Genomic DNA, 217,470 nt, shown 5'->3' on the forward strand with positions numbered 1-217,470 from the left:
GCTGAAGCTGGCGAACATGCTGACCGACATCAGCCTGGGCCTGCAGGCAAGCCTGCGGGTGGGGCGGCTGCTCGACGCGGCCAATGCCGCGCCCGAGATGATCTCGATCGTCAAGCGCAACAACTGCGGCAAGGCGCTGGAGATCGCCCGCTGGGCCCGCGACATGCACGGCGGCAACGGCATCCAGGAGGATTTCCAGATCATGCGCCACATGGTCAACCTCGAAACCGTCAATACCTACGAGGGCACCCACGACGTCCACGCCCTCATCCTCGGACGCGCCATCACCGGCATCCAGGCGTTCTTCTGATCGACATTCGGGCGCATCCCGCAGCCAGGGGCCACTGGCCAAAGGATGCGCCCGGACCCCCACAGGGCCCCAAAAGGAAAAGACCCGGCATGGATCGCGCCGATATCGTTCACGACAACTTCCTGCGTCGCGTTGCGTCGCGGGACCTTCCGCATGGCAACGCCCCTTCGGGGGCGCTTTCGCCGTTTCAGGCGGTGGGTATTTATCGCGCCGCCTGTCTCAGCCGCGCGCTCGACCGGCAAAGCCGGGTGATGCAGCGGGCCGGGCAGGGGTTCTATACCATCGGCTCTTCGGGGCATGAGGGGCTGGCCGCCGTGGCCGCCGCGCTGCGCCCGACCGACATGGCGTTCCTGCATTACCGCGACGCGGCCTTCCAGATCGCGCGCAGTGCGCAGGTGCCGGGGCAGAGCATCGCCTGGGATATGCTGCTGTCCTTCGCGGCTTCCAGCGAAGACCCGATTTCGGGCGGGCGGCACAAGGTTCTGGGGTCCAAGGCGCTGAGCATTCCGCCGCAGACCTCGACTATCGCCTCACATCTGCCCAAAGCGATTGGCGCGGCCTATGCCGTGGGCGCCGCGCGCCGCCACCGGCCGGAACATGCCGAACTGCCCGATGATGCCATCGTCTATTGCAGCTTCGGCGATGCCTCGGCCAACCATTCCACCGCGCAGGGTGCCTTCAATACCGCGCAATGGACCAGCTACCAGTCGATCCCGCTGCCGCTTTTGTTCTGCTGCGAGGATAACGGCATCGGCATTTCCACCAAGACACCCAAGGGCTGGATCGCGGCGACCTTCCAGAACCGCCCCGGTCTGAAGTATTTCGCCTGCGACGGGCTGGATATCTTCGACACTTTCGCCACCGCGCAGGCCGCCGCCGCCTATGTGCGGACGCGCCGCAAACCTGCCTTCCTGCATGTCCGCACCATCCGGCTTTATGGCCATGCCGGGGCGGATATGCCCACCACCTATCTGTCCCGCGAGGAGGTCGAGGCCGAAGAGGCGCAGGACCCGTTGCTGCATATGGTGCGGGGTCTGGATCAGCTGGGCGCGCTTACCCCCGATGGCGCGCTGGAGATCTATACCGACACCAATGACCGCGTGGCCCGCATCGCGGCCGAGGCCGTGACCCGCCCGCGCCTCAAGACGGCGGCGGATGTCATGGCATCCCTCATCCCGCCCCGGCGGGCCTGCAAGCCCACCAACGGCCCCAGCCCCGAAACCCGCGCGCAGGTCTTTGGCAGCGATCTCAAGCAGATGGCGGAGCCGCAGATCATGTCGCGCCTCATCAACTGGGCGCTGACGGACCTGATGCTGGCGCATCGCGAAATCGTCATGATGGGCGAGGATGTGGGCCGGAAAGGCGGCGTCTATGGCGTCACGCAAAAGCTTCAGGCCCGCTTCGGCCCGGATCGGATGATCGATACGCTGCTGGATGAACAGTCGATCCTCGGCCTTGCCATCGGCATGGCGCAGAACGGTTTCTGCCCGATGCCGGAGATCCAGTTCCTGGCCTATCTGCACAATGCCGAAGACCAGCTGAGGGGCGAGGCCGCGACGCTGCCCTTCTTCTCGAACGGGCAATACACGAACCCGATGGTGCTGCGGATTGCGGGGCTGGGCTATCAGAAGGGCTTTGGCGGGCATTTCCACAATGACAACTCGGTCGCGGTGCTGCGCGACATTCCGGGGTTGATCCTGGCCTGCCCGTCGAACGGGGCCGATGCCGCGCGGATGCTGCGCGAATGTGTGCGCCTTGCGCGCGAGGAACAGCGGCTTGTGGTCTTCCTGGAACCCATCGCGCTTTACCCGATGCGGGATCTGCATGCCGACAAGGACGGTGGCTGGATGCAGGTTTATCCCGACCCCTCCGAGGTGATCGCGCAGGGTGAGGTGGGCGTGCATGGCACGGGCGACGATCTGGCCATCGTGACCTTCGGCAATGGTGTATACCTGTCGCGTCAGGCGGAACCCGCGCTGGCGCAGGCCGGGATCAAGACCCGTATCATCGACACCCGCTGGCTTTCGCCCCTGCCCAAGGCGGCACTGACCGAGGCTGTGCGGGGGGCGAAACGCATCCTTATCGTCGATGAAACCCGCCACACCGGCGGCGTGGCCGAGGCGCTGATGGCCCATTTCCACGAAGCCTGCCCCGGCCTGCCATTGGCGCGCATCACCGCCGAGGACAGCTTTATCGCCACCGGCCCGGCCTATGCCGCTACCATGCCGTCGCGCGACAGCATCATCGCCGCCGCCCTGGAGATTTGCGCATGAAAACCGCGGTCGTGATCTGCCCCGGCCGGGGCACCTATACCAAAACCGAACTGGGCGTTCTGGGGCGCCATTTCGCGGACAAGGGGTTGCTTGCGAATTTCGATGCCCGCCGCGCGGCGCTGGGGCAAGAGACGCTGTCGGCGCTGGATGGGGCGAGCAGCTATTCGGTGTCGCGTCACACCCGCGGCGACAATGCCAGCGCGCTGATCTATGCCGCGACGCTGGCCGATTTCCGGGCGATCTCGGGCGTCAAGGTCGTGGCGGTGACGGGCAATTCGATGGGCTGGTATTCCGCCTTGGCCTGCGCCGGGGCGCTGACCGCCGAGGGCGGGTTCGAGGTGGTCAACACCATGGGCACGCTGATGCAGGAACGCCTGATCGGGGGACAGCTGATCTATCCCTTCGTGGATGAAAACTGGCAGCCCGATCCCGCCCGCAAGGCCGAGCTTCTGGCCCTTGTGGCCCGTATCGATGCGCCGGGTCAGCGTCTGGCTCTGTCGATCGATCTGGGCGGCATGCTGGTTCTGGCGGGTGAGGACGCGGGCCTGAAGGCGTTCGAGGCTGCGGTGCCGGTGGTGCAGGGGCGTTTCCCCATGCGGCTGGCCAACCACGCGGCCTTCCACACCCATCTGCAGGCCCCCGTGGCCGAAGCCGGACGCGCGCGTCTGGCCCCCGGTCTGTTCGGGCAACCAAATCTGCCGCTGATCGACGGGCGCGGCCATATCTGGTGGCCTGACGCGACCGATACTCAAGCCTTGTGGGATTACACCCTGGGCCATCAGGTGGTCGAAAGCTATGACTTCAGCCGCGCCATCGCCCATGCCGCGCGCGAATTCGCGCCTGATCTGTTCATCGTCACCGGCCCCGGCACCACGCTGGGCGGGGCCGTGGCGCAAAGCCTCATCCTTGCCGATTGGCGCGGAATGAGGTCCAAATCCGATTTCCAGCGCCTGCAAGAATCCGCGCCGCTTCTGGTTTCCATGGGAATGGAAGCGCAGCGCCATCTGGTCACCAAGGGAGACTGACATGACCCACGCCGAAACCCTCAGCGCCGCCGGCCTGTCTGCGGCCGAAATCACCGGGGGCACCCTTGCCGTCCGGTCGCCTATCGACGGCGCGGTCGTTGCCCATGTGCATGAAACCAACCCGGCCGACATGCCCGCGATCATCGCCAAATCGCAGGCTGCCTTCCGTGCCTGGCGCACCGTTCCGGCCCCGCGCCGGGGCGAGCTGATCCGCCTCCTGGGCGAAGAGCTGCGCGCCGCCAAGGCCGAACTCGGGGCGCTGGTCACGCTTGAGGCGGGCAAGATCACCTCGGAAGGTCTGGGCGAAGTGCAAGAGATGATCGACATCTGCGACTTCGCCGTCGGCCTGTCGCGTCAGATCTATGGCCTGACCATCGCCTCGGAACGTCCCTCGCACCGGATGATGGAAACCTGGCACCCGATGGGCCCCTGCGGCGTCATCTCGGCCTTCAACTTCCCCGTGGCGGTCTGGTCGTGGAACGCGGCGCTGGCGCTGGTCTGCGGCGATCCGGTCATCTGGAAACCCTCGGAAAAGACCCCGCTGACCGCCATCGCCAGCATGAAGATCATGGAACGCGCGCTGGCCCGCTTTGGCGATGCGCCCGAAGGTCTGGTGCAGCTGGTCATCGGCGGCCCCGCCATTGGCGAGGCGCTGGTGAATTCCAAGGACGTGCCGATCATCTCGGCCACCGGCTCGACCCGTATGGGCGGCATCGTCGGCCCGAAGGTCGCGGCGCGCTGGGGGCGCCCGATCCTCGAACTCGGTGGCAATAACGCGATGATCGTGGCGCCTTCGGCCGATCTCGACATGGCGGTCCGCGCCATCGTCTTTTCGGCCGTGGGCACGGCGGGGCAGCGCTGCACCTCGCTGCGGCGTCTGATCGCGCATAACTCGATTAAGGATGATCTGGTGGCGAAACTGGCCAAGGCCTATGCCAGCCTGCCCATCGGCGACCCGCGCAAGGCCGGTACGCTGATCGGCCCGCTGGTGGATTCCGCAAGCCGTGACCGGATGCTCGCGCAGATCGCCAAGGCCCGCGCGGAAGGTGGCCGCGTCCATGGCGGCGAGGCGGTCGAAGCGGTGGCCGGGGGCGCCTATGTCTCGCCCGCGCTGGTCGAGATGCCCGCGCAGACCGATACCGTGCGCGAGGAGACCTTCGCCCCGATCCTCTATGTCCTCGGCTATGAAACCCTGGATGAGGCGATTGCCCTGCAGAATGACGTGCCGCAGGGCCTGTCCTCCTGCATCTTCACGCTGAACATGCGCGAGGCGGAAACCTTCCTCTCGGCCGCCGGGTCGGATTGCGGCATCGCCAACGTGAACATCGGCCCCTCGGGCGCCGAAATCGGCGGGGCCTTCGGGGGCGAAAAGGAAACGGGCGGCGGGCGCGAAAGCGGCTCGGACGCCTGGAAGGGCTATATGCGCCGCCAGACGAACACCATCAACTACGGCGCTACCCTGCCGCTGGCACAGGGCGTGAAGTTCGACTTCTGATCCTTTTCGGGGTGGCGGTCATTTTGCCCGCCACCCTGTTATTTTGCCGCAAAATCACGTCACATCTGGCGGTCTGTCCGGCGAAATCGGCACCCCTGTCTTTTAGCCTGAGCGCATAAGAAACGTTCAGCGGACAGGAAATCCCTATGTCATTCAACAAGATCGCGGTCCTCGGCCTAGGCAAGGTCGGCTATCTGGCGGCCGAATTGCTGGTCGAAAGCGGTTTCACCGTCACCGGCATCGATGCGCGCGAAACCACCGCGCCTTTTGCCACGAAAACCGTCGATCTGTCGGATACCGCCGCGCTGAAAGCCGCGCTGGCCGGGCAAGAGGCCGTTCTTTCCTGCCTGCCCTATCACCTGAATATCGGTGTCTCGACCGTGGCCCATGGGCTTGGCCTGCATTACTTCGACCTGACGGAAGATGTGCCCACCACCAAACATATCCGCGATCTGGCCGAAACCGCGCAGGGCCTCATGGCGCCGCAATGCGGGCTGGCGCCGGGCTTTGTCGGCATCGTCGCGGCCGATCTGGCCAATCAGTTCGAAACCGTCCGCTCGATCAAGCTGCGCGTAGGCGCCCTGCCGCAGAACCCCACGGGCCTTCTGGGCTATGCCTTCAACTGGTCGCCTGAGGGCGTGGTGAACGAATACCTCAACGACTGCGAAGTGATCGAGGAAGGCGTGCTGAAAACCGTCAGCGCGATGGAATGGACGGAAACCATCTTCATCGACGGCATTCAGCTTGAAGCCTTCACCACCTCCGGCGGGCTCGGCACCATGTGCGAAACCTACCTCGGTCGGATCGAGAACCTTGATTACAAGACGATGCGCTACCCCGGCCACGTCAAGCTGATGAACTTCTTCTTCCACGAACTGCTCATGCGCGAAAACCGCGCCGAAGCGGGCCGCATCCTGACCAATGCCAAACCCCCGGTGGACGAGGACGTGGTCTATGTCCATGTCGCCGCCGAAGGCCGCATCGGGGGCCAGCTGCGCCGCAAGGAATTTGTCCGCAGCTACTACCCGATCGAAATCGGCGGCAAGTCCCGCACGGCGATCGCCTGGACGACCTCCGCCTCGGTCGTCGCGGTGATCGAGATGGTGCGCGCAGGCACCCTTCCGGCCAAGGGCTTCCTCAAGCAAGAGGACATCCCCCTTACGCCTTATCTTGCGACCCGCACGGGCAGCTATTACCAGATCGGCCACCGCGCCCGCCACGCCTGATCCGGGGCCTTCGGGTCCCCTTTCATCTTGGCAAAAATATCCTGGGGGTCCGGGGGCAAAGCCCCCGGCCGCCGTCAGCCAAAGGCGCCCTCGGGCAGGCGCAGGATCAGATTGGGATCGGGGCAGATCTGCTGCCAGACATCCCAGAAACTTTCGTGCCCGACACCAAAGAAATTGCCGCCCTGCTGGTCGAGCATGTCGGTCATGATCTGGAAATGCAGATGCGGGGCCCAGCCGCCGTTTTCGGGCCAGTCGCCCAGATGCGCGATGACCTGCCCGGCCGCGACCTCGGCGCCCGGCTGGCAAAGTGTGGGCAGGCTTCCCCCCAGATGCCCATAGAGCGTGTGGAAGGTCCCCGCCTCGGTCACATGGTCAAGGATCAGCGTATGCCCGTAATCCAGCGGATCGGCGTTATAGACGACCGACCGCACCCGGCCTGCCAGCGGCGCATGCACCGGCGTTCCGGCGGGCGCAAAGACATCGATTCCCATATGGATCATCCGCCGCTCGGCGCTGGCGGCGTCGGCGAATTGTGCGGCGGTATAGACGCTGCGCTTTTCGCCATAGGGGCCAAGGCCATAGTCCACCCCCTGTGTGGCGAACCAGGCATCAAAGGCCGGGTCCGAATAGGCGGGCATCTCGTGCAGCTGACCGCCCGTCAGCAGCGCCATATGGCGGCTTGCCGCAATATCGGGCGCAAACATCGGTGCAACCGGGGCGCGACCCAACCAGTCGATGATCGCGGCCGCCTGCGGCACGGCAGGTAGCCCTGCGCCATCGCGGATCAGACAGGCGAGCAACCCCTTGTCCACGGCGCGCAGGCGATCACCCTCGGGCGCAGAGCCAAGGGCGGCCAGCACCTCTTCAACGCCCACGGGGGCCGACCGCGCCGCCGCGCGCAATGCGCCATAAAGATTGTCCTGCCCCCGCAGCGCCGCCGCGATCCGTTCTGCCGCCTCTGACATCCTGCCCCCGTTTCCTCAGACCCGCCGCCGCGCCCGCAAGGCTGCGCCGATGGTGCCGTCATCCAGATAATCCAGCTCGCCGCCAATCGGCACGCCCTGCGCCAGCGAGGACACCTGCACCCCCGTCGCCGCCAGCGCGTCTGCTATGTAATGCGCCGTCGTCTGCCCATCGACCGTGGCATTCAGCGCCAGGATGACCTCGCGCGTCTGCTCTTCCTGCACCCGCCGCACCAGCAGCGGAATCCGCAGCTCATCCGGCCCAAGACCGTCCAGCGCCGAGAGCGTGCCGCCCAGCACATGATAGCGGCCGCGGAAGGCGCCCGCCCGCTCCATCGCCCACAGGTCCGCCACATCCTCGACCACGCAGATCTCGCCGGTCTGGCGGCGCGGATCGGTGCAGATGGGGCAGGTGTCTTCTGTGCCGATATTGCCGCAGACCGAACAATCCCGCGCCGAAAGCGCGACATGCGCCATCGCTTGCGCAAGCGGCGCCATCAGGGGCCCGCGCTTTTTCAGCAGCATCAGCACCGCCCGCCGGGCGGAGCGCGGCCCAAGCCCCGGAAGCCGGGCCATCAGGCCGATCAGATCCTCGATATCGCCTGGCGCGCCCATCAGAACGGCAGCTTGAAATCCGGGGGCAGGCCAAGCCCTTCGGTCAGCTTTGCCATTTCCTGCTGCCCGCGCGCGGCGGCCTTGGCCTGCGCGTCTTTCAGCGCCGCCACGATCAGATCCTCGACCACTTCCTTTTCGGACGGGACGAGGATCGCGGGATCGATCTCCAGCCCGGTGATCTCGCCCTTGGCAGTACAACGTGCCTTGACCAGCCCTGCGCCCGCCTCGCCGATCACCACGACCCGACCGAGGCTGTCCTGCAATTCTGCCATCCGGGTCTGCATTTCCTGCGCGGCTTTCATCATCTTGGCCATGTCGCCAAGCCCGCCCAAACCTTTCAGCATCCTGTCGTCCTTTCAGTCTTCCTCGAAGGGGTCCCATTCATCCTCGACCTCGGGCAGGGCTGTTACGGCAGCCTCTTGCGCCATGGCCTCGGGCGTGCGGATTTCGGTGATCTTCGCCCCGGGAAATGCGGCCAGAACCGCCCGCACCAGCGGGTGTTCCAGTGCCTCGGCCTCGGCCTTCAGGCGTTCGGCATCACGGGCTTCGGCCACGGTGGGGGCACCCCCTGATCCCACGACCGAAACCCCCCAGCGGCTGCCCGTCCAGCCCTGGAGCCGTTGCGCCAGCTGCGCGGCCAGATCGCGGGGGGCCTGAGGGGTGGGTTCGAATTCGATCCGCCCCGGCGCATATTTCACCAGCCGCACATGGGCCTCAACCGCCAGCAGCAGCGCCATGTCGCGCTTTTCGCGGATCAGATCCAGCACGTGATCGAAGGTGGCATAGACCTTCAGCCGGTCTTCGGCCACGGCCAGCGCGGCGCCGCCGCTCATCGTCGGGGCCATCGCAGGACTGCGGGCCGGCGCCATCATCCGGGCGGGGGCATGGACCATGCCACCACCGCCACCGCCGCCCGCTGGCGCGCCACCGGCCCCGCCACCGCCCGGATGCACGGGCGGCGGCCCGGCCTGAAGGCGGCGCATCAGCGCCTCGGGGTCGGGCAGATCGGCGACATGCGTCAGACGGATGACCGCCATCTCCGCCGCCATCATGGCATTGGGGGCAAGGCTGACCTCTTCGATCGCCTTCAGCAGCATCTGCCACATCCGGGTCAGCACCCGCATCGGCAGCCGCCCGGCCATATCCAGCCCGCGCGCGCGTTCATCGGGCGGGGTGGTCGGGTCTTCGGCGGCCTCGGGCGTGATCTTGATGACCGAAATCCAATGGGTGATTTCCGCCAGATCGCGCAGCACGGCCATCGGGTCGGCGCCGTCCGAATATTGCGCCGCCAGTTCCGCCATGGCCGCCGGGGCGTCGCCCCGCATGATCATGTCGAAAAGATCGAGCGTCCGTCCCCGATCTGCCAGACCCAGCATCGCGCGAACCTGATCGGCGGTGGTTTCCCCCGCCCCATGCGCGATGGCCTGATCCATCAGGCTCATGGCGTCGCGGACCGATCCTTCGGCGGCGCGGGTGATCAGCGCCAGCGCCTCCGGCGAAAGATGCGCGCCTTCCTTGCCTGCAACCTTGGCCAGATGTTCCATCATCACCTCGGGCTCGATCCGCTTCAGATCGAACCGCTGGCAGCGCGACAAAACCGTCACCGGCACCTTACGGATTTCCGTGGTGGCAAAGATGAACTTCACATGGGCCGGCGGTTCCTCCAGCGTCTTGAGCAGCGCGTTGAACGCGCTGGTCGAGAGCATGTGAACCTCGTCGATGATGTAGATCTTGTAGCGCGCGCTGGCCGCCCGGTAATGCACGCTGTCGATGATTTCGCGGATGTCGCCCACACCTGTGCGCGAGGCCGCGTCCATCTCCATCACGTCGACATGGCGGCCTTCGCTGATCGCGCGGCACTGGTCGCAGACCAGGCAGGGTTCGGTCGTGGCGCCGCCCGTGCCATCGGGGCCGATGCAGTTCAGCCCCTTGGCGATGATGCGGGCGGTGGTGGTCTTGCCCACACCGCGCACCCCGGTCATCACGAAGGCATGGGCGATCCGGTCGGCCGCAAAGGCGTTCTTCAGCGTCCGCACCATCGCCTCTTGCCCGATCAGATCGGCAAAGGTCTGCGGTCGGTATTTGCGGGCCAGAACCTGATAGCCCTGCGCGTCGGTTTCGGACATTTGCGCTCCGATGGATGCTTCAGCGCCTAACCTATGCCGCCACCGCCCCAACGTCCAGTTATCCCGGTCCGCGACGTGACGCTGGACAGCGCCGCCGCAGAGGCGCACCATGGCTGTGGAACGGAGGTTTGCCATGCTCGAGATCAGCCCAGCCAAGGTCGTTCACATCATTTATCAGGCGCGCGAAGGCGATATGGCCGCCGCCGAATTGCACGCCTTCATCCGGGGGCTCAACGATGACGAACAGGCCCATCTGGTCGCGCTGGCCTGGGTGGGGCGCGGGGCCTTTGACGCTGCCGATTTCGCCGAGGCCGTCGAAACCGCCTATCAGGAACGGATGACGCCCACAGACGGCTATCTGATGGGGATGCCCCATCTGGCCGAAAATCTGGAGGCGGGGCTTGAGGCGATGGGCGTCGATGTCTCTGCCGTCGAGGATGATTTCCTGCGCGATCACTAGGCTCTGCCCACCGGCCCGAATCGGGGTGGCTCGGAAGATCCGGCCAACCCTTTCTGCATGACAGCCGCCCCGTCTGCCGGGCGGCTTTTGTGTTCTCTTCACACGGGCTTGACGGGCGACGAAAAGAATACCAAAAGTATTCCAAACGGAGGCGCCGATGAAATCCCCCACAGATCTGCCCGCAGACAGCACGCAGGACCGCCGTCATGCCCTGGTTCAGGCGTTGCGGCGCCGGATCCTGACGATGCAGATCGCCCCCGGCGCTGTGCTGGATGAATATGCCCTGGCCGATGAATTCGGCCTGTCGCGCCCCCCCGTGCGCGAGGTCATGCGTCAGATGGCTGGCGAAGGCTATATCGAGCTGGAGCCGAACCGCCCGGCCCGGGCCGCCGCCATGGGGCATCAATCCCTGCGCGATTTCTTTCTTTTCGCGCCACTGGTCTTTGTGGCCAGCACCCGCCTTGCTGCCGAACGCCACAGCCGGGCCGAGCTTGACGGGCTGAAAGAGATCCAGCGTCAGTTTCGCGCGGCCATCGCGGCCGGGGATGTCGAAGCGCGGGTCTTTGAAAACGACCGCTTCCATCTCAGGATCGGTGAGATGGCCCATAATGCCTATGTCCTGCCTAGCCTGCGCCGCTGCCAGATTGACCATGCCCGCATTGCGATGACCTTTTATGCCGATCACGGCACAGCGCAGTCGCCGCGCCGGATGATGGAACGGGACGAAGCCGCCCAGCAGCATGACGAGATCATTGACGCCATTGCCGCGCGCGACCCTGATACCGCCGAAGCCCTGGTGCGCGCGCATCTGGAACTCTCGCGCCGCAATATGGCGAGCTATGCCGCTCCGGCCAGCATGAACCTGCGTATCGTCTCCTGATCTGCAGCGCCGCGCCTGCCCACCCCTGAACACCGGGTTGCCCCCGGCCACCCGCCCGCCCTTACAGGAGAACCCATGTCCAGTTTTGCCTTTTCCGGCCTGAATCTTGCGCTGGCCACCCCCTTTGATGATGCGGGCCGGGTCGATTTCCCTCGGTTAGAAGCGAATATCGAACGCTACCTTGACGCAGGCATTCGCGGGTTCGTCCTGTCCTCGGGGACCGGGATGCATGTCTACATGTCGCCAGAGGAAGCGCAGGCCGTCATTGCCCGGGGCGCCAAGGTCATCAACGGTCGCGCGCGGGTCATTGCCCAGACCTCTGCCCTGATGGCGGAAGATGTGGTTGCGCGCACCAGGCGGGCTGCAGACGCCGGGGCTGACGGGGTGATGGTGCTGCCGCCGTTCTTTGAGGGCCCGACCGATGACGATGGTATCGTGGATTTCTACGCCGAGGTCGCTGGCGCGGGGCTACCGGTGATCGGGTATAACGTGCCCCATGCTGTCGGGGTCGAAATTACCCCCGCGTTGTTTCAACGTCTGGCACAGATCCCCGGGTTTGCGTCGGTCAAGGATTCGTCGGGCGATCTTGCGGCACAGGCGGCACTGATCCGCACGGGTCTGCCGGTGATGAACGGGGCAGATCCCCTTGTGCCCTATGCGCTCTTGGCCGGGGCGTCGGGGCTGATCTGGGGCGGGGCGAATTTTGCCCCCAGGACTTGCCTTGCCGTGGTGAAGGCGGCGGGTGAAGGCCGGTGGGCCGATGCGCGGCGGATCTGGGCCGATCTTGAACCGGTCATGTCGCTGATCTGGGAGGGGAATTATGTCCAGACCGTCTATGCCGCGGCGGCCCTGACCGGCTATGCCGCCGGGACGCCGCGCAAACCTTTGCGGGCGCTGGCGGCCGACCGTATCGCGGCGCTGCACGCCGCCCTTGGCCCGTTGCGAGAGATCGAGGCCGCCCTCTGATGGCGCCTGTGCTGACGGCGCGCGCCTTCCCTCGCCACCCCGGCGTTTCGGGCTGGGTTGCAATGCTGTCGCCCCGCGTTCCCGCGCAGGCGTTGGACGGGCGTCAGACCGCCGATGTCGTGGTGATTGGCGCAGGCTTTGCCGGGCTTGCCGCCGCCCGCCGCATGTTCCAGCTGGACCCATCCCTGCGCATTCTGATGCTTGAGGCGGGACAGGTGGGCGAAGGTCCCGCAGGCCGCAATTCGGGCTTCATCATCGACCTCCCCCATGAGGTGTCTGCCGACAGTCTGGGCAGTGATCAGGCGGATCATGCGCGGCGTGATATTTTTAATAACCGCACGGCCTTGGCGCTTGTGCAGGACATGGCCGAGGAACAGGGCTGGGGGACCGAGATCTTCAATCCGTGCGGGCGATATTCGATCGCGCGGGGGGCGAAGGGGGATCATCACCTTCAGGAATATGCCGCGCAGTTGACCGCCCTAGGGGAAGCGCATCGCCTTTTGTCTTCTGCCGAGACCGCAGCCCTGACGGGGAGTTCGGCTTTCAGCGCCGCCCTTTACACGCCCGGAACGGCCCTGATCCAACCGGCCGCCTTTGTGCGCGCCTGCGCGGATGCCCTGCAGGCCCGCCGCCTGCGCCTGCATGAACAAAGCCCGGTGCGGCGGATCACCCGGCAGGGTGCAGGCTGGCAGGTCGAAACGGCGCAGGGCCAGGTGGCCACGGGCCGGGTGGTTCTGGCCGTGAACGGACACGCCCAAAGCTTTGGTCTGCTGCCCGGTCGTCTGATGCATGTCTTTACTTATGCCTCACTGACGCGGCCCTTCGATCCGCGGCGGCTGGGCGGAGCCCGGGATTGGGCCGCAACCCCGGCCCTGCCGATGGGCACCACGCTGCGCCGGATCGCGGGGGCGGATGGTGACCGGCTGCTGGTCCGCTCGCGCTACAGCTACAACCCTGGCTTGACAGTGGGCGAAGGGGCTTTGCGACGCGCGGGGCAGCTGCATGATCGCAAGCTGGCCAGCCGCTTTCCGGCTTTGGCGGGGGTGGGGATGGACCATCGCTGGGGCGGGGCCATGGCGTTGACCTGGAACAGCGTCCCTGTGGTGGAAGAGGTGGAGCCCGGTCTTTGGCTGGCCGCAGGGTGCAACGGCGTGGGGGCCACCAATGCGACCGCAAATGGCATTGTTGCGGGTGAGCGCGCCTTGGGTGTGCTGTCTGCGTTGGGGCGCGATTACGCCGCCGCCCCGCCGCCGAAGCGCATCCCGCCCGAACCTTTCGCGACAATCGGTGGCAAAGTGGCGCTGGGCTGGAAGGAATGGCGCGCGGGGGATGAATGACCCGCAGAAGGCGCGGTTATTCATCCCCCAGCGCCACAAGAGCAAGGTCGCGGTGCCCCAGCCCGGCCAGATGCCGCGCCGCGCGCCAGGCCCGCAACCCGCTGCGGCAGCACAGCACGATGCGGCCGGGGGGCAGCGGTGGCCAGGTTGCCGCATCATCGGCCTGCAGGCGCTGGGCGCCGGGGGTGACGGGTGTCGGCGCCTCGGCCGGGCCGCGCAGATCGATCACCTGATCCTGCGCTGTCAGGTCGGTGCGGGCGATGAAGGGCAGGGCCGTCGCGGGTTCCGGCGCGCCGTCAAAGCGAAAGCCCCCCAACCGCAGCCCCGCCAGATCGACCGTCAGCACCTGACCCAGCGGTGAGGGGGTCAGCTCCAGCAGCACCGAGAGCGCCATCTGTGCCTGCAGTGCCCCCAGCGTCGCCACCACCGGACCCAGCACCCCGGCGCTGGCACAGGTCGCCGCGCGCTGGGGCAAATCGGGAAAGACCGCGCGCAGGCTGGGCGCCCCACCGCAGAATCCGCCGACATAGCCCGTCATCCCCAGGGCCGAGGCGCTGATCAGCGGCATGCCCTGCCGCTGACAGTGATCCGACAGGATATAGCTTGCGGCAAAGCTGTCGGCGGCATCGATCACCAGATCGCAGCCCGCCAGCGCCGCTGGCGCCAGCGCGGGGTCAAGCCAGCGATCCCAGACCTCGATCTTCGGATCGGGGTTCAGCGCGGAAAGGCGCGCGGTGGCGCTGGCGGCCTTGGGCTGGCCCAGATCCGCCATGGAAAACAGCGTCTGGCGGTGCAGGTTGCTTTCGCTGACGCGGTCGGCATCGACGATCCGCAGATGCCCCACCCCGGCGCCGGCCAGCGCGGGCAGGACGGTGGCGCCCAGCCCCCCGGCCCCGACTACCAGCACCCGCGCCGCGGCCAGCCGCGCCTGCCCGGCATCGCCCACCTGTGGCAACACCCGCTGCCGGGCGTAACGGTCGGTCATGGCTGCCTCGTCGCTGCGATCCAGTCGCGGCTGCGTTGGGCGGGGTCGGGGGCGGTGACGATATCGGTCACTACGGCGGCGCTGTCGGCCCCGGCGGCAAAGACCCCCGGCAGCCGGTCGATCGTCAGCCCGCCGATGGCGACCAGCGGGCGGGCTCCGATCGCGCGTTTCCAGTCGGCCACCCGGTCAAGCCCCTGCGGCGCCCAGGGCATTTGTTTGAGCAGCGTGGGATAGACCGGCCCCAGCGCAATATAGGCCGGGTCGAAGGACAGGGCGCGCTCGCGCTCGGCCTCATCATGGGTGGACAGGCCAAAGCGGATGCCCGCACGGCGCAAGGCAGGGATATCGGCGGTCTCCAGATCCTCTTGCCCCAGATGCACGAAATCGGCCTGCAGGTCGATGGCAGCCTGCCAATGGTCATTCACCACCAGTTGCGCGCCATGGGTGGTGCAAACCTGCTGCGCGCGGCGGATCTGCGCGCGGGTATCATCTTCCGTCGCGTCCTTAAGGCGCAGTTGCACCAGTCGCACGCCAAGCGGCACAAGCCGTTCGATCCAGTCCGCATCGGGGACAATCAGGTAGAAACGGTCCATCACAGCAGCTCCGCCATGCCAAAGATCGGGGTTGAGGGGGCGGCCATGTCGCGCCGGGGCATCAGCCCCGCCTCATGCGCCAACCGCCCCGCCTGCACCGCAAGCCCGAAGGCCCGCGCCATGGCGACGGGATCGGCGGCCTTGGCCACGGCGGTGTTCAGCAGCACGGCGTCAAAGCCCATCTCCATCGCCGCCGCTGCCTGTGAAGGGGCGCCGATCCCCGCATCGATCACCAGCGGCACACCTGCGAAATGCGCCCGCATCGACCGCAGCCCTTCGGGGTTGCGCAGCCCCTGACCTGATCCGATCGGGGCGCCCCAGGGCATCAGCACCTCGCACCCGGCCTCAAGCAGGCGTTCGCCCAGGATCAAATCCTCGGTCGTATAGGGAAAGACCTTGAACCCCTCGGCGCAAAGGACGCGCGCCGCCTCGACCAGCGCGAAGGGATCGGGTTGCAGGGTGTCGGCATGGCCGATGACCTCAAGCTTGATCCAGTCGGTGCCGAACAGCTCTCGTGCCATGCGGGCGGTGGTGATCGCCTCCTGCGCGGAATGGCAGCCGGCGGTATTGGGCAGCAGGTGACAGCCCGCCTGCGCGATCAGATCGCGGAAGCCGCCGCCGCCCGGCCCTTCGCGCCGCAGCGAGACGGTGATGACCGCGGTGCCCGAGGTCCGGATCGCCTCGGCCAGCACGGCGGGTGAGGGGTATTGCGCCGTCCCGAGCAGCAGGCGCGAGGCGATTTCGGTGCCATAGAGCCGCATCGCCTCAGCCCCCCTGCATCGGGGCCAGAACCTCGACCTTGGCGCCCTCCGACAGGGGGGTGGCGCCACGCAGGCCAAGGGGAACGAAATGGCCGTTCAGGGCGGTGGCGACGCAGGCGGCCTCATACCCCAGTTCGTCGATCAGGTCGGACAGGGTGGTGGCGCGCAGCTCTTGCGGGGTGCCGTTCACTTCAAGACGCAAGGGGAACCTCCTGAAACAGGGTTTGGGCCAGCCGCTCGGCCAGCGCGGGCGCCATGAGATAGCCGTGACGGTAAAGGCCATTGATGAAGATCCGGTCGCCCTGATGCACAATGCGGGGGATATTGTCGGCAAAGGCCGGGCGCAGCCCCGCGCCGGTTTCGATCAGCGCGGCCTCGGCCAGCGCGGGATGCAGGGCATAGGCGGCAGAGAGCAGCTCCATCACCGAACGGGCGGTGATGGGCCCGTCCTGATCCGTCTCGATCATGGTGGCGCCGACCATGAACAGGCCCGGACCGCGCGGCACGATATAGCAGGGAAAGCGCGGATGCAGTAGCCGCACCGGGCGGTGCAGGTGGAACCCGTCGCAGCGCAGCAGCAGCATTTCGCCCCGCACGGCCCGCAGGCCCGCCAGTTCGCCCCGCGCCGACAGGCCGCGACAGTCGATCACCTGTCCGCGCGGGCGGGCATCGGTGCCGAAATGCAGCTCGGCCCCCAGGGTAAGCAGCCGGTCGCGCAGCGCCTGCAGCGCGGCGCGCGGGTCAAGATGCGCCTCATCGGCGAAGAACAACCCCCGCGCAAAGCGCCCCGCCAGATCGGGTTCCAGCACGCCGGGATCGACGGGCGCATGGCCCTGCGTTGCGCGCGCAAAACGCCCGAGTTCCGCCTGATCGCGCGGCGGCGCCACGACCAGCGTGCCGTGGGTCAGCACGCCGGGCACGCGGGCAGCCCACCAGTCGCGGGCGGCTTGGCCTGCGACTACAACTTCTTGTGGTGCGGCCTCGCCTTCGCAAAAGGGGGCGAGCATCCCGCCCGCGTACCAGGACGCCCCGGTGGGGTCGGGGCTGGGGTCGATCACCTCGACCCGCGCCCCTCGTTCGGCCAGCGCTGTGGCGGCGCAAAGCCCCGCCACCCCGGCCCCGAGGACCGAAAACATCACTCCTCTACCTTCACATAAAGGGCGCCGCCCTCGCGGAACTTTTCGGCCATGGCGGTCATGCCCGCCTGCTTTTCCGCCTCGGCCCGGATGTCCTGGCTGATCTTCATCGAACAGAACTTCGGCCCGCACATCGAACAGAAATGCGCGACCTTGTGCGCCTCTTTCGGCAGGGTTTCATCGTGGAAAGCGCGGGCAGTATCGGGGTCGAGCCCAAGGTTGAACTGGTCTTCCCAACGGAATTCGAACCGTGCCCGTGACAGGGCGTCATCGCGCATCTGCGCGCCGGGGTGGCCCTTGGCCAGATCGGCGGCATGGGCGGCCAGCTTGTAGGTGATGACCCCGGTCTTCACGTCATCGCGGTTGGGCAGGCCCAGATGTTCCTTGGGCGTGACATAGCAAAGCATCGCCGTGCCGAACCAGCCGATCATCGCCGCGCCAATGGCGCTGGTGATATGGTCATAACCGGGGGCAATATCGGTGGTCAGCGGCCCGAGCGTGTAGAACGGCGCCTCGTGGCAGTGCTTCAGTTGTTTGTCCATATTGGCCTTGATCTTGTGCATCGGCACATGACCCGGCCCTTCGATCATGACCTGGCAATCCTTGGCCCAGGCGATCTTGGTCAGCTCGCCCAGCGTTTCCAGTTCGGCAAACTGCGCCGCGTCATTGGCATCGGCGATCGATCCGGGGCGCAGCCCGTCCCCCAGCGAGAAGCTGACATCATAGGCGCGCATGATATCGCAGATCTCGTCGAAATGTTCGTAGAGAAAGCTTTCGCGGTGGTGATGCAGGCACCATTTGGCCATGATCGATCCGCCGCGCGACACGATCCCGGTGACACGTTTTGCCGTCAGCGGGATATAGGACAGCCGCACCCCGGCGTGGATGGTGAAGTAATCCACCCCCTGTTCCGCCTGTTCAATCAGGGTATCGCGGAAAATCTCCCATGTCAGATCCTCGGCCACGCCGCCGACCTTTTCCAGCGCCTGATAGAGCGGGACCGTCCCGATCGGCACCGGGGCATTGCGCAGGATCCAGTCGCGGATGTTGTGGATATTGCGCCCGGTGGACAGGTCCATGACGGTATCGGCACCCCAGCGGATCGCCCAGACCATCTTTTCCACCTCTTCCTCCATGCTGGAGGTGACGGCGGAATTGCCGATATTGGCGTTGATCTTCACCAGGAAGTTGCGGCCGATGATCATCGGCTCCAGCTCGGGGTGGTTGATATTCGCGGGGATGATCGCCCGCCCGGCGGCAATTTCGGCGCGGACGAATTCGGGCGTGACCAGATCGGGGATCGAGGCGCCGAAATCTTCCCCGTCGCGGGCGGTCGCGGCTGCCGTGCGGCCCAGGTTTTCGCGGATCGCCACATATTCCATCTCCGGGGTGATGATCCCGGCCTTGGCATAGGCCAGCTGCGTGACGGCGCGGCCCTGCGTGGCGCGCAGCGGGCGGTGCTGCAGCGGAAAGCCCGGCACCAGCCGCGCGCCTTCGGCAAAGCCGTTGTCCGCGGGCTGCACTGCACGACCCTCATATTCCTCAACCGCGCCGGTGCGGCGTTGCCAGGTGCCGCGCACCGGGGCCAACCCCTTGCTGATGTCGATGACGCAGGCCGGATCCGTGTAAGGCCCCGAGCTGTCATAGACCATCAGCGGCGCCTCATTGCTGATGGCGATCTGGCGCATGGGCACGCGGATGTCATGGATCTGCCCCGGCAGATGCACCTTGCAAGAGGCCGAAAGCCCCCCGGTGGTGATGCGCGGCGGTGTGGTTGGTTTGTTCATCGTGGTCTCCTCACAAGTGATGAGACCCAGGCAGAACATGAGGCAGAAAGGGGCCCTTTGGCCCTGCGGTATCCGCACATGGGCCAAGTGGCCCGAGGGGCCACCCATCATCAGATGCGGGGGGAATGCCCTTCGGTCTTCCTACGCCAGTGTCAACTGGGTCAGGTTCAAAGGGTCGCTTCACCGGGCCCCGGTGAGGGGGTCCTGTCAGCCTCTCAGTCCCCTCGGCGGGACTCCCCTGACGTGGCGGCAAGATGGCGCAGGGGGACGGGGCTGTCAACCGGGCTGCGGCGGGGTTTGTGCAAGGCGGCTTGGCAGCGGGGCGGGGCGGGCGTATGTCAGGCCCACCGGTCGCAGCCTACCCGGTTAACAAAACAAGGACCCTGACCCCGATCTGCCCGCGCGGCGGCCCGCTTTGCGGGCCTCCGTCAGGGCGGTCGGCAGGCCCGGCTGCGCCCTTTGTGAAAGGACAGCGCATGGAAACGATCTATAGCAATCTCAAGCAATTGGGCGGCAGGACCGTTCTGCCCGATTCCCCCGAAACCGCCGAGCTGGAGCGGGTGGAAAACTCGCAGAAGGGCGTGTCCTACTGTGTGCGCTTCACCGCGCCCGAGTTCACCTCGCTTTGCCCGATGACGGGCCAGCCCGATTTCGCGCATCTGGTGATCGATTATGTGCCGGGCGACTGGCTGGTCGAATCGAAATCGCTGAAGCTTTTCCTTGGCTCGTTCCGCAATCACGGTGCCTTCCATGAGGATTGCACCGTGTCGATCGCCCGGCGGCTGGTGGATTTCCTTGCGCCGCAGTGGCTGCGGATCGGGGGGTATTGGTATCCGCGCGGGGGCATCCCGATCGACGTGTTCTGGCAAACCGGGGCCATGCCGCAGGGCGTCTGGATCCCCGATCAGGGGGTGCCGCCCTATCGCGGGCGCGGCTGAGCCGGGGCCGAGGCTGGAACCGCGCGGCGGGTCTGGGTATTTGAGGATCAAAGGGGGCGCCGTGCCCCTCCAACGCGGACCCGCACCCATGCCCGATTTCCTGCGCCTTGGCCTTTCCCTGTTCCTGGGGGCGGCGGGGGGCGGGGCGTTCCATGCCCTGTCCTTGCCCCTGCCCTGGATGCTGGGGGCGCTGTTTGCCACCATGGTTGCGGCGGTCGCGGGGGCGCCCATGCGCGCGCCGGTGCGGATTCGTCCGGCCACGGTGGCGGTGATCGGGGTCATGCTGGGCGCGCGTTTCAGCCCCGCGGTGCTGTCACAGGCCGGGGAATGGGTGCAGACCCTGCTGCTGCTGACCGGCTATATCTTTGCCGTCGGGCTGACGGTTGTGCCCTTTTACCGGTACGTCGGCCGCTTTGACTGGACCACCGCCTATTTCGCCGGGATGCCCGGCGGCCTGACCGAGATGATCGAGATCGGCGAGGCCAAGGGCGCACGGGTTCAGCCCATCATCCTGGCCCATAGCCTGCGGATCGTTGTCACCATTGCCCTGATCGCCTTCTGGTTTCGGGTGGTGCAGGGACAGGCGGTGGGCGGGGCGCCTGCTCCGGCCGTGCAGTTGGGCTGGGTCGATGCGCTGCTTCTGCTGATCTGCGCGGTGGTGGGCAGCCTGCTGGGGCAGGCGCTGCGCTTTCCCGCGCCGACCTTTCTGGGGCCGCTCGCGCTGTCGGCGGCGCTGCATCTGACGAATGTCACCGCGGGGGCGCCGCCCGCGCTGCTGGTCAATGCGGCGCAGGTCATTCTGGGTACGGTGCTGGGCTGCCGCTTTCAGGGCATCCGCCTGCCCGAACTGGCGCGGGCGGGGCTTCTGAGCCTCGGGTCCACGGTGCTGACACTGGGTCTTGCGCTGGCAACGGGGCTTTTGATGCGGCAGGTGGCCGGGGTGGGTGTGGATCAGGCGCTGCTGGCGCTGGCCCCCGGCGGGCTGACCGAGATGGGCCTGATCGCGCTGGCCATCCATGCCGATGTGGCCTTTGTGGCGCTGCACCATGTGGTGCGTATCCTTTTTGTCATCGTAGCGGCGCCCACCGCCTTTACGCTGATCGGCGGCTGGCTGGCCGGGCGGCGCCGCGGCTGACCCGGCCCCTTGCCACCCCGCCCGAAATTTGTGCTGATTTCGGGCCACTTGCGCCTTGTGCCGATTGATTCCGCCGCAGGCAGGGCTTACCCCTGTCTTATGATCACGCAGAAGATGAAATATGCGCTGAAGGCCCTTCTGACCCTTGCGGACGAGGCCGCGCAACCGCAGCCGCAGGCCCTGACGATCGAAGAGATCGCCAAACGGTCGGGTGCGCCGAAACGGTTTCTGGAACATATCCTTCTGGAAATCCGCAATGCCGGGGTGATCGCCTCGACCCGCGGCCGATCGGGGGGATACAGCCTGATCAAGAACCCGCGCGATGTGTCGATTTCTGAAATGCTGCGGCTGATCGAAGGGCCGATCGCGCCCTTGCCCTGCCTCTCGCGCCGGTCCTACCAGCGCTGCGAGGATTGCACCGATGAGGCCACCTGCCGCATCCGCAAGGTCTTTGCCGAGGTGTTCTGGTCTTATCTGCTGATCATCGAATCGCTGACCCTGGAAGATATGCTGCGCTCGTCCGAAGTGACGACGGCGGTGATGCAGGGCATGGCGGCCGAGGGATGACGCCGCGCCAGTTGGGCGGGGTGTCCTTCTGGTATGCGGACATCGGCCTGCCGGAACGTCGCCGCCCCGCACTGGCGGGGGATCAGACGGCTGATGTCGTCATCATCGGGGCGGGCTATACTGGGCTTTGGACGGCCTATTACCTGTGCAAGGCGCAGCCGGGCCTGTCGGTTCTGGTGCTGGAAAAGGAATTTGCGGGCTATGGCGCCTCGGGGCGGAATGGTGGCTGGCTGACGGGCGGCTTTGCCTGGAACCATGACCGCTATGCCCGAACCCACGGCCCACTGGCGGTGCGCGCCATGGTCGATGCCATGAATGGTACCGTCGCCGAGGTGCTGCATGTCGCCCGCCACGAACAGATCGACGCCGATATCCTGCCCACGGATGAGCTGATGGTGGCCACCGCGCCCGCCCAGCTTGCGCGGCTACAGGCCGAGGTTTCCCATCGCCGCAGCTGGGGCGAAGAGGGCCGCGTCCGCAGCATCACCGCCGCCGAGGTCGCCGCCCGCATCGCGATTCCGGGCGTGCTGGGGGGTATGATCGTCTCGGGCGTGGCGCGGGTGCAGCCGGCGAAACTGGTGCGCGGGCTGGCCCTCGCCGCCGAACGCGCGGGCGCCCGCATCCATGAGGGGACCGAGGTTCTGTCCTATGCCCCCGGAGAGGTGCGGACGACCCAAGGCACCGTGCGCGCGCCCGTGATCCTGCGCGCGACCGAGGGCTTCACCGCCACCCTGCCGGGCCATCGGCGGGATTGGCTGCCGCTCAATTCCGCGCAGATCGTGACCGAACCCTTGCCCCCCGAGGTCTGGGACCGGATCGGTTGGCACGGGCATGAGATTCTGGGCGACTTCGCCAATGCCTATTGCTATTGCCAGCGCACGCGTGAAGGGCGGATCGCGGTGGGCGGGCGCGGGGTGCCGTATCGCTTTGGCTCGGCCGTGGACCGATCAGGGGTGCCGGATGCCGAAACGCTGCGCCGCCTGACGGCGATCCTGCACCGTCATTTCCCCGCCGCGCGCGGGGCGCGGATCGACCATGGCTGGTGCGGGGTGCTGGGCGTGCCGCGCGACTGGTGCGCCACGGTGGGTTTTGACCCGGCCACGGGCCTTGGGCATGCGGGCGGCTATGTGGGGGTCGGGGTTTCGACCTCGAACCTTGCGGGGCGGACGCTGGCCGATCTGGCCCTGCGGCGCGATACGGCGCTGACGCGGCTGCCTTGGGTCAACCGTCCCGTCCGTCGGTGGGAGCCCGAGCCCCTGCGCTGGATTGGGGTCCATGCGCTTTATGCAGCGCTGAATGCGGGGGATCGGCGCGAAGCCCGGCTGGGCCTCGCGCGGACCTCGACGCTGGCGCGGGTGGCGGGCTGGCTGGCGGGGCGTTAGCTGAGCGCGCCCGCACGGCTGACGATGGCGGCGGCGCTGCCGGGCACCTGTGCCTGACCCATGCCCTGCTCGGCCCGCCGGGCGCCGGCGACCAGATCTTCAAGATCTGCGCTGTCGGCCACATCGCCGAAGACCCAGGCCCCCTGCGCCGTGGCGCGCCAGGCGATCTGGCAGGGTCGGCTGCAGGCAGTGATTTGCGCCGTGCCCGAGATTTCGAATTCGGCGCCCGGACGGGCGCTGTCGATGGCGGCGGTCAGGCGCCCCATCAGCATCAGGCCGGGCAGGCAGGCCTGTCCCTGATGGCGGCAATCGATGCACAGGCGGATAGGGTGGGCCGAAACGGCCATAGCGCGCAGGTCGCGCGGGAACTGGGTCATCATCTTCTCCTTCCGGGGCACCCCGCCCGGATGTCAGGTTGATCGGACGATGGCAGGTCTCCTGACTTGCGGGTCGCGGCGTCCCTCCTCCTTCCCGGCGCGGGGCGCCAGTGGATTGCGGGGAACGCTCACCGCTTACAGTTGCGGGGGCAGTCACGGAATTGGCGCCTTGCGGCGCCGCACCGCGTTCCCTTTTCACCCGGCCTTGACGCCGGGCACCATCACCCCAAAGTTCGCGCAAAAGCGGGGCGCGGGTCAAGCCCGGCTGCGTCACGCGGCGGCCTGTGGGCGACATGTCGCAGTCTGGCCAAGCCCCGCCGCAAGCTGTAGTGTAGCCCACCACCCTAGCCCCACGACCCCAGCCGGAGCCGCGCCGATGAAACCTGCCCCCCGTATCCCTGTCACCCTGATCACCGGCTATCTGGGTGCGGGCAAGACCACCTTGCTCAATGCGCTGCTGCGCGACCCGGCGATGGGCAAGGCTGCCGTGCTGATCAATGAATTCGGTGACATCGGGCTGGATCACGACCTCATCGTCGAGACGACGGAAGAGATGGTACTGCTCGAGTCGGGCTGCATGTGCTGTGCGGTGCGCGGCGATCTGACCAAGGCGCTGACCGGGCTTCTGGCGCGGCGCAAGGCGGGGGCGGCGCAGTTTGACCGCGTGGTGATCGAAACCTCGGGTCTGGCCGATCCGGGGCCGATCCTGCACACGTTGCTGGTAGAAGAGGATCTGGCGAAGGGTTTTCGCATGGACGGGGTGGTGACGCTGGTCGATGCCGCCCATGGCGAGGCCACGCTGGACCGCGGGTTCGAGGCCGTGGCGCAGGTGGCCATGGCTGATCTGGTGGTTTTGACCAAGACCGATCTGGTGCCTGCTGCAACGGTCGACTCGCTGCAGCGACGGCTGAAGGGCATCGCCCCCAACGCGCGGCAGATCACCGCCGATCACGGCACGGTGGCGTCGGGTGCGCTGTTCGGGCTGGGCATCCCGGCCGAGCTGTCCGAGGCCAGTGCGGCCGAGGCCTGGGTCAATGCCGCGCCTGCGCGCAAGCCCCTACCGGCGCTGACGGCCTTCGGGTCGCAGCACGGGTTGTTCGGCGCGGCCTTCACCCAGACCCAGCCCTGGGCCGCCCGGCATGATGACCGGATCCGCTCGGTTTCGGCGGTCATCGACCAGCCGATCCATCCGGGGCTGTTCAACATCTGGATCGATACGCTGATTCAGCTGCGCGGCCCCGATATCCTGCGCTTCAAGGCGCTGATCTGGCTGGAGGGCGAGGAGGAGCCCTATGCCATCCATGGCGTGCAGCATGTCTTTGACCCGCCGGTCAAGCTGGCGCGCGCGCCCAAGGGTGACCGCAAGAGCCGCATCGTGATCATCGGGCGCGATCTGGCCGAGGGGGTGTTGGAAGAATCGCTCGCCTTTCTGAATAGTCCGGCCGAGACGCTGCGCTGAGGTCGCTGGGGGCTGTCTGCCCCCACGGCCCCTGCGGGGCCTTCCCCCGAGGATATTTCGGCCAAGATGAAAGGGCGCCGTTAAGCCCCTGTTTACCATTCGGGCGCAGCCTAGGGTCATGCGCCAGAATCGATCACACCCCCCCAGTTTCGCCGAAGCGCCCCTGCCGCTGTTTCCTTCGCCTGCGGAGGAGGATGAGGCCGTCTTGCCCGTGCAGGCGGGGCGCCTGCCGTCCTATATCGCCGATCACCGCAAGCGGCTGAGGGCGCGGTTCATGGAGGGGGGGGCTGCGGCGATGCCGGATTATGAATTGCTGGAGCTGGTGCTGTTTCGCGCCATTCCCAGGCAGGATGTGAAGCCGCTGGCCCGGCGCCTGCTGGATACATTTGGTGATTTCAACCGAGTGATCACAGCGCCTGTGGCGCGGCTGATGGCGCTGCACGGGGTGGGCGAGGCCGTGGTGCAGGAGCTGAAGATCGTCGAGGCCGCGGCGCAGCGGATGGCGCGGGCGCGGGTGATGCAGCGTCCGATCCTGTCCAGCTGGGATGCCTTGCTGGATTACTGCCACACCGCCATGGCGCATCGCGAGACCGAGCAGTTCCGCATCCTGTTTCTGGACCGCAAGAATGTTCTGATCGCGGATGAGGAACAGGCACGTGGCACGGTGGACCATGTGCCGGTCTATCCGCGCGAGGTGGTGAAGCGGGCGCTGGAGCTGAATGCCTCGGCCTTTATCCTGGTGCATAACCACCCGTCAGGTGACCCGACGCCTTCGGAGGCCGATATCGCAATGACCCATCAGATCCAGACCGCGGCCGAGGCCTTGGGGATCACCTTGCACGACCATCTTATCATCGGAAAGGAGCGTGAGCTGAGTTTCAGGGCATATCGCTATCTATAGCGCCTTGCGGGCGCAGCCACAGTTCCACCCGCCGGTTGGCGCGACGTCCGGCGGCGGTGGTGTCGCAGGCCATGGGCAGCGCCTCGCCAAAGGCCATGACGCGGGGCATGGTCTGATCCTCGGGCAGGTCGGGCAGGGCGGCGGCGAGGGCGGTGGCCACGCCGATGGCGCGGCTTTCCGAAAGCTGCAGATTGGCGGTCGGATCGCCCGAACCATCCGAGAAGCCTGCGAGGATGACCTCTTGCCCCTTGAAGGCATCCACCGCCAGCAGCTGCGCGAGGAGGGTCAGGTTTTCCTGCGACCGGGCGTCCAGTGTGCTGGAACCATCTTCGAAGCGGAAGGTCAGGGAGGATCGGCTGGCGCCCGTCATCACTTCGGCAAGGCGCTTGAGATCTTCCAGCGGCACGTCCTTGCCTGCGCCCTTGATCGCGTTCAACAGGCGCAGGCCATCGGCTGTCAGCGGCACGGTTTCTGGGGCCTGATCGACAAAGCCTGCGGCGGCCACGGCGGTCTGCGCGGCGGGGTGGTCGAGAAACTCCAGAAACTCGCGCGCGAAGAGCGGGAGGCGGCGGCGCGGGGTCAGCAGCTGCACTGGCAGGGTCAGCGGGTAATCCTCGGCCTTGACCGAGGCGCGGTCGGGCAGCAGCGGGAAATCGCAGCTGTCGGTCAGGGGCAGGGTGCGGGCCGTGCCGCGGGCGGATTGGCCCGTCACGGCGAGCGCCCAGGGGTCGCGCGCCACGGCCTCGGCCAGATCGGCGGCGGTGTCATGTTCCACCAGCGCGAGGATATCGCGGCCAAGCCGTTTTGCCAGCGCCTCTTGCAACGAGGTGTCGCGGCGCAGGGCATGCAGGGCAATGGGCATGTCGGGGCCGCCCAGCTCTTTCCAGTTTCGCAGCTTGCCCGAGAGGGCCGCCGCCAGATCGGGGGTCGAGATGCGCGGATGCAGGTTATCCTGCGAGACGATGGGGACCAGTGCATCCAGCGCCATGGCCCGGCTGCCGAACCCCTTGTCCGCCGTCAGCGACACGGCCAGATCGGCGCGGCCATCCAGCAGGGCGCTGCGGGCGTCCTCGGGCGGGGCGGGCAGGAATGAGATCTTGGCCAGCGCCTGACCTGTGCCGGGATCGGTGATTTCGGTCACGAAACCCGCATCTTGCGGTCGGGTTTCGATCTTTAGCCCGCGGGTGGCGGCATAGGCGGCGAACAGGCCGGGCAGCAGGCGGTTGCCCTGTTCCCCGGCGCCGGTGATGCGCAGTACGGCCAGCGTTGCGGTCAGATCTGGGCAGCCGGGGCCATCACAGATGACGCCTTCGCCGTCGATGGTCAGTGGGCCATAGCGGCTGTCCACCCGGTAGAATTCGCCATCATAGCTGAGCAGCGCCCCGTCGATCGACAAAGACCCGTCGCGCGCCGTCAGGGTCACATCCTGTGCCGCGACGCTGCCGCCCCAAAATGAGAACGCGGCGAAAACCGCCGCGCACCAGATCTTCCCGCGCATTCGAACCCTGCAAATTGGCTGGTCGTTACCTAGCAGCAAGTTTCATCGCGGGCACGATGTTTTTCAACACCACGATATCGCCGGTCGCGGCGCATTCGGGCATGGCGAGCGTCAGTTCGTTGATCGCGACCTGCCCGCCGATGGCGCTGATGGTTTCGCCCAGCAGTTCATGGCCGCAGGTGTCTTCGGTGACGGCGGCCTCGACCACGACCTCGGCGCCGCCATTGGCGGGGAAGGTGTAGATTTCCGCCAGCATCGGCAGATCGACTGAGGCGTCGCCGATCAGCGACAGGAAGCCGGACTGCGCCTTCATCCCCGGCGCGGGGCGTTGCGGCGCCGCGGCCGAAACATGGCCGGGCTGACCGTAATCCGCCCCGTTTTCAAAGGCATGCACCTGAAAGGCATCAGCATCGAGCCATTGCACCCCGAACCGCTGTACGGCGGCGGCGTCGGGCATGTCGATGGCGGCGCTGATTTTTTCGCCATCCGGGAAGGCAAGCTCGACTTTGGCCTTTACCTCAAGCGCGGGCAGGTCGATGAACAGGGCACCATTCGCGGTGGTGCGCGCCGTCACCGCAAGCCCCGCATGTTTCAGAACGACCCGCTGATCGGCCCGGCAGGGCGCTGACAGGGTGATTCCGATCATCGCATTTTCATCGGCCATGAGCTCCAGCTGCTCAGGGCAGGCGGATGCCGTGCTTGCGGGCGCCACCGAGGTGGCCGGTGCTGTTGCAGCAGGTTTGGCATCGGTCGGCAGACTGGCAGCAGGCAGGGCAGAGGGGGCCGGAAGGTCGGCCTCTGCGGCAAGCTGTTCGATCTTGATGGGTTGCGGCTGCGCCTTGCCTGCAATGGCCGCGGGGCCTGCCGAGCGGGACTGCACGAAATGACCTGCGCCCAATCCGACGGCGACAAGCGTAATGGCAAGGGCGAGGCGGCGTTGCAGGTTCATCAGGACCACTCCACATCAATCAATGCGTGAGGGTTATCGGCAGATTCGGGCCAATCGGTGGCGAAAACGCGGAATGTTTCCAGCGTTGCAAAGACCTGCGGGGGCCGAAGCCCCCGCAGCGCGGATCAGGCCAGACGGCCGTGACAATGTTTGAACTTCTCACCCGAGCCGCAGGGGCAGGGATCATTGCGCGACGGGTTGCCCCAGGTCGAGGGATCGGCCTCATTGAAGCCTGCGACCGCGGCAGGGACCGGTTCGGGGGCGGCGGGCGCGGGTTCGGCCGGGGTTTCCACCGGTTCGCCCTGGGCCGCGCGCTGCTGGGCCAGATACTGGGCCATCATCGCCTGCTGTTCCTCGGGCGTGATCGGGCGGATCAGCGAGAGCTTTTGCGTCACATCGGCGCGCAGCCCTTCAAGCATGTTCTCGAACAGGGTGAAGGCCTCGGTCTTGTATTCCGACAGCGGGTCGCGCTGTGCATAGCCGCGGAAGCCCACGACCGAGCGCAGATGTTCCAGCCGCAGCAGGTGGTCCCGCCACTTGCCGTCGATCGTCTGCAGCAGCAGCTGCTTTTCGATCGAGCGCATGGTCTCGGGTCCGAAGGCCTCAAGCTTCTTGGCCATCAGTTCGTCCGAAGCCTTTTCCAGACGTTCGCGGATCACGTCCTGATCCACGCCCTCTTCCTTGGCCCAGTCGATCACCTTGACGTCAAGGCCCAGCTTTTCGATGCAGGCAGCATAGAGGCCGGGGGTGTTCCACTGTTCGGCATAGCTCTTGGCGGGCAGGAATTCCTCGACCAGATCGTCGATCACCTGATAGCGCATGTCCTGAACGATTTCAGACAGGTCTTCGGCTTCCATGATCTCGAGCCGCTGGCTGAAGATCGCCTTGCGCTGATCGTTCATCACGTCGTCGAACTTGAGCAGCTGCTTGCGGATGTCGAAGTTGCGGCCTTCGACCTTGGCCTGCGCGCGTTCCAGCGACTTGTTCACCCAAGGGTGAACGATGGCCTCGCCCTCTTTCATGCCCAGCTTCGACAGCACGCTGTCAAGCCGCTCCGACCCGAAGATCCGCATGAGATCATCTTCCAGCGACAGGAAGAACGAGGACCGGCCCGGGTCGCCCTGACGGCCTGAACGGCCGCGCAGCTGGTTGTCGATGCGGCGGCTTTCATGGCGTTCGGTGCCCAGAACGAACAGACCGCCCGCCTCCAGCACGCGGCGCTTTTCTTCGGCATGTTCGGCTTCGACCTGCGCGCGCACCTCATCGGGGTGCAGGTGCGGATCGGCGGCGATGGCCTGCATCACCTTCATTTCGACATTGCCGCCCAGCTGGATGTCGGTGCCGCGGCCGGCCATGTTGGTGGCGATGGTCACAGCGCCGAACTTGCCCGCATCGGCAACGATCTGGGCTTCCTGTTCATGCTGACGGGCGTTCAGCACATTGTGCGGAATGCCATCCTTGCGGAGCAGGTCTGAAAGGAATTCCGATTTCTCGATCGAGGTGGTCCCGACAAGGATCGGCTGGCCCTTGGCGTGGGCCTCTTTGATCACGGCGACGATGCCGTCGTATTTTTCACGCGCGGTGCGATAGACCTGATCGTGGTCATCCTTGCGCTGCACCGGGCGGTTCGTCGGCACTTCGACCACGCCCAGCTTGTAGATTTCCATGAATTCCTCGGCCTCGGTCAGGGCCGTGCCGGTCATGCCTGCCAGCTTGTTGTAGAGGCGGAAGTAGTTCTGGAAGGTCACCGAGGCGAGCGTGACGTTTTCCGGCTGGATCGCAACGCCTTCTTTCGCCTCGATCGCCTGGTGCAGACCGTCCGAAAGGCGGCGGCCCCGCATCATGCGGCCGGTGAATTCGTCGATCAGCATCACCTCGCCATCGCGGACGATATAGTTCTGATCGCGATGGAAGAGCTTATGCGCCCGCAACGCCTGGTTCAGGTGGTGAACCAGCGTGGTGCTTTCTGGATCATAAAGCGTCTGGCCATCGGGCAGCAGGCCAAGCTGCTGGAGGCGACGCTCGAAATGCTCGTTGCCCTCTTCGGTGAAGGTGGCATTGCGGGCCTTTTCGTCCAGCGTGAAATGCGCCTCGGTCAGTTCGGGCATAAGCGCATCGACCTTTTGATACAGGTCGCTGCGGTCCTGCGACGGACCCGAGATGATGAGCGGCGTGCGCGCCTCGTCGATCAGGATGCTGTCCACCTCGTCGACGATGGCGTAGAAATGGCCGCGCTGTGCCATTTCCTCGATGCTGCCCTTCATGTTGTCGCGCAGGTAATCGAAGCCGAGCTCGTTGTTGGTGGCATAGGTGATGTCGGCGCGATAGGCCGCGCGCTTTTCGGCATCGGGCTGATAGGGGTAGACGACCCCGCAGGTCAGGCCGAGCGCGTTATAGACCTTGCTCATCCATTCAGAGTCGCGCTTGGCGAGGTAGTCGTTGACGGTCACGACATGCACGCCCTTGCCCGCCAGCGCGTTCAGATAGGCGGGGAAGGTTGCCATGAGGGTCTTGCCCTCACCCGTTTTCATTTCGGCGATATTGCCCTGATGCAGGAAGATCCCCGCTTTCAGCTGCACATCGAAGGCGCGCAGGCCAAGCGCCCGGCGCGCGGCTTCGCGGCAATTCGCGAAGGCTTCGGGCAGGATGCTGTCGAGGCTTTCGCCCTTGTTCTGCACGCGGTCTTGCAGCGTGCGGGTGCGCGCGATCAGACCGTCGTCCGACAGGGCCTGAAACTCCGGCTCAAGCGCATTGATCTTCGCGACCAGGGGGCGAACCGATTTGACCTTGCGGTCGTTCGGGGTGCCAAAAACCTTGCGCGCTAGCGTTCCGAGACCAAGCATGTTTTCTCCGGTGTCCCGTTGCTGACAACATCGTGCAGGCGAGAGGCCTTGCCCGCCTCACCCAGCTTTCATAGAAGAACCCGGAAAGGCGCGAAGGTGCCCCGTCTCGCGCGACCTTCGCGATGTAAGGGGCTGTCCGCGTCAAGTCAACGTGGCGCATAACGCGACCCCATCAGGAGACGGTGATCATGGCGAAAATGACAACATTCCTCGGTGCCTTCGCACTGGGTATGGGGCTGCTGGCTGGCCCGACCCTGGCCGAGGATCTGACCGCCGCAACCGTGGTGGCCACCGTCAACGGCAAAGAGATCACCCTGGGCCAGATGATCGCCACCCGCGCGGGCCTGCCGGCGCAGTATCAAACCCTGCCCGATGACGTGCTTTTCAAGGGGATTCTCGACCAGCTTGTCCAGCAGACCACGCTGCAGCAGGACATGGAGCCGCGTCTGACCAAGCGTCAGGTGCTGGAGCTGGAAAACAACCACCGCTCGGCCGTGGCGGCCATGGCGCTGGACGGGATCGTCAAGACCGCCGTCACCGATGAGGCGATCCAGGCGGCCTATGATGCCCGCTATACCAACTTCCAGCCGGGCACCGAATATCATGCGGCCCATATCCTCGTGGATAGCGAGGACAAGGCCTATGATATCCTCGATCAGATCGAAGGTGGTGTCGAATTTGCGGATGCTGCCAAAACGCATGGCACCGATGGCACCGCGGCCTCGGGCGGGGATCTGGGCTGGTTCGGTGAGGGCATGATGGTCAAGCCCTTCGAAGAGGCCGTGATGTCGATGAAGGCGGGCGAGCTGAAAGGCCCGATCAAGACCGAATTCGGTTGGCACCTGATCAAGCTGCTGGAAACGCGCGCCACCCAAGCCCCCAAGCTGGATGACGTGCGCGAAGAGCTGGCGCAAGAGCTGGAACAGAAGGCCGTCGCCGCCCGTCTGGAAGAGCTGACGAAGATCACCGAGATCGAAAAGCCTGGCGAGGGGATTGACCCGGCCGTGCTGAAGGATGAAACCCTTCTGGACAAATGATCCCACGGGCAAGCGGGGAGACACGCCATGGCCAAAACCGACTGGAAAGCCGAAGCAAAGGCTTTGAAGAAAAAGCTCAAGAAGAAAGTCGAGAAATTGACGGCCGAACTGGATGAGCTGCGCGGTGAGGTCACGGAAACGGTGGGTGAGGTCGTCGCAGCCGTGGCCGCCAAAGCTGCCAAGCCCGTCTCTCCGCTTGCGCCGGACCGCTTTCCCGAACTGCCGGTGATCAAGGGCGCGTCCTTCGCCGCCATTGGCGCGGGCATCAAGTATCAGAACCGCAAGGATGTGATGCTGGTGCATCTGGCGCCGGGCACCGCGATGGCCGGGGTTTTCACCCGGTCCTCGACCCGGTCGGGCTGCGTGCGCGACTGTCAGGACAAGCTGGCGCTGAAGGTGCCGGAAGGCGCCGGTGCGGCCATTGTCGTGAACTCGGGCAATTCCAACGCCTTTACCGGCAAGGTGGGCGACAAGGCCGTGGCCGAGGTCACGGGCAGCGTTGCCGCCGCCCTGGGCCTGCCGGCAAGCCGCGTCTTTTCCTCTTCGACCGGCGTGATCGGCGAACCGCTGCCCTTTGAAAAGATCACCGCCGTCGTGCCCGCCCTTGTGGCCGACCTGCGCGAGGAATCGATTCAGATGGCCGCAGAGGCCATCATGACCACCGACACCTTCCCCAAGGGCGCCTGCGCCGTGGTTGAGGGCGAAGGTGGTCCGATCCATATCTCGGGCATCGCCAAAGGCTCGGGCATGATCGCGCCGGATATGGCGACGATGCTTGTCTATATCTTCACCGATGCGAAGATCAGCCCGGCGAACCTGCAAAAGATCCTGTCGCGCAACGTGGATGAGACGTTCAATTCCATCACCGTGGATAGCGATACCTCGACCTCGGACACGCTGCTGATTGCCGCGACCGGCACCAGCGCTGCCGCCGAGGTGAAAGCCGGTCCCGTCGCCAAAGCCTTTGAAGAGGCGCTGCGCGGCGTGATGATGAACCTTGCCCATCAGGTGATCCGCGATGGCGAGGGCGCGACGAAGTTCGTCGAAATCCGCGTCACCGGCGCCGCCAGCCCGGAAGATGCGCTGCGCGTGGGCAAGGCGATTGCCGACAGCCCGCTGGTGAAAACCGCGCTGGCGGGGCAGGACCCGAACTGGGGCCGCATCGTCGCCGCGATCGGCAAATCCGGTGCCCAAGCCGACCGCGACCGCCTGCGGATCACCTTTGGCGATCTGCTTGTGGCGGACAAAGGCTGGCGCAACCCGGCCTACCGCGAAGAGGACGGTGCCGCCTATTTCCGCCGGTCCGAACTGGTGATCGGCGTCGATCTGGGGCTGGGCCGGGCCAAGCGCACCATCTGGACCTGCGATCTGACCAGCCGCTATATCGAAATCAACGCCGACTACCGGTCCTGAGATCGCCATTCGACCGCCGCCCCGTTGGGCGGTGGTCCCCCAAACGGGATAGCTACGGATGAAGGTTCTTCTTGTCGCAGCGGTGGCGCTGATCGATGCAGATGGGCGTGTGCTGCTGGCCCAACGCCCCGAGGGCAAATCCCTCGCGGGACTGTGGGAATTTCCCGGCGGGAAGGTCGAACCCGGTGAGACCCCCGAGGCCTGCCTGATTCGCGAACTGAAGGAAGAGCTGGGCATCGACACCTGGAAAAGCTGCCTTGCCCCGCTGACCTTTGCCAGCCACACCTATGAAGACTTCCACCTGCTGATGCCGCTTTATGCCTGCCGTCGATGGGAAGGTGTCCCCATGGGCGCGGAAGGGCAACGAATCGCCTGGGTTCGGGCCGCCAATCTCAAGGACTATCCAATGCCCCCTGCAGACATTCCCCTGATCCCGATCTTGCGGGATTGGTTATGAATGCGGCAGACCTATCCATTTGATAACCAAATTATGGCGAATTTATTATTCCCCTTTTAACCACCATGGGTTTATCCTTCTCTTATGAGTTGCATCATGGGGGGAAACAGATGCTGCGGACCATCGCTTTGGGGAAGTATCACTCGGTTCAGGGAATCGTTGTCGGCAAGACGAATGACGGCAAGCTTATGGTGCGCGTCGATGGCAAGACCTTCGTCGGCTACCCGGTCACCGCGACCAAATAAAGCGCCGCGCCTCTGCGGGATTACGCCTGAGAAATAGGAAAGGCCGGGTTTTCACCCGGCCTTTGTGTTTTCCGAAGGGGCAGGCAAGCTCAGTCGAGCTTGCGCTGCACTTCCTCGCGTTCGAAGATCTCGATGACGTCGCCTGCGCGCACATCTTCGTAGCGCTCGAAGGCCATGCCGCATTCCTGACCGGACTGCACTTCCTTGACCTCGTCCTTGAAGCGTTTGAGCGTCTTGAGCGTGCCTTCGTGGATCACTACGTTGTCGCGCAGCAGACGCACCCCGGCCGAACGGCGGGCAATGCCTTCGGTGACCAGACAGCCTGCGACGTTGCCCACGCCGGTGATGCGGAAGACCTCTTGGATCTTCGCGTAACCGATGAAGTTCTCGCGCACTTCGGCCTTGAGCAGGCCCGAAGCCGCCGCCTTGATGTCGTCGATCAGGTCATAGATGATCGAGTAGTAGCGGATCTCCACGCCCTTTTGCTGGGCCGCATTGCGGGCCGTCGCATTGGCGCGGACGTTGAAGCCGATGACCGGGGCCTTGCTGGCTTCGGCCAGACCCACGTCCGAATCGGTGATCGCACCGACGCCATAGTGAAGCACGCGCACACGGACCTCGTCGTTGCCGACCTTTTCCAGCGCCTGGACGATCGCCTCGGCAGAACCCTGCACGTCGGCCTTCACCAGAACCGGCAGTTCCGACACATCGGCATCGGCCTTGGCCTTGGCCATGAGCTGTTCCAGCGTGGTGGCGGCACCAGCCGCTGCGCGCTTGTCTTTGGCGGCTTGCTCACGGTAGTCCGCGATTTCGCGGGCTTGTGCCTCGGTTGCGACCACGTTCAGCACGTCACCCGCTTCGGGGGTGCCGTTCAGGCCTAGCACCTCGACGGGAACTGAAGGACCGGCTTCCGTGACGGTTTCGCCCTTGTCGTTCAGCAGCGCGCGAACCTTGCCCCACTTCTCGCCGACGACGAAGATGTCGCCTTTCTTGAGCGTGCCGTTCTGCACCAGAACGGTGGCAACCGGGCCGCGGCCCACATCGAGCTTGGCCTCGATCACCGCGCCCATGGCGGGGCGGTTCGGGTTGGCCTTCAGCTCGAGGATCTCTGCCTGCAGCGCGATGGCTTCGAGCAACTCGGGCAGGCCCTTGCCGGTCTTGGCCGAAACCTCGACGTCCTGCACTTCACCCGACATCTGTTCGACGACGACTTCATGTTGCAGCAGGTCGGTGCGCACCTTTTGCGGGTTCGCATCGGGCTTGTCGCATTTGTTGATCGCCACGATCATCGGCACATTGGCGGCCTTGGCGTGGTTGATCGCCTCGATGGTCTGCGGCATCACGGCGTCATCGGCCGCAACCACCAGCACCACGATATCCGTCACCTGGGCGCCGCGGGCGCGCATCGAGGTGAAGGCGGCGTGGCCGGGCGTGTCGAGGAAGGACACAAGGCTGCCATTCGGGGTTTTCACCTGATAGGCGCCGATGTGTTGCGTAATGCCGCCGGCTTCGCCCGAGACCACATTGGCCTTGCGGATCGCATCCAGAAGCGAGGTCTTGCCGTGGTCGACGTGGCCCATGATGGTCACGATCGGCGGACGCGACTCCAGGTCTTCTGCCTTGTCCTCGACGGTGTCGATCACCTGTTCCACATCGGCGTCCGAGACGCGGACGGCGCGGTGGCCGAATTCTTCGATGATGATTTCGGCGGTGTCGGCGTCGATGGTCTGGTTCATGTTGACCAGCATGCCCATCTTCATCAGCGCCTTGACAACATCGGCGGCACGTTCGGCCATCCGGTTCGCCAGTTCGCTGACCACGATGGTTTCGGGCAGCTGCACGTCACGCGCCTGCTTTTCGGGCTTCTGGCCGAAGCCCATCGCCTTGTTGCGGGCCTTTTCCTGCTTGCGCTTCATCGAGGCGAGCGAGCGGGTCCGCCCACCTTCGCCATCAAGCGCGGCAGTCAGGGTCAGCTTGCCCGAACGGCGGCCGTCATCGCCCTTGGCCTTCGAATTCCGCTCACGCTCGCGCTCTTCGCGCTCGCGGTCGGTCTTGCGCGGGCTGGTGGGGGCGGCCTTGGCGCCCCCTGCGGGGGTGCGGGTCTCTTCCGCAGCGGCAGGTGCAGCCGGGGCGGGCGCAGCGGCGCCGTCCTTGGCCTTGGGTGCCGGCTGTTCCTTCTGGGCGCTGCGCGGACGCGTGCCCAGGATTTCAGCCTTGCGGGCGGCCGCGGCAGCAGCCTTGGCCTCGGCCTCGGCGCGGGCCTGGCGTTCTTCTTCTTCGGCCTTGGCTTTCAGCGCAGCTTCACGCTCGCGCTCGGCGCGTTCCTTGGCCTCGATCTCTTCGCGGCGGCGCTGGCGATCTTCCTCGCGCTGACGCTCTTCTTCCGCACGGCGTGCGGTATCCTCGGCCTCGCGGGCCTTGGCGGCGCGCAGGGCGGCCAGACGGCGTTCCATCTCGGCGTCAGAAATCCCGGCCGGACGTTTCGAGGGATCGCCCAGATGCGGGGCCGAACCGCCCCCGGCAGCGCCGGGTGCGCCGGGTTTGGGAACCACAACGCGCTTGCGTTTGGTTTCCACCACGACGCTCTTGGTGCGGCCATGTGAGAAGCTCTGCTTCACCTGACCGGGACGCTGGCCAGCGCCGCCACCAAGCCCAAGGGGTTTTTTGCCGTCTGTATCGCTCATGCCGTCTTCGTATCCTCTCCGGCGGTCTCGCCGCCGTCCTGCTGGCCTGCTCCACCCCGGAGCCCTGCCAGCCTTGCCGCTTCCTCTACAACACGGTCGCTGAGTCCACCAGCCGCAAGCGCGCCGTGTATGGCATGTTCCCGGCCGAATGCCAAACCGATTTCCTGTGCGGTCAGACAGCCAATGAACAGACCCGTTTTCTCAGGCGGGCGGAGCTTGGATTTTCCGCGCTCCGATCCGTCGCTGGCCTGGATCAGCACGGTTGCCGTGCCCTTCACCAGCCAGTCCTTCACCTTCTCGTAGCCGGTGACGCCCAGGCCCGCCTTGCGCGCCAGACTTATCAGCTCGACCACGCGCCGGACCAGTTGCCCTTCGATCTGATCTGCCAGACCTAAGGGTGCCTTGACCGGCTGGCGCGCGGCGCGGGCAAAAAGCCCCTTCGCCGCGGCCTTCTCAAGGGCCGCCCGATCGGCGGCCACGTAAAAGCCCCGCCCGGGCAGCCGCCCCAGAACGTCGGGCACCACCATGCCATCCGGCCCTGCCACAAATCGGATGAGGCCGCCCTTCGGCTGGCTTTCACCCGAAACGATGCAGCGCCGTTCCGGTTCGTCCCGTTCGTCCTTGCGACCCCCGCGCGTCACGCGTCGTCCTCCGAGGCCGATCAGGCCTCGGCCTCCTCGTTATCGCCCTCGGCTGCGTCTTCCGCGGCCGATTCCATTTCGGTCGGGTCCACCCAGCCCAGCATAACACGGGCGGTCATGATCAGGGTCTGTGCTTCTTCCAGTGAGACGTCGAATTTTTCGAGCACGCCTTCGTCTTTCTTGCGCTGACCGTTCTCGGTGGTCCAGCCGCCGGCCAGCTCCCAGTCGGCGCAGGTCGCGAAGTCTTCCAGCGTCTTGATGCCGTCCTTGGCCAGCGCCTCGATCATCTGGGGCGTCAGACCCTCGAAGTTGAAGAGGCTGTCTTCCACACCCAGGGCGCGGGCGGTTTCAATCGCCTTGCGGTTCTGTTCCTCGATGTAGTCGCGGGCGCGGGCCTGCAGCTCGTCGGCGGTGCCTTCATCGAAGCCGTCGATCGACAGCAGCTCGTCCTGGTCGACATAGGCGACCTCTTCGAGGTTGGTGAAGCCTTCGGCGACCAGCAGCTGCGCCATCATCTCGTCGATGTCGAGCGTATCCATGAACAGCTTGGTGCGCTCGGCGAATTCGGCCTGGCGACGGGCCGATTCCTCGGCTTCGGTCATGATGTCAATGTCCAGCGCGGTCAGCTGGCTGGCCAGACGCACGTTCTGACCGCGACGGCCGATGGCCAGCGACAGTTGTTCATCCGGAACCACGACTTCGATCTTGCCGGCTTCTTCGTCGAAGACGACCTTCGAGACTTCGGCCGGTTGCAGCGCGTTCACGAGGAAGGTCGCCGTATCGGCGTTCCACGGAATGATGTCGATCTTTTCGCCCTGCAGTTCGTTCACGACGGCCTGCACGCGGCTGCCGCGCATACCGACGCAGGCGCCGACCGGGTCGATCGAGTTGTCGTAGCTGATCACGGCGATCTTGGCGCGCGACCCGGGGTCACGGGCAACGGCCTTGATCTCAATGATGCCGTCATAGATTTCCGGCACTTCCATCTTGAACAGCTCGGCCATGAACTGCGGATCGGTGCGCGACAGGAAGATCTGCGGCCCGCGGGTCTCGCGGCGCACGTCTTTCACATAGCAGCGGATCCGGTCGTTCGGGCGATAGCTTTCGCGGCCGATCTTCTCATTCCGGCGCAGGATGCCCTCGCCGCGGCCGATGTCCACGATGAGATTGCCGTATTCCTCGCGCTTGACGACACCGTTGATGATGGTGCCCTTGCGGTCCTTGAATTCTTCGTACTGACGGTCGCGCTCGGCCTCGCGCACCTTTTGCAGGATGACCTGCTTGGCGCTTTGCGCGGCGATGCGGCCCAGATCGACCGGCGGCACTTCGTCCAGCACCTCGTCGCCGATTTGCGGGTCTTTCAGGTAGGACTTGGCCTGACGGACGGTTAGCTGGGCGTGGTGGTTCTCGAACTCTTCATCCGCGACGACGGTGCGGACGCGGGCAAAGGTGGCACGGCCGGTCTTGCGGTCGATCTTCACGCGGATATCCAGCTCGGCCCCGTAGCGCGACTTGGCGGCACGGGCGAGGCTTTCCTCCATCGCCTGAATGACCAGATCGGGATCGATCATCTTTTCCCGTGCGACCGCTTCGGCGGTTTGCAGCAGTTCCAGCTGGTTCGCAGACGTAATCGCCATGATGTCCTCTTGGCCTGTCAGTGTTTCGTCGCGGGGGCTTCGGAATCGTCTTCCTCATCCCCGTCTTCGGTTTCTTCGATGTCGTCGAACTTCGATTCGTCGATCACGCCCGCCTCTTTGCGCTGGCGCAGCACTTCAGCGATCAGCTCATCGGTGAGCAGCAGTTTCGCGTCCGACAGCCAGTCGAACTTGAGGCCGATGGTGACGGATTCGCCGCCTTCCTCGATCTCGATCAGAACCTCGTCGCCCTCGGTGCCCTGCAGCACACCCTTGAAGCGGCGGCGGCCGTCGATCAACTCGGTCGTTTCGAGGCGGGCCTCGTAATCGACCCACATGTCGAAGTCCTTGAGACGGGTCAGCGGCCGGTCGATCCCGGGCGAGGACACTTCGAGAATGTAATTCTCTTCAATGGGATCCTCGACATCCAGCACCGCCGAGACGGCGGTCGAGCAGGCGGCGCATTCGTCCACCTCGACGCCGCCCTCGGGGCGGTCGACCATGATCTGCAGGGTGCGCGTCTTGCCGCCCATGAGGCGGATGCGGACCAGCTCCAGACCCAGCCCCTCGATGGCGGGGCCGACGATATCCGCCAGGCGGCGGTCGATAGCGGTTTTGGCGATCAGGTCGGTCATTTCGATCCAGTCTAGAGGTAAGCCAAAAAACAAAAAACGGGCGCAAGCGGCCCGTTTGCATCTTTCGGTGGGCTTGCCGGTTTGGACCCGAAAGCGCCGCTGTTGATTGGCATATAGGCCGCTTCTGCCCAAAATGCAAGGGAAGGTTGGAGACGGCACCCGATTTGCCGGGTCGGAACGGGAAAGGCCCGCCCCGGTCGGGGGCGGGCCATCCGGCCATCAGGCCGCGGTCGAGCCGACTTCGTCGTGACGGGTCTTCCAGAGCGAGACCACGATCCCCGCGCCAAGGATGGCGAAGGTGATGCCCAGCGACCACATCGGGGGGAACTTCTCCCAGCCGAAGGCGTCGGCGATGAAGATCTTCGACCCGATGAACACCAGCAGCAGCGACAGCGCGTATTTCAGATAGGCGAAGCGGTGCAGGATCGCCGCCAGAGCGAAGTAGAGGGCGCGCAGGCCCAGGATCGCGAAGATGTTCGAGGTATAGACGATGAACGGGTCGGTCGTGATGGTGAAGACGGCCGGTACCGAATCCACCGCGAAGATCAGGTCGGCGAATTCGATCATCACCAGCGCAAGGAACAGCGGCGTCGCATAGCGGACCAGCTTGCCGGTGGTGGGGTGGGGCTTCTTCACGAAAAAGTCGTGGCCGTGCAGGTCATCAGTCACATGGAACCAGCGCTTCATCAGCTTCAGCATGGGGTTGCTGTGCAGGTCATGCTCTTTTTCCGAAGAAAACAGCATCTTGATGCCGGTCAGCACCAGGAAGACCGCAAAGACATAGAGAACCCAGTGATAGGAGGCCACGATGGTGGCGCCCAGACCGATCATGATGCCGCGCAACACGATCACCCCGAGGATACCCCAGAACAGCACCCGGTGCTGATATTCCCGCGGGATCGCGAAGAAGCCGAAGATCAGCGCGATGACAAAGATGTTGTCGAGCGCCAGCGTCTTTTCCACCACAAAGGCCGTCAGATACTGCGCCGTCGCGGTGCTGCCCAGCTGCCACCAGACAAAGCCCGAAAAGCCTACCCCCAGCGCGATATAGAGCGCCGACATCTTGAGGCTTTCGGCCACGCCGATTTCATGGTCGGTCTTGTTGAAGACCCCAAGGTCCAGCACCAGCAGCGTCAGCACCAGACCGATGAAGAACGCCCACATCCAGATGGGGGTTCCAAGAAAGAGTGTTGTCAGAAGTTCCATAATGACCTCTCGCATGTTCCTGCGTCGAAGTCTGCCGGAAGACGGGCTGACATCGAGCGCACTCGATGCGGTCCGACATCACGGCATTCATACCGTCAGAGGGGCCCGTCCCGCCCTCCAAAGATGTGGTGGGAATTCCGCCTTTCAAGTCCGCGTGATCGGATTTTTTCGCCAGATCCAGATATTCAGCGGCGCGGCCAGCGACAGCCAGGCGGCATAGGGCAGGATCATCACGAAGGCCCAGCCATCCAGCGCCCAGAAGGTCCAGAGCATGCCCAGCACCGCAAAGCACAGCGCCAGCATCACCACCACCGAAAGGCCGATGCGCCGCGCGCCAAAGAACGTCGGGGTCCAAAGCGTGTTCAGCGCGATCTGCAGCGCCCAGAAGGCCATCGCATAGGCATTGCCCGCATGCGGGGCCACCCGCGCGGCGGCAAGGCTCGACAGCACATAGATCGTGGTCCAGGCGATGGGGAACATCCAGTTCTTCGGCCGCCAGTCGGGCTTTTGCAGCCCGTCATACCAGGTGCCGGGTTTGAACATCCACCCGGTCAGCGCCGCAGCCAGGCTTGCGCCCAGAAACAGCAGCGCCAGGGTCCAGTCAAATCCGGCGGTCGTGGTCACATCCATAGTTTCAGCCCCGTATCGCGCTGCTGCGCAGCCCATCCATCACATGTACAAGCTCGGCCGAGATCCCCGGTTCCGAAAGTGCATGTCCGGCAAGCCCCACCATCCGCAGATCGCAGGCCCGCCACCCCTTGGCCAGCCGATGGGCCGATACCGGCGGGCAGATCATGTCAAACCGCCCCTGCACCACCACTGCGCCGATATGTTCGATCCGGTGGCGCTGTTGAAGGATCCAGCCATCGGTTTCAAAGAAACAGCCGTGCTGGAAATAGTGGTTTTCAAGCCGCGAGAAGGCGCGGGCATATTCAGACGGGCTTTCGATATGCGCGCCGTCGGAATGGACCGAGGCCAGCGCATTTTCCCACTGGGCCCAAAGGCGGGCAAAGCGCATTTCCTCAACCATGTTTCCGGAAAAGAGACGCCGGTGATAGGCGGCGACCATATTGCCCCGCTCCTCCTCGGGGATCGGGTCGCAAAACCGGGCCCAAAGTTCGGGGAAGAAGGCGCCCGCGCCGCCGCCGTAGAACCAGTCCAGCTCGGCCTGCGTGCCAAGGAACACGCCGCGCAGCACCATATGGCGCACCCGGCCGGGGTGGGTGATGGCATAGGCCAACGCCAGCGTCGCCCCCCAGCTGCCGCCGAACAGGATGAAGCGGTCGATGCCCAGCAGGCCCCGCAGCGCCTCGATATCGGCGATCAGATCCCAGGTGGTATTTGACAGCACGCTGGCCGTCGGACGGGACCGGCCGCAGCCGCGCTGGTCAAACAGCACGACGCGGTACACCTCGGGATCGAAATAGCGCCGCATTGCCGGGCTGCAGCCGCCGCCCGGCCCGCCATGCAGCACAAGCACCGGAACCCCGCGCGGATTTCCGACTTGTTCCACATAGATGCGATGTCCATCGCCCATGTCGATCTGCCGCTGGTCGAAGGGTTCGATCGGCGGGTAAAGATATTCGACTGCGCGCTTTTGGCCTGATCTGTGATCCATGATGGTACTATATAGGGTTTCAAAGCGATCTGTCACGGCAAGCGGAGGCCCAAATGACCACAACCATCGACCCCGGTGAAGTCGCCAAATTTGAAGCCATGGCTGCCGAATGGTGGGACCCCACCGGCAAGTTCAAGCCTTTGCACCAGATGAACCCCTGCCGGCTGCATTACATCACCAGCCAGATTGCAGCAGAATTTGACCGGAACCTGACCAACCCCCATCCCTTTGCCGGGCTGCGTCTGCTGGATATCGGCTGCGGCGGGGGGCTTTTGTCCGAACCGATGGCGCGGCTGGGGGCCACCGTGGTGGGCGCCGATGCCGCGCCGCGCAACATTCCGGTGGCCCAGCTTCATGCGGAACAATCCGGTCTGACCATCGACTACCGCAACACCACGGCCGAGGCGCTGGCCGAGGCGGGTGAACAGTTTGACGTGGTGCTGAACATGGAGGTGGTCGAACATGTGGCCGATCCACTGGCCTATCTGACCGCCTGTCAACACCTGCTCAAGCCCGGTGGGCTGATGATCTGTTCGACCCTGAACCGCAACGCCAAAAGCTTTGCCATGGCGATCATCGGCGCGGAATGGGTGATGCGCTGGCTGCCCAAGGGCACGCATGACTGGAACAAGTTCATCACCCCGGACGAGCTTTATGACCTGATCCGCCGCGCCGGGCTGGAGCCGGTGGACCGCAAGGGCATGGTCTTCAACCCCGTCAGCTGGAGCTGGAGCCTGTCAAGCCGCGACCTCTCGGTCAATTACGTCACGGCCAGCGTGAAGCGCTGAATGGCATTCTGGCCGCTGCTGATGATCTTTGCCGCCTGGGCAGGCACGGCCATCGCGGTGCAAAAGCCGGGGCGGTGGTGGCTGGTTGCGCTGTTCGCGGCGGGGGTTCTGGCGGTGGCGGGGCTGCGGCTGCTGACGCCCTGGGGCTGGGGCGGTTTCGCCCTGCTGGGTCTGGGCCTCGGCGGCTGGTATCTGTCGCTGCGCCCGCGGGCGGACCGGGACTGGGCGCCCGATGTGGCGCGTATCGTCACCGGCACACGGCAGGGCGAGATCATCACCCTGCACGACATCCGCGATTTCGACTGGATCGATGAGACGCAGGCCCATGAACGCTGGCGCGAGGCCCGCGTCGATCTGACGGGATTGCAGTCGGCCGATCTGTTCACCTCGGTTTGGGACAGCCCTGAGATTGCCCATGTGCTGATCAGCTTCGGTTTTGCCGATGGCCAGCGCCTTGTCTTTTCCGTCGAAATCCGGCGCGAGCAGGGCGAGGTCTTTTCCTCGATCGGCGGGTTCTTCCGCCAGTTCGAGCTGGCGCTGATCGCCGCGACCGAGGCCGATATCATCCAGCTTCGCACCACCCACCGGGGCGAGGATGTGCGGATCTATCCGCTGCGCCTGACCCCCGATCAGCTGCGCCGGCTGTTTCTGGGCTATGTCGATCTGGGCAATCGGCTGGCGGCGCGGCCGCAGTGGTACAATACCATCACGGCCAATTGCACCACGGTGGTATGGCAACTGGCCCGCGCGGTGCATCCGGCCCTGCCGCTGGATGTTAGCGTGCTGCTTTCGGGGCGGCTGCCGGGCTTGCTGCACCGGTTGGGGCTGATCGCGAATGACCGCCCGCTGGACGAGGTGCGCCGCGCCGCCGCAATTACCGAACACGCGCGCAATCTGCCGCCCGAAGCCGGATTTTCTGACGGGATCCGCGCTAGATGAAATCGGCCGCCGTGATCTGTGCGAGACGCACATCCTCGATCAGCACGGTGCCGCCCGCATGGGTGATCAGCACGCCATCGGCATGGTTGGCGCGCTGAAAGCTGCCGGTAATGTCGATCCGGTCGAGGCCGTCCTGAAAATCGGTAATCACATCCGTCCCCGTAGTGCCCGAGCGGAGCAGGAAAGTATCGGCGCCGCTTCCCCCCATCAGCCGGTCATTCCCTGCGCCGCCTTGCAGGCTGTCGTTCCCCGTGCCCCCCTGCAGGACATCGCTGCCGCCATCGCCCATCAGCAGATCGGCTCCGCCATGGCCGCGCATGGTATCATTTCCACCAAAGCCATGCGCATAGTCGCCACTGTCCGAGAGGGAGATCAGATCTGCCCGCGACAGGGCCTGACGCATCAGCGCCAGATCATCGGCATTCGAAAAGGTCCCGATTGCTTCGATCACCTGAAGGGCCGAGACGCGCGCCTCGGTAAATGAAAACACCGCCTGATCCCTGCCGTTGATCGTATCAACACGATAGACCGCCTCGACTGTTCCACCGGTCACGCTGCCCCCGGAAAACTGAAGATCCGGTCCCGCAAAGGCCATGAAGGAAAAGGCATTCATCCCGTAACGGAAATGGTCGGGGAAGTCCGTCCAGCTGGTCGAATGGCCGTTAACCTGTTGGTAACGGTTCACCTGCAACATGTTGTACAGGTTAAAATCCAGGATCGAATATGCCAGGGTTGCAAACAATCTTGCCATCGGACTCTCGCAATCGCGGGTTGTCCGATCATTCGGCCCGTGTATGGCTGCGGGGTCAATTCGCGCAAAGGGATAGCGCGGATGGGGTTGCCACCGCCGTTTGGCAGAGCCTGCACGCGAGGGTCCATGCTCTGGACCTTTCGTTCATATCTTAACGGTAGGTGCCATTTTGCCCCGGCTTGGCCCGCCCCGTTGCACAAGCGCGCGGGGGCGGACAAAGAGTCAGGCCGACTCGGACGATCGGGCCCAGAGGTTGATGTCTTCCTCTTGGGCAATGCGGTCGATTTCGGCCAGTTCCTCGGCGGTGAAATCAAGGTTGCCGATGGCGCCCGCGCAATCGACCACCTGTTCGGGCTTTGAGGCGCCGATCAGTGCCGTTGTGATGCCGCCCTCGCGCAGCACCCAGGCAATGGCCATCTGGGCCAGCGTCTGGCCGCGCTTCTGGGCCAGCGCATCCAGCGCCCGCACGCTTTCCAGCGCGCTGGGGGTGATCGTCGCCGGGTCAAGCGATTTGCCCTGCGCAGCTCGGCTCGTTTCGGGAATGCCGCCCAGGTATTTCTTGGTCAGAATGCCCTGCGCCAGCGGCGTGAAGGCGATTGACCCCACCCCCAGTTCGGCCAGCGTGTCCTTCAGCCCGTCATGTTCCACCCAGCGGTTCAGGATATTGTAGCTGGGCTGATGGATCAGCAGCGGCGTGCCGAGATCCTTGAGGATGGCCACCGCCTCGCGCGTGCGCTGGCTGTTGTAGCTGGAGATGCCGATATAGAGCGCACGCCCCGACCGCACGATATGATCCAGCGCCATCATGGTTTCTTCCAGCGGCGTTTCCGGGTCGAAACGGTGCGAATAGAAGATATCGACGTAATCCAGCCCCATGCGCTTCAACGACTGGTCGCAAGAGGCGATCAGGTATTTGCGGCTGCCCCATTCGCCATAGGGGCCGGCCCACATGTCATATCCGGCCTTGGAGCTGATGATCAGCTCATCCCGATAGCCCGCGAAATCCTGTTTCAGGATCTGGCCGAAGGCCTCTTCGGCGCTGCCGAAAGGGGGGCCGTAGTTGTTGGCCAGGTCGAAATGCGTGATGCCAAGGTCAAAGGCCGTCTGGCAGATCGCGCGTTTGGTCTGATGCGGCGTGTCCTCGCCGAAATTGTGCCACAGGCCGAGGCTGACCGCAGGCAGTTTCAGCCCTGATTTGCCGCAGCGGCGGTAAACCATCTTGTCGTAGCGATCCTCGGCGGGGATGTAGCGTTTGGGGAAATTGGCCATGGTGTCCTCCCTTTCCTGCCCTGTTGATAGCGGTATCAGCGGCGCTGGCAAGCGGGCGCGTCAGGCATGGCCTTCATCCTTGAGAAGAAGCCCGAGCGCCCCCATCGTCAGCGCCACCCCGATCAGCACTTGAGCCGGCGGCACCGCGCGGCCAAGCGCGATTTCCCACAGCAAGACCCAGCTTGGCACCAGATAGGTATAGGCCATGACCTTGGCCGCAGGTAGGCGCAGCGTGGCGAATTGCAGCAGGACAAAGGTCATCGCGCTGGCGGCGACGGCGACATAAACCAGACAGATCCAGACGATCGCGGGCAGGGCAGGCCAGTCGGTTTCCAGCACGCCACGCCACCCATAGAGCGTGAGAAGGCCCAACCCCGCCACCATCATCCCGAAGGTAAAGACGACCGCAGGTTCGCCCCGGTTCAGCCGCCGCACCATCGGCGCATAGATCGCATGGGCCAGGCAGCCCCAGAAATAGATCGCCTCACCCCGTCCGATCTGCAGCCGCAGGATGGCTGCCGGATCACCGCGGAAGATCACCCAGACCGCCCCCGCCGCCCCGATCACGAGCGCAAGCGCCATGCGCGCCGTCAGCCGCTGCCGCAGCAACAGCCAGCCGAACCCCGCTGCCATGACCGGGGTCAGCGTGAACACGGCCGCCGCAGGCACTGGGGCTGCGGTTTTCAGCCCCTCGAACATCAGCACGAAATAGATGGCGAGCAACCCGCCCAGCACCAGATAGCGCCAAGGCGCCTGCCAGGCGCTGCGCTGCACCTTGCCGCTGGCAAAGGCCGCAGCCCCGACCAAGGCGCCCGCCAATGCGAAACGCGGCACGGTCAGCGCTGCGGGGGCGATATGCGGCGCGGCCATCGCGCCCAGCGAAAACGACCCCGCCACCAGCGCCGAAAAGGCCAGCATCGCCAGATGCCCCGCCTGATGAGGGCGAAGGGTCATACCTCGGACCAGCCCGCCGTCGCGCCGCGCAGATGCGCCAGGAAGCTTTGCACCTTCAATGTGCGGTGCAGATCGACGTGGGTGACCAGCCAGAGCGGCGCCTCCCAATCCGGCTGGGGGGGCATGACCTCGATCAGGTCGGGGTGGGTCGCGGCAAGGCGGGCGGGCATGAAGCCGATCCCCAGCCCCGCCAAGACGGCCTGGATATTCGATTCCGGATCGGTGGCGCGGAAGGTGATCGCCTCATCCGGCACCTGCGCGCGCAGCCAGCGATAGAAGGGCGCGCGCGAATCCGGGTTGTCGGTGCCGATGAAGCGGTGGCGGTGGAATTCATCCGTCGCCAGCGGCACGTCATGGGCATCGGCGTAGCAGCGCGCGGCATAAAGCCCATAGCGCAACCGGGCGAGGGGCTGGACCACGTAATCAGGTTCCTGCGGCTGCGTACCCGCGCGGATCGCGACATGCGCCTCGCCATAGTCCAGCCGGAAGACGCGCATGTCGGTCAGGAAACGGATGATGACCTGCGGATGCGTCCGCTGGAAGCTGCCGAAGACGGGTGCCAGCAGATCGGCGATGCCGGTGATCGAAGTGACCAGCAATTCGCCCGATACCACCTCACCCTGGCCCTTGATGCGGCTCGCAAGCTGGGCGAACTGATCCTCGGTTGATTGGGCCACGGTCAGCAGATCGCGCCCGGCCTCGGTCGGGGTATAGCCGCGGGCATGGCGCTGGAAAAGCTTGGTGCCCAGCCGTCGCTCCAGCGCGTCGATATGGCGGATCACTGTCGCGTGGTGCACACCCAGCACCTCGGCCGCGCCAGATACGGTGCCCAGCCGGGCCACCTGAAAGGCGGTGCGGATTTCGTCCCAGTTATCCATCGTTTCCTCCGTCGTCGTCCCCAGCTTACGCCTGCCAACCGCCGCGGCAAGGGCATCCTACGTCGGGGGGTGGCCCTTTCTGTCGCCCCGCATTGTCACGCCGCCGTTACAAGACGTGAGCTATGCCTAATCTGCGGGGGCAGGGCTGCGCGGGGTGCAACCCTGCGCTGAGGCCGCCCCCGGTTTGCGGCACTTGCGCGTCCGCGCGCGCGAGCACACGCGCGTGCATGCGAAAACACCGGCTGGCGGCGGGAAGGTCAATGCGCCTCCCGTCACGTTTGCCTCACAGCACGATCACAGGCGCGTGTTGTTCGCAAATCTGCCAGTCGATGTGCAAAATGTTGAAATTACATCGGAAAATTTTCGACCCTATCTCCCTATCACCGAAGCGGCGGTGGTTGATGAAACGCCGCCGACGGACCGGGACGGAAGATCCGCCCGGTGCGACAACCCGCCCGGCTGAAACAGCGGGCAACCCTGAGGAGACGAAGATGTCTGTCAAACTTACCCTTTCCGCCCTTGTCGTGGCCCTGTCGGCTGGCGCAGCCCTTGCCGGTGTGCCGCAGAACGGGTCGGATCAGCTGTCGCTGATCGCCGGTGTCGAACCGGGCACCCTGTCGAACACCGAACTGAACCGCCTGATCGAGGCCAAGCGCGACAATGATGCCCGGGAAGTGGCCTTCATCCTGTCGAAGGCCGGTCAGCGCAGCGGCCCGGTTGCCGGTGACGCCCAGACCGCCGCCCTTCTGGGCGTGGAAGCCGGCCGCTTCACCGCTGCCGAGCTGCAGATCCTGACCGAAGCCCGTCGCAACGACGATGCCCAGACCGTCGCCTGGATCCTGTCGGGTGACAACCGTCAGGGTGAAGCGGAAACCGCCTCGGTTGGCAAAGCCCAGCTGGCGGCCATCCTCGGCGTGGATGCCAACCAGTATTCGCTGGCCGAACTGACCGCGATTGCCGCGGCCCGCAACGACTGATGGTCCTTGCCCACCGACCGGGGCGGCCGCTCCCGCAGCCCCGGTCGTCTTTGCGATCTGCCGCCGCTTCCCGTGAAGCTGGCGGCTTTTCGTTGACTCCGCCCCGCATTCGGACTATCCGACCCGTGAAATCCCCGGAGGCACATGCTTCCGGTCCCATCGCTTATGCGGGGATCGCCATCCGTCAGCGCGTTGCGCCCACGGGTGCGAAACCGCTTGGAACAACCCGTGGCCCCCGGGCCGGTCGAGGAGAAGTCGCATGTTCGAATCCCTTTCCGAACGCCTTGGCGGTGTCTTTGACCGGCTGACCAAACAGGGTGCGCTGACCGAAGCCGATGTGGATACCGCCCTGCGTGAAGTGCGCGTGGCCCTGCTTGAGGCCGATGTCTCGCTGCCGGTTGCGCGCGATTTCATCAAGGCAGTCAAGGGGAAAGCCACTGGCCAGGCCGTGACCAAATCGGTGACGCCGGGCCAGCAGGTCGTCAAGATCGTGCATGACGAACTCGTCCGCACCCTGACGGGCGAGGGCGAGCCGGACGCGCTGAAGATCGACAATCCGCCCGCGACCATCCTGATGGTCGGTCTGCAGGGGTCGGGGAAAACCACCACCACCGCCAAGCTCGCCAAGCGCCTGAAAGAGAAGAACGGCAAGAAGGTTCTTCTCGCCTCGCTTGATACCCAGCGCCCCGCCGCGATGGAGCAGCTGGCGATTCTGGCTGGCCAGATCGGCGTGGACAGCCTGCCCATCGTGAAGGGCGAAAGCGCCGTCCAGATCGCCAAGCGCGCCAAGATGCAGGCGAACCTCGGCGGCTATGATGTCGTCTTCCTTGATACCGCAGGCCGTCTGCATATCGACGACGTGCTGATGGACGAAGTGCAGGCCGTGCGCGATATCGCCCAGCCGCGCGAAACCATGCTGGTGGTCGATGGTCTGACCGGTCAGGACGCCGTCAATGTGGCGACCGAATTCAACGCCAAGGTCGGCATTTCGGGCGTGGTGCTGACGCGGATGGACGGCGATGGCCGCGGCGGTGCCGCGCTGTCGATGCGGGCCGTGACCGGCAAGCCGATCCGCTTTGTCGGTCTGGGCGAAAAGATGGACGCGCTGGACGCGTTCGAACCTGAACGGATCGCGGGCCGCATCCTCGGCATGGGCGATATCGTCGCGCTGGTCGAAAAGGCGCGCGAAACCTTTGAGGCCGAACAGGCCGAGCGTATGGCGAAACGCTTTGCCAAGGGTCTGTTCAACATGAACGACCTCAAGGCGCAGCTGGACCAGATGCTCAAGATGGGCGGGATGCAGGGCGTCATGGGGATGCTGCCCGGTATGGGCAAGATGGCCAAGGCCGCCGAACAGGCCGGGTTCGATGACAAGATGCTGCGCCGCCAGATCGCCATCATCAACTCGATGACCAAGAAGGAACGCGCCAATCCCGACATGCTGCAGGCCAGCCGCAAGAAGCGGATCGCCGCGGGCGCCGGGGTCGAGGTCGCGGAACTGAACCGTCTGCTGAAACAGCACAAGCAGATGGCCGACATGATGAAGAAGCTCGGCAAGGGCGGCATGATGAAACAGGCCGTCAAGGCGATGATGGGCGCCAAGGGCGGTGCGATGCCCGACCTTGCGAACATGAGCCCCGAGCAGATGGAAGAAGCCGCCCGCGCCATGAAGGCCGGGATGGGCGGCGCCGGAATGCCGGGTCTGGGGGGCTTGGGCGGTCTGCCGCGCGGCATGTCGTTGCCCTCGGGCCTGTCCGGCCTGATGAAGAAGAAGTGATCCCCGCCATGACCGATGCCACCATCCGCGCGGCCGAGATCCTCAAGGAACATCGGGAAAGCATCGACCGGCTCGATGCGATCCTTGTCTACACGCTGGCCGAACGGTTCAAGCACACCCAGGCGGTGGGCCGACTAAAGGCCGCCCATGATCTGCCGCCGTCCGATCCCAAGCGCGAAGAGCGCCAGATCGAACGGCTGGAGCGTCTGGCGAAGGAAGCGGATCTTGATCCAGAATTCGCCAAGAAATTCCTGAACTTCATCATTTCCGAAGTCATCAGGCATCACGAGAAACTGCAAAAGTGACCCTATCCCGGCGGGTTCGCCCGCCAAACCGGACTTAAAGGAGAAAACCCATGTCCATGAAAATCCGTCTGGCCCGTGGTGGTTCGAAAAAGCGCCCGCACTACTCGATCGTCGCTTCCGACTCGCGCATGCCGCGTGACGGCCGCTTCATCGAGAAGCTGGGCATCTACAACCCGCTTCTGGCCAAAGACAGCGAAGATCGCGTGAAGCTGAATGTCGAGCGCGTCCAGTACTGGATCTCGCAAGGCGCCCAGCCGACCGACCGCGTCGCCCGCTTCCTGGAAGCTGCCGGCCTGACCGCCAAGAAGGTCCGCAACAACCCGAAAGCCGCCGTTCCGGGCAAAGCCATGGCCGAGCGCGCTGCCAAGAAAGCTGCCCGCGCTGCTGCGCCGGCCGAAGAATAATCTTCGGCCCTGCCATGCAGGGGCAATTCGGCCCGGAATTCCGGGCGGAACTGGCCGATCTGATGCGGTGGCGGCGCGATGTGCGCCACTTCCGCACCGATCCCGTGGAGGCAGCGGTTCTTGACCGCTGCCTTCAGGCATTTGCGATGGCCCCTTCGGTGGGCCTGAGCGAACCCTGGCGGTTGCTGCGCGTGGAAAGCGCTGCGGCCCGTGCCGCCGTGACCCAGAATTTCGAAGCCACCAACGCCGAGGCGCTTGCGACCTATGACGCTGACAAGGCGGGGCTTTATGCCCGGCTGAAACTGGCGGGCCTGCGCGAGGCGCCGGTGCATCTTGCGGTGTTTTGCGATGATGCCACGCCCAAGGGCGCGGGGCTGGGTGCGGCCTCGATGCCGGAAACCCGTGCCTATTCGGTGGTGGGGGCCATCACGCTGTTCTGGCTGATGCTTCGGGCCGAGGGGCTGGGTCTGGGCTGGGTGTCGATCCTTGATCCCGACCGTCTGGCCCGCGATCTGGCAGCGCCCGAAAGCTGGCGCTTCATCGGCTATCTCTGCGTGGGGCGCCCCGAGGAAGACAGCGACACCCCGGAACTTGCCCGCATCGGCTGGGAAGCCCGCGCGCCCGAACTCATCATGGAGAGCCGCTGACATGACTGCCGACAAGGAAGAGCGCATCTGCGTGGGGGCCATTGCCGGGGCCTTCGGCGTGCAGGGTGAAGTCCGCCTCAAAAGCTTCTGTGCCGAACCCACCGCGATTGCGGAATATGGCCTGCTTTATACCGAAGATGGCAGCCGCAGCTTCAAGGTCCGTCTGACCCGCCCGCTGTCGGGGGGGCTGGGCGCGCGCTTGTCGGGCGTGGCCACCAAGGAAGAGGCCGATGCCCTGAAGGGCACCAACCTTTACGCCGACAAGTCGCGCCTGCCCAAACTGCCGGATGATGAATACTATTACGCCGATCTCATCGGGCTTGAGGTCCGTGATCCCGGCGGGGCCGTGATCGGCAAGGTCGCGGCGGTGCATAACCACGGCGCGGGCGATTTGCTCGAAATCCGTGGCCCGGCGCTGAAGGAAACGCTGCTGCTGCCCTTCACGCTGGCCAATGTGCCGACGGTGGACATTGCCGCCGGGGTTTTGGTCGCAGACCTGCCCGAAGGGCTGGACTAAAGCCGGATGACAGGCCAGTCTGCGACCCAATAGAATGGCGCAAGCCACAAACAAGGGCAGAGAAATGAGTAACCGCCTTCGCGCCATGCAAGGGGCCGTCGGGCTGCTGTATCTTGGGCCGCTTCTGGCGGGGCTGGGCGGTTTCGACTGGGTGATCGTGCCGGTCTTTACCCTGATCTTCCTGCTGTGGCTGTTGGCGATGCGGCCCGATGAATGGCCGCGCAGCCCCGCCGAATGGCAAAGCCCCGATGCCTGGATCGCGCTTCTGATGCGGGTCGTGGTGCAGTTCGCACTTGTTGCCCTGTGCTTTGCCATCGGGCGGGGGCTGGGTGGGGTTGTCGCGGCGGATCTGCCGATGCCCGTGATGCTGCCCATCGGGCTGTCGCTGGTGGCGGTGCCGCTGGCGCGTCTGTTCTGCCCGCCGGGCCAGATGGCCGAGATGACCTTGTTCCTTCACGATGCCGCGGACCAGGTTGAGGCAACCGCAACGCCGGACGCCGATGCCGCCGCCCGTGCCGCCCGTCGCCTGCTGGCCGAGCGGTTGACCCAACCTCTTGCCGATCTTGGCGCCGCCACCCGGCAGGAAACCATCGCCGCGCATCTGCATGCTCTGGAAGCCCACCTTCCGGCCGAGGATCTGTATGAGGCGCTTCAGGCGCGGCTCGCAGGGGCTGACCGTGCCTCGGTGTTGCGGCGGGCCTTCATCCTGCATGCGACCTCGCCCCTGACGGTCGAGGCCTGCCCCGGCCGCGCGACCCCGGTCAAGGCGCTGCAGGCCACCGAGGCGGACCCGGACCTGCTGATCCTATTCGCGCGCCGCTGCATCGAGCTTTTGGAACATCACGCCGATGCCTGGGGCGAATGTCCCAACGAACAGGCACTTGAGGCCGCCCGCCTTGGAACGCCCCCCGAGGTGGATGAGCTTCTGTCCCGCCTGATCGCACAAAGCCGCGCCCTTGCGCCCCTCGCCGCAGATGGGCGCTGAACCCCGGATCATCCTGCATTCCGGCCTGCACAAGACCGGAACCACCTCGGTTCAGGCGGCCTTGCGCGCCCATGCCGGGGTGCTGGCGCCGCTCTATCAGGTGCAGCTGAACGCGGGGCCGTTGCGCATTGTGGCCGAGGCCGCGCGGCTGTGGTCGGCGCAGCCGCGGCCCATGGCGATGCGGGTCTATCGGCGGGCGCTGCGTACCTGGGTGCAGGGTCTGGACCTCGCGCCAGGGCAGGGGTTGATCCTGTCGTGCGAGGATCTGTCGGGCCATATGCCCGGCGCGCGCGGGGTGACCAGCTATGAGGCCGCGCCCCGGCTTGCCGCCGAACTGGCGCATCAGCTTCGGGCGCGCTTCCCGGACCATGCGCTGTGTTTCGTGCTGGGTACGCGGGCGCCCGAGGGCTGGCTGCGGTCCTTGCACTGGCAGCAGGCCAAGCATCACCATATGGTCGAAAACGCCGAAGCTTTTGCCGCGCGGCTGCGGGAGGCCGCGGATTTTACCACGCTTCTGGCGCAAATCGGGGCAGCGACCCAGGCCCCGGTGATCGGCGCGGCCCTGGAACGGCACGGGGCGCGCCCTCTCGGCCCGGTCGAGGCGATCTATGATCTGGCCGACCTGCCCGCCGATCTGCGCGCTGCACTGCCGCCCGTCACCGCCGCCAACCGCGCGCCCGTCGCCGATCTGGCGGAGGCCTTCGTCGCGCTGAACCGGCAGGACATGCCGCCCGAGGCCCGCGTCGCCGCCAAGGCCGCCCTGCTGGCCGCCGCCGCCACGCAATAGGCTTTGCCGTAGCGCGCGCATTGTCCTAAAAGCCGCGCATGAGCGATGAAACCACCCGTCCCGAAGATCAGCCCGCCCCCCGTGGCCCGCTGAAAAGCCATGGCCGCCTGTCGATTTCAGCGAGCCTCAAGCCGCGCGACCTGATGGCGCCGCAGCGGGTGCGCGGGGCGTGGTGTGCCAAGATCATCACCCTGTTCCCCGAAGCTTTCCCCGGCACGCTCGGCCTGTCGCTGACGGGCAAGGCGCTGGACATGGGCCTTTGGGCACTGGAAACGCTGGACCTGCGTCCCTTCGGCGAAGGCAAGCATCGCAATGTCGATGACACGCCCGCAGGCGGCGGGGCAGGCATGGTGCTGCGGGCCGATGTGGTCGCCAAGGCGCTGGATCAGGCCGCCGTCGGCACGCCACAGAATCGCTCGCGCTGGCCGGTCGTCTTCCTGTCGCCGCGGGGCCGTCCCTTCACGCAGGCCCGCGCGCAGGCCTGGGCGCAGGCCGATGGCCTGACCCTGCTTTGCGGCCGGTTCGAGGGCGTGGACCAGCGCGTGATCGACCACTACGGTATCGAAGAGGTGAGCCTTGGGGATTTCGTGATGACGGGGGGGGAGATTGCCGCGCAGGCGATGATCGACGCCACCGTCCGGCTGATCCCAGGCGTTCTGGGCAACCATGCCTCGACCGAGGAAGAAAGTTTTGCCGATGGTCTTCTGGAACATCCGCAATACACCCGCCCTGCGGTCTGGGAAGGGCGGGAAATCCCCGCGATCCTGCAATCGGGCAACCATGGCGCCATCGAGAAATGGCGCCGGGCCGAGGCCGAAAAGCTGACTGAGGCGCGTCGTCCCGATCTTTGGGCCGCCCATCAGGCGCGCAAGCCCCGCTGACCGCCGCGCACCCTTGACCGAAAGGCCCCCGGCCCCTATACGCCCCCTGTCCGGGGTATTCGCCCAACGGACCCGATTCCTTTTTGCCTGACGCCCGAATTCTTCGCCGGTGCGTGGCCTTGGGGGCGGAAGACAAAACGTCGGTTCATCTCCGGCGGGCGCGCGTGTCGCGGACCCGATCGAAGACCAGGAGCTCTGGAGCGACATCACCTCTGCGGAATACCGCGGGCACAAAGGAGACAGCGATGAACCTGATCGCACAACTCGAGGCCGAGCAAATCGCCGCCCTCGGCAAGACCATCCCGGATTTCAAAGCCGGCGACACCATCCGCGTCGGCTACAAAGTGACCGAAGGCACCCGTTCGCGCGTGCAGAACTACGAAGGCGTCTGCATCGGCCGCAAGGGCGGGGCGACCATCTCGGCGTCGTTCACCGTGCGCAAGATCTCGTTCGGCGAAGGCGTGGAGCGTGTGTTCCCGCTCTACTCGACCAACATCGACTCGATCGAAGTCGTGCGTCGTGGCCGCGTCCGTCGCGCCAAGCTGTACTACCTGCGTTCGCGCCGCGGCAAATCGGCCCGTATCGCCGAAGTCACCAACTACAAAGAAAAATCTGAGTGAGGATTGGCGCCATGAAACAAGGCATCCACCCCGACTACCACTTCGTCGAAGTGAAAATGACCGACGGCACCACCTTCACCACCCGCACCACCTGGGGCAAGGAAGGCGACACGCTCGCGCTCGACATCGATCCGCTTTCGCATCCCGCTTGGACCGGCCAGACCGCCAAGCTGATGGACACCGGCGGCCGCGTGTCGAAGTTCAAGAACAAATACGCCGGTCTGGGCTTCTGATCCCGGCCAAATGGCTTGCAAAAGGGGCGTGCTGCGGCGCGCCCCTTTTCATTTCCGAGGGGTAATCGGCGCCTTCCTGCTTCCCTCCGTGCGGGCTGCCGCTTATGAAGGCGGTAAAATGTCGGGGAAGGTCGCATGGCTCACATCATCGTGTTCGGCAACGAAAAGGGCGGTTCGGGCAAATCCACCACCTGCATGCATGTCGCCACGGCGCTGGCCCGGCTGGGGCATCGTGTGGGCGGGCTCGATCTGGACGTGCGTCAGCGCAGCTTTGGCCGCTACATCGAAAACCGCCGCGCCTGGATGGCCCGCAACGAACGCGACCTGCCGACCCCCGATTACCGCGAGCTGCCCGAGATTGACCCGGCGACGCTGCAGCCCAATGAAAACCCCTTTGACGCGCGCCTGTCAGCCGCCGTTTCGGCGCTGGAGCCGCATAGCGATTTCATCGTGATCGACTGCCCCGGTTCGCACACGCGGCTGAGCCAGGTGGCGCATAGCCTTGCCGACACGCTGGTCACCCCGCTGAACGACAGTTTTGTCGACTTCGACCTGCTGGCCCGGATCGACCCGGAAACCAACAAGGTGAAGGGGCCGTCGATCTATTCGGAAATGGTCTGGAACGCGCGGCAGCTGCGGGCGCAGGCCGGGCTGAAGCCGATCGACTGGATCGTGCTGCGCAACCGTCTGGGTGCGCAGCAGATGCACAACAAGAAAAAGGTCGGCGCCGCCCTGGAGGATCTGTCCAAGCGCATTGGGTTCCGCGTCGCGCCCGGCTTTACCGAACGTGTGATCTTCCGCGAGCTGTTCCCGCGCGGCCTCACGCTCCTTGACCTCAAGGATACCGGTGTCGATCAGCTGAACCTGTCGAACATCGCTGCCCGGCAAGAGGTGCGCGATCTGATGACCGAACTCAGGTTGCCGGGTGTGACCGTTGGCTTCTGAAGGGTGATCCCTTCGGCGCCAGCCGGTTGCGGCCACGCATCCGGCGCAGGCGCGCTTCGAACAGATCCTCGGTTACAGCCTCGGCGGCGGGTGTTTTGCGAAAGCGGCCCAGCAGGCGGAACATGAAGCTCATCGCGGTTCTCCTCGTTCGTGCCCGATCAGGGTCGAGTCAAAGAACGGCGAAAATGCGGCATTCGCGCGTTGGTTGCGCGGTCGGTCGCGTGGTTTTGCGGAAAAACTGTTTCTGTGCTTGAGAGGATGGGTCGCCCCGTGGCAGGACAGGCGGGTCGGAGGACCCTATGCCCAATACCCTGTTTGACGCGCTTTTTGCCCCGCTTGCCACCCGTGACGATGATTTCCTGATCCTGCCCGATGGCGGCACGATCACCGGGCGTGCCTTTCTGGCCATGGTCGCGCGTCAGGCCCATGCGCTGCGGGCGGCGGGGTTGGGCGTGGGCGACCGCATCGCCGTGCAGGTGGCAAAATCGCCAGAGGCGCTGGCGGTTTATGGTGCGGCCGTGGCGCTGGGGGCGATCTTCCTGCCGCTGAACACCGCCTATACGGCCGAGGAGGTGGACTATTTCCTCGGCAATGCCACCCCGCGCATCTTTCTGTGTGATGGCGCCCGCCGCGCGGCGCTGGAAGGGGTCGCCGCCCGGCATGGCGCGCAGGTTCTGACGCTGAACGCCGATGGATCAGGCAGTCTGACCGAGGCCGCAGCGGGGCAGGGGGCCGAGATCACGCCTGCCGACCGCAGCCCCGAAGATCTGGCGGCCTTTCTTTATACGTCTGGCACAACGGGGCGGTCGAAGGGGGCGATGCTGACCCATCGCAACCTGCTGTCCAATGCCGAGGTTCTGGTCGATCTCTGGCGCTTTACCGATCAGGACGTGCTGCTGCATGCGCTGCCGATCTTTCACACCCACGGGCTGTTCGTCGCCTCGAACATTTCGCTGCTGACGGGCGGGAAGATGATCTTCCTGCCGGGGTTCGATCTGGACACCGTGCTGCGGCTGCTGCCGCAGGCCAATACGATGATGGGGGTGCCGACCTTCTACACCCGGCTGCTGGATGATCCGCGCTTTGACCGGGATCTGGTGGGGCACTTCCGGCTGTTCATTTCCGGCTCAGCCCCGCTGCTGGCCGAAACCCATCAGGCGTTTGAGGCGCGGACGGGTCATCGCATCCTGGAACGCTATGGGATGACGGAAACCAACATGAACACCTCGAATCCCTATGACGGCGATCGCCGCGCGGGCACGGTGGGCTTTCCGCTGCCGGGGGTGGAGCTGCGGGTGATGAAGGGCGACACCGAATTGCCGCAGGGCGATGTCGGCGTGATCGAGGTGCGCGGCCCCAATGTCTTCAAAGGCTATTGGCAGATGCCCGAAAAAACGCGCGAGGAGCTGCGTCCCGACGGTTGGTTCATCACCGGCGATCTGGGGCGGGTGGATGCGGACGGCTATGTCCAGATTGTCGGGCGGGCCAAGGATCTGGTGATCTCGGGCGGGTTCAACATCTACCCCAAAGAGGTGGAACTGCTGCTGGATGAGGTGCCGGGCGTGCTGGAAAGCGCGGTGATCGGTGTGCCGCACCCGGATTTCGGCGAGGCGGTTTTTGCCGTGCTGGTCGCGCAGAAGGGGGCAGAGCTATCGGCGGATGCCGCGCTGGCCGCGATCCGCGACCGGCTCGCGCGGTTTAAGCAGCCCAAGGCCGCCGTCGTGGTGGCGGCGCTGCCGCGCAATACCATGGGCAAGGTGCAAAAGAACCTGCTGCGCGATCAGTATCGCGACTGGTTCACGCGCTAAGGGTCACTCTTCGACCGGGTCGTCGCGCAGCTCGGTTTCCAAGAACCGCTCCAGCGCATCCAGATCGACCGGGTCGAACTGCCCGAAGCCCTGCATCCAGACCGAGGCGGGTTTCAGCGCGTCGGGTTCCAGCTTGCACCAGATCACCCGGCCCCGCCGTTCGCGGCTGATCAGCCCGGCATCGGCCAGCACCTGAAGGTGCTTCGAAATCGCCGCAAGCGACATCTGGAAAGGCTCGGCGACATCGGTGACCGCCATGTCGTCTTCCAGCAGCATCGACAGGATCGCGCGGCGCGTCGGATCCGCGAGGGCGGCGAAGATGGGGCTGATCGGATCGGTCATGCGGCATCCTTGGCTGACCCGGCCTTCATCGTCAACTGATCGGTTGAATATCCTTCACGGCGGCGTGACGGCCAAAATGGGGCAGGAAGGGTGCAAGGAATTTCATAAACCATTGTTTTGCAAGGATTTGAATCGGATCATCTGGCTTGACTCAGTGCCGCCCCCTGCGTAGGTTCCGCCCGACTGTTCAGGGGGCGTCAAAAATGGCTCAGGAACCGGATCCGGACCGGCTCCGCGCACTCGAAGCGCGGATATCGGAGGTGAAGGGCGCCAAGGCCAAGACCTCTGATGCAGGCAAGAATTTCTCGCAGGGCGAAGTGGCCTGGCGGATGGTGATCGAGCTGACCTCGGGGATCATGATCGGGGGCAGTATCGGATACGGGCTGGATTGTGTGTTCAGCACGCGTCCCATCTTCCTTGTGGTCTTCATCCTGCTCGGCTTTGTGGCCGGCATCCGCACCGTCATCGGCACTGCCCGTGACCTGCAGGAACGCCAGCTCCGGGCTATGCAAGCGCAGACACAGGCGGACAAATCCGCCGGAACCGAAGGATGAGAGACGTGGCCGAGACCGGTTTTGCAATTCACCCGATGGACCAGTTCATCGTGAAGCGGTTCTTCTGCGATGCCGCCCATGCTGATTGCACCTCGAACATCCAGTGGTTTGAAATCACCAATGTCACCGTCTGGATCGGCCTGACCGTTCTGGCGATCATTGCGCTGATGGTTTTCGGGTCGCGCGGCCGCGCAATCATCCCGTCGCGCATCCAGTCGGTCGGCGAGATGATCTACGGCTTCATCTACAAGATGGTCGAAGACGTGACCGGCCATGACGGCGTCAAGTACTTCCCCTTCGTGATGACGCTCTTCCTGTTCATCCTGTTCGCGAACCTCCTCGGCCTCATCCCGATGAGCTTCACCACCACCAGCCACGTTGCCGTGACCATCACGCTCGCCCTGCTGGTGTTCCTGGGTGTCACCCTGCTGGGCCTTGCCAAGCAAGGGATCGGCTTCCTGGGCATGTTCTGGGTTTCGTCGGCCCCGCTGGCCCTGCGCCCGGTGCTGGCCATCATCGAAGTCATCTCGTACTTCGTGCGCCCCGTCAGCCACTCGATCCGTCTTGCCGGCAACCTGATGGCTGGCCACGCCGTGATGAAAGTGTTCGCGGGCTTCGCCTCGATGGCCGTCATCTCGCCGGTGGCCGTGGGCGCCGTGACCGCGATCTACGGTCTGGAACTGCTGGTGGCCGTCGTCCAGGCTTACGTTTTCACCATTCTGACCTGCGTCTACCTGAAAGACGCGGTGGGCGGCGCCCACCACTAAGGTCCGAACCTCAACCAACCCATCTCGCTATCCCTAAGGAGAGAAACTATGGAACAAGTCGCTGAACTCGCGCTCATGGGCAAGTACATCGGTGCTGGTCTGGCTGCCATCGGTCTGGGCGGCGCTGGCATCGGCGTGGGCAACATTGCCGGCAACTTCCTGGCTGGCGCCCTGCGTAACCCCTCGGCCGCTGCTTCGCAGACCGCAAACCTCTTCGTCGGCATCGCTTTCGCCGAAGCTCTGGGCATCTTCTCGTTCCTGATCGCCCTGCTGCTGATGTTCGCCGTCTGATCCTGACGCTTCCCAGCTTCTCGGCCGGGTGGGCGTCCTGCCCCCCGGCCAAGTGTTTGACGGACGTGAGGAAACAACATGGCGACCGAAGCGCATGATGCGGCGGCTGGTGCGGCGGGTCACTCTGCCGGTATGCCGCAGCTCGACATCTCGACCTGGGCGAACCAGATTTTCTGGGTCCTGGTCGCGCTTGTCGTGATCTATTTTGTGTTGCGCCTCGTGGCGCTGCCCCGGATCGGGGCAGTTCTGGCCGAGCGCAGCAGCACCATCACCAACGACCTTGCTGCGGCTGAAGAGCTGAAGCAGAAGGCGGTCGCCGCCGAGAAGGCCTATAACGAGGCGCTGGCCAAGGCCCGCACCGATGCGGCCCGTATCGTCGCCGAGGCAAAGGCTGCCATCCAGGCCGACCTCGACAAGGCAACGGCGGCTGCCGATGCTGAAATCAGCGCGAAAGCCGCGCAATCGGAAGCCCGCATTGGCGAAATCCGTGCTGGCGCGCTGGACAGCGTGACCGAAGTCGCCAAAGAGACCGCGAAGGAACTCGTGGCTGCTCTGGGTGGCAAGGCTGATGCCGCCGGTGTCACCGATGCCGTTTCGGCCCGGCTGAAGGGGTAAGGGACATGAAAAAACTGACCCTCATCGCTGCTGCCTTGCTGGCCACCCCGGCCGCGGCTGCAACCGGCCCGTTCCTGTCGCTTGGCAATTCGAACTTCATCGTTCTGCTGGCGTTCATCCTGTTTGTCGGCATCCTTCTGTTCCTGAAGGTTCCGGCGAAACTGGGTGGTCTGCTCGACGCCCGTGCGGCGGCGATCAAGGCGGAACTGGAAGAAGCCAAGGCGCTGCGTGAAGAAGCGAAGTCGATCCTGGCTTCCTATGAGCGCAAGCAGAAGGAAATGCTTGAGCAATCCGAGCGGATCGTGACCGCAGCAAAGGCCGAGGCCGAAGCTGCTGCTGCGGCCGCGAAGGAAGAGCTCAAGGTTTCGATCGCGCGCCGTCTGGCCGCCGCGGAAGAGCGTATTGCTTCGGCCGAGGCCGCTGCCGTGCGCGAAGTGCGTGAGCGTGCCGTGGACGTGGCGATTGCCGCTGCTGCCGACGTGCTTGCCAAGCAGATGGACGCGCAAGCGGCCGCTGCCTCGATCGACGCGGCCATCGCGCAGGTCGAAGCCAAGCTGCACTGATCTTCGCCCTTACCGGCAAGATGAAACCCCGGCCTCGGCCGGGGTTTTTCTTTTAGCGGTTGCGCTCGTGTTCGATACGCTGGCGGGCCACGGCCTCATTCCGGTCGGCGCGGGCCTGTTCGACCAGCGCGGTTTCGACGTAATCCATATGGGCACTGATGGCCGCGCGGGCGGCCACCGGATCGCGGGCCTGCAGCGCCTGATTGATGGCCCGGTGCTGATCCAGCAGCATGTCGCGGGTCATGCGATTGCGGAACATCATCTGCCGATTGTAGAAGACCCCCTGCCGCAGCAGATCGAACATCGACCGCATCATGTGCAGCATGATGACATTATGGCTCGCCTCAATGATCGCCATGTGAAATTGCGCATCCAGAGCCGCCTCATCCGACGGATCACGCTTCTGGTGCGCGGCCTCCATCTTGTCAAAGATCGTCTGGATCACGGCGAGGTCGGTATCCGACCCCAGTCGCGCCGCGCGTTCTGCGGCAAGACCCTCCATATCCCTGCGGAAAGAGATATAGTCCTGCACCGCCTCATCATGGGTGGCGAAGAGTTCGACCAGCGCGGGGGAAAAGGCCGACCCCAGCACCTCGGCAACAAAGGCCCCGGCCCCGGGGCGCGTGATCAGCAGGCCCTTTCGCTCCAGATACTCCAGCGCCTCACGCAGCGAGGGGCGTGATACGCCCATCCGGTCGGCGAGATCCCGTTCTGCGGGCAGGCGTTCACCGGGCCGCAGGATGCCGCGCAGGATCAGAAGCTCAATCTGCCGGGCCACGGCATTTGACAGTTTTTCGGATGCGATCTTTTCGAATGGCATGAGGACCCCCGGCGTATCGGTCAGAAAATATGACCGCTGCCTTTGCGCCGCAATGAAAAAGGGGCGCATCCTGCGATGCGCCCCCGGAAGGCTGGTGGTCGTCCGATCAGCGGGTCGGAACGATGATGATTTCCACGCGGCGGTTCTGCTGCTTGCCGGCGGCGGTGAGGTTCGAGGCGACCGGCTGTTCCTCGCCGCGGCCATAGGCTGACAGGCGCCCGGCGGGCACGCCAGAGGCCATCAGCACATCGCGCACGGCGACGGCGCGGCGTTCCGACAGCGACTGGTTATAGGCCGCCTCGCCATCCGAATCCGTGTGGCCGACGATTTCGATGCGGCTGTTCGGGTAGCGGACAAGGTTCTGGCCGATGGCCTGCAGATTGTACTGCTGATCCGGGCGCACCATGAAGCTGTCGGTGGCGAACAGGATGTCCTGACCCATGGTCACGTTGATGCGGTCGCCGTTGTTCACGACCGAGGCATTGCCCCCGAGTTGCTGACGCAGTTCCGCGGCCTGTGCATCCAGCGAGCTGCCGATGGCCCCGCCCGCAGCCGCGCCGATGGCCCCGCCGATCACGGCCTTGGCCAGACGGTCATCCCCGCCCGAGGTCGCACCGATGGTGGCCCCGATCAACGCACCGGTCAGGGCGCCGCCCTTGGTGCGGGCATTCGGGTCATCATATTGATAGGGGTTCTGCACGCAGCCTGCGAGAAGCGCGATTCCGGCAACGCCGAGAATAAGGGGTGCTTTGAAAGCCATGATACTGCCTCATTGAAGTTCAGGCCCCTGCGGGCCTTTCCCGCAGCATACAGCAGCAACGCAGCAAAGCGGAATTCGTTGCATGCGTTTCAGCAGATTTTTGCCCATCACGATTCCGAAAGGAACACCTCCTGCGCCTCATGGCGGGCGGATTCCCACGCAAGAATGGCGCGCTTGACCGGCAGGCCCCAGTGATAACCGCCGAGGCCCCCCGATTTTCGCAGCGCGCGGTGGCAGGGGATCAGCAGGCTGATGGGGTTACGCCCCACGGCGGTGCCCACGGCGCGCACGGCGGTGGGGTGGCCGATGTGGCGAGCCAGATCGGAATAGGTGGTGACATGCCCCGCGGGGATGGCAAGCAGCGCCTCCCAGACCTTGATCTGGAAGGGCGCCCCGATCAGCACAAGCGGCGCCGATCCTGCGCCAAGGGCGGCCTCGACCCAAGGGCGCAGAAAATTGGCGTCTTCGACGTATTGCGCCTTGGGCCAGCGGCGGCGCAAATCCTCCATCGTCCAGTCGGGGCCGAACTCGGCGGCAAAACCGATGCCGCAGATGCCGCGATCGGTGCCCATGACCAGCGCCGGGCCGAAGGGGCTGGGAAACCAGCCCCAACGCAGGGTCAGCCCTGCGCCGCCTTGGGCGTACTCGCCGGGCGTCATCGCCTCCCACCGCAGGAAGAGGTCATGCAGCCGCCCACCCCCGCTGAGGCCGACCGTGAGGCTCGTCTCCAAGGTGCTGTGCCGGGCCGCGAGCAGCCGCCGCGCGTGATCCAGCGTCAGATATTGCTGATAGCGCTTCGGGCTGACCCCCACCCATTGCGAGAAGACGCGCTGGAAATGCGCCGCGCTCATCCCCATGTGCGCGGCGAGCGCTTCAAGCGTGAGGTCGGGGCCGCCCGCATCGATCGCGGCCAGCGCGCGGGCGATCAGCTGGTAGTGATACGACCCGGTCTGGGCATCCGTTGCGGGCGGGGGGGCGATGTCGGTCATGCCGGGTCTCCTTTCCGGTCACACTAGGCCGCAAATCCGCATCGGGCGACCCGGAAGCTGCGGCTTCGCTTGCACGGGGGAATATGCAGCCGTTAGGAAGCATCATGGCCAAGCAACTTGATTACCACACCATCCACGAGATCTTTCGCCGGTTCCAGGCCCAGGAGGCCGAACCGAAGGGCGAGCTGCACCATGTGAACGCCTATACGCTGCTGGTCGCGGTCGCGCTGTCGGCGCAGGCGACCGATGCGGGGGTGAACAAGGCGACGCGACCCCTGTTCGAAATTGCCGATACGCCGCAGAAGATGCTGGCGCTGGGGCTTGAGGGGCTGACCGAGCAGATCAAGACCATCGGCCTGTTCCGGCAGAAGGCCAAGAATGTGATCCGCCTCTCGGAGATTCTGGTCGAGCACTATGGCGGCGAGGTGCCCTCGAGCCGGGCTGCGCTGCAATCGCTGCCGGGGGTGGGGCGCAAGACGGCCAATGTGGTGCTGAACATGTGGTGGCACATCCCCGCGCAGGCGGTGGATACGCATATCTTCCGCGTGGGCAACCGCACCGGCATTTGCCCCGGCAAGGATGTGGACACGGTGGAACGCGCCATCGAAGACCATATCCCGGCTGAATTTCAGCAGCACGCGCACCACTGGCTCATCCTGCATGGCCGGTATATCTGCACGGCACGCAAACCCCGCTGCGGTGATTGCCTGATCCGGGATCTGTGCCCCTTTGAGGAAAAGACCGAATGAAGAAGTTCCAAGTCGTCGGCATCGGGAATGCCATGGTCGATGTGCTGTCGCATGCCGAAGACAGCTTCCTTGCGGCGCAGGGGATCGGCAAGGGCATCATGCAGCTGATCGACATGGACCGCGCCGTCGCGCTCTATGACCGGATCGGCCCCGCGAAAGAGATTTCAGGCGGATCGGCCGCCAACACCATCGCCGGGATCGCGGCGCTGGGGGGGCGGACGGCCTATGTCGGCAAGGTCAAGGATGACCAGCTGGGCCGCATCTTCGCCCATGACCTGCGGGCGCAGGGGGCGGTGTATGAAACAAGCTTCGCCCCGCGGGACAGCGTGCAGGAAACCGGCCGCTGTATCGTGATCGTGACGCCCGATGGTGAACGGTCGATGAACACCTATCTCGGCTGGTCGGAATTCCTGTCGCCCGCCGATATCGACGACGCCCAGATGGCCGATGCAGAATGGATCTACCTGGAAGGCTACCGCTTTGACGGGCCGGAAAGCCATGCCGCCTTTGCCAAGGCGATTCGCGCCTGCAAGGCCGGGGGGGGCCGGGTTTCGGTCACGCTGTCGGACCCGTTCTGCGTGGAGCGCCACCGCGATGCCTTCCGCAAGATGATCCGCGAGGATGTGGACCTGCTGTTCGCGAACAAGGCCGAGATCCTGTCGATGTATCAGACCGAGGATTTCCACGCCGCGCTGAAGGCTGCCGCCGCCGAGGTGGAGATCGTGGCCTGCACCGAGGGTGATCAGGGCGCGCATGTGCTTGCCGGGGGCGGGCATTGGCATGTTCCGGCGGTGCCGACGCAGATCGTGGATGCAACCGGGGCAGGTGATCTGTTTGCTGGGGCCTTCCTGTGGGGGATCACCAATGGCCACAGCTATGAAATGGCAGGGCGGATGGGATGCGTTGCGGCCTCGGAGGTGATCAGCCACATCGGCGCGCGGCCCGAGGCCGATCTGGCCGCGCTGTTCCGCAGCCACGGGCTGATCTGACGGGTGGCGCCGTCCGGCTCAGGCCCCGCGGGCCATCGCCGGACGGCATTGCCATGGACACCGGTGCCACCTGCGCGTCAGCGGACCGGGGTCAGCACCGCGTCCTTCAGGCGGCAGTCGCGGATGACATCGGGGCCGCAACGGCGCGGCTGCAGATCGCGGGTCAGGCAGATGCGGACCTCCTGGATCATGTCCGCGTCACAGGTGACGGTGATCTGATCGGCGGCAAGCTGCGGATTTACCTCAAGAAACGCGTCCTCCACGACCGAGGCGGGCAGTTCCAGTCGCCGGTTCAGCCCCTGCAGTACGGGCGGGATTTGCACCGTGGCAAAGGCGCGGCGCAGCGTGGCGTAATAGGACTGCGGCGCCAGGCCCGCGCAGCGCCCGTGTTTCTTCCACTGATACCAGGCCAGCCCGCCCGAGCCCATCAGATCGGCCATCGCCGCACTTTCGGCCCGTGTGGGGTCCCGTTCGCCGGTGCGACAATAGGAGGGCCAACCCTCTTCGAACTGGGGCCAGAGGCCGTGGAGCGTGAAACTGCGCCCCACACCCGCGCGGCATTCGGCCTCATCGCGGGCGTCGCCTTCGCGGGCGCACCAGTTGGGCGACCAGCTGAGCGCCATCACGTAATAGTCGAAATTGCCCGCGCGTTCGCCTTCGGCCCGCAGCGCGGCAGGGGGCAGGACCAGCACGAAGGCCATGAGCATGGCCCCAATAATCACACGCATTTTCTCTTTCCTCCGGGGCGGAAATGGACTAAGGAAGCCTCTGAAATCCCCGAAAACGTGGAATTCGCGGCCGAAGGGCTGCTGCCGTTTTCCCGGCACGGGAGAGATTTGTAAAGGAGTGATCCTGATGTCGAAACCGCTTATGGCCAAGGCCACCGCCGTCTGGCTGGTGGACAACACGACCCTCACCTTCCGGCAGGTTGCGGATTTCTGCGGCATGCACGAGCTTGAGGTTCAGGGCATTGCCGACGGCGACGTGGCGGCCGGGGTCAAGGGATTTGACCCGATTGCCAACAACCAGCTGGACCCGATCGAGATCGAGAAGGGCCAGAAGGATCCGTTCTACAAGCTGCGTCTGAAGCACAACCCCGCCGCAGTGGGCGAGGAAAAGCGCCGCGGCCCGCGTTACACCCCGCTCTCCAAGCGTCAGGACCGTCCGGCCGCCATTCTGTGGCTGGTCAAGTTCCACCCGGAGCTTTCGGATGGCGCCATCGGCAAGCTGGTTGGCACGACCAAGCCGACCATTCAGGCCATCCGCGAACGCACGCATTGGAACATCCAGAACATCGCCCCGATCGATCCGGTGGCGCTGGGTCTTTGCCGCCAGTCCGAGCTTGATTCGGCCGTGCAGGCCGCCGCGCGCCGCAAGGCAGCCGAGGGTGGCGTGATGTCGGATGACGAACGTCGCAAGCTGGTGTCGACCGAGCAGTCGCTGGGCATGGCGACCGAACCCAAGATGTCGGACGCGCTGTCGGGCCTTGAGGCCTTCACCGAGGTGGAGCGTGAAGAGGCCCCGGCGGATTATTCCGATGCCGACAGCTTCTTCAACCTGCCGCATGGCGATGACGACGAAGACGAAGACGATAACTGAGACCCGAAACCCCGGCCCTGCGCCGGGGTTTTTCGTTGGGTGCTGCGCTTTCGGGAAACGCGCTGGTGACCCCGGATGGATTCGAACCATCGACCTGCCGCTTAGGAGGCGGCCGCTCTATCCCCTGAGCTACGAGGCCGGACCAGCGCCATCTTCTTGCGGCCAAATTCCGGCAGGTGCAACTGTTTCCCGCAGGAAGCGCATGTCACGACCGATCTGGATGCGAAGATCAAGTCCGGGGGGAGTGAAATTTGGCCCACCACTCCCCCCGCCATTCCCTCGCGCCAGTTGAGAGCTTGCAGGCGCGCTGGAGGTCTTGATAGCGCTAACAGTAGCAGAAGATCGAGGCTTGGACAAGGGGCTGCTTTGGCGCTAACAATGGGAAAACGACCGAAACAAGGGGTCTGCCCGTGACCAAGCCGCCCGCCACCGAACCCCGCCGGACCCTGACGCTGCGCGATGTCTCCGAGGCATCGGGCGTCAGCGAGATGACGGTCAGCCGGGTGCTGCGCAACCGCGGCGATGTATCTGACACGACACGGGAAAAAGTGCTGATCGCTGCCCGCAGCCTTGGTTATGTGCCCAACAAGATTGCAGGTGCCCTGGCGTCGCAGCGCGTCAATCTGGTCGGGGTGATCATCCCCTCGATGTCCAACATGGTCTTTCCGGAAGTGATGATGGGCATTTCCGAGACGCTGGAAGATACCGGGCTGCAACCGGTGGTGGGAATCACCAATTATTCGCCCGAACGCGAAGAGGCGGTGCTTTATGAAATGCTTAGCTGGCGCCCTTCGGGGGTGATCATCGCGGGGCTGGAACATACCCCCGCCTCGCGCGCGATGCTGGAAAGTGCGGGAATCCCCATTGTCGAGATCATGGATATCGACGGTGAACCCGTGGACAGCGCCGTCGGCATTTCGCATCTGCGGGCCGGTCTGCAGATGGCCGAGGCCATCGTGGCCGCCGGGTATCGCCGCATCGGGTTCCTTGGCACCAAGATGCCCGAGGATCACCGCGCGCGCAAACGCCTGGAGGGTTTCCGCGAGGGGCTGCGCCGTGCCGGGCTGGAGCTGGCGGATGAGGAATATTACGCGGGCGGTTCGGCCCTGATGAAAGGCCGCGAGATGACCGAGGCGATCCTGCGGCGGACGCCGGATCTCGATTTCCTCTATTACTCGAATGACATGATCGGGGCGGGGGGGCTGCTCTGGTGTCTCGACAACGGGGTGGATGTGCCGAATCGGCTGGGTCTGGCGGGCTTCAACGGGGTTGAGCTTCTGGACGGTCTGCCGCGCAAGCTGGCCACGATGGACGCCTGCCGCCGCGAGATCGGTATCCATGCCGCCGAGATCATCGCCGGCAAGCGCCCCTCGGGTGTGGTGGGCGGGGAACGGATCGAACTGTTCCCGACGCTGCAGCCGGGCGACACCATCCGCAAGGTCTGATGCCGCCCGACAGCCGGGGTCAGTAGACGAGGCCGTCAAACACCCCATAGACACCCGAAGCGGTGTTCAGGCTGCTGCTTTGGCCACGGTCATTCGCATAGGCCACGATGGCATTGTAGGTGCCGGGGCCGAAAGACCCGTCAATGCCGCTGCGGTAATAGCCGTAGGCGGCCAGCTTTTGCTGAATGCGTTTGCGGTCGGTGTAGGTGTAGGAATTGAAGGCCTGCGCCGCCGGGGTGGAATAGATCGTCGGGCGATAGACCGGGGCATAGACGGGCTGTGGCGCCGGGGCCGGGCGATAAACCGGCTGGGGCGCGACGTAGTTGTACACGGGCGCTGGCTGGCGCGGCGTCTGGTAGCGCGGGCGGCGCATGTCATCCAGAACGCGGTCCATGATGACGGCGGTGGCCACGCCCTGCAGGAAGACGCGTTCATTCTTGCCAAGCGCCTGTGCGGGAAGCACCGCGGCCACGGTCAGGGCCAGCGCGGTCGCGCCGGTGATGATGGCTTTCGAGAGGGTGTGATGTTGGACAGCGGGCAGCATGTCGGTTTCCTTTCGCACTGCGGTTTTGCTGTGGTCCGAGATGACCTTTCCCTCGGCGCTAGGCAAAAACCGGGGTCTGCTATCGGATAACAACGCCCGAAACCGGCTCTGGTTGCCTCCGTTTGGGCCTGCGGGGGCGGAAGGTGCTATACAGAGGGGCGGTTTTGCTCTATGCGCGGCGGGTGGCTCCGATGATTCCGGGGCGGTCAGGCAGGGAGGCCAGACCGCAAGGGGAATGGATGGGCCGAAATCAGGGCCTGAACCGCCCCCTTTAGGAATCGACATGACCGATCTGAATATTGCGGCACCGCTGGCAGCGGCGCTTGCCGCCAAGGGCTATGAAACCCTTACCCCCGTGCAACAGGCCGTTCTGGCCGATGAGGTCGCCGGGCGCGACGCCCTTGTTTCGGCGCAGACCGGGTCGGGCAAGACGGTTGCCTTTGGTCTGGCCATGGCGCCGGAAGTGCTGGATGGCAACGACCGTCTGCTGTTTGCCGAAACCCCGCTTTCGCTGATCATCGCGCCGACGCGCGAACTGGCCCAGCAGGTCGCCCGCGAACTGACCTGGCTCTATGCCGAGGCAGGCGCCCAGATCGCCACCTGCGTGGGGGGCATGGACTATCGCAACGAGCGCCGCGCGCTGGAGCGTGGGGCCCATATCGTCGTCGGCACCCCCGGCCGTCTGCGCGACCATATCGAGCGCGGCAGCCTGGATCTGTCGCAGCTGCGCGTGGCCGTGCTGGACGAAGCCGATGAAATGCTGGACCTGGGCTTTGCCGAAGATCTGGAATTCATCCTTTCGGCCGCCCCGGAAGAGCGTCGCACGCTGATGTTCTCGGCCACGGTGCCGAAGGAAATCGCGGAACTGGCGAAATCCTTCCAGCGCGATGCGCTGCGTCTGCAAACGCAGGGCGAGGCCAAGCAGCACGTCGACATCGAATATCGCGCGCTGAACGTGTCGGCCCGTGACAAGGAACATGCGATCTTCAACGTCCTGCGCTTTTATGAAGCGCGCACCGCGATCGTGTTCTGCAAGACCCGGATGAACGTGAACCACCTGCTGGCGCGCATGGGCAACCGTGGCTTCCAGGTCGTGGCGCTGTCGGGTGAGCTGTCGCAATCGGAACGGATGCATGCGCTGCAGGCGCTGCGCGATGGCCGGGCGCGGGTCTGCATCGCGACCGATGTGGCCGCGCGCGGCATCGACCTGCCGGGCCTGGAACTGGTGATCCACGCCGATCTGCCGTCGAACAGCGAAACGCTGCTGCACCGTTCGGGCCGGACCGGCCGCGCGGGTCAGAAGGGTGTCTCGGCGTTGATCGTGCCGCCGGCCGAATTCCGCAAGGCACAGCGCCTGCTGGCGGGGGCCAAGGTCGTGGCCGAATGGGCGAAACCGCCGTCGGCCGAAGAGGTGCAGGAACGTGATGACGCCCGTCTGGTCGATCATCCGGTGCTGGCCGATGCCCCCGGTGACGAGGGCGCCCTGGCGCAGACCCTGCTTGACCGTTATGGCCCCGACCATGTCGCCGCCGCCTTCATCCGCCTGTGGCGCGAGGGGCGTTCGGCCCCCGAAGTGCTGCATGACAGCCTGCCCCCGCGTGAGGCTGCGGCCCCGCGTGAACGTGGCGAATTCGGCGATTCCGTCTGGTTTACCCTGTCGGTTGGCCATGAAGGCCGCGCCGAGGCGCGCTGGCTGCTGCCCAAGATCTGTGATGCCGTGGGCATCACCCGTGGTGAAATCGGCGCGATCCGCGTGCAGCAGACCGTGACCTTCGTGCAGATCGCCAAGGCGGTCGCCGGTCGCTTCGGCGCCTCGGTCGAAATCGAGCAGGGCCTGACGATGGAACGCATGGAAGGCGAGCCGAATCTGGCCCGCCCGGAACGTCCGCGTGGCGAACGTCCGCAGCGCGAAAAGCCCGCCTATGCGCCCAAGCCCTCGCGTTTTGTCGATGAGGAAGGTGAGGCCCCGCGTGAGCGCAAGGCCTATACCCCGCGCGAAGATGGCGAGCGTCGCCCCTATGGTGCCCGTGACGATGGCCCGCGCAAACCCTATGCCAAGCGCGAGGACGGGGATCGCAAGCCCTACACCCCGCGCGAAGGCGGTGAGCGCAAGCCCTATGGCGCCCGCGAAGATAGCCCGCGCAAACCCTATGCCAAGCGCGAGGACGGGGATCGCAAGCCCTATACCCCGCGCGAAGGCGGTGAGCGCAAGCCTTACGGCGCGCGTGAGGATGGCCCGCGCAAGCCCTATGCCAAGCGCGAAGACGGGGATCGCAAACCCTATGCCCCGCGTGAGGGCGGCGACCGCAAGCCCTATGGCGCGCGGGAAGACGGGCCGCGCAAACCCTATGTGAAGCGCGAGGACGGCGACAGCAAGCCTTGGGCCAAGCGGGACGATTCTTCGGCCCCGCGCAAGCCTTATGCCCCCCGTGGCGAAGGCGCCGAGGGTGCGGATCGCAAGCCGCGTTGGAAGGCGGGCGACCGCCCCGAGGGCAAGTCGGCCCCGCGTTCGACGGGTTTCAAGTCGCATGGCGGCGCGTCTGACAAACCGGCCCGCGCCTTCGGGACCAAATCCCACGCCAGCGAAGGTGGCGCCTATGCGGGCCGTCCGGCCAAGGGCAAGCCCGCACCGAAACCCGCCCCGCGCGATGCGCGTGACACCTCCAAGCGGTTCACGCCGCCGAAGAAAGGCTGATCCAGCCATCGGATCGGGAAAGGGGGCCGCGCGGCCCCCTTTTTCATTGCGTCATCGCCTTGATCGCCGCGACATGCGCGGCAGTGGCCTGCAAAGGATCGGCGGCAAGGCTGGACACCATTTCCATCAGCGTTTCGGGCGGGGTGATGCGGTCGATCAGGCCCCAGGCCAGCGCCTCTGCGGCCTCGATCCTTGCGCCTGCCATCAGGATCATGCGCGCCCGCGCCGGTCCCACCAGCGCCACCAGCCGCGCGGGGTCTGAAGGTTGGGGCAGGAAGCCAAGCTTCATCACCGGGTAAAAGACCTTGATGCCCGGCACCGCGATCCGCAGATCGCAGGCCAGCGCCATGCCCATGGCACCCCCCGCCAGTGTGCCGTTCAGTGCCGCGATGGTCAGGCAGGGCAGCGCCGCAATCGCGCCCGACAGGCGTTCCCAGACGTCATCCGTGGCAAGGCCCGCCCGCGCTTCTTCAAGGTCCGCTCCGGCGGAAAACACCTTGCCGGTGCCGGTCAGCACGAAAACCCGCGCGCCTTCGGCCGCGGCGCGATGGGCAAGGGTGGTCAGCTCCTCCAGCATGGCCTTGGTCAGCGAATTGGCCTTGTCGGGCCGGTTCAGCGTGACGGTCCAAAGCCCGCCGTCAATCTTCAGATCGATCATATCAGCCCCACCGCCCGGCGGATGCTGTCCTCGCGCAGCGAGATTTCCTGTCCCCGGTAGCCTTCGGCCCCCGTCCCGCACATCCACAGCAGCGCCCGCGCGGGCCAGTCGGCGGGGATATGGTCCGTCACTTCAAGCTTCGAGACAGGGTTGATCCCCGAGGCCTTGATCTGCACCTGCATCTCGGTTGCGACGGTGCCGGGCGACAGGCCCATCACGCGCAGCCAGTCGCCCTCTTCCTCATGCAGGGCGCGGGTCAACATGGCGGCCCCGGCCTTGCTGGCGCAATAGGCGCTCCAGCCTTCCAGCGGGCGATGGGCGGCGCCCGAAGATACGGTCAGGATCGTGCCGCGCCGTTGTGGTTTCATCACGGGCAGCACGGCGCGAATGCCGTGGAAGACGCCCGTCAGGTTGATGTCGATCAGCCGCGCCCAGGCGGCGGGATCGGCATGTTCCAACCGGGCAATGGGGTCGATCACGCCGGCATTGTTGATCCAGACATCGATGCCGCCCCATTCCGAGACGATCTGCCCCACCGCCCCGGATACCTCGGGCCAGCTGGCGACATCGCAGGGCAGCGCCATGGCCTGCGGGCCGATGCTGTCGGCCAATTCCGCAATTGCCCCCGCGTTGCGCGACAAAAGCGCCACCCGCGCGCCTTCGGCTGCGAAAATCCGCGCGGCGGCGGCCCCGATCCCTCGGCTTGCGCCGGTTATTGCCACGACCTGTCCCTGCATGTGACTGGCTCCTTTCCTCGCTTCCGAAAGATTGTTACCTGAAGGGATGTTGCTTGGGAAACCCTTGACCGGAACCCGGCGCAAGAGGATGCTTTTAGCTGGATTGGATCCGGGGAGGTTTCATTATGAAACAGTGGAAATTTTTGGGCACGACCGCCTTTGTCGCGCTGGTTGCCGGCAATGCCGCCCTGGCCGAAGTGACGCCCCAAGAGGTGTGGGACAACTGGAAATCGCTGGCGGAATCCTACGGCCAGACGATCACCGTCGAAGACGAGGCCGAAGACGGCGACGCGCTGGTGGTGACGGGGGTCGAGATCACATCTGCCACCGAAGGTGCCGAAGCCGATGCCACGCTGAGCATTGACGAGCTGACCTTCACCGACAATGGCGATGGTTCTGTCGATGTGACCCTGAGCGAGACCTCGACCCTTGCGATCCGCGCCGCAGGCGAAGAGGGCAAGGCCGACACACTGACCACGCTTGACATCGTGACACCCGGCCTGGTGATTACCGCATCGGGCGAAGCCAGCGAGACGCGCTATGACTATGAAGGCCCGACGGTCTCGGTCAAGCTGGCTGGTGTGGAGGGCCCCGATGCCGATACGCCGAAGGACTTGAAGGCCGAGGTCAACCTGACCGCCCTTGCAGGCAACTATCTGGTTGCTGGTGAAACCGACAAGACCATCACCAGCTCCATGTCGGCCGAAGGCATCGCGATGGTGCTGTTCGGGACCAACCCCGAAGATGGGTCCAAGATCGATGCCAAGGTCAATTTGGCCGGGCTGAGCGGCCAATCGACCTCGAAGATGGTGGGCGACATGGCCGAAATGGCGGCAGCGCTCAAGGCGGGGACGTCGATTCAGGGCGACATGGCCTATCAAAGCGCCAGCATCGAAATGGCCGTGACCGAGGCCGAGGGCGAGACCAAGATCAACGCGACGAACGCCGGGGGCAATCTGGCCTTTGCGATGGATGCGGCCAAACTGTCCTATGGCGGCACCGCGAAGGATGCGAGCTTCACCATTTCGGGCGCGCAGATCCCTGTGCCGCAGGTCAATCTGGCCTACAAGGAAGGCGCCTTCAACTTTGTGATGCCGGTGTCGAAAAGCGACACCCCAGCCGAGTTTGCCTTCCTGACCAAGATCGTCGATCTGACCATCTCGGACGAGATCTGGGCCATGCTCGACCCGACCGCGCAGCTGCCGCGCGATCCGATGACGGTGATCCTCGATACCAAGGGGACCGCAAAACTTTCGGTGGACCTGATGGATGAAGCGGCCATGGCGGCCCTTGGCCAAGGCGCACCGGGCGAGCTGCATTCGCTTGATATCAACGCGTTGCAGGTCAAGCTTGCCGGGGCCGATATCACCGGACAGGGCGCGCTGACCTTCGACAACACCGACCTGACCACCTATGGTGGCATGCCCGCGCCGACTGGCAAGGTTGATCTGAAGGCCACCGGCCTGAACGGTCTGCTGGACAAGCTGATGGCCATGGGGCTGGTGCCGGAAGATCAGATGATGGGGGCGCGGATGATGCTGGGCATGTTCGCCAAGGTCGTCGAGGGCGAACCCGACACCATGACTTCGTCGCTGGAATTCAAGGACAAGCACTTCTTTGCCAACGGCATGCAGCTGCAATAAGCTGCCCCTGACGCATGTGCATCACGGGCCGCCCATGCCGGGCGGCCCTTTTTCTTTGACCGGAGCGCCGCATGACCCCGACTGCCTTGTTTGCCGATCTGCACCGCGAAGCCATCGCCCTTGGGGGCGCCCGGCTCTTTACCGTTTCGGTGCAGGACAACGCGGCGGGGCTGGCGCTGCGGGCCTATACATCCGACCCTGCGGCCTATCCGCTTTCGGTGCCGAAGCCGATCCAGCAGGATGACTGGTCGCGCCGGGTGCTGATCGAAGGGCAGCCCTTCATCGCCAATACGACCGCCGAATTCGCGCCTTATTTCTTTGACCATGCCCAGATCAATGCGCTGGGGTGTCATTCGGCGGCGAACCTGCCGGTGGTTGACGGCGGGCAGGTTCTGGGCACGCTGAACATTCTGGATGTCGAAGGGCATTTCACCCCTGACCGCGTGGCCGCGCTGCAGGCGATGATCGCCCGCCGCCTGCCTGAAATCGCCGCCGCGATGCGGTCGGTGCCGATGGGGGCGTCGGTCTTTGCGGCGCGGCTGGCGCGGCTGCGGGTGCGGATGGTCGAGGCGGGGGTTGATCTGGTCGCGCTGGCGCCGGGGGCGCATTTGCGCTGGCTGGTGGGCGTGTCGCCCTTTGCCGATGAACGCCCCTGCGTGGCGCTGATCGGTCATCGCGGGGCCGGGTTCCTGATGCCGCGGCTGAATGCCGATGATGTGCGTCAGCACACCGACTGGCCGTTCTGGGAATGGGGCGATGACGCCGGGCCGGGCGCGGCCCTGGCCGAGGCGCTAGCCAGCCTTGGTCCGATCGGTTCCATCAGTCTCGATGAAACCATGCGCGCCGATCATGCGCTTTTGCTGATTGATGCCCTGCCGGGGGTGACGCGCAGCTTTGCCGCAACGACTGTCGGCCATCTGCGCCTGCGCAAGGACGCGGCCGAGATCGCGGCCCTGCGGGAAAACGCCCGCATTGCTGACAAGGCACAGGCCGCCCTGCGGGCCGCGATCCGCCCCGGTGTGACCGAGGAGGATCTGGCCGAGGCCGCGCGCGCGGCCTTCATCGCCGAAGGGGCCGTGCCGGAGTTTACCATCGTGGGGGCCGGGGCCAATGGCGCCTTCCCCCACCACCACACCGGCCAGACGGTGGTGCAGCCGGGTGACGCGCTGGTCTGTGACATCGGCGCGCGCAAGGACGGCTACTATTCCGACATCACGCGGATGGCCGTCTGCGGCCCGCTGCCCGAAGGCTATGCCGAGGTGCATGCCGTGGTGGATGCTGCCGTTGCCGCCGCGCTGGCCGCCATCCGCCCCGGCGTGCGGGCGCGCGACATTGACGCCGCCGCCCGTGGTGTGATCACGGCGGCAGGGTATGGCGACTATTTCACCCACCGCACCGGCCATGGCGTCGGGCAGGAAATCCATGAACCGCCCTATATCACCGGCGTCTCGGATGTTGTTCTCGAACCCGGCATGGTCTTTACCATCGAACCCGGCATCTATCTGCCGGGTCGCTTTGGCATCCGGCTTGAGGAAATCGCGGTCGTCACCGAAACGGGGTGCGAGATCCTGTCCACCCTGTCGCGCGCGGTCCATGTCGCAAGCTGACCCTTGCCGAATGGCGGCGGGCAGCTTAGCTGCCAAAGGAAGACACAAGGATTTGCCATGACTGATCTTGCCTCGTTGACCCATGCCCTGCTGGAGGCCGCGCAAAAGGCCGGGGCCGATGCTGCCGATGCCTTGGCGGTGGAGGGCACCTCCATGTCCATCGACATCCGGCAGGGGAAGCTGGAACAGGCGGAACGGGCCGAGGGGATCGAGCTGGGTCTGCGCGTGCTGATCGGCGGACGGCAGGCCTGCGTGTCGGTCTCGGACACCTCGGCCCGGACACTGGCCGATGTGGCGGAACGCGCCGTCGCCATGGCGCGCGAGGCCCCGAATGACCCCTATGCCGGGCTGGCCGACCCGGATCAGATCGCCCGTGGCTGGGATCTTGCTGCCTTCGATCTGGTCGAGGATGCCGCCGAACCCAGCGCCCGCGCGCTGGAAGAGGCCGCCCGCGCCGTTGAGGCCGCGGCCATGTCGGTGCCGGGCATCCGTCAGGTTGAAGCTTCGGCCGGTTATGCACAGCGGCGCATGTTCCTTGCGGCGACCAACGGCTTCGCCGGGGGCTATGCGCGCAGTTCCCATTCCAATTCCGCCGTCGCCTTCACCGGCGAAGGCACGGGGATGGAGCGCGACTATGCCGGGGAATCGCGCATCTATGCCGCCGACATGCCCAGCCCCGACAGCATCGGCCAACTGGCCGCCGAACGCGCGCTGGCGCGTGCGGGGGCGCGCAAGCCGAGAACCGGCAGCTTCCCGGTGCTCTTTGATGAACGCATCGCACAAAGCCTGATCGGGCATCTGCTCTCGGCGATCAACGGGGCCTCGATCGCGCGGGGGTCAAGCTGGCTGCGCGATGCCCTGGGCCAGCAGGTGCTGCCCAAGGGCCTGTCGGTGATCGAAGACCCGCATCGCCCGCGCGTCCCCGGATCGCGCCCCTTTGACGGTGAAGGGCTGCCCACGCAGCGCCGGGTGATCGTGGAAAATGGCATCCTGACGGGGTGGACACTGGACCTTGCTACGGGGCGCAAGCTTGGCATGCCGTCAACTGCCAATGCCGCGCGCGGCACCTCGGCGCCGCCGTCGCCTGCGACTTCGAACATCGATCTCACGCCCGGCACCGCCACGCGCAAGCAGCTGATCGGGCAGATGGGCACGGGGCTTCTGGTCACCTCGATGATCGGATCGACGATCAACCCGACCACGGGCGATTATTCGCGCGGCGCGGCGGGGTTCTGGGTCGAGGATGGCGAAATCACCTATCCTGTCAATGAATGCACCATCGCAGGCAATCTGCGCGACATGCTGCTGTCGATGATTGCCGCCAACGACGCGCGGGCGCATCTGTCCACCCGGGTTCCCAGCCTGCTTGTCGAAGGGATGACGCTTGCCGGCGCGTGACCTCGCCCTTCTGACCGAGGCCGCGCGCAGCGCCGGGGCCATTGCGCTGCGCTATTGGCGCCAGGCCCCCAAGGTCTGGGAGAAGCCGGGTCAAGGCCCGGTGACCGAGGCCGATCTGGCGGTGAATGATCACCTGCGCGGCCTGCTGCGCGGCGCCCGCCCCGATTACGGCTGGCTGTCCGAGGAAGACGCCGACAGCCCCGCGCGGCTGGGGCAGGACCGGCTTTTCGTGCTCGACCCGATTGATGGCACCCGCGCCTTCATCGCGGGGGAGGAGACTTTTGCCGTCTCGCTGGCCGTGGTGCGGCAGGGGCAGCCGATGGCGGGGGTGGTTTATCTGCCTGCGCTGGACCGGCTGTACACCGCCAGTGCTGGGGGTGTTGCGCTGAAGGATGGTCAGCCGATCCGCGCCAGCGGCCAGCTGGGCATCGAAGGGGCGACCCTGCTGACCACTGCCGCCGCCATGGCGCCGGAACATTGGCCCGGTGGTGTCCCCGATCTGAAGCGCAGCTTCCGCGCCTCGCTTGCCTATCGGCTGTGTCTCGTGGCCGAGGGGCGGCACGACGGGATGCTCACGCTGCGCGACGCTTGGGAATGGGATATTGCCGCCGGAGCGCTGATCGCTGCGGTGGCCGGGGCGCAGGTGACGGATCGCACCGGCGCCGTGCTGGAGTTCAACCGCCCGCATCCGCAGGCGGCCGGGGTGATCGCCGCCGCGCCGGGCCTGCATGGGGCCTTGCTGGCGCGTCTTGGGCATGGCGGCTGACCGGCAGCTGCACCTTTATCTGCCCGCGCATCTGCGGCGGGATCAGCTGGCCGGGCAGGTCAATATCCTCGCGCGGCTGATTGAGGCGCTGCCAGACTGGCAGCTGCATCACCACCCCGAGGCCGAGGGCGCCGCCCCGCCGCCGCGCCCCGGATTCACCCTGACCCATATGCAGGAACCCGTCGGGCCGCGCAATCTTTGCCTGCGGCGGACCTATTTCTACCCGTTCTGGCGGATCGAGCCGACGAATGCCCGCTGGGACTATGCCGTCACCCGTGCCACCCCCGATTACAGCCGCATCCCGCCGGAGCGCGCCCGCAACTTCCACCAGCGCCTGCGCGACCGTGTGCTGGAGGGGCGGGTGGTCACGCGCGAAGGCTTTGTCTTTATGCCGCTCCAGGGGCGACTGACCGAACACCGGTCGTTCCAGAGCATGAGCCCCCTCGACATGATCCGCGCTACGCTGGACACGCAGCCCCTGCCGGTGAAGGCGACGCTGCACCCGTCGGAAACCTATGGCGCGGCGGATCATGCGGCGCTGGCGGCGCTGGCCCGCCACCCCCGGTTTCAGCTGGTGCAGGCGGGTGCCGCCGATCTGATCGCGCGCTGTGACCATGTGGTCAGCCAGAATTCCGCGGTGGCCCTGCAAGCGATGATCGCCGGGAAGGGGGCGGTGCTGTTCGCGGGGATCGATTTTCACCACCCCGCCGGATCGGTGCCGCGTGACGGGCTGGCCCGCGCATTCGAGATTGGCCGGGAAGCACCGCGCAAGATGACGGAATACCTGTGGTGGTTCTTCCGCCACCGCGCGATTGACGCGCAATCCGATCAGGCGGCGGCGCAGATCCGTGCCCTGCTGGCCGCGCAGGGCTGGCCGATCGCATGAAAAAGGCGGCCCCCAAGGACCGCCTTTCCCATCATCTGCAACGTGGATCAGATCGCCGACTGGATCCAGTTGGCCAGCGCGGCCTTCGGCGCGGCGCCAACCTTGTTCGACACGACCTGACCATCCTTGAACAGGAACAGCGCCGGGATGCCGCGCACACCCAGCACGGCCGGGCTGTCGGGGTTTTCGTCCACGTTCACTTTCACGATCTTGACCTTGCCGGCATATTCGGTGGCCAGCTCTTCCAGAGCCGGGCCGATCTGACGGCACGGGCCACACCATTCGGCCCAGAAATCGACGACGACCGGGATCGGCGACTGGCGCACTTCGGCGTCGAAGGTGGCATCGGTGACGGCAACGGTTGCGGCGCCCATGATCATTCTCCAAGGGAATCTGTCGGGGTCAGAACGTAAGGAGCCGGGGGCGGGGCGTCAAGCAGTTGCGCTCCCGTGCAGGCGGACCTCAGCATATCGCAGCCGAACCCTGTTCTGCGGGTCGGGCCTTGCAGCAGACCCCTGTTCCGCCGCCGCTGCCCCGAAAGGGAACACCGCCCCGGCCGTGTTCGGGCCGGGGCGGTGAACGTTCTTAAATCCGGTCCGGGCAGGCGCCCGGACCCTCACTCATAAAGTCAGGAGGACTGACCTCAAAACGGGGGGAGAGGCCCCGCCAACCTCAGAAGAAGCCAAGCTTGTTCGGGTTGTAGCTCACCAGCAGGTTCTTGGTTTCCTGATAGTGGTCGAGCATCATCTTGTGGGTTTCGCGCCCGATGCCCGACTGTTTGTAGCCGCCGAAGGCTGCCCCGGCCGGATAAGCGTGGTAGCAGTTCGTCCAGACGCGGCCCGCCTCGATCGCGCGGCCGGCGCGGTAGGCGGTATTCATGTCGCGGCTCCAAACCCCGGCGCCAAGGCCGAAGACGGTGTCATTCGCGATCTCGATCGCTTCGTCGATGGTCTTGAAGGTGGTCACCGACACGACCGGACCAAAGATTTCTTCCTGGAAGATCCGCATCTTGTTGTGGCCTTCAAAGACCGTGGGCTGGATGTAGAAGCCCTGCGACAGATCGCCGCCAAAGCTCTGGGCCGAGCCGCCGGTCAGCACCTTGGCGCCTTCCTTGCGGCCGATTTCCAGATAGGAGCTGATCTTGTCGAACTGCTCTTGGCTGGCTTGCGCGCCGATCATGGTATTGGTGGCGCGCGGGTCGCCTGCGACGATGGCCTCGACACGCTTCAGGGCCCGTTCCATGAAGCGGTCATAGATCGATTCCTGAACTAGCGCACGCGACGGGCAGGTGCAGACCTCGCCCTGGTTCAGCGCGAACAGCGCGAAACCTTCCAGCGCCTTGTCAAAGAATTCGTCATCTTCGCGCATCACGTCTTCGAAGAAGATGTTGGGCGATTTGCCACCCAGTTCCAGCGTGATGTTGGTCAGGTTGTCAGCGGCGGCGCGCATGATAGCCTTGCCGACCGGGGTCGAGCCGGTGAAGGCGATCTTGGCGATGCGGTTCGAGGCGGCCAGCGGCGCGCCCGCTTCCAACCCGAGGCCGTTCACGATGTTCAGCACGCCCGCGGGCAGCAGGTCTTCGATGAACTGCATCAGATAGAGGATCGAGGCCGGGGTCTGTTCCGCCGGTTTCAGCACGACGCAGTTGCCCGCCGCCAGTGCCGGGGCCAGTTTCCAGGCCGCCATCAGGATCGGGAAGTTCCACGGGATGATCTGCCCGACCACGCCCAGCGGTTCGTGGAAGTGATAGGCGACGGTGTCATTGTCGATCTGCCCGATCGAACCTTCCTGCGCGCGGATCGCCCCGGCGAAATAGCGGAAATGATCAATCGCCAGCGGGATGTCGGCGGCCAGGGTTTCGCGCAGCGGTTTGCCGTTGTCCCAGGTTTCGGCGATGGCGATGGCCTCGAGGTTGGCCTCCATCCGGTCGGCGATCTTGAGCAGCATGTTCGAGCGTTCGGTGGTCGAGGTGGCGGCCCAGCGGCGGCGGGCGGCATGGGCGGCGTCCAGCGCAGCCTCGATGTCGGCGGCGTTCGAGCGCGGCACCTCGCAGACGATCTGCCCGGTCACGGGCGAGATATTGGGCATGTATTGCCCCGATTTCGGTGCCACCCACTGCCCGCCGATGAAGTTGTCGTAGCGGGTTTTGAACGGCGCGGCCTTGAGGTCGAAGGTCTCAAGCTTGGTCATGGGTCTCTCCTCCTGGGCCGCCTCCTCGCGGCCGATGGGAAGAGTGTGGGGGCAGGGGGGATTCGCGTCACCGGGGGGGAGTGCGGGGGACTGGGCCATCTGTCTCAGATCTGAGACAGATGGCGGGGGTCAATCGCGCGGGCCGAGCTTGCGGTGGAAGGTGGCGCGGCTGATACCAAGGCTGCGCGCCGCCGCCGAGGCATTGCCGCCCGACCGCGCCAGCGCGCGAGCGATCACGGCGCGTTCGCCGTCTTCCAGCGTGGCGCGGGATTCGACACCCAGCAGATCGGCGGCGGGCACAGGATTGCGCGCCAGATCGCCCTTCAGGCCGAAATGCGCGCGGGCGGTGCGGGTTGCGCCCACCACCAGCTCATCTGCATCGACAGCCAGCAGCGCCCCGGCCCCCCGATCCAGCCCCGGCACCAGCATCAGGCGCAGGGCGGGGAAATGCGCGCGGAAAAGATCGGCCTCGATCCGGCGGGCGGCCTCGGTCACGGAATGGGCGACCAGGGTCATCACCGCTTCGGAACAGGCCGCCGAAGCGGTCGAGACATCCAGCACCGCCGTCAGCCGCCCTTCGGCATCATGGATCGGCGCCGAGGTGCAGCTGAGCCCGATGTTTGCGGGCAGAAAATGCTGGTCGCGGTGAATGGTGATGGCGCGGCCTTCGGCGATGCAGGTGCCGATGGCATTGGTGCCGGCCAGCGCCTCGGACCAGCGCGTGCCGGTCCAAAGACCGCAATCGGCGAAATCACGGTCATCGCCCGCATTGCCGCGCCGGTCCACCGGCACGCCGTCGCGATCCGACAGCACGACACAGGTGCCAAGCCCCCCCACCGCCCGGAACAGCCGGTCGAGCGTCGGGGCGGCGGTGCGGACCGTGGGGTCCATGCGTTCGCGGATCAGGCCGAATTCCTCGGCCGTCAGGCGCGGCGGCAGGCGATGCCCCACGGGGTCGAGCCCGTGCATCCGCGCCGACCGCGACCATGAGGCGGCGATGGGGGACCGTGCGGCCTCACCCGCCTGAAGCGCGGCCTCGATCCGGGCGATGTGGTGGCGGGTGTCTGTCGCGAGCATGCGGTCCTCCTCTGCGGCGGGCAGGGTCGCGCCAGTCTAGGGCATCTGGCGGCCGGGTCACTGCGACCATGGTCGCAGACCCCGGCCTTGCGTCATTCCGCCGCGCTGTCCCAGCCGGAAATCGCTTTGGCTTCAAGGAATTCCTCGATCCCCCAATGGCCGCCTTCCCGCGCCCGACCCGAGGCCTTGATCCCCCCGAAGGGGCTGCCTGCGGCGCGGGATTTGCCGTTCATCTCGACCATGCCCGACCGCAGCTGCCGCGCCAGCCGGTTGCGCCGCGCGCCATCGGTGCTTTGGACATAGTTGGTCAGGCCATAAGGCGTGTCATTGGCGATGCGGACGGCCTCTTCCTCGGTGTCGAAGGGGATGATCGACAGCACCGGCCCGAAGATTTCTTCGCGTTCGATGGTCATGCCCGGTTTCACATCGGCAAAGACCGTGGGTTTGACATAGAAGCCGCGGTTCAGATGTTCCGGAAGGCCCAACCCCCCGGCCACCAGACGGGCGCCTTCGTCGATGCCCTTCTGGATATAGCCCTGAATCTGGTCCCACTGGCGCTTGTTCACCACCGGGCCGATATGGCGGCCTTCCTTCGAGGCCGGGCCGACCTCGATCCCCTGGGCGATGGCGGCGGCCTTTTCCACCGTCGCGTCATAGATCGACCGTTCCACCAGCATGCGCGAGGGCGCGTTGCAGGACTGGCCCGAGTTGTTCATCATATGGCGCACGCCGCGTTCCACCGCCTTTTCATCGGCATCGGCGAAGATCAGGTTGGCGCCCTTGCCACCCAGCTCCAGCGTGACGCGTTTGAGCGTTTCGGCCGCCGTGCGGCTGATCGCGCGCCCCGCACGGGTTGACCCGGTGAAGGAGATCATCTCGACATCCGGATGTTCCGACAGCCGCGTACCCACGCCCAGACCATCGCCATTCACCAGATTGAACACCCCCGGCGGCACCCCGGCATCATGCACGAATTCCGCAAAGAGCATCGAGGACAGCGGCGCCTCTTCCGAGGGTTTCAGCACGCAGGTGCAACCCGCCAGCAGCGCCGGGATCACCTTCAGCGTGACCTGGTTCATCGGCCAGTTCCAAGGCGTGATCAGCCCCACGACCCCGATGGGTTCCAGCGCGATGCGGTCATTCGGGGCATGGGGGCCAAGCGGGCGCACCCATTCGATCGCGTCAAAGGCGGTCAGGAAGTTCTTCAGGTGCCAAGGCAGGCAAGGCGCCTGGCTTTCGCGGGCAAGCTTGATCGGCGCCCCCATCTCCAGGCTGATGGCCTTGGCCATTTCCTCGGTCCGCGCTTCATATTGCTCAAGGATTTTCACGACATAGGCGCGGCGCACTTCGGGTGCGGTGGCTGCCCAGGCCGGGAAGGCCGCCTTGGCCGCCGCAACGGCGCGGTCACAATCGGCGGCAGACCCCAGCGAAATCACCGCGCAGGCATCTTCGGTCGAGGGGTCGATCACCGGGCAATCGCGCGGGGCCAGCGGTGCCACCCAGGCACCGTCAATATAGAAGTCGCGCTTTTCGATCATGGGGGCCTCCATTGTTGGGCGCATGATGGCTGCCCCGGTCGGGAAGGGCAAGCATAATTTGATCAAATTAATAGGCGGTCCAGCTGTCCGCCGCATAGCCAAAGGCCTGCAGGTCGCCCCCGCAAAGGGGCAGCGCCAGCGCCGCCGTCTGGTCATCATAGGCACGGGCCTGGGTTTTGCTGGTGTTGCGCGGGCGCGCAAGCTTGTCGATCACCCAGTCTTCGGGGAAGCCCAGTGGGCGGGTGATGGCCAGAAACCCGTCTTGCAGCTGATCCTCGATCCGCCAGACGGCAGCATAGGACAGGCGGTCGGTCATCAGGACCTGGGTCTGCGGTTCCCAATGGTGGTCGCGACGCCCCTCGGGCACAGAGGCGACCCAGCGCAGGAAGGTGTCGAAGGGCACCAGCGTATTGGGGGCGCCACCCTCAAGCCCCTGCGCGCGGGCAAAGGCGCGCAGCGGCGCCAGCCGGTATTTGCGGATCGACCGGGCATAGGCGCTGTCGAGGTGCTGCGGCGAACGGTGATGGCCGTCAAAGAACTTGTTCTTCCAAGCCGAGGCAAGCCGTCCATAGGGGTTCCGCACAAAGGCATGGGTTGTGTAGCGATCCGGGTGCAGCACAAAATCGAGGTAGTCGCGCAGGGGTGCCAGCGGAAAGCGCCGCGCGACGTTCAGCATGGGCCAACGCCCCTCGGACGGGTCGGTTCGGCCCAGATGCAGGCGATACCCTTCGGCCAGCAGGTCACGGGTGAAGGTGGTCAGCACCTTGGGGTTCAGCATCACCGCCGTGCGGCTTTCCCGGTGAAGGAACAGTTTGAACGGGCTGAAATGCCGGTTGGGCCGAAGCATCCTGTCTCTCCTGCGGGTGCGGCCAGCCAGGGAAGATTTTGATCCGCTTCTGGCGCCCTTGCGATACCGCGCGGACCCTAACCATCCTGCCCACAAATGACAACGTCCTGCCCGGAACCCCGGCTGCCAGAACCCGGTTCCTATCTGCACCGACCCCGGTTTCCGGGGTGGATTCCGGCGGTGGCATCATTATGTTGCTGTCAACGACTTGCAGGAGCATCCCAATGTCCGTCCGTATCAACGATATCGCCCCCGATTTCACCGCGGAATCGACCGCTGGCACCATCAAGTTCCATGAATGGCTGGGCGACAGCTATGCCATCATTTTCTCGCACCCGCGCGATTTCACGCCGGTCTGCACCACCGAATTCGGTGCCGTGGCGCAGCTTGCGGGGGAATTCGCCAAGCGCAACACCAAGGTCATCGGTGTCTCGGTCGACTCGGTCGAGGATCACGGCAAATGGAAGCGCGACATTGAGGCCTTCTCGGGCAGCCCCGCCGATTTCCCGATCATCGACGACACCAGCCTGACGGTGGCCAAGGCCTATGACATGCTGCCCGCCGAATTCTACCTTCCGTCGGAAGGCCGCACCCCGGCCAATACCGCGACGGTCCGCACCGTCTATATCGTCGGGCCGGACAAGAAGGTGCGCCTGACCATGACCTACCCGATGTCGGTGGGCCGCAACTTCGCGGAAATCCTGCGCGCACTGGATGCCGTTCAGGCCACCGATGGCGTGCCGCTGGCCACCCCCGCCAACTGGGTGCCGGGGCAGGACGTCATCGTTGCGCTGAGCCTGAACAATGAACAGGCGCAGGAAAAATACGGCGATCTGGATATCCGCCTGCCCTATCTGCGTTTTGCCAAATCGCCCAAGTAAAACAGGCAAAACAGCAAACGACAGGCCCCGCGCGCAAGCGCGGGGTTTTTCTTTACCTTAACGTCACAAGCCATGCGGATTCTGCATGGCGGCATTGGCAAAGCCATGGATTGTGCAGTCGCAGCATTAGGTCCATTTTACCGCCATAGGCGCAGGCAAGGATGACCATGGCGCCGTCGCTGATGATGAGGAAATGAAATGGCTTACGTTGCTTCCAACCGCGTGTCCGGCTTCCACTTCGGGGATTTCTTTGCCGCTGCCGTAGCGGGGGCCAAGGCCATGATCGCCCGCCGTGCCGAATACAATCGTATCGCGGCCGAGCTTGAGGCGCTCTCCGACCGTGACCTGTCGGATATCGGCATCGCCCGGATCCAGATTTCCGATATTGCCCGTCAGGCGGCATATCTGAAGTAACCGTATTCTTCCCGGCCTCTCCTCCTCCCTCGGGGCCGGATGAATGGTGGGACGTCCTCCTCCCTCGTTCCACCAAAGCGTGAAGGCCCGCAGTGAAAGCTGCGGGCCTTTGGCATTCCGGGTGGGGCGGGTGCCGGTTGGCACCTGCCTGTCTCAGAAGATGAAATTGGCGGCGGTCAGGTCCGCAATCTGGACGCTGTCCAGCGTCAGCACATTGGTCGCGTTGAACCGGATTTCGACATCAAACCCGACCTGGTGCATCAGGCTGCGCAGTTCGGTGAACGTGTCGGGCGCGTTGTCCAGCATGAGGTTGGAAAGATCCACCCGGTCGCGGCTGGCATAGACGACACCCGCTGCCGCGAAATCCAGCACCTGGTCTTTGCCGAATCCGGCGTTCAGCACGAAGGTGTCATTGCCGAAACCACCGATCATCAGGTCATTGCCCGCGCCGCCGTTCAGCACATCCTCGCCGCTGCCGCCGGACAGCGTATCCGCGCCCGACCGTCCGATCAGACGATCGTCGCCGCTGCCCCCCACCAGAAAGTTGTTGCCGGTGGAGCCGCGCAGCACGTCATTGCCATAGGCGCCCGTCAGGTTTTCGATCCCGCTCAGCGTGATGACCGATTGGGTCGCAATCTGGGCGCGGCCGACCCAGAGGTCTGCGGTGATGGGGCTGGTGACGTGGACGGTGGAATAGGCGCTGACATCAAAGGACAGCATATCCGTCCCCAGCCCGCCATTCACCGTGACATTGCCGCCGCGTACGGCAATCAGGTCATTGCCGTCGCCGCCATTGAGACGCGATCCGGCGCCAAGGCCGATCAGCGTGTCATTGCCCAGATCACCCGACAGCAGATCGCCACCGTCTTCGGTCCGCAGGACGTCATTGCCGGCGCCGCCATAGACGCTGTCAAAGTTGGTTCCGCCATTGAGCTGGTCGGCCCCGTCTTCCCCATACAGCAGGTCCTGGCCTGCATCGCCATTCACCGTGTCGTTGTGCAGGCCGCCGCGCAGGGTGTCATTGTCGCGCCCGCCCGACAGCGAATCGTTCTGGTCGCCCCCGGTGATGCGATCGTTGCCCGTGCCACCATTGATGGTGTCATTGTTCTGCATCCCGATCAGCGTATCGGCGCCGTTGTCACCGTTGATCAGATCGGCGCCCGAGCGGCCGTTGATCATGTCATTTCCGCTCTCGCCATACAGGCGGTCGCCGCCCAGACCGCCAGGCAGGGTATCCGCCGCGCCGGTGCCGCGCAGGTAAAGCTCGCTCGTCCCCGGTGTCTGCCGCACCAGAACGATGCGGATCACTTGGTAATCCTGCGTGAAGTTGACGCTGAAGCTGCTGCCGGAGACGGTGACCGTGGGCCGCGTCACCACTGCAGGCCCGGAAATGCCATCGGCCGTGCCCACGGCCTCGGCCCACGCGTAAGAGATGTTGCCGAACCCCGCCAGATTGAGCTGCATGTTCATGCGCTGACCGTCAAAGTCATTGGCCGATACGAAGGCCACGACCTTGCTGTCGTCCGCGAAGGCATAAAGATTGTAGGGGTTGGTGCGGTCCCAATCGTTCTGGGGCAGGTTGAGCACGGTCATCCCCGGCAGCGTTTCGGCCATCTGACGATAGACCTCGGCGGCGGGGGCATAGATCTGCGTATTGGGCGAGGTGGTCGACATGGTCGACATGGTCGCTTCAGAGATGCTTGCATTGACGATGCCCCAGGCGGCGGCATAGTCGGCGCCCAGTTCGATCATGCTGGTGATCAGCGACAGCGTAGCGGAAGCGGCGGGCAGGCCCATCACCAGATCACGGCTGACATCATCGCTGGTGGCGGTCCAGGCCGAGAAGTAAAGTTCGACCGGATCACCCTGATTGCGGCCCGATTCGCCGCGCGCCAGTTCGATGGCCGCCGACAGAAGATCGAAAGATTCAAGCCGGTCGCCCGCATGTTCCAGCGCGCTGACATCGGTCAGGTCCATACGCAGGATATGGGTGCGGACAACATCGACTTCGGCCAGCAAATCCTCGTCGCCCATGCGGGTGCCGAACCCGCGGATCGTGTCGATCATGATCTGGGTGTCCGCAGTTTCCTGCATCATCTGCAGGCCGACAGAGAATTCGACCCCCGGATGGTTGACGCGAAATTCGCGCAGCGCATGCAGGATATAGGCCGCAACCTTGCCATATTCGCGGGGGTCATAGAATTCGTTGCCCACGTCGAACATGATTTCCTGGGGCAGTTCGCTCGCGCCATAGGCATTGTTCAGGAACAGGCGTTCCAGAAAATACGTCACGTGGCGATAGGCGCTCCAGGGCGTATCGACATAGCGTTCGGTCGGCAGGATGATGGACAGGGTCGCGTCATGTTCCGCAGCTTCGGCAAGGGCGCTGGTCAGCGAGTAACGGCCGTTCGAGCGCCCCTCGGAATCCTGCAGGGCTAGCGGATGGATCAGGTCGGGATAGGTCAGGTCATAGGCCAGAGGAAGGCCGTCCACTGTGCCCGCGGTGATGAAGCCCGTCGACGTGACCGAGCCCTGTTCGGCGATGCTGCCGCCCGGAAAGCGGATATGGTTCAGGCTCAGATGATCCATCGCATCGTGGAACGCCGAAACCGTGCCGTCAGTGTTGTTGAGAACGATGCCGCCAAACATGCCAGCAGAGACCACCGCCTGTTCGCCGGTGTAGACGTCGAAGGCAAGCCGCGTCGTATCGATACGCGCAATAGCCATCTTTGGTCCTCTCTCCGCTCTGGTCCTGGTTCGCCTGTTGTCCCCGCATTAATAAACAATCTGTCGGTGAATTTTACTGCGCGGGGGGATGGTCAGGGCATGCGCTTCGGTTGCTGTTAATACCAAAGTCTAGGTCTGTGAGAGCTTAATCAAGTTCGTACAGCTTAAGGGGTGGTGAGGCGGGGGCGATGATTTCATCCTTGACGTGCTTGAGGCAGCAAAAGGTTTCTGCCTGGGTTGAAAGTCCTGCATCGCAGGATCGCAATTTACTCGGAAATCTGGATAAACAGTGATTCAAAACAACTATAGCGAGTTTACGGTGCGTCAATGAACAATGAAAGGGGCAATTTTCGCACCTCTACCGCAAGATGATTCGATTCGGAGATCTTCGGCCTTGGGCGGGTAAGTTGCGGTGCGGTCTGCAATCTTTGGAGCGTGCACTGGCCGGACATTCGCCTTTTGCTTGCTACGTTTTGCATGCAGGGGTTGTGCGGTTGTGCGGCAGGGCGCGCCTCTCACGCGGCGTTGAGGCGCCAAAATGAAAGGCCCCGGACATGCCGGGGCCTTTCGCAGCAGGGGAAAAGGATCAGCCTTCGGCCGATTCTTCCTTTTCCTTCTTCTCGCCGACGATCTCTTCGCCGGTTTCCTGATCGACCATCTTCATGCCGAGACGGACTTTGCCGCGGTCGTCAAAGCCCAGCAGCTTGACCTTGACCTCTTGGCCTTCCTTCAGGATTTCGTTCGGGTGGTTCAGGCGCTTGTTCGCGATCTGCGACACGTGGACCAGACCGTCCCGCTTGCCGAAGAAGTTCACGAAGGCACCGAAATCGACCAGCTTCACGACCTTGCCGGTGTAGATGTGGCCCTCTTCCGGCTCGGCTACGATCGAATAGATCATGTCATAGGCCTTCTTGATCGCATCAGCCGAGCTGGACGCGATCTTGATTACGCCATCATCGTTGATGTCGACCTTGGCACCCGAGGTTTCCACGATCTCGCGGATGACCTTGCCGCCCGAGCCGATCACTTCACGGATCTTGTCGGTGGGGATGGACATGGTTTCGATCTTGGGGGCGTATTCGCTGAAGCCCTGCGGGGCCGACAGCGCCTTGTTCATCTCGCTCAGGATGTGGAGACGGCCGTCCTTGGCTTGCGCCAGGGCCTGTTCCATGATCGCCGGGGTGATACCGGCCACCTTGATGTCCATTTGCAGCGAAGTGATGCCGTTCTCGGTGCCTGCAACCTTGAAGTCCATGTCGCCGAGGTGATCCTCGTCGCCGAGGATGTCGGTCAGCACGGCCCATTTGCCGTCATCTTCCAGAATCAGGCCCATGGCGACGCCCGCGACCGGTGCCTTCAGCGGCACGCCCGCGTCCATCATCGACAGCGACCCGCCGCAGACCGAGGCCATCGAGGACGAACCGTTCGATTCGGTGATCTCGGACACGACGCGGATGGTGTAGGGGAAGTCGGTCGGGGCGGGCAGCACGGCCTGCAGCGCGCGCCATGCGAGTTTGCCGTGGCCGATTTCGCGGCGGCCGGGCGAACCCACGCGGCCCACTTCGCCGACCGAATAGGGCGGGAAGTTGTAGTGCAGCAGGAAGTTTGAGCGCGAATTGCCGTGCAGGGCGTCGATGATCTGCTCATCCTCGCCGGTGCCGAGGGTGGTCACGACCAGACCCTGGGTTTCGCCGCGGGTGAACAGGGCCGAACCATGCGCCCGCGGCAGGATGCCGGTTTCGCAGACGATCGGGCGGACGGTCTTGGTGTCACGTCCGTCGATCCGGATGCCATTCGACACCACGTCGCCGCGCAGGATGTTCGATTCCAGCTTCTTGATCGCCGAGCCGAGGTTGATGTCGGCCAGGTCTTCTTCCGAAAGGGCAGCCTTGATCGCGTCAACCGCAGCCGAGATGGCCGAGGTACGTTCCTGCTTGTCCTTGATCGCAAAAGCGGCACGCATCTGCGCCTCGCCCGCGGCCTTCACCTTGCCATAGAGCGCCGAATAATCCGGGGCCTGGAAGTCGAAGGGCTCTTTCGCGCAGTCTTCGGCGAAGTCGATGATCAGGTCGATCACCGGCTGCATCGCGGCGTGACCGAACTTCACGGCGCCCAGCATTTCTTCCTCGGTCAGCTCATAGGCTTCCGATTCCACCATCATCACGGCGTCCTTGGTGCCGGCGATGACGAGGTCGAGACGCTGTTCCGGGTTGGCACGCAGGTTGTGCATGTCGTCAACCGAGGGGTTCAGCACGTATTGGCCGTTCGAGAAGCCGACGCGCGCGGCACCGATGGGGCCCATGAAGGGCACGCCCGAGATGGTCAGCGCGGCCGAGGCGGCGATCATCGCCACGATGTCGCTGTCATTGACCAGATCGTGCGACAGCACGGTCGCCATGACGAGGACTTCGTTCTTGAAGCCTTCGACAAACAGCGGGCGGCAGGGGCGGTCGATCAGGCGCGAGGTCAGCGTTTCCTTTTCCGAAGGACGCGCTTCACGCTTGAAGAAGCCGCCCGGGATCTTCCCGGCGGCATAGTATTTCTCTTGGTAATGCACGGTCAGCGGGAAGAAATCCTGCCCCGGCTTCGCCTGCTTGGCGAAAGTCACGTTGGCCATGACCGAGGTCTCGCCCAAGGTGGCGATGACCGAACCGTCAGCCTGACGCGCAACCTTGCCGGATTCCAGCGTGAGCGTTTCATTGCCCCACTGGATCGACTTTTTGGTAACGTTGAACATCTGTTTTCCTATCTGGGAGCAGCCACGGCCCATCCCGTGACTCCCGCATCTGGCGGCCCCATTGCCGCCGCCTCCAATCCTTTGCATGCGGCCCGGAGGTATGGCCTCACGTCACAGATGGGGCGCCGCATACAGGAAAAGCGCCTGTTTGGGAAGTGGGCGTGCAGCGAGCCCCCTGTTTCAGCCAAAGCCCGCCGTGCGGAAGGGGGGAAATGCAGAACGCCCGCACCTCGGGGTGCGGGCGTTCCGGCAAAACCTTGCAATAAGGTTCAGCGACGCAGGCCCAGACGCGCGATCAGCGACTGGTAACGGCCTTCATCCTTGCCCTTCAGGTAGTCGAGCAGCTTACGACGCTGGGCGACGAGCATCAGCAGACCGCGACGCGAGTGGTTGTCCTTGCGGTGGGTCTTAAAGTGTTCGGTCAGGGTCGCGATGCGCGACGACAGGATCGCAACCTGGACTTCCGGCGAACCGGTGTCGCCTTCCTTGGTCGCGTATTCCTTGATCAGGCGGGCTTTTTCTTCAACGGTGATCGACATCGGGATCTCCTTTTCAGGGTTAGGGTGACGGCACAAGCCGGGATGTCGTCCAGCAGGGCCCTTGATCTGACGGATTCGGGAACCCGACAGAGCCGCGCATATAAGCGAAAACCCGGTCCGAGGAAAGCCTGTTGATCGGGGCGCAGGCGGCAGGATGGGCCGCAATTTACCAGTATTGCAGATAATCGGCCTGCCCCCGTGGCCGGATTGCCGCCGTTGTGCCATGATTTCCGGGCGGAATTCCCTGGGTGTAGCCGTGTGATGGAGGGGTGTGGTGCTGGGATTTCTGGGCCTGATTGGCGCCCTTGGGGCGGGTGTGATGCTGGATCTGGTGATGGGAAAACCCTCCAGCAGCGCCGATGACGACGACGATCCGCCGCCGCCCGAGGAAGAGGTTGAAACCCCCGATCTGCTGGAGGGGCTGACCGCCCGCGATACCGATGCCGTGCTGGGTACGGTCGGCAACGACAAGCTGGCGGGTGAGGGGGCGGATGACCAGATTTCGGGCCTGCAGGGCCTTGATCAGATCATGGGCCGCGACGGGGCCGACAGTCTGTCCGGCGGGGCAGGGTCAGATTACCTGTACGGCGGTGCAGGGGAGGATCTGCTGCAAGGGGGCAGCGGTGCCGACCGGCTTGAGGGCGAGGCCGGTCACGACACGCTGTCGGGTGGCGCGGGGCATGATCTGCTGGCGGGGCATGGCGGGCAGGATCACTTGTCGGGCGGAGCAGGGCAGGATTCGCTGCTGGGCGGCAGCGGCGCCGACGCGCTGTCCGGTGGTGCCGATGATGACTGGGTGCAAGGCGGTTTTGACCATGACCGGCTGTCTGGCGGCACCGGCACCGATACGCTGGATGGTGATGCCGGGAATGACACGCTGATCGGCCATCAGCCGGGGCAGGTGGATGTGGCGCAGGATTTCCTCAATGGCGGGGCGGGCGATGATCTGCTGATCGTCGGCAATGGCGATCTGGCCAGCGGCAACAGCGGCGCCGATACCTTCCGTCTGGGGGATTGGCTGGAAGAGGGCGATGGCGCGCGCATCATGGATTTCGACCCCACGACCGACGGGATCGAGATTCAGTATGACCCCACCGCCCATCCGAACCCCGTGGTCGATCTGCGGCTTGATGACAGCACCGGCGACATGCAGGTGCGGCTGGACGGGATGCCGCTGGTGCTGGTGCAGAACGGCGCGGGGCTGACGCTCGAGGCAATCCGCCTCAGCGCCGCCTGATCAATCGAGGTTGAAAACCCGCGTCGGGTGCAGTTCGCCCGCGCGGTAGCTGCCCACCGCCAGCGGCTTGCCCTGATACGAGGCCCAGACCTCATCGCCATAGGCAATGTCATGGCCGATCACCATGCCCGGGGTGCCGTTCCGCAGACGCGCGGCCCCTTCGGGCGTGGCCTTCACCTCGGGCAGGTCGGCAAGGCCCAGCTCGAGCGGTTGCAGATGCACGTCGATGGCGTCGGATTTGGCCAGCGCGTCCAGTGTTTCCAGCCCGATGCCCTTGTCGGCGTCAAACGGCCCTGACCAGACACGGCGCAGCCATTGCACATGGCCCAGACACCCCAGCGCCTGCCCCAGATCGCGCGCGATGGAGCGCACATAGCCGCCTTTGCCGCAGACCATCTCCAATTCTACATGATCGGCGTCGGTGCGGCTGATGACCTCAAGCCGTTCGACCCAGAGGGGACGTGCCGCCAGGTCCATCTCGACCCCTTCGCGCGCCAGATCATAGGCGCGCTCGCCTTCAACCTTCACGGCGGAATACTGGGGCGGAACCTGCTGGATGTTGCCCCGGAAGGCACCAAGGGCCGCCTCAATCGCCGCATCATCGGGGCGCGTGTCGCGCGTTTCGATCACCTCGCCCTCGGCGTCGTCGGTGGTGGTGGCAGCCCCCAGCGTGACCATGAAGCGATAGCATTTCAGCGCATCGGTGATATAGGGCACGGTCTTTGTCGCCTCACCCAGGGCCACGGCCAGAACACCCGTCGCGGCAGGGTCAAGCGTGCCGGCATGGCCCGCCTTCTGCGCGTCAAAGGCCCATTTCACCTTGTTCACGACCGAGGTCGAGGTGATGCCCGCGGGTTTGTCGATCACGACCCAACCCGAAACCGCGCGACCCTTTTTCTTGCGTGCCATGGTGCCCTCTGCTCTGCGAAGCCCGCCTGCTAGACCCGGGCGGGGAAGGCGTCAAGGCGCAGGCGCGACCAGCCCCACGATGGGGCCCATCGGCAGGCCCAGATCCGACCGGCCCAGATCCGGCGCATAGAGGCGCGAGATCTTGCCATCGAAGTAAAGCGCATCGGGCAGGTCCAGCGCATCACGGAAAAGGCGCCCGAAGGTGTCGAAGTTCACCGCATCTTCGGAAATGGCAAGGACGGCGCGCTGCCCATCGGCGGAAACGCCCACCCCGTTGCGGATATAGCGGCTGTCGCCCCCCGGAATGAAGCGCGGATGCAGCTGGCCCTGCCACACCATCAGCGGCCCGGATTGGGTGGCATAACGGCAGGTCGGTGGTTCGGCGGCATAGCTGCGCGATTCGGTGATGTGAAAGCGGTCGGCTCCGATGCAGAACACGCCATTGGGCAACATGCCGAAATTGCCGGCAGATGCGGCAGTCACGATGCCGTGCCGTTCCAGCCCGTTTTCGATGTAAAGGCCCACGGGGTCCCGGTTGGGGTGATACATGCCCGCGTTCATCGCAAAGACCAGCCGCTCCCCCCGGTCGGCCAGCAGGGCGCTGACCGCGCGGAAGCTGCCCAGCAGCCCGCCGTCCGCGTCGCTGTGGAACAGGCGCAGGTCTTCGCCTGCGCGCACTTCGCACAGGGTGAAGGTTACATCTTCGAAGGTGGTTTCCCGGCAGGGGGCGGCGAAGGCGGGCGCCGACAGAAAAGTCAGCGCCACTAAGGCCTTAATCGTCCGCTTCATCATCATCCGTATCGGGCGTGGCCACATCGCGGCGCACCTTTTCATCCGAGAAGATGCGGCGGGTTTCGTCCAGCTGGTCAAAGGTGCCATCCGGGCGGAAGCGCAGGTCAGGCGCGTATTTCAGCGTCAGTTGCGCGCTGACATGGTGGCGCAATTCAGCCTTGTTGCGGGCCAGCGCGGCAATCGCCTCCTCAACCGGGACCGACCCCATCAGCGGCATGATATAGGCCGTGGCGACCTTGAGGTCGGGCGAACAGCGCACCTCGCCCACGGTGATGGACATGCGGTTGAGTTCGGGGTCATGGATATCCCCCCGGTTCAGCACGTCAGACAGGGTGCGCCGGATCAGTTCGCCGACGCGAAGCTGGCGCTGCGAGGGGCCATCGCCCGAAGAGAAGCGGTTTTTCGACATGCTCTCCATGTAGGGCTTTTGCGGGCCGCCCGCAACGGCGGGCTTTTCCCATCGCCCGGCGCGCGGTATTGGGCGTTGAAACACAGGAGACGGGCGATGGGTGAACTGCCGGGAATCGTGATCACGGGGGCTTCGGGGCGGATGGGGCAGATGCTGCTCCGGACGGTTCTGGCCAGCGACAAGGCGCGTCTGGTGGGCGCGGTGGAACGCAAGGGCAACCCCTGGGTCGGCCGCGATGTCGGCGAGATGCTGGGCGGCCAGCCCATCGGCGTCTCTGTCACCGATGACCCTCTGGAGGCCTTTGCCCGGGCGCAGGCGGTGATCGATTTTACCGCCCCCGCAGCCACCGTTGAATTCGCAGCCCTGGCCGCGCAGGCCCGTGCCGTGCATGTCATCGGCACCACCGGGCTTGAGGCGGCGCATCTGGCGCAGATCTCGGCCGCCGCGCGCCATGCGGTGATCGTGCGGGCCGGGAACATGAGCCTCGGGGTCAATCTGCTGGTGACGCTGACGAAAAAGGTGGCCGCCGCGCTGGATGCCGACTGGGATGTCGAAATCATCGAGGCCCATCACAACAAGAAGGTCGATGCGCCGTCGGGAACCGCGCTGATGCTGGGTCAGGCCGCGGCCGAGGGGCGGGGCGTCGCGTTGGCGGATGTGACCGATTCGGGCCGCGATGGCATCACCGGCGCGCGCAAGCGGGGCGACATCGGCTTCAGCGCCATTCGCGGCGGCGATATCGTGGGCGAACATGACGTGCTGTTCGCGGGCGAGGGCGAGCGGATCATCCTGCGCCATGTTGCGACCGATCGGGGCATCTTTGCCCGTGGCGCGCTGCGCGCCGCGCTTTGGGGGCAAGATCGTGCCCCCGGCGAATATGACATGATGGACGTGCTGGGGCTGTAAGACCCCAAGGCACACGGGGGGAGGGCGGTCAGAAATCGACCGCGATCCCCTTCTTTTCCCAATCGCCAAAGCGCACGGGTTCCGGCCCGTCGCGCCCGCCCAGTTCGGGGGGCAGGGCCACAGCTGCTGCGGCCTTGCGGCGTTCCTCTGCCTCGGCCAGGGCGCGTTGTGCTGCAGGGGGCAGGGTCGGGATTTCTTCGGTCTCTGACATCGGTGCTTTCCTTGCGGGCCTTCGTGGCATGATATACGGCCCGCGGGGCAATCAACAAGGTTTGGGCGGAACATGGCGAAAACGGCACGGGCGGCGGCGGTGCAGATGCTGGATGCGGTGCTGGGCGAGGGCGCGCTGCTCAGCCAGGTCGAGGGGATGCTGGCCCATCTCGCCCCGGCGGATCGCGCGCGGGCCCAGCGGCTGGCCATGCAGGCCCTGCGCCATCTGGAACAGGCCGACCGTGTGCTGAAACCCTTCATCCGCAAGGCGCCGCCGCTGACGGTGCTGAACACGCTGCGCCTTGCGGTGGTCGAACTGGTCGGCGGCGAGGCGGCCTATGGCGTGGTGAATGAGGCCGTATCCCTGACCCGGTCCGACCGCCATCATGGGGCGCTGTCGGGGCTGGTGAACGCCGTGCTGCGGAAGGTCGCGGCGCTTGAGGCGCCCTTTGCCAAGCTGCCGCCGCAGCGGATGCCCTATTGGCTGCGAAAGCCGCTGGTCGATACCTATGGCCGCGAGGTCGTCAGCGCGATCGAGGCCGTGCAGGCCCAGCCCGCCCCGGTGGATCTGACGCTGCGGCCCGGTCGCATGGTCGAGATTGCGGGCGCGACGGCCCTGCCCGGTGGCAGCCTGCGTCTGCCGGCGGGGGTGCAGGTTTCGGCCCTGCCGGGCTATGACAGCGGCGATTGGTGGGTGCAGGATGCCGCCGCTGCCATGGCCGCGCCCATGTTGCAGGTCGAACCGGGGGAACGCGTGCTGGACCTTTGCGCCGCGCCCGGGGGCAAGACGCTGCAGCTTGCCGCCGCCGGGGCGCAGGTCACTGCGCTGGATGTGAACGAGGTGCGGCTGCACCGTCTGGCCGAAAACCTCGCCCGCACGGGGCTTGAAGCCGAGGTGATCGTCGCCGATGCGCTGGACTGGGTACCGGATGCGCCCTTTGACGCGATCCTGCTGGATGCGCCCTGTTCGGCCACCGGCACCATCCGCCGCCACCCCGACCTGCCCTTCGTCAAGGATGGCAGAGAGGTCGAAGAGCTGGTCGCACTGCAGGCGGCGCTATTGGATCGTGCGCTGGATTGGCTGCGGCCCGGCGGGCGGCTGGTCTATTGCACCTGCTCGCTTCTGCCGGAAGAGGGCGAGGCGCAGATCGCCGCCGCCCTGTCGCGCCATCCCGATCTGCGGCTTGATCCCGTGCTGCCGCCCGGGGCCGACCCTGCCTGGCAGACGCCCGAAGGTGCGCTGCGCCTCCGACCCGATTACTGGGCGCCGCAGGGCGGGATGGACGGGTTCTTCATGGCGCGGCTGACGCGCTGACCGCGGCCACCAGCCGGGGCAGGGTCAGGAAATCGTCAAAGGTCGCGGTGTGATACATCTGATCCACCGGGCCTTTGCGATAGCCTTCGGTGTAAAGCAGGAAGGGTACCTCGGCGTTCTTGGCGGTTTCGGCGTCCACCTCGCTGTCGCCGACAAAGATCATCGGCCCGCCCCCGAGACGCACCATCGCCTTCAAAAGCGGCGCAGGGTCGGGCTTTTTCACGGCCAGACTGTCGCCGCCGATGACCACGGGGAAGAACCGGTCCAGCCCGAAATGCGCCAGCACCGCCCGCGTGGGGGCAAGTGGCTTGTTGGTGCAGATGCCAAGCCGCAGGCCGTGGTGTTGTAGCGTCTCCAGCGCCGTTTCCACGCCCGGATACAGCGTGGTCAGCGCCTGCGCCCCTTCATAGATCGCCAGAAACTCGGCCAGAAGCCGATCATGGTCCGGCCCTTCGGTGGGCAGGCCGCGCGCCTCGCTGGCGCGTTGGATCAGGTTGGGGGCGCCGCGGCCCACAAAGTGCTGGATCTCGGCCCGGCTGAAGGGCGCCGCGCCATAGGGGGCAAAGGCCTGATCGACGCTGGCATGAATATCGGGAACGCTGTCGATCAGCGTGCCGTCCAGATCAAAGATAATGGCGGGGGGCATCGGGGTCTCCTGTTCGCGGCGGAGGATGCGGTGCCGGTGCGGCGGCGTCCAGCCCTTCTGCGGCAAAAAGCGTCGCAACCGGATGGGGGCGGGCAATGACGGGCTTTTGCGGTGACAGCGTCGGGCATGGCGGCTATGGTGCCGCCAAGACCCCAAAGGGGCTGACAGGCGGCGGAAACAGGTGAGCAAGGCATGGCGGGCGTAGCGCGCAGCGCGTGGTGGGCAGAGGCTTGGGTGCAGGCGATGAACCGTCTGGCCGCGCGCCGTGCCGGACAGGCGCAGCCTGCGGCGGGCTTTGTCTCGCAGCCCGAACCGCGCACCATCGGGCTTTATGCGCGCGGCAAACAGCTGGTTGCGGGGAACTTCCTCTTTGCGGGCCATCTGGTCGAGGCGCCGGGCAGCGTGATCTGGGATCTGACCAGCCCCAGCCGCGCCTTCGAATCAGAGCTGCAGGGATTTGCCTGGCTGGATGATCTGGCGGCGGTGGGCGATCCGGCGGCGCGCAAGCGGGCGCAGGACTGGACCTTTGGCTGGATCGACCGCTTTGGCCGGGGGCAGGGTGCGGGCTGGTCCCCCGATCTGACCGGGCGGCGGCTGATCCGCTGGATCAACCACGCCATCCTGCTGCTGGGGGGGCAAAGCCGCGACCGGTCGCTGGCCTATTACCATTCGCTGTCGCATCAGACGGTGTTCCTGTCGCGGCGCTGGCATGTCGCCTCGCCCGGCCTGCCGCGGTTCGAGGCGCTGACCGGGCTGATCTATGCTGGCCTTGCCCTGATCGGTATGGAGGGGCATGTCGATCCCGCCGCCGCTGCCCTGGCCCGCGAATGCGAACGCGAGGTGGATGCCGAAGGCGGCATCCCGACCCGCAACCCCGAAGAGCTGCTGGAGGTCTTTACCCTGCTGACCTGGGCCGCGCAGGCGTTGACTGATGCCGGGCGAATCGTTCCTGGCGCGCATCTGGCGGCGATTGCGCGCATTGCCCCCACGCTGCGGGTGCTGCGCCACAGCGATGGCGGGTTGGCGCGGTTCCACGGCGGCGGGCGCGGGCTTGAAGGGCGGCTGGATCATGCGCTGGCCTCGGCCGGGGTGAAACCTGCCGCGCCGGTGGGCCTGTCGATGGGCTTTGCGCGGCTTTCGGGTGGGCGGACTTCGGTCATTGTCGATGCGGCGGTGCCGCCTGCGGGGCAGGCGGGGGCGTCCGCCCATGCCTCGACCCTGGCGTTCGAGCTGACCTCGGGGCGGCGCCCGATGATTGTGAACTGCGGCAGCGGCGCGCCCTTCGGCGCTGATTGGCACCGCGCCAGCCGCGCCACACAAAGCCATTCGACGCTGACGATTGACGGCTATTCCTCATCCCGCTTTGCCCATGACGGGCGCGAGGTGCTGGAGGACCGCGCCAATATCACCCTGATCCGTCAGGGCGGTGCCGAGGATGGGCAGCACCTTCTTGCCGCCCATGATGGCTGGCGCGCGACGCACGGCCTTGTGCATCTGCGCGATCTGACGCTGTCGTCGGACGGGCGGCATCTGGCGGGGGTCGATATGCTGGCCGCCGAAACCCCGGCCGACCGGGCGCGCCTGTCCTCGATCCTCAAGAAAAACGGCGATGCCGTCGGCTATGCCCTGCGCTTCCACCTGCACCCGGATGCCGATGCCGCCATCGACATGGGCGGGGCGGCGGTGTCCATTGCGCTGCGGTCGGGTGAGATCTGGGTTTTCCGCCATGACGGGCAGGCGCTGTTGACGCTGGAGCCTTCGGTCTACCTCGAAAAAGGGCGTCTGATGCCGCGTGCGGCAAAACAGATCCTGCTGACGACACATTTGCAGGATTTTGAGGCCCGGATCGGCTGGACCTTGGCGAAGGCACAGGATACTCCGCTGGCCATCCGCGACCTTGACCGGGATGAGCCCGCATCCCGCCCCTGAGCAGGAGTGACCCATGCACAGCGCCTCGCCTTCCGCCCCCGTAAACCTCGTGCCCGTGGGGCGCGCGCTGATTTCCGTCTCTGACAAGACCGGCCTGCTGGATTTCGCCCGCGCGCTTGCCACACAGGGGGTGGAGCTGATCTCGACCGGGGGCACCGCGCAGACGCTGCGCACCGCCGGGCTGAAGGTGCGCGACGTGGCCGAGGTCACGGGCTTTCCGGAAATGATGGATGGCCGGGTCAAGACCCTGCATCCGATGGTGCATGGCGGCCTGCTCGCGCTGCGCGATGATGACGAACATCTGGTGGCCATGGCGGCCCACGGGATCGAGCCGATCGACCTCTTGGTCGTGAACCTTTACCCGTTCGAACAGACCGTGGCGCGCGGGGCCTCTTACGTCGATTGCATCGAGAATATCGACATCGGTGGCCCGGCGATGATCCGCGCGGCGGCGAAGAACCACAAGTTCGTCAATGTCGTCACTGACCCGCAGGATTATGACGCGGTGCTGGCCGAGATGAAGGCCAATGACGGTGCGACCTCTTATGCCTTCCGCCAGAAGCTGGCCCTGACTGCCTATAGCCGCACCGGCGCCTATGATGCGGCCGTTTCGGCCTGGATGGCCGGCGCCATCAAGGAAGAGGCCCCGCGCCGCCGCGCCTTTGCCGGCACGCTGGCCCAGACGCTGCGCTATGGTGAAAACCCGCATCAGAAGGCCGCTTTTTACACCGATGGCACGCAGCGCCCCGGTGTCGCCACCGCGCAGCAGTGGCAGGGCAAGGAACTGTCCTACAACAACATCAATGACACGGATGCCGCTTTTGAACTGGTGGCGGAATTCGATCCGGCGCAAGGTCCGGCCTGCGCGATCATCAAACACGCCAACCCCTGCGGCGTGGCCCGTGGCGCCACCATGTCCGAGGCCTATGCCCGTGCCTTTGATTGTGACCGCACCTCGGCCTTTGGTGGCATCATCGCGCTGAACCAGCCGCTGGACGAAGCGACCGCCCAGAAGATCACCGAGATCTTCACCGAGGTCGTCATCGCCCCCGGCGCCACGCCCGAAGCACGCGCCGTCTTTGCCGCGAAAAAGAACCTGCGTCTCTTGACCACCGACCGCCTGCCCGACCCCAAGGCCAAGGGGCTGGCGTGGAAACAGGTCGCGGGCGGCTTCCTGGTGCAGGACCGTGACAATGGCGCACTGTCCATGGCCGACCTCAAGGTCGTGACCAAGCGCCAGCCGACCGAGGATGAGCTGCGTGACCTTCTGTTCGCTTGGACCGTCGCCAAACATGTGAAGTCGAACGCCATCATCTACGTCAAGGACGGGGCGACCGTGGGCGTGGGCGCAGGCCAGATGAGCCGCGTGGACAGCACCCGCATCGCCGCCCGCAAGGCGCAGGACATGGCCGAGGCGATCGGCGCCCCCGGACCGCTGACCCAAGGGTCGGTCGTGGCCTCGGACGCGTTCTTCCCCTTCGCCGATGGCCTGATCACCGCGGCCGAGGCAGGCGCCACCGCGATCATCCAGCCCGGCGGGTCGATGCGCGACGATGAGGTCATCGCCGCCGCTGACGAACGCGGTCTTGCGATGATCTTCACCGGCATGCGCCACTTCCGCCACTGATGCCGATGCGCCGGGTTGCCCTGATTGCCGCCCTGATCTTCGTGATCGACCAGATCACGAAGATTGCGGTGGTCTTTGGCCTGAACCTGAAAGACCGCGGCGAGATCGACGTGATCCCGCCGCTGCTCAATTTCCGCATGGCCTGGAATCAGGGGGTCAACTTTGGCCTCTTTGCCAGCGGGGCCGAAATCGTGCGCTGGGTGCTGGTGATCCTGTCGCTGGTGATCGTGGGCTGGGTCTGGGTCTGGATCTCGCGCGGGCGGCACAGTGACTGGATGCGCCTCTCGGCCGGGGTGCTGATCGGTGGGGCGCTGGGAAATGTGGTGGACCGTGTGGCCTATGGCGCGGTGGCCGATTTCCTCAATATGTCGTGCTGCGGCTTTGAAAACCCCTATGCCTTCAACGTGGCCGATATTGCCATCTTTGCCGGCGCGGCAGGTTTGGTGCTGTTTTCGGGCGAAGGCGGGCAAGGTGGCGCCAAGCGCCGCAAACCGCGCCGAAAGACCCCGTGACGCGCCCCCGGCTTTGCGCTAAAGACGGTGGGACGGAGCAGCGAGGGCAGGGTATGACGGCAGCACGGGGCGCAATTCTGACGGCGACGCTGACGTTGTTCCTGGCGGCCTGCGGTGGATCGGATGACCCGCAGCTGATGAACCTGCGCGCCAGCGGCAACGGCCCGGATGAATTTGCCATCATTCCGCCCAAGGCGCTGGAACTGCCGCCGAACCTCAAGGAACTTCCGGTTCCGACGCCCGGCGGCACCAATCTGACCGACCCCACGCCCGAAGCCGATGCCATTGTGGCTCTGGGCGGCAAGCCCGGTGCCGGGGCGAATGATGCGGGCCTTCTGGCCTATGCCGCGCGCAACGGGGTGGATCCCGCCATCCGGGGTACGCTGGCGGCCGAGGATCTGGAATTCCGCCGCAAGAATGACGGGCGCCTGCTGGAACGGCTGTTCAGCGTGAACGTCTATTACCGCGCCTATGCGCCGCTCTCGCTCGACCAGCATGCCGAACTGGCCCGCTGGCGCCGCGCCGGTGTGGGCGTGCCTTCGGCGCCGCCGGAACCGGCGAAGTAAACTCCGCGTCAGGCCCGCTTGACCCCGCCCGCCCTGTGCGTAGCTATGGGCGAAGGCATGGGGAGGCAATTCATGCGAAAGATCCTGATGGGCACGGCCCTCTGGTTGCTGGCGGCCCCTGCGGCGCTGGCGCAGACCGTGACCGATTTCCGGCTAGACAACGGGCTTGACGTCGTGGTGATCGAAGATCACCGCGCGCCGGTCGCAGTGCAGATGATGTGGTATCGCATCGGTGCGGCGGATGAACCGCCTGGTCATTCCGGCATCGCGCATTTCTTTGAACATCTGATGTTCAAGGCGACCGACGATCTGGCCGCGGGCGAGTTTTCCGATACCGTCGAGGCGCAGGGCGGCAGCGACAACGCCTTCACCAGCTGGGATTACACCGCCTATTATCAACGGGTTGCGGCCGACCGGCTGGATCTGATGATGAAGCTGGAAGCTGAACGCATGCGCGATCTGCAGCTGACGGATGAAGTGGTCGCGACCGAACGCAATGTCATTCTGGAAGAGCGCAACCAGCGCACCGACAGTGACCCCGGCAGCCTGTTTTCCGAACAGACCCGTGCGGCGCAATACCTCAACCACCCCTATGGCATTCCAGTCATCGGCTGGCGGCATGAGATCGAACAGCTGAACCGCGCCGATGCCGAGGCGTTCTACAAAACCTATTACGCGCCCAACAATGCCGTGCTGATCGTCGCTGGCGATGTTCGCCCCGATGACGTCCGCAAGATGGCCGAGGCGCATTATGGCCCTCTGAAGCCCACGCCCGACATTCCGCCGCGCCTGCGCCCGCAGGAACCGCCGCAGCTGGCCGAGCGTCGGCTGGAAATGCGCGATGCCCGGGTGTCCGAGCCCTTCATGATGCGCAGCTATCTGGCCCCGCACCGCCAAAGCGGCAACCAGAAAGAGGCCGCGGCCCTCGTCTATCTGGCCGAGCTTCTGGGCGGGTCCGGCACCACGAGCCTTCTGGCTAAAAAGCTGCAATTCGAAGACCCGAAGGCCGTCTATTCCTATGCCTTCTACGATGGCACCGCGCTTGATAGCGGCAGCTTCGGCTTTGGCCTTGCGCCGCTGCCCGGGGTGCCCCCGCACGAGGCCGAGGCGGCCATGGATCAGGTCGTGGCCGATTTCATGGCCGCTGGCCCCGATCCTGCGGCCTTTGCGCGGATCAAGACCCAGCTTGGCGCCTCGGAAATCTACGCGCAGGACAATGTCGAGGCGCTGGCCCGCCGCTATGGCGAGGCACTGTCCGTGGGCCTGACGGTCGAGGATATCAAGGCTTGGCCCGAGGTGCTGCAATCTGTCACCCCCGATGACGTGATGGAGGCCGCGCGCAAGGTGCTGGATCGCCGCGCCGCCGTCACCGGCTGGCTGCTGCCCGAGGAGGACGCACAATGATCTGCGCGATGATCCGCAAGATGGCGGTGGTGCTGGCGGTGCTGGCCAGCCCGGCCATGGCCGAAATCAAGGTGCAGGAAGTCACCTCTCCCGGCGGAATCAAGGCCTGGTTGGTCGAGGACCACGGCATCCCCTTCACAGCGCTGGAGCTGCGGTTCCGGGGCGGCACCTCGCTGGATGCGCCGGGCAAGCGGGGCGCGGTCAATCTGATGACCGGGCTGATCGAGGAAGGCGCGGCCGAGATGAACGCCCAGAAATTCGCGGAAAGCCGCGATGCGCTGGCCGCGGAATTCAAGTTCGACGCCTCGGCCGATGCGGTCTCCGTCTCGGCGCGGATGCTGACGCAGAACCGCGCGCAGGCGGCCGAGCTGCTGCGTCTGGCGCTGACCCAGCCCCGGTTTGATGCCGATGCGGTCGAACGCGTGCGCGGGCAGGTGCTGTCGATCCTGCGGGCCAATGCCAAGGACCCCGGCGCCCTTGCGGGGGAAACCTTTGACAAGCTGGCCTTTGGCGATCACCCCTATGGCACCTCGGGCAATGGCACCATCGACAGTGTGACGGCCCTGACGCGCGAGGACATTCTGGCCGCGCATCAAGGTGCGCTGACGCGGGATCGTGTCTATGTGGCTGCCGTGGGCGACATCACGCCCGAGGATCTGGGCGCGCTGCTGGATCATCTGCTGGCCGATCTGCCCGAAACGGGGGCGCCGCTGCCCGGCCCCGCGCCCGTGGGGCTGACTGGCGGGATCACGGTCACCGATTTCCCCACGCCGCAGGCGGTGGTGATGTTCGGCCAACAGGGCATTGAACGCGATGACCCCGATTACTTCGCCGCCTTCGTGCTGAACGAAATTCTGGGCGGGGATCGGTTCGGATCGCGGCTGATGACCGAGCTGCGCGAAAAGCGCGGTCTGACCTATGGAGTCGGCACCTATCTGGCCGATTACGATCAGGCCGATCTGATGCTGGGTCAGTTCGCCACCGACAACCGCACCGTGGGTGAGGCCGTGGATATTCTGCGCGCGGAATGGGCCAAGGCCGCGCAAGGTGTGACCGAGGCCGAGCTAGCCGCCGCAAAAACCTATCTGACCGGCGCCTATCCGCTGCGGTTTGATGGCAATGGGCCGATCGCCAATATCCTGGTGGGGATGCAGATGGTGGGTCTGCCGGTGGATTATAGCGCCACCCGCAACGCCCGGATCGAAGCTGTCACGTTGGACGATGTCAAGCGCGTGGCCGCCCGTCTGATCCAGCCTGACGGGCTGCGAATCGTCGTTGTCGGTCAGCCGCAGGGCCTGCCGGACACGCCCTGACCCGCCGCGGGCATGTTCACGATCTGCCCCAATACCTGTGGCCGAATCTCGGGCATCATGCTACCTCTGGGGGCATGATGCTCGATACCCCCAAGATGACGCGTCCTGTAATCCGCCAGCTGGATGAGGCGGCGATCAACCGCATTGCCGCAGGCGAGGTGGTGGAACGCCCGGCTTCGGCGGTAAAAGAGCTTGTGGAAAACGCGCTGGATGCGGGCGCGCGGCGGATTGCGGTGGACTATGCCGATGGCGGCAAGACCCTGATCCGCGTCACCGATGACGGCTGCGGGATGACCGCCGATGACCTGCCGCTGGCCGTCTCACGCCATGCGACATCAAAGATCGACGGGTCCGACCTTCTGAATATCCGCAGCTTCGGCTTTCGCGGTGAGGCCTTGCCCAGCCTCGGGGCCGTGGGGCGGCTGACCATCACCTCGCGCGTCGAGGGGCTGGAGGGCGTGGCCATCACGGTCGAGGGCGGGCGCGTTGGCCCGGTGCGTCCGGCGGCGCTCACGCGCGGCACGGTGGTCGAGCTGCGCGATCTGTTCTATGCCACCCCGGCGCGGCTGAAATTCCTGCGGTCGGACCGGGCCGAGATGGGGGCGATTGCCGATGTGGTCAAGCGCCTTGCGCTGGCCGAACCCCATGTGGGCTTTACCTTGCGCGATGTCTCGGGTGGGGGCGAAGGGCGCGTGGTCTTTCGCGCCGATCCTGAAAACGGCGATTTCTTCGATGCGCTGCATGGGCGTCTGGCGCGGGTGATCGGCGCCGATTTCGCAGAAAACGCCCTGCGGATCGATCTGGAGCGCGAGGGGCTGCAGCTTGTGGGCTATGCCGCGCTGCCCACCTATTCGCGCGGGTCTTCCGTGGCGCAGTTCCTGTTCGTGAACGGCCGCCCGGTGCTGGACAAGCAGCTGATCGGCGCGCTGCGCGCGGCCTATATGGATGTTCTGTCGCGGGACCGGCACCCGGCGGCGGTGCTGAACCTGATCTGTGATCCCGAACGGGTGGACGTGAACGTGCATCCCGCGAAATCCGAGGTGCGCTTTCGGGAACCGGCGATGGTGCGGGGCCTGATCGTTTCAGGCCTGCGGCTGGCTTTGGCAGGGGCGGGGCATCGCGCCTCGAACACCGTGGCGAGCGAAACGCTGGAGGCCTTCCGCCCCGAACCTGCGCCGCTGGTCCCCACATCCGCCCCGCCGCGCGTCTATCAGATGGACCGGCCCAGCCAGGCGACCTTCGCCCGCGCCTTTGCCGCGCAGGCGCCCACCGAACCCGCCCCCCCGCGTGATTTCGGCTTTGCCGAGGCGCCTTCGGCGCGGGTCGAGGTGGCCGAAGTCCCCCCCGCCGATCTGACCGCCCGCCCCTTGGGGGCCGCGCGGGCGCAGGTGCATGAAAATTACATCATCGCCCAGACCGCCCAAGGTATCGTGATCGTGGATCAGCATGCCGCGCATGAACGGCTGGTTTATGAACGGCTGAAGGCGCAGGCCGCCGCGCGCGAAGTGCCGTCGCAGGCGCTGCTGATCCCCGAGATCGTCGATCTGTCGGCTGCCGATGCCGCGCGGCTGCTGGAGGTGGCTGGTGATCTAGCCGAGCTGGGGCTGGTGGTCGAAGCCTTCGGCGGCGGCGCCATTGCCGTGCGCGAGGTTCCGGCGGTGTTGGGCAAGGTCGATGCTGCCGCGCTGATCCGCGATATTGTCGATGATCTGGCCGATCTGGGGTCTTCGGACCGGCTGAAGGCGCGGATCGATGCGGTGCTAAGCCGGATGGCCTGCCATGGGTCGGTCCGGTCGGGTCGGCAGATGCGCGCCGAAGAGATGAATGCGCTGCTGCGCGAGATGGAGGCGACGCCACTGTCCGGACAGTGCAACCACGGGCGGCCGACCTATGTCGAGCTGCGCCTGGCCGATATCGAACGGTTGTTCGGGCGCCGATAAGCGGGGAATGGACGATGGAACATCTTGCCGATGACCCGGTGCTGCTGGCCGCGGGGGCTGCGGGCCTTGTGGTGCTGGTGCTGCTGGTCCTGATCCTGCGCGCCGCGGCGCGGGGGCCGCAGGGCCTCGTGCAGGAACTGGGCTGGCTGGGCGCCCGCGTGCAGCAACTGGCCGACGGGCAGGAACGGCTTGCAGGTGGGCTTCACCACGTCTCCGAGGCGCAGGCGCTGAGTCAGACGGCCATGCTTCAGGTGATGGAGCAGCGTCTGGCCGAGGTGCAGCGTCATATGGGCGAAAGCCTGCATGGCACCGCAACGCGCACCGCCCATAGCCTGGGCGAGTTGCATCAGCGGCTGCAAACCATCGACAAGGCGCAGGCCAATCTGGAAAAGCTGTCGGGCAATGTGCTGACCTTGCAGGACATTCTGGCCAACAAGCAGACGCGCGGTGCCTTTGGCGAAATCCAGCTGCATGACATCGTGCTGAAGGCGCTGCCCTCGGACAGCTATACGATGCAGGCCACGCTGTCGAACGGGCGGCGGGCGGATTGTCTGATTCATCTGCCCAACCCGCCGGGGCCGATCGTGATTGACAGCAAATTCCCGCTGGAGGCCTATGAGGCGCTGCGTCGCGCGCAGACGCAGGCCGATCTCGATCTGGCGGCGCGGATGCTGCGGCAGGCGGTGCGGGCGCATATCCGGGCGATTTCCGAGAAATACATCCTGGAGGGCGAAACCGCGGATGGGGCGCTGATGTTCCTGCCCTCTGAGGCTGTCTATGCCGAACTGCATGCGAATTACCCTGACGTGATCCGCGAAGGCTTTGCCGCGCGGGTCTGGATCGTGTCGCCCACCACCTGCATGGCCACGCTGAACACCATGCGCGCCGTGCTGAAGGATGCGCGGATGCGTGAGCAGGCGGGTGCCATCCGCAAAGAGCTGGCCGAGCTTTACAAGGATGTGGAGCGGCTGGGAGGGCGGGTCGAGAACCTTGACCGCCACTTCGGGCAGGCGGCCCGCGACATTCAGGAAATCCGCATCAGCGCCGAAAAGGCCGGGCGGCGGGCGCGTCGGCTGGACAATTTCGATTTCGAGGAATTGGCCCCCGAGACCGCCAGCATGATCGGGGCGGCAGAATGATCCATCGCCGCCGCAGTGACCATCAGGTGATGCCCTGGGCCAATGGCAAGGGCCGGACGCTGGAGCTGTGGCGCGAGGAAGATGCCGGGACGCTGCGCTTTCGGCTGTCGGTGGCGCAGGTGGTTGAGGATGGGCCATTTTCCGTGCTACCCGGGATCGACCGGGTTCTGACAGTGATCCACGGCCCGGGATTTCGGCTGGAGGGCGCGGGGCAGGTCTGGCGCTGTGATCCGCTGCGGCCGGTGGCCTTTTCGGGTGATCTGGCCCTGCGGGCGGTGGGCGTAGCGGCGCCGACCGAGGATCTGAACGTGATGACCGCCCGGTCTTTGCCTGCGCCGGAGGTGCTGGTCCGGCAGGAGGGTCTGGCCCTGCCGCCGCCCGGCGGGCGGGTGGCGGTGGTGGATATGGCAACGCTGGGTCTGTGGCTGGGGGCCGAGGATGTGCGGCTTGCCGGACCTTCGATCGTGGTGCGGCTGGCGTTCTGATCCCATTGTGCGCTTGCGCGCAAGGCTTTGATCTCGGCGTCCGGCTGTGCCGGATCGCCTCGGGCGTGTGCCTCCGGCGGGGATATTTTCAGACAGAAAATGGCAGAAAAAAGCCCCGCCTGGGCGGGGCTTGATTTTCGATCGCAGGGCCGATCAGCCTTTTTTCAGGCAGCGGTTGCCCAGAACCTCGGCGATCTGGACGGCGTTCAGCGCGGCGCCCTTGCGGAGGTTGTCAGAGACGCACCACAGGCTGATGCCGTTTTCGACGGTCGAGTCCTGACGGATGCGGCTGACATAGGTCGCGTAATCGCCCACGCATTCGACGGGGGTGATGTAGCCGCCCGGTTCACGCTTGTCGACGACGAGGATGCCCGGCGCTTCGCGCAGGATGTCTTGCGCTTCCTGCCAGTCGATCGGGTCTTCGAATTCGATGTTGATCGCTTCCGAATGGCCGACGAAAACCGGCACGCGGACGCAGGTCGCGGTCAGCTTGATGTTCTTGTCGAGGATCTTCTTGGTTTCGGCGACCATCTTCCACTCTTCCTTGGTGGAGCCGTCGTCGAGGAAGACGTCGATATGCGGGATCACGTTGAAGGCGATCTGCTTGGGATAGACCTTGGGGGCCACTTCCTGACCGGGGACATACATGCCCTTGGTCTGGTCCCAAAGCTCGTCGATCGCCTCTTTGCCGGTGCCCGAGACAGACTGATAGGTCGCCACCACGACGCGCTTGATTTTCGCACGGTCATGCAGCGGCTTCAGCGCCACAACCATCTGCGCGGTCGAGCAGTTGGGGTTGGCGATGATGTTCTTGTTCTTGTAGCCGACGATGGCGTCGGCGTTCACTTCCGGCACGATCAGCGGGATTTCCGGGTCGTAACGGTAGAGCGAGGAGTTGTCGATCACGACGCAGCCTTGCGCGGCGGCCTTGGGCGCATAGACCTTGGTCGCGTCCGAGCCGATGGCGAAGAAGGCGATGTCCCAGCCGGTGAAATCGAATTCGGCCAGGTCCTTGGTCTTGAGAGTCTTGTCCCCGAAGCTGACTTCAGTGCCGAGCGAGTTGCGCGACGCGAGCGCCACGATCTCGTCCACCGGAAACTCGCGTTCCGCGAGGATGTTCAGCATTTCTTTGCCCACGTTGCCCGTGGCGCCGACGACGGCGACTTTATAGCCCATCGGGGATCCTCCAAGTGTCAAAAGCGACGTGGCCCCGTTAGCGCAAAGGGGGGGCGGGGGAAAGGGATTCTTGACCTTTTGGGGTGGCTATTTTGCGCGGCTGCGCGCTTCGTCCAGCTTTGCGGCGAAAGCGCCACGGTCGAAGGCCGGGGGCTGGTCTTCCGCAAGGGCAAAGCGGGGGTAATAGGCGCGGTCGAGCCAGGTGAGGAAGGCCGCGCGCAGGGGGGCGTCATAGCCGCGGTCGGGGGCTTTGGCGAAGAGATGGTTCAGCGCGGTTTGGTCTGCGGCGTGGTCGACGAGGCCCGCGATGTTGAAGAAGGCCTGCCCCAGCGTGATGACGGGTTTGTCATGGAAAAAGGCCTGCAACCCCATGGAAGAATTGAGGGTGACGACCCCGCGGCTGGCGGCGATCTGGGCGAAGCTGTCGGTCGCATTGTCCAGCACGACGCGGCCGGTGGCGATCAGCGGCGCCAGAAGCGGGGTGAGGGGCGTCTTGGCCGAGGGGTGTTCCTTGAGCCGCAGGTGCCAGCCGGGGGGCAGGTGGCGGGCGGCCTGTTCCAGCGCGGCGAGGAAGCCTGCCATGCCGCCGCACCAGCCCGCAAAAAGCGTGACCTGGCTGTCATCGGGCACCTGCAGCGGGCAGAAGAGGAAGGGGGTATCCGGCAACGCGCCGCTGCCCTGGCCCACATCGGCGCGGCGCGAGCTGCGGGCGGTGAGCCCGGCGCCGATGCTGCGCCAATCCGAGGTGTCGGTCGTGGTGGCATAGGTGCGGAAGAAGGCCGCGTCCTGCGGCACCGATCCTTCGGCATTCACCCCGAGCGGGTCGAGCGTGATGCGCCCCGGCAGGGGGGCAAGTTCGGCATGCAGGGTGGGGGCGCCGGCATCGCGCGCGCCGGCGAGAAAGGCCATGCGCGACCCGGTCAGCCCGTTCCAGGCCAGTGCCAGATGATCGGGGTGGCGGGTGAAATAGCGGCGGGCCCAGTTATACTGGCCACGGATCAGCTGGCGTTTCAGCCAGGCTTGCAGCGCGCCCTTGGGTTGGCGCTTGGCGCGGGCAAGGGCGGTTGCCACGCGGGCATCGGTTTCGGGCCAGTCGCGGAAGGAGAGGGGGATCATGGGCAGGCGGCGGGATGCGCCTTCGACCCCCGCCAATGCGGCGAAGACCGCTTCCTTGCGGGGATTGTATTCGGCGGGAAAGACGATCATCGCGGGCCCATTCTTGCTGCGCCCAAGATAGGCGCAGCGCTGGCCGAGGGGAACCCTTCAGTCGGTCCGATCCTGCGAGAAGGCGTAGATCGCGCAGCCCACCACCAGCACCAGCCCGAAGAAGAGAAAGAGCGCCGCATAGGGGGCCTCGGGCGGGGTGGCGGGGATGGCGGCGTGGATCTTGCCGGTCAGGACCTGCGCAATCCCGACCGAGCCGATACCGAATAGATTGAGCATCGACACCCCGCGCCCCACCAGATGTGGGGGGAAGAACGCGCGCCCATGCGCCGTGACCTGCGGGAATGAGGCGCCGAAAAACCCGATGGCCGCGAAGATGGCGATGGTCTGCCAGCCGCCCATAGCGGGAAAGGCCCAGAGCAGCAGGCAGGACAGGCCGCAGAGCAGATTGCCCGTGAAGTTCAGCCATTTCCGCGTGCCCAGCACCCGGTCGAGCGGGCCATAGGCGAAACTGCCCAGCACCATGGCCAGCCCCATGACCAGCGTGACCCGGCCGATCTCGGCCGTGGTGGCGCCATAGACATCGGCATAGTACGGCCCGACCCAGAGCCCGCGCAGCGCCGCAGGCGGCATGTAGGTGGCCAGCATCATCGCCAGGATCGGCCAGACCGCGCGGATGCGCAGCACATCGAGCATGGACCCCCGCGGGCCGCCTTCGACCTTGGCAGGGTCGCGGACCAGAAGGCCGATCAGCGCGGCAATCAGCAGCGTGACGCCCGCCATGCCCACCATGGTTTCGCGCCAGCCCAGCGTTTCGACCGCCCAGGCCAGCGGGGCAGACCCTGCGATATTGCCCAGGTTGCCGATGCCGATCGTCATCCCCGCCAATGAGGCAAAGACCGCGGGCGGGAATTGGCGGGCGAAGATGTAGTAGCTCGACATCAAGACCGGCGCACAGCCGATGCCGATCAGCGCCATGGCAAGGCTGATCGCGGCGGGTGAGGTTGCGGTCGCAAAGGCCAGCGCCCCGCCGGCCCCGCCAAGCGCGAACAGCGTGACCGCCGTGCGGCGCGGCCCGATCCGATCCAGCGCCCAGCCCACCGGCAGCTGCATGGCCGCGAAGGTCAGGAACCATAGACCCGAGGCGAAGGCGAGCGTTTCGGCGGTGGCGCCCAGCTCGGCCTTCAGGACAGGGGTCAGCACCGCGAGGAACCCGCGGTAGAACTGGCTCAGCACATAGGCCAGGACGAGGCTGGCAATTCCGGCTTTCATGCGCGATCAGGCGGCTTGCGCGGCCCAGGGGCGTTCGCGGATGGGCAGATGCACCAGCGCCGAGAAGGCCCCCACCCCCACGCCGATCCACCAGACCAGCGTATAGCTTCCGGTAATGTCATACATCTTGCCGCCCAGCCAGACGCCAAGGAACCCGCCGATCTGGTGGCTGAGGAAGACAAAACCGTAAAGCGTGCCCATGTAGCGCAGCCCGTAGATATGCGCGACCAGCCCGCTGGTCAGCGGCACGGTCGCAAGCCAGAGCGACCCCATCGCAACCGAGAACAGCAGGACCGTCGTCGGCGTCATCGGCATGGCAATGAACAGCGCGGCCACCACGGTGCGCGCGGTATAGACCCCGGCCAGCAGGTATTTCTTGGTGTATTTTTTGCCCAGCATCCCGGCGGTGATGGTGCCCGCGATATTGGCCAGACCGATGACCGCAATGGCCGCCGCGCCAAGCGCCGAGGTGGTGGTGATGCCCAGGGCCGCCAGCGGGCCGTTCGGGTCGATCGGGCCGCACATTTCGGTCACGAAGGCCGGGAAATGGGCGGTGATGAACGCGAGCTGATAGCCACAGGAAAAGAACCCGAGGAAGATCATGATATAGGACGGGTCCGAAAAGGCCCGTTTCAGCACGGTGCCAAGGCTTTCCTCAAGCTCTTGCCGCGTTGCGACCTGCGGCGAACGCAGGAAGGGCAGCGCCAGCAGCGAGGCGAGGATGATGACCGAGAAGATCATGAAGACGGTCTGCCAGGGGAAGTTCTGCAGCAGGATTTCCGCCAGCGGCGCGCCCAGAACCTGACCGGCCGATCCGGCGGCCGTGGCGATCCCCAGCGCGAGTGAGCGGTTCTCGGGCGATGTGGCGCGCCCGACCACCGCCAGAACCACGCCGAAGCCCGTTCCGGCAATGCCGAAGCCCACGATGACTTCCAGCAGCTGCATCTGTTCCGGGCTGGTTGCATGGGCGCTGAGGAACAGTCCCAGCGCGTACAGCAGCGCCCCCAGCACAATCGCCTTGCGGTCTCCGAACCGTTCTGCCACCGCGCCGAACAGCGGCTGCCCGATGCCCCAGGCAAGGTTCTGGATGGCGATGGCCAGTGAAAATTCGGCCCGTGGCCATCCGAATTCCTGCGCGATGGGCAGTTGGAACACGCCAAAGCTTGCCCTCAGGGCAAAGTTCAGCAGCAGGATCACGCAGCCCGCAATCAGGATGGGCGTGAACAGGCGGGCGGATGAGGTGGGCATGGCGCGACTCCGGGCTTGGGCGGGCAGGGTGCTGTGCCGGGTGGGGCGGGTCAATTTGATTCTTGTGTCGCATACAATGCGATTCGCGCGATGCGGAATGCCGCGGCACCGCGCACCCGCGGCGCGCGTGGGCGGCAGTGATCGGCCGGGGTTAGAAGACATTCTCCAAAGCGGTTTCAAATTCCGCTTGCACCTGCCTTGGTCGCGTCACAGGGTTAGCGCAAACAGCAGGAGGATCGAATGGCGGACTGGTGGCGGGGTGCGGTGGTCTATCAGGTGTACCCGCGTTCGTTTCAGGACAGCGACGGGGACGGGATCGGCGATCTGCCGGGGATCACGGCGCGGCTTGATCATATCGCCGGGCTGGGGGTGGATGCGATCTGGCTTTCGCCCGTGTTCACCAGCCCGATGGCCGATATGGGCTATGACGTATCCGATTACTGCGACATCGACCCGCTGTTCGGCACGCTGGCCGATTTTGACGCCCTGGTCGCGCGGGCGCATGAACTGGGCCTGAAGGTCATCATCGATCAGGTGATCAGCCATTCGTCGGACCAGCACCCCCATTTCCGCGAAAGCCGGATGGACCGCACCAACCCCAAGGCCGACTGGTATGTCTGGGCCGACCCCAAGCCCGATGGCAGCCCGCCCAATAACTGGATTTCGGTCTTTGGCGGCTCGGCTTGGGAATGGGACACGCGGCGGCGGCAGTATTACCTGCACAACTTCCTGACCAGCCAGCCCGATTTCAACTTTCACAACACCGATGTGCAGGACTGGCTCTTGTCGACCATGCGCTTCTGGCTGGAGCGGGGGGTGGACGGGTTCCGTCTGGATACGGTGAACTACTATTTCCACGACCCGCTTCTTCGCAACAACGGCCCCGAGCCGCGCGAAGACAACCTGCCCGCCGTGAACCCCTATGAGATGCAGGATCACGAATATTCCAAATGCCGCCCCGAAAACCTGCCCTTCCTGGAACGGATGCGCGCGCTGCTGGATGAATTCGATGACCGCACCACCGTGGGCGAGGTGGGTGAAGGCCCGCGTCGCGCGCTGCGGATTATGGAGGAGTATACCAGCGGCAAGCGGCTCCACATGGCCTATAGCTTTGACATGCTGGGGCCGAAGTTCACGCCTGACCACTTCCGCAGCCGGGTTGAGGGGTTCTTCCGGGCGGCGCCGCTGGGCTGGCCGATGTGGGCCTTTTCCAACCATGACGTGATCCGCCATGTCACCCGCTGGCAAGAGTTTGGGCCGGTGGTAGATGTGGCCAAGCTGTCGGCGGCGCTGCTTCTGGCGCTGGAAGGGTCGATCTGCCTCTATCAGGGGGAAGAGCTGGGTCAGACCGAAACCGACATCGAATTCCACGAGCTGACCGATCCGCCGGGCATCCGATTCTGGCCGGAATACAAGGGGCGCGATGGCTGTCGGACGCCGATGGTCTGGGATGGATCGGAACAGGGCGGGTTTACCACTGGCACGCCGTGGTTGCCGGTGAAGGCGCCGCAGCGGCAGCGCAATGTCGCCGCGCAGGCGGGGGCGCCGGATTCGGTGCTGGCGCTTTATCGCAATCTGCTGGCCTGGCGGAAGGGCAGCGCCCTGCGGGACGGGCGCAGCACCTTCTTTGACGTGGCCGAACCTGTGCTGGCATTCCGCCGGGCGGATGCCGAGGGGGCGGTGCTGTGTCTGTTCAACCTGTCGGATCAGGCGCAAAGCGTTCCGGTCAGCGGGGCCGCGGTGCTGGATGGTCCCTCGATGGGGGCCACGCTGGCAGACGGGCAGGTGACGCTGGCGCCTTGCGGCTGGGTCTGGACACGGTGCGACGCGACGGTGACGGCGGGCTGAGGCCCGCCTTTACAGCGGCTTGACCATGCGGTGGAGGTTGTGCCGCAGCGCCCCATAGACGCGGTCCGGGAAGATCTGTTCCAGAACGAACCCTTCGCGCTGCCAGAAGGCGCGGCCTTTCTCATTCGCCTCAAGCGCCGCGATCAGCAGACGGGTCGCGCCACGCTGGCGGGCGCGGGTCTCGACCTCGCGCAGAAGGCGGGTGCCAAGGCCCTGACCCCGCGTGGCAGGGTCAAAGATCATCAGGCCGATATAGGCATCCTGCTCCATGGGGTAGCCGAAGGCCACATCGACCTTGCCAACCAGACGGTCGGCCATGAACAGGCCCAGACGCAGGCTGGTGGCGGGGTCGATGCCGGGCGGGGCGTCGGTGAAGAACGCGGCCGCCTGCGTGCCATCAACCTCGGCGCCGCTTTCCAGGCGCACATAATCGGCGGCGGCGCGGAACAGCGCCTCGACTGCGGGCAGATCGGTTTCGCGCGTCAGGTCACGGATCATGGGGCACCTCGATCTGCAGGATCTCTAGCTCGACCGCGCCGGTGGGGCGGCGCCAGAGGACGGTATCCCCCACCTCGGCCCCGATCAGCGCCCGCGCCAAGGGCGATTGCGGGGCGATGCGGCCAAGGCTGGCGTCAGCCTCATCCTCGCCGGTGATTTCATAGGTGGTTTCCACGCCTTCGGGGTCCGCTACGGTGACACGGTGACCAAAGGCGACCTCATTCCCCGGATGGCGGGCGGGGTCCACCAGAATCGCGCTCCGCAGCCGTGCCTCAAGATAGCGGATGTCGCGTTCGGCCGCGGCCTCGGGCAGTTTGTCCAACCGTTCGGTCCGCGCGCGCAGCTGCGCCAGCGTGGTCTGTGTGTCGCGCAGCCGCGCCTGCAGGCTGGCCAGACCGCGCGGGGTGACATAGTTCGGATGCGGCGAAAGCGGCAGGTCCGGCAATTCGGGCGGGCCATTCACATCCTCTTTGACGAAGGCGCGGCTCATCGGATGATCGGCTCCAGCGGGTCATAGAGCATATCGCCCTCCCAGGCGGCGGCGGGCAGGCTGTCGGGCTTGTAGCGGATGCCGGCCATCTCGGCCCGGCTGAAAAAGCGCCGCTCGGTCACGATCCCTTCGGGGTCACGCCAGCTTGGGTCCAGCGTTCCGGCCACGATGGTGCAGCGGAAATAGAGATCCACCTGATGAAAGGTGCCGCGCGGGTCATGAAATTCGTTCACCAGACAGGGGTCGCCCACGGTGACGGTGAGGCCGGTTTCCTCATGCACCTCACGGATGAGGTTGTCATGCAGCGACCGGCCGCGTTCGACCCCGCCGCCTGGGGCGCACCAGAGATCGGACCGGCCGCCGCCATAGGCATTGACCAGAAGCAGGCGGTTTTCGTGCAGGATCAGCGCGCGGGCGGCCAGACGGGGGGACAGGGTTTTCATCCCGTAAAGGTTGCCCGAAGCGGCGGCGATGTCCATCTTGCTTGCGACGCACTGGGGGCAAGAATGGTCCGTTTGCTGGGGGTATTGTTCTGGATGCTGGCGGCCATGCCGCTGCGGGCCGAATGTGTCGTGTTGCTGCATGGCCTTGCGCGGACCGAAATGTCGCTGGTTGCGATGGAAAAGGCCCTGCAGACCCACGGGTATGAGGTGGTGAACGAGGGCTATGCCTCAACCGCCGCGCCGATCCGCGATCTGGCTCCGGCGGTGGGCGCGGCTGTTTCGCGTTGCCGCTCTGCGCCCGTGCATTTCGTGACGCATTCCATGGGCGGAATTCTGGCGCGCGTCTGGCTGATCGATCACAAGCCCGAGGCGATGGGGCGGGTGGTCATGCTGGCGCCGCCCAATCATGGGTCGGAACTGGTGGATGCCTTTGGCCAGATCGGCGCCTTTGAATGGCTGAATGGCCCGGCGGGGGTGCAGCTGGGCACGGGGGACGGATCGGTGCCGCGCGCCCTGCCGCTGCCGGATTACGAACTGGGGGTGATTGCGGGGAACCGCTCGCTCAACCCGGTCTATTCCGCGATCATCGCGGGCAGTGACGATGGCAAGGTTTCGGTCGCTTCGACCAAGGTGGCGGGGATGAAGGCGCATCTGACGCTGCCTGTCACCCATACCTTCCTGATGCTGAACCCGCAGGTCATTGCGGAGACGCTGCTATTCCTGCGCGAAGGCCGCTTTGACCCTGCGCTGACCTATGCCCGCGCGGTCGAGATCACCCTTGGCGGGGCGCTCTGACCCCTAGCCGCCCAGATGCCGGGTGCCGCGCTTTTCGGCCAGCTCCATCTGGCGCATCCGTTCGCGGAACCGCGCGCGGTCGGCCTCGGAATATTCATCGGTGCAATGGTGGCATTGCACGCCATGTTCATATTCCGGGCGGGCCTTGTCAGCCGGGCTGATCGGACGGCGGCAGGCATGGCAGCTGTCATAGGGGCCGGGGACCAGCCCGTGACCCACGCTGACGCGCTGGTCAAAGACATAGCATTCGCCATCCCACAGGCTTTGGTCCTGCGGCATCTCCTCAAGGTATTTCAGGATACCGCCCTTGAGGTGATAGACCTCGGACACGCCCTGTTGCAGCAGGTAGTTGGTCGATTTCTCGCAGCGGATGCCGCCGGTGCAGAACATCGCCACGCGCTTGTTGTGGAAGCGGTCCTTGTTGTCTTCCCACCATTGCGGGAACTCGCGGAAGCTGCGGGTGCCGGGGTCGATGGCGCCGCGGAAGGTGCCGATCTCGACTTCGTAATCGTTGCGGGTGTCGATCACCGCGACATCGGGCTGGGCCAGCAGATCGTTCCATTCCTGCGGGGTCAGGTAATGGCCCACCCGGGCGCGCGGGTCGATGTCGGGCTGACCCATGGTGACGATCTCGCGCTTCAGCTTGACCTTCATCCGGCCGAAGGGCATCGCCTCGGACCAGCTTTCCTTATGCTCCAGATCGGCGCAGCCGGGCAGGGCGCGGATATGCGCCAGCATGGCATCAATGCCCGCGCGATCGCCCGCGATGGTGCCATTGATGCCTTCCGTCGCCAGCAAGAGCGACCCGCGCACGCCCCGCGCATCGGCAAGGTCCTGCAGTGGGCCACGCAGCGCGGCCGGATCGGGAAAACGGGTGAAGTGGTAAAGTGCGGCGATGGTGATCATCCCCTGCATCTGCCGCGCGAGGGGCGATAATGCAAGCGGCGCCATTGACGCATGGGGGCGCGGGTCTTAGCCAAGGAGGAAAGAGGGAGGGCATCATGCGTCCGGAAAACGAAGCCTTGGTCGTGGTCGATGTGCAGAACGACTTTTGCCCCGGTGGCGCCTTGGCCGTGGCGGGGGGCGATGCGATCATCCCTGAAATCAACGCCCTGCTGCGCGATTATGCGGTGCGCGTGCTGACGCAGGACTGGCACCCCGCCAGCCATGCGAGCTTTGCCGACAATCACCCCGGTGCGGCGCCCTTTTCCATGACCGAAATGCCCTATGGCCCGCAGGTTCTGTGGCCGGTGCATTGTGTGCAGGGCACCCCGGGCGCGGCCTTTCACCCCGGCCTGGACGCCGATCTGGGGGATCTGGTGATCCGCAAGGGCTTTCGCCCCGGTATCGACAGCTATTCCGCCTTCTTCGAAAATGACCGCACCACACCCACGGGGCTTGATGGCTATCTCCGCAGCCGGGGGGTGTCGTCGCTGATGCTCGTGGGTCTCGCGACGGATTTCTGCGTCACCTATTCGGCGCTTGATGCCGCGCGTCTGGGTTTCGCGGTTTCGGTGAAAATGAGCGCCTGCCGCGCGATCGACCTCGACGGATCGCTGGCCGCCGCCTGCCAGCAGATGATGCAGGCCGGGGTCGACCTGATCTGACGCCGCCCATGCCCCGCCCTGTTGCGCGGATGCAACGGCGGGCGCTTCTGCTTTTGACCTTGGGTCCGACAATGACGTAAGCATTGTGGAAAGGGGGACGGGGCATGGTCGATATTGCGACGCGGGTGCATAACCACAACTGGAAGATCGATCCGATCGTCCGGTCTCTGATTGATACCGATTTTTACAAGCTTCTGATGTGCCAGTCGATTTTCCGCAACAAGCCGGAAACGACCGTGGCCTTCAGCCTGATCAACCGCAGCCGCAGCGTACGGCTGGGCGATCTGATCGACGAAGGCGAACTGCGCGAACAGCTGGATCATGTCCGCTCGCTTCGCCTGTCGCGGGGGGAAAGCACCTGGCTGCGCGGCAATACCTTCTACGGCAAACGCCAGATGTTCCGCCCCGATTTCATGGAGTGGTTCGAGGGTCTGCGCCTGCCGCCCTATCATCTGGAAAAGGTCGATGGGCAATATGAGCTGACCTTCGAGGGCAAATGGCCCGAGGTCATGCTGTGGGAAATCCCCGCCCTTGCCGTGCTGATGGAGCTGCGGTCGCGCGCTGTCTTGAAGGGCATGGGCAAGTTCGAGCTGCAGGTGCTTTACGCCCGCGCCATGGCCCGGCTGTGGGAGAAGGTCGAGCGGCTGCGCGGCATCGAAGGGCTGAAGATCGCAGATTTCGGCACCCGCCGCCGCCACAGCTTTCTGTGGCAGGATTGGGCGGTGCAGGCGCTGCAGGAAGGGCTGGGCGATGCCTTTACCGGCACGTCGAACTGCCGCATCGCCATGAAGCGCGATATCGAAGCCATCGGCACCAATGCCCATGAATTGCCCATGGTCTATGCCGCCCTGGCCGACAGCGATGCCGAGCTGGCACAGGCGCCCTACAAGGTGCTGGCCGACTGGCATGAGGAACATGACGGCAATCTGCGGATCATCTTGCCTGATACCTATGGCACCGAGGGCTTCCTGCAACGCGCGCCCGATTGGCTTTCGACCTGGACCGGCATCCGCATCGACAGCGGTGATCCCGCTCAGGGCGCGGAAACCGCGATCCGCTGGTGGAAAGAGCGGGGCGAAGATCCGACGCGCAAGCTTGTCATCTTCTCGGACGGGCTGGATGTGGACAAGATCGCCGAGCTGCATGCCCAATTCGCCGGGCGGGTGAAGGTGTCCTTCGGCTGGGGCACAATGCTGACGAATGACTTCCGCGGTCTGGCCGGGGATCGGCTGGCGCCGTTCAGCCTTGTCTGCAAGGCGGTTTCGGCCAATGGGCGGCCTACGGTCAAGCTGTCGGACAACCCCAACAAGGCGATGGGCCCGGCTGATGAGGTCGCGCGCTACAAGCGGGTCTTTGGCGTGGCCGATCAGGTTGCCCAGGACGTGCTGGTCTAAGGGTTTAGCCCAGCAGCTGCCCGGCCTTCATCACGGCGCGCGCGATATGGCTGCGGTGGACCGGATGGTCCATCGCCAGCCGTGGCGCCGCCCAACCGACCGAGGCCAGCACCCGCGCGAGCGTGAAGACCGGCACTATGTTGCGGTCCAGCGGGCGCAGGGTGGCATAGCCATCCATCAGCGCAGCCTCCAGTTCCGGGAAGGCGGGTTCGTAGAGGTCTTGGCTCAATACCGTGCCGAGGTCATAGAGCCGAAAGCCGATGCCGCTGTCATCGAAATCGATCAGGGCAAGGCCGGTGTCGGCCACCAGAATGTTCTCGCGCAGCACATCGGCATGAACCGGGCCAAGGGCGGCATGGCGGGCATGGTCGGTCAGCCTTTCGCGCAGAAAGGCGCGGGCGCGGCGCAGGGTGGCGGCATCTTCGGGCGACAGCAGGGGGTGTTCCCAGAACCGGCCCCAGAAGGGGGTCTCGCCCACCAGCCCCTCGATATCCCAGCGCGGGCGCGTGAAATCGGCGGGCAGGGTCAGGCGGTCGGTCGTGTCATGCACCTGGGCCAGCAGCCGCCCCAGCGCGTGATGGCGCGTGACCTGCTCGGCGCGGGTCCCTGCCAGCGGGACGCCCGCCTCGCCAAAGGGCGCCCCGTCGATCCAGCGCACGGCAGAGGCGCGTCGCCCAGTGGAAAGCGCGGGCAGCGGATCATCGCCCGCCGGGGCGAGTGGTGCCGGGATGGGCAGACCCGCCGCCGCCAGTTGCCCGCACCACCAAAGTTCCGACCGGATGGCCGCGGCGGTCTGATAGCCCAGCCGGTGCAGCCGCAGCGCCGCGCGCCTGCCATCGGGCAGGCGCATGGCATAGACGGCATTTTCGCGGTTCCGCAGCTCGGCGGTGATCTGACCACCCCAATGGGCGGCGGCTTCCTCGGCCTCGGTCATTCGTCCTCCACCCGTCCGCGCAGGGATTTCACTTCGCCCCGCGCGGCCTTGGCGGCCAGGCGGCGGCGCTGGCTGCCCAGCGTGGGCTTGGTCGCGATGCGGCGCTTGGGGGCGACCAGTGCCTCGCGGATCATTTCGACCAGCCGGTCTTGCGCCAGTTCGCGGTTGCGCGCCTGACTGCGGGTTTCCTCGGCCCGGATCACGATGGCGCCCTCGGTCGTCCAGCGCCGCCCCGCGATCCGCTTGAGCCGCGCCTTCACCGCTGGGGTCAGATGGGGCGACCGTTCGGCCTCGAACCGCAGCTCGACTGCGGTTTCGACCTTGTTGACATTCTGCCCCCCCGGCCCGGATGAGCGCGAGAAGCTTTCCGTCAGCTCCCAATCCGCAAGGGACAATGTATCGGTTATCCGCAGCATGGCGGCAGGTTACCCGGTTTTGCGCGGCAGGGAAGGGGGGCTTTGCGAATTGTCGTCCGGATCGGTCGTTTATAAAGCTGCCATATTTTAAGCGCAGGCCAGAAAGATTTTAACGCAGATACATCAAAGAGAAAGGGCCGCCGGAGAGCGGCGACCCTTTCCGAGTTCCAGGAGATGGGCCAGTTAGGTTCCAAGCCCAATCTTTGGATTGATTTTCAAGGGGTTGCCCTTAAATTTCGCACCTACAGACTGTCCCGACACCTCTCTCCAATATCACTCTAGACACTGGATCACCTCCTTTCAAAAGTTGCCGATAATTAGGAGGGTGACACAGATTTCGTGTTTGTCAAAACAATTCACGCTGTCTGTTGCGTCAATTTTCCGACAATTACACGGAATGGCACAAGTGCAACAATGGCAATGCCGAACTTCACCAGAAGATCTGCCGCAGCAAGTGAAACCCAGAGCGGCACAACCGGGCCAAGCCCCAGAAGCGGCAGCATCTCGCCGGCCCAGCTCACATCATTTGCGGGTTCGAGCCAGGTCAGGAACCCGGCAAAGGCGATGGTGAAGAAGATGCTGGTATCCAGCACCGAGCTGACCATCGGCGAATAGAGCGGTGCGCGCCACCACCCCTGCCGGCGCAGGCGGTTGAAGATGGCGATATCGGTCAGCTGCGACACGAGGAAAGCCAGCCCCGAGGCGACGGCGACGCGCTGCGAGACGAGCGGCCCGAATTCGCCTTCGATCTGCGAGCCGATCAGCGAGCAGACGACCCCCACAATGAACCCCGCAATGACCACCCGCCGTGCGGCGGCGGCGCCTTGCAGGCGATTTGTCAGGTCATTGATGAGGAAGGCGATGGGATAGCTGATCGCGCCCCAGGTCAGCCAGGGACCAAGGAGATATTGAACCAGGATGTTTGATGCAACGACGGTGGTTGCCATGGCAAGAATGCCGGGCAGCAGGGATTTGGACATGTCTGTTCCGTTTTTTACAAGGTCGCGGAGACTTGGCCCGCGGGCTGCGCGGACAAGGCGGGTCGCATAGCGTCGGCCCCCTCCCCGAGTCAATCGGGAATGCGAAACTCGACGATTTCGGTCGTCTGGAAGAAGTTGAAATTGTCGTCAGCGATCAGCGTCAGGCGGATGCTGCCCTGGTCGCGCCAAACGGCCATGCCCTCAAGATTGTCATGTTCGCCGGGCCGGGTTTGCAGCAAGGTTTCGCCCGGCCCGATGTCATTGCCGCGCAGCGCAAAGCGGCGCACGCGCGAGGCGAAGCCCAGAATGCCGCGGAATTGCCGCTCCAGCAGATAGAGCTTGCCGTCCGGGCCGAAATCGGCCGCCACCGGCAGGAAGGTGCCTTCGCGCGGAATTGCAAAGGGTTGCGTCCACTGGCCTGCCTTGAAGCGATAGACCGGAATGGCACGGGGCGCGTCGGGCGGGTCTTCGGGCAGGGTGTAAAGCGCGCCGTTCCGGTCGATGGCCAGCGCCTCGAGCGCGCTGTTGCGGGGCAGCGCGCGAAAGGCTGCGGGCGTGGGCAGGTTGGTCGCGCTGCCGCCCAGGTCATCATAGCGCAGCACGCGCGCGGCGCCCTCGAACGAGACAAAGGCCGTGCCGTCGGCGGCAATGGCCAGGCCTTCGCTGTCAGATCGGTTGGCCTTGAGCGGGGCATTCTCAAGCCCCTTCAGGCGACGCACCTTTTCTGCGCTCAGCCCGGTGATTCGCCCCTGGGCGTCGCGCTTGAAACTGCCGCGGGTCCAGCCCCCCCGGTCAGAGAGCGCGGTGAAATCGCGGCCATTCGGCGCAACCTCGATCGCGGACATGCCGCCCATGCGCGGGTCCTCGGACCGCCAGATATAGCTGCCCAGATAGCCCATCGCGGCCTGCTGCGGGGCGGCGCTGCTTTCCAGCGCCAGCCCGCAGGCAAGGATCAAGGTGCAGACAGAACGGAGGCGCATTGGTTGGGCAGATCGGCCATGGTGTATTGGCGCGGATGGCGTTTGGGTGTTTCAGGCTCGGCCGGTTTCGTGCCGGGCTCGGGCGGGTTCAGATAATCCGTCACCCACCACATGAGCGTGTCATCGCAGCCATTGCCGCCCTTCGACAGCTCGGCCACCGTCGGGGTCTGGGTTTCGCAATAGGTGGCACCTGTCGGGCATTTCAGACGCACATGGAAATGCGTGTCATGGCCCGCGACAGGGCGGATTTTCTGCAGCCAGGCCTTGTCGCGGCGCTTGGCCGTCTTGCACATCTCGATCTTGACGGCCGCGGCCACAAAGATCCGGTCCACCCGCGGGTCCGAAGCCGCCGCCCGCATAAGCGCCTGATGCGCCGGGGTCCAGTTCGTCGTGACGCTGCGCTGATCGGCCGAGCGCACGGGGATGGAGCTGATCTCCTCCCGCTCGGCCCGGGTCAGGTTCAACCGGCGCGGCGGCAGCATCCAGATATCGGCATCCAGCCCGATCTGATGGCTGGCATGGCCGCTGGTCATCGGCCCGCCGCGCGGCTGGCTGATGTCGCCGATGTAAAGCCCCGGCCAGCCGATCTGCGTGGCCGCTACCGAAAGGTCGATCAGGAACTGCACCATTTCAGGCTGGCCGAAATTGCGGTGGCGCGACAGGCGCATGGCCTGCCAGGTCGGCCCCGTTTCCGGCAGCTCGACCAGGCCGGCGGCGCAGCCCTTGGCATAAGACCCGATTGGCATCGGCGCCTGCCGCGAGGGCCTATCCATTGCACCGAACAGCTGATTGGCCAGCTTTTCCGCCTGCACCGGGGCGGCGGCCAGGCCCAGTCCAAGGGCAAGACAAAGAAGGCGGATCATGTCGGGGTCTGCTCACCATGCGGTTTGACCCAGATTAGCAGAACAAGGCCGACGAGGAACAGGCCGATCAGCGGCGCGACGCCAATGCGCTGCGATCCGCTCAGATCCGAGGCGACGGCGATGGCAAAAGGGGCAATGAAGGAAGTGGCTTTGCCCGAAAGCGCGAAAAGTCCAAAGGCTTCGGTCGCGCGTTCGGGGGTGGTGTGGAACACCATCATCGTGCGCGACGCGGCCTGAACTGTGCCGCCTGCCGCGCCGATCAGGATGCCGCAGGCATACATGATGTAATCGGGCAGGGCCGATCCCGGTGCCAGCGGCAGGCCGAAAATCTGGTCGCGCGACATGCCCACGATCACCGCGCAGACCACGATCAACACCCAGCAAGACAGCACGATCACCGGCTTTGGCCCGCGCGCGGCATCCATCTTGCCGCCGATCCAGGTGGCCACCGCCCCCGAAATCGCCCCGATGATGCCGAAAACGCCGATCTGCGTCACGCTCCACCCCAGCACGCCCGAGGCATAGACCCCGCCGAACCCGTAAAGCGCATTCAACGAGTCGCGGTAGAACATCGAGGACATGAGATAGGCGAAAAGGCTTTGCCGCGAGGGCAGGCTGCGCAGCAGGCGCCCCAGATCGGCCAGCGATCCGCCGAGGCTGCGCCCCGTGCCGGTCCCCTTGGGTTCGCGCACCCACAGGAAGAAGGGCAGCATGAAGACGGCATACCAGATCGCGGTGAACGGCCCCACCGCCCGCGTGCCTTCCCGCGCGGCGGCATCCAACCCGAAGAGCGGGTCCAACCCGATCAGCGTCTTGCCCGTGGTGCTGCTTTCCGCCAGCAGAAGCAGCATGATCACCAGCGACAGGATCCCCCCGGTATAACCGAAGGCAAAGCCCGACCCCGAAATCTTGCCCATTTCATCATGGTCGGCCAGCGAGGGCATGAGCGAATTGGTGAAGATCGTCGCGAACTCCATCCCGATCAGGCCGATGCCGAAGAACATCAGCGCCATCGTCAGATTGCCCGTCTCGGGCGCCAGGAACCACAGCCCCCAGCTGCCGATGACATAGAGCGCCGAAAACGCCCAGATCCAGGCCATGCGCCGCCCCGATCCATCGGCAATGGCGCCCAGAACCGGCGCCAGAAGCGCGATGGCAATGCCCGCAAGGGTCTGGCCGTAACCCCAGGCGGCCTGCGCCTCGGCCGCCGCGGCATCGGGCGCAAGGCCCAGGCCAACGTAATGGGCGCGGGCGACCTCGGCGAAATAGGGGCCGAAGATGAAGGTCAGCAGCAGGGTGTTGTAGGGCTGGCTGGCCCAGTCGAAGAAATACCAACCCCAGATGCGTTTGCGCGCTGTCGTCATGCCTGCCCCCTGCTTTCGCGCGATCAAGCCCGAAACCGGGCGGGCGCGCAAGGGCGGCCTCAGATCTGCGGGGGCCAGGGGCGGTGGGCGTCGGCCGCGATCCAGTGCTGCACCCAGTCGGGCAGCGGGGGGCTGACCGGGTCCTGTCCCAGCGCCGCAATCACGGTGGCGGGCGCCACGATCCCCTGCGCCGAGGTGAAGGCCGACCGGGCCAGCATCTGCGTCGTGCAGGCGTCGCCGCGCCACATGGTCTGGTCGATATAGATGAACCGGTCATCCCACCCGAGGCAGCGCGACCGGATGGTCACGCGCTGAAAGGCCGTCACCCGGCGCCGATAGCGCGTCGAATTGCCGGCAATCGCCATGCCCCAGCGGTTTCGGGCCGCGACTTCGGGCAGGCCCATCCGTACCCCCATGGGCACCCGCCCCAGATCAAAGAGCGTCAGGGTGCGGCCGTTGTTCAGCTCCATCCAGGGGTCGATATCCCAGGGCCAGCAGATGTGCCGGCTTTCATGCAGGTCCAGAATCCCGATCCGCGGCGCGCGGCGGGCTTTCCAGATTTCCTTGGCAAGGCGGACATAGGGATACATGGGGCACCTCCGGCTTTCGGGGTGATGACTTCCCCGTCAACCGTCAAGCAAAACGCTGCGGAACCTGTTGTGCTTTTGGGGTCTGCGCGCTACCTAAACCACAACAGATAGCGAGGGTGCCATGGTTTCGATCCTGCAAATCCTGCTGATGCTTCTCAGCGTCGCGCAATTCATCATCCTAGCCCATATCATCATGAGCTGGCTGATCAACTTTCAGGTCCTGAACCTGCGGCAGCCGCTGGTGGCGCAGGTCTGGTATGGTCTGAACCGCCTGCTCGCCCCGGTCTATGACCGCATCCGCAGCATCCTGCCCGATCTGGGCGGCATTGATCTGGCGCCGCTGGTGGCGCTGCTGGCGATCTACGCGCTGCGGATCGTGATCATCAACAACGCCGCGATGTTCTACTGACCCATGCACCACCCGCGCGAGCTTTTGGCGACGGTCTTCGGCTATGGGGCCTTCCGTCCCGGTCAGGAAGAAATCGTCGAAGCCGTGCTGGAGGGGCGCGACACCCTGGCCATCATGCCTACGGGTGGCGGGAAATCCCTTTGCTTTCAACTGCCTGCTCTTTGCCGCGACGGGGTGACGGTGGTCATCTCTCCGCTGATTGCGCTGATGCGCGATCAGGTCCGCAGCCTGCGTGAAGCCGGGGTCGAGGCCGGGGCGCTGACCTCTGGCAATACCGACGAAGAAACCGAGGCCGTGTTTCAGGCGCTGGATGAGGGGCGGCTCAAGCTGCTCTACATGGCGCCCGAACGGCTCGCCTCGCCCGGGACGATGGGCCTGCTGCGGCGGATCGGCACCCGGCTGATCGCCGTGGATGAGGCGCATTGCGTCAGCCAGTGGGGCCATGACTTCCGCCCCGATTACCTTCGTATTGGCGAACTGAAGCAGAGCCTCGGCGTGCCGCTTGCGGCCTTCACCGCCACGGCGGATGAAGAAACCCGCGCCGAAATCGTGACCCGGCTGTTCGGGGGCGTGGAACCCGCCACCTTCCTGCGTGGGTTTGATCGGCCGAATATCCATCTGGCCTTTGCCGTAAAGGACAATCCGCGCCGCCAGATCCTTGATTTTGCGGGCGCGCGAAAGGGGCAGTCCGGCATTGTCTATTGCGGCACCCGCTCCAAGACCGAGGTGCTGGCCCAGGCGCTGCGCGAGGCGGGCCATGCGGCCTGCCATTATCACGGCGGGATGGAAGCCGAGGACCGCCGCGGCGTCGAGGTGCGGTTTCAGCAGGAAGACGGGCTGATCGTCTGCGCGACCATCGCCTTCGGAATGGGCATCGACAAGCCGGATATCCGCTGGGTCGCCCATGCCGATTTGTCGAAATCCATTGAAGCCTATTATCAGGAAATCGGCCGCGCGGGCCGTGATGGCGCCCCGGCGGAAACGCTCACACTCTATGGCCCCGATGACATCCGCCTGCGCCGCTCGCAGATTGATGAAAGCCAGGCGCCGCTGGACCGCAAGCAGGCCGATCACGCGCGGCTGAACGCCCTGCTGGGTCTGGCCGAGGCGACGGCCTGCCGTCGGCAGGTGTTGCTCTCTTATTTTGGCGAGGCGTCGGAACCTTGCGGGAACTGCGATCTCTGTGATCGTCCGGCCCAGCTTTTTGATGCGACCGATGCCGTCCGCAAGGCGCTGTCGGCGGTGTTGCGCACGGGGGAATCCTTTGGCGCGGGCCATCTGATCGACATTCTGACCGGGGCCGAAACGCCCAAGGTGCGCGAACGCGGTCATGACGCGCTGCCGACCTTCGGTGTGGGGCGCGATCTGAGCAAGACCGCCTGGGGGGCCGTCTTCCGGCAGATGATGGGGCGGGATCTCTTGCGCCCCGACCCCGACCGCTTTGGTGCCCTGCGGATGACCGAAGGTGCCCGCCCCATCCTGCGGGGCGAGGAAACCATCACCCTGCGCCGCGACACCGTGCAGGCCGCCCAACAGCGCACGGCGGTGAAAACGCTGGTGTCGGAAGAGGATGCGCCGCTGCTCTCTGCCCTCAAGGCCAAGCGCCGTGCCCTGGCCGAGGCGGCGCGCGTGCCGGCCTATGTCATTTTCCCGGACCGGACGCTGATCGAAATGGTCGAACGGCGACCCGCCTCGATGGATGATATGGCCCGGATCAGCGGGATCGGTGCGAAGAAACTCGAAAGCTATGGCGCGGCCTTTCTGGCGGTCATTACCGGGGCGACCGAGAACCTGCATCCGCAGCGTCTGCGTCTTGCCGGCCAACCCGCTGCCGATATCTTCGACCGTCTGGCCGAGGCCCAATTGCGTCTGATGCGCGGCGAGGACGGGATCGAGAAACCCCTGTCGCTGTCGCAATCGGTGCTGCGCCGCATCGCCGAGGCGCGCCCGACCACGCTGGCCGATCTGGACCGCGTCGGCGATCTGGGCGCCGCCAAGCTGGAGCGTTTTGGCACGGCCTTCCTGGCGATCTGCCGGGGCGACTGACTTGCCTTTTTGCCCGGGGTCCCTACCTCTCGCCCCGAAGGAGCCGCCATGCTGACCGTGATTTCCCCTGCAAAACGCCTCGATCCTGCGCCGCGCCCGCTGCCAGAAGGGATCGCTGCGACCGAACCCGCCTTTCTGGCCGATGCAACCGCGCTCGCCGGGGTTGCGCGAGAGCTTTCGGTCGCCGAGCTGCGGAAGCTTATGGAGATTTCGGCCGCCATTGGCGAGCTGAACCAGCAGCGTTTTGCCGCCTTCGGCACCCAGCCCAAGACGCCTGCCGGTTTGCTGTTTGCGGGCGATACCTATGCCGGGCTTGAGGCCAAAACCCTCGGCGCCGATGCCTGGCGCTGGGCGGGTCTGCATCTCCGTATCCTTTCGGGCCTCTATGGTTTGCTGCGACCGACGGACGTGATTGAACCCTATCGGCTTGAGATGGGGTCGCGTCTGAAGAACCCGCGCGGCGGCGATCTCTACGCCTATTGGGGCGAACAGCTGGCACAGGCGCTGAACCAGACGGCGGAAGAAGCCGGGACGGGGGTTTTGGTGAATTGCGCTTCGGTCGAGTATTTCTCGGCGGTGGACCTGCGCGCGCTGCGGCTGCGCGTGATCACCCCGGTGTTTCTGGAAGAACGTGCGGGGACGGCCAAGGTCGTGAGCTTCTGGGCCAAGAAAGCGCGTGGCGCGATGGCCCGCTATATCACCGAACATCGCCTGACCGACCCCACCGATCTGCAGGGCTTTGACATAGGTGGCTACCGATTTGACCCTGGGCAGTCCGAGGGCGACCGCTGGGTGTTTTCCCGACAGGATCATGCGGCGGAATCCGCCTGACGATCAAGGGAGGCGAGCAGCGCCCCCTCTGGGCAGAAGCGGGCCAACGCCTCGCAGATCGCGCTGCGGCGCAGGGGTTTGGTCAGGTAATGGTCGATCCCCGCGGCCAGAATCCCTTCGGAATCGCCGGCCATCGCATGGGCAGTCAGCGCGATGATCGGCACATGGGACTGGCCGCCTTCAAGCTGACGGATCGCGCGGGCGGCATCACGCCCGTCCATTTCGGGCATGGAAATATCCATGAAGATCAGGTCTGGCGCAAAGTTCTCGAACAGGGCGACAGCCTCCAACCCGTTGTTCGCAATGGCCAGTTCCAGATCAAGGTCCTTGATCATCTTGCGGAAGACCAGCTGGTTGGTGCGGTTATCCTCGGCCGCAAGAACGCGCATGCGGCGCTGCGGGGCAGGTGGCGCGGGCGTGGGCAGGGGGGCCGGGCTCAGCGCCTGAAGCCTGCGATAGAGATCGGAACGCAGCAGAGGTTTTTGCAGGAAAGCCGTCACCGCCCCGGCCCCCGCAGCCTCGCGCGCGAGCGCAGGATTGCCGCAGAGCAGCAGAACCGGGATCGTCAGCCCCTGCTCCTGCAGGGCCAGCGCCAGCGCCGTTCCTTCCAGATCCGGCATGTCCTGATCGACGAGGATCACGTCGAAGTTGCGGTCCTGTTCCAAAAGCTGCAGCGCCTCGGCCCCCGACCTGCAGAGTGCTGTTTCTGCTCCGCAGGTCGCAAGCTGGCGATCGAGAATGGTGCGGTTGATGAATTTGTCATCCACCACCAGCGCGCGGCGGATCGAAACCGGGACGGGGTGGTCATCGCCTGCCTCGGCCACGGGCAGGGCAAGACGGAAGCCGAAACAGGACCCGCGCCCCAGTTCGCTATCGACCCAGACAGTCCCGCCCATGTGACGGATCAGCCGTTCCGTGATTGCGAGGCCCAGCCCTGTGCCCTCGAATTTGCGGTTCGCCTCGGATTCCACCTGATTGAATTCACCGAAGATATGGTCGAGATGCTCGGCCGCGATGCCGATACCCGTATCTTCGACCGTGATATGGAGCTGCTGCACCCCGGCCTGATCCTCGATCCCGACGATGCGGATCAGTACGTGGCCCGCCTCGGTGAACTTGACAGCATTGCCGATGAGATTGGTCAAGACCTGCCGCAAACGCCCCGGATCGCCCACGAAGCGGGTGGGCAGGAACATGTCGAAGTCGATCAGAAGATCGACCCCCTTGGCCCGGGCGCGCGGCTGCAAAAGCATTGAAACTTCATGGATGACCCGTTCCAGATCGAAGGGTTCGGGGCGCAGGGTCAGGCCTGCAGCCTCGATCTTGGAATAGTCGAGGATGTCGTTGATGATCACCAGAAGCGCCTCGCCCGAAGATCGGATGGTTTCGGCGAAGAGGCGCTGCTCCTCGGTCAGGGGCGTGTCGCAGAGCAGTTCCGCCATGCCCACGACTCCATTCATGGGGGTGCGGATCTCATGGCTCATATTCGCGAGGAAGGCGGATTTCGCGCGCACTGCGGCTTCGGCCGTTTCGCGCGCGGCCTCCAGCGCGGCCTGCTGATCGCGCGCGGCCGTCACATCGACGCGCAGACCCACCCGGCCCCCGTCGGGTGTTTCCTGATCAATCACCCGCAGCCAGCGGTGGTCGGCGACGCGGTGTTCGAAATCGACGCCGGGCCGGGCCCGCAGCGCGAGCCGTTCCTCGATCCAGGCTTCCTCTTGCCCCAGCGCATCGGGGTATTGGCCGTTTTTCAGCCCGAAACGCAGGATATCCTCAAAGGTGGCGCCGGGAACCATGGCCTCGGCGCTTTCGGCGTAGAGGTCGCGGTAGCGCTGATTGCAGACCATCAGCCGGTCTTCGCGGTCAAACAGCACGAACCCATCGGGGATCGCCTCGATCGCGGCCCAGATCCGCATCTGTTCAGTGATGTCGAGCGCGAGACACACCATATCACCATCCCGCGCGCGCCGGTCGACCAGCCGCACCCAAGGCCCCGAGGTGAGATGCAGCACCACGGGTTCAATGGGGTCATTGTCCCAGCGGGCGATCATCTTGCGGCACCAATCGTCCGGAGAATCCGTCCCGATGTTGACGATCCCCTCTTGCGCGATGGCGGCGAGAAGGGCGGCGTAATCCTGACCCGGTGCGATATCGTTGCAGTCAAACAATGCGCGAAATGCGCCATTCGCCGCCACCAGCCGATTGGCGGCATCGAACACGGCAAACCCGTCGCGGATGGTTTCGATGGAATCCCACAGCCGCCGTTCCGCCATGACCGCGGCGGTGTGCGCGCGTTCCAGATCACCCAGAAAGCGCAGGTTCTGCCCCTTGAGCGCCTCGGCCTCGGACAACGCCGATTTCACGACTTGCCGCTGTTCAAAAATCTGATCCGAGAGGGACCGGGCATGCAACGCCAGCTTTTCATTGGCCGCAAACAGCTCGCGGCTTTTTTGCTCCAGCAGGCGTTCCGCTGCCAGCCGCGCCCGCCGTTCCTTTGCCAGCCGATCCATCAGGTCCATGCGATTCCCGTTCCGCAGCGGCCATTCTGGCCCTTTCCCGCCCAAGGCTGGCGGATTGGGGTGAAACAACCCTTAACGCGAAGGCGGTGATTGCGCGAAATGCGGGGCCGTGGCAGCATCCCCCCAGATTTCAGGAGGATATTTCATGCGTTTCTTCCGCCGCGCGGCCCTTTTGGGGCTGGTTCTGTCGGGGCTGATGCTGCCCATGGCCGCCTCCGCGCAAGAGGTGATTCCGGCCAAGCGCTTTGTTCTGAGCGAGGATGCCGACTTGCCCGGCGGCGATGTGGCGACGCAATTCGACACCACGCTGGAGGCCTGCGAACGCGCCTGCCTTGCCCACCAATCCTGCACGCATTTCACCTTCAACACGCGGAACGGGTCCTGTTTTCTCAAGGCCGATCCGGGCGAGGAGGCTTTTTATCAGGGAGCGCTTTCGGGCCGTCTGGTCGCGAATGATGCCAAGGTCGTGGCCAATGCCCCGGCCCGCAAGGCCGAGCTGACCTTCCTGTCAGAGGATGATTTTTCCCGCGCCCTGACCTTGGCGCAGGGGCTGGCGAATGACCATACCTCGGGCCAGTGGAGTGCCGAGGACCATATGGCAAGCGCGCAAGAAATGGAGGCGCAAGGCAACGCCCTTGAGGCCGCCAACTATGCCGGCGCAGCAGTGAATGTGACCGACAAGCCCGAGCTTTGGGTGGAATATTCCCGCCTGTCGCTGCAGCAGGCGCAGGCCAATCAGGGCGACACCGGGCAGGCGCAGGATCGCGCGCTGCTTGCGGCGATCAATGCCTATTTGCGTAGCCCCAACAAGGCCCTGCGCCACACGAGCCTGGTGGTCATGGCCCAGGCGCTGGAGCAGATCGGCCGCGGGTCGGATATGGTCAAGGCGCTGCGTCTGGCGCAGGACACCCAGCCCCGCGACGACACCGCAGCCCTGCTTGAGGATGCGGCCGGAAAGTATGGTTTCCGCGTGCTGGAAACCGATGTGCAATCCGACAATGCCCGCCCGCGCATCTGCGTGAACCTGTCGGAAAATCTGGTCGAAGCGGGGTTGGATTACGCGCCTTTCGTGCAACTGCCCGAACCGGGTTTGACCGTGCAGCCCGGCGGGTGGCGGCAGCTTTGCGTGGAGGGGGTGCAGCATGGCAAACGCTATCAGCTGACCTTCCGTGAAGGTCTGCCCTCGGCCGATGGGCAGGTTCTGGCCAAGTCCGTCACGATCAATTCCTATGTCCGCGACCGTCAGCCGGGCGTGCGTTTTGCGGGGCGGGCCTATGTGCTGCCCAAGACCGACAGTGCCGCGCTGCCTGTGGTCACGGTGAATACCGAAGCGCTTGATCTTGCGCTTTTCCGTGTGTCTGACCGCAACATCCTGCGGGCGGTTCAGAGCGGCTTTGTCGATTGGCCCATCGCTGAATATCAGGAAATGGGCTTTACCGATGATGTGGGCGAACGGCTTTGGACCGGCAGCGCCACGGTGGTTCAGGATGTGAACAAGGATGTCACCACCCGCCTGCCGCTGGCCGAGGCGATCAAGGGGCTGCCTGCTGGGATCTATGCGCTCAAGGCTGCCGTCCCGGGGGTGGACCCCTATACCATTCCAGCCGCCTGGCAATGGTTTGTGGTCACCGATCTGGGCGTGACCTCGCTGTCGGGGACGGACGGGCTACATGTCATCGTCCGCAGTCTTGCCACGGCCGATGCGAAGGCGGGGGTTACAGTCGAACTCCTCAGCCGCGCCAATGCGGTGCTGGGCACCGCGACCACGGATGAAACGGGCTATGCCCGCTTCGACGCGGGGCTGGCGCGGGGTGTGGGCGGGGCGGCACCGGCCATGCTGGTCTTGCGCGACGGGGCGCACGACATGGCCTTCCTGTCGCTGACCGATCCGGAGTTTGACCTTTCCGATCGCGGGGTTGAGGGGCGCGAGGCCGCAGGGCCGGTGGATGTCTTCCTGACCACCGATCGCGGCGCCTACCGTGCCGGGGAAACCGTCTTTGCCACCGCACTGGCGCGCGACGCGCAGGCCGTGGCGATTGAGGGCCTGCCCCTGACCGCCGTATTCAAACGTCCTGACGGGGTGGAATATGCCCGGATCCAGGCCCCTGATGGCGGCAAGGGCGGCCATGTCTTTGCCCAGCCTATCGCCGGGTCCGCCCCGCGCGGGGTCTGGCGGATGGAGGTTTTCGCCGATCTTGAGGCCGATCCGCTGGCCAGCCAGACCTTCCTTGTCGAAGATTTCCTGCCCGAGCGCATCGATTATGACCTGACGCTGGCAGACGGGCCGCTGCGGTTGGGCGATCTGGCGCAGATCGATGTTGAGGCGAAATACCTCTTTGGTGCCCCCGGCGCCGATCTGGGGATCGAAGGCGAAATCCTGCTGCGCGATGCCAAGGAGCTGCCGAAGTTCCCCGGCTATGTCTTCGGCCGCCACGACGGCCCGGTCATCGCGCAGATGGAGGCGATCCCCGCAGGAACCCGCACCGATGCGGCGGGCAAGGCCAGCGTCAGCGCCATGATCCCCGCAGTGGAAGATCCCGGCCGCCCGCTTCAGGCGCGCTTCACCTTGCGGATTGCCGAGGGATCGGGTCGCCCGGTCGAGCGCCGGGTGGAACGGATCCTGACGCCCTCGGCGCCGATGATCGGGGTCAAACCGCTGTTCAAGGGCGAGGTCCCCGAAGGTGGTGAGGCGCGGTTCGAACTGATTGGCGTCAGCCCCGAGGAAACCCCCGCCCCCATGCAGGTCGCGTGGGAGCTGACGCGGATCGAGACGAATTATCAATGGTATAACTATTCCGGCAACTGGAACTGGGAACCTGTGACCACCCGCACCCGCGTGGCCGATGGCAAGGTTGATCTGGGGGGCAGCCCGGTGCAGATCGGGGCGCCGGTGAAATGGGGCCAGTATGAGCTGTCGGTGGCGCGCGTCGATGGCACGTCGGCTGAAACCTCGACCACCTTCTATGCCGGGTGGTATGCGCCCGCCGATACGACCGCGACACCCGACACGCTGGAACTTTCGCTCGACAAACCCGCCTACAAGCCGGGTGAAGTGGCCAAGCTGCGGCTGGTGCCGCGCGCGGCGGGCAAGGCGCTGGTCATGGTCATGTCGAACCGGCTGGTGTCGATGACCTCGGTCGATGTGGCCGAGGGCGAGAACCTGATCGACCTGCCCGTGACCGATGAATGGGGCGCGGGTGTCTATGTCACGGCCTCGGTCCTGCGGCCGATGGATGTGGCGGCGGGGCGCAACCCGGCGCGGTCGTTGGGCCTGACCCATGCGGCGATTGATCCGGGTGCGGCGAAACTGGATGTGGCGGTCGAAGCCCCGGCCGAGGCTGCACCGCGTGGCCCGGTCGATCTGGCGGTGCGCGTCAAGGGGCTGGCCGAGGGCGATACCGCCTTTGTCACCGTGGCGGCGGTGGATGTGGGGATCCTGAACCTGACCGGGTTCAAGGCACCCGATCCTGCGAGCCATTACTTCGGCCAGCGCAAGCTGGGTGTCGGCATCCGTGATGTGTACGGGCGCCTGATCGACGGGCTGAACGGGGCCGAGGGGCAGGTTCGGTCTGGCGGGGACGCCGGGGCGCAGGCCCGCCTGCAGGCCCCCCCGCCCACGGAAGAGCTGGTGGCTTATTTCACCGGCCCTGTCGCCGTGGGGCCGGATGGGCTGGCCAAGGTCAGCTTTGACCTGCCGTCCTTCAACGGCACGGTCAAGGTGATGGCCGTGGCTTGGTCGGGCCGTGCCGTCGGGCAGGCGCAGGCCGATGTTCTGGTGCGTGATCCCGTGGTCGTGACCGCCTCGGTCCCGCGCTTCATGGCGCCAGGCGATGAAAGCCGGATGCTGCTGGAAATCGTCCATGCCACCGGCCCTGCCGGGCGCATGAAGCTGGCGGTGCAGGCCGGGGGGCTGACGTTGGGCGACGTTCCGGCCGAGGTGGACCTTGGCGAAAAACAGAAACAGGTGATCCGCGTGCCGCTGCGTGCCGTGGCGGCGGGGGTGCAGACCGTTACCGTCACCCTGACCACGCCCGATGGCCGCGATCTGGTGAAGAAACTGGTCCTGCCGGTGCAGTCGAACGAACCCGAGGTCGCGCGCATTTCGCGCCTTGATCTGGAATCGGGGCAGACCTTCACCTTTGACACCAGCGTTTTCGCAGGGATGCAGCCCGGCACCGGCAAGGCCACGCTCGCCATTGGCCCGCTGGCGCGGCTGAATGTGCCGGGTGTCCTCGCGGCGCTGGACCGCTATCCCTATGGCTGCACCGAACAGATGACTTCGCGCGCGCTGCCGCTGGTTTATTTCGATCAGGTCGCGCAGGCGATGCAGCTGAGGGGGGCCGAGAATATCGGCCTTCGGATCGATCAGGCGGTGACAGAGATCCTGCAGAACCAGAATGGCGAAGGCGCCTTTGGCCTGTGGTCGGCGCCGGAATACAGTGGCGGGGATCTCTGGCTTGATGCCTATGTGACCGATTTCCTCAGTCGGGCGCGGGCGCAGGGCCATGCGGTGCCGGATCTGGCCTTCCGCAATGCCTTGGACAATCTCAGAAATCAGGTGAACTACTATGCCGATTTCGACAGCGGCGGGCAGGATCTGGCCTATGCGCTGCTGGTTCTGGCGCGCGAAGGCGCCGCTGCGGTGGGGGATCTGCGCTATTATGCGGATGTGAAGGGCGATGCCTTTGCCACGCCCCTGGCACAGGCGCAGCTGGGGGCGGCGCTGGCGTCCTACGGTGATCCGCTGCGCGCCGATGCCATGTTCCGCAAGGCCATGGCCGCGCTGGATGCGGCCCAACCCGAAACGGCCCAGGTCCTGCGCGCCGACTACGGCACCAATCTGCGTGATGCGGCGGGGTTGCTGACGCTCGCCGTCGAATCCGGATCGCAGGCCGTGGACCGCGAGGCGCTGGTGGCGCGGATCGCAACCGCTGGTGCTATGTCCACGCAGGAAAGCGTCTGGACGCTGCTGGCCTCGAACGCGCTGATTGACGGGGGGGCGGCCGATGTCACGCTGAATGGTGCGGCCCCGGAAGGCCCGCTGGTCCGCGCGCTGGCCGATGGCGACGCGCCGGTTGTGGTGGAAAACACGGGCGCCAAAACCGCGCTGACGGTGACCACCTATGGCGTGCCGTCCGATCCGGTGGCGGCGGGCGGCAATGGTTATGCCATCACCCGGCAGTATTACACGCTGGAAGGCGCCCCCGTGACGCCCGATCAGGTGAAGGTCGGCACCCGTCTGGTTGCCGTGCTGGAGGTGACACCCTTCGGCACCGGCGAGGCGCGGCTGATGGTCAGCGATCCGCTGCCCGCCGGGTTCGAGATCGACAACCCCAATCTGATCAGCGGCGGCAATGTGCAGGCGCTGGATGGGCTGGGGCTGCTGGCCGAAACCAGCCATACCGAATTCCGGCAGGATCGCTTTCTTGCCGCGCTGGATCGGTATGACAACGCGCCTTTCCGGCTGGGTTACATCGTGCGCGCAGTCTCGCCGGGGCAATTCACGCATCCTTCGGCCTCGGTCGAAGACATGTACCGCCCCGATTTCCGCGCCCAAAGCGGGACAGGCCAGATCACGATCACGGAATGATGCGCGCGCGCTATCCCCTGGCCTTGGCCGCTGCCCTTTGGGTGGCGGCCTTTGGCATGGATCGGGGGCGCGACTGGATTGCCGCAACTGATTTGCCGTCCCTGACGCTTGCCACCTCGACCGAGGTGGTGGATCGCGGCGGCATCCTGCTGCGCGCCTATACCGTAGCCGATGGGCGTTGGCGCATGGCCGTCACCCCCGATGCGGTGGACCCCCGTTATATCGCCATGCTGGTCGCCTATGAGGACAAGCGGTTCTGGCAGCATGGCGGGGTGGATCTGCGGGCGCTTGGCCGTGCCGTGGCGCAGGCGGTCTGGAATGGGCGGGTGGTTTCGGGCGGCTCGACCCTGACGATGCAGGTCGCCCGGCTGCTGGAGGAAAGCGGGACGGGCGCCGTTGCAGGCAAGCTTCGCCAGATGCGGGTGGCGCTGGCGTTGGAACAACGTCTGACCAAAGCGCAGATTTTGCAGCTTTATCTGCACCTTGCGCCCTTTGGCGGCAATCTGGAAGGCGTGCGCGCCGCAAGTCTTGCCTATTTCGGTAAGGAGCCACGCCGCCTGACCCCGGCCGAGGCGGCGCTGCTGGTGGCGATCCCCCAGTCGCCCGAGGGGCGGCGCCCCGACCGCCACCCCGGCCGTGCGGTTGCGGCGCGCGACCGGGTGTTGGAGCGCGCGCTACGCGACGGGCTGCTGACGGCCGAGGAAGCACGGGAAACACGGGGCGAACAGGTGCCACAAGCGCGACTGCCGGTGCCGATGCTCGCCCCCCATCTGGCCGACCGGGCGGTGCGTGCCGCCCCAAGCCGGCCGCGCCATGTGCTGACGCTGGATGCCGGGGTGCAGCGCGGGCTTGAGGGATTGGCGCGGCAGGCGGTGGCCGACCGGGGGGCGCAGATGCAGATCGCCATTCTGGTGGCCGATCACCAATCGGGCGAAATCCTCGCCTCGGTCGGATCGGCGGGGTTTGTCGCGGATCAGCGGCAGGGCTTTGTCGATATGACCATGGCGCTGCGATCGCCCGGATCGACGTTGAAGCCGCTGGTCTATGGTCTGGCCTTCGATGAGGGGCTGGCCCACCCCGAAACCCTGATCGACGACAAGCCCGTCAGTTTCGGCACCTATGCACCGCAGAACTTTGACAAGATCTATCGCGGCACGCTGCGGGTGCGGGATGCATTGCAGCAATCGCTGAACATTCCGGTGGTGCTTCTGACTGATGCGCTGGGTCCGGCCAAGGTGATTGCGGCGATGCGGCGGGCGGGTATGGCGCCCGCGCTGAAGGGGGATGAGCCGGGCCTTGCCATCAGCCTGGGGGGCGTGGGCGTGACGCTGACCGATATGGTGCAGCTTTACGCGGCCATCGCGCGGGGCGGCGTGGCACTGCCCCTGCGTTTTACCGGCGACGGGGCCGAGGGCCAGCGCCTGATGTCGGCTGTCGCGGCCTGGCAGGTGGCCGATATTCTTTCGGGCCTGCCGCCCCCGGCGGGGGCGCCGGAAAACCGGCTCGCCTACAAGACCGGCACCTCTTACGGCTATCGCGATGCCTGGGCGATCGGGTTTGACGGTCGCTATGTTGCCGGGGTCTGGATGGGGCGGGCCGATGGCACCCCGGTTCCGGGGGCTTTTGGTGGTGATCTGGCCGCGCCGATCCTGTTTCAGGTCATGGGCCGGGTCAGCCGCAGCCTGACGCCGCTGCCTCCACCGCCCCCTGCCACGCTTCTGGTGTCCAACGCGCAATTGCCGCAACCACTGCGCCGGTTCCGGTCGCGCGAGGCGGCGTTTCAGGTGGCGGCAGATGCCCCGGTGCTGACCTTCCCCCCTGACGGGGCCGAGGTCGAGCGGCTGGAGGGGCAGCTTCTGGTCAAGCTGCGTGGCGGCACGGCGCCCTTCACCTTGCTGGCCGATGGCGTGCCGGTGCAGACGGGCCTGCGTCAGCGTGAGACGGTCTTGCCCATGGCGGGGCTGGGGTTTGTCACGCTCAGCGTCGTCGATGCCGAGGGGCGGTCGAACCGTGTGCGCTTTTGGCTGCGCTAGCGCGGCGCTCCGCTCACGCCCCCGATTGACAAGACGGCCCGAGAGGCAGAAGCACGGGCGCGCGCAGGACAGGGGCAGAACATGACCGAGGCGGCACAGGGCCGGATGCTTCTTCTGATGGTCGGGATTGCGACCTTCTTTTTTATGGGCGGGTTGCAGGCCGTCTATGGCCCCGCCCTGCCGGTGCTCGCGCGGGAAATGCAGGTCAGCCTGGCCGAGGTTTCGGTGCTGTTCACTGTGCATTGGGTCGGCTCGGCCGGTGGGGTTGCCGCGATGTTCCTGCTGGGCAACCGCATGACGCCGCGCCGGTTGCTCTTGGCGCTGCTGACGGGGGCGGTGCTGCTGGGCGCGGGTCTGGGCTGGGGCGCGACGCTGGCCGGTGCCTTTATGGCGGGTCTGGGGCAGGGCTGCGCGGCGGTGGTCTTCAACCCGCGACTTCTGGCGGCCTTTGGTGCGCGCGGACCGGCCATGCTGAACCTGATCAATGCCGTCTTCGGCGCGGGGGCGATTTTGGCGCCGCTGGCCTTTGTTGCGGTGGGGGGCGCCTATGGGCTGGTCTTCCTCGCGCTGGCACTGGCCTTTGCGCTGACGCTGATCAGGGCGCGGGATGTCTGCCGGGTCGAAGTGCCCGTGGGCGGTGCGCCGCTGCGGCCGGATTTCACCATCCTGACGCTGGGCGCCTTCGGCATCGGGTTCGAGGCGAGCCTGATCGGCCTTGGCCCCGCGGCCCTGGTGCAGGCGGGTGCGACCGAGGTCCATGCGGCCGAACTGCTATCAGCCTTTTTCGTGACCTTCCTTATCGCGCGGGTGGTGATGACGCTGGTGGCCCATATGATCGGGTCTTTCGCGCAATATGTGCTGTCGGTCGCGGGGGTGGCGCTGACCATGGCGGGGGCGGTGGTGCTGCCGCCAGATTGGCTTTTTGTGCTGTCGGGCGCCTTTGCCGCGACGATCTTCCCGGCCTATTTCGTCGAAGGTGTGGCGCGCATGGGCAGTGGCCCGCGGGTGGCCCCGCTGATCATCGCCGGGGGGCTGGTGGGGGGCATCGGCATGCCCTTCGTGCTGGCCCGCGTGACCGAGGGGCTGGGCCCGCGCGGGTTCTTCCTGGTGCTGGCGGTCATGGCGACGGCGGTGGTAATCGGGGCGCTGGCGTCACGTGTTCTCAACCGCGAGGCCGAGGCCAGCCGGGCCTGACCCTCAAGCTGGGCGCAGCGGCACCCGGCCTTCCGGGGTCAGCACATGGATCTGGTCATCCTCCAGCACGATGGCGGTCAGCGGTCCGCCATAGGCGGCGGAGCTGTCGATATTGACGCGATTGCCGTAATGCTGCGCCTCGGGCAGGGCGGTATGGCCATGCACCACCAGAACCCCGTGATCGCGCGTGTCTGACAGAAAGGGTTCGCGGATCCAGACCAGATCGGTTTCCGTCTGATCAGCCAGCGCCACGCCCGGCCGGATGCCCGCATGGACAAAGACCCATGGCCCCATGGCCAGATGGGTGGGCCGCGCCGCCAGCCAGTCGCGCTGCGCCTGCGGCACGGCGGCCAGCGCATCGCGATGCACCGGCGCAATCGGGCGATCGCCCGGCGCGTGGATGCCGTAGGAGGCCAGCGTTGTTGCCCCGCCGAGGCGAGGGTGCAGCCAACTCAGCCCTTCGCGCAGGCCGGGTTCGGGCGCATGGGGATCGTCGAGAAAGCGCAGGAACATGCGGTCGTGGTTGCCTTTCAGCACCTCCCAATCCGCGCCGCGCGCCTGACCGGCCAACAGAAATTCGATCACGCCGCGGCTGTCGGGGCCGCGGTCCACCAGATCGCCCAGATGGATGATCGGGGCGGGGCCGTGCCGTTCCATATCTGCCGCAATCCGCGCATGGGCGCGTTCCAGCAGGGCCAGATGGCCGTGAATATCCCCGATGGCATAGGCGCGCATCTTCAAACCCCTGATCCTGCAAGCATCCGCCCCGCACCGGGCGCCAGAAAGCGCAAAGGCCGGGGTTGCCCCCGGCCTTTGCGAAACAGCGATGGATCAGGCCACTTCGAATTGCAGCGGCTTGACCTGGCTGAACATGCCCGTCGCCTCGAGCGTATCGACCACCTTGGGGTCAATCGCCTGATCGAGGTAGAGCAGCGCAATCGCATCCTGCCCCACGCCCGACCGGCCAAGGGTGAAGTTCGCGATGTTCACGCCGTTCTTGCCCATGGTCATGCCCAGCAGACCGATGATGCCCGGCACGTCCTCGTTGGTGGTATAGAGCATATGCGCCCCGACCTCGGCGTCGATGTTGATGCCCTTGATCTGGATGAAGCGCGGCTTGCCATCGGCAAAGCAGGTGCCCGCGACCGAGCGTTCACGCTTGTCCGTGACCATCGTCACCTTGATATAGGCATCAAACACGCCGGTCTTGTCCTGACGGGTGGTCGAGATCTGGATGCCCTTGTCCTTGGCGACGACCGGGGCCGAGACGAGGTTCACATCGGGGTTCTGCGCCTTCAACACACCCGCAATCACCGCCTGGTTCAGCGCGGGGGTGTTCATCTCTGCCACGCGGCCATCGTAAAGGATGTTGATGGCGCGGATCGGCTCATCCGTCATCTGGCCGATGAACGCGCCCAGATGGCCGGCAAGCTTGATCCACGGCCCCATGACGGCGGCCTGTTCGGCGGTGACATTGGGCATGTTCAGCGCGTTCGACACGGCGCCGGTCAGCAGATAGTCGGACATCTGTTCCGCCACCTGCAGGGCGACGTTTTCCTGCGCTTCTGTGGTCGAGGCACCAAGGTGGGGGGTGCAGACGACATTGGGGTGGCCGAACAGCGAGTTTTCGGTCGCGGGCTCCACCTCGAACACGTCCAGCGCGGCCCCGGCAACATGGCCGGAATTCAGCGCCTCAAGCAGCGCCGCCTCATCCACCAGACCGCCGCGGGCGCAGTTGATGATGCGCACGCCCTTGCGGGTCTTGGCGAGGTTTTCCTTCGACAGGATGTTGCGGGTCTTGTCGGTCAGCGGCACGTGCAGGGTGATGAAATCGGCGCGGGCCAACAGATCGTCGAGCTCGACCTTGGTCACGCCCAGCTGCTTGGCGCGTTCTTCCGACAGGAAGGGGTCATAGGCCACGACCTTCATCTTCAGGCCAACGGCGCGGTCGCAGACGATGCCGCCGATGTTCCCGGCCCCGATCACGCCCAGCGTCTTGTTGAACAACTCGACTCCCATGAACTTGGACTTTTCCCATTTGCCCGCATGGGTCGAGGCATTGGCCTCGGGGATCTGGCGGGCGATGGCGAACATCATGGCGATGGCATGTTCGGCCGTGGTGATCGAGTTGCCGAAAGGCGTGTTCATCACGATCACGCCCTTTTTCGAGGCGGCCGGGATATCCACATTGTCCACGCCGATCCCGGCGCGGCCCACCACCTTCAGGTTGGTGGCATTTTCCAGCAGCTTTTCGGTGACTTTGGTCGCCGAGCGGATGGCAAGGCCGTCATACTGACCGATGATTTCGGCCAGCTTTTCCTTGTCCTTGCCAAGCTTCGGCATGTAGTCGACCTCGACGCCACGGTCGCGGAAGATCTGGACGGCGGTTTCGGAAAGTTCGTCGGAAACGAGAACGCGGGGGGCCATTGCGGTGGTTCCTTGAAGATATGTCTGGAAAGCAGGGTGGGGGTTTTCCCCCACCCGTCAAATGCGTCAGGCGCGGTCAGGCAGCCTCAGGCCGCCTGGGCCAGCGTTGCGATTTCGGCGTTGAAGGCGTATTCGATCCACGGCATCAGCGCCGCGACATCGGTCTGTTCCACCGTGGCGCCACACCAGATGCGCAGGCCGGGCGGGGCGTCGCGATAGGCGCCGGCGTCAAGGGCCACGCCCTCTTTCTCCAGCCGCTTTGCAACGTTCTTGGCGAAGGTCGCCCCGTCGGTGATGCGCGGATCGGTGAACTTCAGGCAGACCGAGGTGCAAGAGGCCGTTGCCGGGTCCACTGCCAGATTGGCGATCCAGGGTTTGTCCGCGATGAAATCGGCGATGGCCTTGGCATTCGCCTCGCTCCGCGCGATCAGCCCCGGCAGACCGCCGATCGACTTGGCCCATTTCAGCGCCACCAGATAGTCTTCGACGCAAAGCATCGAGGGCGTGTTGATGGTTTCGCCGACGAAGATGCCTTCGATCAGCTTGCCCTTCGAGGTGAGGCGGAAAATCTTGGGCAGCGGCCAGGCGGGGGTATAGCTTTCCAGCCGTTCCACCGCGCGCGGCGACAGGATCAGCACGCCATGCGCGCCTTCCCCGCCCAGCACCTTCTGCCAGCTGAAGGTCGTCACGTCGAGCTTGTCCCAAGGCAGGTCCATGGCGAAGGCGGCGCTGGTGGCGTCGCAGATCGTCAGGCCCGCGCGGGTGGCCGGGATGGCATCGCCATTCGGCACGCGGCAGCCCGAGGTGGTGCCGTTCCAGGTGAAGACGACATCGCGGTCAAAATCGACGGTGGCGAAATCGACAATCTCGCCATAGGGGGCGATCTGGACCTTGGCGTCCAGCTTCAGCTGCTTCACCACATCGGTGACCCAGCCTTCGCCAAAGCTTTCCCAGGCCAGCATTTCCACCGGGCGCGCGCCCAGCAGGCTCCACAGCGCCATTTCGACGGCGCCGGTATCCGAGGCGGGCACGATCCCGATGCGGTAATCCGCAGGGACGCCCAGAATTTCACGGGTCAGGTCGATCGCCTCTTTCAGCTTCGATTTGCCGATGGCAGCACGGTGCGAGCGGCCGAACGGCGCATCAGCAAGCATGTCAACGGAGAAGCCGGGGATCTTGGCGCAGGGGCCAGACGAAAAGCGCGGGTTGGCCGGGCGCTGTGCCGGGGCGATCAAATCAGCCATGGTATCCTTCCAGATAAACGCCCCTCGGTGGGGAGGGGTTTCCCGCTGATCTGGATAGGGGGAATCAGACGCCGCGGCAAGCGGAAATGTCGTTTCCGATCGGAAACGGGTCGTATGGGGCAAAGTGCCCGCTCCGGCACCGGATCTGGCCCGCAAGCCCGTTGCAGGCAGGGCGGCTTTGGGGCAAGACAGCCGCATGTTTTCGCCCCGAAGCCCCCGTTTTGCAGCTTGGTTGCTGCCGATCCTGACCCTTGCCCTGCTGGCAATCGGGTTTGGTCATCGTGTGCCGGTGGCGGGGAATGCGGGACTTGCGGCCTATGTCGCGGCCTGGGGCGATGCGTCAGATCTTTGCGCCAAGGGCATGGACGGTCAGGCGCGGGGCGATGAATGCCCGGTCTGCCATCTGACCGCCGGGGCTGCGCTGCCCACCCCCGTCGCGGTGGTGCGCTTCGATCCGCGCCCTCTGGTGCTGCGCCTCGTGTCGGCGCCCGCCCGTCTGCCGGTTCCGGCGCATATCACCCGACACGGCGCCCGCGCGCCACCCCTCGTCTGATCCTTTGCTGTCTGCGCAGCGGCCATCCGGCTGCCTGCCCTCGCTTTTTTTGACCAAGGATCAATGTCATGCGTCTTCTTCCAGGCCTGATGGCCGCCCTTCTGATCTCGACCACCGCCCATGCCCATAGCGTTCGCCAGGGCGCGCTGGAAATCATCCATCCGCATATCCCCGTGCCCTCTGCCAGCGCCAAGACGGCTGCGGGCTATATGGGCATCTCGAATGATGGCCCCGAGGCGGATCGCCTGATCGCCATCGAAACCCCCATCGCCAAAAGCGCAAAACTCCACGGCACCGAAACCGGCGATGACGGTATCGCGCGGATGACTGCGCTGGAGGGGGTCGAAGTTCCCGCCGGTGATACCATCGTTCTTGAACCCGGTGAGATGCACATCATGCTGATGGGCCTGACCGCGACACTGCATGAAGGCGACATGATCCCCGCAACCCTGGTCTTTGAAAAGGCCGGGCGGGTTCCGTTCGAATTCATGGTCGATCCGGCCGATGGGATGGACCATTCCACCATGCATCACGGGCATATGGCACCGGCCAACTGACCCGCCGCCCCCGGCAGCCCAGCCTGCCGGGGGCCGGTCGTGACGCAGCGTTGGCGATGACAGCCTTGCCCGGCTTTGCCAATCTGGCCCAAGCCACGACAGGAGCGTCCCATGACCTATCCCCATCTCATGTCCCCGATCACGCTCGGGGCGGTCACGCTGAAGAACCGCGTGATGATGGGGTCGATGCATACGGGGCTTGAAGAAACCGGCGACTGGGACCGCGTGGCCGAATTCTATGCCACCCGCGCGCGGGGCGGTGTGGGTCTGATGGTCACGGGCGGCATGGCCCCCAATGCCGAAGGCGGCGTCTTTCCGGGCGCCGCCGGTCTTTACACCGCGCAGGATATTCTGAACCACCGCCGCGTGACCGACCGGGTCCATGCTGCGGGCGGGCGCATCGCGATGCAGATCCTGCATGCCGGTCGCTATGCCTATGGCAAGGACTGCGTCTCCGCCTCGGCGGTGAAATCGCCCATTTCGCCCTTTGTCCCGCGCGCGCTGGATGAGGCGGGGATCGAAAAGCAGATCGCCGACATCGTCACCGCTGCAACCCGCGCCATCGAGGCGGGCTATGACGGGGTCGAGGTCATGGGGTCAGAGGGCTATTTCCTCAATCAGTTTCTGGTGCGTCACACCAACCGGCGCGAAGATCGCTGGGGCGGCAGTTATGAAAACCGCATGCGCCTGCCGCTTGAGGTGGTGCGCCGGGTCCGCGCCGCCATTGGCGAGGCGCTGCTGATCTACCGCATCTCGCTGATCGATCTGATCCCCGATGGCTCTACCTGGGATGAGGTCGTGCAGCTGGCCAGGGGGATCGAGGCGGCCGGGGCCTCGGTCCTGAATACCGGGATCGGCTGGCATGAGGCGCGGGTGCCGACAATTGCGACCTCGGTCCCACGGGCGGCCTTTGCCCATCTGACCGCACGGCTGCGTCCCGAGGTAGGGATCCCGGTCATTACCTCGAACCGGATCAATACGCCGGAGCTGGCGGAAAGCCTGCTGGCGACAGGGCAGGCCGATATGGTGTCGATGGCGCGACCCTTCCTTGCGGACCCCGATTTCGTGGCCAAGGCGGCGGCCGGTCAGGCGGCGCTGATTGCACCCTGCATCGCCTGCAATCAGGCCTGCCTCGATCATACGTTTTCCGGCAAGCTGACCTCGTGCCTTGTGAACCCGCGCGCCTGCCATGAAACCGAACTGTCGCTGACACCCGCCACTGCCCCGCGTCGGATTGCGGTGGTGGGGGCAGGGCCTGCGGGCCTGTCGGCGGCGCTGACTGCCGCTGCGCGGGGGCATGATGTGCATCTGTTCGATCGCGCCGCGCAGGTCGGCGGGCAGCTGCATCTGGCCGCCAGCGTGCCGGGCAAAGAGGAATTCGCGGGCCTGATCCGCTGGTTCGAGGCGAGCCTTGCCGCCAGCACCATCACGGCCCATCTGGGGGCCGAGGTGACCCCCGACCGACTGACCGGCTTTGACGAGGTGGTGCTGGCCACCGGCATCCAGCCCCGCGCGGCGGGAATTCCCGGCGAGACTGCGCCCAAGGTGCTGGGTTACCGCGCGGTGTTGCGCGGCGCCCCCGTGGGCGCGCGGGTCGCCGTGATCGGGGCCGGGGGCATCGGGTTCGACGTGGCCGAGTTTCTGGTGCAGCATGGCCCCAGCGCGACGCTGAACGCGGGCCTCTGGCGGCGGGAATGGGGCGTGGGGGACCCGGCCGCGCAGCCCGGCGGCCTTGCCCCCGAAGGTCCGCAACCCGAACCTGCGGCCCGCGAAGTCTGGCTTTTGCAGCGCAAACCGGAAAAGCCCGGCCGCAAGCTGGGCAAGACGACCGGCTGGATCCATCGCGCCGCGCTGCAGATGAAGGGCGTGCGGATGATGGGCGGGGTCCAATATGACGGCATCACGTCCGAGGGGCTGGCCATAACGGTGCAGGGTCAGGCGCAGGTGCTGCCGGTGGACAGTGTGGTGATCTGTGCGGGGCAGGAACCCGACCGCAGCCTGCTGCCCGGTTTGCAGGCGCTGGGGATCACCCCGCATGTGATTGGCGGGGCCGATGTCGCGGCAGAGCTGGACGCGAAACGCGCGATCGATCAGGGCACGCGGCTGGCCGCGCGTCTTTGATCAGAGGCCCAGAAGACCGGGCAAATCGGCCATGCGGGCAAAGGGTTCGGCCCCTTCGGCCAAAAGTGCGGCGGTGGCGCCAGTAGGGGCATAGCCCATGCAGCGCATCCCCGCGGCGCGCGCCGCCCGCGCGCCCGTGGCGCTGTCTTCGATCACCACGCAGCGCGCCGGATCGGCGCCAAGGGCGCGCGCGGCATGCAGGTAAAGGTCTGGCGCGGGCTTCAGCATCTTCAGATCGACGCCGGAAAAGAGGCGACCTTGCAGGCGGCGGGCCAGATCGGGGTGCTGGCCGATGGTGATCTCCATCTTCCGGCCGGTGCCGTTCGACCCGATGGCATAGGGCACACCGGCGGCATCCAGCGCCTCGAACACGCCCAAGACCCCGGGGATCAGCGGTGCGCCCTCGGCCAGACGTGCATAAAGCCGGTCGTAGAAATAGGGCACCCAGTCATTGGGAATATCCCCGCCCAGCTCGCGCGCGATCTTGCCGACCCGTTCGATGGTGCCGCCCAGAAACAGCCGCTCCATTTCCGCATGGCTCAGCGTCAGGCCGCGTTGCGACAGATCCTCGGCCAGCAGGTCGAAGGTCGGCGGTTCGCTGTCGATGACCACGCCGTCACAATCGAACAAGACCGCTGCTGGTATCATGGTGCCCTCAGAAGAGTGATGAAGGTATCGCCATACTTGCGTTGGTCGATCTCTTCAAACCCTTCCGGCACGATCGGGGGCGTGTTTTCTTCCCAGACGATCAGCGCGCCGGGCTGAAGCCAGCCCCCCGCGACACAAGAGGCCAGCGCCCTTTCGCCCAGACCCATGCCATAGGGTGGGTCCATGAACACAAGGTCATAGCCCGCGCCGCGGTTCGGACCCATGGTCGTGGCATCGCGCCGCCAGACATCGGTGGTGCCCATGGCGCGCATCAGCTCGATATTGCGGCGCAGCAGCGCGCGCGCGGTGGCGCCATCATCGACAAAGGCCACCCGCGCCGCGCCGCGCGACAGCGCCTCAAGCCCCAGAGCGCCAGTGCCGGCGAAAAGATCCAGCACCCGCGCCCCGCGCAGCGGATCGCCCGACTGGGCGACCCGACCATTGATGAGCAGGTTGAAGATCGATTCGCGGACACGGTCGGTGGTGGGGCGCAGATGCGCCTTGGCATCGCCCTCACCCACATCGGCCAGTTTCAGGCCGCGTGCCGATCCGCCGATGATCCTCATGCCTTGAGCAGCGCCTTGAGGTCGGCCGCTGCGGCCACGGCCTCGGGGCTGGGGCTTTTGCCCATTTCGATCAGACGCTTGCCGACCATATAGGCGCGCGGGTCGTTCATGGCATCGACGGCCAGCAGCCGGTCGCCCTGATAATACCAGAAGCTGATGGCGTCGCCCTCGCCCTTGCGGGTGGTGATGCTGTCATAGCCGGTGTTCAGACCCGCGATCTGCAGTTTGCAGTCATACTGATCGGACCAGAACCAGGGCTTGGCCTCATAGCTCGTGTCCTTGGCCAGCATGTTTTCGGCCACGATTTCCGACTGGTCGATGGCATTGCCCACCGACTCCAGCCGCAGGCGCCCGCCTTTGTGCGGGAACGAGGCGCAATCCCCCGCCGCCCAGATATGCGGCACCGAGGTGCGGCCCTGTTCATCGGTGCGGATGCCGTTTTCCAGCACGCAGCCCGCAAGTTCTGCCAGTTCGGTCGCGGGCAGGATGCCCACGCCCGCGATGACGAAATCGGCGCGCAGCTCCTCGCCATTGGTCAGGCGGGCGGCGGTGACATGGCCTTCGCCGACCAGACGGTCAAGGCCCACGCCTTCCGCGATCCGCACGCCATGCGCGCCATGCAGTTCGCGGAAATAAGCCGAGGTTTCGGGCGCGGCCACGCGTTGCAGGATGCGCGGCGCCATTTCCACCACGGTGACCGTCAGGCCCAGCTTGGCCGCCACGGCCGCAGCCTCCAGCCCGATATAACCGCCGCCGATGATCACGACATGGCGGCCCGGTTTGAATTCGTCGCGCATGGCATCGACATCGGCCAGCGTCCGTACGGTATAGACCCCGTCCAGATCGCCGCCCACGGCGGCGGGCAGGCGGCGCGGGATCGACCCGGTGGTCAGCGCCAGTTCGTCATAGGCAAGGGTTTCGCCCCCCACGGTCAGGGTGCGCGCGGCCGGATCGATGGCCGTCACCTTTTCACCCAGCTTCAGGGTGATGTCCTTTTCGGCGTAGAATTCGGCGGGGCGCAGGAAAAGGCGCTCCAGCTCCATCTCGCCCAGCAGATAGGCCTTCGACAGCGGCGGGCGCTGGTAGGGGGGGTGCGGCTCTTCCCCGATCAGGGTGATTTGCCCGTCAAACCCATCGGACCGCAGCTTGGCCACCAGAGCCGAGCCCGCCTGACCTGCCCCAACCACAACGAAATGCGCCATATCCCTCTCCCTTTCGGCGGAAATCGGCCCCGCCTCTGGCCCTGTTCCCTGCCGGACCCTATATCTGGCATCATCGGAAACGCAACGCGACGAGGACTTAAACATGACGATTTCTGAGGGACAGACCCTGCCGGACGCCAACCTGCTGCGGATGGGGGACAACGGTCCCGAGGCCGTGTCGCTGGGCGAACGTCTGAAAGGCCGCAAAGTGGTGATCTTTGGCCTCCCGGGCGCCTATACCGGCGTTTGCACCACCGCCCATGTGCCGAGCTTTATCCGCACCAAAGACAAGCTGGCCGCCAAGGGCGTGGACGAAATCATCTGCGTGTCGGTGAACGACCCCTTCGTGATGAAGGCTTGGGGTGAGTCCACCGGCGCCACCGAGGCAGGCATCACCATGCTGGGCGATGCCGAGGCGACCTTCACCAAGGCCATCGGCCTTGATTTCACCGCCCCGCCCGCTGGCCTGATCAACCGCTCCAAGCGCTATGCCCTGCTGGCCGAGGACGGCGTGGTCAAGGTGCTGCAGGTCGAGGACAGCCCCGGCCAATGCACCATCTCGGGCGGCGAGGCGCTGCTGGACGCGATCTAATTCGAAAGGGGGCCGGGCGACCGGCCCCTTTTTCCATTACCCCTTGCCGTGCCGCACCTGGCACAGGCAGGCCACGGGGGCGGAATGGTCGGTTTCGACCGTGGCGCTTCCGGCAAAGCGGTCCATCGCCTGGGCAAGCTTCACATCCAGCGCCGACAGCCCGTGGCAGTCATGCGTCGTCAGCGTGACATCGACCACGTTGTAGACATTGCGCCATTCCGGGTGGTGGTTCAATTTCTCCGCCATCAGTGCGGCGCGGGACATGAAGGCCCAAGCCTCAGAAAAGCTTCGAAATTTCCAGATCTTTCGCAGGGCATCGCGCCCCTCTTCACCGCGCCAGCCGGTGTCGCCAAGGGCGGGCAGAGCGGATTGGCGTTCGTCGTCGGTCAAAAGCGGGGTCATGGTTTCACCAGTGCATCATCAGCCGCACGGGCGCGCAGCGCGGCAGGGCGGTTTTCGATCCGCGCCCAGTATTCGGTCAACGCGGGGTCAGGCGGCAGGGTTCCAAAGCGCAGGCCCCAGCCGATTTGCGACCCCAGATAGACATCCACGGCGCTGAACGCGTCGCCCGCGAAATAAGGTGCCTCGGCCAGACGATGCACCAAGGTCGCCACCACCTGATCCAGACTACCGTAGCCCACCATGCCCTTGCGTTCGGGCGGCACAGTGACGCCGAGGCTCTGGTTCACCACCGCCTGTTCCAGCGGCCCGGCGCCAAAGAACATCCAGCGGTAAAAGGCCGCGCGATCGGCGGGCATCAGCCCGGCCTCGGGCAGGGCATCGGCCAGATAGGTGCAGATCGCGGCACATTCCGTCACCACATGGTCGCCATGGCGCAGGGTGGGCACCTTGCCCATCGGGTTCAGCGCCAGATAGTCGGGCGCCTTCATCGTGGTGCCATAGTCCAGCACCACCGTGTCGTAGGGCTTGCCGGTTTCCTCCAGCATCCAGCGCGCGATCCGTCCGCGCGACATGGGGTGGGTATAAAGTGTCAAAGCAGCGGTCATGCGGCACCTCCGTTGTGGCTATGCTGCCACGCGGCGGGGGATTTGTCAGTCCTGTTCCGGCCCGGTCTGCAGCGGCCCGCGCCGGAAGGGGCCATAGGCGGTCAGCACCTCGATATCCGCCTCGACCGCGGCGCGTTCCCGATCCAGGTAATCCGCCACGGCCCGGGCAAAGCCCGGATCGGCGATCCAGTGCAGGGAATGGGTTTCCACCGGCAGATAGCCACGAGCAAGCTTGTGTTCCCCCTGCGCCCCGGCCTCGACCCGTGACAGCCCATGGGCGATGGCCCAATCAATGGCGCGGTGATAGCACAGTTCGAAATGCAGGCAGGGATAATCGGCCACGCAGCCCCAGTAACGCCCGTAAAGGCAATCGCGCCCGATGAAGTTCAGCGCCCCGGCCACGGGCCGCGCCCCGTCAAAGGCCATGACCAGCAGAACGTCATTACGCATCTTGTCTTGCAGGAGGTCAAAGAAGGCGCGGGTCAGATAGGGGCGCCCCCATTTGCGGCTGCCGGTATCCTGATAGAAGGCCCAGAAGGCCTGCCAATGCGCGGGGGTCAGACTGTCTCCGGTGAGAAATTCGATCCGCAACCCATGGCCGTTGGCGGTGGCGCGTTCCTTCCGCAAGGCCTTGCGCTTGCGCGAGGCGAGCGTGTCCAGAAAGGCGTCGTAATCCGCGAAACCCTGGTTCTGCCAGTGAAACTGCTGACTGCGCCGGGGCATCAGATCCAGCGCCCCGGCGGCCGCGGCCTCATCTTCGCTGCAAAAGGTGATGTGAAGCGAAGAAAGCTTGTTCTGTCGCGCGATATCGGTGGCGGTCTGGATCAGCGCGGCGCGGCCCGTGTCCTCGATGCCCGGCAGGGTCAGCAGGCGGCGGCCGGTGACGGGTGTGAAGGGCACCGCGATCTGCAGCTTGGGGTAATAGCGTCCGCCCGCGCGCGTATAGGCCTCGGCCCAGCCGTGATCAAAGATATATTCCCCCTGGCTGTGGGTCTTGAGGTAAAGTGGCGCCGCCGCGACCAACTGGTCGCCCCGGTGGATCAGTAGGGGGTGCGGCTCCCACCCGGTGCCGGGCCCGACCGAGCCTGACTGCTCCAGCGCCAGCAGGAAGCGGTGGGTGGTGAAGGGGTCAAGGGGGCGGCCGGTCGCGGCCTCGGGGCAGGCCAGCGCATCCCAGTCGGCGGGGGGGATGGCGGCAATTCCATCGGCAAGCGTGGCGGTCAGTTCGGTCATCCCGGCCTCGGTCTTCCAGCGTCTTCGGACAGCCAGAACATGTCTTGCGCCCAGCCAAGGTCAATGGCCGGGGCGCAGTCCGCCGTCACTTCGCTGCGGCGTAGTCTTCAAAGGTGATGTTCTGGGCGATCTGGCGGGCCTTGGCCTCGGCCTCGGGCGAGGTGATCGTCCAGCAGAGGATCGCCGCCCCCGCAGCCTTCAGCGCGGCCACCCGGTCGCGCGTCAGATCGGCGGCTTCGTGGCTGATGAAGCTGGCCCCGACACGGTCATAATCGGGGATCTCGCGCAGCCTGTCACATAGCGCGGGGGGCAGGGGCGCGTAGCCTTCGTAATCATAGGCGCCGGTGGTGATGCCGCGCGGCAGATCGGGGCAAAGCCGGGCCATTTCAGCCACGCTGTCGGGGTTGAAGGACATTACCGCCACCGCCCCGTCATAACCCGCCAGCACCCGTGCCGTCGCCTCTTCCAGCGGGCCGATGCGGCCGCCGGGGGTGAGGGTCTGGTCCTTCAGCTCGATCAGCAGCGGCACCTTGCCGCCAACCATCGCCAGCACCTCGGCCAGGGTCGGGATGCCGTCCTCGGCATCGGTCAGGCGGATCTGCGACAGGGCGGCGGCACTGCGGTCGCGCAGCCAGCCGGTTTCGGCGGTCAGTCGATCCAGCCGTTCGTCGTGAAACACCATGGGCACGCCATCGGCCGACAATTGCAGGTCGATCTCGATGGCATAGCCCGCCGCCACGGCCGCACGCACGGCGGCCGGGCTGTTTTCGGGCCTGCCCGCCGCCCGGTCGTGCAGGGCGCGATGGGCGATCGGCAGCGACAGAAGGGCGGGGGGCAGGGGCGCGCGCATCAGGCCAGCTCGAAGATGGCTTCGATTTCAACCGCGACGCCGAAGGGCAGCGAGGCCGCCGAAACCGCCGAACGCGCATGACGCCCGGCATCGCCAAGCGCTGCCACCATGAAGTCCGAGGCGCCGTTGATCACCTTGGGCTGATCCACGAAATCGGCAGTGGAGTTCACAAAGCCCACCAGCTTGACCACGCGCTTCAGGCGCGACAGATCGCCGTCGCAGGCCTTTTTCAGCTGTGCCAGCAGCGAGATGGCGCAGCGTTTCGCCGCCTCGGCGCCCTCTTCGACCGAGAGGTCGGCGCCCAGCTTGCCCTTGATCAGGCCAGCCTCGTTCTGGCTGATCTGACCCGAGACATGGACCAGATTGCCGGCCACCACATAGGGCACGTAATTCGCCGCTGGGGCGGGGGCGTCCGGCAGGGTGACGCCAAGTTCTGCAAGACGGGCTTCGATCGACATGGGGGCCTCCTGAGATTGTCGGGGCGGAGGCTAGCGGCAAGCCGAAGGGGCGGCAAGACCGCCCCCGACCCAGTTTGCACCGCGAACGTCAGCTTTCGCGGAACGCCTTCGAGAAGTAATCCGCGAAGGGCTTGAGCAGATATTGCAGCGGCGATCGGTCGCCGGTCTTGATGAAGGCCTCGACCGGCATGCCCGGCAGCAGCGTCAGCCCGGTCAGCTTGTCCATCTCGCCGGGTTCGGGGATGATTTCGACCCGGTAATAGGACATCTGGCTACGCTGATCGACCAGCGCATCGGCCGAAACGACCGCCACGCGCCCCAGCAGTTCCGAGGTGGTGCGCGATGAAAAGGCCGCGAAATGCAGCTTGGCCTCTTGCCCGGCAAAGACCTCGTCGATGTGCAGCGGGTCGACTCGCGCGGCAATCACCAGCGGCCGGTCCTGCGGTACCAGATACATCAGCTGATCGGCCGGTCGCACCACCGACCGGGGCGTCGTGACCTGCAGGGCCAGAACGATGCCCGCCACCGGCGCGCGGATTTCCAGCCGGGCGATCTTTTCCTGCAACGCGCGGCGGCGTTCGGCCAGTTCAAGCTCTTGGCTGCCGATGTCGCGCAGCTGGGTATTTGCCTCTTCCCGGCGCGAGGCGCCAAGGCGCAGCACCTCAAGGTCGGTTTCGGCCCGGTTTTCTTGCGCTTCTGCCTTTGACGCGTCGATTTCACCCACCTGGCCCAGCAGGCGCGCGGCTTCGCGTTGCAGCGCCAGCACACGCGACGCCTGCGCCAGCCCCTTGTCCAGCAGCGCCTGCTGGTCGGCCAGTTCCTTGTTGATCAGATCCAGCTGTTCGCTCAGCGAATCGCGCTGTGCATCCAGCCCGGTGATGCGGCTGCCGATCTGGGCCCGACGTTCGGCCAGCTGGGCGGTCTGACGCGACAGGGTTTCCAGCCGCGCGTTGAACAGATGCACCTGGCCCTGCACCAGCTCTGCCACCTCGGGGCGGGCTTTGGTGGCCGCAATCAGATCGGCCGGGAAGGTGACCTCGGTCTTGTCGTCCCGCTCGGCGCTGAGTCGCGCGCGGCGGGCGCGGATCTCGAACAGCTGCCCTTCGACGATGGCCAGTTCCGATAACAGCGTCGATCCGTCCAGCTTGATCAGAAGATCCCCCGCCTTGACGGTATCCCCCTCTTGCACGGCGATGGTTTCGACCACGCCGCCATCAGGGTGTTGCACGACCTGGCGCTGGCTTTCGACCTCGATCTGGCCCGAGGCGACTACCGCGCCTGCGATGTTGGTCGCCACACTCCAGAGGCCGAAGCCACCAAACAGGATGCCCAGCGTGACAAAGCCGAGGGTCACGTGCCGGCGGGCCGACCAGCTGGGTGTGCCGGACGCAGCCATCGGAAGGGGAAGTGCCGGGGCGGAAGGCTTTGGCGCTGCCGGGGCGGGGGGAAGCGGGGCAGCCTGCGCCACCGGCGCTGTGGTGCTGCTTTCGGTCTTGGGGGGAAGTTCGGTCATCATGGGCTCCGGTGGCGGAAGGGGAGGGTCAGGCTCTGCAGGCGTTGCCGCCTGTCAGGTCACGCCCCCGGGGCCGGCACTCTTGACGATTTCGGTATGGTTCTTGACCATGTCACGCAGGACCTGATCGCGCGGCCCGAAGGCCCGGCGGGTGCCGTCTTCCATCACCATCAGCAGGTCGCATTCCTGGATCGCCGCGGGGCGGTGGGCCATGATCAGAATGGCGCAGCCTGCTGCCTTCATCGCGCGGATCGCGTCATTCAGGGCAAGCGAGCCTTCATTGTCGAGGTTCGAGTTCGGTTCATCCAGCACCATGATGACCGGGTCGCCATACATGGCGCGGGCCAGCCCGATGCGCTGGATCTGTCCGCCCGACAGCCGCCCGCCCAGGGCGGAAACGCGGGTGTCATAGCCTTCGGGCAGGCGGACGATCATGTCGTGGGCGGCGGCGCGCTTGGCGGCCTCGACCACTTTCAGCCCGTCGGGGCTGCCCTGCAGGCGGGCGATGTTTTCAGCGATGGTGCCTTCGAACAACGTGACGCGCTGGGGCAGGTAGCCCACATAGCTGCCCAAGACATCGGGGTCATATTGGTCAAGTGCCGCCCCGTCGAGCCGCACCTTTCCCCCGGCCGGGCGCCAGCCGCCGATCAGGGCGCGCGCCAGCGTCGATTTGCCCGATCCCGAAGGCCCGATCACGCCAAGCGCCTGCCCCGGTTCCAGCCTGAAGCTGATCATCCGCAGCGTGGCATAGCTTTCGCCCGGCGGCACGACGGTCAGGTTCTGCACATCCAGCACGGCGCGCGGGCGCGGCAGCTGGGTGCGCGGCGGTTCGACCGGCACGCGGGTGAACAGCTCGGCCAGCCGGGTCCAGCCTTCTTGCGCGCGCTGCACCAGCGCCCATTGACCCACCGCCATTTCGATGGGTTGCAGCGCCCGGCCCATCAGGATCGACCCGGCGATCATCGCCCCCGGCGACAGTTCCTGCCGCAGCACCAGCCAAGCGGCAAGGCCCAGCATGGCCGATTGCAGGAATTGGCGGAAGGTCTTGGTCAGGGTCGAGAAGCTGCCACCCAGGTCGGCGGCCTCGATGCTCGAGGTCAAGGCGACGCTGCGGGCACGTTGCCAGCGATCAAAGCCTGCCTGCTGCATGCCCAGGGCCTGCACCACCTCGGCCTCGGCCTTGAGGTTGTCGGACATGCGTTCAGCCACGATGGTGGCGTTGTTGGCGCGATTGAGCGGCATCTTGGTCAGGCGCTGGTTCAGCACCGTGACCACGATCAGCACGGCCCCCCCGGCGATCGACAGCCATCCCATCATCGGGTGGAAAATGAAGATCGCGCCCAGAAACAGCGGCGTCCACGGGATGTCGAACACCGCCAGCAGCACGGGCGAGGACAGCAGCCGCTGCACCGCTTCCAGATCACGCTGGGCGGCGGTGGCGGCCGGATCCGACGGGGCGACCTGCGCGCGTTTCAGCGCGGCTTCGAACACGCGCCGGTCCAGGCGGGCCTGAAAGGCGGCGCCGACCCGCGCCATGACGCGACCGCGGACGTGGTCGAGCACCCCCATTACGAAGAACAGAAAGATGACCAGCGCAGACAGCGCAAACAGCGTGGGTTCCGACCGGCTGCCCAGCACGCGGTCATAGACCTGCAGCATGTAAAGCGGCCCGGTCAGCAGCAGCACGTTCACCACGATGCTGAACAGGAAGACCGCTAGAAACAGGCCATTCGATTCGCGTCGTGCGGCTCGAAGCTCTGCCAGACCCGGTGCAATGTTGAAACCGATATCGTTCCGGCTCATGTCAGGGCGTTCCTTCCAAACCAAGGCACAACTGCAATTTCCCTCGCTTCTAACGTTTCCGTCGCTGCAATGCCACTCTCGCGAATTGTCTTGGCGGAGCGAAAGCCTTATGCCTTGCACTCCGGGCACAGACCCGATGGATACCCCCGCAAAAGACTTAGGGCAGGCTTGGCATGATGCGTCGGACATTGATTTCGGAACTTTTGCAGAACCTTGGCAAGCCTGTGGCCGTTGCCATGGTGGCCGCCTCGGGGCTTGCGGCCTGCGGCACGGCGGTGGCGGATCAGGGAATCAACGATCCCTATGAACAGACCAACCGCGCGATGCATTCGGTGAACGTCGGGCTGGACCGCGCGCTGGTGAAGCCGACCTCCAAGGTCTACGGCACCATCGTGCCGCAGCCGGTAAAGACCGGGGTGGCCAATTTCGCCTCGAACCTGTCGCTGCCGGGCGATGTGGTGAACAGCGCCCTGCAAGGCAATGGCGAGGCTTCGGTCCGCAACACCTTCCGCTTCCTGATCAATTCGACGCTGGGGGTGGGCGGCCTGTTCGATCCGGCCAAGGATTTTGGGCTGGCGCAAAAGAAGACCGACTTCGGCGAGACGCTCTATGTCTGGGGCGTGGGCGAAGGCCCCTATCTGGAATTCCCCGGCCTTGGCCCCTCGACCGTGCGGGATGCCGTCGGCACCGCGGTCGATTTCGCGGCGAATCCGGTCAGCATCGTGCTGCCCAAACCCGAAAGCTATTACGCCACGGCCTCGAAGGTCGGATCAAAGCTTGGTGATCGGGACCGCTATTCCGAAACCATCGACTCTGTCCTATATGACAGCGCGGACAGCTATGCCCAGACGCGCCTGCTCTATCTGCAGAACCGGCGGTTCGAGCTTGGCCAGCCCGCCTCGTCCGACGGCGATGACTTCATTGATCCCTATCAGGAGTGATGGTTCCATGATCCAGATCACCCGCCGCGCCTTTGGCGCGACCCTTGCCGCCGGCGCTGCGGTTGCCGTTCTGCCCCGCCCGGCACAGGCGCTCGATCTGGCTTCGGCCAAGGCGCTGATCGACCGTGCCATCGCCGAGGTGAACACCGTCATCAACTCGGGCAAGGCCGAGCAGGCGATGTACAAGGACTTCGAGGCGATCTTCGCCAAATATGCCGATGTGAACGCCATCGCGCGTTCGGCGCTTGGGCCCGCGTCGCGGTCGGCTTCGGCCGCCGAGATGAAGGCCTTCACCCGCGCCTATCAGGGCTATATCGGCCGCAAATACGGCCGCCGCTTCCGCGAATTCATCGGCGGGCGGATCGAGGTTGTCGATGCCAAGCCGCTGAAAAGCTATTTCGAGGTGATTTCGGTCGCGCATCTGCAGGGCGAGGCGCCCTTTGACCTGCGCTGGCATGTGTCGAACAAGTCCGGCAAGGATCTGTTCTTCAACATCATCATCGAAGGCGTGAACATGCTGGCCTCTGAACGCGAAGAGGTTGGGGCCATGCTCAAGCAGAACAAGGGTGACATCAATGCCCTGATCGCGGCGCTGAACGCCGCTTGATCCCGGACAGGAAAAGGGCGGCCCGCGGGCCGCCCTTTTCCTGTCAGCCGATGGTGCGGCGCAGAAGATCCATCCAGTTGCCCCAGCACAACCGCTCGATCAGCGCGGGGCCATAGCCTGCCTGCTGCATGGCGGTGATCAGCCGCGGCAAGTCGGACGCGCCCTGCAGCCAGTCGGCGGTCATGGTGCCGTCGAAATCCGACCCCAGCGCCACGCCGCCTTCGCCCAGCCGGTCCATCAGGTGATCCAGATGGCGGATCATCCGCTCTGCGCCCATCGCGGGGTTCTTCACCCCGTCTTCGCGCAGGAAGGCCACCCCGAAGTTCAGCCCCACCAGCCCGCCGGTTTCGGCCATGGCGTCGAGCTGCCGGTCGGTAAGGTTGCGCGTCGCCGGGCAGAGCGCATGGGCCGCTGCATGGGTTGAAACCAGCGGCTTGGTGCTGATCCGCGCGACATCCCAGAACCCGGCTTCGTTCAGATGGGCCAGATCGACCAGTATACCCAGCCGGTCGCAGGCCTGCACCAGCCGCATCCCGGCCTCGGTCAGGCCCGGCCCGGTATCGGGCGAAGCGGGAAAGTTGAACGGCACGCCATGGCCAAAGATGTTCTCACGGCTCCAGACCGGGCCGAGGCTGCGCAGCCCGGCTGCATGAAGGACGTGCAGTTCATCCAGCCCCGCGCCAATGCCCTCGCATCCCTCCAGATGCAGGATCGCGGCAATCGCCCCCGCGCTGCGAGCGGCTTCGATTTCGGCCACGCTGCGGCAAAGACGGATCGCATCGGGCCGCGCCGCCGACATGCGGATCAGGATTGCCGCCTGTTCGAGCGTGACGCGATGGGCCTTGTCCAGGCTGATCGGCGGATAAGCGCGATAGGTGGCCATCGGATCGGGGGCATCCGCCTTTTCCCCCGGCACCCACATGGCGAAGAAACCGCCAGCAAAGCCCCCGGCGCGGCAGGCGGGCAGGGAAATTGCGCCATCCCAGCCCTCCAGAAAGGCGCGCCCCTCTGCGTCATTCATCGCCCAAAGGCAGGAAAGCAGATCGTTATGGCCATCGAAAACGGCAGGTCTGGACATGGATGCTCCTTTTCGCGGCAGGCGGTTGCGCCGATCACGCCATGTTTCACAAAGGTTGACAAGTCCGGGTAAAAAATTGCCCAATCGGTCAAGGAATCCGCGATCGAACCGGTTACCTCATGCAAATCATGAATAAATCCAGGGAGTTGACGATGTTTCTTGAGACGAACCTCCGCCGTTCGGGCGTTGCCGCCTGCGCGGCCCTGATGCTGGCCACGGCCCCGGCGGCCCTGCTGGCCGCGACCCCGCCGGAAACGCTGGTCATCGCGGATGCGATTGACGATATCGTCTCGCTCGACCCGCAAGAGGCCTATGAATTCTCGGGTCTGGATGTGGTGAACAACGTCTATGACGGTCTGGTCGAGCTGGACCCCGCCACCCCCGGCGCGCCGGTGCCCGGTCTGGCGGAAAGCTGGTCGGTGTCGGAAGACGGCATGACCTTTACCTTCAAGATGAAGTCGGGGATCACCTTCTCCTCGGGCAATCCGGTTACGGCCGAGGATGCGGCCTTTTCGCTGCAGCGCGCGGTCAAGCTGAACAAATCGCCTGCCTTCATCCTGAACCAGTTCGGCTGGACGGCCGAAAATGTTGAAGAAATGGTCAAGGCCGATGGCGATACCGTCGTGCTGAAAACCGACAAGGCCTATGCGCCGACCTTCCTTTACAACTGCCTGACCGCGGGGGTCGCCTCGGTTGTGGACAAAGCCACCGTCATGGCCAATGAGGTGAACGGCGATCTGGGGAACGAATGGCTCAAGACCAATTCGGCCGGAACGGGCGCCTTCATCCTGAAATCCTACAAGCCGAATGAAGGCTATCTGCTGGAGGCCCGCGCCGGCCACTGGCGCGGCGATGCCAAGCTGAAGTCGGTCTTCATGCGCCATGTGCCCGAAGCCGCGACCCAGCGCCTGCTGCTGGAAAAGGGCGATATCGACATCGCCCGCGAGCTGACCCCGGTCGATATCGAGGGGATCAAGGGCAATGCCGATCTGAAGGTTCAGGCCGATGTCGGCGGGCAGGTCTTCTATCTGTCGTTCAACCAGAAAAATGAGAACTACAAGAACCAGAAATTCCTCGAGGCGATGCGCTGGGGCATCGATTACCAGGGCCTCGCCGATACGGTGCTGAAGGGCAATATGGTCGTCCATCAGGCCTTCCTGCCCAAGGGCTATCTCGGCGCGCTGGATGACATGCCCTACACCCTCGATGTGGAAAAGGCCAAGGCCCTCCTGGCGGAAAGCGGCGTGACCGATCCGACGCTGGTGCTGGATGTCCGCAACGCCAGCGACCGCATGGAGATGGCCCAGTCGATCCAGAACACCTTTGGTCAGATCGGCATCAAGGTGGAACTGAACATCGGCGAAGGCGCCGAGCAGCTGAAACGCTATCGCGCGCGCCAGCACGACGCGACGCTGCAAAGCTGGGGCCCGGATTACCCGGACCCGCATACCAACGCGGGGTCTTTCGCCTGGAATGACAACAACGCCGATGATGCCTCGACCGGGACGCTGGCCTGGCGCAACAGCTATGATCCGGGCGCGCTGAACGACATTACCGCCGCCGCGGTGATGGAGGGCGATGCCGCCAAGCGCAAGGCGATGTATGAAGACCTGCAAACGCAGCATCGTGAAACCTCGCCCTTCATCGTCATGTTCCAGATCGGCTATAATTCGGCCATGCGGAACAATGTGGCGGGCTTCTACACCGGTGGTGCGATCGATTCGGCCGCCTATTGGCTTGTGACGAAGTAAGAGGTTGCGCCCCCGTCCCGGAACGGGTCGGGGGCGCCCATCACCGGAATGACCGCATCCCTTCCTTCCTCGCCCTGGGCGGGCCGACTGCGTGGCCTTGGCGCTGCGCTGTTTTCGCTGGCGGCCACGCTGCTTGGCCTCTTGTTCGTGACCTTCATCATCGGCCGCGTGGTGCCGATCGACCCGGTTCTGGCCATCGTGGGCGAACGCGCGACCGAGGCGCAGATTGCCGCGACCCGCACGGCGCTGGGGCTGGATCAGCCGCTTTGGCAGCAATTCCTGATCTTCGTGGGCAATGCGCTGCAGGGCGATCTGGGCACCTCGATCCGCACGGGCGAACCCGTCCTGCAGGCGGTGAGCCGCGCCTTCCCCGCCACGCTGGAGCTTGCGACGCTTGCGACCATCATCGGCGTCCTGGCCGGGGTGCCAGCGGGCGTTCTGGCTGCCACGCGCCCGGGAAGCCTTGCTGACCATATCGTGCGGCTTGTGGGGCTGATGGGCTATTCCATGCCGGTGTTCTGGCTGGGGCTGATCGGGCTTTTGCTGTTCTACGGCGTGCTGGGATGGGTTGGGGGGCCAGGGCGGCTCGATGCGGCTTTTGACATGATGTATGAATTCGAGGTGACGCCGGTCAGCGGCATGATCCTGATCGACACGGCCCTGGCCGGGCGCTGGGACATGTTCGTCAATGCGATCAGCCACCTGATCCTGCCCGCGGGCCTGCTGGGCTATGTCTCTATGGCCTATATCAGCCGTATGACCCGCAGCTTCATGATGAATGAACTGGGGCAGGAATATATCACCACCGCCCGCGTCAAGGGCATGCCGGAATGGCGGGTGATCTGGGTCCATGCCATGCGGAACGTGCTGGTGCCGCTGATCACCGTCATCGCGCTGAGCTATGCCTATCTGCTGGAAGGTTCAGTCCTGACCGAGACGATCTTCGCCTGGCCCGGCCTTGGCAGCTACATCACCGACGCGCTGATGGTGAACGACATGCCCGCCGTGCTGGGGGGTACCGTCGTCGTAGGGGTGGCCTTCGTGCTGCTGAACCTTCTGTCCGACCTGCTCTACCGGCTGGTCGATCCGCGTGCGAGGTAAGGGCATGGCAATCATCGCTTGGCTGCGGGACCCCAATCCCGCCTCGCGCCGGCAGGCCCGTCTGGGGCAGGCCTATCTGGGGTGGCTGCGGCTGCGGCGGAACCCGCTGGCAATGGCGGGGCTGGTGATCATCGGCCTTCTGTTGGTGCTGGCGGCCTTTGCGCCCTGGCTTGCCCCGCATGATCCCATCGCGCAGAATCTGCAGAATCGGCTGATGCCGCCCGGCACGCCCGGGCATCTGCTGGGCACCGATGACTTCGGCCGCGATATCCTGACCCGCATCCTCTATGGCGCACGCATCACCCTGTCGGTCATCGCGTTGGTCGCGGTCACTGCACCGCTGCTGGGGCTGATCATCGGCACGGTTTCGGGCTATTTCGGCGGCTGGGTCGATGGGGTGCTGATGCGGATCACCGATATCTTCCTAGCCTTCCCGCGGCTCATTCTGGCGCTGGCGCTGGTGGCCGTGCTGGGGCCGGGGATCGAGAACGCGGTGCTGGCCATCGCACTGACCGCCTGGCCGCCCTATGCCCGCGTCGCGCGGGCCGAAACGCTGACGGTGCGGAATTCCGACTATATCGCCGCGGTGCGTCTGCAGGGGGCGGGGTCGGTGCGGGTGATCTGGGGGCATATCATGCCGATGTGCCTGCCTTCGGTCATCATCCGGGTTACGCTGGATATGGCCGGGGTAATCCTGATTGCGGCGGGGCTTGGCTTTCTGGGGCTGGGCGCGCAACCACCGCTGTCGGAATGGGGTCTGATGATTTCCGCCGGGCGCAAATACCTGTTCGAACAATGGTGGGTCGCCACCATGCCGGGGCTTGCGATCTTCATCGTCTCGCTGGGGTTCAATCTTCTGGGCGACGGGCTGCGCGATGTGCTGGATCCAAGGAGTGCGGGCAAATGACGCTGCTGTCGGTCAAGAACCTGCGGGTCAGTTTCGATACCGAGGCCGGTCTGGTCGAAGCCGTGCGCGGGGTGTCCTTCAGCCTCGGCCGGGAACGGCTGGGCATCGTGGGCGAAAGCGGATCGGGCAAAACCATGACCGGCCGGTCGGTCCTGCGCCTTGTGCGCCCGCCGGGCCGGATCGAGGCCGAGGAGATGCGCTTTGACGGGCAGGACCTGATGGCCCTGTCGGAACGCGACATGCGCCGTCTGCGCGGCCCGCGCATCGCCATGGTGATGCAAGACCCGAAATACAGCCTGAACCCCGTGATGAAAGTGGGCGACCAGCTGATGGAAGGTCTGCGCCAGCGTGACCGCCTGTCCCGGTCCGAAGCCCGCGCCAAGGCCGTCGCCGCGCTTGAGGCCGTGCAGATTCGCGACCCCGAGCGGGTTCTGGAGGCCTATCCGCATGAGCTTTCGGGCGGGATGGGCCAGCGCGTGATGATCGCCATGATGCTGATCCCGAACCCCGATCTGCTGATCGCCGATGAACCGACCAGTGCGCTCGATGTGACCGTTCAGGCCGAGGTGCTGTCGATCCTCGATGGACTGGTGCGCGACCGGGGCATGGGGCTGATCTTCATCAGCCATGACCTGCGGCTGGTCGCGCGGTTCTGCGACCGGGTGCTGGTGATGTACAAGGGCCGCGTGGTCGAGGAACTGGCCGCGCGCGACCTGCTGGCGGCGCGACACCCCTATACGCAGGGTCTGCTCAACTGCCTGCCGCGCATTGGCGGGGACCGAGGGCCGCTGCCCGGCCTTGATCGCAATGCAGAATGGGCGCGCTGACATGGCCTTGATCGAGATCGAAAACCTCTCTGTCACCTTCACCGCGCAGGGCCGTCAGGTCCGGGCGGTGGAAAATGTCAGCCTGTCGGTCGAGGCGCGCGAAAGCTATGGCCTTGTAGGCGAAAGCGGATCGGGAAAATCCACCATCCTGCGCGCGATCTGTGGTCTGGCGCCGGTGTCGGGCGGGACCATCCGCATCGGCGGCGCGCCTGTGCAGCGCGACAAGGCCTTTTCGCGCCGCGTGCAGATGGTGTTCCAAGACCCCTACGCCAGCCTGCATCCGCGCCATACGCTGGACCGCACGCTGTCAGAGCCGCTGGCGATCCACGGGATCGGCGATGCCGATGCGCGGGTGGTGCAGGCGCTTCGGGACGTGGGCCTGCCGACGAGCTTCCGCTTCCGCTATCCCCACCAACTGTCGGGGGGGCAAAGGCAACGCGTGGCGATTGCGCGGGCGCTGATGCTTGAACCCGAAATCCTGCTGCTGGATGAACCGACCAGCGCGCTGGATGCCAGTGTGCAGGCCGAGGTGCTGAACCTGCTGGCCCGGCTGCGCGCCGAACGGGGGCTGACCTTCCTGATGGTGAGCCATGACCTCGCGGTGATTGATCATATGTGCGACCGGGTTCTGGTCATGCAGCATGGCCGCGCGGTCGAGGAACTGGCCCGCGACGACCTTGCCGGGGCGCGGATGAAAACCGATTACGCGCGCAGCCTGTTTGCAGCCAGCGCCGACCGCATGTTGACCTCCAGCTGATCCACCATTGCCACTGGCACGGGGCGGGGGGCGAAATGCCCCCCGGCCTTGCGCGGCACAAGGCGGATGGCGGCGTTCTGGTAAAAGCCGCGCGCGCGGTAATCGGCAAAGCCCGCGCCCGGGATCATCTGTCCCTGACGGTCGGACAACGGATAGGCGCGGCCATAGGTTACCAGCCATTCGAAATCGAGCCCGCGCGCCAGCAGGAATTCATAAAGCGCCAGCATCTCGTTCCACGCGAATTCGGTATAATGTAGCAATTCGTCAAACAGGATCACGCTGCCCGACCCCAGTCGGTCGCCCAACCCGAACAGCACCGTCCGGGCCGAGGAGTAGAGATCGCAGTCGATATGCAGAAAGGCCGGAGGCGGGCCGTCGTAGCGCGGCAGGGTCTGTTCGAAGGCGCCGATATGCAGCGTCACATTCGGCGCGACGGCGGGCGGGGCGGGCAGGGCAAAGTCAAGCTGCCAGTCGCCGCGCCCGTCATCGGGAAAGCCCGTGAAACTGTCAAAACCATGCACGGCTTGATCGGGGCGCAGGGCCGCAAGGTGGTTCAGGCTGCGCCCTTTCCAGACGCCGAATTCCAGCACCGGCCCGGCGGGGGCCTGCCACAGGGCGGCCTCCAGCACCCGCTTCCACGGCTTCCGACGCGACCGCATCAGATGCCGCAGCCCGAATCGCGGCAGCGCAAGGCCCTGTCGGCCAAAGCTGTCATGAGTGGCAAGCAGGAAGGCGGCATAGGCGGCAGGGTCGATCATCGGCGCCAGACTGCCCCGGAAGTTGCGCCAAGTCACCCCTGATTGCGCGCCCGGCGCCCTGCGACGAATTTGCTGGATTGCTGCGACAATCTGTCCCATCCTTCCCCTGCGCGCACCAATTGGGAGGTTGGAATGAGCAAACTTGTCGCCATCATCTGTGTCGTCAGCTGGTCGGGTTTTTGGGCCTTCGGCTATCTGGCCCTGTCCGCGGGGGTGGCCGACACGTCGCAGATGGTGACGGCGGCCATGTTGGCGACAGTCGGCTTTTTCACCGGGATGATCACCTGGTTGAAACTGTCGCGCGACGGAGCGATGCCGCTGCGCGCCTGAGAGTGGGTTAGCCGCGCAATTCCGCGGTCAGACGCACCGGTCCGGGTCTGCCGCGCAGTAGGGCGCGGTAGATCACCAGTGATTCCGACACGCGCATGACATAGGTCCGGGTTTCTGAAATCGGGATCATCTCGACCCAGTCGATCACATCCACCGCATCCGACCGCGGATCGCCAAATTCGGTGATCCAGCGCCGCGGGCGCCCCGGCCCCGCGTTGTAGCCCGAGGCGACAAGCGCGACCGAAGGCCCGAACTCATCGACCAGTTTGGCCAGATAGGCGCTTCCGAGCCGGGCATTGTAGGCGGGATCGCGCGTCAGATTGGCCAGATCGAAGGGCAGGCCCAGCTCTTTCGCCATGCGTTCCGCCGTCTCAGGCATCAGCTGCATCAACCCGCGCGCGCCTGCGCTGCTGCGGGCGGCGGGGTCAAATTCGCTTTCGCGCCGCGAAATCGCCAGGGCGAAGGCGCGTGACACGGCAAGACCGCTGTCGGGCACCAGATCGGCCAGCGGGAAATAGGCGGCGGGCAGGATGATCCCGCGCTCGGCCCCCTGTTTCGCCAGCAGGACCGCGACATGCGGTTCGTTGATCCGCAGCGAAAGCGATGCAAGGCTTGCCAGATCCTCGGGGCCCAAGCCTTCGGCCAGATGCAGCAGGAACCGCTTGCCCAGCGTCCGGTCCCCCACACGCAAAAGCAAAAGCCCCGCCTCCAGCACTGTAGACCGCGCGAAGGCGCGGCTGCGCCAGTCAGCGGCGTTCAGCGGCGCCAGAAGTGCGGGGTCAAGCGGCTGGCCCAGGCGTTCGGCCGCAAGCTGGCCGTAATAGGCGGTCTGGTGGCGGGCCGCGGCCTGAAAGGCGGCCTGCGCTTCTGCCGGGCGTTTGGCGGCATCCAACGCCCGGCCCTGCCAATATTTCGCGCGGCTGACGGAAATCGGCGTGCCCACGGCCTGTTCCAGATGCTGGAAATGGCGCAAAGCGGTGTCAGCATCGCCGAGACGGCGCAGAGCGATGAACCCGGCGAGGAATTCGAGATCTGCGTAATCGGCCCCGCCGCTCAGCTGATGGCGGGCTGCGATGCGATAGGCGGCCTTGGCATCGCCTTCACGCAGCATCTGCCGCGCCAGCTGCGCGCGGCGCTTGGCCCAGGCCTCGGGCTGCCCCAGCAGATCGAGGTTTTGGGATTGGTCGAGCATCAGGGCCGCGGCCTCGGCCCACAGATCCTTGGCAATGCGCCAATCCGCACGGGCATGGGCCAGCAGCGGATGGCTTGCCAGCGCCTCCGGCACGGCCCGCACCAGCGCATCCACCCCCTCGGCCCGGTCCATCAGCGCCAGACGCGCGCGGGCCAGCGCCTGCCAGTCGGCCGGCACTTGCGGCAGCAGGCGGCGGGCCTCGGCATCCTCGCGCGCCCAGAGCATGGTGGCCAGCCGCTCGGTCGTCAGCCGGGTCAGGCCGGGGTAGAGCGCAAAGAGCGCCGTCTGATCCGCGCTTGTCATCGGAAGGTTGACCCAGGCGCGGCGGGCTTCGGCCTCGGCCTCGGCCGTGCGACCGCTGGCCTGCAGCGCTCGGATCACCGCCAGCGACCCGGCGCCGGTTTCGGGCAGGTGGCTGCCGAACCACCCGAGCACCCGCGCCGGGGTGGAAGATCGCGCCACCGCCGTTTCCGCCTTTTCCCGCAGCAGCGGCAGGCCCGGCCAATCGGGGCGACGGGCTAGGAAGGCCTCATACTCGGTCAGCGTGCCTTCGCCCGCGCGCAGGCGTTGCCATTCGATGATATCGGCCCCCACGGGCGACGATTGCGCGGCAAGGCGCGTGGCTTCGGGCCAGTTGGCGCGGCCCGCTTCGGCAAGAGCCAAGCGCAGGGCGCCCACGGCATCGGTTTCGGCGGACGCCGGGGTGGCTAGGCCGAGCGTCAGGAGAAGGGCGAGGGGGCGGAGGATCTGCATGGCGCGAAGGTGCCGCAAGGTTCTGCGAGGGGCAACTCACTTCCCCGCCAGCCGGGCAGGAATTGGCCGGTCGGCTTTTGGCATTTCCCCGCACGGCGCAACTTGGCAAGTCTCGCCCGGATCGTTAGAGGAAAGGCGTCAATCGGGCGAGTCTGCCCCAGCTTCAGGAGATGCGTGTCATGTTCAAAGGGTCCATGCCTGCCCTTGTCACGCCGTTCAAGAACGGCGCACTGGATGTGGATACGCTCAAGAAACTTGTGGAGTGGCACATCGCCGAAGGGTCGAATGCGATCGTTCCGGTGGGGACCACGGGGGAAAGCCCGACGCTGAGCCATGAGGAACATGGCCGCGTCATCGAGATCGTGGTGCAGACCGTGGCGGGCCGCGTGCCGGTGATTGCCGGGGCCGGGTCGAACAATACCATCGAAGGCGTTGGCCTGATCCAGCACGCTGAAAAGGTGGGTGCAGATGCCGCGCTGGTGGTGACCCCCTATTACAACAAACCGACCCAGGCCGGGATGATCGCGCATTTTACCGCGCTGCATGACGCCTCGAGCCTGCCGATCTTCATCTACAACATCCCCGGCCGCTCGGTTGTGGACATGACGCCCGAAACGATGGGCGAGCTGGCCAAGCTGCCGCGGATCGTCGGCGTCAAGGATGCCACCGGCAAGATCGAGCGCGTGTCGATGCAGCGCGCAAGCTGCGGCGCCGATTTCATCCAGCTGTCGGGTGAGGATGCCACCGCGCTTGGCTTCAACGCCCATGGCGGCGTGGGTTGCATTTCGGTGACGGCCAACGTGGCCCCACGGCTCTGCGCCGAATTCCAGGCGGCGACCCTGAAGGGGGATTACGCCAAGGCGCTGGAATATCAGGACCGTCTGATGCCGCTCCATGAGGCAATCTTCATCGAGCCCGGTCTGGCCGGGGCCAAATACGGCTTGTCCCTGCTGGGCATGTGCAGCGAAGAGGTGCGTCTGCCGCTGGTCGGTCTGACCGATGGCACCAAGGCGCGCATCAAGGCTGCGATGCAACATGCGGGTCTGATCTGAAGAAAGAGGGGGGCGCTGCCCCCCGCCCGTTCCGGGCGCCCCCCGGGATATTTTTGCCAAGATGAACAAGGGCCTTGCGTGTGCGGGGCCCTTTTGTCTGTCAGGAGCCGGTGATGAGCGACAATCTGCGCGGCAGTCTGTTCATGGTGCTGGCCATGTGCGGTTTTGCGATCGAGGATATGTTCCTCAAGCGGGTGGCGGGCGCGGGGATGCCGGTGGGGCAGGTGCTGATCCTGTTCGGCGGCGGCGGCATGTTGGCCTTCATGGCGCTGGCGCGCGCCCAGGGCCAGGCGATCTGGCACCCGGCGGTGGTTCAACCGCGGATGCTGGTGAAGGCCGCGTTCGAGGTGACGGGGCGATTGTTCTATACGCTGGCCATTGCCTATACCGCCCTTTCGAGCGCGAGCGCCATTTTGCAGGCCACGCCCCTTGTGGTGGTGGCGGGGGCCGCGCTGATCTTTGGCGAAAGCGTGGGTTGGCGGCGCTGGGCGGCGATTCTGGCGGGGCTGGGTGGGGTGCTGGTGATCCTGCGGCCGGGGCTTGAGGGGTTTTCGGCGGCCTCCATCCTTGCGGTGATCGGGCTTTTGGGCTTTGCGGGGCGGGATCTGGCGACGCGGGCCGCGCCGAAGGTGCTGTCGAACTTCCAGCTCGGGATTTACGGCTTTGCGGCCATGGTGCCGACCGGGGCTGTCTTGCTGATCTGGCAGGGTGGGGCGCAGGTGCCGGATGGCGCGCAGGTGGCGCAGCTGGTGGCGGCGGTGTTGATCGGGGTCTATGCCTATTGGGCGCTGACCCTCGCCATGCGAACGGGCGAAGTGAGTGTGGTCACGCCCTTCCGCTATACCCGGCTGGTCTTTGCGCTGATTCTGGGCGTGCTGGTCTTTGGCGAGCGTCCCGATGCCCTGACGCTGATCGGGTCTGCGATTGTGGTGGGGGCGGGGATCTATACGCTGCTGGGCACGCGGCGTCAGGTCTTGCGCCGCGCGGCGAACTGATCGAGCCGGACCTGGCGCAGCGCCTCGACCAAGAGTGCCGTCAGCAGGCCGAAGCTGAGAAAGCCGTTCGCTGCGGCCATCCCGCCGAGCAGCCGCCATTGATGCGGAAGCAGCACATCCCCGAAGCCGAGGGTGGTAAAGGTGACCAGCGAGAAATAGACTGATTCTTCCAGCGTCGCGAAGACGCCTAGCCCGAAGAAGGCGAAGGCCCAGAGCCAGACGCCCACCGTGATCATCCCCAGCACCCAGAGCGAGACGCCCGCGATCACCACCAGCAGCTTGGGCCGGTGCGGTTCGCGCAAAAGCCAGGGGTGCACGCGCGCCAGCATGGTTTCGACCAGCAGCGCCGAAGCCGCCCCCAGAAGGATCGAGAGCGTGAGCAGGATCGAGCCGAGAAAGATCTGGGTCAGCATGGGGCATCTCTGCCACGTCGCGGGCGGGCTGCCTATGGGGTGATCTGGACTTTTTGGCGCCAAGCGCCTATCTCGGGCAGATCATGGCCCAGAAATCTGACCCGAATTCCAAGCTCATCGCCGAAAATCGCCGCGCACGTTTCGATTACTTCATCGAAAGTGACCTTGAGGCGGGCATCATGCTGTTCGGGTCCGAGGTGAAATCGCTGCGGCAGGGCGGGTCCAACCTGGGCGAAAGCTATGCCACGGTCGAGGGGGGGGAGCTCTGGCTCATCAACTCCTACATCGCGCCCTACCGCGAGGCGAAGACCTGGGGCCATGAAGAGCGGCGGCTGCGCAAGCTTCTGGTGTCGAAGAAAGAGCTGTCGAAGCTGTGGAATGCCACGGCCCGCGAAGGCATGACCATCGTGCCGATGAAATGGTATTTCAACGACCGCGGTCTGGTGAAGGTCAAGCTGGGTGTCGCCAAGGGCAAGAAGCTGTCCGACAAGCGCGAAACCGTCGCCAAACGCGATTGGGACCGGCAGAAACAGCGGCTTTTGAAGGCGCATTGACGCGGGGCATTGGCCCTTCGTCGGGGTGTTTGCGCTCGCAGCGGCTTCGCGCTTGCCTGCAAGGGCGGCTGTGGTAAAGCGGGTCCGTGACAGGAGGAGCCGCCGATGACTGCCTTCAAGGACGACCCGAAAACGCTTGTTTCCACCGAATGGCTGGCCGCGCATCTGCGCGACCCCGATCTGCGGGTGCTGGATGCCAGCTGGTATCTGCCCGATGCGGGTCGCGACGCGAAGGCGGAATATGCCGCTGGCCATATCCCCGGTGCGCGGTTCTTCGACATTGATGAAATCAGCGACCAGCGGTCGGCCCTGCCGCATATGGCGCCGCCGGTCGAGAAATTCATCAGCCGCATGCGCGCCATGGGCGTGGGCGATGGGCATCAGGTGGTGGTCTATGACGGGGCGGGGCTGTTTTCTGCCGCGCGTGTCTGGTGGCTGTTCCGCCTGATGGGCAAGACCGACATTGCCGTGCTGGATGGTGGTCTGCCGAAATGGCGTGCCGAGGGGCGCGAGATCGAGGATATGCCCCCCGTGATGCGCGACCGCCATATCACCGTCAGCCGTCAGGCCGGGCTGGTGAAGGACGTGACGCAGGTCGCCCATGCCAGCAAGCTGGGCGAGGCCGAGATCATCGACGCCCGTGGCGCCCCGCGCTTCCGTGGCGAGGTGGCCGAGCCGCGGGCGGGTCTGCGGTCGGGGCATATTCCGGGGTCAAAGAACCTGCCCTTTGGTCAGGTGCTGAACGCCGATGGCACAATGAAAGATGTGAACGGTCTGCGCGCCGCCTTTGAGGGCGCGGGCGTGGATCTGTCGAAACCGGCGATCACCACCTGCGGGTCAGGGGTGACGGCTGCGATCCTGGCGCTGGCGCTGGAACGGATCGGGCACCGGAATTGGTCTCTCTATGACGGATCGTGGGCCGAATGGGGCATGTATGACGATCTGAAGGTCGCGAAAGGGTAAAGCGATGCTGGAAGCACTGAAGGCGCAGCCGCAGGACAAGATCCTGCAACTGATCCAGATGTTCAAGGATGACCCCCGGTCGGACAAGATCGACCTGGGCGTGGGCGTCTACAAGGATGCCACCGGCCTGACGCCGGTGATGCGCGCGGTGAAGGCGGCGGAAAAGAAGATCTGGGATACCCAGAACACCAAGACCTACACGGCGCTGACGGGTGAGCCGGGCTATAACACCACCATGCGCGAGCTGATCCTCGCGGGGGCAGTGGCGGGGGATCGCCTTTCCTCGATCGCGACGCCGGGCGGCACCGGGGCAGTGCGCCTGGGCATTGATCTGGCCAAGATGGCAAATCCGGGCGCAACGGTCTGGGTGTCGAAACCCACCTGGGGCAACCATATCTCGATCATCAAGTTCGTGGGCCTGCCGGTTGCCGAATACCGTTACTTCGATGCCGCCGCCGGCGAGGTCGATTTCGCCGCGCTGATGGAGGACCTGGGTCAGGTCAAGGCGGGCGATGTCGTGCTGCTGCACGGATGCTGCCACAACCCGACGGGCGCCAACCTGACGCTGGACCAGTGGCGCGAGGTCATCGCCCTGCTGCAGGCCAAGGCCGCGCTGCCGATGGTCGATCTGGCCTATCAGGGCTTTGGCGATGGTCTGGACCAGGACGCCGAGGCGACCCGTCTGATCGCGCAATCCTTCCCGGAAATCCTGATTGCCGCTTCGTGCAGCAAGAACTTCGGCGTCTATCGTGACCGTGCGGGCATCCTGATCGCGCTGTCGGCCGATGCGGAACAGGCCAAGATCACCCAGGGCAACCTGAACTTCCTGAACCGCCAGACCTACAGCTTCCCGCCCGACCATGGCACCCGCACTGTCATGACCGTGCTGGAAGATGACGCCCTGACCGCCGACTGGAAGGCCGAGCTGGAAGAGACCCGCAACGGCATGCTGAGCCTGCGCGAACAGCTGGCGGAAGAGCTGCGGAAGGCCACCAATTCGGACCGCTTCGATTTCGTGGCACGTCACCGCGGCATGTTCTCGCTTCTGGGGCTGACCGAGGCGCAGGTCGCCCGCCTGCGCGAGGAATTCGGGATCTACATGGTCAGCGACTCCCGCATCAATATCGCCGGTCTGAATACGGTGACGGTGCCGATCCTGGCCCGCGCGGTGGCGGCCGTCCTGTAACACGGCGGCAATTCGGAAAGTGGAAAGGCCCGGAGGAAACTCCGGGCCTTTGCCATTGCGCCGTGGGAGGAGGCCCGGCGCCGCGCGGATGCGGGGGGGCAGGGAGGAGCCCACCCCCGCGCGCGCCGATCACATGTAGTAGGCGCGTTCGCCGTGTTCCGCGATGTCCAGACCTTCGCGCTCCACGTCTTCCTTGACGCGCAGGCCCATGGTCAGGTCCACCAGCTTGAACAGGATGAACGACCCCACACCCGAGAAGGCCAGCGTGAATGCGACGGCCTTGATCTGCGCCATGATGGCGGTCGAGGCGACGTATTCGGCCACTTGCAGGGTGCCCGGCTGGCTCAGGTAATCCGGGATGCCCGCACCGCCGAGGGCAGGGTTCACCAGGATGCCGGTGCCGATGGCGCCGATGATGCCGCCGATCCCGTGGACGCCGAAGACATCAAGCGAGTCATCCAGTTTGAACGCGTTCTTCACATAGGCCACGAAGAGGAAGCACAGCACCCCGGCCACCAGGCCCAGCACGATCGACCCCATCGGCCCGGCAAAGCCCGCGGCGGGGGTGACGGCAACCAGACCGGCCACGACGCCCGACACCAGACCCAGCAGCGAGGGTTTGCCCTTCATCGCCCATTCGATGAACATCCAGGCCACGCCACCGGCACCAGCCGCAACGAAGGTGTTCACGATGGCCAGCGAGGTGATCGCGTTGGCTTCGAGGTTGGAGCCCGCATTGAAACCGAACCAGCCGACGAACAGCAGCGAGGCACCGATCATGGTCATGGTCAGCGAATGGGGCGCCATCGATTCACGGCCAAAGCCGATGCGCTTGCCAACAAGGATACAGCCCACAAGGCCCGCGACCCCGGCGTTGATATGGACCACGGTGCCACCGGCAAAGTCCAGCGCGCCCCAGTTCCACAGCAGGCCATTGGCAGCCAGATTGGCGGCAGCGGCTTCGGCAGCGGCGGTATCACCCGCGGCCTGCGCGATCAGCAACGCGGTCTGTTCCTGGGCCAGGTAGTCCGGGCCGCCCCACCACCAGACCATGTGGGCCATCGGGAAGTAGATCAGCGTCACCCAAAGCACCACAAAGACCATCAGCGAGGAAAACTTGATGCGTTCGGCAAAGGCGCCGACGATCAGCGCCGGGGTGATGCAGGCAAAGGTCATCTGGAAGGCGATGAAGGTGAATTCCGGCAGATAGACGCCATTGGTGAAGGTGGCGACCTTCGAATTCACGTCAACGCCCGCAAGGAACATCTTGGAAAAGCCGCCGACGAAGGTGTCGAGGCTGCCGCCATAGGTGAAGGCCATCGAATAGCCGTAAGTCACCCAGATGATCGACACCAGCGCGCAGATCGCAAAAACCTGCGTCAGCACCGACAGCATGTTCTTGCTGCGGACAAGGCCGCCGTAGAACAGCGCCAGACCCGGAACGGTCATCAACAGCACCAGCACCGTCGAGATCGACATCCAGGCCACATCGCCGTTGTTCACCGATTGCTCGAACGTATAGGGCGCCAGCGGGGCCGCAGCCTCCTGCGCCCACAGCGGCAGCCCGGCCAGCGCACCAAGCGCGGCGAGGCCGGAAATCTTCGTCACATTTTTCATGGTTTGTTTTTCCCCTTCCACCCTTGATCGCTCAGAGCGCGTCGTCGTCGGTTTCGCCGGTCCGCACGCGCACGGCATGTTCCACGTCGAGCACGAAGATCTTGCCGTCACCGATCTTGTCGGTCCGCGCGGTCGATCGGATCGTTTCCACAACCTGTTCGGCGAGGTTGTCTGCGACGACGATTTCCAGCCGCACCTTCGGGACGAAATTCACGGCATATTCAGCGCCGCGGTAGATTTCGGTATGGCCCGACTGCGATCCGAAGCCCTTGATTTCGGTCACCATCATGCCGCGCACGCCGATGGTGGTCAGCGCCTCACGGACCTCCTCCAGCTTGAACGGCTTGATTGCTGCGATGATCAGTTTCACCTGCATCCCCTTCTCTGGCGAATGGCCCGCTGGGGGCCTTGCCTCGACAGGAAGCCGGGAGCAGGGACGATTGCACAAGAAATCCGCCCAGCAGAAAGCGCCGCAACCGGGGATTGATGCACATTTTTTGCACAAATTTGAAGCTGAGTTTAAAAAATAGGCAGTATCGAAGCGCGAATCGTTCTCGCTGACACTCCACATTCCTGCCGTTGCGGAGTAAGATTTTGGCAAAACCAAGGCGCAAGAGCAGGCGTATCAGGCATGAGTGGAACGGGAAAATGGGGCACGCCCCTTGTCGCGGACCGGCGCTATCCGCCGTCGGGCAAGGGTGGCTCGGGCGGTGGCGGCAAGGGCCGGGGGCCGGGTAGCGGCACGGGTGGCGGCAAGCGCACGCCCCCGCCGCGCAAACCGCAGCCGCCCCGCAAGGCCGCACCGCGCAAGGCCCGCGGGCCGCGCAAGCATGGCCTGATCCTGACGCTCGTCCTCGGGCTGCTGTCGCTGATCTGGCGGGTGGTCTGGGGCATCGGCTGGCGTGTCACGGCGCTGGTGGCGCTTGTGGTCTTTGGGGCCTCTTTCATCTTTTACCAACAGTTGCCGCCGGTATCGGACCTTGTGGATGCGCGCGCGCGGGGGTCGGTCACGCTGCTGGATCGCGACGGCCAGGTCTTTGCCTGGCGGGGGGAAACCTTCGGCGGGATGATCGATTCCGACCATGTTTCGCCCTATCTGCGGGATGCGGTGGTCGCGACCGAGGACAAGCGGTTCTACAACCACTTCGGCATCAGCCCCCGGGGTATCGCCAGTGCGGTTCGCATCAACCTGAGCGAAGGTCGCGGCCCGCTGGAGGGCAACGGCGGGTCGACCATCACGCAGCAGGTGGCCAAGCTTTTGTGTCTGGGCGTGCAGTATGACCCCGCAAAATGGAAGACCGAGGCCGATTATGAAGAGGATTGCCGCGGCGGGGGCGTCTGGCGGAAGGTCAAGGAAATTCCCTTCGCCATGGCGATGGAGGCCAAGTATTCCAAGGCCGAAATTCTCACGATCTACTTCAACCGGGCCTATCTGGGTGCCGGTGCCCGCGGGTTTGAGGCTGCAGCACAACGCTATTTCGGCAAATCGGCCAATCAGGTGAACGCGGCCGAGGCCGCGATGCTGGCGGGGCTTTTGAAGGCGCCGTCGCGCTATGCGCCCACGAACAACCTGCAACGCGCGCAGGATCGGGCGAATGTCATCATCGGGCTGATGCAGGAACAGGGCTATCTGACCACGGCCGAGGCGGATGCCGCCCGCGCCAACCCTGCCCAGCTGTCCGAGGCCGCGGCCAAGAATGCGGGCGGATTTTTCGCCGATTGGGTGATGGAAAGCGGCCCCACCTTCCTGACCAAGGAAACGACCGAGGATGTGATCATCCGCACCACGCTGGACCAGCAGCTTCAGCGCAAGGCCGAAGAGGCGCTGGCCGATGTCTTTGCCACCAAGGTCAAGGAGGGATCCGAGGCGCAGGCGGCGATTGTGGTGATGAGCGCGGATGGCGCGGTGCGCGCCATGGTGGGCGGTCGCAAGATCGCGGCGGCCGGCAGCTTCAACCGCGCGACGCAGGCGCTGCGCCAGACCGGATCGACCTTCAAGCCCTTCGCCTATGCGGCGGCGCTGGATCTGGGCTACAGCCCGTCGGACTATGTCGAAGACACGCCCCTGACCATCAACATCAAGGGCTCCGGCCCGTGGACGCCTGTCAATTATGACAAGAAGTTCAAGGGGATGATCACGCTGACCCAGGCCCTGGCCGAAAGCCGCAACATTCCCGCCGTCCGCATCTCCGAGGCGGTGGGGCGCGATGTCGTCCGCAAGGTCGCGGCCCAGTTCGGGCTGCAAAGCGATCTGGCCGCAGGTCCGGCGCTGGCGCTGGGGGCATCGGAAAGCACGCTGCTGGAGATGACGGGCGCCTATGCGGGCATCCTGAACGGGGGGTCCTCGGTCAAGCCCTATGGTCTGGTCGGGCTCAAGCTGCAGGGCGAGGAGACCGACATGATCGGCCAGGATGGCGGGATCGGTGAACGCGTGATCCGCCCCGAGGCGGCGCAGCTGCTGACCTATATGTTGACCCAGGTGATCGAGCGCGGCACCGGCACCCGCGCCCGGCTGGGCGATCATCCGGTCGCGGGCAAGACCGGCACCACCAATGCCGCGCGCGATGCCTGGTTCATCGGCTTTTCGGCGCATTACGTGACCGGGGTCTGGATGGGCTATGATGACAACCGCCCGCTGACCGGGGTCACGGGCGGCGGTCTGCCGGCCGAGATCTGGCATGAGGTGATGGCGCGCATTCATGAAGGGGTGCCGCCCTCGCCTTTGCCGATGATCGTGCCGGAACCGCGCAATGCGCCCCCGGCCGGGGTCAGCCCGAGCGTCTTGCAGGGCGATGCGGCGCCGACGGCGACGGCAAACCCCGGTGCGCCTGTGCCCGCACCGGCACCGATGCAGGCTCCCGCCCAACCGGGCGCAGGCCAGCCCGGCGCCCCGGCGCCGCAGGGCGGTGACCCGTTGCAGGATGCCTTGGAGGAGGCGCTGGGGTCGATCTCGGGCGTTTACTGAAAGAGCGACAGCACCCATGGGGCTAGAATGGCGGTCAGAACCGCGTTCAGCCCCATGCCCAGCCCGGCAAAGGCCCCAGCCGTCGGATGCACCTGAAAGGCGCGGGCGGTGCCGATGCCATGGGCGGCCACGCCCGTGGCAAAGCCCCGCGCCCGCCAGTCGCGGATGCCAAGCGCATTCAGAAGCGGCGTCGCCGTGATTGCGCCGATGATCCCGGTCAGGATGACCAGCACCGCCGTCAGCGTGGGCGACCCGCCCAGCTGTGCCGAAATCCCCAGCGCCACCGGGGCCGTGGCCGATTTCGGCGCCAGCGAGGCCAGCGTCTCGCCCCCGATCCCCAAGGCTGAGGCGATGCCAAGCGCCGAAACGACGGCGACCGTCGATCCCGCCAACAGCGACGCCAGCAGGGGTAGGGCCGCCTTTTTAACATGGCCCAGATTGTCCCACAGCGGCAGTGCCAGCGCGACCGTCGCCGGACCCAGCAGGAAATGCACAAATTGCGCGCCCTCGAAATAGACCGGATAGGGTGTGCCGCTGCCCCAGAGAACCCCGGCCAGCACCAGCACCGCGATCAGCACCGGGTTCACATAGGGCCGCCGCCCCGCCGCCTGAAAACAGGCATGTCCCAGGGCATAGGCCGCCAGCGTCGCCACCAGCCAGACCAGCGGGCCTTGCGCCAGATAGGACCAGATCTCGGTGAAGTCGGTCATTCCCCGACCTCCGTCCCCAGCAGGCGCGCGACCCCGGCAAAGGCCAGCGCCCCGGCCGCGATGGCCGCCACGGTGGACACGATCAGCACCACCGCCAGCGCCGGGCCTTGCGCGGTGATCTTGTCCAGATGGCCGATGACCCCGGTCCCGGCGGGCACGAACAGCAGCGAGAGATGCCCCAGTAACCCCTGCGCCAGCGGCCGCATCACCCCCACCAGCCGGGGGAAGACCGCGAAGGCCACCACCAGCAGCAACATCCCCGTCACGGGGCCGGGCAGCGGGGCGTGGGTCAGGCGGGTCAGCGTCTCGCCGGCCAGTTGCGCGGTCAGCAGGACAAGCAGGGCATGTATCATCGGGGCCTCCGGTCTTTTTGGCAGGTTGCGCCATTCGCCGCCCCGCGAAAACCCCGCATTGTGACGTTAGACCTTGCGCTGAAAGGTGAAACTGGTGGGACGGTCATAGCCCGGATGGGCCGTCGCCCCGGTTTGGACAAAGCCCATGGCGGCAAAGGCCGCGTGGTTTTCCACCAGCTCTACCCGCACCTGCAGCTCCAGCAGTGGCAGGTCCAGTGCCCGGGCGCGGGTGGCGGCATGATCAACCAGACGCCGGGCCAGACCCTGCCCCCGCGCTGCCTCTGCCGTGGCGAGTTTGCCGAGATAAAGCGCCCCCGGCCGCACCGTCAGAAAGACGCAGGCCAGCACCGGGTCTTTGCCGATCCGCCAGACCTCACCCTGCGCGGCCTGGGCGCGGACGCTGTCCTCTGTCAGATCGCGGGCCGAAGAGGGCGGATCGACGCGCCCCTCCATCCCGGCAAAGGCCGCGCGGATCAGCGCCAGAACGGGCGCCGGGTTATCGGTTGGGGTCAGACGCTGGGGCTGCATGGTGGCAGTCTGCGGGGGCAGGGGCTGCGGGTCAAGTTTCTGGGGATAACTCCGCGTGCCAGGCAGGTTTTCCGGGGGCGCAATTGACTCTGCCCTGTCCAGACCGGACGATGCGCCGCCCTGATCGGAGATTCCCTTGCGGTTCAACCGCCTCAGACTGAACGGTTTCAAAAGCTTTGTCGATCCGACCGAGCTTGTCATCCACGAAGGCCTGACCGGCGTCGTGGGGCCGAATGGCTGTGGGAAATCGAACCTGCTGGAGGCGCTGCGGTGGGTCATGGGCGAAAACCGCCCCACCGCCATGCGCGGCGGCGGGATGGAGGATGTGATCTTCGCGGGCGCTGCCACGCGCTCTGCCCGGCACTTTGCCGAAGTCGCGCTGGTGATGGACAACAGCGACCGGTTGGCACCTTCCGGCTTCAACGATGCCGACCAGCTGGAAATTGTACGTCGTATCACCAAGGACGCGGGCAGCGCCTATAAGGCCAATGGCAAGGACGTGCGCGCCCGCGACATCCAGATGCTCTTCGCCGATGCCTCGACCGGGGCGCAATCGCCTGCGCTGGTGCGGCAGGGGCAGATTTCGGAACTGATCAACGCCAAGCCAAAGGCACGCCGCCGGATTCTTGAAGAAGCGGCCGGGATCTCGGGCCTCTATCAGCGGCGGCATGAGGCCGAGCTGCGGCTCAACGCGACGGAACAGAACCTTGCCCGTGTGGATGATGTGCTGGAACAGCTCGCCGGGCAGCTGGCCACGCTGCACCGTCAGGCGCGTCAGGCCGCCCGCTACCGCGAGATTGGCGAGGATCTGCGCCGGGCCGAGGGCATGTTCCTTTATCGTCGCTGGCGCGAGGCCGATCTGGCCCGGGCCGAGGCCGAGGGCACCCTGCGCGAACGGCTGCTGATTGCCGCCGCCGCTGAAAAAGCCGCGCGCGAGGCCACGCGCCTGCGCGAAGTCTCCGAGGCCGCCTTGCCCCCGCGCCGCGAGGAAGAGGCCATCGCCGGTGCCATTCTGCAGCGCCTTGTCGTCGAGCGGGACGCCCTGACCGATCAGGAAACGCGGGCGCGGCAGGTGATCGAAACCCTGAATGGCCGGATCGCCCAGCTGGCCCGCGACATGGACCGCGAAGCGGGGCTGAACCGCGATGCGGGCGAAACCATCGCCCGGCTGGATTGGGAACTGGCGCAGCTCTTGAAGGCGCATGAAGGGCATGAGGATCGCCTGGCCGAAGCGGTGGACACCGCCCGCGAGGCGGGCGCCATCCTGACCGAGCGCGAGGCGCAGCTTTCGGATTGTACCGAGGATATTGCCCGCCTTGCCGCCCGCCACCAATCGGCGCAGCGTCTGGCGCAGGAAACCCGCGCCAGCGTCGACAAAGCCGAGGCCGAGGCACGGCGCGCCCGCGACGCTGTCGAAGGCGCCCGCGAAACGCTTGAACTTGCCGCCGAGGCGCAAGAGGCCGCGGCCTTCACGCAGGAAGAGGCCACCGAACAGGCCATCGCTGCGGAAGAGGCACTGGCCATGGCCGAAGAGGCGCGGGCCGAGGTGCAGGGCCGCGAGGCCGATGCTCGCGCCGTGCGGTCGGCCGCCGAGGGCGAGGCCAATGCCCTGCGGGCCGAGGTGGCGGCTCTGGCCCGGCTGGTCGAACGGGAATCGCGGGCGGGGGAACAGCTGCTGGATCGCGTCACCGTGACCCCGGGGTATGAGGCCGCCTTGGGCGCCGCGCTGGCCGATGATCTGCGCGCGCCGGAACTTGCCGACGGGGGCCGGTCGGGTTGGGCGCTGCTGCCTGCCTACCCCGAGGATCAGCCGCTACCGGATGGCGTGGCCCCGCTGTCTGCCCATGTGACCGTGCCTGCGGTGCTGCAGCGGCGGATCAGCCAGATCGGGCTGGTGACGCAGGACAGGGCCGAAGCGATGCAGCTGCATCTGCGCCCCGGCCAGCGACTGGTGAGCCTTGAGGGTGATCTTTGGCGCTGGGACGGGTTCCGTTCGGGGGCGGAAGATGCGCCCTCGGCCGCGGCGCTGCGGTTGCGGCAGCTGAACCGGCTGGTGCAGCTGAAGCGCGATCTGGAGGATGTGGCCGCCCGTGCCGATGGCGCCCTGCAGGCGCATGAGGCATTACAGGCCCGCCTGACCGAACTCGCTCGCGCCGATCAGGCCGCCCGTGATGCCCGCCGCGCCGCCGATGCCCGCGTAACCGAGGCGGGCCGCGCCTTGGCGCGGGCCGAGGCTGACCGTTCTATCGCCGCGGGCAAGCTGGAGGCCGCGCGGCTTTCAGTCAGCCGGTTCGAGGATGAGGCCATGGCCGCCCGCGCCCGCGCGGCCGAGGCCGAGGCAGGCCTGACCGACTTGCCCGATCTGGAGGCCGGGCGGGCGCAGGTCGAACAGCTGAAGCTGGCGGTTGAGGCTGCGCGCATCACCATGATGTCGGCCCGCGCCCAGCAGGATGAGGTGCGCCGCGAAGGCGAGGCCCGCGTCCGGCGGCGGCAAGAGGTGCAGAAGGAAATCTCGGGCTGGCGGCACCGTCTGGAAACGGCCGAAAAGCGCAGTGCCGAGCTGGCCGAACGCAAGGCCGAGGCCGAGGCCGAACTGGTCGAGGCGCGCGAGGTGCCCGAAGAGATCGCCATCAAGCGCGAGGATCTGGCCGAGGCGATCGACAGCGCCGAAACCCGTCGCCGGGCCGCCACTGATGCGCTGACCAAGGCCGAAACCGCCCTGCGTGAGGCGCAGATCCGTGAACGCGATGCCGAACGTCTGGCCGGAGAGGCGCGCGAATCCCGCGCCGCCGCCGATGCCCGGGCCGAGGCCGCGCGCCAGACCGTTGCCGCCGCCGCCGACCGTTTGCGTGAGGAGATGGATCTGACGCCCGCACAACTGCTCGACGGGCTTGGCGTGGACCCTGACGGCATGCCCTCGGTCGATCAGCTGGAAACCGAGGTGAACCGCCTGAAACGCCAGCGGGAATCGCTGGGCGCGGTGAACCTGCGGGCCGAAGAGGACGCGCGCGCCGTGCAGGCCGAACATGACGCGCTTGCCAGGGAAAAATCGGATCTGGAAGAGGCGGTGAAAAAGCTCCGCTCCGGCATCCACGGGCTGAACCGCGAAGGGCGCGAACGTCTTCTGGCGGCCTTTGAACAGGTGAACGGGTCTTTTGCCACGCTGTTCACCCATCTCTTTGCCGGCGGCGAGGCGCGGCTGGTGCTGGTGGAAAGCGATGATCCGCTGGAGGCGGGGCTTGAAATCATGTGCCAACCGCCGGGCAAGAAGCTTTCGACCCTGTCGCTTTTGTCAGGCGGGGAGCAGACGTTGACGGCGCTCTCGCTCATCTTTGCGGTGTTTCTGGCCAATCCTTCGCCCATCTGCGTGCTGGATGAGGTGGACGCCCCCCTTGACGACGCTAACGTAACCCGCTTTTGCGACCTTCTGGACGAGATGACGCGGCGGACCGAGACGCGCTTTCTCATCATCACCCACCATGCCGTGACCATGGCGCGCATGGATCGGCTGTTCGGGGTGACGATGCAGGAACAGGGGGTCAGTCAGCTTGTCTCTGTCGATCTCAAGAAGGCCGAGGCGCTGGTGGCATGAAACAGGACTATGTGAAGAACGCGCTGCAGGCGGCAGGCTTTTGCGGCATCGACGAAGACGGCGGCGTGATCTTTGCCCGCGTTGCGGCGCAGGCGCCGGAGTTCCGGGTCGAAGCGCATGAAGGCGGCTGGCGTCTGGTACTGCCCTGGAACGTCCGCCCGCCCGAAGAGGCTATGGAGGATTGGAACGCCCGCATGGGGGTGGCGCGGATGGAGATCCGTCAGGGCGAGGCCGCGCTGGTCATGCCCTGGGGCGGCGCGGAAGACCTGCCCCGCTGGGCCGCCCTTGCGGCCGAGGCCGAGGCGCATTTCATCCGCTGGCGGCGGGGGCGTCGCCCCGCCGAGGGGATGTGACCGAGGGGATGAGACTGGGGGGATGAGACTGGGGGGATGTGACTGGGGGGATGTGACCGGGGGCGTCAGCCGATCCGCTTCAGCCGGTCGCCCACGCGCATCTCGCCGCCCTGTGCCACCGAACACAGCACGCCGCGCAGGCGCAGCTCCGGGTGGCCGGGGGCGGTGATCCAGGCCTTGGCATCGGCGCCATAGCGGGCCTTCCACTTCACGCAGCCATCGTTGAACACATCGCTGACCCGCAAGATCGCACTGCCCGCCTGCAACAGCGTGCCATCCGGCAGATTGGCAAGCGAGGTGTCCAGATCGGCGATGATCGTATCGCCGGGATGGGGTGTGCCGGCCCGATCGCGCCAGACCAGATCCATTACCCGGCTGGGCAGGATCGACACCTGAATCCGCGGATCGCCCGACCCGTCAGGCAGTTTGAGCCAGGGAGCCGTTGTGAAGCGTTCGCCCGGAACCCCCTCCTCGGGTGTGATGGTCAGGCTTTCGGGAAAGCTGCGCTGGTTGAAAGCCGGTCGGAAACAGAGCTGCAGGATGGGCGTATCATCCTTGGGCGCCGCAAGAACATGCGGCAGCGCGGTCATCAGTTCGTCCAGAGAGACGGGGGTCATAGCATCACCATCAGCAGGGCAAAGGCCAGCATCAGACCCCAGGCGCGCCAGAGGGCCGAACAGGCGGCTTCAATCTCGGCCGGGCCAGGGTCGCGCCGCCCTTCGGCATTGACCCAGGGAAAATCCCGCATCTCGCCGTTGTAGCTGCGCGGGCCGGACAAAGAGATGCCAAGAACGACAGCCATTGCCGCTTCCGGCCATCCTGCATTGGGGGACCGGTGCAAAGGCGCGTCCCGCAGGATGACGCGGGCCGCATCAAGCCGCCCATGCGCCAGCGCCAGCAGCAGCGCCGTCAGCCGCGCGGGGATCAGGTTCAGCAGATCATCGAAGCGCGCGGCCGCCCAGCCGAACTGTTCGTGGCGGGGGGTGCGGTGGCCAATCATGCTGTCGGCGGTATTGGTGATCTTGTAGAGCATCAGCCCCGGCAGACCCGCCACCAGATACCAGAAAAGCGGCGCAATCACCCCGTCCGACAGGTTTTCCGCCGCACTTTCGATGGCTGCCCGCGCCACGGCGGGGCCCTCCATCGCGGCCGTATCCCGCCCCACGATCATGGCGACCTTGCGCCGCCCGTCCGCCAAGCTTTGCCTGAGCCCCTCGGCCACGGCGCGGACGTGTTCGACAAGGCTTTTCTGTGCCAGCAGGATCGCCACAACGATCACTTCCAGAACACCAAAATCCGGCAGGACATGCAGCAGCCAGCCAAGCGCCAGCGCGGCGAGGCCCAGCCCCGTCATGGCAATGAAGCCCTTGAGCCGCCGCATCCCGCCCGTGTTCAGCGCCTTGTCCGCGGCGCTGACCGCCCGCCCCATCAGCACCGCCGGATGGGGGAACCGATCCCAGAGCCATTTCGGCTCTCCCAGTGCGGCATCGAGCAGCATCGCGGGAACGAGGATGAGCGCGCTCATGCCGAAACCCCTTGCAGGGCGGTGGCGAGGCGATCCCAGCCTGTTGCGGGGGGCAGGCCCAGCCGCAGCCAGCGGGTGGAATAGGGGAAGATGCGGATCCAGATCCGGTGGCGGGCCAGCGCATCCTGCCAGGCTGCAGCATCGGCCACGTCATAAAGCCGGAAGAGCGTGGTCCCCCCCACGACCTGCGCGCCCCGTGCCGCCATCAGCGCATCCAGCCGGTCGGCATCCTGCGCCAGCCGGGTGCGGGTGGCCGCGGCCCAGGCGGTGTCGTTCAGCGCCGCTGTCCCGGCCGCCAAGGCGGGGCCAGAGACGGCCCAAGGCCCCAGCAGATCGGACAGATGGCCCATCGGCCCGGTCAGCGTGGCGCGCTGACCGATGGCAAAGCCCAGCCGCAGCCCTGCAAGGCCCCAGAACTTGCCAAAGCTTTTCAGCACCACCACGCCGGGCTTTGCGGCCTCGGCGATCAGGCTGCTTTCGGGGGTCACGTCGCAAAAGCTTTCGTCGATCACAGTCAGCGTGCCGCCGATCTCGGACTGCGACCAAAGCCGCCCGTCGGGGTTGTTGGGATGCACCCGCACCCGCACCGGGGCGTCGCCTTCCGTTACCGCGCGCCCCGCCGCGCGGAAGGCGCGGGCGTGTTCGTTATAGGTTGGACCGGGGATCGAGGCCGGGCCTGCGCTGATCGCGGGCATCCGCGCGATCAGGGCCGAAGCACCGGCGGCGGCTATGATCTCGGCGCTATCGGGGATGTTCCAGAACCGGCGCGCGGCGGTCAGCAAACCCTCCATCGCCGCCGAATCGGGCAGGGCGGTCCAGACATCGGGGGCGAAGGCGGGCAGGGGATAGGGATCGGGGTTGATGCCCGTGGAAAGGTCGATCCAGTCGGCCCGCGTGCCGCCATGGCGCGCCGCCGCGCCATCGATGCCGCCGCCGTGATCAGGTTCTTGCGCCTGTTCCATTGCGTGTCTCCCCCCTTGGGCCTCTGCGCGTCCCGCGCCAGATTGCCCATCTGCCGGGCGAAGGCAACCAGCCGCGCCCCCACGGGCGAAGATGCCCCCGCGCGCAGGCGCCGGCTTGTCCGCAGGCGGCGTCTTTCGGCGGGCGGCGTCATCGCCGGGACACAATGCTGTGGCAGATTTGCAAGAACGTCGGAATGCGCCATTTTTTGTCGCGCCGTAACTTGTCTTTTACCTGTGACGGTTAAGACTGGAGGCAGATGGGTCGTTGAGTCTTTGAGAGGGGGAGGTGACGATGCTGGAACATCTGCCGCAAGAGATTGTCGATGGCCTCTATCAGGCGCGCGAACGCAAGGCCCGTCGCAGCCGCCTGCGCGTTCAGCTGGGGGAGGCGGTCTTTCCCGTGCTGGGCCTGACCGAAACGACGCTGACACTCGATGCCGCGCGGACGCCGAAGCTCCGCGGGTTGGTCGATGTCTTTGATGGTGCGCGCCACATTCTGCAGGGGCTGATCGTTGCCACGCGCGTCGAAGCCGGGCAGTTGGTGTGCGAATTCAAACGCAGCACCCTGGTGCTGGATGCCGCACCGCTGGATTATGAACGCGATGAAAGCCGCCCGGTCGGCTATCTGCCCCGGAACTGAGACGGAAAGGGTGGCCCCGCCGATCGCGGGGCCGGGCCTTGATTATTGCAGATCAGCAAAAGCTGCCTGAAGCCGCGCCACGGCCTCGGCCACTTGCGCGCGGGGGGCTGCAAGGTTGAAGCGCAGATAGGTTTCACCCCCCAGTCCGAAGGTCGCGCCATGATTGGCCGCGATCCGCGCGCCCTTCTGCACCCGGTCGATGAACTCGGCCGGGGACATGCCCGTGCCGCTGAAATCGACCCAGGCCAGATAGGTGGCTTCAAGCGGCATGGACCGCAGCCCCGGAATGGCGTTGACGCCTTCGTCAAACAGGCGGCGGTTTTCATCCAGATAGGTCATCAGCGCATCGACCCAGGCCGCGCCTTCAGGGCTATAGGCGGCGGTCGCCATGAACAGGCCGAAGGAATTGGCCGAAATCCCCAGCGCATTCATCCGCGCCGCAAACTTCGCCCGCAGATCAGGGTTCAGCACGATCACATTGCCGGAATGCGACCCGGCGATGTTGAAGGTCTTGGTTGTCGCCGTCATCATCACCAGACGGTCCACCACCTGCGGCGCCGCCAGCGGCATGACGGTGTGCTTCTGGCCCGGATAGATCAGATCATGGTGAATTTCATCCGACACGAGGATGAGGTCATGCCGGATGCAGAAATCCGCCACGGCCTGCAATTCCTCAACCGTCCAGACCCGCCCGCCGGGATTGTGCGGCGAACAGAGGATCAGCATCCGCGTCTGCGGCGTGACCTGCGCGTCCCAGTCACGTGTGTCAAAGCTGTAGCGGCCCTCGGTCAGCGTCAGCGGGCATTCGGTGACTGTGCGGCCTGCCGCGCGGATCACGCGGGCGAAGGCGTGATAGACCGGCGTCATCAGCATCACGGCATCGCCCGGCGCGGTATAGGCGTCGACACACAGCGCCGTGCCGTTCACTAGGCCATGGGTGGTGAAGATCGCCTCGGCGGGGACATCCCAGCCATGGCGGGCCTGCATCCACCAGCGGATTGCGGTCAGATAGTCGCGTTCATCCCCGAAGTAACCATAGACGCCATGGCGGGCCATGCCTTCGACTGCGGCCTGCACGCAATGCGGGGGGCGGAACTCCATATCCGCGACCCACATGGCGATACCATCCTGTGCCGGCACGCCGTAGAACTGTTCCATCATGTCCCATTTGACGGAATGGGTGCCGTGGCGTTTGATGACTTCGTCGAAATTCGGGGCGGTGGTCATGGGGGTTCCTTCTGTTCCGGCCAAGCGTAACGTGCCGCGGCGCAGGATCAAGCGTGCTGGCGCAGGATGAGGGTTCGGGGGCGGAATGTCGATCCGAGACTGAAAATCGGATGAACGGGTGCGAAAAGCTGTGACATATGGGGAGGATTTCTCAAATTCACCCGATGCAGCGTGAAATGATACCGTTCGCATACCTGCCGCTACGCAACGGTTGCGACATTCTCCTCCCGCGCCTTGGCATTGCGTGGACGGGGCCGAGGGCGTAAACCGAAATCATGAAACGCCCGATCCTGATCCATCCCGATCCGCGTCTGAAAAAGATGTGCGATCCTGTCACCGAATTCTCGCCCGAGCTTGCGAGCCTCGCCGAGGATATGCTGGAAACCATGTATGACGCGCCGGGCATCGGTCTGGCCGCGCCGCAGATCGGCGTGACGAAGCGCATCATCGTCATGGATTGCGCCAAGTCGCCCGAAGAGGCGCAGCCGATGGTGCTGATCAACCCGCTGATCGTCTGGTCGTCCGAAGACCTGTCGAGCTATGAGGAAGGCTGCCTCTCGATCCCCGACCAGTTCGCCGAGGTCGAGCGTCCGGCCATGGTGCGGGTGCGCTGGCAGGATCTGACCGGGGCCGAACAGGAACAGCAGTTCGACGGCATCTGGGCCACCTGTGTCCAGCACGAAATCGACCATCTGAACGGCAAGCTCTTCATTGATTTTCTGGGCCCGCTGAAGCGGCAGATGATCACGCGCAAGATGGAAAAGCTGAAGCGCGAACGCGCGCGGCAGGGCTGAATGGCGGTCTTGCCGATCCTGCGCTGGCCGGATGCCCGGCTCGCGCAGCGTTGCGCCGAGGTGGAGGCGGTGACGCCGGCCCTGCGCAATCTGGTGCGCGACATGTTCGAGACGATGTATGACGCCCCCGGCCGCGGGCTTGCCGCGCCGCAGGTTGGGGTGTTGCAGCGCATGTTCGTGATGGATGAAACCTGGAAGGACGGGCGCCCCGATCCGCGGGTGTTCATCAACCCCGATATCCTCTGGATGTCGGACGACCGGGCCGAGGGTGAAGAGGGCTGCCTGTCGCTGCCGGGCCTTTCGTTGCGCGTGTCGCGCGCGCGGGAGATCCGTCTGCGCTGGACCGATCTGGATGGCACCCGGCAGGAAGCCCTGCTATCGGGCTTTGCCGCGATCTGCGCCCAGCATGAGTTCGATCATCTTGACGGGGTCGTCACCCTTCATCGCCTGGCGCCTGCCGTCCGGGCCAAAGCCGAGGCCGAGTATCTGTCGTGACCATCCGCCGTTGCATCCCCTGGCCCGACAAGCGCCTGCAAACCCCCGCCGCCCCTGTCGAGGCGATCACCGACGAGATCCGCGCCATCTGGCAGGACATGGTCGATACGATGGAGGCGATGCCCGGCTATGGCCTTGGCGCGCCACAGATCGGGGTGATGCAACGCCTTGCCGTGGTCGATTGCTCCGAAGAACGCGGCAAGGCCGTGCTGATGGCCAATCCCGAAATCCTGCATGCGAGCGTTCAGTTCCGCGAGCATGAGGAGGCAAGCCCCAACCTGCCCGGTGTTTCGGCCGTGATCAGCCGTCCGCGCGCGGTGACGGTGCGCTTTCTGAATGCCAAAGGCGAGGTCGAGGAGCGGGATTTCGTTCACCTCTGGGCCACCAGCGTGCAACACCAGATCGACCACCTGAATGGTCGGATGTTCTTTGACCATCTGAAGCCGCTGAAGCGCAAGATGCTGATCCAGAAGGCCGAAAAAATGCGGGGCCGCAAATGAAGATCGTCTTCATGGGCACGCCGGAGTTTTCGGTTCCGGTGCTTGAGGCCTTGGCCCGCGCGCATGAGGTGGTTTGTGTCTATTCTCAGCCGCCGCGTCCTGCAGGCCGCGGCAAGAAGGATCGCCCTTCACCCGTGCAGGCCCGCGCCGAAGACTTGGGCCTGCCGGTCCGCCACCCTGTCAGCCTGCGGACGCCCGAGGCGCAGGCGGAATTTGCGGCCCTTGGTGCCGATGTGGCGGTGGTCGTGGCCTATGGGCTGATCCTGCCGCAGGTGGTGTTGGATGCGCCGCGTCTGGGGTGTCTGAACATCCATGCCTCGCTCTTGCCGCGCTGGCGCGGGGCAGCGCCGATCCATCGCGCGATCATGGCGGGCGATGCCGAAACCGGTGTCTGCATCATGCAGATGGAGGCTGGGCTGGATACCGGCCCGGTGCTGATGCGCGAGGCAACGGCGATTGGCGCCACCGAAACCACCGGGCAGCTGCATGACCGCCTGTCCGAGATGGGCGCGCGGCTGATCGGGCAGGCGCTGGCGGCCCTGCCGGGCCTTACGCCCGTGCCGCAACCGGCCGAGGGCGTGACCTATGCCCAGAAGATCGACAAGGCCGAAGCGCGGATCGACTGGACCCGACCTGCGGTCGAGGTGGATCGACAGATCCGTGGCCTGTCGCCCTTTCCGGGCGCCTGGTGCGAGATTGCGGGCGAGCGGGTCAAGCTGCTGCAATCGGAACTGGCCACCGGGCAGGGTGCGCCGGGGCAGGTCCTGTCGGGCCTGACGATCGCCTGCGGCACCGGGGCGGTGGCCATCACCCTCGCCCAGCGGGAAGGCAAGCGCGCCATGGCACCGGATGATTTTCTGCGCGGCTTTGCCCTGCCGGATCGGCTGACCTGATTCGGTGGACAGGCCCGCGCCCCTGCGCCAGACTGGCGCCAGTGGAGCGGAGGGGGTGAATGACGTTTCTGGTGCTTCTGATCATCGGCACGGCGGCAGGGTTTCTGGCCACGCGCCTGATGCGGCTTGAGGTTGATGTCATCACGACCATCGCGCTGGGGGTGGGCGGGGCGTGGTTGTCCTGGATGGTGCTGCGCTTTGTCATGCGACTGGCGGGGTCGGTCACGCTCTTCATCGGTGCGGTGCTGGGGGCGATGGCGCTGATCTGGCTGTGGGGGTGGTTCAAGCGTCGGTGACGCGCTTGACCAACTCCTTGAGACGAAAGCCTTTTCCCCCCATCGGCATCCACATGATCTGCCCCTGCCAGGCGGCAAAGAGCAGCGCTGCCCCTTCGCGCCCGCGCGGGCCACCGCCAAGCCGCAGCGCAAGCGCCTGTTCGATACGCACGCGCCAGCCTTCGGCCTGGGCGCGCAGGGCGCTGTCGCGGGCATCGGCGGTCATCTGGGGCAGGCTGGCCAGCAGCGGCGCCTCGGATGTCAGGGTCTTGAGCATCACCTGCGCCCCCTTGGCGGTCAGCGGTGCCGCAGCCTCGGCCTGCGCGGTCTGATCCTCAAGCTCGGCCCAGCCCGCCATGAGCGCGGTATGCACCATCCCCTCGCGGCTGCCGAAGCGTTGCACCAGTGTCGGCCCGGCCAACCCGGTGGCCTGCGCGACGGTGGCGAAACTGACGGCGCGATCCCCACCCTGTGCCAGAAGGCGCAGGATTTCGGCATGAACCTTGGCGTCAGGAATGATCTTCTTTCGGGCCATGCGGGTATGGTAGCCAAACCGCCGGGCAGCGAAAGCCCGAAAATGCCGCACCTATCGGTTGCGCGGCGGGCGTGAGCGGTAAACCGGCAGGCGCCAGCCAAAGGCGATCGATCCGGCCCGCAGGACCAGCGTCACCAGCCCGCAGGCCAGCAGCGCGCCGTCCAACCCCGCGGCGGCCAGACCCACCGCCGCCAGCGACCCGGCGAAAGCAGCGGTCACGTAAATCTCGCCCTGTTTCAGGACAAGCGGCACCTCATTGCACACGACATCGCGCGCAAGGCCACCCAGACAGCCCGTGGCCATGCCCATCACGACCACCACGGGCCAGTCCAGCCCGGCCCGCATCGCAACCCCCACCCCTGCAGGCACGGCCACCGCCAGCGCGCAGGCATCCAGCCACAGCAAGACGCGGTAGCGGCTTTCCAGCCGGGGTGCGGCGACAAAGACCAGCACGGCCGCGGCCGAGGCCACGGCCAGCACCCAAGGGTCCGCAATCCAGAAGACCGAGGCGCGGTTGATCAGCACATCGCGCACCGTGCCGCCGCCCACCGCCGTCAGGCAGGCCACGAAGATGAAGCCCACGATATCCAGCTGCGCCCGGCTTGCCACGAGCGCGCCCGTCAGCGCAAAGACCGCCACCGAGGCGTAATCAAGCGCGACCAGCGGTGTCATGCGGCCGTTCCCTTTTTCTTGAAGGGGGCCATGCCTTCGCGCGCTAGGGCATCGGCGCGTTCGTTTTCCTCATGCCCCGCGTGGCCCTTGATCCATTGCCAGGTCACGTCATGGCGGCTTTGCGCCTCATCCAGCCTTTGCCAGAGATCGACATTCTTCACCGGCTTGCGGTCGGCGGTTTTCCAGCCGTTGCGCTTCCAGCCGAAGATCCAGCCGGTGACGCCGTTTTTCACATAGGCGCTGTCAGTCACGATGGTGATCTTGGAGGCGCGGCTGAGCGTTTCCAAAGCCGAGATTGCGGCCAGAAGCTCCATCCGGTTGTTGGTGGTGTCCGCCTCACCCCCGCAGAGGGTGCGTTCCTTGACGACCGCGCCGCCTTCGCGTGCCAGCAGCAGAACCCCCCAGCCGCCGGGGCCGGGGTTTCCCGAACAGGCACCATCGGTATAGGCGAACAGATCGGGCATGCGCGTGTCGTCCAGTCTTCAAGGGGGTGGTTGCGTCCCCCTTACAGCGCCATCGCCAGAGAGGCCAGCACCACGACGCTGAGCATGATGCGGAAGCGCAGCCACCAGCGCGGGGCCAGCCCTTCGTTCCAGAACCAGAAATCCAGCAGCAGCAGCGACGCAAACCCGGCCATCATCACCGGCAATTGCCAGTCATGCACCGGGGCCAGTGCAAAGGCGGCAAAACCCGCAGGCAGCACCGACAGCGTATAGGCCCGTGTCGCCTCGGACCCTTCGGCCCGGGTGGCAAAGCCCCAGAGGACGCCTGCCATGAAGCAGAAGATCACCATGCCGTAATGCAGAAGTAGCCGATTGTCGGCGGCCAGCCATTGCAGCAGGCTGTTTTCCAGCGGCCAGTTCGCAAGCGAAGCCCCGGCCAGAAACGGCACAAGGCCAAGAATACCCCAGAGGGCCGCGCCGCGCGGGATCATCCCCGGCGCGCGCCCTTGCGCCCGGCCTGTGCGGCGCGCACCGGAACGGGTTGGCGGTTGGACCAGATCAGCAGGCCGAGGCTGGTCAGGATCGAAGCAAACAAAAGGGTCATGGCATCTCCTCGTCTTGAAGAGAGCCTAGGTCCTTTGGCGGCACTGGCAAGCCCCAAACCGGCGATTGTTGTCATTCCGCATGGCGCAGGATGCGTGGCACCTTGAATTCCACGTTTTCCTGTGCGGTTTCGACAAGTTCCACCGTGGTGTCGAACCGGGCGCGAAAGGCGTCAATCACCTCGTTCACCAGCACTTCGGGGGCGCTGGCCCCGGCGGTGATGCCCACGGCGCGGATGCCTTCCAGCGCGCGCCAGTCGATATCCGTCGCGCGTTGCACCAGTTGCGAATAGGCGCAGCCATTGGCGCTGCCCACCTCGACCAGACGGCGCGAGTTCGAGGAGTTCGGCGCCCCGATCACCAAGAGCGCGTCGATCTGCCCGGCAATCGCCTTGACGGCCGCCTGCCGGTTGGTGGTGGCATAGCAGATGTCTTCCTTGTGCGGACCGATGATCGCGGGAAAGCGCGCGCGCAGGGCGGCGACGATTTCGACCGTGTCATCCACCGACAGGGTGGTCTGGGTGATGAAGGCGAGCTTTTCGGGGTCACGCGGTTCGACCCGCGCTACATCGGCCACGGTTTCCACCAGCAGCACCTCACCCGCCGGAAGCTGGCCCATGGTGCCGATGGTTTCGGGGTGGCCCGCATGGCCGATCATGATCATCTGCAGGCCGTTTTCGTGGTGCCGTTCAGCCTCGATATGCACCTTCGACACCAGCGGGCAGGTGGCATCGACCCAGATCATGTTGCGCGCCTGCGCGGCGGCAGGCACCGATTTCGGCACGCCATGGGCCGAAAAGATCACCGGGCGGTCATCGGGGACATCGTCCAGCTCTTCGACAAAGACGGCCCCCAGCGCCTTCAGGCTGTCCACGACAAATTTGTTATGCACGATCTCGTGCCGGACATAGACGGGGGCGCCCCATTTCTGCAGCGCCATCTCGACGATCTTGATGGCCCGGTCCACGCCCGCGCAAAAGCCCCGCGGGGCGGCCAGGTAAAGGGTCAGTGCGGGTTTCTGGGACATCGGGGGCCTCATTCGCTGTGCGTTTCAGGTAGGCGCTTCGCGGCCTCAGGTCCAGCCCCAAGCGATCACGCCCGCGGTGGCGGCGGCCAGCACGGCATAGCGCGCGGTCTTGGCAAAGCCCACGATCAGCACAAAGCGCCAGAGCGGCACCCGCAGCGCGCCGGCGACAAAGCAGATCACATCACCCAGCGGCGCCCATGAGAGCAAGAGCGTCCAGGACCCCCAGCGCGCATAGATCGCCTCGGCCCGTGCGAGCTGTTTTTCAGTCGTGCGAAAGCGGCCTTCCAGCGCGCGGGCGCCACGCCCCATGCCCCAGGTCAGCACCGATCCGGCGGTATTGGCGATGCCTGCCGCCACGATCATCAGCCAGATCGGCACCGCCCCGCCCAGCTGCACGGCGGCAAAGACCGCTTCGGATTGAATGGGGATCGGGGTGGCCGCCAGAAAGGCGGCAACGATCAATCCGGTCAGCGCGGCAAGCATGGATCAGGGTCCCCGATACAGGAACAGGCGCCGTGATGGCGCCTGTTTCATAGGTCATGCCGCAGAACTGGGGGCAGGGCCGCGCCAGTTCAAGGCTTATTTCACCGGGGCGGCTGTCAGGTCTTCACGCTCCACGCGGGGCTCACGTGGGGGGCGGCCGATGACTTCGCGCAGTTCGTCCAGCTCGATGAAGTTGTCGGCCTGGCGGCGCAGTTCGTCAGCGATCATCGGAGGCTGGCTGCGGATGGTCGAGACGACCGACACGCGCACGCCCTGACGCTGCAGGCTTTCCACCAGCGGGCGGAAGTCGCCATCGCCCGAAAACAGCACGATATGATCGACGCGCGGCGCAAGCTCCATGGCATTGACGGTCAGTTCAATGTCCATATTGCCCTTCACCTTCCGGCGACCCTGGCTGTCGGTGTATTCCTTGGCCGGTTTGGTGACCATGGTGAAGCCGTTGTAGTGCAGCCAATCCACCAGCGGGCGGATCGGCGAGTAATCGTCGTTTTCCAGCAGGGCGGTGTAATAGAATGCGCGCAGCAACTTGCCCCGGCGCATGAACTCTTGACGCAGCAACTTGTAGTCGATGTCGAACCCCAGGGCCTTTGCTGCGGCATAGAGGTTCGAGCCGTCTATGAAGAGCGCAAGGCGTTCGTCTTTGTAAAACATATCATTTCCCCTTAAAAATCGCCCCGGGGGCACATCGGAAACCAGTGGTGGATGCTTTCCGAAACCGTTACGGAACGAAGATCGATACCAACCGGCGCGCAAAAGCCGCAACCTATACTTTGGAGAAGGGCCCCCGGATGACCTTGGCGAACCAAGCCCTTGTCGCCTTTGGCGCGAACCTGCCCTTCGAAGGGATGGCTCCGCTGCAGACGGTTCGTGTCGCCTTGGGGGCCCTTGCCGATGAAGGGCTTGAGCCGCTCTCTGTGAGCCCAATATATGCCACGCCCTGCTTTCCGGCAGGGGCTGGTCCCGATTATGTGAACGGCGCGGCGCTGTTGGCGGTGGGGAACCTGACCCCGGCCGAAGTGCTGGCCGCCCTGCACCGGATCGAGGCGCGTTTTGGGCGCGAACGCGTGCAACGCTGGGCGGGGCGGACGCTGGATCTTGATCTCCTGGCGATGGGGGATTTGGTGCTGCCCGATGCCGAAGGGCAGGCCGCCTGGCGCAGCCTTCCCCCGGAAGAGCAGGCCCGCCTTGCACCCGACCAGCTGATCCTGCCCCATCCGCGCCTTCAGGACCGCGCCTTTGTTCTGGTGCCGCTGGCCGAAGTGGCGGCCGACTGGCGCCATCCGCTGCTGGGGAAAACCGTGGCCGAGATGCGCGATGCCCTGCCCGAAGCCGACCGCGCAGGTGTCACGCCCCTGTGATCTGCGGTGCTTCGCGCAAGGCTTTGTCCGATGCGCCGGATTCCGCTCTTGTCAAGGGGCTTCCTTGGCCGTAAAGAGGCCGTTCCATGCCCCATCCGCAACGGAGTGTCCAATGGCCCGCGTGACGGTCGAAGATTGCGTTGACAAGGTCCCCAACCGGTTCGAACTGGTGATGTTGGCCGCGCACCGCGCCCGCGAGATCGCTGCCGGTTCGCCGCTGACGGTTGAGCGTGATAACGACAAGAACCCGGTCGTCGCCCTGCGCGAGATCGCCGATGAAACCCAATCGGCCGATCTGCTGCGCGAGCGCATGATCGAAAGCCACCAGACCCAGATCGAGGTGGACGAACCCGAGGAAGACCAGATGGCGCTTCTCATGGGGAATGGCGATGCTGTCGATCGCCCGGCCTCGGACGACATGTCCGAAGAAAAACTGCTGCGCGCGCTGATGGAAGCGCAAGGCGACCGCTGAGGCGGATGGAAGGCGGACAGGGATGATCGACGTTGAAGACCTCGTCGCCCTTGTCCGCAATTACAACCCGCGGACCAATGCCGACCTGATCCGCCGGGCCTATGCCTATGGCAAGCTGATGCATGAAGGGCAGTTCCGTAAATCGGGCGAGCCCTATTTCACGCATCCCGTGGCGGTCGCCGCGATTCTGACCGAACAGCGCCTTGATGATGCGACCTTGGTCACCGCGCTGCTGCATGACACCATCGAAGATACCAAATCGACCTTTGCCGATGTGGCGCGCGAATTCGGCGAAGAGATTGCCGAAATGGTCGATGGTGTGACCAAGCTGACCAATATCCAGCTGACGTCGACGGAATCCAAACAGGCCGAAAACTTCCGCAAGCTGTTCGTCGCCATGTCGCGCGACCTGCGGGTCATTCTGGTGAAGCTGGCCGACCGTCTGCACAATATGCGGACGATCAAGTCGATGAAGCCCGAAAAGCAGGCACAGAAGGCCCGCGAGACGATGGAAATCTACGCCCCCCTAGCCGGTCGCATGGGGATGCAGTGGATGCGCGAAGAGCTGGAGGATCTGGCCTTCCGCGTGCTGAACCCCGAGGCGCGCAATTCCATCATCCGCCGCTTCATCACGCTGCAGCGCGAAGCGGGCGATGTGGTCCACAAGATCACCGCCGACATTCGGCACGAACTGGAAAAGGCCCAGATTGAGGCCGATGTCTATGGTCGCGCCAAGAAGCCCTACAGCGTCTGGCGCAAGATGCAGGAGAAGGACATTCCCTTCTCGCGTCTGTCTGACATCTACGGGTTCCGCGTGATCACCCAGACCGAGGCCGACTGCTACCGCGTGCTGGGGGTGATCCATCAACGCTGGCGCGCGGTGCCGGGGCGGTTCAAGGATTACATCAGCCAGCCGAAATCGAACGGCTACCGGTCGATCCATACCACGGTGTCAGGGCGTGACGGCAAGCGGGTCGAGGTGCAGGTCCGCACCCGCCAGATGCATGAGGTCAACGAATCGGGGGTGGCGGCGCATTGGTCCTACCGTGAAGGCGTGCGCGTCCAGAACCCCTTTGCCGTCGATCCGGCGAAATGGGTGGCCAGCCTGACCGAACGTCTGGGCGAGGAAGATCACGACGACTTCATGGAGAACGTGAAGCTGGAGATGTACACCGATCAGGTGTTTTGCTTCACCCCCAAGGGCGACGTGATCCAGCTGCCGCGCGGGGCCACGCCGCTGGATTTCGCCTATGCGATCCATACCCGGATCGGCAACTCGACCGTCTCGGCCAAGGTCGACGGGATTCGCGTGCCGCTCTGGACGCGACTCAAGAACGGGCAATCGGTCGAGATCATCACCGCCGAGGGCCAGCGCCCGCAGCTGAGCTGGATTGACGTGGTTGTGACCGGCCGCGCCAAAGCGGCAATCCGTCGCAGCCTGCGCGAGGAAGACCGCGGCCGCTTCATCAAGCTGGGGCAGGAACTGGTCCGCGCGGCCTTTGACCATGCCGGGAAAAAGGCCACCGACAAGGCGTTGCGGACCGCGGCGCGGATGCTGGGTCTGCCCGATGAGCTGGAGCTTCTGGCGCAGCTTGGCTCGGCCGAGCTGACGGCGCGCAAGGTGCTGGAGACGCTTTACCCGGAACTTGAAATTGTCGTGCCGGAACAAGTGGATTCGCAGCGCCCCCTGCTGGGTCTGGCTGCCGATCAAAGCTTCAACCGCGCGCCCTGCTGCCAGCCCATCCCGGGTGAGCGGATCGTCGGGATCACCTTCCGCGGACATGGCGTCGTGGTCCACGCGATCGATTGCCCGGCGCTCGCGGAATACGAGGAACAGCCCGAACGTTGGGTCGATCTGCGCTGGCAGACCGGGCGCCATGCGGCGGTCAATACCGTCAGCCTTGAGCTGACCATCGCCAATGACGCGGGCGTGCTGGGGCGCATCTGCACCTTGATCGGAGAGCAGAAGGCCAATATCTCGGACCTGCACTTCGTGGACCGTAAACCAGACTTTTACAAACTGGTGATCGACGTTGATCTGCGGGACCTGGAGCATCTTCACATGCTGATGACCGCTCTGGAGGCCGAAACCGATGTTGCGCAGATCGCACGGCACCGCGACCTGAGCAGGAAACCCTGACGGGCAGGAACCAAAGACGTGGTATTCAAGCGGCGCGACAAGCGCTCCTACATGCAGATGACGCGGGATTTCATCTATCCCAAGGGCGGGTTCCGCCGTGCCATCCAGTATGTCATTCATCGCATGCGCCGCCTGCCCGATCAGCCCCACCGGATCGCGCGCGGGGTCTTTGCCGGGACATTCGTGAACTTTCCGCCGCTGTTCGGGGTGCAGATGGTTTCGGCGGCGGCGCTGGCTTGGGTGCTGCGGGGCAATATCCTTGCGGCGCTGCTGGCGACGTTCTTGTCGAACCCGTTGACCACCCCCTTCATTGCGATGGGGTCGCTCAAGCTCGGCCATTGGATGCTGGGGATCGAGGCGCCGCTGAATTTCCATTTCGTGCTGGCCGCGTTTACCGAGGCGGGCGTGCAAATCTGGCACAACTTCCTTGCGCTCTTTACCAGCGACGTCACCCAGTGGGACAAGCTGATCGATTTTTTCTGGTTCCTCTACTGGCCCTACACCATCGGGTCGATCCTGCCGGGGATCTTTTTCAGTTTCCTGACCTACTATCTCACCATCCCTTTAGTTCATGCCTATCAGAAGTTGCGCGCCGCCAAGTTCAAGGAACGTTCGGAAAAGCGTAAAGCGTTGAAGGCGCGCATCGCGGCGATGAAATCCTCTGCCGCGGGGGATGACGAGGCGCCCGGCGGACCGTAAGGTCGGCGCCGAGAGAGCGAAGGAGAGACCCATGCAACGGCTGCGGCTAGGTGTGAACATCGACCATGTGGCAACGGTGCGGAATGCCCGCGGTTCGGTCTGGCCCGATCCGCTGCGGGCTGCCCTGCTGGCAGAGGCTGCGGGGGCGGACGGCATCACAGCCCATCTGCGTGAAGACCGTCGCCACATCCGCGACGCGGATATCGAGGCGCTGCGCGCCGGAATCGGCATCCCGCTGAATTTCGAATGCGCCGCCACCGAAGAGATGCAGGCCATTGCCCTGCGACTGAAGCCCCATGCCGTCTGTCTGGTCCCCGAACGGCGCGAGGAACGGACGACCGAAGGCGGGTTGGATGTGCTGGGCGATGAAGCGCGGCTGAAGGATTACATTGCGCCCCTGCGTGAGGCGGGCTGCCGGGTCAGCATGTTCGTGGGGCACGATCCGCGGCAGATCGAAGCTTCGGCCCGCATTGGCGCGGCGGTGGTGGAACTTCACACCGGGCTTTATTCCGAACTTCACGCCGATGGCCATCAGGCCGAGGCAGAGGCAGAGCTGGCTGCGCTGGTGGAAGGCGCGCGCATCGCGGCCGGGCTGGGCCTTGAGGTGCATGCCGGTCATGGTCTGACTTATGACAATGTCGCGCCCATTGCCGCCATCCCCGAAGTGATGGAGCTGAACATCGGCCACTTCCTGATCGGCGAGGCGATCTATATCGGCCTTGGCCCCGCCATCGAGGAAATGCGCCGCCGCATCGATGAGGCGCGCGCTTGATTCTCGGCATCGGCAGCGATCTGGCCAATATCGACCGGATTGCCGCCGTGCTGGAACGGCACGGCGCCCGCTTTCGTGACCGCGTCTTTACCCCGGCCGAACAGGCCCGGGCCGAGGCGCGGCCGATGACGGTTGCAGGCACCTACGCCAAACGCTGGGCTGCGAAAGAGGCTTGTTCCAAGGCGCTTGGCACCGGCCTGCGGATGGGGATAAGCTGGCGCGACATGGCGGTCACGAACCTGCCCACGGGCCAGCCAGTGATGACCGTCACGGGCTGGGCGGCTGAACGGCTGGCGCAGATGACCCCGCCGGGGCATGAGGCGGTAATTCATGTCACGCTGACCGATGATCACCCCTGGGCGCAGGCCTTCGTGGTGATCGAGGCGCGCCCCTGTGCGGCCAACCCCAGCGAAACTTGACTCCTTCCCCTGCGGCGCGCATGTAGCGCGCCAGAAACTGACAAGAGGCAGCCCAGATGGCGAGCAAGGACAAATCCGAAGGCGGTATCGTCGAGACGATCAAGACGGTGGTCTGGGCGCTGCTCATCGCCGGGGTCTTCCGCACGCTGTTCTTCCAACCCTTCTGGATTCCGTCGGAGTCGATGAAGGACACGCTGCTGATCGGCGACTTCCTCTTTGTCAACAAGATGGCCTATGGCTATTCGCGCTATTCCTGCCCCTTCGCGATCTGCCCGATCGAGGGGCGGCTGTTCGCTTCGGAGCCGGAGCGTGGCGATGTCGTGGTCTTCCGCCACCCGGTGAACGGGTCGGATTTCATCAAGCGTCTGATCGGCCTGCCGGGTGACCAGATTCAGGTGAAGAACGGCGTCCTCTGGATCAATGGGCAGGAAGTTCCGCAGGAACCCGCGGGCACCTTCCAGGAGGTCTATGAGCCGCAAGGCCCGATGGGCAACCTGCCGCGCTGCGAAAACGCGCCGGTGGGGCAGGGGGGCATCTGCACCCGGTCGCGCTTCATCGAAACGCTGCCCAATGGCGTGAAACACGCCGTGCTGAACATCGACGCCAACGGCTATGGCGACAATACCGATGTCTTCACCGTGCCGCCGGGGCATTATTTCTTCATGGGCGACAACCGCGACAACTCGACCGACAGCCGCTATAGCCAGACCGTGGGCGGCGTGGGCATGCTGCCTGCCGAATATCTGATCGGCCGGGCGGATCGCGTGATCTTCTCTTCGGCCGGCAAGTCGATGCTGTTCTTCTGGACCTGGCGCGCCGACCGCTTCTTCAAGGCGATCGAGTGAAGCTCTCTGCCGATCTTCTGGCCTTTCAGGGCCGTCTGGGGCATAATTTCCGCACGCCCGAACTGCTGGTGCGTGCTGTGACGCATGCCTCGATCTCGTCCTCGACACGGCCCGACAATCAGCGGTTGGAGTTTCTGGGCGACCGGGTGCTTGGCCTTGTCATGGCCGAGGCGCTGCTTGCTGCCGATGAACAGGCGGCCGAAGGGCTGCTCGCCCCGCGCTTCAACGCCTTGGTCCGCAAGGAAACCTGCGCCGACATCGCCCGCGCGCTGAGCCTGGGCGAGGTGCTGAAGCTCGGCCGGTCCGAGATGATGTCGGGGGGGCGGCGCAAAGAGGCGCTGCTGGGTGACGCGATGGAGGCGGTGATTGCCGCCGTCTATCTTGATGCGGGCTTTGCCGCGGCGCGTGACGTGGTGCTGCGTCTCTGGCAAGATCGCATCACGGGGGTCGAGATTGACGCCCGCGACCCGAAGACCGCGCTGCAGGAATGGGCGCAGGCCCGCGCGCAGACGCCGCCGACGTATACCGCACTGGGGCGCGAAGGCCCCGATCATCAACCCGTCTTCACCGTTGAGGTCCGTCTGGCCTCGGGTGAGGCGGAAACCGCCAAGGCGGGAACGAAACGCGCGGCTGAACAGGCCGCAGCAAAGGCGCTTTTGGCGCGGATGGAGGGCCGGCATGGCTGAACAACGGGCTGGCTTCGTGGCGCTGATCGGCGAACCGAACGCCGGGAAATCGACGCTTCTGAACCGTATGGTCGGCGCCAAGGTGTCCATCGTGACGCATAAGGTGCAAACCACGCGCGCGCGCATCCGCGGGGTGTGCATGGAAGGCGACGCCCAGATCGTCTTTGTCGATACGCCCGGCCTGTTTCGCCCGCGCCGCCGGCTCGACCGTGCCATGGTCGCCGCGGCCTGGGGGGGCGCGGCGGATGCCGATATCATCGTCCTTCTGGTTGAGGCGCATCGCGGCCTGACCGAGGGCACCGCCGCCATCATCGACGCGATGAAGGACCGTATCCCGCAGGGGCAGCAGGTCGCGCTTGCGATCAACAAGATCGATCGGGTCAAGGCCGAGAACCTGCTCGCGCTGGCGCAAAAGATGAACGACGCCTTCCCCTTCGTTGAGACCTTCATGATCTCGGCCGAAAAGGGCTATGGCGTGGACAAGCTGCGCGAATGGCTGGCCTCGCAGGTGCCGAAAGGTGCCTGGTTCTACCCGGAAGACCAGATCGCCGATCTGCCCATGCGGATGATCGCGGCCGAGGTCACGCGCGAAAAGCTGACCCTGCGTCTGCATGAGGAGCTGCCCTATCAGCTGACCGTCGAGACGGAAAAGTGGGAGGACCGCCCCGATGGTTCGACCCGCATAGATCAGGTCGTCTATGTTGCGCGCGACGGGCACAAGGGCATCTTGCTGGGCCACAAGGGCGAGACGATCAAGGCCATCGGTCAGGCCGCCCGCGCCGACCTGATGGAGTTTCTGGATCGGCCCGTCCACCTCTTCCTGCAGGTGAAGGTGCGGCCGAACTGGCTGGATGAACCCGACCGCTATTCCGAAATGGGCCTTGATTTCAAGGACGGCGACTGATCCGCCATGCAGCCGCGACTGGCGACCGGGCTTTGGGTTTCGGCCTATCTGACGCGGCTACGGCTGGCCGATATCCCGCATTACGTGACCGCCCGGGGGGATGAAACCTCGGGCGCGGTGATTGTGAAATGCGCGCTGCTGAACGGGCAGGCGCGGGCCTATCAGCGTAGCTATGATCTGATGTCCGATCAGCGCATCTGGGTGCTGCTGGCGGAAGGGGACGAGCCCGCGGTCGATGCCGCGCTTGCGAAGGCCCGCAGCCGGGACCCCGATCTTTGGGTGATCGAGCTTGAGGACCGCGCGGGCCGCACCATGCTGGAGGAAGAGGGGCTGGCTTCCTGACCCGTCGCCGTTTACGCTTTGTTCAGGGCTTCGTGCCAAGGTAGCGGAAGGCGTTTTCGAGGATGGAGTGGAGGGATGAAGGCACGGTGATCCTGTCCCGCCCCTATGGCGAGACTTCGGCGATCATCGAGGTTCTGACGGCGGATCACGGGCGTCATGCCGGCGTGGTGCGGGGCGGCGCCTCGCGCAAGGTGGCGGGAACCCTGCAGCCGGGCAGTCAGGTCGCGGTGGCTTGGCGTGCGCGGCTGGATGATCAACTTGGCAGTTTCACGGTGGAACCTCTGGCCAGCCGGGCGGGCTTGCTTGCAGATCGTCTGGCGCTGGCGGGGCTGAATGCGATCTGTGCCATGCTGCATCTGGCGCTGCCAGAGCGACAGCCGCACCCAGAGCTTTACAGGCAGACCCAGGCGCTGCTGGCCGCTCTGGCGCGGGATGTGGATTGGCCTGCCGCCTATCTGCGGTGGGAGATGATCCTGCTGGAGGAGCTGGGCTTTGGCCTTGATCTGTCGCGCTGTGCGGTGACGGGGCAGCGCGAGGATCTGGCCTATGTCAGCCCGAAATCCGGCCGCGCAGTCAGCCGTCAGGGTGCAGGGGATTGGGCGGCCCGGCTTTTCCCGCTGCCGCTGGGCCTGCAGGGCCAAGGCCCGATGTCGGGGGCAGAGTTGCAGCAGGGCTTTGCCATCACGGGCCATTTCCTCGCGCGCGAGCTGGCGGTTCTGCGCCGCGGTCTGGTCCTGCCCGAAGCACGTGCACGGTTGATCGATCTTCTCGCCCGCGGCGAGCGCTGATCGTCAGATACGACACGAAATGTCGCGCCGTGCAAAGACGCGCGGCGGCCTTTCGGGGCCAATGACCGAGGAGAGCGTCATGGCCAACAAATACATCCCCCTCATGCTTCGTCATTCCGCAACACCGCGGATTGAGGCTTTCGCCGTGCTTGCCGGGCTTGAGGCTGCGGTGCGCGGTGTGCTGATCTCGGTCATGCCGATCGTGATGTATGAGGCCGTGCAGGACGCGGCGGTGGTGAGCCGTGTCTATTTCCTCGTCGGGCTTTGTTCGATGGTCTGGGGGCTGATGGTGCCTTGGGCCACGCGCTTCTTGCCCCGCCGCTGGATGTATTCCACGGGATGCGGGCTTTATCTGATTGCGATGCTGCTTGCGGCGCAGGGTGGACCGGTCGCGGTGCCGCTGGCGCTATTATGCATGGCGCTGGCAACGGCAACCTGCTTTGTCTGCTTCAATGCCTATGTGCTGGATTATGTCGCCCGTGCGGATCTGGGCCGCACGCAGAGCCTGCAGATGTTCTACGCCGCAACCCCATGGGCCGTGGGGCCGATGCTGGGTGTTTGGCTGCGCGATCACGGGGCGGCGCTGCCCTTTCTGCTGGCGGCGGTCTGCGCGCTCTTGCTGCTCTCGGCGTTCTGGGTTTTGCGGCTGGGCAATGGCAAGCAGATCCAGCGCGCCCGCGGCCCGGCGGTCAACCCGCTGGCCTATCTGGGCCGTTTCTTCCGCCAACCGCGGCTGATTGCGGGGTGGCTATTTGCGGTCATTCGCAGCTGCGGCTGGTGGGTCTACGTCGTCTATTTGCCGATTTTCTGCATTGAGGCCGGTCTGGGTGACAAGGTGGGCGGGGTTGCCTTGTCCATTTCGAACGCCTTGCTGTTTCTGACGCCGGTCCTCTTGCGTCTGGTGCATCGCACCTCGGTCCGGCGGGCGGTGCGGGGCGCGCAATTGCTTTGCGCCATCACCTTTACCGCGGCCGGTCTGCTCTCGGCCTGGCCCTGGATAGTGGTGGCGGGGCTGATGATCGGCTCGACGGGCCTTGTCATGCTGGATACGGCCGGTGGCCTGCCCTTCATGATGTCGGTCAAACCGTCTGAGCGGGTGGAGATGGCGGCGGTCTATTCCAGCTTCCGCGATGTCTCGGGCATTCTCACGCCGGGGGTTGCGTGGCTTGTGCTGCTGGCGGCCCCGATCGCGGGCGTCTTTGTGGCCAGTGGCCTCGGCTTTGCGACCGCCTGGGGCATTGCCGGAAAATTGCATCCCCGCCTCGGTGTGGCGCGGCCATCCCGAGGCGGGGCATAGGTCTGCCGGGGGCCATCCGGCAGACCGCTCTCAATCAAGCAGGCGGCGGGCGATGACCTGCGCCTGAATTTCGGCAGCGCCTTCAAAGATGTTCAGAATGCGCGCATCGCAAAGGATGCGGCTGATCTGATATTCCAGCGCGAAACCGTTGCCGCCATGGATCTGCAGCGCATTGTCCGCAGCCGACCAGGCGACCCGCGCACCCAGCAGCTTGGCCATGCCAGCTTCCAGATCGCAGCGCTTGTCATGGTCTTTCTGCCAAGCGCTGAAATAGGTGAGCTGGCGCGCGATCATGATCTCGACCGCCATCATCGCCAGTTTCGCGGCAATGCGGGGGAATTCGATCAGCGATTTGCCAAATTGCTTGCGGTCTTCGGCATAGCGCATGCCGGTTTCCAGCGCCGATTGCGCCACGCCAATCGCGCGGGCGCCGGTCTGGATGCGGGCCGATTCAAAGGTCTGCATCAGCTGCTTGAAGCCCTGACCTTCGACGCCGCCCAGCAGGTTTTCACCCTTGACCTTGAACCCGTCAAAGCCGAGCTCGTATTCCTTCATCCCGCGATAGCCCAGAACCTCGATTTCGCCGCCCGTCATGCCGGGGGTCGGGAAGGGGGCTTCATCCGTGCCGGGGATCTTCTCGGCCAAGAACATCGACAGGCCGCGATAATCGGTGGTGTTCGGGTCGGTCCGGGCCAGCAGCGTCATCACATGGGTGCGCGCGGCATGGGTGATCCAAGTCTTGTTGCCGGTCACTTCCCAATCGTCGCCGGTTTTCACGGCGCGGGTGCGAAGGCTTCCCAGATCGGACCCGGTATTGGGTTCGGTAAAGACGGCGGTCGGCAGGATCTCACCGCTCGCAAGCTTGGGCAGCCATTGCGCCTTTTGGGCGGTTGTGCCGCCGCAGAGGATCAGTTCGGCGGCAATTTCGCTCCGCGTGCCGAGCGAGCCGACGCCGATATAGCCGCGCGAGAGTTCCTCGGAGACAACGACCATCGAGGCCTTCGACAGGCCGAAGCCGCCAAATTCCTCGGGGATGGTCAGGCCGAAAACCCCCATCTCGGCGAGCGATTCGATGATCTCCATCGGGATCAGCTCATCCTTGAGGTGCCATTCATGCGCATGGGGCACGACCCGGTCATCCGCGAAGCGGCGGAACTGGTCGCGGATCATCTCCAGCTCTTCATCCAGGCCAGTTGCGCCAAAGGTGGCGCGGCCGTGATTTTCGCGCATCAGCGCGACGAGCGCGAGGCGTGCCGCATCGGTGTTGCCCTGCGCCATCAGCTGCGCTGCAGCGGCGCCCGGCGTCCAGCTGAGGCCAAGGTCGGAAAGGCGCGCGGTTTCCAACTGCGACATCGGAATGCCGCCCGCGATCTGCGAGAGATATTCGCCAAAGCCGATCTGCAGGATCAAGGCTTCCATGTCGCCAAAGCTGCCCTGTTCGGACAGGCGGTCAGCCCAGGATTGCAGCTGCCGCAGGCTTTCGGTGTAGGTGGCAAGCCAGGACAGGGCATGCGCCGCGAACTGATGCTGTTCCAGCGCCGCGGAAGAGATCTTCCCCCCCAGCGTCACGCGACCGCGCAGGGCCTCTTTCGCCTCGGCGAACAGGGTCCCCACCTCGGGCAGGGCCGCTGCGGTGAGCGTTTTCAGATCAGCGAGCAGGGGCGACTGGGGCACGGCTTGTCCATCATGCGGCATGGCGATTCCTCGGGTTCTGCACTTGCGAAATGGGTAGCTTGTTTGCAGTCGCAGCGCAACAAAAATTCAAACTATGACGCTTTGGTGTAGGAAAATGACTTTTGGAAATATTCAGGCCTGGCGAAGCGCAAGAAAAAAGGGGCCTCGAAAGGCCCCTTTTCCCAAGATATTCAAAGGCTTCAGCCGATGGCTGCGGCCTTGACGTCCTGATCGATGTAGGGAACGTATTGGCCGAAGTTCTCGGCGAACATCGAGACAAGTTTGGCGGCCTGCGCGTCATAGGCGGCCTTGTCGGCCCAGGTGTCGCGCGGGTTCAGCAGCGTGGTGTCCACACCTTCCACCGCGACCGGCACTTCAAAGCCGAAGTTCGGGTCCTTGCGGAATTCGCCCTTCGACAGCGACCCGTTCAGGGCAGCAGTCAGCAGGGCGCGGGTGGCGCGGATCGGCATGCGCTTGCCGGTTCCATAGGCGCCGCCAGTCCAGCCGGTGTTGACCAGCCAGCATTCAGCGCCGAACTGGGCGATCTTTTCCTGCAGCAGCTTGCCATAGACTTCGGGGCGGCGGGGCATGAAGGGCGCACCGAAGCAGGTCGAGAAGGTCGGCGTGGGTTCCACGACGCCGCGCTCGGTGCCCGGGGTCTTCGAGGTGAAGCCCGACAGGAAGTGATACATCGCCTGCGCCGGGGTCAGACGCGCGATCGGCGGCAGCACGCCATAGGCGTCGCAGGTCAGCATGATCACATTCTTCGGGTGGCCGCCCAGACCGGTGTCCGACGCGTTCGAGATATAGTCGAGCGGGTAGGCGCAGCGCATGTTCTCGGTCAGGCTCGAATCCTGGAAGTCGAGTTCAAGCGTTTCCGGATCGTAGACCATGTTCTCGATCACGGTGCCAAAGCGCGAGGTGGTGCCGTAGATTTCCGGCTCGGCCTCGGCGCTCAGGTTGATGGTCTTGGCGTAGCAGCCGCCTTCGAAGTTGAAGCTGCCCTTTTCCGACCAGCCATGTTCGTCATCGCCGATCAGGATGCGCGACGGATCGGCCGAAAGGGTGGTCTTGCCGGTGCCCGACAGGCCGAAGAACACCGCCGTGTCATCGGGGTTGCCGATGGCATGGTTGGCCGAGCAGTGCATCGCCATCACACCCTTGGCCGGCAGGATGTAGTTCAGCAGGGTGAAGACCGATTTCTTGTTCTCGCCCGCATAGGCGGTATTGGCGATCAGAATCAGCTTCCGGTCAAAGTTCAGCGCGATGACCGTTTCCGTGCGGCAGCCGTGCCGGGCCGGATCGGCCTTGAACGACGGACAGTTGATGATGGTGAATTCCGGCACGAAGCTGTCCAGCTCGCTCCGTTCGGGGCGGCGCAGCATGTGACGGATGAAGAGGCCGTGCCAGGCCAGTTCCGTCACCACGCGCACGTCGAGCCGATGCGCGGGGTCAGCACCGGCATAGAGATCTTGCACGAAGTACTCGCGGCCCTTCATGTGGGCGGTCATGTCCTCATAGAGACGATCGAAGGCCTCGGGGGCCATCGGGGCATTGTTTTCCCACCAGATCGAGTCTTCGACGGCAGGGGTGCGGACGACGAACTTGTCTTTCGGCGACCGGCCGGTGAACTGCCCGGTCGAACACAGGAAAGCACCGCCTTTGCCAAGACGCCCTTCGCCGCGACGCACCGCCGCCTCGACCAGCGCCGGTTCGATGTCGTTGTAATAGACCGTTCCCAGACCGCTGATGCCTTGTGCTTCGAGGGTGTGGCTGGGGTTCACGCGTCCATGCGTCATGTGCAAGCTCCCGGTGCCGCGGCTGGCGCGGCTTCTTTCGGTTCAAATCGGCAGCATGGGCCAGATAGCTACCGGTCAGGCCCCGACGTGTGACCTGACAACCGCCCTATAACACGCGGTTTTCAAACAGGAATAGCGACTTTTCGGTCTGTTAGCGCAACCATCTCAGGTTTAGCGATACCATTCTGCGATCACACGCAGGCGTGATGCAATTTAGCCATTTGTTTAGAAATTCAGGTGACTATCGACCCGTACTAAAGGTGTGATTCGTAGTTTCGTGTTGATTCTTTATGGCGAAAAAAGGACAGTGTTCGCAAAACCAGAACAATGAGCAGAACGGGAACCGGACATGTCCAGGATCGCGCTTGTGGACGATGACAGGAATATCCTGACATCGGTCGCTATGACGCTCGAGGCCGAGGGCTTCGAGGTGGAGACTTACAACGACGGTCAGTCGGCTTTGGACGCCTTCAACCGACGGCTCCCCGACATGGCGGTGCTGGACATCAAGATGCCCCGTATGGATGGCATGGATCTGCTCCAGCGCCTGCGCCAGAAGACGACGATGCCTGTGATCTTCCTGACCTCGAAAGATGATGAAATCGATGAGGTTCTGGGTCTGCGGATGGGCGCGGACGATTACGTCAAGAAGCCTTTCAGCCAGCGTTTGCTGGTGGAACGCATCCGCGCGCTGCTGCGCCGGCAAGAGGTGATGACGGCTGGTGAGGTGACGGTCACTGAGGAAACCAAGATCATGGAGCGCGGCAATCTGCGGATGGACCCGCTGCGCCATGCCGTGACCTGGAAGGGGCAGGATGTCTCGCTGACCGTAACGGAATTCTTGCTGCTGCAGGCACTTGCGCAGCGCCCCGGGTTTGTCAAAAGCCGTGACCAGCTGATGGATGTGGCTTATGACGATCAGGTCTACGTCGATGACCGCACCATCGACAGCCATATCAAGCGCCTGCGCAAGAAAATGCGCGCCGCGGACTCTGAGTTTTCGGCTATCGAAACGCTCTACGGGATCGGGTATCGTTACAACGAAGAGTGATCCTTCAGGATGGCCGTGGCGTATCGGATCAGAGCGAAAGCCCAGGAACCTGCCGCCCGTCCGGGCGAGGTGGTTCTGGGTGAGGACTGGGTCAGCCCCGAGGCACTGGCCGAACAAGAGCTGCGCGCGCACAAATCTCGCCGTGGCCTGGTCGCGCTGAATCATTCGCCTCTTGCCCGGAAGATCGTGATCTTCAACATGATGGCCATCGTCGTCATGGTCGCGGGGGTTCTGTTTCTCAATCCCTTCCGCGACAGCCTGGTCCTGCAGCGTGAACAGGGCCTCGTCACCGAAGCGCAGCTGGTTGCCGGAATTCTGGAGGCCCGCCTGCCGGGCGACGGATCTTTGGGGGATGCGGCTGGGGCCATTGCCGCCGCTCCGATCGGCCCTGGTGTCGAGGTGCGTATCTTCGATGCGGCCGGCCGCGAGACGGCCCGCGGGTTGGGGGCAGTTCGCCCGATTCTTGCCGAGCAGCGATCAACCCTGATCACCGATTTTCTGAATCTGATCTGGAATTTTGTTTCCGGTCTCATGGCCGGCGATTCGGCCGCGCCCGCTACCCCGGACACAGCTGCCTTGCTCCGACAGATCCTGCCCGAAGCACAGGCTGGCTCCACCACGGTCAAAACCGCGCGCGAGCTTGAGGGCGGGACCGTCTTTTCGGTTGCCACCCCCATTCGGGACCGCGGGGTCGTGGTGGGGGTGGTCGGCCTCACCTCGCCCGAGGGAGAGATTGATCGCCTGGTCCGCTATGAGCGCGAGCAGGTCTTGCAGATGTTCGTGATCGCCCTGCTGGTGTCGATCGGGCTCAGCCTGGTGCTGGCCTCGACCATCGCCAATCCGCTCAGCGATCTTGCGGCCGCGGCCGAGCTGGGGCGAGACCGTGATGCACGGAAGATGGCTCCGGGGCGCGTGCGAATCCCCGATCTGACGGCCCGGCCTGACGAAATCGGCCGCCTGTCGGTTGCGATGCGGGGCATGGTGGCCGCGCTTTACGACCGGATCGACGCGAATGAACAATTCGCCGCCGATGTCGCGCATGAGATCAAGAACCCGCTCGCCTCGCTGCGGTCTGCCGTGGCGTCGATGCATTTCGCCAAACGTGATGACCAGCGGCTGCGGCTTCTGGAGGTGATCGACCATGACGTGCGCCGCCTCGACCGGCTCGTCAGTGACATCTCCAACGCCTCGCGGCTTGACAGTGAACTGGTCAAGGAAGAGGAGGAGGAATTCAACCTCCTGAAGACGCTTGGTAATCTTTCAGAGTATCTGGGACAGCAGGCGTCGGAAAAGGGTGTTGAATTCATCACCGATCTGCCCGCCGACCCGATTGTCATCCGTGGGCTTGAAGCTCGTCTGGCGCAGGTCTTCGTGAACCTCATCACCAATGCGATTTCCTTCTGCGAGGAGGGCGATGCCGTGCGTGTCTGGGCGCGTCGTCGTGAAAATCGTGTCCTTGTGGTGGTCGAGGATACGGGCCCCGGCATCCCGGAACAGGCGCTGACCAAGGTCTTCAAGCGGTTCTACTCCGAGCGCCCACAGGGGGATTTCGGCAATCATTCCGGACTCGGTCTCGCGATTTCCAAACAGATCGTCGAAGCGCATGGCGGCGTGATCTGGGCCGAGAACATCCGCCCGACACAGGCGGATATCACCTCGGAACCGTTGGGCGCACGGTTCGTCGTGGGCCTGCCGGTGTGACCGCTGCCCCCCATCTGCATGCGACCTGCGTTGCAGTGGACGGAAGGGGGCTTTTGATCCTTGGCCCATCGGGATCTGGAAAATCGCGCCTTGCGCTGCAGTTGATGGCCTTCGGGGCGGCTTTGGTGGCCGATGATCAGGTGCTGCTGAATGCCGCTGAGGGCAGGCTGATGGCGGCGGCACCGCCCCGGATCGCCGGAATGATTGAGGCGCGGGGCGTCGGTTTGTTGCGTGCCACCCCGGTTGGGCCCATCCCCGTTGTTCTTGTGGTCGATCTGTCCCGGCCAGAGCCAGACCGGCTGCCTCCATCGCGTCAGATTGAACTATTTGGCTGTCGCATCCCCCTTGTCCTTGGTCGGGATGCAGATCATCTTTCTTATGCGCTTCTGCAGTATCTGAAAGAGGGGCGACGGGCCTGAGGATGATGGACGGCGTGACACAATCGGCGAAGGACCACGAACTCGTACTGGTGACGGGCCCTTCGGGTGCGGGCCGTACGACCGCCATCAATGCCTTCGAGGATCTCGGCTACGAGGTTATCGACAACCTGCCGCTGAGCCTCATCCCCCGCCTGATCGACGGACCGCCGCTGGGCCGCCCGATCGCGTTGGGGGTTGATGTCCGCAACCGTGATTTCAACGCAACCGCGCTGATTGAGCTGATTGATACCCTTACACGCGATCCGCGCGTGCAGCTTTCGTTGCTTTACCTCGACTGCGGTCCGGATGAGCTGGTACGGCGTTACAATGAAACCCGGCGCCGCCATCCGCTGGCCGTGGCCGAAACGCCGGCGCTTGGCATCACGCGCGAGATGGACCTGCTGGCGCCGATCCGGGTGCGCGCCGACCATCTGATTGATACCTCTGGCATGTCGCCGCATGACCTGAAGGCCGAAATTGCCGATTGGTTTGATCGCGCCGGGGTGCCCGGTCTTGCGGTTTCGGTGCAGAGTTTCAGCTACAAACGGGGCCTGCCGCGCGGCCTCGACATGGTCTTCGACTGTCGCTTCCTTGCGAATCCCCATTGGGTGCCCGAGCTGCGGGCGCTGGACGGGCGCGACGCGGCAGTTGCCGCACATGTGCAATCCGACCCGCGATTTGAGGAATTCACCACAAGGTTGCGTGATCTTCTTCTGTTTCTCCTTCCGGCCCATAAGGCCGAGGGCAAGGCCCATCTCGCCATCGGGTTCGGCTGCACGGGGGGGCAACATCGCTCTGTCGCAGTTGCAGAAATGATGGCCAATGCGCTTGCAGAAGCGGGCTGGTCGGTGTCAAAACGACACAGGGAACTTGAACGGCGGTCGGCCTCTGGCCGACCCTTGGGATCTGGGTGATCGGGGTTTGATCGGGATCGTGATTGTGGCTCACGGCGGACTGGCACGAGAGTATCTCTCGGCAGTGGAGCATGTTGTGGGCCGACAGGATGCAATGAGCGCGATCTCGATCGAAGACGATCATGATCGCGGTGCGAAATCGGCCGAAATCTGCGCGGCGGCAGATTCGGTGGACCGCGGCGAAGGTGTCGTCGTGGTAACGGATATGTTCGGCGGATCGCCTTCGAACCTGTCCTTGCCCGCCTGCGCCGCGCGAAATCGTCGTATCCTCTATGGCGCAAATCTTCCGATGCTGATCAAGCTGACGAAATCGCGCGAACTTCCGCTTGCGGAGGCAGTAAGCCTCGCGCTTGACGCCGGGCGCAAGTATATCAACAGCCTCGATCTGGGTGGGGATGTCCCGCCGGAAGAAGGGGGACGGGCATGAACATGCGCCAGTTGAAAATCGTCAATGAAAAAGGCCTGCACGCCCGCGCCTCGGCCAAGTTCGTCGAATGCGTCGAAGGTTTTGATGCCCAGGCCGAAGTGACGAAAGACGGCATGACGGTTTCTGGCGATTCCATCATGGGCTTGCTGATGCTGGGTGCCTCGCGCGGGACATTCATCGATGTCAGCACCTCGGGCACGCAGGCAATCGAATTGGCTGATGCGCTTGAGGCGCTTGTCGCCAATCGGTTTGGTGAAGAACAGTAAGGCGGATCACGCGTGACACACCCGGATGAGACCCCCCGCGAGGTGCGTCAGTATGACATGCGCCGCCTGTCCTATGCAGGCACCTTCTCGAACCCGTTCAAGGCGGGCACCATCCGTGCGATCGAATGGCTGACCGCCAAGGTCACGCTGTTGCGCCTGATCCGCAAGTTCGAAGCCTCGGGCGCACCGTTTGGGGTGCCGTTCTGGCCGAAGGCGATCCGGACCATGGGGATCGAAATTCGGACCCCGGCCGAGGAAATCGCGCGCATCCCGGCGACCGGCCCGGTGGTGGTGGTCGCGAACCACCCCCATGGGCTGGTGGATGGCATGGTCATGGCCGAAATGGTCGCGCGCGTGCGGGGGGATTTCAAGATCCTGACCCGGTCGCTTCTGACCGGCATCCCCGAAATTGAGGAATTCATGATCCCCGTGCCTTTCCCACATGAGGAAAATGCGCGCGAACTCGGGCTAGAGATGCGGAACCAGACCATGGCGCATCTGAAGCGCGGTGGTTTGATCATCCTCTTTCCAGCCGGCAAGGTTGCGATGTCCGAGGGCTGGTGGGGCCCCGCGATCGAGGCCGAATGGAACGTCTTCACGCACAAGATGGTCCGAACCTCGGGCGCGACCATTGTGCCGATGCGTTTTACCGGGCAGAACAGCCGCGCCTTTCTGATCGCCAACAAGCTGTCGGATACGCTGCGTCAGGGCCTTCTGCTCTATGAAATCAAGCGCGCCCTGTTCAAACCGCAGCGCCCCTATATCGGGCAGCCTATCCCTGCCTCTGAGCTGGACAAGTGGGAAGGCAATCCGCGCGGCTTCCTGGCCTGGCTGCGCGAACATACCCTCTCGCTCGGGGGCTGAGGTCAGCGGGTGGGAACGGGCGTTTCGCCGCGGTAGTCGTAGAAGCCGCGGCCGGATTTGCGGCCGAGCCA

The 217,470-nt window shown here is 65.3% G+C and carries 216 protein-coding genes, 1 tRNA gene and 1 riboswitch; of the genes, 118 read left to right on the forward strand and 99 right to left on the reverse strand.

What is annotated here, in order from left to right; all coding sequences use genetic code 11:
• The 5 genes from IE101_RS10795 to IE101_RS10815 all read left to right on the forward strand — a co-directional run.
• Positions 1 to 310: acyl-CoA dehydrogenase family protein (locus IE101_RS10795; RefSeq protein ID WP_268247279.1), on the forward strand; the 310-nt coding region annotated here is incomplete at its 5' end.
• 89 nt (positions 311 to 399) lie between these two features.
• A complete protein-coding gene (locus IE101_RS10800; RefSeq protein ID WP_189633849.1) occupies positions 400 to 2,583 on the forward strand; it encodes a thiamine pyrophosphate-dependent enzyme in 2,184 nt (727 codons plus the stop codon).
• Positions 2,580 to 3,608 carry an ACP S-malonyltransferase gene (locus IE101_RS10805; RefSeq protein ID WP_189633850.1) on the forward strand — a complete coding sequence of 343 codons (1,029 nt, stop codon included), beginning with the start codon at positions 2,580 to 2,582 and terminating at the stop codon, positions 3,606 to 3,608. Before IE101_RS10800 ends, IE101_RS10805 begins: the two co-directional genes overlap by 4 nt.
• A 1-nt stretch (position 3,609) precedes the next feature.
• Positions 3,610 to 5,103 carry an L-piperidine-6-carboxylate dehydrogenase gene (gene amaB / locus IE101_RS10810; protein WP_189633851.1) on the forward strand — a complete coding sequence of 498 codons (1,494 nt, stop codon included), beginning with the start codon at positions 3,610 to 3,612 and terminating at the stop codon, positions 5,101 to 5,103.
• 146 nt (positions 5,104 to 5,249) lie between these two features.
• Positions 5,250 to 6,329 (forward strand): saccharopine dehydrogenase family protein, encoded by a 1,080-nt coding sequence (locus tag IE101_RS10815; RefSeq protein ID WP_189633852.1) that lies wholly within the window; start codon positions 5,250 to 5,252, stop codon positions 6,327 to 6,329.
• Between the two features lie 74 nt (positions 6,330 to 6,403).
• On the opposite strand, the gene IE101_RS10820 is transcribed toward IE101_RS10815, so the two are convergent.
• Genes IE101_RS10820 through IE101_RS10835 form a run of 4 tightly spaced genes read right to left on the reverse strand, consistent with a single transcriptional unit; the run spans position 6,404 to position 10,032 of the window.
• Positions 6,404 to 7,294 carry a peptidoglycan DD-metalloendopeptidase family protein gene (locus IE101_RS10820; protein ID WP_189633853.1) on the reverse strand — a complete coding sequence of 297 codons (891 nt, stop codon included), beginning with the start codon at positions 7,292 to 7,294 and terminating at the stop codon, positions 6,404 to 6,406.
• 15 nt (positions 7,295 to 7,309) lie between these two features.
• On the reverse strand, positions 7,310 to 7,909 hold the full coding sequence (gene recR, locus IE101_RS10825; protein ID WP_189634050.1) for a recombination mediator RecR: 600 nt from the start codon (positions 7,907 to 7,909) through the stop codon (positions 7,310 to 7,312).
• On the reverse strand, positions 7,906 to 8,250 hold the full coding sequence (locus IE101_RS10830) for a YbaB/EbfC family nucleoid-associated protein (RefSeq protein ID WP_189633854.1): 345 nt from the start codon (positions 8,248 to 8,250) through the stop codon (positions 7,906 to 7,908). The genes recR and IE101_RS10830 overlap by 4 nt, the downstream gene beginning before the upstream one ends.
• Before the next feature lie 12 nt (positions 8,251 to 8,262).
• Positions 8,263 to 10,032, reverse strand: a complete 1,770-nt coding sequence (locus IE101_RS10835) for a DNA polymerase III subunit gamma/tau (protein ID WP_189633855.1) — start codon at positions 10,030 to 10,032, stop codon at positions 8,263 to 8,265.
• 133 nt (positions 10,033 to 10,165) lie between these two features.
• Here IE101_RS10835 and IE101_RS10840 point away from each other — a divergent pair, with 133 nt between their 5' ends.
• From IE101_RS10840 to IE101_RS10855, 4 genes are all read left to right on the forward strand, one after another.
• Entirely contained in the window at positions 10,166 to 10,492 is a 327-nt protein-coding gene (locus IE101_RS10840) for a DUF3775 domain-containing protein (RefSeq protein ID WP_189633856.1), read from the forward strand.
• 157 nt (positions 10,493 to 10,649) lie between these two features.
• Complete coding sequence (locus IE101_RS10845; protein ID WP_189633857.1) at positions 10,650 to 11,372, forward strand: GntR family transcriptional regulator; 723 nt, start codon at positions 10,650 to 10,652, stop codon at positions 11,370 to 11,372.
• Positions 11,373 to 11,447: 75 nt separating this feature from the next.
• The gene (locus IE101_RS10850; RefSeq protein WP_189633858.1) at positions 11,448 to 12,338 is read left to right on the forward strand and encodes a dihydrodipicolinate synthase family protein; all 891 of its coding nucleotides are present in this window, start codon (positions 11,448 to 11,450) and stop codon (positions 12,336 to 12,338) included.
• Positions 12,338 to 13,675, forward strand: coding sequence for an NAD(P)/FAD-dependent oxidoreductase (locus IE101_RS10855; protein ID WP_189633859.1), 1,338 nt, complete (start codon positions 12,338 to 12,340; stop codon positions 13,673 to 13,675). Before IE101_RS10850 ends, IE101_RS10855 begins: the two co-directional genes overlap by 1 nt.
• A gap of 16 nt (positions 13,676 to 13,691) precedes the next feature.
• Here IE101_RS10855 and IE101_RS10860 read toward each other — a convergent pair whose 3' ends face one another.
• The 6 genes from IE101_RS10860 to thiC are packed head-to-tail and all read right to left on the reverse strand — an operon-like array spanning position 13,692 to position 18,937.
• Positions 13,692 to 14,660, reverse strand: coding sequence for a HesA/MoeB/ThiF family protein (locus IE101_RS10860; RefSeq protein ID WP_189633860.1), 969 nt, complete (start codon positions 14,658 to 14,660; stop codon positions 13,692 to 13,694).
• Positions 14,657 to 15,253, reverse strand: a complete 597-nt coding sequence (locus tag IE101_RS10865; protein ID WP_189633861.1) for a thiamine phosphate synthase — start codon at positions 15,251 to 15,253, stop codon at positions 14,657 to 14,659. The genes IE101_RS10860 and IE101_RS10865 overlap by 4 nt, the downstream gene beginning before the upstream one ends.
• Positions 15,253 to 16,014 (reverse strand): thiazole synthase, encoded by a 762-nt coding sequence (locus tag IE101_RS10870; protein ID WP_189633862.1) that lies wholly within the window; start codon positions 16,012 to 16,014, stop codon positions 15,253 to 15,255. The genes IE101_RS10865 and IE101_RS10870 overlap by 1 nt, the downstream gene beginning before the upstream one ends.
• Before the next feature lie 4 nt (positions 16,015 to 16,018).
• On the reverse strand, positions 16,019 to 16,216 hold the full coding sequence (gene thiS / locus IE101_RS10875; RefSeq protein ID WP_189633863.1) for a sulfur carrier protein ThiS: 198 nt from the start codon (positions 16,214 to 16,216) through the stop codon (positions 16,019 to 16,021).
• Positions 16,206 to 17,150: an FAD-dependent oxidoreductase gene (locus IE101_RS10880; RefSeq protein ID WP_189633864.1), complete on the reverse strand. Its 945-nt coding sequence runs from the start codon at positions 17,148 to 17,150 to the stop codon at positions 16,206 to 16,208. Before IE101_RS10880 ends, thiS begins: the two co-directional genes overlap by 11 nt.
• Positions 17,150 to 18,937 (reverse strand): phosphomethylpyrimidine synthase ThiC, encoded by a 1,788-nt coding sequence (gene thiC / locus IE101_RS10885; RefSeq protein WP_189633865.1) that lies wholly within the window; start codon positions 18,935 to 18,937, stop codon positions 17,150 to 17,152. The genes IE101_RS10880 and thiC overlap by 1 nt, the downstream gene beginning before the upstream one ends.
• 476 nt (positions 18,938 to 19,413) lie before the next feature.
• Between thiC and queF the strand changes: the two genes are divergently transcribed.
• The 4 genes from queF (at position 19,414) to IE101_RS10905 (ending at position 22,959) form a co-directional block, all read left to right on the forward strand.
• Entirely contained in the window at positions 19,414 to 19,875 is a 462-nt protein-coding gene (gene queF, locus IE101_RS10890; RefSeq protein ID WP_189633866.1) for a preQ(1) synthase, read from the forward strand.
• Positions 19,876 to 19,963: 88 nt separating this feature from the next.
• A complete protein-coding gene (locus tag IE101_RS10895) occupies positions 19,964 to 21,010 on the forward strand; it encodes an AbrB family transcriptional regulator (RefSeq protein ID WP_189633867.1) in 1,047 nt (348 codons plus the stop codon).
• Between the two features lie 99 nt (positions 21,011 to 21,109).
• Complete coding sequence (locus IE101_RS10900; protein ID WP_189633868.1) at positions 21,110 to 21,577, forward strand: RrF2 family transcriptional regulator; 468 nt, start codon at positions 21,110 to 21,112, stop codon at positions 21,575 to 21,577.
• Positions 21,574 to 22,959, forward strand: coding sequence for an NAD(P)/FAD-dependent oxidoreductase (locus IE101_RS10905; protein ID WP_189633869.1), 1,386 nt, complete (start codon positions 21,574 to 21,576; stop codon positions 22,957 to 22,959). Before IE101_RS10900 ends, IE101_RS10905 begins: the two co-directional genes overlap by 4 nt.
• Here IE101_RS10905 and IE101_RS10910 read toward each other — a convergent pair.
• Positions 22,956 to 23,336: a DUF1636 family protein gene (locus tag IE101_RS10910; protein WP_189633870.1), complete on the reverse strand. Its 381-nt coding sequence runs from the start codon at positions 23,334 to 23,336 to the stop codon at positions 22,956 to 22,958. The two genes, IE101_RS10905 and IE101_RS10910, sit on opposite strands and share 4 nt — an antisense overlap.
• A 34-nt stretch (positions 23,337 to 23,370) precedes the next feature.
• Positions 23,371 to 23,574: riboswitch (cobalamin riboswitch) on the reverse strand.
• A 138-nt stretch (positions 23,575 to 23,712) separates the two neighbouring features.
• Between IE101_RS10910 and IE101_RS10915 the strand changes: the two genes are divergently transcribed.
• Positions 23,713 to 24,795 (forward strand): CobW family GTP-binding protein, encoded by a 1,083-nt coding sequence (locus tag IE101_RS10915; protein WP_189633871.1) that lies wholly within the window; start codon positions 23,713 to 23,715, stop codon positions 24,793 to 24,795.
• A gap of 118 nt (positions 24,796 to 24,913) precedes the next feature.
• The gene (radC, locus tag IE101_RS10920) at positions 24,914 to 25,696 is read left to right on the forward strand and encodes a RadC family protein (protein WP_189633872.1); all 783 of its coding nucleotides are present in this window, start codon (positions 24,914 to 24,916) and stop codon (positions 25,694 to 25,696) included.
• Here radC and IE101_RS10925 read toward each other — a convergent pair.
• The 3 genes from IE101_RS10925 to secA form a co-directional block, all read right to left on the reverse strand.
• Positions 25,674 to 27,194 (reverse strand): phosphate ABC transporter substrate-binding/OmpA family protein, encoded by a 1,521-nt coding sequence (locus tag IE101_RS10925; RefSeq protein WP_189633873.1) that lies wholly within the window; start codon positions 27,192 to 27,194, stop codon positions 25,674 to 25,676. The genes radC and IE101_RS10925 overlap by 23 nt on opposite strands.
• Positions 27,195 to 27,219: 25 nt before the next feature.
• Complete coding sequence (locus IE101_RS10930) at positions 27,220 to 28,143, reverse strand: hypothetical protein (protein WP_189633874.1); 924 nt, start codon at positions 28,141 to 28,143, stop codon at positions 27,220 to 27,222.
• Positions 28,144 to 28,268: 125 nt separating this feature from the next.
• A complete protein-coding gene (gene secA, locus IE101_RS10935) occupies positions 28,269 to 30,986 on the reverse strand; it encodes a preprotein translocase subunit SecA (protein ID WP_189633875.1) in 2,718 nt (905 codons plus the stop codon).
• Positions 30,987 to 31,174: 188 nt separating this feature from the next.
• Here secA and IE101_RS10940 point away from each other — a divergent pair, with 188 nt between their 5' ends.
• The 4 genes from IE101_RS10940 (at position 31,175) to IE101_RS20000 (ending at position 34,138) form a co-directional block, all read left to right on the forward strand.
• The gene (locus tag IE101_RS10940; RefSeq protein ID WP_308429870.1) at positions 31,175 to 32,023 is read left to right on the forward strand and encodes a peptidylprolyl isomerase; all 849 of its coding nucleotides are present in this window, start codon (positions 31,175 to 31,177) and stop codon (positions 32,021 to 32,023) included.
• 27 nt (positions 32,024 to 32,050) lie between these two features.
• A complete protein-coding gene (gene argJ, locus IE101_RS10945) occupies positions 32,051 to 33,436 on the forward strand; it encodes a bifunctional glutamate N-acetyltransferase/amino-acid acetyltransferase ArgJ (RefSeq protein ID WP_189633876.1) in 1,386 nt (461 codons plus the stop codon).
• 58 nt (positions 33,437 to 33,494) lie between these two features.
• Positions 33,495 to 33,893: an 8-oxo-dGTP diphosphatase MutT gene (gene mutT / locus IE101_RS10950; RefSeq protein ID WP_189633877.1), complete on the forward strand. Its 399-nt coding sequence runs from the start codon at positions 33,495 to 33,497 to the stop codon at positions 33,891 to 33,893.
• Positions 33,894 to 34,003: 110 nt separating this feature from the next.
• Positions 34,004 to 34,138, forward strand: coding sequence for a hypothetical protein (locus IE101_RS20000; protein ID WP_268247280.1), 135 nt, complete (start codon positions 34,004 to 34,006; stop codon positions 34,136 to 34,138).
• An 89-nt stretch (positions 34,139 to 34,227) separates the two neighbouring features.
• Here the strand turns inward: IE101_RS20000 and infB are convergent, their stop codons facing one another.
• The 7 genes from infB to pip form a co-directional block, all read right to left on the reverse strand.
• A complete protein-coding gene (gene infB / locus IE101_RS10955) occupies positions 34,228 to 36,822 on the reverse strand; it encodes a translation initiation factor IF-2 (RefSeq protein WP_189633878.1) in 2,595 nt (864 codons plus the stop codon).
• Positions 36,819 to 37,463, reverse strand: a complete 645-nt coding sequence (locus IE101_RS10960) for an RNA-binding protein (protein WP_189633879.1) — start codon at positions 37,461 to 37,463, stop codon at positions 36,819 to 36,821. Before IE101_RS10960 ends, infB begins: the two co-directional genes overlap by 4 nt.
• 20 nt (positions 37,464 to 37,483) lie before the next feature.
• Positions 37,484 to 39,100: a transcription termination factor NusA gene (gene nusA / locus IE101_RS10965; RefSeq protein ID WP_189633880.1), complete on the reverse strand. Its 1,617-nt coding sequence runs from the start codon at positions 39,098 to 39,100 to the stop codon at positions 37,484 to 37,486.
• Positions 39,101 to 39,117: 17 nt separating this feature from the next.
• Positions 39,118 to 39,732, reverse strand: a complete 615-nt coding sequence (gene rimP / locus IE101_RS10970; RefSeq protein ID WP_189633881.1) for a ribosome maturation factor RimP — start codon at positions 39,730 to 39,732, stop codon at positions 39,118 to 39,120.
• A gap of 219 nt (positions 39,733 to 39,951) precedes the next feature.
• Entirely contained in the window at positions 39,952 to 40,938 is a 987-nt protein-coding gene (locus IE101_RS10975; protein ID WP_189633882.1) for a TerC family protein, read from the reverse strand.
• Between the two features lie 144 nt (positions 40,939 to 41,082).
• On the reverse strand, positions 41,083 to 41,568 hold the full coding sequence (gene tspO, locus IE101_RS10980) for a tryptophan-rich sensory protein TspO (protein WP_189633883.1): 486 nt from the start codon (positions 41,566 to 41,568) through the stop codon (positions 41,083 to 41,085).
• A 4-nt stretch (positions 41,569 to 41,572) separates the two neighbouring features.
• Complete coding sequence (gene pip / locus IE101_RS10985) at positions 41,573 to 42,556, reverse strand: prolyl aminopeptidase (protein ID WP_189633884.1); 984 nt, start codon at positions 42,554 to 42,556, stop codon at positions 41,573 to 41,575.
• 53 nt (positions 42,557 to 42,609) lie between these two features.
• On the opposite strand from pip, the gene ubiG reads away from it, so the two are divergent.
• Together ubiG and IE101_RS10995 are read left to right on the forward strand one after the other, a co-directional pair.
• Entirely contained in the window at positions 42,610 to 43,344 is a 735-nt protein-coding gene (gene ubiG, locus IE101_RS10990; RefSeq protein WP_189633885.1) for a bifunctional 2-polyprenyl-6-hydroxyphenol methylase/3-demethylubiquinol 3-O-methyltransferase UbiG, read from the forward strand.
• The gene (locus IE101_RS10995; RefSeq protein WP_189633886.1) at positions 43,345 to 44,283 is read left to right on the forward strand and encodes an Lnb N-terminal periplasmic domain-containing protein; all 939 of its coding nucleotides are present in this window, start codon (positions 43,345 to 43,347) and stop codon (positions 44,281 to 44,283) included.
• On the opposite strand, the gene IE101_RS11000 is transcribed toward IE101_RS10995, so the two are convergent.
• From IE101_RS11000 to IE101_RS11015, 4 genes are all read right to left on the reverse strand, one after another.
• The gene (locus IE101_RS11000; RefSeq protein WP_189633887.1) at positions 44,276 to 45,034 is read right to left on the reverse strand and encodes a calcium-binding protein; all 759 of its coding nucleotides are present in this window, start codon (positions 45,032 to 45,034) and stop codon (positions 44,276 to 44,278) included. The two genes, IE101_RS10995 and IE101_RS11000, sit on opposite strands and share 8 nt — an antisense overlap.
• 222 nt (positions 45,035 to 45,256) lie before the next feature.
• Positions 45,257 to 46,303, reverse strand: coding sequence for an L-glyceraldehyde 3-phosphate reductase (gene mgrA, locus IE101_RS11005; RefSeq protein ID WP_189633888.1), 1,047 nt, complete (start codon positions 46,301 to 46,303; stop codon positions 45,257 to 45,259).
• Positions 46,304 to 46,363: 60 nt separating this feature from the next.
• Positions 46,364 to 47,257, reverse strand: a complete 894-nt coding sequence (locus tag IE101_RS11010; RefSeq protein WP_229804114.1) for a DMT family transporter — start codon at positions 47,255 to 47,257, stop codon at positions 46,364 to 46,366.
• Positions 47,254 to 48,135: a LysR family transcriptional regulator gene (locus IE101_RS11015; protein ID WP_189633889.1), complete on the reverse strand. Its 882-nt coding sequence runs from the start codon at positions 48,133 to 48,135 to the stop codon at positions 47,254 to 47,256. The genes IE101_RS11010 and IE101_RS11015 overlap by 4 nt, the downstream gene beginning before the upstream one ends.
• 491 nt (positions 48,136 to 48,626) lie before the next feature.
• Here IE101_RS11015 and IE101_RS11020 point away from each other — a divergent pair, with 491 nt between their 5' ends.
• The 12 genes from IE101_RS11020 (at position 48,627) to IE101_RS11075 (ending at position 57,213) form a co-directional block, all read left to right on the forward strand.
• The gene (locus IE101_RS11020) at positions 48,627 to 49,112 is read left to right on the forward strand and encodes a hypothetical protein (protein ID WP_189633890.1); all 486 of its coding nucleotides are present in this window, start codon (positions 48,627 to 48,629) and stop codon (positions 49,110 to 49,112) included.
• Between the two features lie 259 nt (positions 49,113 to 49,371).
• Complete coding sequence (ffh, locus tag IE101_RS11025; protein WP_189633891.1) at positions 49,372 to 50,889, forward strand: signal recognition particle protein; 1,518 nt, start codon at positions 49,372 to 49,374, stop codon at positions 50,887 to 50,889.
• A gap of 8 nt (positions 50,890 to 50,897) precedes the next feature.
• Entirely contained in the window at positions 50,898 to 51,194 is a 297-nt protein-coding gene (locus IE101_RS11030; protein WP_189633892.1) for a chorismate mutase, read from the forward strand.
• Positions 51,195 to 51,244: 50 nt separating this feature from the next.
• On the forward strand, positions 51,245 to 51,598 hold the full coding sequence (rpsP, locus tag IE101_RS11035) for a 30S ribosomal protein S16 (RefSeq protein ID WP_189633893.1): 354 nt from the start codon (positions 51,245 to 51,247) through the stop codon (positions 51,596 to 51,598).
• Positions 51,599 to 51,612: 14 nt separating this feature from the next.
• The gene (gene bluB, locus IE101_RS11040; RefSeq protein ID WP_189633894.1) at positions 51,613 to 52,245 is read left to right on the forward strand and encodes a 5,6-dimethylbenzimidazole synthase; all 633 of its coding nucleotides are present in this window, start codon (positions 51,613 to 51,615) and stop codon (positions 52,243 to 52,245) included.
• Between the two features lies 1 nt (position 52,246).
• The gene (rimM, locus tag IE101_RS11045; protein WP_189633895.1) at positions 52,247 to 52,762 is read left to right on the forward strand and encodes a ribosome maturation factor RimM; all 516 of its coding nucleotides are present in this window, start codon (positions 52,247 to 52,249) and stop codon (positions 52,760 to 52,762) included.
• A 64-nt stretch (positions 52,763 to 52,826) separates the two neighbouring features.
• Positions 52,827 to 53,747 carry a hypothetical protein gene (locus IE101_RS11050; protein ID WP_189633896.1) on the forward strand — a complete coding sequence of 307 codons (921 nt, stop codon included), beginning with the start codon at positions 52,827 to 52,829 and terminating at the stop codon, positions 53,745 to 53,747.
• Entirely contained in the window at positions 53,737 to 54,534 is a 798-nt protein-coding gene (locus tag IE101_RS11055) for a hypothetical protein (protein WP_189633897.1), read from the forward strand. Before IE101_RS11050 ends, IE101_RS11055 begins: the two co-directional genes overlap by 11 nt.
• 38 nt (positions 54,535 to 54,572) lie before the next feature.
• The gene (trmD, locus tag IE101_RS11060) at positions 54,573 to 55,415 is read left to right on the forward strand and encodes a tRNA (guanosine(37)-N1)-methyltransferase TrmD (protein ID WP_189633898.1); all 843 of its coding nucleotides are present in this window, start codon (positions 54,573 to 54,575) and stop codon (positions 55,413 to 55,415) included.
• A 245-nt stretch (positions 55,416 to 55,660) separates the two neighbouring features.
• Positions 55,661 to 56,035: a 50S ribosomal protein L19 gene (gene rplS, locus IE101_RS11065; protein ID WP_189633899.1), complete on the forward strand. Its 375-nt coding sequence runs from the start codon at positions 55,661 to 55,663 to the stop codon at positions 56,033 to 56,035.
• Between the two features lie 11 nt (positions 56,036 to 56,046).
• Positions 56,047 to 56,268, forward strand: a complete 222-nt coding sequence (rpmE, locus tag IE101_RS11070; RefSeq protein WP_189633900.1) for a 50S ribosomal protein L31 — start codon at positions 56,047 to 56,049, stop codon at positions 56,266 to 56,268.
• 135 nt (positions 56,269 to 56,403) lie between these two features.
• Entirely contained in the window at positions 56,404 to 57,213 is an 810-nt protein-coding gene (locus IE101_RS11075; RefSeq protein WP_189633901.1) for a division plane positioning ATPase MipZ, read from the forward strand.
• Here IE101_RS11075 and IE101_RS11080 read toward each other — a convergent pair.
• Positions 57,182 to 57,346, reverse strand: coding sequence for a hypothetical protein (locus IE101_RS11080; RefSeq protein WP_189633902.1), 165 nt, complete (start codon positions 57,344 to 57,346; stop codon positions 57,182 to 57,184). The two genes, IE101_RS11075 and IE101_RS11080, sit on opposite strands and share 32 nt — an antisense overlap.
• A 166-nt stretch (positions 57,347 to 57,512) precedes the next feature.
• Here IE101_RS11080 and IE101_RS11085 point away from each other — a divergent pair, with 166 nt between their 5' ends.
• Positions 57,513 to 59,021, forward strand: a complete 1,509-nt coding sequence (locus IE101_RS11085) for a malonate--CoA ligase (RefSeq protein WP_189633903.1) — start codon at positions 57,513 to 57,515, stop codon at positions 59,019 to 59,021.
• A 3-nt stretch (positions 59,022 to 59,024) separates the two neighbouring features.
• On the opposite strand, the gene IE101_RS11090 is transcribed toward IE101_RS11085, so the two are convergent.
• Positions 59,025 to 59,363, reverse strand: coding sequence for an ArsR/SmtB family transcription factor (locus IE101_RS11090; protein WP_189633904.1), 339 nt, complete (start codon positions 59,361 to 59,363; stop codon positions 59,025 to 59,027).
• 203 nt (positions 59,364 to 59,566) lie between these two features.
• On the opposite strand from IE101_RS11090, the gene IE101_RS11095 reads away from it, so the two are divergent.
• The 5 genes from IE101_RS11095 (at position 59,567) to IE101_RS11115 (ending at position 62,153) form a co-directional block, all read left to right on the forward strand.
• On the forward strand, positions 59,567 to 59,917 hold the full coding sequence (locus IE101_RS11095; protein WP_189633905.1) for an AtpZ/AtpI family protein: 351 nt from the start codon (positions 59,567 to 59,569) through the stop codon (positions 59,915 to 59,917).
• On the forward strand, positions 59,914 to 60,684 hold the full coding sequence (locus IE101_RS11100; RefSeq protein WP_229804115.1) for a F0F1 ATP synthase subunit A: 771 nt from the start codon (positions 59,914 to 59,916) through the stop codon (positions 60,682 to 60,684). The genes IE101_RS11095 and IE101_RS11100 overlap by 4 nt, the downstream gene beginning before the upstream one ends.
• A 48-nt stretch (positions 60,685 to 60,732) precedes the next feature.
• Entirely contained in the window at positions 60,733 to 60,975 is a 243-nt protein-coding gene (locus IE101_RS11105) for a F0F1 ATP synthase subunit C (RefSeq protein WP_189633906.1), read from the forward strand.
• A 78-nt stretch (positions 60,976 to 61,053) separates the two neighbouring features.
• Positions 61,054 to 61,590, forward strand: a complete 537-nt coding sequence (locus tag IE101_RS11110; RefSeq protein ID WP_189633907.1) for a F0F1 ATP synthase subunit B' — start codon at positions 61,054 to 61,056, stop codon at positions 61,588 to 61,590.
• A gap of 5 nt (positions 61,591 to 61,595) precedes the next feature.
• A complete protein-coding gene (locus tag IE101_RS11115) occupies positions 61,596 to 62,153 on the forward strand; it encodes a F0F1 ATP synthase subunit B (RefSeq protein ID WP_189633908.1) in 558 nt (185 codons plus the stop codon).
• 52 nt (positions 62,154 to 62,205) lie between these two features.
• Here the strand turns inward: IE101_RS11115 and IE101_RS11120 are convergent, their stop codons facing one another.
• The 3 genes from IE101_RS11120 to IE101_RS11130 form a co-directional block, all read right to left on the reverse strand.
• Positions 62,206 to 62,973, reverse strand: coding sequence for an FCD domain-containing protein (locus IE101_RS11120; RefSeq protein WP_189633909.1), 768 nt, complete (start codon positions 62,971 to 62,973; stop codon positions 62,206 to 62,208).
• A 106-nt stretch (positions 62,974 to 63,079) separates the two neighbouring features.
• On the reverse strand, positions 63,080 to 63,733 hold the full coding sequence (locus IE101_RS11125; RefSeq protein WP_229804116.1) for a YiaD family glycine zipper/OmpA-like lipoprotein: 654 nt from the start codon (positions 63,731 to 63,733) through the stop codon (positions 63,080 to 63,082).
• Between the two features lie 107 nt (positions 63,734 to 63,840).
• Positions 63,841 to 64,722, reverse strand: coding sequence for a methylated-DNA--[protein]-cysteine S-methyltransferase (locus IE101_RS11130; protein ID WP_189633910.1), 882 nt, complete (start codon positions 64,720 to 64,722; stop codon positions 63,841 to 63,843).
• Between the two features lie 104 nt (positions 64,723 to 64,826).
• Here IE101_RS11130 and nth point away from each other — a divergent pair, with 104 nt between their 5' ends.
• Together nth and IE101_RS11140 are read left to right on the forward strand one after the other, a co-directional pair.
• Positions 64,827 to 65,471, forward strand: a complete 645-nt coding sequence (gene nth, locus IE101_RS11135; RefSeq protein WP_189633911.1) for an endonuclease III — start codon at positions 64,827 to 64,829, stop codon at positions 65,469 to 65,471.
• A complete protein-coding gene (locus tag IE101_RS11140; RefSeq protein WP_189633912.1) occupies positions 65,468 to 66,460 on the forward strand; it encodes an adenosine kinase in 993 nt (330 codons plus the stop codon). Before nth ends, IE101_RS11140 begins: the two co-directional genes overlap by 4 nt.
• Positions 66,461 to 66,537: 77 nt before the next feature.
• Here IE101_RS11140 and IE101_RS11145 read toward each other — a convergent pair whose 3' ends face one another.
• Positions 66,538 to 67,188, reverse strand: a complete 651-nt coding sequence (locus tag IE101_RS11145) for a ribonuclease T2 family protein (protein WP_189633913.1) — start codon at positions 67,186 to 67,188, stop codon at positions 66,538 to 66,540.
• A gap of 127 nt (positions 67,189 to 67,315) precedes the next feature.
• On the opposite strand from IE101_RS11145, the gene IE101_RS11150 reads away from it, so the two are divergent.
• A complete protein-coding gene (locus IE101_RS11150; RefSeq protein WP_189633914.1) occupies positions 67,316 to 68,059 on the forward strand; it encodes a DUF1013 domain-containing protein in 744 nt (247 codons plus the stop codon).
• A gap of 63 nt (positions 68,060 to 68,122) precedes the next feature.
• Here IE101_RS11150 and IE101_RS11155 read toward each other — a convergent pair.
• Positions 68,123 to 68,198 (reverse strand) — tRNA-Arg (locus IE101_RS11155).
• 271 nt (positions 68,199 to 68,469) lie between these two features.
• Between IE101_RS11155 and IE101_RS11160 the strand changes: the two genes are divergently transcribed.
• Positions 68,470 to 69,504 (forward strand): LacI family DNA-binding transcriptional regulator, encoded by a 1,035-nt coding sequence (locus tag IE101_RS11160; RefSeq protein WP_189633915.1) that lies wholly within the window; start codon positions 68,470 to 68,472, stop codon positions 69,502 to 69,504.
• Positions 69,505 to 69,523: 19 nt separating this feature from the next.
• Here the strand turns inward: IE101_RS11160 and IE101_RS11165 are convergent, their stop codons facing one another.
• Positions 69,524 to 70,048 (reverse strand): peptidoglycan-binding protein, encoded by a 525-nt coding sequence (locus tag IE101_RS11165; RefSeq protein WP_189633916.1) that lies wholly within the window; start codon positions 70,046 to 70,048, stop codon positions 69,524 to 69,526.
• A 283-nt stretch (positions 70,049 to 70,331) separates the two neighbouring features.
• Between IE101_RS11165 and IE101_RS11170 the strand changes: the two genes are divergently transcribed.
• Positions 70,332 to 72,743 carry a DEAD/DEAH box helicase gene (locus IE101_RS11170; RefSeq protein WP_189633917.1) on the forward strand — a complete coding sequence of 804 codons (2,412 nt, stop codon included), beginning with the start codon at positions 70,332 to 70,334 and terminating at the stop codon, positions 72,741 to 72,743.
• A gap of 43 nt (positions 72,744 to 72,786) precedes the next feature.
• Here the strand turns inward: IE101_RS11170 and IE101_RS11175 are convergent, their stop codons facing one another.
• Positions 72,787 to 73,401, reverse strand: a complete 615-nt coding sequence (locus tag IE101_RS11175; RefSeq protein ID WP_189633918.1) for an enoyl-CoA hydratase/isomerase family protein — start codon at positions 73,399 to 73,401, stop codon at positions 72,787 to 72,789.
• On the reverse strand, positions 73,398 to 74,138 hold the full coding sequence (locus IE101_RS11180; protein WP_189633919.1) for an SDR family oxidoreductase: 741 nt from the start codon (positions 74,136 to 74,138) through the stop codon (positions 73,398 to 73,400). Before IE101_RS11180 ends, IE101_RS11175 begins: the two co-directional genes overlap by 4 nt.
• Positions 74,139 to 74,263: 125 nt before the next feature.
• Here IE101_RS11180 and IE101_RS11185 point away from each other — a divergent pair, with 125 nt between their 5' ends.
• The 5 genes from IE101_RS11185 (at position 74,264) to IE101_RS11205 (ending at position 80,438) form a co-directional block, all read left to right on the forward strand.
• The gene (locus tag IE101_RS11185) at positions 74,264 to 75,781 is read left to right on the forward strand and encodes a DUF2125 domain-containing protein (RefSeq protein WP_189633920.1); all 1,518 of its coding nucleotides are present in this window, start codon (positions 74,264 to 74,266) and stop codon (positions 75,779 to 75,781) included.
• Between the two features lie 71 nt (positions 75,782 to 75,852).
• Positions 75,853 to 77,388 (forward strand): M24 family metallopeptidase, encoded by a 1,536-nt coding sequence (locus IE101_RS11190; RefSeq protein ID WP_189633921.1) that lies wholly within the window; start codon positions 75,853 to 75,855, stop codon positions 77,386 to 77,388.
• A gap of 57 nt (positions 77,389 to 77,445) precedes the next feature.
• Positions 77,446 to 78,786 (forward strand): TldD/PmbA family protein, encoded by a 1,341-nt coding sequence (locus IE101_RS11195; RefSeq protein ID WP_189633922.1) that lies wholly within the window; start codon positions 77,446 to 77,448, stop codon positions 78,784 to 78,786.
• A complete protein-coding gene (locus tag IE101_RS11200; RefSeq protein ID WP_189633923.1) occupies positions 78,773 to 79,552 on the forward strand; it encodes a 3'(2'),5'-bisphosphate nucleotidase CysQ in 780 nt (259 codons plus the stop codon). The genes IE101_RS11195 and IE101_RS11200 overlap by 14 nt, the downstream gene beginning before the upstream one ends.
• Entirely contained in the window at positions 79,542 to 80,438 is an 897-nt protein-coding gene (locus IE101_RS11205) for a hypothetical protein (RefSeq protein WP_189633924.1), read from the forward strand. Before IE101_RS11200 ends, IE101_RS11205 begins: the two co-directional genes overlap by 11 nt.
• A 47-nt stretch (positions 80,439 to 80,485) precedes the next feature.
• Here the strand turns inward: IE101_RS11205 and trxA are convergent, their stop codons facing one another.
• The 5 genes from trxA to IE101_RS11230 form a co-directional block, all read right to left on the reverse strand.
• Positions 80,486 to 80,812, reverse strand: coding sequence for a thioredoxin (gene trxA / locus IE101_RS11210; RefSeq protein ID WP_189633925.1), 327 nt, complete (start codon positions 80,810 to 80,812; stop codon positions 80,486 to 80,488).
• A 298-nt stretch (positions 80,813 to 81,110) separates the two neighbouring features.
• The gene (gene adh / locus IE101_RS11215; protein WP_189633926.1) at positions 81,111 to 82,628 is read right to left on the reverse strand and encodes an aldehyde dehydrogenase; all 1,518 of its coding nucleotides are present in this window, start codon (positions 82,626 to 82,628) and stop codon (positions 81,111 to 81,113) included.
• A 129-nt stretch (positions 82,629 to 82,757) separates the two neighbouring features.
• The gene (locus IE101_RS11220) at positions 82,758 to 83,705 is read right to left on the reverse strand and encodes a helix-turn-helix domain-containing protein (protein ID WP_189633927.1); all 948 of its coding nucleotides are present in this window, start codon (positions 83,703 to 83,705) and stop codon (positions 82,758 to 82,760) included.
• Between the two features lie 92 nt (positions 83,706 to 83,797).
• The gene (locus IE101_RS11225) at positions 83,798 to 85,243 is read right to left on the reverse strand and encodes an aldehyde dehydrogenase family protein (protein ID WP_189633928.1); all 1,446 of its coding nucleotides are present in this window, start codon (positions 85,241 to 85,243) and stop codon (positions 83,798 to 83,800) included.
• A gap of 67 nt (positions 85,244 to 85,310) precedes the next feature.
• Positions 85,311 to 86,090: a sulfotransferase family 2 domain-containing protein gene (locus IE101_RS11230; RefSeq protein WP_189633929.1), complete on the reverse strand. Its 780-nt coding sequence runs from the start codon at positions 86,088 to 86,090 to the stop codon at positions 85,311 to 85,313.
• 224 nt (positions 86,091 to 86,314) lie between these two features.
• On the opposite strand from IE101_RS11230, the gene IE101_RS11235 reads away from it, so the two are divergent.
• The gene (locus IE101_RS11235) at positions 86,315 to 86,971 is read left to right on the forward strand and encodes a peroxiredoxin (RefSeq protein WP_189633930.1); all 657 of its coding nucleotides are present in this window, start codon (positions 86,315 to 86,317) and stop codon (positions 86,969 to 86,971) included.
• Positions 86,972 to 87,169: 198 nt separating this feature from the next.
• Positions 87,170 to 87,385, forward strand: a complete 216-nt coding sequence (locus IE101_RS19780; RefSeq protein WP_229804117.1) for a DUF1127 domain-containing protein — start codon at positions 87,170 to 87,172, stop codon at positions 87,383 to 87,385.
• Positions 87,386 to 87,538: 153 nt separating this feature from the next.
• Here IE101_RS19780 and IE101_RS11245 read toward each other — a convergent pair whose 3' ends face one another.
• From IE101_RS11245 to rpsO, 3 genes are all read right to left on the reverse strand, one after another.
• Complete coding sequence (locus tag IE101_RS11245; RefSeq protein ID WP_189633931.1) at positions 87,539 to 90,112, reverse strand: calcium-binding protein; 2,574 nt, start codon at positions 90,110 to 90,112, stop codon at positions 87,539 to 87,541.
• 586 nt (positions 90,113 to 90,698) lie between these two features.
• Entirely contained in the window at positions 90,699 to 92,849 is a 2,151-nt protein-coding gene (gene pnp / locus IE101_RS11250) for a polyribonucleotide nucleotidyltransferase (protein ID WP_189633932.1), read from the reverse strand.
• A 269-nt stretch (positions 92,850 to 93,118) separates the two neighbouring features.
• Positions 93,119 to 93,388, reverse strand: coding sequence for a 30S ribosomal protein S15 (gene rpsO / locus IE101_RS11255; protein ID WP_189633933.1), 270 nt, complete (start codon positions 93,386 to 93,388; stop codon positions 93,119 to 93,121).
• A 274-nt stretch (positions 93,389 to 93,662) separates the two neighbouring features.
• Between rpsO and IE101_RS11260 the strand changes: the two genes are divergently transcribed.
• Positions 93,663 to 94,625: a calcium-binding protein gene (locus IE101_RS11260; protein WP_189633934.1), complete on the forward strand. Its 963-nt coding sequence runs from the start codon at positions 93,663 to 93,665 to the stop codon at positions 94,623 to 94,625.
• On the opposite strand, the gene truB is transcribed toward IE101_RS11260, so the two are convergent.
• From truB to rbfA, 3 genes are read right to left on the reverse strand one after another with little or no spacing between them, the layout of a single operon-like run.
• The gene (gene truB, locus IE101_RS11265) at positions 94,626 to 95,534 is read right to left on the reverse strand and encodes a tRNA pseudouridine(55) synthase TruB (protein ID WP_189633935.1); all 909 of its coding nucleotides are present in this window, start codon (positions 95,532 to 95,534) and stop codon (positions 94,626 to 94,628) included.
• A gap of 51 nt (positions 95,535 to 95,585) precedes the next feature.
• Positions 95,586 to 96,323, reverse strand: coding sequence for a phosphodiester glycosidase family protein (locus IE101_RS11270; protein ID WP_189633936.1), 738 nt, complete (start codon positions 96,321 to 96,323; stop codon positions 95,586 to 95,588).
• Positions 96,307 to 96,735 carry a 30S ribosome-binding factor RbfA gene (gene rbfA, locus IE101_RS11275; RefSeq protein ID WP_373296114.1) on the reverse strand — a complete coding sequence of 143 codons (429 nt, stop codon included), beginning with the start codon at positions 96,733 to 96,735 and terminating at the stop codon, positions 96,307 to 96,309. Before rbfA ends, IE101_RS11270 begins: the two co-directional genes overlap by 17 nt.
• A gap of 96 nt (positions 96,736 to 96,831) precedes the next feature.
• On the opposite strand from rbfA, the gene dapB reads away from it, so the two are divergent.
• Positions 96,832 to 97,641, forward strand: a complete 810-nt coding sequence (gene dapB / locus IE101_RS11280; RefSeq protein ID WP_189633938.1) for a 4-hydroxy-tetrahydrodipicolinate reductase — start codon at positions 96,832 to 96,834, stop codon at positions 97,639 to 97,641.
• A gap of 28 nt (positions 97,642 to 97,669) precedes the next feature.
• Here dapB and IE101_RS11285 read toward each other — a convergent pair whose 3' ends face one another.
• Positions 97,670 to 97,852, reverse strand: a complete 183-nt coding sequence (locus IE101_RS11285; protein ID WP_189633939.1) for a DUF1674 domain-containing protein — start codon at positions 97,850 to 97,852, stop codon at positions 97,670 to 97,672.
• 72 nt (positions 97,853 to 97,924) lie between these two features.
• Between IE101_RS11285 and IE101_RS11290 the strand changes: the two genes are divergently transcribed.
• Positions 97,925 to 99,166: an RsmB/NOP family class I SAM-dependent RNA methyltransferase gene (locus IE101_RS11290; RefSeq protein ID WP_189633940.1), complete on the forward strand. Its 1,242-nt coding sequence runs from the start codon at positions 97,925 to 97,927 to the stop codon at positions 99,164 to 99,166.
• On the opposite strand, the gene gph is transcribed toward IE101_RS11290, so the two are convergent.
• On the reverse strand, positions 99,144 to 99,812 hold the full coding sequence (gph, locus tag IE101_RS11295; RefSeq protein WP_189633941.1) for a phosphoglycolate phosphatase: 669 nt from the start codon (positions 99,810 to 99,812) through the stop codon (positions 99,144 to 99,146). The genes IE101_RS11290 and gph overlap by 23 nt on opposite strands.
• 192 nt (positions 99,813 to 100,004) lie before the next feature.
• On the opposite strand from gph, the gene IE101_RS11300 reads away from it, so the two are divergent.
• The 9 genes from IE101_RS11300 to IE101_RS11340 all read left to right on the forward strand — a co-directional run bounded on the left by IE101_RS11300 (position 100,005) and on the right by IE101_RS11340 (position 110,727).
• Positions 100,005 to 101,741: a heparinase II/III family protein gene (locus IE101_RS11300; RefSeq protein WP_229804118.1), complete on the forward strand. Its 1,737-nt coding sequence runs from the start codon at positions 100,005 to 100,007 to the stop codon at positions 101,739 to 101,741.
• A gap of 13 nt (positions 101,742 to 101,754) precedes the next feature.
• A complete protein-coding gene (purH, locus tag IE101_RS11305) occupies positions 101,755 to 103,368 on the forward strand; it encodes a bifunctional phosphoribosylaminoimidazolecarboxamide formyltransferase/IMP cyclohydrolase (RefSeq protein WP_189633942.1) in 1,614 nt (537 codons plus the stop codon).
• Positions 103,369 to 103,373: 5 nt separating this feature from the next.
• Positions 103,374 to 103,880, forward strand: coding sequence for a signal peptidase II (lspA, locus tag IE101_RS11310; RefSeq protein ID WP_189633943.1), 507 nt, complete (start codon positions 103,374 to 103,376; stop codon positions 103,878 to 103,880).
• Positions 103,881 to 103,933: 53 nt separating this feature from the next.
• Positions 103,934 to 104,446, forward strand: a complete 513-nt coding sequence (locus IE101_RS11315) for a DUF3035 domain-containing protein (RefSeq protein ID WP_189633944.1) — start codon at positions 103,934 to 103,936, stop codon at positions 104,444 to 104,446.
• 72 nt (positions 104,447 to 104,518) lie between these two features.
• Complete coding sequence (locus IE101_RS11320) at positions 104,519 to 105,850, forward strand: M16 family metallopeptidase (protein WP_189633945.1); 1,332 nt, start codon at positions 104,519 to 104,521, stop codon at positions 105,848 to 105,850.
• 8 nt (positions 105,851 to 105,858) lie between these two features.
• A complete protein-coding gene (locus IE101_RS11325) occupies positions 105,859 to 107,163 on the forward strand; it encodes a M16 family metallopeptidase (protein ID WP_189634057.1) in 1,305 nt (434 codons plus the stop codon).
• 74 nt (positions 107,164 to 107,237) lie between these two features.
• Positions 107,238 to 109,103, forward strand: coding sequence for a DNA mismatch repair endonuclease MutL (mutL, locus tag IE101_RS11330; protein WP_189633946.1), 1,866 nt, complete (start codon positions 107,238 to 107,240; stop codon positions 109,101 to 109,103).
• Between the two features lie 14 nt (positions 109,104 to 109,117).
• Positions 109,118 to 110,242 (forward strand): DNA recombination protein RmuC, encoded by a 1,125-nt coding sequence (locus IE101_RS11335; RefSeq protein ID WP_189633947.1) that lies wholly within the window; start codon positions 109,118 to 109,120, stop codon positions 110,240 to 110,242.
• Positions 110,239 to 110,727: a HutD/Ves family protein gene (locus IE101_RS11340; protein WP_189633948.1), complete on the forward strand. Its 489-nt coding sequence runs from the start codon at positions 110,239 to 110,241 to the stop codon at positions 110,725 to 110,727. The genes IE101_RS11335 and IE101_RS11340 overlap by 4 nt, the downstream gene beginning before the upstream one ends.
• Before the next feature lie 153 nt (positions 110,728 to 110,880).
• Here IE101_RS11340 and IE101_RS11345 read toward each other — a convergent pair whose 3' ends face one another.
• The 4 genes from IE101_RS11345 to IE101_RS11360 all read right to left on the reverse strand — a co-directional run bounded on the left by IE101_RS11345 (position 110,881) and on the right by IE101_RS11360 (position 115,587).
• On the reverse strand, positions 110,881 to 111,903 hold the full coding sequence (locus IE101_RS11345; RefSeq protein ID WP_189633949.1) for an aspartate-semialdehyde dehydrogenase: 1,023 nt from the start codon (positions 111,901 to 111,903) through the stop codon (positions 110,881 to 110,883).
• Between the two features lie 87 nt (positions 111,904 to 111,990).
• Positions 111,991 to 113,109 (reverse strand): capsular polysaccharide export protein, LipB/KpsS family, encoded by a 1,119-nt coding sequence (locus tag IE101_RS11350; protein ID WP_189633950.1) that lies wholly within the window; start codon positions 113,107 to 113,109, stop codon positions 111,991 to 111,993.
• A gap of 57 nt (positions 113,110 to 113,166) precedes the next feature.
• Positions 113,167 to 114,339 (reverse strand): MFS transporter, encoded by a 1,173-nt coding sequence (locus tag IE101_RS11355; protein ID WP_189633951.1) that lies wholly within the window; start codon positions 114,337 to 114,339, stop codon positions 113,167 to 113,169.
• 6 nt (positions 114,340 to 114,345) lie between these two features.
• Complete coding sequence (locus IE101_RS11360) at positions 114,346 to 115,587, reverse strand: MFS transporter (RefSeq protein ID WP_189633952.1); 1,242 nt, start codon at positions 115,585 to 115,587, stop codon at positions 114,346 to 114,348.
• 240 nt (positions 115,588 to 115,827) lie between these two features.
• Here IE101_RS11360 and IE101_RS11365 point away from each other — a divergent pair, with 240 nt between their 5' ends.
• Entirely contained in the window at positions 115,828 to 117,435 is a 1,608-nt protein-coding gene (locus IE101_RS11365) for an alpha-amylase family glycosyl hydrolase (RefSeq protein WP_189633953.1), read from the forward strand.
• Between the two features lie 9 nt (positions 117,436 to 117,444).
• Here IE101_RS11365 and IE101_RS11370 read toward each other — a convergent pair whose 3' ends face one another.
• Genes IE101_RS11370 through IE101_RS11380 form a run of 3 tightly spaced genes read right to left on the reverse strand, consistent with a single transcriptional unit; the run spans position 117,445 to position 118,902 of the window.
• Positions 117,445 to 117,933: a GNAT family N-acetyltransferase gene (locus IE101_RS11370; RefSeq protein WP_189633954.1), complete on the reverse strand. Its 489-nt coding sequence runs from the start codon at positions 117,931 to 117,933 to the stop codon at positions 117,445 to 117,447.
• A complete protein-coding gene (locus tag IE101_RS11375; RefSeq protein ID WP_189633955.1) occupies positions 117,923 to 118,423 on the reverse strand; it encodes a GreA/GreB family elongation factor in 501 nt (166 codons plus the stop codon). The genes IE101_RS11370 and IE101_RS11375 overlap by 11 nt, the downstream gene beginning before the upstream one ends.
• A complete protein-coding gene (locus IE101_RS11380; RefSeq protein WP_229804119.1) occupies positions 118,420 to 118,902 on the reverse strand; it encodes an NUDIX domain-containing protein in 483 nt (160 codons plus the stop codon). Before IE101_RS11380 ends, IE101_RS11375 begins: the two co-directional genes overlap by 4 nt.
• Before the next feature lie 27 nt (positions 118,903 to 118,929).
• Between IE101_RS11380 and IE101_RS11385 the strand changes: the two genes are divergently transcribed.
• Positions 118,930 to 119,661 carry an esterase/lipase family protein gene (locus tag IE101_RS11385; RefSeq protein WP_189633956.1) on the forward strand — a complete coding sequence of 244 codons (732 nt, stop codon included), beginning with the start codon at positions 118,930 to 118,932 and terminating at the stop codon, positions 119,659 to 119,661.
• 3 nt (positions 119,662 to 119,664) lie between these two features.
• Here IE101_RS11385 and trhO read toward each other — a convergent pair whose 3' ends face one another.
• Positions 119,665 to 120,567, reverse strand: a complete 903-nt coding sequence (gene trhO, locus IE101_RS11390; protein ID WP_189633957.1) for an oxygen-dependent tRNA uridine(34) hydroxylase TrhO — start codon at positions 120,565 to 120,567, stop codon at positions 119,665 to 119,667.
• Between the two features lie 95 nt (positions 120,568 to 120,662).
• Between trhO and pncA the strand changes: the two genes are divergently transcribed.
• Together pncA and pncB are read left to right on the forward strand one after the other, a co-directional pair.
• Positions 120,663 to 121,268, forward strand: a complete 606-nt coding sequence (gene pncA / locus IE101_RS11395) for a bifunctional nicotinamidase/pyrazinamidase (protein WP_189633958.1) — start codon at positions 120,663 to 120,665, stop codon at positions 121,266 to 121,268.
• Between the two features lie 104 nt (positions 121,269 to 121,372).
• Positions 121,373 to 122,662 (forward strand): nicotinate phosphoribosyltransferase, encoded by a 1,290-nt coding sequence (pncB, locus tag IE101_RS11400; RefSeq protein ID WP_189633959.1) that lies wholly within the window; start codon positions 121,373 to 121,375, stop codon positions 122,660 to 122,662.
• Positions 122,663 to 122,666: 4 nt separating this feature from the next.
• Here the strand turns inward: pncB and IE101_RS11405 are convergent, their stop codons facing one another.
• The 7 genes from IE101_RS11405 to IE101_RS11435 all read right to left on the reverse strand — a co-directional run bounded on the left by IE101_RS11405 (position 122,667) and on the right by IE101_RS11435 (position 128,789).
• Positions 122,667 to 123,596 carry a phosphotransferase enzyme family protein gene (locus IE101_RS11405; RefSeq protein ID WP_189633960.1) on the reverse strand — a complete coding sequence of 310 codons (930 nt, stop codon included), beginning with the start codon at positions 123,594 to 123,596 and terminating at the stop codon, positions 122,667 to 122,669.
• Positions 123,593 to 124,012, reverse strand: a complete 420-nt coding sequence (gene arfB / locus IE101_RS11410; RefSeq protein WP_189633961.1) for an alternative ribosome rescue aminoacyl-tRNA hydrolase ArfB — start codon at positions 124,010 to 124,012, stop codon at positions 123,593 to 123,595. The genes IE101_RS11405 and arfB overlap by 4 nt, the downstream gene beginning before the upstream one ends.
• A gap of 356 nt (positions 124,013 to 124,368) precedes the next feature.
• Positions 124,369 to 124,992: a queuosine precursor transporter gene (locus IE101_RS11415; RefSeq protein ID WP_189633962.1), complete on the reverse strand. Its 624-nt coding sequence runs from the start codon at positions 124,990 to 124,992 to the stop codon at positions 124,369 to 124,371.
• A gap of 89 nt (positions 124,993 to 125,081) precedes the next feature.
• Entirely contained in the window at positions 125,082 to 125,972 is an 891-nt protein-coding gene (locus IE101_RS11420) for an esterase-like activity of phytase family protein (RefSeq protein ID WP_189633963.1), read from the reverse strand.
• A complete protein-coding gene (mepA, locus tag IE101_RS11425; RefSeq protein WP_189633964.1) occupies positions 125,945 to 126,835 on the reverse strand; it encodes a penicillin-insensitive murein endopeptidase in 891 nt (296 codons plus the stop codon). The genes IE101_RS11420 and mepA overlap by 28 nt, the downstream gene beginning before the upstream one ends.
• Entirely contained in the window at positions 126,832 to 128,199 is a 1,368-nt protein-coding gene (locus tag IE101_RS11430; protein WP_189633965.1) for an MFS transporter, read from the reverse strand. Before IE101_RS11430 ends, mepA begins: the two co-directional genes overlap by 4 nt.
• Positions 128,200 to 128,258: 59 nt before the next feature.
• Positions 128,259 to 128,789, reverse strand: coding sequence for an acyl-CoA thioesterase (locus tag IE101_RS11435; protein ID WP_189633966.1), 531 nt, complete (start codon positions 128,787 to 128,789; stop codon positions 128,259 to 128,261).
• A 121-nt stretch (positions 128,790 to 128,910) separates the two neighbouring features.
• Here IE101_RS11435 and IE101_RS11440 point away from each other — a divergent pair, with 121 nt between their 5' ends.
• From IE101_RS11440 to yaaA, 3 genes are read left to right on the forward strand one after another with little or no spacing between them, the layout of a single operon-like run.
• Complete coding sequence (locus IE101_RS11440; protein ID WP_189633967.1) at positions 128,911 to 129,198, forward strand: YggT family protein; 288 nt, start codon at positions 128,911 to 128,913, stop codon at positions 129,196 to 129,198.
• Between the two features lie 3 nt (positions 129,199 to 129,201).
• A complete protein-coding gene (gene recQ / locus IE101_RS11445; RefSeq protein WP_189633968.1) occupies positions 129,202 to 131,244 on the forward strand; it encodes a DNA helicase RecQ in 2,043 nt (680 codons plus the stop codon).
• A 48-nt stretch (positions 131,245 to 131,292) separates the two neighbouring features.
• Complete coding sequence (yaaA, locus tag IE101_RS11450) at positions 131,293 to 132,075, forward strand: peroxide stress protein YaaA (protein WP_189633969.1); 783 nt, start codon at positions 131,293 to 131,295, stop codon at positions 132,073 to 132,075.
• Here yaaA and IE101_RS11455 read toward each other — a convergent pair.
• Entirely contained in the window at positions 132,054 to 134,594 is a 2,541-nt protein-coding gene (locus tag IE101_RS11455; RefSeq protein WP_189633970.1) for a hybrid sensor histidine kinase/response regulator, read from the reverse strand. The genes yaaA and IE101_RS11455 overlap by 22 nt on opposite strands.
• 145 nt (positions 134,595 to 134,739) lie before the next feature.
• Here IE101_RS11455 and IE101_RS11460 point away from each other — a divergent pair, with 145 nt between their 5' ends.
• The 3 genes from IE101_RS11460 (at position 134,740) to IE101_RS11470 (ending at position 143,411) form a co-directional block, all read left to right on the forward strand.
• Entirely contained in the window at positions 134,740 to 140,184 is a 5,445-nt protein-coding gene (locus tag IE101_RS11460; RefSeq protein WP_189633971.1) for an alpha-2-macroglobulin family protein, read from the forward strand.
• Positions 140,181 to 142,217 carry a penicillin-binding protein 1C gene (gene pbpC / locus IE101_RS11465; protein WP_189633972.1) on the forward strand — a complete coding sequence of 679 codons (2,037 nt, stop codon included), beginning with the start codon at positions 140,181 to 140,183 and terminating at the stop codon, positions 142,215 to 142,217. Before IE101_RS11460 ends, pbpC begins: the two co-directional genes overlap by 4 nt.
• Before the next feature lie 81 nt (positions 142,218 to 142,298).
• Complete coding sequence (locus IE101_RS11470; protein WP_189633973.1) at positions 142,299 to 143,411, forward strand: MFS transporter; 1,113 nt, start codon at positions 142,299 to 142,301, stop codon at positions 143,409 to 143,411.
• 3 nt (positions 143,412 to 143,414) lie between these two features.
• Here IE101_RS11470 and IE101_RS11475 read toward each other — a convergent pair whose 3' ends face one another.
• The 3 genes from IE101_RS11475 to IE101_RS11485 form a co-directional block, all read right to left on the reverse strand.
• Entirely contained in the window at positions 143,415 to 144,146 is a 732-nt protein-coding gene (locus IE101_RS11475; protein ID WP_189633974.1) for a metallophosphoesterase family protein, read from the reverse strand.
• Positions 144,147 to 144,242: 96 nt separating this feature from the next.
• Positions 144,243 to 145,838: a phosphoglycerate dehydrogenase gene (serA, locus tag IE101_RS11480; protein WP_189633975.1), complete on the reverse strand. Its 1,596-nt coding sequence runs from the start codon at positions 145,836 to 145,838 to the stop codon at positions 144,243 to 144,245.
• An 86-nt stretch (positions 145,839 to 145,924) separates the two neighbouring features.
• Complete coding sequence (locus IE101_RS11485; protein ID WP_189633976.1) at positions 145,925 to 147,082, reverse strand: phosphoserine transaminase; 1,158 nt, start codon at positions 147,080 to 147,082, stop codon at positions 145,925 to 145,927.
• Between the two features lie 196 nt (positions 147,083 to 147,278).
• On the opposite strand from IE101_RS11485, the gene IE101_RS11490 reads away from it, so the two are divergent.
• The 3 genes from IE101_RS11490 (at position 147,279) to IE101_RS11500 (ending at position 150,313) form a co-directional block, all read left to right on the forward strand.
• Entirely contained in the window at positions 147,279 to 147,635 is a 357-nt protein-coding gene (locus IE101_RS11490; RefSeq protein ID WP_189633977.1) for a hypothetical protein, read from the forward strand.
• A gap of 68 nt (positions 147,636 to 147,703) precedes the next feature.
• The gene (locus IE101_RS11495) at positions 147,704 to 148,192 is read left to right on the forward strand and encodes a copper chaperone PCu(A)C (protein ID WP_189633978.1); all 489 of its coding nucleotides are present in this window, start codon (positions 147,704 to 147,706) and stop codon (positions 148,190 to 148,192) included.
• 111 nt (positions 148,193 to 148,303) lie between these two features.
• Positions 148,304 to 150,313, forward strand: a complete 2,010-nt coding sequence (locus tag IE101_RS11500; protein ID WP_189633979.1) for an NADPH-dependent 2,4-dienoyl-CoA reductase — start codon at positions 148,304 to 148,306, stop codon at positions 150,311 to 150,313.
• Here the strand turns inward: IE101_RS11500 and IE101_RS11505 are convergent, their stop codons facing one another.
• Genes IE101_RS11505 through IE101_RS11515 form a run of 3 tightly spaced genes read right to left on the reverse strand, consistent with a single transcriptional unit; the run spans position 150,314 to position 152,729 of the window.
• A complete protein-coding gene (locus IE101_RS11505; RefSeq protein WP_189634059.1) occupies positions 150,314 to 150,958 on the reverse strand; it encodes an HAD family hydrolase in 645 nt (214 codons plus the stop codon). It lies immediately after the preceding gene.
• Positions 150,958 to 151,527 (reverse strand): 16S rRNA (guanine(966)-N(2))-methyltransferase RsmD, encoded by a 570-nt coding sequence (gene rsmD / locus IE101_RS11510; protein ID WP_189633980.1) that lies wholly within the window; start codon positions 151,525 to 151,527, stop codon positions 150,958 to 150,960. Before rsmD ends, IE101_RS11505 begins: the two co-directional genes overlap by 1 nt.
• Positions 151,524 to 152,729, reverse strand: coding sequence for an NAD(P)/FAD-dependent oxidoreductase (locus tag IE101_RS11515; protein WP_189633981.1), 1,206 nt, complete (start codon positions 152,727 to 152,729; stop codon positions 151,524 to 151,526). The genes rsmD and IE101_RS11515 overlap by 4 nt, the downstream gene beginning before the upstream one ends.
• A gap of 103 nt (positions 152,730 to 152,832) precedes the next feature.
• Between IE101_RS11515 and IE101_RS11520 the strand changes: the two genes are divergently transcribed.
• Positions 152,833 to 153,321 carry a peroxiredoxin gene (locus IE101_RS11520; protein WP_189633982.1) on the forward strand — a complete coding sequence of 163 codons (489 nt, stop codon included), beginning with the start codon at positions 152,833 to 152,835 and terminating at the stop codon, positions 153,319 to 153,321.
• A gap of 36 nt (positions 153,322 to 153,357) precedes the next feature.
• Here IE101_RS11520 and IE101_RS11525 read toward each other — a convergent pair whose 3' ends face one another.
• The 7 genes from IE101_RS11525 to IE101_RS11555 all read right to left on the reverse strand — a co-directional run bounded on the left by IE101_RS11525 (position 153,358) and on the right by IE101_RS11555 (position 160,185).
• Entirely contained in the window at positions 153,358 to 153,723 is a 366-nt protein-coding gene (locus IE101_RS11525; RefSeq protein ID WP_189633983.1) for a 4a-hydroxytetrahydrobiopterin dehydratase, read from the reverse strand.
• Complete coding sequence (locus tag IE101_RS11530; RefSeq protein WP_189633984.1) at positions 153,720 to 154,328, reverse strand: glutathione S-transferase family protein; 609 nt, start codon at positions 154,326 to 154,328, stop codon at positions 153,720 to 153,722. Before IE101_RS11530 ends, IE101_RS11525 begins: the two co-directional genes overlap by 4 nt.
• A 45-nt stretch (positions 154,329 to 154,373) precedes the next feature.
• Positions 154,374 to 155,561 carry a GNAT family N-acetyltransferase gene (locus IE101_RS11535; protein WP_189633985.1) on the reverse strand — a complete coding sequence of 396 codons (1,188 nt, stop codon included), beginning with the start codon at positions 155,559 to 155,561 and terminating at the stop codon, positions 154,374 to 154,376.
• An 85-nt stretch (positions 155,562 to 155,646) separates the two neighbouring features.
• Complete coding sequence (locus IE101_RS11540; protein WP_189633986.1) at positions 155,647 to 156,411, reverse strand: glycerophosphodiester phosphodiesterase family protein; 765 nt, start codon at positions 156,409 to 156,411, stop codon at positions 155,647 to 155,649.
• Complete coding sequence (locus IE101_RS11545; RefSeq protein WP_189633987.1) at positions 156,411 to 156,869, reverse strand: RidA family protein; 459 nt, start codon at positions 156,867 to 156,869, stop codon at positions 156,411 to 156,413. The genes IE101_RS11540 and IE101_RS11545 overlap by 1 nt, the downstream gene beginning before the upstream one ends.
• Before the next feature lie 88 nt (positions 156,870 to 156,957).
• A complete protein-coding gene (locus IE101_RS11550; RefSeq protein ID WP_189634060.1) occupies positions 156,958 to 158,265 on the reverse strand; it encodes an HlyD family type I secretion periplasmic adaptor subunit in 1,308 nt (435 codons plus the stop codon).
• A gap of 171 nt (positions 158,266 to 158,436) precedes the next feature.
• Complete coding sequence (locus tag IE101_RS11555; protein ID WP_189633988.1) at positions 158,437 to 160,185, reverse strand: type I secretion system permease/ATPase; 1,749 nt, start codon at positions 160,183 to 160,185, stop codon at positions 158,437 to 158,439.
• 173 nt (positions 160,186 to 160,358) lie between these two features.
• Here IE101_RS11555 and IE101_RS11560 point away from each other — a divergent pair, with 173 nt between their 5' ends.
• Positions 160,359 to 161,126, forward strand: coding sequence for an MlaA family lipoprotein (locus IE101_RS11560; RefSeq protein ID WP_229804123.1), 768 nt, complete (start codon positions 160,359 to 160,361; stop codon positions 161,124 to 161,126).
• 7 nt (positions 161,127 to 161,133) lie between these two features.
• On the forward strand, positions 161,134 to 161,733 hold the full coding sequence (locus IE101_RS11565) for an MlaC/ttg2D family ABC transporter substrate-binding protein (protein WP_189633989.1): 600 nt from the start codon (positions 161,134 to 161,136) through the stop codon (positions 161,731 to 161,733).
• Between the two features lie 43 nt (positions 161,734 to 161,776).
• On the opposite strand, the gene IE101_RS11570 is transcribed toward IE101_RS11565, so the two are convergent.
• Positions 161,777 to 162,811: a dipeptidase gene (locus tag IE101_RS11570; protein WP_189633990.1), complete on the reverse strand. Its 1,035-nt coding sequence runs from the start codon at positions 162,809 to 162,811 to the stop codon at positions 161,777 to 161,779.
• A gap of 152 nt (positions 162,812 to 162,963) precedes the next feature.
• Between IE101_RS11570 and IE101_RS11575 the strand changes: the two genes are divergently transcribed.
• The 5 genes from IE101_RS11575 to IE101_RS11595 are packed head-to-tail and all read left to right on the forward strand — an operon-like array spanning position 162,964 to position 168,154.
• Positions 162,964 to 164,562: an ABC transporter substrate-binding protein gene (locus tag IE101_RS11575; RefSeq protein ID WP_189633991.1), complete on the forward strand. Its 1,599-nt coding sequence runs from the start codon at positions 162,964 to 162,966 to the stop codon at positions 164,560 to 164,562.
• A 48-nt stretch (positions 164,563 to 164,610) separates the two neighbouring features.
• Positions 164,611 to 165,663 carry an ABC transporter permease gene (locus IE101_RS11580; protein ID WP_189633992.1) on the forward strand — a complete coding sequence of 351 codons (1,053 nt, stop codon included), beginning with the start codon at positions 164,611 to 164,613 and terminating at the stop codon, positions 165,661 to 165,663.
• Positions 165,664 to 165,667: 4 nt separating this feature from the next.
• Positions 165,668 to 166,570 carry a nickel transporter permease gene (gene nikC / locus IE101_RS11585; protein ID WP_189633993.1) on the forward strand — a complete coding sequence of 301 codons (903 nt, stop codon included), beginning with the start codon at positions 165,668 to 165,670 and terminating at the stop codon, positions 166,568 to 166,570.
• Positions 166,567 to 167,397, forward strand: coding sequence for an ABC transporter ATP-binding protein (locus tag IE101_RS11590; RefSeq protein ID WP_189633994.1), 831 nt, complete (start codon positions 166,567 to 166,569; stop codon positions 167,395 to 167,397). The genes nikC and IE101_RS11590 overlap by 4 nt, the downstream gene beginning before the upstream one ends.
• Before the next feature lies 1 nt (position 167,398).
• Positions 167,399 to 168,154: an ABC transporter ATP-binding protein gene (locus tag IE101_RS11595; RefSeq protein WP_189633995.1), complete on the forward strand. Its 756-nt coding sequence runs from the start codon at positions 167,399 to 167,401 to the stop codon at positions 168,152 to 168,154.
• Here IE101_RS11595 and IE101_RS11600 read toward each other — a convergent pair.
• Positions 168,100 to 169,011, reverse strand: a complete 912-nt coding sequence (locus IE101_RS11600; protein WP_189633996.1) for a class I SAM-dependent methyltransferase — start codon at positions 169,009 to 169,011, stop codon at positions 168,100 to 168,102. The two genes, IE101_RS11595 and IE101_RS11600, sit on opposite strands and share 55 nt — an antisense overlap.
• A 33-nt stretch (positions 169,012 to 169,044) precedes the next feature.
• Between IE101_RS11600 and IE101_RS11605 the strand changes: the two genes are divergently transcribed.
• The gene (locus IE101_RS11605; RefSeq protein WP_189633997.1) at positions 169,045 to 169,242 is read left to right on the forward strand and encodes a hypothetical protein; all 198 of its coding nucleotides are present in this window, start codon (positions 169,045 to 169,047) and stop codon (positions 169,240 to 169,242) included.
• Between the two features lie 7 nt (positions 169,243 to 169,249).
• Here the strand turns inward: IE101_RS11605 and IE101_RS20035 are convergent, their stop codons facing one another.
• Positions 169,250 to 171,187, reverse strand: coding sequence for a lytic transglycosylase domain-containing protein (locus IE101_RS20035; protein ID WP_189633998.1), 1,938 nt, complete (start codon positions 171,185 to 171,187; stop codon positions 169,250 to 169,252).
• A gap of 179 nt (positions 171,188 to 171,366) precedes the next feature.
• On the opposite strand from IE101_RS20035, the gene dapA reads away from it, so the two are divergent.
• Both dapA and IE101_RS11620 read left to right on the forward strand, forming a co-directional pair.
• Positions 171,367 to 172,239: a 4-hydroxy-tetrahydrodipicolinate synthase gene (gene dapA, locus IE101_RS11615; protein ID WP_189633999.1), complete on the forward strand. Its 873-nt coding sequence runs from the start codon at positions 171,367 to 171,369 to the stop codon at positions 172,237 to 172,239.
• 113 nt (positions 172,240 to 172,352) lie between these two features.
• Positions 172,353 to 173,234: a DMT family transporter gene (locus IE101_RS11620; protein WP_189634000.1), complete on the forward strand. Its 882-nt coding sequence runs from the start codon at positions 172,353 to 172,355 to the stop codon at positions 173,232 to 173,234.
• Here the strand turns inward: IE101_RS11620 and IE101_RS11625 are convergent.
• Entirely contained in the window at positions 173,207 to 173,647 is a 441-nt protein-coding gene (locus IE101_RS11625) for an ion channel (protein WP_189634001.1), read from the reverse strand. The genes IE101_RS11620 and IE101_RS11625 overlap by 28 nt on opposite strands.
• Before the next feature lie 83 nt (positions 173,648 to 173,730).
• Here IE101_RS11625 and smpB point away from each other — a divergent pair, with 83 nt between their 5' ends.
• From smpB to IE101_RS11640, 3 genes are all read left to right on the forward strand, one after another.
• On the forward strand, positions 173,731 to 174,201 hold the full coding sequence (gene smpB / locus IE101_RS11630; RefSeq protein WP_189634002.1) for an SsrA-binding protein SmpB: 471 nt from the start codon (positions 173,731 to 173,733) through the stop codon (positions 174,199 to 174,201).
• Between the two features lie 105 nt (positions 174,202 to 174,306).
• Complete coding sequence (sseA, locus tag IE101_RS11635) at positions 174,307 to 175,164, forward strand: 3-mercaptopyruvate sulfurtransferase (protein WP_189634003.1); 858 nt, start codon at positions 174,307 to 174,309, stop codon at positions 175,162 to 175,164.
• Between the two features lie 4 nt (positions 175,165 to 175,168).
• Positions 175,169 to 176,350, forward strand: a complete 1,182-nt coding sequence (locus IE101_RS11640) for an amino acid aminotransferase (protein WP_189634004.1) — start codon at positions 175,169 to 175,171, stop codon at positions 176,348 to 176,350.
• 129 nt (positions 176,351 to 176,479) lie between these two features.
• Here the strand turns inward: IE101_RS11640 and IE101_RS11645 are convergent, their stop codons facing one another.
• Together IE101_RS11645 and IE101_RS11650 are read right to left on the reverse strand one after the other, a co-directional pair.
• Entirely contained in the window at positions 176,480 to 177,967 is a 1,488-nt protein-coding gene (locus tag IE101_RS11645) for an ammonium transporter (RefSeq protein WP_189634005.1), read from the reverse strand.
• A gap of 31 nt (positions 177,968 to 177,998) precedes the next feature.
• Entirely contained in the window at positions 177,999 to 178,337 is a 339-nt protein-coding gene (locus IE101_RS11650) for a P-II family nitrogen regulator (protein WP_189634006.1), read from the reverse strand.
• 261 nt (positions 178,338 to 178,598) lie between these two features.
• Between IE101_RS11650 and IE101_RS11655 the strand changes: the two genes are divergently transcribed.
• A complete protein-coding gene (locus IE101_RS11655; protein WP_189634007.1) occupies positions 178,599 to 180,932 on the forward strand; it encodes a transglycosylase domain-containing protein in 2,334 nt (777 codons plus the stop codon).
• On the opposite strand, the gene IE101_RS11660 is transcribed toward IE101_RS11655, so the two are convergent.
• The 3 genes from IE101_RS11660 to IE101_RS11670 form a co-directional block, all read right to left on the reverse strand.
• The gene (locus IE101_RS11660) at positions 180,926 to 181,642 is read right to left on the reverse strand and encodes an LrgB family protein (RefSeq protein WP_189634008.1); all 717 of its coding nucleotides are present in this window, start codon (positions 181,640 to 181,642) and stop codon (positions 180,926 to 180,928) included. The genes IE101_RS11655 and IE101_RS11660 overlap by 7 nt on opposite strands.
• The gene (locus tag IE101_RS11665; RefSeq protein WP_189634009.1) at positions 181,639 to 181,995 is read right to left on the reverse strand and encodes a CidA/LrgA family protein; all 357 of its coding nucleotides are present in this window, start codon (positions 181,993 to 181,995) and stop codon (positions 181,639 to 181,641) included. Before IE101_RS11665 ends, IE101_RS11660 begins: the two co-directional genes overlap by 4 nt.
• Positions 181,996 to 182,061: 66 nt before the next feature.
• A complete protein-coding gene (locus tag IE101_RS11670) occupies positions 182,062 to 182,523 on the reverse strand; it encodes a GNAT family N-acetyltransferase (protein WP_189634010.1) in 462 nt (153 codons plus the stop codon).
• Between the two features lie 136 nt (positions 182,524 to 182,659).
• Between IE101_RS11670 and smc the strand changes: the two genes are divergently transcribed.
• Positions 182,660 to 186,115 carry a chromosome segregation protein SMC gene (smc, locus tag IE101_RS11675; protein ID WP_189634011.1) on the forward strand — a complete coding sequence of 1,152 codons (3,456 nt, stop codon included), beginning with the start codon at positions 182,660 to 182,662 and terminating at the stop codon, positions 186,113 to 186,115.
• Positions 186,112 to 186,468, forward strand: a complete 357-nt coding sequence (locus IE101_RS11680) for a hypothetical protein (protein WP_189634012.1) — start codon at positions 186,112 to 186,114, stop codon at positions 186,466 to 186,468. The genes smc and IE101_RS11680 overlap by 4 nt, the downstream gene beginning before the upstream one ends.
• A gap of 65 nt (positions 186,469 to 186,533) precedes the next feature.
• Here IE101_RS11680 and IE101_RS11685 read toward each other — a convergent pair whose 3' ends face one another.
• The 3 genes from IE101_RS11685 to IE101_RS11695 are packed head-to-tail and all read right to left on the reverse strand — an operon-like array spanning position 186,534 to position 188,955.
• Positions 186,534 to 187,085: an MOSC domain-containing protein gene (locus IE101_RS11685; RefSeq protein WP_189634013.1), complete on the reverse strand. Its 552-nt coding sequence runs from the start codon at positions 187,083 to 187,085 to the stop codon at positions 186,534 to 186,536.
• Positions 187,082 to 187,993: an adenosylcobinamide-phosphate synthase CbiB gene (gene cbiB, locus IE101_RS11690; RefSeq protein WP_189634014.1), complete on the reverse strand. Its 912-nt coding sequence runs from the start codon at positions 187,991 to 187,993 to the stop codon at positions 187,082 to 187,084. Before cbiB ends, IE101_RS11685 begins: the two co-directional genes overlap by 4 nt.
• A complete protein-coding gene (locus IE101_RS11695; protein ID WP_189634015.1) occupies positions 187,990 to 188,955 on the reverse strand; it encodes a threonine-phosphate decarboxylase in 966 nt (321 codons plus the stop codon). The genes cbiB and IE101_RS11695 overlap by 4 nt, the downstream gene beginning before the upstream one ends.
• Positions 188,956 to 189,247: 292 nt before the next feature.
• Here IE101_RS11695 and IE101_RS11700 point away from each other — a divergent pair, with 292 nt between their 5' ends.
• Complete coding sequence (locus IE101_RS11700) at positions 189,248 to 189,595, forward strand: hypothetical protein (RefSeq protein ID WP_189634016.1); 348 nt, start codon at positions 189,248 to 189,250, stop codon at positions 189,593 to 189,595.
• Between the two features lie 42 nt (positions 189,596 to 189,637).
• Here the strand turns inward: IE101_RS11700 and IE101_RS11705 are convergent, their stop codons facing one another.
• Complete coding sequence (locus IE101_RS11705; RefSeq protein WP_189634017.1) at positions 189,638 to 190,822, reverse strand: MalY/PatB family protein; 1,185 nt, start codon at positions 190,820 to 190,822, stop codon at positions 189,638 to 189,640.
• A gap of 275 nt (positions 190,823 to 191,097) precedes the next feature.
• Between IE101_RS11705 and def (IE101_RS11710) the strand changes: the two genes are divergently transcribed.
• The 5 genes from def (IE101_RS11710) to IE101_RS11730 are packed head-to-tail and all read left to right on the forward strand — an operon-like array spanning position 191,098 to position 193,800.
• Complete coding sequence (def, locus tag IE101_RS11710) at positions 191,098 to 191,616, forward strand: peptide deformylase (RefSeq protein WP_189634018.1); 519 nt, start codon at positions 191,098 to 191,100, stop codon at positions 191,614 to 191,616.
• Entirely contained in the window at positions 191,617 to 192,111 is a 495-nt protein-coding gene (gene def / locus IE101_RS11715) for a peptide deformylase (protein WP_189634019.1), read from the forward strand. It begins immediately after the preceding gene.
• Positions 192,108 to 192,611 carry a peptide deformylase gene (gene def, locus IE101_RS11720; protein ID WP_189634020.1) on the forward strand — a complete coding sequence of 168 codons (504 nt, stop codon included), beginning with the start codon at positions 192,108 to 192,110 and terminating at the stop codon, positions 192,609 to 192,611. Before def (IE101_RS11715) ends, def (IE101_RS11720) begins: the two co-directional genes overlap by 4 nt.
• Positions 192,608 to 193,504, forward strand: a complete 897-nt coding sequence (gene fmt, locus IE101_RS11725; protein ID WP_189634021.1) for a methionyl-tRNA formyltransferase — start codon at positions 192,608 to 192,610, stop codon at positions 193,502 to 193,504. Before def (IE101_RS11720) ends, fmt begins: the two co-directional genes overlap by 4 nt.
• Before the next feature lie 59 nt (positions 193,505 to 193,563).
• Entirely contained in the window at positions 193,564 to 193,800 is a 237-nt protein-coding gene (locus IE101_RS11730; RefSeq protein ID WP_189634022.1) for a GlsB/YeaQ/YmgE family stress response membrane protein, read from the forward strand.
• On the opposite strand, the gene IE101_RS11735 is transcribed toward IE101_RS11730, so the two are convergent.
• The 7 genes from IE101_RS11735 to IE101_RS11765 form a co-directional block, all read right to left on the reverse strand.
• On the reverse strand, positions 193,787 to 194,314 hold the full coding sequence (locus IE101_RS11735) for a TetR/AcrR family transcriptional regulator (protein ID WP_189634023.1): 528 nt from the start codon (positions 194,312 to 194,314) through the stop codon (positions 193,787 to 193,789). The two genes, IE101_RS11730 and IE101_RS11735, sit on opposite strands and share 14 nt — an antisense overlap.
• A gap of 51 nt (positions 194,315 to 194,365) precedes the next feature.
• The gene (locus tag IE101_RS11740) at positions 194,366 to 194,986 is read right to left on the reverse strand and encodes a trimeric intracellular cation channel family protein (RefSeq protein ID WP_189634024.1); all 621 of its coding nucleotides are present in this window, start codon (positions 194,984 to 194,986) and stop codon (positions 194,366 to 194,368) included.
• On the reverse strand, positions 194,983 to 195,450 hold the full coding sequence (rnhA, locus tag IE101_RS11745; protein WP_189634025.1) for a ribonuclease HI: 468 nt from the start codon (positions 195,448 to 195,450) through the stop codon (positions 194,983 to 194,985). Before rnhA ends, IE101_RS11740 begins: the two co-directional genes overlap by 4 nt.
• A 41-nt stretch (positions 195,451 to 195,491) precedes the next feature.
• A complete protein-coding gene (locus IE101_RS11750) occupies positions 195,492 to 195,920 on the reverse strand; it encodes a DUF3429 domain-containing protein (RefSeq protein WP_189634026.1) in 429 nt (142 codons plus the stop codon).
• Positions 195,921 to 196,104: 184 nt separating this feature from the next.
• Positions 196,105 to 197,058 carry a 4-hydroxy-3-methylbut-2-enyl diphosphate reductase gene (ispH, locus tag IE101_RS11755; protein ID WP_189634027.1) on the reverse strand — a complete coding sequence of 318 codons (954 nt, stop codon included), beginning with the start codon at positions 197,056 to 197,058 and terminating at the stop codon, positions 196,105 to 196,107.
• A 45-nt stretch (positions 197,059 to 197,103) separates the two neighbouring features.
• Positions 197,104 to 197,541 (reverse strand): YqaA family protein, encoded by a 438-nt coding sequence (locus IE101_RS11760; RefSeq protein WP_189634028.1) that lies wholly within the window; start codon positions 197,539 to 197,541, stop codon positions 197,104 to 197,106.
• A gap of 96 nt (positions 197,542 to 197,637) precedes the next feature.
• Positions 197,638 to 198,213 (reverse strand): LabA-like NYN domain-containing protein, encoded by a 576-nt coding sequence (locus IE101_RS11765; protein ID WP_189634029.1) that lies wholly within the window; start codon positions 198,211 to 198,213, stop codon positions 197,638 to 197,640.
• A gap of 137 nt (positions 198,214 to 198,350) precedes the next feature.
• Between IE101_RS11765 and folK the strand changes: the two genes are divergently transcribed.
• The 12 genes from folK (at position 198,351) to IE101_RS11825 (ending at position 208,284) form a co-directional block, all read left to right on the forward strand.
• Complete coding sequence (gene folK, locus IE101_RS11770) at positions 198,351 to 198,920, forward strand: 2-amino-4-hydroxy-6-hydroxymethyldihydropteridine diphosphokinase (RefSeq protein WP_189634030.1); 570 nt, start codon at positions 198,351 to 198,353, stop codon at positions 198,918 to 198,920.
• A gap of 112 nt (positions 198,921 to 199,032) precedes the next feature.
• On the forward strand, positions 199,033 to 199,392 hold the full coding sequence (gene rpoZ, locus IE101_RS11775) for a DNA-directed RNA polymerase subunit omega (RefSeq protein WP_189634031.1): 360 nt from the start codon (positions 199,033 to 199,035) through the stop codon (positions 199,390 to 199,392).
• 22 nt (positions 199,393 to 199,414) lie between these two features.
• On the forward strand, positions 199,415 to 201,532 hold the full coding sequence (locus IE101_RS11780) for a RelA/SpoT family protein (RefSeq protein WP_189634032.1): 2,118 nt from the start codon (positions 199,415 to 199,417) through the stop codon (positions 201,530 to 201,532).
• A gap of 18 nt (positions 201,533 to 201,550) precedes the next feature.
• Entirely contained in the window at positions 201,551 to 202,231 is a 681-nt protein-coding gene (locus IE101_RS11785) for a DUF2062 domain-containing protein (protein ID WP_189634033.1), read from the forward strand.
• Positions 202,232 to 202,262: 31 nt separating this feature from the next.
• Entirely contained in the window at positions 202,263 to 203,003 is a 741-nt protein-coding gene (locus tag IE101_RS11790; RefSeq protein WP_189634034.1) for a pyridoxine 5'-phosphate synthase, read from the forward strand.
• Positions 203,000 to 203,422, forward strand: a complete 423-nt coding sequence (acpS, locus tag IE101_RS11795; protein WP_189634035.1) for a holo-ACP synthase — start codon at positions 203,000 to 203,002, stop codon at positions 203,420 to 203,422. The genes IE101_RS11790 and acpS overlap by 4 nt, the downstream gene beginning before the upstream one ends.
• Before the next feature lie 56 nt (positions 203,423 to 203,478).
• On the forward strand, positions 203,479 to 204,267 hold the full coding sequence (lepB, locus tag IE101_RS11800; RefSeq protein ID WP_189634036.1) for a signal peptidase I: 789 nt from the start codon (positions 203,479 to 203,481) through the stop codon (positions 204,265 to 204,267).
• Positions 204,264 to 204,953 carry a ribonuclease III gene (gene rnc / locus IE101_RS11805; protein WP_189634037.1) on the forward strand — a complete coding sequence of 230 codons (690 nt, stop codon included), beginning with the start codon at positions 204,264 to 204,266 and terminating at the stop codon, positions 204,951 to 204,953. Before lepB ends, rnc begins: the two co-directional genes overlap by 4 nt.
• Positions 204,946 to 205,857, forward strand: a complete 912-nt coding sequence (era, locus tag IE101_RS11810; RefSeq protein WP_189634038.1) for a GTPase Era — start codon at positions 204,946 to 204,948, stop codon at positions 205,855 to 205,857. The genes rnc and era overlap by 8 nt, the downstream gene beginning before the upstream one ends.
• A 6-nt stretch (positions 205,858 to 205,863) precedes the next feature.
• Positions 205,864 to 206,199: a DUF1491 family protein gene (locus IE101_RS11815; RefSeq protein WP_189634039.1), complete on the forward strand. Its 336-nt coding sequence runs from the start codon at positions 205,864 to 205,866 to the stop codon at positions 206,197 to 206,199.
• A 62-nt stretch (positions 206,200 to 206,261) separates the two neighbouring features.
• Entirely contained in the window at positions 206,262 to 206,987 is a 726-nt protein-coding gene (recO, locus tag IE101_RS11820; RefSeq protein WP_189634040.1) for a DNA repair protein RecO, read from the forward strand.
• Positions 206,988 to 207,066: 79 nt separating this feature from the next.
• Positions 207,067 to 208,284: an MFS transporter gene (locus IE101_RS11825; RefSeq protein ID WP_189634041.1), complete on the forward strand. Its 1,218-nt coding sequence runs from the start codon at positions 207,067 to 207,069 to the stop codon at positions 208,282 to 208,284.
• 30 nt (positions 208,285 to 208,314) lie between these two features.
• Here IE101_RS11825 and IE101_RS11830 read toward each other — a convergent pair whose 3' ends face one another.
• The gene (locus IE101_RS11830) at positions 208,315 to 209,979 is read right to left on the reverse strand and encodes an acyl-CoA dehydrogenase family protein (protein WP_189634042.1); all 1,665 of its coding nucleotides are present in this window, start codon (positions 209,977 to 209,979) and stop codon (positions 208,315 to 208,317) included.
• A 179-nt stretch (positions 209,980 to 210,158) separates the two neighbouring features.
• Entirely contained in the window at positions 210,159 to 211,757 is a 1,599-nt protein-coding gene (locus IE101_RS11835; protein WP_189634043.1) for a phosphoenolpyruvate carboxykinase, read from the reverse strand.
• A 349-nt stretch (positions 211,758 to 212,106) separates the two neighbouring features.
• On the opposite strand from IE101_RS11835, the gene IE101_RS11840 reads away from it, so the two are divergent.
• The 7 genes from IE101_RS11840 to IE101_RS11870 are packed head-to-tail and all read left to right on the forward strand — an operon-like array spanning position 212,107 to position 217,399.
• Positions 212,107 to 212,808: a response regulator transcription factor gene (locus IE101_RS11840; protein ID WP_189634044.1), complete on the forward strand. Its 702-nt coding sequence runs from the start codon at positions 212,107 to 212,109 to the stop codon at positions 212,806 to 212,808.
• A gap of 9 nt (positions 212,809 to 212,817) precedes the next feature.
• The gene (locus tag IE101_RS11845; RefSeq protein ID WP_189634045.1) at positions 212,818 to 214,509 is read left to right on the forward strand and encodes a sensor histidine kinase; all 1,692 of its coding nucleotides are present in this window, start codon (positions 212,818 to 212,820) and stop codon (positions 214,507 to 214,509) included.
• A gap of 35 nt (positions 214,510 to 214,544) precedes the next feature.
• Entirely contained in the window at positions 214,545 to 214,928 is a 384-nt protein-coding gene (locus IE101_RS11850) for an HPr kinase/phosphorylase (protein ID WP_308429871.1), read from the forward strand.
• Positions 214,929 to 214,933: 5 nt separating this feature from the next.
• On the forward strand, positions 214,934 to 215,842 hold the full coding sequence (rapZ, locus tag IE101_RS11855; protein ID WP_373296115.1) for an RNase adapter RapZ: 909 nt from the start codon (positions 214,934 to 214,936) through the stop codon (positions 215,840 to 215,842).
• 7 nt (positions 215,843 to 215,849) lie between these two features.
• Positions 215,850 to 216,269 (forward strand): PTS sugar transporter subunit IIA, encoded by a 420-nt coding sequence (locus IE101_RS11860; protein WP_189634048.1) that lies wholly within the window; start codon positions 215,850 to 215,852, stop codon positions 216,267 to 216,269.
• Positions 216,266 to 216,535 carry an HPr family phosphocarrier protein gene (locus IE101_RS11865; RefSeq protein WP_189634049.1) on the forward strand — a complete coding sequence of 90 codons (270 nt, stop codon included), beginning with the start codon at positions 216,266 to 216,268 and terminating at the stop codon, positions 216,533 to 216,535. Before IE101_RS11860 ends, IE101_RS11865 begins: the two co-directional genes overlap by 4 nt.
• 12 nt (positions 216,536 to 216,547) lie before the next feature.
• Positions 216,548 to 217,399 carry a lysophospholipid acyltransferase family protein gene (locus tag IE101_RS11870; protein ID WP_229804125.1) on the forward strand — a complete coding sequence of 284 codons (852 nt, stop codon included), beginning with the start codon at positions 216,548 to 216,550 and terminating at the stop codon, positions 217,397 to 217,399.
• The last annotated feature ends 71 nt before the right edge of the window (positions 217,400 to 217,470 follow it).

This window comes from Gemmobacter lanyuensis (genome assembly GCF_014652355.1).
Lineage (GTDB): Bacteria > Pseudomonadota > Alphaproteobacteria > Rhodobacterales > Rhodobacteraceae > Gemmobacter > Gemmobacter lanyuensis.

Coding starts and splice junctions, on each gene's coding strand:
- IE101_RS10800 (WP_189633849.1), top strand. CDS start 400: ATGGATCGCGCCGATATCGTTCACGACAACTTCCTGCGTCGCGTTGCG.
- IE101_RS10805 (WP_189633850.1), top strand. CDS start 2,580: ATGAAAACCGCGGTCGTGATCTGCCCCGGCCGGGGCACCTATACCAAA.
- amaB (WP_189633851.1), top strand. CDS start 3,610: ATGACCCACGCCGAAACCCTCAGCGCCGCCGGCCTGTCTGCGGCCGAA.
- IE101_RS10815 (WP_189633852.1), top strand. CDS start 5,250: ATGTCATTCAACAAGATCGCGGTCCTCGGCCTAGGCAAGGTCGGCTAT.
- IE101_RS10820 (WP_189633853.1), bottom strand. CDS start 7,294: ATGTCAGAGGCGGCAGAACGGATCGCGGCGGCGCTGCGGGGGCAGGAC.
- IE101_RS10830 (WP_189633854.1), bottom strand. CDS start 8,250: ATGCTGAAAGGTTTGGGCGGGCTTGGCGACATGGCCAAGATGATGAAA.
- IE101_RS10835 (WP_189633855.1), bottom strand. CDS start 10,032: ATGTCCGAAACCGACGCGCAGGGCTATCAGGTTCTGGCCCGCAAATAC.
- IE101_RS10840 (WP_189633856.1), top strand. CDS start 10,166: ATGCTCGAGATCAGCCCAGCCAAGGTCGTTCACATCATTTATCAGGCG.
- IE101_RS10845 (WP_189633857.1), top strand. CDS start 10,650: ATGAAATCCCCCACAGATCTGCCCGCAGACAGCACGCAGGACCGCCGT.
- IE101_RS10850 (WP_189633858.1), top strand. CDS start 11,448: ATGTCCAGTTTTGCCTTTTCCGGCCTGAATCTTGCGCTGGCCACCCCC.
- IE101_RS10855 (WP_189633859.1), top strand. CDS start 12,338: ATGGCGCCTGTGCTGACGGCGCGCGCCTTCCCTCGCCACCCCGGCGTT.
- IE101_RS10860 (WP_189633860.1), bottom strand. CDS start 14,660: ATGACCGACCGTTACGCCCGGCAGCGGGTGTTGCCACAGGTGGGCGAT.
- IE101_RS10865 (WP_189633861.1), bottom strand. CDS start 15,253: ATGGACCGTTTCTACCTGATTGTCCCCGATGCGGACTGGATCGAACGG.
- IE101_RS10870 (WP_189633862.1), bottom strand. CDS start 16,014: ATGCGGCTCTATGGCACCGAAATCGCCTCGCGCCTGCTGCTCGGGACG.
- IE101_RS10880 (WP_189633864.1), bottom strand. CDS start 17,150: ATGTTTTCGGTCCTCGGGGCCGGGGTGGCGGGGCTTTGCGCCGCCACA.
- thiC (WP_189633865.1), bottom strand. CDS start 18,937: ATGAACAAACCAACCACACCGCCGCGCATCACCACCGGGGGGCTTTCG.
- queF (WP_189633866.1), top strand. CDS start 19,414: ATGGAAACGATCTATAGCAATCTCAAGCAATTGGGCGGCAGGACCGTT.
- IE101_RS10895 (WP_189633867.1), top strand. CDS start 19,964: ATGCCCGATTTCCTGCGCCTTGGCCTTTCCCTGTTCCTGGGGGCGGCG.
- IE101_RS10900 (WP_189633868.1), top strand. CDS start 21,110: ATGATCACGCAGAAGATGAAATATGCGCTGAAGGCCCTTCTGACCCTT.
- IE101_RS10905 (WP_189633869.1), top strand. CDS start 21,574: ATGACGCCGCGCCAGTTGGGCGGGGTGTCCTTCTGGTATGCGGACATC.
- IE101_RS10910 (WP_189633870.1), bottom strand. CDS start 23,336: ATGACCCAGTTCCCGCGCGACCTGCGCGCTATGGCCGTTTCGGCCCAC.
- IE101_RS10915 (WP_189633871.1), top strand. CDS start 23,713: ATGAAACCTGCCCCCCGTATCCCTGTCACCCTGATCACCGGCTATCTG.
- radC (WP_189633872.1), top strand. CDS start 24,914: ATGCGCCAGAATCGATCACACCCCCCCAGTTTCGCCGAAGCGCCCCTG.
- IE101_RS10925 (WP_189633873.1), bottom strand. CDS start 27,194: ATGCGCGGGAAGATCTGGTGCGCGGCGGTTTTCGCCGCGTTCTCATTT.
- IE101_RS10930 (WP_189633874.1), bottom strand. CDS start 28,143: ATGAACCTGCAACGCCGCCTCGCCCTTGCCATTACGCTTGTCGCCGTC.
- secA (WP_189633875.1), bottom strand. CDS start 30,986: ATGCTTGGTCTCGGAACGCTAGCGCGCAAGGTTTTTGGCACCCCGAAC.
- IE101_RS10940 (WP_308429870.1), top strand. CDS start 31,175: ATGGCGAAAATGACAACATTCCTCGGTGCCTTCGCACTGGGTATGGGG.
- argJ (WP_189633876.1), top strand. CDS start 32,051: ATGGCCAAAACCGACTGGAAAGCCGAAGCAAAGGCTTTGAAGAAAAAG.
- mutT (WP_189633877.1), top strand. CDS start 33,495: ATGAAGGTTCTTCTTGTCGCAGCGGTGGCGCTGATCGATGCAGATGGG.
- IE101_RS20000 (WP_268247280.1), top strand. CDS start 34,004: ATGCTGCGGACCATCGCTTTGGGGAAGTATCACTCGGTTCAGGGAATC.
- infB (WP_189633878.1), bottom strand. CDS start 36,822: ATGAGCGATACAGACGGCAAAAAACCCCTTGGGCTTGGTGGCGGCGCT.
- nusA (WP_189633880.1), bottom strand. CDS start 39,100: ATGGCGATTACGTCTGCGAACCAGCTGGAACTGCTGCAAACCGCCGAA.
- rimP (WP_189633881.1), bottom strand. CDS start 39,732: ATGACCGACCTGATCGCCAAAACCGCTATCGACCGCCGCCTGGCGGAT.
- IE101_RS10975 (WP_189633882.1), bottom strand. CDS start 40,938: ATGGAACTTCTGACAACACTCTTTCTTGGAACCCCCATCTGGATGTGG.
- tspO (WP_189633883.1), bottom strand. CDS start 41,568: ATGGATGTGACCACGACCGCCGGATTTGACTGGACCCTGGCGCTGCTG.
- pip (WP_189633884.1), bottom strand. CDS start 42,556: ATGGATCACAGATCAGGCCAAAAGCGCGCAGTCGAATATCTTTACCCG.
- ubiG (WP_189633885.1), top strand. CDS start 42,610: ATGACCACAACCATCGACCCCGGTGAAGTCGCCAAATTTGAAGCCATG.
- IE101_RS10995 (WP_189633886.1), top strand. CDS start 43,345: ATGGCATTCTGGCCGCTGCTGATGATCTTTGCCGCCTGGGCAGGCACG.
- IE101_RS11000 (WP_189633887.1), bottom strand. CDS start 45,034: ATGGCAAGATTGTTTGCAACCCTGGCATATTCGATCCTGGATTTTAAC.
- mgrA (WP_189633888.1), bottom strand. CDS start 46,303: ATGGCCAATTTCCCCAAACGCTACATCCCCGCCGAGGATCGCTACGAC.
- IE101_RS11010 (WP_229804114.1), bottom strand. CDS start 47,257: ATGACCCTTCGCCCTCATCAGGCGGGGCATCTGGCGATGCTGGCCTTT.
- IE101_RS11015 (WP_189633889.1), bottom strand. CDS start 48,135: ATGGATAACTGGGACGAAATCCGCACCGCCTTTCAGGTGGCCCGGCTG.
- IE101_RS11020 (WP_189633890.1), top strand. CDS start 48,627: ATGTCTGTCAAACTTACCCTTTCCGCCCTTGTCGTGGCCCTGTCGGCT.
- ffh (WP_189633891.1), top strand. CDS start 49,372: ATGTTCGAATCCCTTTCCGAACGCCTTGGCGGTGTCTTTGACCGGCTG.
- IE101_RS11030 (WP_189633892.1), top strand. CDS start 50,898: ATGACCGATGCCACCATCCGCGCGGCCGAGATCCTCAAGGAACATCGG.
- rpsP (WP_189633893.1), top strand. CDS start 51,245: ATGTCCATGAAAATCCGTCTGGCCCGTGGTGGTTCGAAAAAGCGCCCG.
- bluB (WP_189633894.1), top strand. CDS start 51,613: ATGCAGGGGCAATTCGGCCCGGAATTCCGGGCGGAACTGGCCGATCTG.
- rimM (WP_189633895.1), top strand. CDS start 52,247: ATGACTGCCGACAAGGAAGAGCGCATCTGCGTGGGGGCCATTGCCGGG.
- IE101_RS11050 (WP_189633896.1), top strand. CDS start 52,827: ATGAGTAACCGCCTTCGCGCCATGCAAGGGGCCGTCGGGCTGCTGTAT.
- IE101_RS11055 (WP_189633897.1), top strand. CDS start 53,737: ATGGGCGCTGAACCCCGGATCATCCTGCATTCCGGCCTGCACAAGACC.
- trmD (WP_189633898.1), top strand. CDS start 54,573: ATGAGCGATGAAACCACCCGTCCCGAAGATCAGCCCGCCCCCCGTGGC.
- rplS (WP_189633899.1), top strand. CDS start 55,661: ATGAACCTGATCGCACAACTCGAGGCCGAGCAAATCGCCGCCCTCGGC.
- rpmE (WP_189633900.1), top strand. CDS start 56,047: ATGAAACAAGGCATCCACCCCGACTACCACTTCGTCGAAGTGAAAATG.
- IE101_RS11075 (WP_189633901.1), top strand. CDS start 56,404: ATGGCTCACATCATCGTGTTCGGCAACGAAAAGGGCGGTTCGGGCAAA.
- IE101_RS11080 (WP_189633902.1), bottom strand. CDS start 57,346: ATGAGCTTCATGTTCCGCCTGCTGGGCCGCTTTCGCAAAACACCCGCC.
- IE101_RS11085 (WP_189633903.1), top strand. CDS start 57,513: ATGCCCAATACCCTGTTTGACGCGCTTTTTGCCCCGCTTGCCACCCGT.
- IE101_RS11090 (WP_189633904.1), bottom strand. CDS start 59,363: ATGACCGATCCGATCAGCCCCATCTTCGCCGCCCTCGCGGATCCGACG.
- IE101_RS11095 (WP_189633905.1), top strand. CDS start 59,567: ATGGCTCAGGAACCGGATCCGGACCGGCTCCGCGCACTCGAAGCGCGG.
- IE101_RS11100 (WP_229804115.1), top strand. CDS start 59,914: ATGAGAGACGTGGCCGAGACCGGTTTTGCAATTCACCCGATGGACCAG.
- IE101_RS11105 (WP_189633906.1), top strand. CDS start 60,733: ATGGAACAAGTCGCTGAACTCGCGCTCATGGGCAAGTACATCGGTGCT.
- IE101_RS11110 (WP_189633907.1), top strand. CDS start 61,054: ATGGCGACCGAAGCGCATGATGCGGCGGCTGGTGCGGCGGGTCACTCT.
- IE101_RS11115 (WP_189633908.1), top strand. CDS start 61,596: ATGAAAAAACTGACCCTCATCGCTGCTGCCTTGCTGGCCACCCCGGCC.
- IE101_RS11120 (WP_189633909.1), bottom strand. CDS start 62,973: ATGCCATTCGAAAAGATCGCATCCGAAAAACTGTCAAATGCCGTGGCC.
- IE101_RS11125 (WP_229804116.1), bottom strand. CDS start 63,733: ATGGCTTTCAAAGCACCCCTTATTCTCGGCGTTGCCGGAATCGCGCTT.
- IE101_RS11130 (WP_189633910.1), bottom strand. CDS start 64,722: ATGACCGACATCGCCCCCCCGCCCGCAACGGATGCCCAGACCGGGTCG.
- nth (WP_189633911.1), top strand. CDS start 64,827: ATGGCCAAGCAACTTGATTACCACACCATCCACGAGATCTTTCGCCGG.
- IE101_RS11140 (WP_189633912.1), top strand. CDS start 65,468: ATGAAGAAGTTCCAAGTCGTCGGCATCGGGAATGCCATGGTCGATGTG.
- IE101_RS11145 (WP_189633913.1), bottom strand. CDS start 67,188: ATGCGTGTGATTATTGGGGCCATGCTCATGGCCTTCGTGCTGGTCCTG.
- IE101_RS11150 (WP_189633914.1), top strand. CDS start 67,316: ATGTCGAAACCGCTTATGGCCAAGGCCACCGCCGTCTGGCTGGTGGAC.
- IE101_RS11165 (WP_189633916.1), bottom strand. CDS start 70,048: ATGCTGCCCGCTGTCCAACATCACACCCTCTCGAAAGCCATCATCACC.
- IE101_RS11170 (WP_189633917.1), top strand. CDS start 70,332: ATGACCGATCTGAATATTGCGGCACCGCTGGCAGCGGCGCTTGCCGCC.
- IE101_RS11175 (WP_189633918.1), bottom strand. CDS start 73,401: ATGATCGATCTGAAGATTGACGGCGGGCTTTGGACCGTCACGCTGAAC.
- IE101_RS11180 (WP_189633919.1), bottom strand. CDS start 74,138: ATGCAGGGACAGGTCGTGGCAATAACCGGCGCAAGCCGAGGGATCGGG.
- IE101_RS11185 (WP_189633920.1), top strand. CDS start 74,264: ATGAAACAGTGGAAATTTTTGGGCACGACCGCCTTTGTCGCGCTGGTT.
- IE101_RS11190 (WP_189633921.1), top strand. CDS start 75,853: ATGACCCCGACTGCCTTGTTTGCCGATCTGCACCGCGAAGCCATCGCC.
- IE101_RS11195 (WP_189633922.1), top strand. CDS start 77,446: ATGACTGATCTTGCCTCGTTGACCCATGCCCTGCTGGAGGCCGCGCAA.
- IE101_RS11205 (WP_189633924.1), top strand. CDS start 79,542: ATGGCGGCTGACCGGCAGCTGCACCTTTATCTGCCCGCGCATCTGCGG.
- trxA (WP_189633925.1), bottom strand. CDS start 80,812: ATGGGCGCCGCAACCGTTGCCGTCACCGATGCCACCTTCGACGCCGAA.
- adh (WP_189633926.1), bottom strand. CDS start 82,628: ATGACCAAGCTTGAGACCTTCGACCTCAAGGCCGCGCCGTTCAAAACC.
- IE101_RS11220 (WP_189633927.1), bottom strand. CDS start 83,705: ATGCTCGCGACAGACACCCGCCACCACATCGCCCGGATCGAGGCCGCG.
- IE101_RS11225 (WP_189633928.1), bottom strand. CDS start 85,243: ATGATCGAAAAGCGCGACTTCTATATTGACGGTGCCTGGGTGGCACCG.
- IE101_RS11230 (WP_189633929.1), bottom strand. CDS start 86,090: ATGCTTCGGCCCAACCGGCATTTCAGCCCGTTCAAACTGTTCCTTCAC.
- IE101_RS11235 (WP_189633930.1), top strand. CDS start 86,315: ATGTCCGTCCGTATCAACGATATCGCCCCCGATTTCACCGCGGAATCG.
- IE101_RS19780 (WP_229804117.1), top strand. CDS start 87,170: ATGGCTTACGTTGCTTCCAACCGCGTGTCCGGCTTCCACTTCGGGGAT.
- IE101_RS11245 (WP_189633931.1), bottom strand. CDS start 90,112: ATGGCTATTGCGCGTATCGATACGACGCGGCTTGCCTTCGACGTCTAC.
- pnp (WP_189633932.1), bottom strand. CDS start 92,849: ATGTTCAACGTTACCAAAAAGTCGATCCAGTGGGGCAATGAAACGCTC.
- rpsO (WP_189633933.1), bottom strand. CDS start 93,388: ATGTCGATCACCGTTGAAGAAAAAGCCCGCCTGATCAAGGAATACGCG.
- truB (WP_189633935.1), bottom strand. CDS start 95,534: ATGGCACGCAAGAAAAAGGGTCGCGCGGTTTCGGGTTGGGTCGTGATC.
- IE101_RS11270 (WP_189633936.1), bottom strand. CDS start 96,323: ATGAAGCGGACGATTAAGGCCTTAGTGGCGCTGACTTTTCTGTCGGCG.
- rbfA (WP_373296114.1), bottom strand. CDS start 96,735: ATGTCGAAAAACCGCTTCTCTTCGGGCGATGGCCCCTCGCAGCGCCAG.
- dapB (WP_189633938.1), top strand. CDS start 96,832: ATGGGTGAACTGCCGGGAATCGTGATCACGGGGGCTTCGGGGCGGATG.
- IE101_RS11285 (WP_189633939.1), bottom strand. CDS start 97,852: ATGTCAGAGACCGAAGAAATCCCGACCCTGCCCCCTGCAGCACAACGC.
- IE101_RS11290 (WP_189633940.1), top strand. CDS start 97,925: ATGGCGAAAACGGCACGGGCGGCGGCGGTGCAGATGCTGGATGCGGTG.
- gph (WP_189633941.1), bottom strand. CDS start 99,812: ATGCCCCCCGCCATTATCTTTGATCTGGACGGCACGCTGATCGACAGC.
- IE101_RS11300 (WP_229804118.1), top strand. CDS start 100,005: ATGGCGGGCGTAGCGCGCAGCGCGTGGTGGGCAGAGGCTTGGGTGCAG.
- purH (WP_189633942.1), top strand. CDS start 101,755: ATGCACAGCGCCTCGCCTTCCGCCCCCGTAAACCTCGTGCCCGTGGGG.
- lspA (WP_189633943.1), top strand. CDS start 103,374: ATGCGCCGGGTTGCCCTGATTGCCGCCCTGATCTTCGTGATCGACCAG.
- IE101_RS11315 (WP_189633944.1), top strand. CDS start 103,934: ATGACGGCAGCACGGGGCGCAATTCTGACGGCGACGCTGACGTTGTTC.
- IE101_RS11320 (WP_189633945.1), top strand. CDS start 104,519: ATGCGAAAGATCCTGATGGGCACGGCCCTCTGGTTGCTGGCGGCCCCT.
- IE101_RS11325 (WP_189634057.1), top strand. CDS start 105,859: ATGATCCGCAAGATGGCGGTGGTGCTGGCGGTGCTGGCCAGCCCGGCC.
- mutL (WP_189633946.1), top strand. CDS start 107,238: ATGATGCTCGATACCCCCAAGATGACGCGTCCTGTAATCCGCCAGCTG.
- IE101_RS11335 (WP_189633947.1), top strand. CDS start 109,118: ATGGAACATCTTGCCGATGACCCGGTGCTGCTGGCCGCGGGGGCTGCG.
- IE101_RS11340 (WP_189633948.1), top strand. CDS start 110,239: ATGATCCATCGCCGCCGCAGTGACCATCAGGTGATGCCCTGGGCCAAT.
- IE101_RS11345 (WP_189633949.1), bottom strand. CDS start 111,903: ATGGGCTATAAAGTCGCCGTCGTCGGCGCCACGGGCAACGTGGGCAAA.
- IE101_RS11350 (WP_189633950.1), bottom strand. CDS start 113,109: ATGATCGTCTTTCCCGCCGAATACAATCCCCGCAAGGAAGCGGTCTTC.
- IE101_RS11355 (WP_189633951.1), bottom strand. CDS start 114,339: ATGAAAGCCGGAATTGCCAGCCTCGTCCTGGCCTATGTGCTGAGCCAG.
- IE101_RS11360 (WP_189633952.1), bottom strand. CDS start 115,587: ATGCCCACCTCATCCGCCCGCCTGTTCACGCCCATCCTGATTGCGGGC.
- IE101_RS11365 (WP_189633953.1), top strand. CDS start 115,828: ATGGCGGACTGGTGGCGGGGTGCGGTGGTCTATCAGGTGTACCCGCGT.
- IE101_RS11370 (WP_189633954.1), bottom strand. CDS start 117,933: ATGATCCGTGACCTGACGCGCGAAACCGATCTGCCCGCAGTCGAGGCG.
- IE101_RS11375 (WP_189633955.1), bottom strand. CDS start 118,423: ATGAGCCGCGCCTTCGTCAAAGAGGATGTGAATGGCCCGCCCGAATTG.
- IE101_RS11380 (WP_229804119.1), bottom strand. CDS start 118,902: ATGGACATCGCCGCCGCTTCGGGCAACCTTTACGGGATGAAAACCCTG.
- IE101_RS11385 (WP_189633956.1), top strand. CDS start 118,930: ATGGTCCGTTTGCTGGGGGTATTGTTCTGGATGCTGGCGGCCATGCCG.
- trhO (WP_189633957.1), bottom strand. CDS start 120,567: ATGATCACCATCGCCGCACTTTACCACTTCACCCGTTTTCCCGATCCG.
- pncA (WP_189633958.1), top strand. CDS start 120,663: ATGCGTCCGGAAAACGAAGCCTTGGTCGTGGTCGATGTGCAGAACGAC.
- pncB (WP_189633959.1), top strand. CDS start 121,373: ATGGTCGATATTGCGACGCGGGTGCATAACCACAACTGGAAGATCGAT.
- IE101_RS11405 (WP_189633960.1), bottom strand. CDS start 123,596: ATGACCGAGGCCGAGGAAGCCGCCGCCCATTGGGGTGGTCAGATCACC.
- arfB (WP_189633961.1), bottom strand. CDS start 124,012: ATGCTGCGGATAACCGATACATTGTCCCTTGCGGATTGGGAGCTGACG.
- IE101_RS11415 (WP_189633962.1), bottom strand. CDS start 124,992: ATGTCCAAATCCCTGCTGCCCGGCATTCTTGCCATGGCAACCACCGTC.
- IE101_RS11420 (WP_189633963.1), bottom strand. CDS start 125,972: ATGCGCCTCCGTTCTGTCTGCACCTTGATCCTTGCCTGCGGGCTGGCG.
- mepA (WP_189633964.1), bottom strand. CDS start 126,835: ATGATCCGCCTTCTTTGTCTTGCCCTTGGACTGGGCCTGGCCGCCGCC.
- IE101_RS11430 (WP_189633965.1), bottom strand. CDS start 128,199: ATGACGACAGCGCGCAAACGCATCTGGGGTTGGTATTTCTTCGACTGG.
- IE101_RS11435 (WP_189633966.1), bottom strand. CDS start 128,789: ATGTATCCCTATGTCCGCCTTGCCAAGGAAATCTGGAAAGCCCGCCGC.
- IE101_RS11440 (WP_189633967.1), top strand. CDS start 128,911: ATGGTTTCGATCCTGCAAATCCTGCTGATGCTTCTCAGCGTCGCGCAA.
- recQ (WP_189633968.1), top strand. CDS start 129,202: ATGCACCACCCGCGCGAGCTTTTGGCGACGGTCTTCGGCTATGGGGCC.
- yaaA (WP_189633969.1), top strand. CDS start 131,293: ATGCTGACCGTGATTTCCCCTGCAAAACGCCTCGATCCTGCGCCGCGC.
- IE101_RS11455 (WP_189633970.1), bottom strand. CDS start 134,594: ATGGACCTGATGGATCGGCTGGCAAAGGAACGGCGGGCGCGGCTGGCA.
- IE101_RS11460 (WP_189633971.1), top strand. CDS start 134,740: ATGCGTTTCTTCCGCCGCGCGGCCCTTTTGGGGCTGGTTCTGTCGGGG.
- pbpC (WP_189633972.1), top strand. CDS start 140,181: ATGATGCGCGCGCGCTATCCCCTGGCCTTGGCCGCTGCCCTTTGGGTG.
- IE101_RS11470 (WP_189633973.1), top strand. CDS start 142,299: ATGACCGAGGCGGCACAGGGCCGGATGCTTCTTCTGATGGTCGGGATT.
- IE101_RS11475 (WP_189633974.1), bottom strand. CDS start 144,146: ATGCGCGCCTATGCCATCGGGGATATTCACGGCCATCTGGCCCTGCTG.
- serA (WP_189633975.1), bottom strand. CDS start 145,838: ATGGCCCCCCGCGTTCTCGTTTCCGACGAACTTTCCGAAACCGCCGTC.
- IE101_RS11485 (WP_189633976.1), bottom strand. CDS start 147,082: ATGGCTGATTTGATCGCCCCGGCACAGCGCCCGGCCAACCCGCGCTTT.
- IE101_RS11490 (WP_189633977.1), top strand. CDS start 147,279: ATGTTTTCGCCCCGAAGCCCCCGTTTTGCAGCTTGGTTGCTGCCGATC.
- IE101_RS11495 (WP_189633978.1), top strand. CDS start 147,704: ATGCGTCTTCTTCCAGGCCTGATGGCCGCCCTTCTGATCTCGACCACC.
- IE101_RS11500 (WP_189633979.1), top strand. CDS start 148,304: ATGACCTATCCCCATCTCATGTCCCCGATCACGCTCGGGGCGGTCACG.
- rsmD (WP_189633980.1), bottom strand. CDS start 151,527: ATGAGGATCATCGGCGGATCGGCACGCGGCCTGAAACTGGCCGATGTG.
- IE101_RS11515 (WP_189633981.1), bottom strand. CDS start 152,729: ATGGCGCATTTCGTTGTGGTTGGGGCAGGTCAGGCGGGCTCGGCTCTG.
- IE101_RS11520 (WP_189633982.1), top strand. CDS start 152,833: ATGACGATTTCTGAGGGACAGACCCTGCCGGACGCCAACCTGCTGCGG.
- IE101_RS11525 (WP_189633983.1), bottom strand. CDS start 153,723: ATGACCCCGCTTTTGACCGACGACGAACGCCAATCCGCTCTGCCCGCC.
- IE101_RS11530 (WP_189633984.1), bottom strand. CDS start 154,328: ATGACCGCTGCTTTGACACTTTATACCCACCCCATGTCGCGCGGACGG.
- IE101_RS11535 (WP_189633985.1), bottom strand. CDS start 155,561: ATGACCGAACTGACCGCCACGCTTGCCGATGGAATTGCCGCCATCCCC.
- IE101_RS11540 (WP_189633986.1), bottom strand. CDS start 156,411: ATGCGCGCGCCCCTGCCCCCCGCCCTTCTGTCGCTGCCGATCGCCCAT.
- IE101_RS11545 (WP_189633987.1), bottom strand. CDS start 156,869: ATGTCGATCGAAGCCCGTCTTGCAGAACTTGGCGTCACCCTGCCGGAC.
- IE101_RS11550 (WP_189634060.1), bottom strand. CDS start 158,265: ATGGCTGCGTCCGGCACACCCAGCTGGTCGGCCCGCCGGCACGTGACC.
- IE101_RS11555 (WP_189633988.1), bottom strand. CDS start 160,185: ATGAGCCGGAACGATATCGGTTTCAACATTGCACCGGGTCTGGCAGAG.
- IE101_RS11560 (WP_229804123.1), top strand. CDS start 160,359: ATGATGCGTCGGACATTGATTTCGGAACTTTTGCAGAACCTTGGCAAG.
- IE101_RS11565 (WP_189633989.1), top strand. CDS start 161,134: ATGATCCAGATCACCCGCCGCGCCTTTGGCGCGACCCTTGCCGCCGGC.
- IE101_RS11570 (WP_189633990.1), bottom strand. CDS start 162,811: ATGTCCAGACCTGCCGTTTTCGATGGCCATAACGATCTGCTTTCCTGC.
- IE101_RS11575 (WP_189633991.1), top strand. CDS start 162,964: ATGTTTCTTGAGACGAACCTCCGCCGTTCGGGCGTTGCCGCCTGCGCG.
- IE101_RS11580 (WP_189633992.1), top strand. CDS start 164,611: ATGACCGCATCCCTTCCTTCCTCGCCCTGGGCGGGCCGACTGCGTGGC.
- nikC (WP_189633993.1), top strand. CDS start 165,668: ATGGCAATCATCGCTTGGCTGCGGGACCCCAATCCCGCCTCGCGCCGG.
- IE101_RS11590 (WP_189633994.1), top strand. CDS start 166,567: ATGACGCTGCTGTCGGTCAAGAACCTGCGGGTCAGTTTCGATACCGAG.
- IE101_RS11595 (WP_189633995.1), top strand. CDS start 167,399: ATGGCCTTGATCGAGATCGAAAACCTCTCTGTCACCTTCACCGCGCAG.
- IE101_RS11600 (WP_189633996.1), bottom strand. CDS start 169,011: ATGGGACAGATTGTCGCAGCAATCCAGCAAATTCGTCGCAGGGCGCCG.
- IE101_RS11605 (WP_189633997.1), top strand. CDS start 169,045: ATGAGCAAACTTGTCGCCATCATCTGTGTCGTCAGCTGGTCGGGTTTT.
- IE101_RS20035 (WP_189633998.1), bottom strand. CDS start 171,187: ATGCAGATCCTCCGCCCCCTCGCCCTTCTCCTGACGCTCGGCCTAGCC.
- dapA (WP_189633999.1), top strand. CDS start 171,367: ATGTTCAAAGGGTCCATGCCTGCCCTTGTCACGCCGTTCAAGAACGGC.
- IE101_RS11620 (WP_189634000.1), top strand. CDS start 172,353: ATGAGCGACAATCTGCGCGGCAGTCTGTTCATGGTGCTGGCCATGTGC.
- IE101_RS11625 (WP_189634001.1), bottom strand. CDS start 173,647: ATGCTGACCCAGATCTTTCTCGGCTCGATCCTGCTCACGCTCTCGATC.
- smpB (WP_189634002.1), top strand. CDS start 173,731: ATGGCCCAGAAATCTGACCCGAATTCCAAGCTCATCGCCGAAAATCGC.
- sseA (WP_189634003.1), top strand. CDS start 174,307: ATGACTGCCTTCAAGGACGACCCGAAAACGCTTGTTTCCACCGAATGG.
- IE101_RS11640 (WP_189634004.1), top strand. CDS start 175,169: ATGCTGGAAGCACTGAAGGCGCAGCCGCAGGACAAGATCCTGCAACTG.
- IE101_RS11645 (WP_189634005.1), bottom strand. CDS start 177,967: ATGAAAAATGTGACGAAGATTTCCGGCCTCGCCGCGCTTGGTGCGCTG.
- IE101_RS11655 (WP_189634007.1), top strand. CDS start 178,599: ATGAGTGGAACGGGAAAATGGGGCACGCCCCTTGTCGCGGACCGGCGC.
- IE101_RS11660 (WP_189634008.1), bottom strand. CDS start 181,642: ATGACCGACTTCACCGAGATCTGGTCCTATCTGGCGCAAGGCCCGCTG.
- IE101_RS11665 (WP_189634009.1), bottom strand. CDS start 181,995: ATGATACATGCCCTGCTTGTCCTGCTGACCGCGCAACTGGCCGGCGAG.
- IE101_RS11670 (WP_189634010.1), bottom strand. CDS start 182,523: ATGCAGCCCCAGCGTCTGACCCCAACCGATAACCCGGCGCCCGTTCTG.
- IE101_RS11680 (WP_189634012.1), top strand. CDS start 186,112: ATGAAACAGGACTATGTGAAGAACGCGCTGCAGGCGGCAGGCTTTTGC.
- IE101_RS11685 (WP_189634013.1), bottom strand. CDS start 187,085: ATGACCCCCGTCTCTCTGGACGAACTGATGACCGCGCTGCCGCATGTT.
- cbiB (WP_189634014.1), bottom strand. CDS start 187,993: ATGAGCGCGCTCATCCTCGTTCCCGCGATGCTGCTCGATGCCGCACTG.
- IE101_RS11695 (WP_189634015.1), bottom strand. CDS start 188,955: ATGGAACAGGCGCAAGAACCTGATCACGGCGGCGGCATCGATGGCGCG.
- IE101_RS11700 (WP_189634016.1), top strand. CDS start 189,248: ATGCTGGAACATCTGCCGCAAGAGATTGTCGATGGCCTCTATCAGGCG.
- IE101_RS11705 (WP_189634017.1), bottom strand. CDS start 190,822: ATGACCACCGCCCCGAATTTCGACGAAGTCATCAAACGCCACGGCACC.
- def (WP_189634018.1), top strand. CDS start 191,098: ATGAAACGCCCGATCCTGATCCATCCCGATCCGCGTCTGAAAAAGATG.
- def (WP_189634019.1), top strand. CDS start 191,617: ATGGCGGTCTTGCCGATCCTGCGCTGGCCGGATGCCCGGCTCGCGCAG.
- fmt (WP_189634021.1), top strand. CDS start 192,608: ATGAAGATCGTCTTCATGGGCACGCCGGAGTTTTCGGTTCCGGTGCTT.
- IE101_RS11730 (WP_189634022.1), top strand. CDS start 193,564: ATGACGTTTCTGGTGCTTCTGATCATCGGCACGGCGGCAGGGTTTCTG.
- IE101_RS11735 (WP_189634023.1), bottom strand. CDS start 194,314: ATGGCCCGAAAGAAGATCATTCCTGACGCCAAGGTTCATGCCGAAATC.
- IE101_RS11740 (WP_189634024.1), bottom strand. CDS start 194,986: ATGACACCGCTGGTCGCGCTTGATTACGCCTCGGTGGCGGTCTTTGCG.
- rnhA (WP_189634025.1), bottom strand. CDS start 195,450: ATGCCCGATCTGTTCGCCTATACCGATGGTGCCTGTTCGGGAAACCCC.
- IE101_RS11750 (WP_189634026.1), bottom strand. CDS start 195,920: ATGATCCCGCGCGGCGCGGCCCTCTGGGGTATTCTTGGCCTTGTGCCG.
- ispH (WP_189634027.1), bottom strand. CDS start 197,058: ATGTCCCAGAAACCCGCACTGACCCTTTACCTGGCCGCCCCGCGGGGC.
- IE101_RS11760 (WP_189634028.1), bottom strand. CDS start 197,541: ATGCTTGCCGCGCTGACCGGATTGATCGTTGCCGCCTTTCTGGCGGCC.
- IE101_RS11765 (WP_189634029.1), bottom strand. CDS start 198,213: ATGTTTTACAAAGACGAACGCCTTGCGCTCTTCATAGACGGCTCGAAC.
- folK (WP_189634030.1), top strand. CDS start 198,351: ATGACCTTGGCGAACCAAGCCCTTGTCGCCTTTGGCGCGAACCTGCCC.
- rpoZ (WP_189634031.1), top strand. CDS start 199,033: ATGGCCCGCGTGACGGTCGAAGATTGCGTTGACAAGGTCCCCAACCGG.
- IE101_RS11780 (WP_189634032.1), top strand. CDS start 199,415: ATGATCGACGTTGAAGACCTCGTCGCCCTTGTCCGCAATTACAACCCG.
- IE101_RS11790 (WP_189634034.1), top strand. CDS start 202,263: ATGCAACGGCTGCGGCTAGGTGTGAACATCGACCATGTGGCAACGGTG.
- lepB (WP_189634036.1), top strand. CDS start 203,479: ATGGCGAGCAAGGACAAATCCGAAGGCGGTATCGTCGAGACGATCAAG.
- era (WP_189634038.1), top strand. CDS start 204,946: ATGGCTGAACAACGGGCTGGCTTCGTGGCGCTGATCGGCGAACCGAAC.
- IE101_RS11815 (WP_189634039.1), top strand. CDS start 205,864: ATGCAGCCGCGACTGGCGACCGGGCTTTGGGTTTCGGCCTATCTGACG.
- recO (WP_189634040.1), top strand. CDS start 206,262: ATGGAGTGGAGGGATGAAGGCACGGTGATCCTGTCCCGCCCCTATGGC.
- IE101_RS11825 (WP_189634041.1), top strand. CDS start 207,067: ATGGCCAACAAATACATCCCCCTCATGCTTCGTCATTCCGCAACACCG.
- IE101_RS11830 (WP_189634042.1), bottom strand. CDS start 209,979: ATGCCGCATGATGGACAAGCCGTGCCCCAGTCGCCCCTGCTCGCTGAT.
- IE101_RS11835 (WP_189634043.1), bottom strand. CDS start 211,757: ATGACGCATGGACGCGTGAACCCCAGCCACACCCTCGAAGCACAAGGC.
- IE101_RS11840 (WP_189634044.1), top strand. CDS start 212,107: ATGTCCAGGATCGCGCTTGTGGACGATGACAGGAATATCCTGACATCG.
- IE101_RS11845 (WP_189634045.1), top strand. CDS start 212,818: ATGGCCGTGGCGTATCGGATCAGAGCGAAAGCCCAGGAACCTGCCGCC.
- rapZ (WP_373296115.1), top strand. CDS start 214,934: ATGGACGGCGTGACACAATCGGCGAAGGACCACGAACTCGTACTGGTG.
- IE101_RS11865 (WP_189634049.1), top strand. CDS start 216,266: ATGAACATGCGCCAGTTGAAAATCGTCAATGAAAAAGGCCTGCACGCC.